Genomic DNA, 230,686 nt, shown 5'->3' with positions numbered 1-230,686 from the left:
CCCAGAAGGACACCGACGAAGCTCGCGTAGTCATCGACAACGGACTGTGCATCTACGCCTAGCTGTCGGCGCCGCCTCGCGCGGCGGGAGGGCTAGAACAACTTGAGGGCGTCGCTGGTCATGCCGCGGAGTTCGTCGTAGTCGAGCACGACACAGCGGATGCCTCGATCAGCCGCCAGCACCCGCGCTTGGGGTTTGATCTCTTGTGCGGCGAAGACGCCGTTCACCGGCGCGAGGCGAGCATCCCGGTTCAGGTAGTCGAGATAGCGGCAGAGCTGCTCGACCCCGCCGATCTCGCCCCGCCGCTTGATCTCCACCGCCAGCGTGCCGCCGTCGCTGTCGCGGCACAGCAGGTCGACGGGACCGATGTCGGTCGGGTACTCGCGGCGCACCAGCACGGTGTGGTCGCCCAGCGTCTCGGGATGCGCGGCCACGAGCTCCTGCAGATGCGCCTCGACCCCGTCCCGCTCGAGGCCCGGGTCGGCACCGAAGGCGTGTGTGGTGTCGCTGAGCACCTCTGCCAATTGGATCTCGAGGCGCTCGCCCCGTTCGTTCGTCACGCGCCACACGTCCGGCTCGCAGACGAGCCGGTTCGGGGCGTTCATCCAGTTCAGCGGCTTGTAGGCGCCGCCGTCGGCATGAATGGCGACGCAGCCGTCGGCCTTCACCATGATCAGGCGTACAGCCTCGGGCAGGTGCGCATCGAGCCGGCCTGAATAGTCGACCGTGCAGCGAGCGATGACCAGCCGCACTGTCTAAGCGACCGCAGTCAGCTCGTAGACCGAGGTGAGCTTGGGCTCGCCGTCGTCGCCGTCCACGACGCGCGCACGGCCGGTCTCGACGAGGTGCAGCATGTGGGCGTACACCGAGCTCGCTGCGGGATACCACAGCCGCTTGTCATAGGCCTCGTACATCTTGGGCACGAAGTCGGCGATGCGGCACGGACCGGGACGCATATGCGTGACGATTTGCGCTTCGCGGTCGCTGCGGTGGGCGATGAACGATCGCACGTAGGCCGTCGGCTCCGGGATCGGCGGGCCGTGCGTCGGCCAGTACCGCTCGTGGTCGGATTCGAGCAGCTTTTCCAGCGAGGCCAAGTAGTCCTGCATCGATCCGTCAGGCGGTCCGACGACGCTCGTCGCCCAGCCCATGACGTGGTCGCCCGAGAAGAGAGCGTTCTCTTCAATCAGCTCGTAGCAGAGGTGATTCGAGCAGTGTCCGGGCGTGTGTATGGCGCGGAGCGTCCAGCCGTCACCGGTGACGATGTCGCCGTCCGTCAATGCCACGTCCGGGACGAAGTCTGTGTCGGCGCCCTCGCGCTTCAGCTCGGGGGGCAGAGCGTCGAACTCGGACTGGTACTTCTTCTGCTCTTCGGCGCTGATGTACTCGGAGAAGTCGACGCGGTCGTCGGGATCGAGCTTCCACACGCTCGCATGCGGTCCGTAGCCGTAGCTGAGCGCTCCGGTCCTGGCGACCAGGTCGCCAGTCAAGGGAGAGTGATCGCTGTGGGTATGGGTGACGAACGCAGCGCCGACGGTCTCGCCGGACTCCAGCGCACTCATGACATCGTCGAGATGGCTCTCCAGCGGAGGCCCTGCGTCGATGACGGCCACCTCGCCGCGACCGACGATGTAGGTGCCGGTGCCCCGATAGGTGAACGGCGTCGGGTTCTTGCAGATGACCCGGCGGATGAGCGGGCTCACCTGGTCGCAGGCGCCATAGGTGAACTCGCCCAGATCCCGGTAGTGCTCAATGGTCACCGGCATCGGCCCCTCCAAGTTGGTCGCGACGCGTGCGTGACGGTCTAGCATCACATCACGGCTTGGTCGGGCAGCCGCCATGAGGGGGAGGCGGCTGCCCGACCCGCTTCGTCTCCGCAGCGCTCCTCGCTGAACCGCTTGAGGCGACGAACCCCGCCAGTACACCCAACGTGGCAAGCTTCGCCGTTGCGACGCGCGAGGCTGTGCGGCGCATCATGCGTATGCATTCGCGACCGCTGGGAGAGGACATGGCAGACCTGACAGATCGAAGCGGCGGCTACTTCGTCGGCACAAAGCCCTCGGAGCGCTATCCCATCTGGACACGCGCCAACGTGGGCGAGGTGTTCCCCGACCCGGTGAGGATGAGCACCTTCGACTTCGCGTTCCAGAACGACGACGGCATTCGCATATCCGAGCTGGGCTTCCGCGATGCCTACGTGGAGATGGGCGCGTTCGGCTACGACGAATTCGATCCCGACAACTGCGTCTTTCTGGGCGTCTTCGGGGGTTACGCCTACCTCAACGCCGCTGTGGGCCGCGTGTTCGGCGCCCGCGCCCCTGGCATCGACGTGGACACGGTCGATCGGACTTTCTTCGGCGAGCAGCCGGGCATCCCGCCGTACGAACCGCATCCCGATGACGCCAGCCCCGAAGCCGAACAGCGCATCGGCGAGACCTTCCTGATGCTGTTCGCGGCACCGGAACTGCCGGAGGTCTTCGAGGACGAACGCAACATCGCCGAGCTGCGAGCACAGCGGCCCGACTTCGCCCAGATGGGCGATCACGAGATCATCGACTGGATCAGCGATTTCCTGGAGTCGGGCTACGCGGACGGCGCCGGCTTCCGGCTGCTGTTCGCACGTCACCTGAAGACATCGTTTCTGGCTGCCGTGCCGTTGGGCGCGCTCGAACAGGTCTGCACGGCGCTGGGCCGGCCAGAGGACACGCTCAAGCTGGTAGCCGGCTACGGGGACGTGGCCTCCGCCGCGCCGTCGGATGCGATGTGGGAACTCGGGCGGCAGGTCGCCTCATCGAGCGTGCTGGGGGAATTGTTCGATGCGGGACCGGCGGGCTTGGCCGACCGTTTGGCGGCGGCAGGCCCCGACGACGCTTCAGGCGATGTTGCGGCGTTCAATGAGGCGTTCGGCTCGTTCGTCTATGAGTTCGGCTCGCGGGGGCCGAACGAGTGGGAGATGAGCTGCCCGACCTGGGAGACCGATCCCGACATCGCGCTGGCCGCCATCGACCGCATGCGCCTGGCGCCCGCCGATGCCGAGCCCGCGCTGCGGCGCGCCGGACTGGCCGCCCAGCGGGAGGCGCTGGCCGCAGAGATCTCGGCGGCGCTGGAGGCTGATCCGGAGACGCAGATGCAGTTCAGCTTGGCGCTCGGGGCTGCGGCGGTGTACCTGCCGGGACGTGAGCGGACCAAGACGAACTGCGTGCGCTACGTGAACGAGTGCCGCATCGCGTCGCGGGTCCTGGGCCAGCGGCTCGTCGGGCGTGGGCAGTTCACCGGGGAAACCGAGTTCGGCATGCTGCGGCTGTCCGAGGTTCACGAGATGCTCGACGACCCGACCGGCTGGGCAGAGGCCATTGCCGAGCGTCAGGCCAAGTGGGACGATGCCGCTTCTCGTCAGGAGCCGTTCGTCATTGTCGGCGATCCGCCGCCGATGTCTGAGTGGCCTCGCCGCGGCGCTGCCGACTTGCCTCTGCTGGACGCGGGCGAGACGCTCGCCGGTTTGCCGGGCTGTCCCGGGGTGGCGCGCGGTCGCGCCCGGGTGGTGCTCGACAGCAGCGATCCGACCGCGCTGCAGCCCGGGGACGTGCTCGTGGCGCCCCTCACCGATCCGTCATGGACTCCGCTGTTCGTCAGTGCGAGCGCGGTCGTCGTGGACGTCGGGGCAGCGCTCAGCCACTCCGTCATCGTCAGCCGCGAACTGGGCCTGCCCTGCGTCGTGTCCGCGATGGGGGCCACGGGGCGCATACCCGACGGCGCGCTCATCGAGGTCGACGGCGACACCGGCGTGATCACTGTGCTGGAGCTGTGACGCTGCGCGTCACAGTGCCGGAAGCGCGAGTCCTCAGTCTGAGGGCCACCTCGGGGGCCGACGCTCCCTCAACGCCCTGACGCCCTCGAGGTAGTCAGGACTGGGGATCATCTCTTCGAGCAGGCGGTCGGACTCCGAGACGGCCGTGCCGACGTCGCGGTGCTGGTCGAGGTAGATCTGTCGCTTCGTCGTGGCCAGCGAGCTGGGCGCCACCCGGGCCGCCATGTCGTGTGCGTACGCGTACACGCGGTCCATGAGTTCTGATCCGTCGAGAATTTCGTTGAACAGGCCCCAGCCCTCCGTCTCCGACGCCAGCAGCTTGCGGCTCGACAGCAGCAGGTCGTTGGAACGCGTGACGCCCACGAGGCGGGGCAGCACCCACGACAGGCCGAATTCGGCGGGCAGGCCGAGCGGTCCGTGAGCGGTCGTGAGCTTGGCGTTCGACGCTGCGAACCGCAGGTCGCAGTAGCAGGCCAGCACAAGTCCGGCGCCGGCTGCAGCGCCGTTCACCGCCGCAATCGTGATCGTCTCCAGCGCCATCATGAAGGCGAAGTTCTGGTCGAATTCCGGCGCCACGCCATAGCCGGGCATCGCCAGGTCCGGCGCAGTGCCGGGGTCGTAGCCGCCGCGCTCGCCGTGTCCTTCGAGTGCTTGGGTGTCGGCACCCACGCAGAAGTCGCGACCCTCGCCGGTGATCACTACCACGCGGACCCCCCGATCGCGCTCGGCCTGCTCCAGCACCCAGCGCAGCTCGGTGTGCATCCGCCCGGTCCATGCGTTGCGGCGGTGCGGTCGCGACAGCGTCAGGATGGCAACGGGGCCGTCGGCTTCGTACTTCGTTGCCTTCAGTTCCACAGGCCCCTCCCTGCATACACCACGCTCCCTGCATACACCACGACAGCCAAACTCAGGCTTCGCCTTCGATCACTTGCCGCAGCGCCTCCAGTGCATCATCTGCGTACTCGGGGCGGCAGATGAGCAGGTCGGGGAGCCACGGGTCGGCGAAGTTGTACTCCAACTCCGAACCGTCGCAGCGGCTCGCGTGCAGGCCGGCCGCTCGCGCGACTGCAACTGGTGCGCAGTTGTCCCACTCGAATTGGCCGCCGGAATGGGCATAGATGTCGGCCATTCCCATCACGACTGCCATGGCCTTGGCACCGGCTGAGCCGAGCGTCATGAGCTCGGCGTCGAGCGCCTGAGCAACGATGACAGCAGCCGCCGGCGGGCGCGTCCTGCTGACGACGAGACGGGGCCGGCCGTTGTGGGACTCGGGCAGCGACGGCCCGGGCTCGGTGCACAGCGTCCGCCCAACCGCGGGCAGCGCTACTGCTGCCGCTGTCGGCGCTCCGTTCTCGACCAGAGCCACATGCACGGCCCAATCGCTGCGGCCCGGCTCGGAGTACTCGCGAGTTCCGTCCAGCGGATCGACGATCCAGACCCGGTCCGCCGTCAGGCGGTCGAGATTGTCGCGGCCCTCCTCGGAGAGGATCGCGTCTGCGGGCAGTGCTTCGGACAAGCGCTCCACGATGTGGCGGTGTGCCTCGAAGTCGCCCGTGTCGCGGACTTCCCAAGTGCCGGCACCCGCTGCGAAGAGCCGCTCGCGGGTCTTAACCAGCAGGTCCCCGGTCTCGGTCGCCACGCTCGCTGCAAGCGCGTGGTCGGCAGGTTGGGCCATCCCTCAAGTGTGCCCCCGAGTGTCTCCGTCACCACCTTGAGGCCCTCTGCGCAGGCGGCAGGTGGAAATCCATTCACAGGTGGAAATCCATTCAAACAATGCGATCGTAACCGGAATGCGGCAACCCGGTCCTGTCGGCAACGCGTCTGCGGGCACTAGCCTCATGGGTTGTCGGGTGCGGTGACGTGCGGAACAGCCCGTAGCGTGCCTGAGTTCAGATTGTTCAGATTCATGACGGAGGGACAGATCTCAATGAACAGACGAATCGCGCCGGTCTCGCGGCGCACCGCGCTACGACTCGCCGGAGTGCTTGTGGCGCTCACCATGGTCGCTGCCGCCTGCGGCTCGGGCGATGACGAAGAGGTCAACGGTGCCGAGCCAGTGGCAACCACGGAAGCAGCTGAGCCCTCGCCGGCGACAGAGGTCGGTCTGACCCAGGACGAGGGCGATCTGCTCGATGCCATCATCGATCGCGGCGAGCTCAAGTGCGGTGTCTCTGGTTCGGCGGTGGCGTTCTCGGAGACCCAGCCTGACGGCTCGCAGAAGGGCTTCGACGTCGATTACTGCCGGGCAGTCGCCGCGGCGATCTTCGGCGACGCTGACGCGGTCGAGTTCGTGCCGCTCTCTGCTGGTGAGCGCTTCACTGCCGTTAATACAGGTGTAATCGACGTCCTGATGCGCAACACCACTTGGACACAGGGCCGTGATACCGAGGTCGGCATGGACTTCGGCCCCACCACCTACTACGACGGCCAGCAGCTGATGGCTCGCGCGAGCGACGGCTTCAGCGGCAGCTCCTCGGTCGCCGACATCGCCGGCGCCGTGGTCTGCACCAACGCGGGCACCACGACCGAGCAGAACATCGCCGACGCGGCGGATGCCGCGGGGATCGAGATGAGACTCGACACGTACGATGACTTCGACATCGTGACCACCAACTTCATCGATGGATCGTGCGATGTCATCACCACGGACGGTTCTGCACTGGTGGGCCGCAAGGCGAACCAGCAGCCCGATGGTGAGGAATGGGTGATCTTCCCGCCGACGCCGATCTCGAAGGAGCCGCTGGGTCCGACGTACGGCCAGAACCAGTCGCGCTTCGCCGACGTGGTCAACTGGACCGTGTACGCCACGATCATTGCCGATGAGAAGGGCATCACCTCGGCGAACATCGACGCTCGCCTCGGCGACGGAAGCCTCGATGCCGAGGCGATCCGCCTGCTGGGCGGCGACGGCCAGCTGCAGACTGCCATGGGCCTGTCGCCCGACGCCTACTACAACGTGATCGCGCAGGTCGGGAACTACGACGAGATCTACTCCCGTCACCTGAACCCGGTAGGACTGTCACGCGAGGGTTCAGCCAACGCCGGCTGGCTCGACGGCGGCCTGATCTACGCACCGCCGGCGCGCTGATCATCCGCTCGCGGACTGGGTGACAACCCAGCACGCGAGCGGCGCAACCAGCTGAACTGCGCTGAACTGCACGGCCCCCGGTCCTTCGGGATCGGGGGTCATTGCGCGTCGCCACACCAGAGGCCTTGGAGGCCTTGGCGAGAAGCTCTGACGCCGCCCGCCGAATCGCCGAGAGGCCAAGGCGCGAAACATCGGACTCGGTCGCGTAGGGTGACCTGCGGTGAGTGATCCGCTGCACGACGACCGCGGCTCATCTCTGAGCGCGGTGGGAACCCGACCGCCGTTCTATCGGGATGCCACCGTCGTCAAGTGGCTCTCACAGGTGCTGGCGCTGGCCTTGGTGCTCTTCGCACTGATCTTCCTCGCGTCTCAGGGTCAGAGCAACCTCGAGGCCAAGGACATCGAGACAGGGTACGAGTTCCTGGGCACGGCCTTGGGCAGCGATCTCGGCTCAGGCATCGACACCGACCCCGACACGAGCGGCCGGGCGCTGTGGGTCGGCATGGTCAACACCATCCGCCTGTCATTCGGCGGCATCATCGCGGCGACGGTGCTCGGCGTGCTCGTCGGTGTCGGGCGGCTCTCCCGCAACTGGATCGTGAGCCGGGCCAGCAGCGTCTTCGTGGAGACATTGCGCAGTATCCCGCTGCTCGTGCAGATCATCCTCATTTTCGTCGTGATCGCGAGCCTGCCGCGCGTCACCGCGGACCAAGGCCCGATTCCCGGCTGGCTGCATATCTCCAACAAGGGCGTCTCGATCCCGCGCGTCTTCGTCGCCGACGGGTTCTACCAGTGGCTGATCTTCCTCCTCATCGGTGCAGGCATCGGCTGGCTCTTGATGCGGCATCGCAACCGGCTGCACGACGCCACCGGCCGCTCGACCTATCCGGTGATGAGTTTCTTGGCCGTCGTCGGAGTGTTCGGTGTGGTCGGCTGGTTCCTGCACCCGATCTTCGGCTGGGTCGGTGCCATCTTCGACTTCATCGCCCGAGCAATCGACTCGCTGACGCCGGGCATCGTTCAGGCAGTCATCGCAGTGGCGGCAATCGGCGCGGCGATCCTGTGGATCCGCCGTTTTCTGGTAGCGCACCGCACCCCCGCCGGGCTGACGAAGCTGGTCGACGACGACTGGTTCCGGATCATCTTCGCGGCAGCCGGCGCGGTCTTGGTGATCCTGTTCGTGACGCTGGGATGGCCCGGCCTGTCGAGCTGGATCATCAACTCCGGCCGAGACCTCTTCGAGGTGCTCGGCGACAAGTTCGGCAACGGGCGCACCGGTCTGCCGATCGACGCCATGCGACCCGATATCGAGCAGGTCGGCAACTTTCCCAACTACGGACCGTCAGGCCTGAACCTCATCCAGGGACTCGCGGCGGTCTACTTCGGCGTCGTGCTCTACACGGCGGCATTCATTGCCGAAGTCGTGCGCGGCGGGATCCTGGCGGTTCCCAAAGGCCAGAGCGAGGCTGCGCAGGCCCTCGGGCTTCGCCGTTCGACGATGCTGCGACGGGTCGTTCTGCCCCAAGCATTCCGGGTGATCCTGCCCCCGCTGGGCAATCAGTACCTCAACCTCACCAAGAACACGTCGCTGGCCATCGCCGTCGGCTACAGCGACGTCGTCCAAGTCGGCCAGACCGTCTACAACCAGACGGGCAAGACCCTTGAAGTCGTCTCCATCTGGATGCTGTTCTACTTGGCCTGCTCGCTGACGATCTCGGTCGTCGTCAATTTCTTCAATGTCCGGATGCGGATCGTGGAGCGCTGAGATGGACGACGCAGCGGGCGCCCCCGACACCACAGCAGCCGGACCGGCTGACCCGGTCGATCCGGCCGTTGTCGACACCGCTGCCGTCGCGGCGACCCGCGCCCGCCCGGCAGAGGAGACCTACCGGTCTGCGGGGGAGTGGGTCCGCAAGAACCTGTTCTCCAGCCCGTTCAATTCCTTCCTGACGGTCGCCTTCGGGCTGCTGATCCTGTTTGTCGCTCGCGGCCTGCTCAACTTCGTCTTCAGCGAGGAGCGTGGCTGGGACGCGGTGCGCACGAACCTTCGGCTGATCTTCACCCACGCGTACCCCGAAGAGCAGTACGTGCGCATCTGGGTATGCGTCGGGACGCTCGTGGTGCTCACCGGGCTGTCGCTGGGCCTGTTCGCGGGCCGGGGCGACGGCGTGCAGTTGAAGAGGATCTCGACAGCACTCGTGGGCTTCGGAGCGGTCATCGCGCTGGGTGTGGTCTTGCGCGAGCCGTCGGTGCTCGTCGGCGCTGACGGAGCGGTCCTGCGCGAAGGCGATGACGTCGTCCGGCAGTCGTTCTTCGAGGCAATGGCCGACCGGTGGGTTTGGTGGCTCACGGCTGCAGCGCTGGTTGCCGCTGGGCTGTCACTGCGACGCGCCATTGCCAGCGCGAGGGTCTCGATCACTTCGCTGCCCGCCGTCGAATTTGCGGTCGCCCTGCTCGCGTTGCCCGTGCTGTCGGCCTGGATCTACCCGTGGGGCCACTTCGCGTTCGTCGACGGCGCGTTCATCGCAGAGCCCGGTCGCACGGTCGCGATGTCGACCAAGATTCCGTGGACCGTGATGTGGCTGCTGGCGGTGGCCGCGATGGCCCTCGGCAGAGTCATGCGGCGGGGCTTCGGCGAACAGCAGCAACAGCGGATGCGGATCGTTCTGAATCTGCTGTGGCTGGCAAGCCCATTCGTTCTCTACTGGGTGATCCTGCGCGATCCGCACCTCGAGTGGAACCGCGTCGTGGCCGTCGACATCCCCATGGCAGTGGCTTTTGCTGTTCTCGGCGGGGCGGTGCTGCGGCTGCTCACCCGCCCGGGCATCGGCGAGATGGGCCGCATCATCGCCATCGTGCTGCTGGGGGTCGCGGCGTTCAACTGGGTCGCGGCGTACTTCGGCTGGTATTCGATGCTGCAGAAGGCCCGCCTCAGCTTCCTGCTGCTGTCACTGGTCGCGCTGGCGGCTCACAACTTCGCGGGCGAGATCGTCAAGCGTCGGCGCCTGGTTGCGGCGTGGCTGGTGCTCGTGGCGATCGTCCACTACTTCGCCACGCTGATGAATGCCCCTTCGACGGTGGAGACCCCCACCGAGGCGCTCATCGGCGGCTTCGCGGTGACCGTGATCGTGGCGGTGTTCACGATCATGCTGTCGTTCCCGCTCGGCGTGCTGCTGGCGCTGGCCCGCACCTCGCGGCTGCCCATCTTCCGGGTGATGGCGACGAGCTATATCGAGGTGATCAGGGGAGTGCCGCTCATCACGATCCTGATCTTCTTCGCCATCATCTTGAACCTGTTCCTGCCAGTCGGCATGGAAATCAGCCTCATTGCCAGCGCGACAGCCGGCTACACCCTCTTCTCGGCCGCGTACCTCGCCGAGAACGTTCGGGGAGGGTTGCAGTCGGTGCGCCGGGGCCAGTTCGAGGCCTCTGACGCTGTCGGCCTGAGCACGACCCAGCGGACGGTCTTCGTTGTTCTGCCGCAGGCGCTGCGAGCGTCGATCCCGCCGCTTGTCGGGCAGATGATCGCCACGTTCAAGGAGACCTCGCTGCTGGCAATCATCGGCGTCTTCGACCTGCTCCGGATGGCGAACAGCGTCATTCCGGCGCAGACCCAGTTCCTCGGGATCAAGCGGGAGGGCCTGCTGTTCGTGTCCCTCGTCTACTGGGTCTTCGCCTACACCTTGTCCAAGCAGAGCCAGCGGCTCGAACGGCGCCTCGGGGTAGGCGAGCGATGAAGCGGTCGCCCGCCGCTTCGGCGTGCAGACTTGACTTCAACCCCAGGGGGAGAACATCGTGAGCATCAGCGACGCCACGATCGCAGTGTCCGACGAGCTTGCAGCGCGAGACGACATGATCGTCTGCCGCGACGTCGACAAGTGGTTCGGCGATTTCCAGGCACTCAGCGGCATCACCGCGACGATCAAGGAGCAGGAGATCGTGGTCGTGCTCGGACCGTCGGGATCGGGCAAGAGCACCTGGATCCGGTGCATCAACCGGCTGGAGGCCCACCAGAACGGTCAGATCATCGTCGACGGCATCGAGCTCACCAACGACCTGCGCAACATCGAGAAGATCCGTTCCGAAGTCGGCATGGTGTTCCAGCAGTTCAACCTGTTCCCGCACCTGACCGTCGTCGACAACATCACGCTCGCGCCGATCTGGGTGCGCCGCAAGTCGCGTCCCGAGGCCGAGGAACTGGCCGAGGCGCTGCTCGAGCGTGTAGGCATCCCCGAGCAGGCGGAGAAGTTCCCCGGGCAGCTCTCGGGCGGTCAGCAGCAGCGCGTCGCCATCGCACGGGCGCTCGCGATGGAACCGCGGGTGATGCTTTTCGACGAACCCACCTCAGCGCTCGACCCTGAGATGATCAAGGAAGTCCTCGACGTGATGGAGGAGCTGGCGCGTTCGGGAATGACGATGATGGTCGTGACGCACGAGATGGGTTTTGCGCGTGAAGTGGCCGACCGCGTCATCTTCATGGAAGGCGGCGAGATCGTCGAGGTGGGCACGCCCCACCACTTCTTCACTGATCCGACCGAAGAGCGAACCAAGCTGTTCTTGAGCCAGGTGCTGTAGCCCCGCAAGGGCCGCTCGCTGGGACCCTCCCGGGTCCGATCAGCCCTTGGGCTCGCCGTAGGGGCTGCCCGCCTGCTCGTAGCACTCCGGGTGGTAGTGCTCGACACGGTCCCATTTGTTCTTGATGTACACGTTGCAGATGATTTGCTCTGCCCGGATGCGTGCCCGGAACTTGATGAGTTCGTCGCAGACGGCGCAATATGCGGAATTGCCTGCGTTGACAGTTCGGCAGACAGCCCTGCTCGTCCACTGCTTCTTCGCAGGAGCTTCCGGCGAAGCTGGCGATGCCGACGTCGGTGAGTCCGTGGCCATGGCGGGACCTTAGCGAACGCTCGCGCGATTCTGACGGATTTTCGCGCTTGACGCGCGAAAATCTGTACACCTTGCGAAGCTCTTCGCAGAAACTCATGCCGATGACGCGGTATTCGGAGTCCCGGCATTGAACATGCCCGGCGTCGGACAGGCCCAGGTAGCGTGCCGGGCCGTGTCCCCGAGCCAGTCCAACACCGTGGATGCAGTGCTGTTCGACTTCGGGGGCGTCATCACCGAGAGCCCGTTCGAAGCCTTCAACCGTTACGAAGACCGCATCGGCGTGCCCCGCGACACGATCCGGCAGATCAATGCCACCAACCCCGACGCCAATGCTTGGGCGCGACTGGAGCGCAGCGAGGTGACGGTTGCCGAGTTCGCCGATCTGTTCGAGGCCGAGGCCGGTGCCCGCGGCCATTCGATCTCAGGGGCCGAGGTGCTCGCATGTCTCAGCGGGGGACTGCGGCCGCAGATGGTCCGAGCGCTGCGCATTCTGGCAGCACGGCTGCCGGTCGGCTGCATAACGAACAACGTGAAGGCCGGTCATGGCGCCGGCATGGCCCGGGACCCCGACACGGCGGTTGCGGTCGCCGAGGTGATGGAGTTCTTCGGTGTCGTGATCGAGTCGTCGGTGGTGGGTCTGCGCAAGCCCGATCCCCGCATCTACGAGTTGGCCTGCAACGAGCTCGGCATCGATCCGGCCCGCACGGCGTACTTGGACGATCTGGGCATCAACTGCAAGCCGGCGGCGGCGATGGGCATGAAGGCCATCAAGGTGACCGATCCCGACGAGGCCCTCCGGGAACTCGAGGCGCTCGTCGGATTCGCACTGAGTTGACAAGCTGCCGGCGACCCAGTGATGGCGACCCAGTGATGGCGACGGAGTTCATCTGCACGCTGCGCCGGATGGGGCGCTTCTACCCGCCCGACCGCGAGGTGCTGCGCGATGTCACCCTGGCGTTCCTGCAGGGCGCGAAGATCGGCGTGATCGGTCACAACGGGTCCGGCAAGTCCACCCTGCTGCGCATCACCGGACTCGACGGCGCGCGTGAGGTCAACGGCCGGGCCTTCGTGGCGTCGTTCAACTTCACTGGCTCTGATCAGCAGAAGCGGGTCGGCGACCTCGCCGGCGGGGAGCGCAACCGGGTCCACCTCGCGAGAACGCTCACATCGGGCTGCAATGTGCTCCTGCTGGACGAGCCGACCAATGGCCTCGACGTGGACACGCTGCGGGCGTTGGAGGCGGCGCTGGAGTCGTTCGGGGGCTGCGCAGTGGTCATCAGCCACGACCGGTGGTTCCTGGACCGTATTGCGACCCACGTGCTGGCATTCGAAGGCAACAGCGAGGTCCGCTGGTTCGAGGGCAGCTTCTCGGAGTACGAGACGTTCCGCAAGAGCGAGCTGGCCGCCGATGCGGGCCCCACCCGCATCGCCTACAAGCCGCTCGCCCGCTAGGAGGCTGAGCCGCCAGGCGAAGCTGTGGCCCGAGCGGCCCGTGAGCGGAACGAACAAGAACGGGAAGCAACTGGTACGACAACGGGCAGGCAGGCTTCTCCGCGCTGCCTCTCGTGGAGGGGCGTTAGCGTCGGCAGCGTGCGCATCGCCACCTGGAACGTCAACAGCCTCAACGCCCGGCTCGAACGGGTCGACGAATGGCTGGACTACGCCGAGCCCGACGTGCTGCTGCTGCAGGAGACCAAGATGGCCGACGGGCAGTTCCCGCACCTGCACTTCGATGCGCAGGGCTACGAGTCAGCCCACCACGGGCAGGGTCGCTGGAACGGGGTGGCGATCCTGTCGAAGGTGGGCCTGTCCGATGTGGTTGCGGGCTTCGCCGACGGCCGCGAGCCCGATCCCGATGCCCGCATCGTCTCGGCCCGCTGCGGCGGTGTGGCGGTGAGCTCCGCATATGTGCCGAACGGCCGCGAAGTCGACCATGAGCACTACCACTACAAGCTCGACTGGCTGGGTCGCCTGCGGGCGCACCTCGAAGCCACCTGCGACCCGGCCGAGCCAGTACTGGTCGGCGGCGACTTCAACGTGTGCCCCGACGACCGCGATGTCTGGGATCCCCAGAACACCGAGCCCCGCACCCACGTCACCCAGCGCGAACGCGATGCGCTTGCCGACGTGTGCGAGTGGGGTCTGCGGGACATCTTCCGCGAGCACTACGACGACGATGGCATGTACAGCTGGTGGGACTACCGCGACGGCGCGTTCTACAAACGGCACGGCCTGCGGATCGACCTGCTGCTGGGCACCGAGTCCGTCGTGGCGGCCACCCAGTTCTGTCTCATCGATCGCAACGCCCGCAAGGGCAACAAGCCCTCGGATCACACCCCGGTCTTCGCCGATCTGGCCCTTTGAGCCGATCGACCGGGCGACAAGACAAGCGATCTCGGGCCCCGGCTCCTCACGACGGCCGCGTTGCGTCGAGGGCGGCACGGGCGGCGGCCACCCGGGAGGCGGCGTCGTCGGGCGACAGCGGCGCCGCCTCGGCCGTCGCGTGCTCGATCACCGACAGCCACGGCGATGGGTTCCGAGACCCGCCCGTGCGATGGCGGTCGGACCGGTGACGCGCCCACGTGAAGTGGAGCGTGTGGCTGGCCCGAGAGACTGCGACGTAGAACAGCCGGCGCTCCTCGGCATCGTCGGGGCGCAACGGCACCAAGCCGTCCTCGGTGCCGGCGACCACCACGTGGCGCCACTGCAGGCCCTTGGCGGCATGGAAGGTTGCGAGGGTCACGGCACCGTCGCGTGGGTCGAATGGGGTGCCGGAACGGTCGCTGTCGAACAGGTCAGCAGAGAGCTCGCGGTTGTTCCCCGCGAACAGCCCCACCCAGGTGGCGAAGCCCTCGCCGCTCGGTCCGATTCGCCGTGACCGCGCGCCCGAGGAGCGATCCCACTCAGCCAGGTACGCGTCCGCCAGGTCCAGCACTCGCATCAGCATCGGGTCCGACACAGTGTCTGGGGGACCATCGAGCGCTTCGGCGCGCAGGTCGTCGACGGTGGAAGGAAAGCTTGCGCCGCTGTCGCGGAGATGTTCCAGCATCTCGCGAACGGCGGGCAGCTCCAAGAACGGGCTGCGCTGCCCGCCGAGCCGGTAGGGGATGCCATGCGCGTCAAGGGCTGTGCCGATGTCGGAAAGCTGTGCATTCGTCCGTGCAAGCACACCGAATGAGTCCCAGCGGGTCCGGCCCACGTGACGGTCGGCGAGCCAGCGTGCGATGCCCACGGCTTCGGCTCCAGCGTCGTCGAACGCTGCCGCGGTCGGCGCCAGCGGAATCTCGTGCGGACGCGCTGGGGCCTGTGCATGACCGCTGGTGCTGGCAGGGGCTGAGTCGGCGACGTCGGACATGACTGCCGTGGCCGCGGCGACCAACGATGGCTGGCTGCGGTAGTTGAGGTCGAGCCGGACGATCTGCGCATCAGCGAAGTGACGGTCGAACCCGGTCAGATAGCTGCTGTCAGCGCCATTCCAGCCGTAGATCGCTTGGTCGGCGTCGCCCACGGCACAGATGTCGGCGTCGTGATTGCGCACAGATTCCGCACCGCCGAGCCATGCCCACAGCAGGTTCCATTGCAGGCGGTTGAGATCCTGGAATTCGTCGACGAAGAAGTGCCGACCGAGCCAGCGCTGCGCACCGGCGAAGTGCTCGTCAGTCCGCATGAGCCGTGTGCACTCGGCCAGCAGATCGTCGAAGTCCAGTATCCGGCGGCGCGATTTGGTTCGCTCGAAGTGGCGGTACACGTCCGCTGCTGCTTCGCCTCCGGCCAGCCCCAGCCGGCGCGTGGCGGGTCCGTCGCGGTACTCGGCGACCGAGAGATCGCCGGCCTTGGCCCAGTCGATCTCACGCAGGGCGGCGGCGACGGTGATCGGCTGGCGGGACCCGTACGAGCGCTGGAGATGCTCCGCCAGCTCACCGCTGAGCGCTGCGCGGTTCGGCAGGATCTTCCGCTCGGCGCGACCGTGATCGATGTCGTACTGGCGGATCTGCGCGAGCGCGAGGGAGTGAAACGTGCCTACCGGCCCCATGTCGTCGATCTCGAGCTGTCTCAGGCGCGACCGGAGCTCGCTGGCGGCCCGGCGAGTGAAGGTGACCGCCACGGCGCGTCGTGCCTGCATTGAGTCGGTCGCAGCCCGCCAGGCGATTCGCCGGGTGAGCACGCGGGTCTTGCCGCTTCCCGGACCGGCCACCACCAGCAGCGCTGCGGCAGGCGAGCGAACCGCAGCACGCTGCGCGGCGTCGAGCCCGTCGTCAGTCGGCAGCGACTCATCCGGCCCTCCGGCGCCTGCCGACTCGTTCACGAAGGCGAACCTAGACCGTCGTTGGAGGCTCAGCCGATAGGCGAAGCCGTGGCCCGAGCGGCCCGTGAGCGCAGCGAACAAGAGCGGGACGCAGCGAACAAGAGCGGGAAACGAAAGATGCGACAACGAGAAGGCTGAGTCACCGTGCGGCTCCCTAGCCTGCGGCCGGTGCGAGTGATCAGCCTCGTTCCCAGTGCCACCGAGACGCTGGCGGCGTGGGGCATCGACCCGGTGGCGTGCACCCGGTTCTGCGAGCGTGACGATCTGCCCCATGTCGGCGGCACCAAGAACCCCGACATCGCTGCCATTGCGGAGCTGGTGCCGGACCTGGTCGTCGTCGACCGCGAAGAGAACCGGCGCGAGGACTTCGAAGCGCTGGTGGCAGCCGGCATCGATGTCGAGGTGCTGCACATCGCATCGCTCGATGACGTCAACGGTGAGCTGGCACGACTGGCTCAGCGTGTCGGCGCAGCCTGGCAACCCGAGCCGCTGCCTGCGCGCTCGGAGCTCCCGCCGCTGCGCCGTGCTGACGGTGACGACACGCGTGTACGCGTTTTCGTGCCGATCTGGCGCCGCCCATTGATGACAATCAGTGACCGGACCTATGGAGCGACCCTGCTGGCCTACTGCGGGCTGGAGGTGGCATTCGCCGACCGGCCCGATGCGTACCCGACCTTGGACGAGGCCGATCTCGCGAGCGAACCCATCGACCTCGTGCTCGCACCGACCGAGCCATACCCGTGGCATCGCCACCACCTCGATGAGCTCGGCGCCTATGGCCCCGTCCATCTCATCGATGGCCAGGATCTGTTCTGGTGGGGAACACGCACGCCCGGTGCCGTTCGACGTGTGGCGGACGCAGTCGCGCGGTCGCTGAGCTGAGGGCCGGCTCTGCCGAGCAAACGCGCGAACGGATGAGGCACCTCGTCGCGTCGACGGTTGTCTCCGGCTCTTGTTCCCCATATCGATTCGATACGGGATCACGGGCCGCTCGGGCCACGGCTTCGCCTGACGGCTCAGCCTCCGCGGGGGCGGGGCCGGGAAGGCTCGCGTCGGCGCGCAGTAGCGTTGCCGGCGGATAACTCTCTGAGACACCATCGAGAACGGGAGCGACGATGAGCACAGGGCCGCTGGCAGGCGTTCGAGTCATCGAGTTGCAGGGCATCGGCCCGGGACCCTTCTGCGGGATGATGCTCTCGGACATGGGGGCGGAGGTCATCCGCATCGACCGCGCAGCGAGAGTGCGCGATCGAGATCCCGACACCCCGCCGATCGACGTGCTCGCCCGTGGACGCACGTCGGTCGGTCTCGACCTCAAGAATCCCGACGCCGTCGAAGCGCTCCTGCGGCTGATCGAGGAGTCGGATGCGCTTATCGAAGGCTTCCGTCCCGGTGTCATGGAGCGGCTGGGCATTGGTCCCGACGAGTGCCTGGCTCGCAACCCGAGATTGGTCTACGGCCGGATGACCGGCTGGGGCCAGGAGGGGCCGTACGCGATGGGCGCCGGCCACGACATCAACTACATAGCGTTGGCGGGCGCGCTCGACCCCATCGGCCGGCGCGGCGAGCCGCCGATCGCTCCGCTGAACCTGGTGGGCGACTTCGGCGGCGGCGGCATGTTGCTGGCGTTCGGCGTGGCGTGCGCCCTGTTCGAGGCCCAGCGCTCCGGCGAGGGTCAGGTGGTGGACGCGGCGATGGTCGACGGTGCCGCGACGCTGATGGCGATGTTCCATTCCATGCGGGCGCTCGGCGTATGGAACGACGAGCGGGGCACGAATCTGCTCGACACCGGCAGCCATTTCTACGACGTCTACGAGTGTGCCGATGGCAACTACGTCTCGATCGGATCCATCGAGCTGCAGTTCTACGCAGAACTGCTCCGTCTCACCGGTCTCGACGAGGACCCAGAGTTCGCCAACCAGCATTCGCGCGGTCGCTGGCCGCACCAGAAGGAGCGCATCGCGGAGGTCTTCAGGTCGAAGACACGCGCCGAGTGGTGCGAGATCATGGACGCCACCGACGTGTGCTTCGCACCAGTGCTGACGCTGGCCGAGGCCCCCCAGCATCCGCACAATGCTCACCGCGACGTGTTCTGCGAGGTGGCGGGCGTGATCCAGCCGAGCCCGTCGCCACGCTTCAGCCGCACCGCACCGGCGGTGCAGGGGCCGCCTGCACATCCGGGCCAGCACACGGACGAGGTGCTGGCAATCGCCGGCTATGCCCCTGACGACATCGCGAAGCTGCGCGACACCGGTGCCGTTGCCTGAACCGGGTTCGGGAGCCGCCTCGATGCCGGAATCGGAGCGCCACGATCAACCCAGCGACGCCGCAGGGCGCGCCGATGAGCACAGCGCCCGGTCAGGGCGCGCCGATGAGCACAGCGCCCCGCCGGGGTTGGACCGAAAGCTGGTCCCGCTGTACGACGAGGCTGCTGCTGTCGCCGACGTGTCGCCTGCAAGCGCGTGTGCACTGGCTCGCCTCCTGGTTCGCAGCCTCATTCAGGCCCAAGGGCTGCGTGGCCGTCACCTGGTGCGCGACATCAGCGAGCTGGTCTCTGCGGGGGCGCCCGTCGGGCTCCTGCGAGCCCTCGACGTGATGAAGCTGAGCGAGACCGAGGCGCGCCGACCCGGCGAGATCAACCTCGCGAACGGGCACGGCGACGCCCAGAACCTCCTGATGTTCATCCACCTATTCACCGAGCATGTCTCACCGCGTCAGCGGTGAGACCATCAGGCACGGTCGGCGCGTCAGCGGTGAGACCATCAGGCACCGTTGCCGATCAGTCGACGTGAGCGCTGAGACCTGGTCGACGATTCACCTCGCGCTCGGCTGGGTGATGGTGCTGTCGAACGGGGCAGCGGGATTGTGGGCGCTCGCTGCCATCCGGTGGCAGGGTCTGCGACACAGCAGCCTGTGGTGGCTGCTGGGCGGCGCTTGGGTGCTGGTGTTCATCCAGCTCACCGCCGGGGTCATCCTCATGCGGACGGCCGATGTCGTGGCTCCCGCCTTCCACGTCTTCTACGGGGTGTGCTGCGCCGTGGCGGTTGCCTTCGTCATCGGCTACCGCCAGCAGCTTGAACATCGCCGGTACGAGCTGTTCGGCCTCGGCGCGCTGTTCATCATGGGCCTCGCCATCCGGGCCATGTTCCTGGGCAGCTGAGAGCGAGAGTCCCGACGCCCCGCACGCAAGGGCGATAAGGCGCCGATAGGGGATTCTCCATTGAGTCGGGCAACGCACGCGCACACGATTCTCACACGATGTGAGGGAGTCCTGAGTGCGACTGAACTTGAGGCAGTGCGTAGTCAATGCGGCGCTTCGCGTATTCGCTGAGCGGACGCTGAGACTGAGTCGTTGACGGCGATGTCGCGCATTTCGGCGATGCGGACTCGCAAGTCAGGAACACGGCCCTGCAGGTGTTCGAGGGCATCTGAGCGACGGTCTTCGTAGTCGGGGTCGGTGGGCAGCGTTCCCGGGTTGTCGAGCAGTCGGGTGATCTCCTCGAGCGCATGGGGCGGGTGGCTGTAGCCGAAGCGCTGGCAGTAGTAACCGAGACCCGCTTCGAGGCTGCAGGCGCCGGACTCGTCCATCGCCGCGAGGTCCAAGTAGCCGCGCAGCTTGGGCCGGCGCATGATCACGTCGAGCTTGGCGGCCATCAGGTCCGGAATGGAGCCGACGTTCATCCCGGCGATCTCCGTGCTGGAGCCGACCCACCGCATGTCCGAGGGGTGCACCTCGTCGGTCGGCAACGCCCGGAAGATGTCGACCCTCACGCCATCCACGAAGCCGTGGAACATGTTGTCGGACACCTCTTCGACATCCACAACGGCGGCCGACTTCCGCAGGCGCCGTTCCTGCGCCTTGCCGGAGAACTTCTCCAGCGTGATGACGTCGAGATCCTCTGACACGCGGTGACGCAGGTGGATGGCAACGGCAGTGCCTCCCATGAGCACTCCCCCGACCCGGTTCGCGCAGTCCGCGACATGCGGCCAAACGCTGCGCAGATTCGCAGGCAGGACGTCGGCCAGCTCGTCGAGCTCGCTCATGCCGTAGCTGCCCGCCGAGACATCTCTGCGTCGAGCAGCTCGGCGGTCGGACCCGTGTCGAACCCGCGCAGAGTGCGGCATTCCTGCAGCACGCTCGCCGGCAGGGTCGAGAGCGCCCACGCTCGCGCGCACACATCGCGCCCTCCGATCAGTGTCTCTGCGATGTGCAGGCCGTGCAGGGAGATGCGCAGCGTGTCGGCTGAGGCACCCGACCAGAAGTTCCGCCAGAAGCGCTGTGGGACTCGATCGGCCGCATCCTCGACGCGGCGAGTCGGACGCTCACGAAGGAACGACAACGCTTCCATGCAGCTGGTCGACCACGAAAGCTCCCAGAGCGTCGCGGGTCGCAGTTCGTATCCGTGCTGGACCGTCGCTGTGGACTTCTCTGCCCAGCCGCGCCGCTCGAGCTCGATGAGACAGCGTGAAGTCTGCGAGTAGGAGACATCGGCCAGCTCGGCGAGCTTGGCCGCCGTGGCGCCGAAGGGACGTGCCCTCAGTGCGTTCAAGACGCTCTTGGTCCCGTTGCTCAACGGCACGAGCGGGTTGTCGTCCTCGTGGAGGGTGGCCGGCAGGCGCTCGATCTGCCATGGGTCCGCAGTGGGCTCTCGCCGACGTCGATCTCGCAGCAGGTGCCTCAACCTCTCGGGCAGTGAGTCGCTCTTCACCGGCTGCATGACTGAGGAGATCTTGCGGGCCGTGACCAGCGAGACGCTGATGGCCCCGACGATGTTCGCCGGCGTCGGCTCCGGCAAGCTCGCCGCAGCGAGCCAAGCCGCTGGCGCCAGTTTCGTCGAGTGGATCTCGGTGCCGGTCGTGACCGTGAACCGCTTGCGGCAGTCGGCGCATCGCCAAGTGCTCCAATCGTGGTCGCCGTCTCCGCCCGCTACCAGACGGGCGCCACTCGAACAGGTGGGACAGCTCGGCTCGTCAGGCCAGCGCACCGCGATCAGGAGATGCTCTGCGTTCTCAGCGTTCAGCACCTCCATATGGTCAGAATACCGGCCTCAGGGCGGTTTTCTTTCCCATGCGAACCAGGATCGGCGGGGGTCGTCATCGCGCTTGAAGGCAGACGAGGCGATCAGCCTCGCATGTTCGTGCGCATGGATGGTCGCTGCTCAACACTGCGGACTCGCGTCCTCGCCCCAATCGTCCGTCGCCCACAGTCGGCGCTCCGACCGGCCTGCGGCGCCCTCGGTCGCTGAGCGACTATCGGGTGTGCAGATGGGATCCGCAGATTCCGCTCGATGACGTGCACGGCCTGCCTGTTTGGAAGCCGGAGACACTCGTGGTGTTCATGGCGTCACATCCGTCCAAGTTCTCGTGGGACGGCATTTCCGATTGGCTCTGGGAAGCGTGCGACGAGCTGCAGCACCAGCTGCTTCTCGCCGAGCTGCACGACAGGCCACGGGCCGCGTGGATGAAGACGGCGCATCTGGTGAACGAAGGGGAACGCCCCAGTCTCGCTCAGGCAGTCGCCGCCGCGGCACCAACCTCAGGGAAGGGACCGTACGTGTTCGGCTATCGCGAACGCGACGAGCCGAGTTTCGCCGTCGATCCGCAGTGGATCGTACAGTTCGAGGTGATGGACTACGTGCTGCCCGCCTGGTGGCTTGCCCGTGTCTAGCCAGGGCTAAGAGGCTCGGAGGAGAGACGGTGCGTGTGGTCGCTCAGAAGCCGAGGCGCTGTTCGAGCCGGTCGAGCTCTTTGCGCATCTCGGTCGGCAGACGCTCGCCCAGCGCCCGGTAGTGCGCTTCGATCATGTCGATCTCGGCTCGCCAGTCGTCCTCGTCGACCTCGAGCAGCGTCTCGATCTCGGCATCGCTGAGGTCGAGCCCGCTGGTGTCCAACGCCTCCGGCGGGGGCACCAATCCGATCGCCGTCGGCACGGCCTCGCCGTGGCCGGCGATGCGCTCGAGCACCCACTTCAGCACCCGGGAGTTGTCGCCGAAGCCCGGCCAGATGAACTTGCCGTCGGCGTCCTTGCGGAACCAGTTGACGTAGTACAGCTTCGGCAGCTGGGTGCCGGGCTTCGCGCCGATGTCCAGCCAGTGCTGGAAATAGTCGCCGAAGTTGTACCCGCAGAACGGCAGCATGGCGAACGGATCGCGTCGCACTTCGCCGACCGTCCCTGCCGCAGCAGCGGTCTTCTCGGAGGACATCTGCGAGCCCAGGAACACGCCGTGGGACCAGTCGAAGGCCTCGACGACGAGCGGAACCGTGGTAGCGCGCCGACCGCCGAAGAGGATGGCCGAGATGGGCACGCCCGCGGGATCCTCCCACTCGGGCGCAATGGTGGGGCATTGGGCGGCAGGGGCCGTGAAGCGGGCGTTGGGATGGGCTGCGGGCGTGCCGTCGGACGGCGACCACTCGTTGCCGCGCCAGTCGATGAGACCTTCCGGCGGCTCCGGCGTGAGGCCCTCCCACCAGACGTCGCCGTCGGGGGTCTGCGCCACGTTGGTGAACACGCAGTTGCCCCACATGGTGCCGAGCGCGCTCGGGTTGGTGTCGTTGCCGGTGTTGGGCGCGACGCCGAAGATGCCGGCCTCGGGATTGATGGCGTGCAGGCGGCCGTCGTCGCCGAACTTCATCCACGCAATGTCGTCGCCGATGGTGCGGATCTTCCAGCCCGGAAGCGTGGGGATCATCATCGCCATATTCGTTTTGCCGCAGGCGGAGGGGAACGCTGCCGCTACGTAGACGGTTTCGCCTTGCGGCGGTGTCACGCCCACGATGAGCATGTGCTCAGCCAGCCAGCCCTCGTCGCGGGCCATGGTCGACGCGATGCGCAGTGCGAAGCACTTCTTGCCGAGCAGGGCATTGCCGCCGTAGCCGGAGCCGTGCGACCAGATCTCGCGTGTCTCGGGGTAGTGGACGATGTACTTGCGATCCGCGTCGCACGGCCACGGGACATCGGTCTGACCCGGTTCCAACGGTGCGCCGAGCGAGTGAACGCACGGCACGAAGTCGCCGTCGCCGAGCACGTCGAGCGCTGCCTGGCCCATGCGAGTCATGATCCGCATGGAGGCGGCCACATACGGCGAGTCCGTGAGCTGTACTCCGATGTGGGCGATGTGGCTGCCCAGCGGTCCCATGGAGAACGGCACGACGTACATGGTCCGGCCGCGCATCGAGCCCTCGAAGAGCTTCAGCAGCTCCTCGCGCATCTCGTCGGGCTGGCGCCAGTTGTTGTTCGGGCCCGCATCGACTTCGTGCTCGCTGCAGATGAAGGTGCGGTCCTCGACCCGCGCTACGTCGGCAGGGTCCGAGCGAGCGAGGTAGCTGTTAGGCCGGGTGCGGGGATCGAGCTCGATGAGCGTCCCGGACTCAACCATCTGGTCGCAGAGCTGGTCGTACTCGGCCGCCGAGCCGTCGCACCAGTGGACGGCGTCAGGTCGCAGCACGCTGGCCCAATGATCGACCCAATCGATCAACTGGCGGTTGTCAGTCGCAGGCAAGATGTCCTCCGGGTCCGAGTCTCGTACTCGCTCTGTGATCGAGCCGTGGATCTCGCTCTTCGACCGGCGCGACGCACCGGCCTCAGATCACGCAGGCTCCCCCCCGGCGGTGATCCAGTCGGGTGTTCCCAAGTCCACTTCGGACCCCAGACGAAGCCGCGTGGCGAGCCCCCGCTCGTCGAGGTCGAAGAGCACTCGCTGGCCCTGCCTCACCATCCGGAAGATGGATCCTTCCAAGGCGTTCGGGGCCAGCTCGTACTCGGCGCGCGTGACGTCATCGGTGACGACACCGACTCGTGATGCAGGGTCATACGACTTGATGACGCCTTGCATGCGTGCCTCCCGTGGCTGGGACGCCGCGAGCCTGCGGGCGCAGGCTGCGCAACCCACCGAAAGCTAGCAACCGCCGACGGCGCGCGTTGTAGCTTCGGCACCCATGAGCGACGGCGAACCACGCACGACAGCCGGTCCGCTTGCCACGCTCGATTCCGAAGCGTTGGCCGAAGCCATACGGACCTACCGCGCTGCGCTTGACCAGCACCGCATCACGATCGATCGGCTCAACGTCTACCCGGTGCCCGACGGCGACACCGGCACCAATATGGCCCTGACGCTGGCTTCGGTCAGCGATGAGCTCCTGCGGTCCGGTGCAGGACGCGCGGACATCTGCCGGGCGGTCTCCCACGGCGCGCTCATGGGCGCACGCGGCAACAGCGGCGTCATCGTCAGCCAGCTCCTGCGCGGGCTGGTCGCCACGCTGGCGCCGGGCGACGAGGATCCTGAGACTGAGCCGCCGATTGATGCCGAACTGCTCGCTCGAAGCCTCGTCGCCGCGAGCACGGCGGCGGACAGCGCAGTCATGCGACCCGTCGAGGGGACGATCCTGAGCGTTGCGCGCGCCTCGGCACAAGCTGCCTCCCACGCACTGGGCACGCTCGGGGACGACGACGCGACGCTGGTGAGGGTGCTGGAGAGCGCCAGGCGAGCGGGGCAGGCGGCCTTGGAGGCAACCCCGCAGCAGCTGCCGGTGCTGGCGGGCGCCGGGGTCGTGGACGCAGGCGCTGCGGGGTATCTGCTGCTGCTCGACGCCCTGCTGAACGTCACCGACGGGCGCCCGCTGCCCGACTCAGTGGACCTGCCTGCCGAGGTGGCGGCCGTGATCGCGCACGGGAGCGCCGGAGCGAGCCTGCCGAGCGTTGCCGCTGATCCCGTCGCGGAGCAGCGTGCCGAACTGCACAGCTACCTCGACGGCGACGGCGCCGACGGTCACGACGCTCACGGTCCTTCCGGCACCCGCTATGAGGTGATGTTCCTGCTCGCAGCGCCGGACGAGAACATCGATGACTTCAAGGCGGCCTGGGACTCGCTCGGCGACTCGATCGTGATGGTCGGCGGTGACGGCCTGTGGAACTGCCATATCCACACCGACGACATCGGCCCGGTCATCGAGGCGGGAATCGACGCCGGACGTCCGCACCGCATCCAGATCACCGACCTCCGCGAACAGGTCGCCGGGCTCGGTGGGCACGGCGCGCGCGCAGGTCAGATCGGTGCGCACGGCGCGCGCGCAGGTCAGATCGGTGGGCACGGCGCGCGCGCAGGCGAGATCGGTGCGCACGGCGCGCGCGCAGGCGAAGGGGCAGAGGCTCCGCCGCGACCCATCGTCGAGTGCGCGGTGGTGGCAGTATCGCCGGCCGCCGGACTCGACGAGCTGTTCGCGTCGATGGGCTGCCACGAGCTCGTCACCGGCGGGCAGACGATGAACCCCTCGACGGCTGAGGTACTCGCTGCGGTCGAGGCGGCGCCGTCGAAGCAGGTCGTGGTGCTCCCCAACAACTCCAACATCGTCCCGGTCGCTCAGCAGGCCGGCGGCCAGACAGAAAAGACTGTTGCCGTCGTGCCCACCACCTCGGTGCCTGCAGGCCTCGCCGCCCTGATCGGATTCGATCCAGACGACAGCGCCGCTGCGAACGCCGCGTCGATGGGCGCCGCCGCAGACGCGGTGCTGACGGGGGAGGTGACCCAGGCGGTGCGCGAAACGTCGACGTCGGCCCGCCAGGTCGCCGCTGGGGAGTGGATCGGCATGAACAGCGACGGCATCGCGGCCGCCGGAGAGACCCCGGCCGTTGCTGCCGTCGAGCTGCTCGCAACCATGCTGCTGCCAGAGCACGAGATCCTCACGCTGATCGAAGGCGCCTCCGCCCTCGACGCCCAGACGCAGGAAGTGCTGTCGTGGCTCGCCCAGCACTGGCCTGACGTCGAGGTCGAGCGGCACTTCGGCGGTCAAGACCACTACCCGTACCTGTTCGGCATCGAATGAGTCCGACTGCAGTGGCCAACCCGCTTCAGGCCAGTCCCCGGCGGCGGCGGATCCAGCGATGACACAGGCCGCATGCGCTTCGGACACGCCGGATGCCTCGGACGCCGCGGCAAAGTCCCCCCTGACGCTGCGTGAGCTCGACGCCATCGGGGTCGGACGCCTCAACGGGGTCGGCCCTCATCGCCGCAAGGCACTCGGCGAGGTCGGTGTCACGACGGTGTTCGACCTGCTGACCTACTACCCACGCCGCTACGTCGACCGCACGGCTCAGGCACCGATCAGCGAGGTCGTGATCGGGGAGGAGATCACCGTCGTGGCCGATGTGCTGGCGGTGTCGAGCCGCCGCCTGCGCGGAGGTCGTCGGCTGGTGAGCGCCGAAGTGGGAGATGCCACCGGCGTGCTGAGCTTGGTGTTCTTCAACCAGGCATGGCGTGAACGTCAGCTCAGCAAGGGCCGGACTGTGGCGCTGTTCGGAAAGGTGGAGAACTACCGGGGCCGCAAGCAGATGGCCAATCCCGTGGTCGACGTGCTGGGCGACGGCTCGACTGCGGACCGCACCGGCAGGATCGTTGCGATCTACCCGCAGTCCGAGACCGCCGGCATCGTGACGTGGGACGTCGCGAACTGGATAGCGGAGGCCCAGCGCCGCTGTTCCGCGCGAAGCATCGCCGACCCGTTGCCGGCCCGGCTGCGCAATCGACTCGGGCTGGTGGGCCGCGCGCAGGCGTTCGTCGATATCCACGAACCGTCATCGATGCCGCAGCGCTGGGCGGCACGCGACCGGCTGGTATTCGACGAGCTGCTGCGGGTGCAACTGCTGCTGCGAAGCCAGCGCCTTGCGCGCGAAGCGCACGAACTGGGCGTCGCGCACGAGCCAGTCGGCAGCCTCACCGAGGCGTTCCACCGGTGTCTGCCCTATCCGCTCACCGGGGCGCAGCAGTGCGCCATGGCCGAGATCGACGCCGACACGGCCACGCTGCGGCCGATGCACCGGCTGCTGCAGGGCGATGTCGGCGCGGGCAAGACCGTCGTGGCGCTGCACGCCTTGCTGGTCGCCGTCCAGAACGGTCACCAAGGTGCACTGCTGGCGCCGACCGAGGTGCTGGCCGAGCAGCACCACATAGCGCTCCGCGCTCTGCTGGAGGGACTCGAGGTGCCCGATGCATCCCGGCTCGACGGTCGCAGGCCGTTGTGCCTGCGCCTGCTCACCGGATCGAGCTCGGCAGCGCAGCGCCGCGAGGTGCTGGTGGAGATTGCCGCGGGCGCTGCCGACATCGTCGTCGGCACGCACGCACTGCTGGAGGAATCGGTCAAGTTCGACTCGCTCAGCGTCGTCGTGGTGGACGAGCAGCACCGCTTTGGCGTGTCCCAGCGAGCGCAGCTTCGTGAGAGCGGTCGTGACGACCGTCGCATTCCGCACCTGCTGGTGATGACTGCCACGCCCATCCCACGCACCGCGGCGATGACGGTCTACGGCGATCTCGACGTCTCGGTGCTCGACGAGCTCCCGCCCGGCCGCACGCCCATCACGACAGAGTGGATTCGCGACCAGCTTGCGGCCGAAGCGATGTGGACCGAGGTGCGCCGCGAGATCGAAGCCGGTCGTCAGGCGTATGTGGTATGCCCGCTCATCACCGAGAGCGAGAGCCTCGATGCGCGCTCCGCTGAGCGGGTGTACGCGGAACTGGTCGCCGGCTCGCTGGCGGGCCTGCGGGTCGGGTTATTGCATGGGCGTCTGTCGCCGGTCGACAAGGAAGCCACGATGACGACATTCCGCGCGGGCGATATCGATGCGCTGGTTGCGACGACCGTCATCGAAGTCGGGATCGACGTGCCCAATGCTACCGTGATGGTGGTGCTGTCGGCTGGCCGATTCGGCATTGCCCAGCTTCACCAGCTGCGAGGTCGGGTCGGTCGCGGCAGTCGCGCCTCGACGTGCTACCTCGTGAGCGACGACGACCCGACGCCCATCGCCGAGCAGCGGCTCGGTGCGCTGGTTGCGACGAACGACGGGTTCGAACTGGCCGAGCGCGACCTTGAGCTGCGCGGCGAGGGCACACTGTTCGACGAGCGGCAGTCAGGACGCAGCGATCTGAAGCTGGCATCGCTCGCGCGCGATCTCATTTGGGTGCAGGCGGCGCGCGATGCCGCTGCCGATCTCATCGCGTCTGACGGCGACCTCGATGCGCATCCGGCCCTCGCAGATGAAGTCGACTGGTTTGCCGACCGTCGCGATCCTGATTACTTGCAGCGCAGTTGATGGCTCACGGGCCGCACCGGCTACGGCTTCCTTCGTCCTGTGTTTCCCTTCTTGCTCCCAGCCACGATTCAATGCAGAATCGCGGGCCTGCTGATCGTCCGATAGTCCTCTGATGGCTGCTGTGCCGAACAACCGGCTATCGGCCGATCACTCGCAACCACCAGTGGAACTCGCCGTGGATTCGTGCTCAGCGCTGCACCAGGATCGTGATGACCGGTGTGCCATATCGGCGGACCCGGGCGGTGCGCCATGTGTGATCGGAGTCCGGCTCGATCTCCCGGTCTGATTCGCACACCAGCACGTCGGCGCTCAGCGTGCTCAGCAACTCGGACCAGCCGTCGAAGCTGTAGGGCGGATCAGCGAACGCCAGATCCACCGGGTCCGCACGCCGAGCGATGTACGGCAGAACGTCGCCACGCACGATGTCTGCTCGCTCCGAGAGCTCGAGCGCAGCCAGACTTGCGGTGATGATGCTGCAGGCAGCCGCGTCGTGCTCGACAAAGGTGGCGTGCGCCGCGCCCCGTGACAGTGCCTCGATGCCGAGCGCACCCGTGCCGGCGAACAGGTCTGCCACGGTGACGCCCGCGGGCGCATGCAGGCTGTCAAGCATGTTGAAAACGGCCTCGCGGACTCGGTCGGAGGTCGGCCGGATCGAGTTCACGCCCTGCCCGGGCGCCTGCAGCCTGCGACCGCTCAAGGACCCGCCGACGACGCGCATGGCATCACCGTAGATCGACGCCCGCGGTGCGACACTGCGAGCGTGACGGCTGCGGGGGATGCCGACGTGCCGACGGAGATCACATGTGTCGACTGCGGCGGGCGCTGCGGCTTGCTGAGCGTGCCCGAGCCCGACTGGGGCTTTCAGCCAGGAGACGTCGTCAGCTACCGGTGCGCTGACTGCGGCGACCGTTGGGATCTCATCGTCGAAGCCGACGGCACACCTGACTGAGTCCCATCGAATGCGGGGGTCCCTCGATTCGGGACTGCTGCGCGGTACGGTCGCCTCGCAGGGCGCGGCTCGATCCGGAGGAACCGTTTTCGGTGGTCATGGCGATGTATCCAGGCTCATTCGATCCTGTGCACAACGGTCATCTCGATGTCATCTCGGCAGCATCTCGGCTGTTCGACTCCGTCGTTGTCGCAGCGATGCGCAACCCGGCCAAGTCCACGCCGCTGTTCTCCGACGATGAGCGCGTCTCGATGATCTCCGAGGCGACCAGTCACCTGAGGAACGTCTCGGTGGTGCAGTTCGGGGAACTCGTCGTGGATCTCGCAGATCGGCTGGGCGCCGATGTCATCGTGAAGGGCCTCCGCAGCCAGAGCGACTTCGAGTCGGAGCTGCGCATGGCCCACATGAACCACTCCGTCTCCGGGATCGAGACGGTCTTCGTCCCGCCCCGCACCGAGCACCTCTACATCGCGTCCAACTACATCCGGGAGATCACCAAATTCGGCGGTGACTGCTCCCATCTGGTCCCGCCCCCGGTAGCCGAACGGCTCCGGCAGCGCGCAGCGCAGGAGGATGGCACATGAGCATGTCCGAGGGGGGAATCGACGCCCCGCCGCAGTCCTATGCGAATCCGGGCGCCGCGCCTGCAGCTCCTTCGTTCGATACCCGTGCCGCTCCCACGGAGGAAACGGCGGCCCCACCGGGGTCGCGCCATCCGGGCGCCTTGGCGCCGCGGCCCCCGTCGGTCACGGCTGAGCAGTTCATCCGCGAAGCCATGGAGATCATCGACGCTGCGAGACCGATGCCGTTGTCGACCTCGGTCATGATCAACCGGGACGAGGTGATGACCCTGCTCGAATCAGCGCTGGCAGCAGTACCCGATGAGACACGCCAAGCACGCTGGCTGCTGCGCGAACGCGACGAAGTGCTGGCCCAGGCGCGCGTCGACGCCAACATGGTCATCGACGAGGCGCGCGGACGTGTGGCCCAGATGGTCCAGCGCACCGAGGTCGTGCGCAGTGCGGAGCGCCGCGCCCGGCAACTGCTCGACGATGCGCAGATCCAGACACGCCGCCGCCGCCACGAAGTTGACGAGTACTGCGAGCGACAACTGGCGCAGTTCGCCGGCGCAGTCGACCAGGTCCAGATCGCGGTTCAGGCCGCGCAGCGAAAACTGGGCAAGCGAGTCGCAACACCGGTGCCGCTTGGCGCCTCGTCCACGGATGCCGGGAGATCCGAGAGGGATACCGGCGTCCTGCAGACGCTCGGCAGCGGTGCGGACACGAGTCCGGCGGTGTTTGACCAGGATCAGGCGTGAAGGACAGGGACCCTGAGCGGTCCCTGATCGTGCCTCTGAGACTCCTCGAACGCGGCCAGCTCAGGTGGTCGGTGACCGTGCGCGCGTCGGACCTTGCAGAAGCCGACACCGACGACGACCTGCGCATAGCGGATGTGGAGCTGCCTCTCAACAGCGATGTGCGTGTTGAGCTGTCGCTGGAGCTGATCAGCGGCGGAGTGAGCGCCGTCGGCCGCATCACTGCGGGGTGGCGGGGACCGTGTGCCCGTTGCTGGACTCCGCTCGACGGCGGGATATGTGCGAGCGTCCGTGAAGTGTTCGCTGCAGAGCCATGTGAAGGGGAGCAATACCTGCTTCATCCTGAGCATGCCGACCTTGCACCCATGGTCCGCGAGGCGATCCTGCTGGAACTGCCGATCGAGGCAATCGCATGCCCCCATCCCGACCCGTGCCCCAACCTCCCGCCGGACCTCGCTTCGGCATACGACGATTCGGGGCACGACGACCCAGCCGGAGCGGCGGATCCGCGCTGGAGGCCCTTGGAGGCTCTTCGCCGGCGCCAAGCTGAGTCACCTTGAGGCTGATGCGGGGAGTCAGCTGAGGAGCATTGATGGATAAACTGCATGGTCCGCTCGAGGAGTCCAGCTGTGGCAGTCCCCAAGAAAAAGACGTCCAAGAGCAAGACGCGCTCGCGTCGTGCGGCAGCTTGGCGTCTGAAAGAGGCGCCGAGAAGCCTGTGCCCACGCTGTGGTGCCGCAAAGCTGCCCCACCGGGTCTGCGGGCAGTGCGGCTGGTACGGCGGTCGTCAAGCCCTCGACATCGCCTGAGGCTGAGCCGGGGCTCATGACGCAGCCGGTCGCCGTCGACGCCATGGGCGGCGATCATGCGCCGGAAGCGGTGGTGCAGGGTGCCCTCGACGCATCCTCCGAAGGCCTCGATGTCGTCCTTGTGGGGCGCCGCGATGCCATTGTCGCGGTCGGTGGCGGAGATCTCAGCATCCTTGATGCATCCGAGGTCATCGAGATGTCCGAAGAGCCCAGCCGTGCCGTTCGCACCAAGAAGGACTCGTCAATAGCGCTGGCCGTCAATGCTGTGCGCGACGGAGAGGCTTCGGCGGTGGTGAGTGCAGGAAACACCGGTGCCGTGGCGGCGGCCGCCCTGCTTCGCTTGCGGCGGCTGCCGGGAGTTGCCCGGCCGGCGATTGCCACGGCATTCGGGGTGCCCGGCGGCAGCACGGCGCGCGTGCTCCTCGACTCGGGCGCCATGGCCGACTGCAGCCCACAGTGGCTGCATCAATTCGCCCGTCTCGGCTCGGCGTACAGTCGCATCCGGTTCGGCGTGGCGGCACCGCGTGTGGGGCTGCTGTCGATCGGAGAGGAACCCGAGAAAGGCAATCTGCTGGTCAAGGAGACCCACAAGCTGCTGGCAGCAGACACCGAGATCGATTTCTTCGGCAACATCGAAGGGCGAGACATCCTCGACGGACCTGTCGATGTCGTCGTCACGGACGGCTTCACCGGCAATGTGCTGCTGAAGTCGCTGGAAGGCACTGCATCGTTCTTCGTTCGGCTCATTATCGAGCGGCTGTCCGAAGGCGGACCGCAAGGCGCCGCCGCACTTCGGCTGCTCGCACCGCTGGCCGACGAAGTGAGTCCCGACGCGGTCGGGGGCGCCATGCTGCTCGGCGTGCGCGGCATCTGCGTCATCGCCCACGGCTCGTCGAACCCGCGAGCCATCACGAGCGCCATCAAGGTCGCGCATCGCATGGTCGAGGCCGACTTGCTGGGCGAACTGGCGGCAGTCAGCCTTCCGGCAAGCTGAGGGGATGCGCTGGCAGGTGCGCCTTCCCGTTGTCGCCCCTGTTGTCCTTGTTTCCTTGTTTCCCGGTTTCCCGGTTTCCCGGTTTCCCGCTGTTGTTCGCCGCGCTCACGGACCGCTCGGCTCCTGGCTTTGCCTGTCGGCTCAGCCTCTGGAGGCTGACGGTAGGCTCACCTGCGCATCCGCAGCACGGATGCGCAACGTCCGTCCGTCCGTCGTCCCAGAGCGGTGTCGCTGTGGTGCTGGAATGCCGGAAGGCGGCAGGAGTCCTTATGCCCGCTGAAACCCATGTGCGTCAGAATCCCCCCGAGCGCAGCGAGGTCTTCGACCTCATCTGCAACCAGCTCGCCGACATCTTGGAGCTGGAGACGTCACAGGTGGCCGAGTCGTCGTCGTTCGTCGACGACCTCGGCGCCGACTCGCTGGCGTTGATCGAGCTGGTCGAGGCGCTCGAGGAAGAGCTCTCTGACCGCACGGTGGGCTTTCGGATCGAAGACGAGGATCTCGAAGATCTCAAGACGGTGCGCGACGCCATCGACTATGTGATGGAACGCGTCGGCTGACGTGCCCACAGCCGACGTCGAACCTGCTGAGCTCCGCAGTTTCGAGGAGCGGGTCGGACATCGTTTTGCTGACCACGCATTGCTGATCGAGGCACTCTCGCATCGAAGCTGGTGTCATGAGCACAACAGCGCTGCGAGGACCGACCACGTCGCCGCATCGAACGAACGCTTGGAATTCCTCGGCGATGCGGTCCTCGAACTCTGCGTCAGTCACCACGCTATGACCCACTGGCCCAATCTGGATCCCGGCGACCTCAGCGCGGTGCGGTCGGCTGTCGTGAGTGCTGAAGCCTTGGCTGGTGCGGCACGCGAGTGCGACTTGGGATCAGTCTTGCTGCTGGGCCGAGGCGAGAAGGCAACCGGTGGCGCCGACCGGGAATCGATCTTGGCAGATGCGTTCGAAGCCGTGCTCGGCGCGGTGTATCTCGACGGGGGAATCGACGCTGCCCGAGAAGTGGCCGGACGTCTTCTCGGGTCGCTCATCGCAGCCGCGGCCGCCGCGCCCGGTGCGTGTGAGGCAAAGAACCGCTTCCAAGAAAAGGTCGTTCGGCGATTCGGAATCGAGCCCACGTACGTTGTCGTGGGCTCGGGGCCGTCGCACCAGCGGAGCTTTGTGGCCGAAGCGCGAATCGGGGAAGAGGTCTGGGGCCAGGGAGAGGGTTCCACGAAGCGAGCCGCGGAGCGCCATGCGGCAGCCGCCGCGTGTCTGCGGTTCACCGACGCCCGCAGTGACCGATCGACTATTGCGAAGGAGCCCACGCATGGCTGAACTGCCTGAGCTTGAGATTGCGAAGCGCGATCTGGACAAGGATGTCTCGAACCGCAAGTTCAAGTCAGTCGACGTACCAGGTACCAAGCGTGCTCTGCCGGCGATGCGCTCGAAGCAGCAGTTCGCGGATCTCCTTGTGGGCAAGAAGATCAACTCGGTCTCGCGCGAGGGGTCGTTGATTCTTTTCTTGCTCGATACCGACGAGATCATGGCCGCACACCTTGGCGAGACCGGTTCGTTCCGGCGGGCCACTTGGAGAACGCCGATAGGGCCCGAGACCAAGGTGGTGATGACGTTCACCAAGGGAGGACAGCTTCGATTGCTTGACTCGGGCGATGAGGCAACCCTGCGCGTCGTCACATGGCCCCGCTACCAGAAGCTCTACCCGGACCGGGCCGAACTCGGATTCGACCCGGTCGACATGCCGATGCCTTGGACCGACTTCGCGCTCATGCTGCGAGGCCGCACCGAGACCGTGCGCGATCTGCTGCTCGATCCCGCGTTTGTGGTGGGGCTCGGGCCGATGTACTCCGATGAGGTGCTGCATGCGGCTCGATTGGGCCATGCGCGGGTTGCCAGCCAGCTGAACACGCAGGAGGTTCGGCGGCTCTACCGAGCGATCGTCGAGACCGTTCACAACTCGATCAAGTATCGGGGTTCCTCGGTCGGCGGGTACCTCGACATCTTCGGCAAGGCGGGAGGCTTCGATGTTTATCTCGAGGTCTACGGCCGCGCGGGCGAGCGATGCCGCAATGGCCGTGGCGATGTCCTCACGGCCGTCATCCGGGGCGTGACGCATCACTACTGCGACTATCAGGTGTAGGCCTCCCCGCCTGCACGTCTAGTCCTTGCCAAACTCGACTCTCTGACGCTCTATCTCGGACGCTCTATCTCGACTGGCTCGCCCACTCCTGTGTTTCTCCGCTCCCTGACGCTGTCCGGCTTCAAGTCGTTCGCCGAGACCACCACGCTGGACTTCGAGCCGGGCGTCACCGTGGTGGTCGGTCCCAATGGCAGCGGCAAGTCCAACGTCGTGGACGCGATTGCCTGGGTGCTGGGCGCCCAAGGGCCGCGCTCGCTGCGCGGCCAGCGGATGGACGATGTGGTCTTCGCCGGCACCGATCGCCGCGTGGCGCTGGGCCGGGCAGAGGTCACCTTGGTCATCGACAACGAATCGCAGACGCTGCCCACCCAGACCGCCGAAGTGGCGATCACCCGCACGCTGTTCCGCTCCGGCGAGTCCGAGTACGCGCTCAACGGGACGCCCTGCCGGCTGCTCGATTTGCAGGAGCTCCTCAACGACGCCGGTGTCGGCCGGCAGCAGCACATCATCGTGGCGCAAGGCCAGATCACCCGGGTGCTCGCGGCCCAGCCTTCAGAACGTCGAGCGCTGATCGAAGAGGCTGCCGGTGTCCTGAAGTTCCGCCGGCGCAAGGAGCGAGCGGAACGGCGGCTCGAGAGCACCGAGGCGAACGTGACGCGCCTCGCCGACCTGCAGCGCGAGCTGCGCCGCCAGCTCCGACCGCTGGAGCGGCAGGCAGAAGCAGCGCGCCGCCACGCTGACCTCAGCGCCCAGTTGGCAGAACTACAGCTCTACAACGCAGGACGGGATCTGGCGGACTACCAGCAGGCACAGGCCGCCTCGGATGCCAGGCGTGCAGATCTCCAAGCAGAGCAGGGCTCCGCGGCCGCCTCGCTGACCGAGACGGGCGCCGCCATCGAGGCGGCGCAGACCCAGCTCGCCGAGCTGACCGGCGAGCCGACCGACCGGCTCTCACGCGTGGCGTCGCTGTCCGAGCGGGCTCGCGGCCTCATCGGCCGGACCTACGAGCGGATGCGCTCGGTGGAACGGGAGCGCAACACCCTGCTGGACTCCGACGTCGTCGCAACGCTCACCGACGAGCACGCCCGCATTTCTGCGGAGATCGCAGAGCTCGATGCAGCCATCGAATCGCCGGCAGGCAGCGAGGAGCACCTCGGCGCGGCAGATTCGGGGTCGGGTCCCGAGTCGGAGGTCTCCGACGCCGAGCTGGCCGAGGCCACCGCGGCCGTCTCAGACGCCGAAGCGGCCCTCGAAGAAGCGGCGGCAGTCGTCGCGCAGGCTGACGAACGCAAGCAGTCCGTCGTGGAGGAGATGCAGCGCTGGATCGGACGATCAGAGGCGCTGAACTCGGCGGTGTCCACGGCGCAGGCCCGCTCCGACATCGGAGCACTCGACGGTGTGGATGGCGTGCTGGGAGTGCTGGGCGACCTCGTCGTCATCGATGAGGGCGTCGAGGCGGCTGCGGAGGCTGCGGCCGACGGCGCATTGAGTGCGGTCGTCGTGACCGATGACAGCGCCGCGTCCGGGGTGTTGGAGGCGCTCGCCGTCGGCGGACTGAGCGGATCGGTGATCTCGCTCAGCGCGGTGACCTCACAGCAGGCCCCGCTTTCGCCAGCCGGCACACTGCCGCCGGGCGCTGCGGATGACCTCGTGCGGCCGCACGTTCACGTGGGCCCGGACGTACCCGATGGCCGGCGCGAGGGCATCGAGGCGCTGCTGGACGCGGTGATCGGTCAGGCGGTATGCGTGGAGGGCGACTGGTCGAGCGCGTACGAGCGAGTCCTGGCAGACCGCGACGGCGTCTTCGTCACCGACACCGGCGACCGGTTCGGACCCCGCAGCTGGAGGATCGGCAGCACCGGTGCCGCCGCAGCCGCGGCGGCGCTGTCGGAGGCGCAAGGACGCATCGCCGAGCTGAAGATCCGCCACGGCGAGGCATCCACAGGACTCGATGCGGCGCACCACGCGCACCGCGAGGCGCTCACTGCCCAGCGGCAAGCCCGGCGAGACATCGAGGCGCTGCGACAGCGGATCGCTGCTGCATCAGCGCGCCGGGCCGCGCAGGCCCAAGCAATCGAAGCCGGGGCAGCCGCCCAGCAGCAGCGCCGGACCGGTCTCGAGCACCGGCTCCGGACAATCGCTCAGCGCCTCGCGGGACACGAGCGGTCTCGTGCCGACGCGTCAGCCCGTCTGGAGCGGTCCGAGCGCATCATCTCGGCGCTGGACCGGCTCGCGTTGCTGCTCTCCGATCGGCGCCACCGTCTCGAGGCCGAAGCCCGCCGCCTGCGGTCACGCCACGAGGCTCGGACCGAGCTCACCCGCCAGCTCTCCGAACGCCTCGACGCGCTGCGGCGCGAGCGGGACGCCGCCGCCGCTCGCCAGGAGAGCCTGCGCTCCGAACTGGCTGCGCTGGATGTGACCGATGCCGAGCGCAGGACCAAGCGTGACGTCCTGGTCGACACCCTGCGTGCGGAATTCGAGGCGGAGCCCGAGACGGCACTCGCTGCGCTGCCGCCGCCGCTGCCCGACGGCGTCACCGCGAAGGGCTACGAGCGGGCGCTGCGTGCCGATCTCAGCCGGCTGGGGCCGGTGAACCCGCTCGCGCTGTCCGAGTACGAGGCAGCGTCCGAGCGTCATTCCTTCGTGGCGTCGCAGCTCGCAGATGTACGCAACAGCAGGCGCGAGCTCGCCAAGGTGATCCGGGCGATCGACACCGAGATCATGGCGACCTTCGCGGAGGCCTTCGAAGACGTGTCGCGGAACTTTGCGGAGCTGTTCGGCACGCTGTTTCCTGGCGGCACCGGCAAGCTGTCGCTGACCGAGCCCGACGAGCTGCTCACCACCGGTGTCGAGCTGGACGTGCGGCCCGCCGGCAAGCGTGTCGGGCGCCTGTCGCTGCTCTCGGGCGGCGAGCGCTCGCTGGTCGCGCTGGCGTACCTGTTCGCGGTATTCCGCAGCCGACCCTCGCCCTTCTACATACTCGACGAGGTCGAAGCGGCGCTCGACGATGTGAACCTGCAGCGCTTCCTGGATCTCGTGGCCGAGTTCCGGCGCGAGTCGCAGCTCGTCATCGTGAGCCATCAACGTCGCACGATGGAGTCGGCCGACGTGCTGTACGGCGTGTCGATGCCGCCGGGGGGATCCAGCGTGGTCGTGTCCGAACGGCCTTCTTCCGCCGCAGCGCTGATTGCCGCCGACGGTCCGCTGACGGCCACCGAGCCTGTAACCGCACCTCGGTAGCCTGCCCGCCAGTGAGCACCACGGCGGCACTCATCCTGATCTTCATCGTCGTGATGATGGTGGTTCTCGCGTCAGTGCCGTTTGTGCAACGTGCCAGGCAGCGTCGTGGCGCTCTGCCGGGCGCGGGGGGGCCCCGTTTGCAGCCGGGTCCGACGCCGGCCACCGAACCACGGGCCGCCCCGGCGGAGGCGCCGCACGCGGCTGCTGCCACTGAGGCGACAGCACCGGACCGCGCGCCGGTCACGTTCGAGGGAGGCTTGGCCTCGTCGCGCCGTACGCTGCGAGACCGGCTCGCCTCCATCCGGGGGCGCAAGCCGACGCCGAGACTTGGACCCGCTTCGAAGAGGCGCTGCTCGGCGCCGATGTGGGCGTAGCGACGACGATGGCGACGCTGGACCGCCTGCGCAGCACGGCCGCCGAAGCGGGCATCGTCGAAGCCGACGACCTGGTGCGCGCACTGGGCGACCAGATGCGCGAGGTGCTCGACGCGGACCGATCCCTCGCTGCTTACGCGCCGGGCCGTGACGACGCAACCGCGGTCTGGCTGTTCGTGGGTGTCAACGGCGTGGGCAAGACCACCACGATCGGCAAGGTCGGTCACAGATTCTCATCGTCAGGCCGGCATGTCGTCATGGCTGCCGGCGACACGTTCCGCGCTGCGGCGACCTCCCAGCTGCAGACGTGGGCTGATCGCTGCGGCGCAGAGATGATCTCGGGCAGCTCGGGTGCAGACCCCAGCTCCGTTGTGCATGACGCCATCATCGCGGCCGCTGCACGCGGTGCCGACGTGGTGCTCGCAGACACCGCCGGCAGGCTGCAGACGCGCAAGAACCTGATGGACGAGCTCGCCAAAGTGCGTCGGGTGGCGGATCGAGAGCCCGGTGCGGTGGCCGAGACGCTGCTGGTGATCGACGCCACAACCGGCCAGAACGGCCTGAGCCAGGCGCGTGCCTTCGCCGAGGCCACCGATGTGACCGGCGTCGTGCTCACCAAGCTGGACGGCTCAGCCAAGGGCGGCATCGTCTTCGCCATCGAAGCCGAGTTGGGATTGCCGGTGAAGCTCGTCGGCTTGGGCGAGCATGCCGAGGACCTCGTCGACTTCGACCCCGACAGCTATGTCGACGCGCTGCTTGGGGTCGGCGGCGGGCCAGGCTCCGCAGAGGAGGAGTGATCGATGTTCGACACGCTGACTGATCGCCTCAGCGGCACGCTGCGGTCGCTGCGCGGGCGCGGGCGGATGCGCCCCGCCGACGTCGACGAGGTGCTGGCCGAGATCCGCGTGGCACTGCTCGAAGCCGACGTCAACGTGCGGGTGGTACGCCGATTCACCGAGCGGGTCCGCGAGCGCAGCGTGGGCGGCGAAGTGACGGCCAGCCTCACTCCCGGCCAGCAGGTGACCAAGATCGTCAACGACGAGCTCATCGCCATCCTGGGCGGCAACCCGCTCGACTTCCAGTTTGCGCCCAAGCCGCCCACGGTGGTGCTGCTGGCGGGACTGCAGGGCTCGGGCAAGACCACCGCCGCAGCGAAGCTGGCCCAGTGGTGCAAGTCCCAGGGACGCAACCCGCTGCTCGTCGGGGCCGACTTGCAGCGCCCCGCAGCCGTCGAGCAGCTGCGGACGCTGGCCCGCGGCATCGACACCGAGGTCTGGAGCGAACCGGGCGACCCCGTGGCCTGTGCAGCCGGCGGACTCGCCCATGCCCGCCAGACCGGGCGCGATGTCCTCATTGTGGACACGGCCGGCCGGCTGGCGATCGACGTCGAGCTGATGGGAGAGGTCGCCCGCATCTCCGACGCGGTGGCGCCGCATTACACGTTCCTCGTGGTGGACTCGATGGTCGGCCAGGACGCCGTATCCACCGCCGAGGCATTCCATGCGACGCTCGAAGTCGACGGCATCATCCTGACCAAGCTCGACGGTGATGCACGCGGCGGCGCCGCCCTGTCGGTTTCCGAGGTGGTCGGCCGCCCGGTGGCGTTCGCCTCGGTCGGCGAGAAAGTCGGCGACTTCGAGCAGTTCCACCCCGACCGCATGGCCAGCCGGATTCTCGGGATGGGCGACGTGCTCACGCTCATCGAGAAGGCCGAACAGGTCTACGAGCAGGCCGAGGCCGAAGAAGCCGCACAGCGGCTCGTCGAGGGCAAGTTCACGCTCGACGACTTCGTGGACCAGCTCCGGCAGCTGCGCAAGATGGGCAACCTGCAGAGCATCGTGTCGATGATGCCCGGCATCTCCGACCAGGTCCGCAATGCCGAGATCGACGACGATCGGATCACCACCGCCGAGGCCATCGTGCTGTCGATGACGCCGGCCGAGCGAGTGTCGCCCGAGATCATCGACGCGTCCCGTCGGGCTCGCATCGCTGCGGGCAGCGGCACATCGTCGGCCCAGGTCAGCAACCTGCTCAAGCAGTTCACCCAGATGCGCAAGATGATGGGCGGGATGATGGGGCTGGGCTCGGGGCGACGGCCCGCCGGACGCAAGGCTGCCCGCAAGCGCGGCCGCGGCTCGGGCCGCGCCGGAGGCCGGGTGTCGCCCAAGGGGACGGGATCGGGGCCCAAAGCCGGCACGAAGCCGCTCAGCGACGCGATCGACTGGGACGCGCTGAACCTGAAGCTGCCGGGGCGCTGAGCTGCCGCGGGACGCTGCTGATCCGCGTCGTCGAGCCGGGGGGTACTGGGCGAGGGCTCCGTTATCCTCGTTCATCGGCGCGGCGGCCCATGGGCGTGCCACACCCTGCCACACCCCCAGTGTCGGCTCGCCGCACCCAAGAGCCTCCACATTCGCATTCACCTCACCGGGAGCAACATGGCCGTTCGTCTGCGTCTCAAGCGCACCGGCAAGAAGAAGCAGCCCAGCTATCGCATCGTCGCCGTCGACAGCCGCAAGCCTCGCGACGGCCGCGTGCTGGAAGTCATCGGTGCGTACGATCCACGTCAGGAGCCTTCCTCGATCTCGATCGTCAAAGAGCGTGCCGTTCATTGGCTCAGTCACGGGGCGCAGCCGAGCGAGACCGTTTCGAAGCTGCTGACGATCTCCGGTGCGTGGGATGAATTCCGCGCAGCGTCTGTTCCCCATGCCGCTGTCGCTGACACTGAGCCGCAGCCCGACATGGCGCAGGCGGCCCCCGAGCCCGATCTGGTTCTCGACAGCCCAGGCGAGGGCGACGATCCGGCAGCAGCGGCGGAAGCGGCGGACGCAGAAGGCGAATCGCCGGACAGCGAGGAGGCCCGATGAACGAAGGACACGCAACTGCCGAAGCCGAGACCACCACTGCCGAAGAGGTGCTGCTCTATCTCATCGCCCAACTCGTCGAGCATCCCGATCAGGTCGAAGTCGAGATCGCCGAGTCGGGATCGAAGCTGAGCCTGACGGCGACCGTGAGCTCTGAGGACATCGGTCGGGTCATCGGCAAGCGAGGACGCGTCGCCAACGCCATCCGCACGCTGGTGCGCGCTGCTGCCCATCGCGATGGCGTTCAAGTCGAAGTCGACTTCCGGGACTGACGTCGGCACGCTGTCAGGACTGCTGGAAGTCGCCGCGGTCGGACGCGCGCACGGAGTGCGGGGCGAGGTTGCCCTGTACCCGGTCACCAATCGTCTCGAGAGATTCGACGACGGTTCGGTGCTCGTCACCGCGGCGGGTCCCAGAGCCGTCGCATCCGCCCGTCCCGACGGCAATCGCTGGCTGGTCCGCTTCGAGGGCATCGACGACCGCGATGCAGCCGCGGCACTGACCGGCACCACCGTGTACGCCGAGCCGCTGGATGACCCCGACGAACTCTGGGTGCATGAGCTGTGCGGTGCCACCGTCGTCGATCAGCGGGGCAACCGTACCGGTGTCGTCACTGCCGTCGTGGCGAATCCGGCGGCGGATCTGCTTGAGCTGGACACGGGCGATTTGGTGCCGTTGACGTTCATCGTGCGCTGCGAGCCCGGTGTGGTGTACGTGGAGGTGCCCGATGGGCTCTTCGAGCTCGACGAGCGCTGAGGTCGCCGCCGCGTCCGATGACGCCGATGGTCTTCGCATCGATCTGTTCTCGATCTTTCCCGCAGAGCTGGATGCAATGTGCAATCTGAGCATCTTGGGGCGAGCACGGCAGAGCGGTCATCTGGACATCCGGTGCCATGATCTGCGCCTCGCAGCGTCGGATGCCCATCGCACTGTCGACGACGCGCCCTATGGGGGCGGGCCGGGCATGATTCTGATGCCCGAACCGGTCTTCGCGGCGGTCGAAGCGGTCTCGCCGCTCCGTCCGTTGCTGCTGCTGGACGCCGGCGGTCGGCGCTTCGATCAGGCCATGGCCGCCGAGCTCGCGACAACGGGCGGGTTCAGCCTGCTGTGCGGCCGTTACGAGGGCGTCGACGAGCGCATTCGGACCCACCTCGTCGATGGCTCGGTCTCCGTGGGCGATGTGGTGCTCGCCGGCGGCGAGTTCGCGGCGATGGTCGTGACCGAAGCGGTCGCGCGACTGGTGCCAGGGGTGCTCGGCAACGTCGCTTCGAGCTCGGAGGAGAGCTTCACCGCAGGATTGCTGGAGTACCCGCACTGGACGCGCCCTGCGCAGTTCAGGGGCATGGACGTGCCCCGAGTGCTGCGCAGCGGCGATCACGCTCGCGTTGCCCGCTGGCGCCGGGCGATGGCGTTCGTCCGCACAGCGCGAGAACGCCCAGATCTGCTGGCCGAGCGGGGCATCAGCGATCTCGACCGGGAAGTCCTCGCGGAGTTCGATCTGGACATTCCCCCCTCAAATCAACTGTTCATCGCGCGCCCTCAGAGAGATCACTGCCGAAATGCGGGGCCAGACCACTAGCCTCCACTGGTCGCCGTCACGCCGATCTCGGGAGTCGGGCCGTCATGGGAAGCACCGATCCAGTCGACCAGCCTCGCCTGCGAGATGACCATCCGGAGTTCGGTCCCGGCGACACCGTCCGCGTCCATGTCCGGGTCGTAGAGGGCAACCGGCGGCGCACCCAGGTCTTCGAGGGATACGTGATCGCTCGCCAATCGTCGGGCATCAGCGAGACGTTCACGGTGCGCAAGCTCAGCTTCGGCGTGGGTGTCGAGCGGACCTTCCCGCTGCATGCGCCGACGATTGCCAAGATCGAGCGCGTCGCGGTCGGCGATGTACGCCGGGCGAAGCTGTATTACCTGCGCGATCGCGTGGGCAAGGCAGCCCGGGTTCGCGAGAAGCGCTTCTAGCGATATCGCAGCGGCACGGCAGCGAACTGGGCGCGACGGCCCGGTGAGTGCACAGCGTCAAGCGCTGGGACGCTATGGAGAGCGCTTGGTCGAGCGTTGGTATGCCGAACGCGGCTACCGCGTGCTGGCCCGCAACTGGCGGTGCTCTGCGGGAGAACTGGATCTCATCGTGACCGACGGGTCGCAGTTGGTGGTGTGCGAGGTGAAGACCCGCTCGAGCAGCCGCTTCGGCACCGGTTTCGAAGCGATCACTTCTCGCAAACAGCGACAGGTGCGCCGCTTGGCTGCGGAATACGTACGCCAGCGAGGCGGTTGGCGCGGGCCGATTCGCTGTGACGCCGCGGCTGTCATGGGCCGGACCGTCGAGGTCCTGACCGGCGCTTTCTAGTGGGGCTCAGCCGACGGGTCGTCGCCGGTGCCGTGCTGACCAGCAGCCCCAGTGCCAGTGGCGCCGCAGGTCCGGCGCGTCGAGCGGCACCGCGACCACATGGCCCACGCCCTTGTCGATGGCGTTGGCGCAGCCGCCGCAGGTGTAGCGCTTGGCTGCCTCATAGGGCTGCACGCGTCGCACGTCGAAGCCCGGCACCGGTTCCAGCTTCCGCATCTGGCGGCTCAGCCTCTCAGCCCACCAGCGCCCACACGACGAGCCCGGCTGCGACGACAGTCGCAGCGGCAACGAGCACATAGTCGACGCGTGTCGTGCGGTGCTTTCGATAGGGGTCGTAGCCCACCCCAGCAGTATCGCCGCACCGGCTCCGTGTCGGGCAACCGGAAAATCATGGTGCATGCCGACGGTCGGTGATCTACGGTGCACCACGAGGTCCCAGCGGCAGCGGGGACAGTTCCCCGGCCGCCGCACGACCCGCTGACCTGATCGTGGCCCCCCGGCGGGCCTCCTCGAAGAACCCGGGCGGCGCTCGCTGCGAGCAGCGTCCGATTCCTGCTGCTGGAGGAGGCCCATGCTGGCTGCTGCAACCGCCGCGATGCTCGTCGGCGTGGACGGACACGTTGTCACCGTCGAAGTTCACGTCTCGGACGGCCTGCCCTCGTTCACCATTGTCGGTCTGCCCGATGCAGCGTGCCGCGAGGCACGCGATCGGGTTCGGGCTGCCGTGCTGTCGTCCGGACTCAAGTGGTCCCCGCGCCGTGTGACGGTGAACCTGGCCCCGTCGGGCCTGCGCAAGGGCGGAGCGGGTCTGGACTTGGCGATCGCCGTGGCATTCCTGGCTGTCACCGAACAGGTGCCGGCTGAGTCGCTGCACGGCAAGGCGTTCGTCGGGGAGCTCGGCCTCGATGGCGCGATCCGGACCGTTGTCGGCGTCTTGCCGCTGGTCGATGCGCTGCGCGATCGCGCCGTCGTGATTGCGCCCGAGTCCTATCACGTTGCCCTGGCCGTCGATCCGATCGCCGTCCGCACGGCACGATCCCTAGGCGAGTTGGCGTCGGTGCTGGCAGGCCAGTCGCCATGGCCCGATCCGCCTGCAGTTCTGCCTCAGCCGCCGGCGCCGGCAGTGCCGGACCTCGGCGATGTCGTCGGGCAGCCGTTGGCGCGCCGGGCGATCGAGGTGGCCGCAGCAGGCGGTCACCACCTGCTGATGCTGGGTCCGCCTGGCGCTGGCAAGACGATGCTGGCACGCCGCTTGGTGGGCCTGCTGCCCGAGCTCAGCCGCGAGCGCGCCATCGAGGCGACGCGGGTCCAGTCGGCAGCAGGACTGCCGCTGCCGACGGGTCTCGCGACCCGCCCGATACTTCGGAACCCGCATCACACGGCGACCATGGCGGCGCTCATCGGCGGAGGCTCGTCGGCGATCCGCCCCGGGGAGGTCTCCCTCGCGCATCGCGGCGTGCTGTTCCTCGACGAGCTCGGCGAATTCGCGCCGAGCGTGCTCGACGCGATGCGCCAGCCGATCGAAGAGGGCGTAGTGCGGGTGAGTCGTGCGTCGGGCGCATGCGTGTTTCCCGCCCGTTTCTTGCTGGTGGCAGCCATGAATCCGTGCCCATGCGGGCAGGCGGGTCGCCCCAATGCCTGCCGCTGCTCCGACCACATCCGGCTGAGGTACCTGCGGCGGCTGTCAGGACCGCTGCTTGACCGCTTCGACCTCCGTGTTCAGGTGCAGCGCCCGGACCCCGACCAACTGCTCGACGGAATCCGCGGCGAGTCCACCGAGACGGTCGGCGCTCGGGTGGCGGCAGCACGTGATCGAGCGGCGGCCCGCGGGGTGGAGACGAATGCCGAGCTGTCGGGGGAGCTGCTCGAACTTCACGCTCCGCTCACCGCTTCCAGCCGCGACGAGCTGCGTCGGCGCCTGCGGAAGGGATTGCTCAGCGGCCGTGGCCTCAAGCGTGTCCGTTGCGTCGCCTTGACGCTGTGCGACCTCGCGGGCGAGGAGCCGCTGATCGACGCAGCGCGCCTGAACGAAGCGCTGACGCTGCGTGCGAGCGTCGGCAACCTGCACATACCCGCCGCAGCGCGATGACGGGCCTGCTGGACGCCGCGCTGATCGATGGCGACGCTGCCCCGGAGCTCGGCGCACTGGCGGAGCTTTGCTCGCTGCCCCGGATCGGTCCAGCGCGCCTGCGCGCCCTGCTGCGCGACCGCAGCGCGCTCGACGCCATCGAGGACCTGCGGTGCGGGAATGCTGAGACGCTGGCCGCGCTGAGCGCATGCCGCGGCATGGACCAGGTGTTGGCGGCGACCTGGCAGCAGCGTGCGTCCGCAGCGATCGCCGAAGCAGCGCGCAGTGGGCGCCATGTCGGGGCTGATCTGCTGGAGGCACATGCTCGGCAGAGCGTCTGGTTGCACTTGCCGTCCCGCGGCAGGGCCGCCGAGTTGTGGGAAACCGATCCCGAACCCCCAGCCGTGCTGTTCGGCCAGGGAGCGCCCGTCGACCTCTCCCTGCGGCGGGTCGGCATCGTGGGCACTCGCCGGTGCAGTGCGTACGGGCGCACCGTTGCCCGGCTGCTCGGCGAGGGACTCGCTGCGGAGGGCGTCGCTGTCGTCTCGGGTCTGGCCACGGGCATCGACGGCATCGCCCAGCGGGCAGCACTCGATGAGGGGGGACCCGTGATCGGCGTGGTCGGCAGCGGGCTCGACTGTGTCTATCCGACCGCGAATCGCGCTCTGTGGGCCGACGTCGGCGAGCACGGCACGCTGCTCAGTGAGTACCCGCTCGGCACGCACCCGGCGCCGTGGCAATTCCCGGCACGCAATCGCATCGTGGCGGCGCTGTGCGAGCTGCTCATCGTGGTCGAGTCCGGCCCCGCGGGCGGCTCCATGTACACGGTCGAGGCTGCGGTCGAGCGCGACCGCACCGTGATGGCCGTTCCGGGGCCGATCACCAGCAACGCCTCGAGCGGCACGAATCGACTGCTGGCCGACGGATGTGCACCTGTGTGCAGTGTGGATGACGTGCTGCTGGCGTTAGGCGCCACAGGGGGCGGCGCTGCTGCGGCAACGATCGCTCGACCGCCCGATGACCCGCTCGAACGTGAGCTGCTGGACGAACTCACCGCCGGGGGGCGCTCGGTCGATGAGCTGGCCCTGTGCGTGGACGCACCTCTGGGCGATCTGGCGACGGCGCTCGGACGACTGCAGCTGTCGGGGTGGGTCAGCGAGACCGGCGGCTGGTGGGAGAAGTCCCGATGACCCATCGGTACTGTGGTTCTGGTGACCTATGCGCCTGCGACGTGGCGAGTCGGAGAGTTCGTGCTGTCGCTGACGGCGGCTTCGGAGGCGACCAAGCGTGCCTACCGGACCGACGTGATCCAGTTCGCCGAGTGGGCCTCTCGCTCCGGCCTCGACGAACCCGGCGCCGTCGACCGGCGCCGTCTGCGGCGTTACGTCGCCTTCTTGGGGGTACGCGGCCTGTCCCGTCGATCGGTGGCGCGCAAGGCCTCCGCGCTCCGGCGCTACTTCGGCTGGTTGGCGCGCGACGGGGCGATCGATGCCGATCCTTCCATCGGGCTCGCTGCTCCCGCCGGCTCCGGACGCCTGCCCCGCGTACTGGGGGCGGCCGAGGTCTCCGAGATGCTGGGCGCCGGCACGGTGCCCGACGACGCGGCCGAATTGCGAGACCTGCTCGTGCTCGAATTGCTCTATGGCAGCGGGCTGCGGGTCGCCGAGCTGTGCCAGCTCGACCGGGGCGCATGCTTGGCTGGCGACCGGCATGTCGAGGTGGTCGGCAAGGGCGGCAAGCACCGGCGAGTCCCGCTCAGCGAACCGTCTATCGAGATGCTCGCAGCGTGGCGCAACGGCGGCGGCGACGACTTCGACACTCAGCATCTGCGCTGCCCGGGCGACCGCGATCCGGCAGCGTTGTTCGTGAACTTGCGCGGCAACCGGCTGGGACCCCGCGACGTGCAGCGGATCCTCGACCGCCATGCGACACAACCGACCCATCCTCATGCGCTGCGGCACACCTACGCGACGCATCTGCTCGACGGGGGCGCCGATCTGCGGGTGGTGCAGGAACTGCTCGGCCACCAGCGGCTCGCGACCACGCAGATATACACCCGGGTGAGCAGGGAACGCCTGCGAGAGGCCTACGAGTCGGCGCACCCACGCGCCTGAGGCATGCGTCGGCGGTGCTCGCGGCCGTGTGCGCAGCGGCGCTGATCGCCGGCGCCACCCCTGCTTCAGCGCAATCCGCACCGGCGCCGACCTACATCTGGCCGGTGTCGGGAACAGTCGTCGATCCGTTCCGGCTGCCGTCGGGACCATACGGATCTGGCAATCGCGGCCTCGAGTTCGCGACGCAGCCGGGTGCGCCGTTCTGGGCGGCACGCGACGGCGTGGTCAGCTTCGCCGGCCCGGTCGGCGGCCGGCTGCACGTCACCGTCAGCCATCCCGACGGGCTGCGGGTCTCTTACTCAGGGGTCGCCGCCATCGAGACCGCCCGGGGTGAACGGGTGCAGCAGGGTCAGCGGCTCGGAACCGTGTCCGACCGGCTGCATGTCGGTGTGCGCCGGGGTGAGACCTACCTCGACCCGGCGCAGATCTTCGGACCCCGTCGCAGCTCTGGCGCCCGCTTCTCCTGGGAGCGCCCGAGGCTGGTGCTGCCTGCAGTCTCCGTGTACCGGCTGCAACTGAGCTGGTTACACTCCGGCGCTGGCACTGCGGTGCTGTGAGGCCCACGTCTTCGGAGACCGAGTCCCCGAGACGCCGGGTGCCGCTCGGACCGCGATGCAATCACCCGACGACTGATCAGCCGGGACGACCCCACGGTCACCGCTGCCTGCAGCGGTGTCGATCTCGGTGCAGAAACGCGAACCGTGGGGAGGAGCGCCCATGTCTGCTGTCGTGACCATGTCCGACTTGCTCACCGCCGGAGTCCATTTCGGCCACCAGACCCGTCGCTGGAATCCCAAGATGGAACGCTTCCTGTGGGGCGAGCGCAACGGGATCTACATCATCGACCTGCGGCAGACGCTTCAACTGATCGAAGCTGCCTATGCCTACGTACGCGACACGGTGGCGGGCGGCGGGACGATCCTGTTCGTCGGCACCAAGCGTCAGGCGCAGCACCCCATCCAGCGTCACGCGGTTGCGTGCGGCATGCCGTACGTCAACCAGCGCTGGCTCGGCGGGATGCTCACCAACTTCCGCACGATTCGCGGCCGGGTCGCCAAGATGCTCGAGTACGAGCGGATGCAGGCAGTCGGCGACTTCGACAACATGCCGAAGAAGGAAGCCCTCATGCACATGCGCGAACTCGCCAAGCTGCAGCGCAACCTCAGCGGCATACGCCAGATGGACAAGCTGCCCGATGCCGTGTTCGTGCTCGACACGCCCAAAGAGCACATCGCCGTAGCCGAAGCCGTCCGGCTGAAGCTGCCGGTCGTCGCAGTGGCCGACTCGAACTCCGATCCGGACCCGATCACCTACGTGATCCCCGGCAACGACGACGCCATTCGCTCGACCGAGCTGCTGTGCCGGGTCATGGCGGATGCTGCGCGGGAAGGCCAGTTCATGGCCGAGCGCAGCGGGGTGACGGTGCCGGCGGCGGGGGAGCGCTCGCCTGAGGAAGAGGCCCGGGTCGCTGCGCAGCAGGCCGAGGCGCAGCGAGCGGCGCTCGCTGAGGCCGCTGCCCGGGAGGCTCGCATCGCAGCCGGTCAGGCCGCCAAGGCAGCAGCGGCCGCGACAGTGCCCGACATGCGCCCGTCTGCGAGCCTTCCGCCGCCCCCTGATGCCCCCGGTGACGGCGAGCCGGTCGGCACCGACAGCAGTCCCGGCAGCGGAGCAGAGTCCCTCACCACATCCGACGGATCGGCCGTTTCAGACGGACCGGAAGGAGCCAGCTGACATGGCAGCGTTCACTGCGAAGGAAGTCCAGGCGTTGCGCAAGGTCACGGGCGCCGGGATGATGGATGCCAAGAACGCGTTGTCCCGCTGTGACGGCGATGCCGCGGCCGCGGCCCAGTGGCTGCGCGAGAACGGCATTGCATCGTCGTCGGCGCGCACAGTTCGCGACAGCAGTGACGGCGTCGTGGTGGGCCGGGTCGTCCGCAGCGGCAATGGCTCGGTGGGCGCCATCGTCGAGTTGCGCTGCGAGACGGACTTCGTGGCGAAGTCGGACGGATTCCGGGCCATGGCAGATCAGCTCCTCGACGCCGTGCTCAGCGGCGGGACAGACGCTGTCGCCGAATTCGCCGGAGCGATCGACGATCTCAGGATCACGCTCAAGGAGAACATCGCTGTCGGCGCCGCCGAGCGCTTCGAGGCGCCCGCAGGCGCCTGTCTCGACGCCTACGTCCATCAGCAGAACGGCCGCGGCGTCAACGCCGTGCTCGTCGAGATCGACGGTGCGTCACCGGAGGTAGCCCACGACGTAGCGCTGCACATCGCCAGCAGCAGACCCAGCTATGTCCGGCGCTCGGACGTGCCGGCGGACGTGCTCGACCGCGAGCGTGCAACGCTCGAAGCCCTGAGCCGCAACGAGGGCAAGCCCGAAGCGGCCTTGGGCAAGATCGTGGAGGGCCGCTTGGTGGGCTTCTTGCGCGAGCACACCCTGATGGAGCAGAAGTTCGTGAAGGACGAGAAGCGGACGATTGCCGATCTCGTCGGTTCGGCAAGCGTGACGCGCTTCGCCCAAGTAGAGATCGGACGCTGAGCACGCCGATGACTGCGGGCCTGTCTGATGTCCCGCCTGACGGTCAAGCCGTGCAGGCAGAGCCGCTGCGCCCCCGTCACTGCAAGCCGGCGGCGTGGAAGCGGGTAGTGCTGAAACTGTCGGGCGAGGCACTCGCCGACGAAGGGGGCAACAACGTCAGTTCGTCTCTGGTCGATCAGCTGGCGTCGGAGATCTCCGATGTCTGGGTCTCTCTTGAAGTCGACATTGCGGTGGTCGTCGGGGGCGGCAACATCTGGCGCGGCATGGCGGGTTCGATCGGTGGCATGGACCGTGCTCAGTCCGATCACATGGGCATGCTGGCCACCGTCATCAACGCGCTGGCCCTGCAAGATGCTCTCGAACGCCGTGATGTGCCGACACGGGTCATGACGGCAATCGGAATGGCGCAGATAGCCGAGCCCTACATCCGTCGCCGTGCCGTTCGCCACCTCGAGAAGGGGCGCATCGTGATCTTTGCGGCAGGCACCGGAAACCCGTTCTTCACTACTGACACGGCTGCCGCCCTTCGCGCGGCCGAAGTCGACGCCGATGTCGTGCTGAAGGGCACGCACTCGGGCATCGACGGTGTGTATACGGCCGATCCGCAGACTGATCCCGACGCCGAGCTTCTCGGCGAGGTCACGTTCCTCGAAGTTCTCTCCCGTGAGCTGGCCGTCATGGACTCCGCAGCCATCGCCGTATGCAAGGACAACGCCACTCCCATTGTCGTCTTCGACTTGATGACACGAGGCAACTTCCGGAGCGTCGTCGAAGGCGAGACGCTCGGCACGCTGGTGCGCTAGCTGCAACAGGAGCGCATTCCGGCACGGGGTCACGATGCCGCTTGCGTGCGCGGGAGTACGCTGATCGGGTGAGCGAATTCGCCGCCGAAATCTGTGCGGACGCTCGCCAGCGAATGCGCGGCGCTGTCGAGCACACTCGTGCCAATTTCGCCACCGTCCGCACAGGCAGGGCAACCCCGGCACTGGTCGAGAAGCTCCAGGTCGACTGCTACGGCGCGAACGTCCCTTTGCAGCAGCTCGCGGGCTTCTCGGTGCCCGAGGCGCGCATGCTGGTCATCCAGCCGTTCGACCGTGGTGCGCTGGATTCGATCTCCAAGGCGGTCATGGAATCGGACCTCGGCATCAACCCCTCCAGCGACGGCCATGTCCTGCGGCTCGTGTTTCCCCCGCTGACCGAGGATCGGCGCCGGGATCTGGTACGAGTGGTGAAACAGATGGCCGAAGACGGGCGTGTCGCGGTGCGCAACCTGCGTCGCAGCGCTCGTCACGATCTCGATACGCTCGAAAAGGAGAAGGAGATCTCCGCCGACCAGAAGCGCAGCTTCGAGAACGGGCTCGACGCCGATACGGCCAGGTTTGTGGGAGACATTGACCGGGCGCTGGACGCCAAGGAGCAGGAACTCCTCGAGGTTTGATCGAGCAGGTGTGAAGGTAGATGTCCGAGAGCAGCGAGCATCCGCCGAAGGACCTTGACGATGCTGCAGGCAGCCCTGAGATCCCCGACGAAACGCTGGGTTCGACGCGTCCGCTGGTGCGCTTCGAATCAGCCTCCGCCGATGCGCCTTCTCCGTCGGCCGCTGAACGAGAGCGCCGTGGAGGTTCGCGATTGTTCCCGCAGCTGCCCGACGACCCGCGTCTCGCTCGCGAAGCCGCTGCGCCGTCCGACGATCCCGATCCGTCCGGCTATGAACCGCTCTTCGATGCCCCGCCCGAAGAGACGACGCCACAGACTCCGCAGCCTGAGGTCCGACCGGCACCGGCTGAGGTCGCCGAAATCGACGAGACCGACGCGGCAACGATGACGGAGCTTCCGTCGGAGGCCGGTGCATCGACATCCGAACCTGATCGCTTTGCAGAATGGGCCCGGCTCGATGCGTCCGCATCGCACTGGCGCGAGGGAAGCCAGGACTACGAGGAGCGTGGAGTCGTGAGCGACGAAGCCCGAACTGTGCTGCACAGCGGTTTCCCTGATGCCGGTCGCAGCGGCCGCAACCTGCCGGCCGCCATCACCGTCGGCATCGCGCTGGCTGCGCTGTTCTTCGGCGCGCTCCGGCTCGGCGAAGCAGCGACCATCGCACTCATCACCATCGTGCTGGTGCTAGCTGCGGCGGAGTTCTACCGGGCGGCGCGGCCTCTGGGATACCGGCCGGCGACCTTGGCTGGCTTGGTCGGAGTCGGCGGCTTGACCGTCGGAGTCCACCTGCGGGGGATCGAGGCGTACCCGATCGTCATGGCGACCGTCGCCGTGACGATCTTCTGCTGGTTCTTGTTCGGCATCGAGCGCGATCACCCCACCGCAAATCTGGCCATAACGGCACTAGGGTTCTTGTGGGTCGGCGGGCTGGGTTCCTTTGCCGCGCTGATTCTGCGCGAGCCGAATGGGGACTCCTTGCTGATCGCGGCGGTGATCGGCACCGTCGTGTACGACGTCGGGGGGTACGTGGTCGGGCGCACGACTGGCCAGAGTCGGCTCGCGCCTCGCATCAGCCCCAACAAGACCCACGAGGGGCTCATCGGGGGCATCGTGCTCTCGGTCGCCGTGACCACGCTTGTCATGAACAGATTCCCCGGCGTGTTCCCGTGGACTGGGAGCCTGCTCGACTCGCTGTGGCTGAGCCTTGCCGTGGCGCTCGCTGCGCCGCTGGGCGACCTCTCTCAGTCGCTGGTCAAGCGCGATGTCGATGTGAAGGACATGGGCAGCCTGCTGCCTGGTCACGGCGGTGTCTTCGATCGCTTTGACGCGCTGCTCTTCGCATTGCCGGTCGCCTACTTCGTCGGCGCGAACGTACTGGCCATCTCGCCGTGAGCGCGACGTCGATGCATCCACGACCACGCATTGCTGCGGCCCGCGACGTTCTTGTCCTCGGGTAGTGCCGTGGGTGCGACGACCGTCGCGGTGCTTGGCTCGACGGGTTCGATCGGCGTCCAGACGCTGGAGGTGGTGCGCGCAGAGCCGGATCGCTTCGAGGTGGCTGCGCTGGCTGCGCGCAGATCGGTCGGCGAGCTCGCCGCGCAGGCCGCGGAGTTCCGGCCGGCCATCGTGGGCATCGCTGAGGGCGCACTGGCATCAGAGTTGAAGGCGGCAGTACCCGCGGGCGTCGATGTGGTGTCGGGTCCCGACGCATTCGCCGCCCTCGCGGACACGGCCGATGTCATTGTGAACGGCGTCGTTGGATTCGCCGGCCTGAGCGTCACGCTGGAGACGCTGCGGGCCGGAAGGCGATTGGCATTGGCGAACAAGGAGAGCCTGATTGCCGCTGGGCCGCTCGTGCAGCCGCTGCTGTCTCAGCCGGGTGCACAATTGATCCCGGTGGACAGCGAGCACAGCGCCGTGCACCAGTGCCTGGCGGGCCAGTCCTCGACGCCGGAGCGGCTGATCCTCACCGGCAGCGGCGGCCCGTTCCGCGGCCGCAGCGCCGCTGAGCTGCGCGAGGTCACGGTCGCGGATGCCCTCGCGCATCCCACTTGGTCGATGGGGCCGAAGATCACCGTCGATTCCTCGACGCTCATGAACAAAGGGCTTGAGGTCATCGAGGCGCACGAACTGTTCGGCGTGGATTACAGCCGCATCGACGTGCTCATCCAGCCCCAGTCGGTGATCCACTCGATGGTCACGTTCGGCGACGGCAGCACCGTTGCGCAGCTCTCCATGCCGGACATGCGCCTGCCGATCGGCTACGCCTTGGCGTACCCCGAGCGCATTGCCACGCCGTTCGGAGCGGTCGACTGGGCCGGGCTCGGCAGCCTCACCTTCGAGCTTCCCGACACCGACACCTTCCGCTGCTTGGGATTGGCGTACGAGGCAGGGCGAACCGGCGGCACAGCGCCGGCGTGGCTGAACGGGGCCAATGAGGAGGCCGTCGCAGCATTCCTGGACGGACGGCTGCGGTGGCACGAGATCGCCGGCGTCATCGAGCACGCCATGGGACAGCACGACGGTGCTGCCGCAGACTGCGCAGCAGCCGTGATCGCGGCGGACAGCGCGGGTCGCCGCCATGCCGCCGATGCCGTGAGCAGGACTGCGGCATGAAGGGCTACTCATCTGATGAGCACCCATCGGAGACGGGCGGGCACGCGACCGCGCGGAGTCCTGCGATGCACAGGCTCGGACGGACTGCGGCCCTCGTCGCGCTGGGCTACTTGGCATGGCAGTGGCCCTTGGCCGTCGGGGCTGCAGCGGTGCTAGCCGGTGTGCTGTTCATGCACGAACTCGGCCACTTCGTCACAGCCCGCGCCGTCGGCATGAAGGCCACCGACTTCTTCTTGGGGTTCGGCCCCAGACTGTGGAGCTTCCGGCGGGGCGAGACGACCTACGGTCTGCGGGCCTTGCCGCTGGGCGCATACGTGCGCATCATCGGAATGTCACGTGCCGATCTGGTCGATCCGGCCGATGAGAGCCGAGCCTTCCGGGTGAAGAGCTATCCGCGCCGGGCGTTGGTGGTATGCGCCGGTTCGCTCATGCATCTCTTGCTGGCGTTAGTTGCATTCGGGGCATTGCACGCAGTGTTCGGTGCCCCGGTCCTTGACGAAGACCGCTGGCAGGTTGCCGAGGTCGTCACGACGACCGGCGGCGTGGTGACTCCGGCGAGTGCTGCCGACATTGAGGTGGGTGACCGGATCGTGGCGGTGAATGACGCAGACACCCGAGACTGGGAATCGTTCATGGCCCAAGTGCAGTCACGGCCCGGCGAGCAGGTGCAACTCGACATTCAGCGAGATGGCAGCATCCTCACCGCTCAGGTGGCGCTGATGGCCCACCCCCAGACGGGGTCGGGCTTCCTCGGCGTCAGGGCATCTCAGGCCGTCGACTACCAGACGGTCGGCCTGCCCGTTGCAATGATTCGGGCAGTGCGAGACCTTGGGCAGTCCATCGCCGACTCGGTCTACGGCATCTGGGCGCTCTTCTCGAACATCGGTGACATCGTCGACCGCATCGTGTCGCCTCCGGGCGATCCGTCGGCAAGCAGCGATCTGGCGACGCGGCCAGTCTCGGTTGTCGGCATCGTCCACCTGGCCTCGCATGCGTCGCTGGGATGGTCAGAGCGAGTGCTCATGTTTGCGCTGGTGAACGTGTTCCTGGGAGTGTTCAACATGCTGCCGGTGCCTCCGTTCGACGGTGGCCATCTCGCGGTTGCCACCTATGAACGCTGGCGTGAGCGTGCGGGCCGGGAGCGCTACATGACGGACCCCAAGGCGTTGGCGCCTGTGGTTGCCGTCGCGGTCACCGCGCTCGTCCTGTTGGCGGCGGGCCTGCTGTACCTCGACATCGCCAACCCGATCGACCTGTGAGACCATCGCAGACATGAGCAGACCTCGCAGCTACGAGCGGCGCCGTACCCGGCAGGTGCATGTCGGCGGGGTCCCCGTCGGGGGCGGTGCGCCCGTCTCGGTGCAGTCGATGACGACCACCAAGACCTTCGACGTCAACGGAACACTTGCCCAGATCTATGCGCTGGCCGGTGCGGGGGCCGACATCGTGCGCTGCGCAGCGAATGACGTCGCTGCCGTCGAAGCGCTCGCTCAGATCGTTCCGCGGTCGCCTGTCCCGCTGGTGGCCGATATCCACTTCCAGTACCGGCTCGCGCTGGGGGCGCTCGATGCCGGGGTCGCCTGCCTGCGGTTGAACCCCGGCAACATCCGAAAGCCGGATCAGATACGGGCGGTGGCTGCCGAAGCACGCGATCGTGGAGTGCCGATTCGCATCGGTGTCAACGGCGGCTCGCTCGACCCCGATATCGAAGCCCGCTACGGCATGACGCCGACAGCGCTGGTCGAGTCGGCCAAGCGGGAACTCGGGTACTTCGACGAGGTGGGTTTCAACGACGTCAAGATCTCGGTGAAGGCGAGCGATGTGACGTTGATGGTGGAGTCCTACCGGATGCTCGCCGACAAACTCGACTTCCCTCTGCATCTCGGCGTCACCGAGGCCGGACCTCCGCCCGCCGGTCTCGTCAAGGCCACAGCAGGCATCGCGACCCTGCTGAATGAGGGCATCGGCGATACCATCCGCTACAGCCTGACTGCCGACCCGGTCGAAGAGGCCGCCGCCGGCCGGCAGCTGCTCGAAGCGTTGGGGCTGCGGGAGCGAAGCGGCGTCGATCTTGTCGCCTGCCCCGCCTGCGGCCGCGCCGAGGTCGACGTGATTGCCGTTGCGCAGCAGGCCCAGGAGGCGTTCGCGGACCTCGACCTGCCTGTGCAGGTGGCTGTGATGGGATGCGTGGTGAACGGACCCGGCGAGGCCCGCAGCGCCGATCTGGGCATCGCTGCTGGACGTGCGCGCGGGCATCTGTTCGTCAAGGGACAGGTCGTGGCGGTCGTTCCTGAGGACGACATGGTCGCTGCGCTCGTGGAATGGGCCAAGGTCGTGGTGGCCGACGGCGCGGATGCGGCGCTCGCGCGGGCCGAAGCAGGTGCAGCCGACGCAGCCGAAGCTGATCGTGCAGCGTTGATCAACGCCCAAGGCGACGATGTCAATCACGCGGCCGAACGAGTCGCCCTCATTCGGCGCCGGTAGCTGCCGGGGTGCTGGTCGAAGCAGGCTTCTGATCCGAGGCCAGCATCTGAGCTTTCGAACTCACTGGTAGCGTGGGGTTCTCAGGACAGTTTCGGCTGGTCATGGGTCTTGTGCACGCGCTTCGACTGACAGCGCTACCCCGCTGGCACAGCCCCAAGTCGGCCAGGGCGACGCGGACAGGGAGGTTGCGATGACGGACACCACTGCGGCCCCGCGCGCCCCCAAGACCAGTGTCCACCCGTCGGTGGTTGCCGAGCTCGCAGGCCCCATAGCGGACGAGGTCGGCTGTGCGCTGTATGACGTGCAGTGGCGAGGCGGGACGCTCGTGGTGCTCGTCTCCGCAGCCGCCGAGGGGGAGGTCGGCGTCGACGTGCTCAGCCGGCTCAGCCGTCGGCTCTCAGCGGAGCTGGATGCCGCAGACATGATTGAGGGACGGTATGTGCTCGAGGTCTCCAGCCCCGGACTCGAGCGCAAGTTGCTGCGTCCGGAGCATTTTGCGGGGGCCGTCGGCGAGCGGATCGTGATCCGCACCAGCGAGTCGCCACGGCGGCGCATCGTCGGTGAGATCACCCACGCCGACGCCAGCGGAGTCTCCGTGCATGTCGCAGAGCTGTCCGTGGGCGTCGAAGGCTCCCAGCAGGACTCGCTCGAATCCATCGGCCGAGCATTGACAGTGCCATACCGCGAGATCTCCAAGGCACGCACCACGTTCGAGTGGGGCGCGAGGCCGCCGAGGAAGTCCGGCCCTGGCAGCAGCGTTCAGAGCAAGTCGGACCGCACAGCGAGAGAAAGGCAGCGACGATGAACAGCCCGGAGATCATGGAAGCGCTCCAAGCACTCGCTGCCGAGAAGGGCCTGACCACCGAAGTGCTTCTCGAGGCAGTCGCCAACGGTCTCGAGTCGGCGTACAAGCGCCGCGAGGGTGCCGCCGAGCAGGCCTACGTCATCATCGACGAGTCGTTCAACATCACGGTGTACGCGCAGGAAGTCGATGAGCTCGGCAATGTGGTGCGCGAATGGGACGACACGCCGGACGACTTGGGTCGGATCGTCGCCCAGACCGTGCGCCAAGTGCTCAACCAGCGCATCCGCGAGGTCGAGCGTGATATGAAGTACGACGAATACGCTGGGCGCGAGGGCGACATCGTCACCGGCATCATCCAGCAGAACGACGCGCGCTACACCCTGCTGGACCTCGGCCGCGTCGAGGCGCTGCTGCCCCAGTCCGAGCAGGTCCCCTATGAGCGGCCCGAGCCGAACAGCCGCCTCAAGGCGTACATCGTCGAGGTGCGCAAGACCGCCAAGGGTCCGCAGATCGTCGTATCGCGCACGCACCCAGGGCTGATCCGGGAGCTGTTCAAGCTGGAGGTCCCTGAGATCTCCGACGGCGTCGTGGAGATGAAGGCGTGCGCTCGCGAACCCGGGCATCGGACCAAGATCGCCGTGTGGTCCAACGATTCCAATATCGACCCGGTCGGGGCGTGCGTGGGCGCCCGCGGCAGCCGTGTTCGCCAGGTGGTGAACGAGCTGCGCGGCGAGAAGATCGACATCGTCCCGTTCTCTGACGACCTGCACGACTTCGTGGCCAAGGCGCTGTCTCCGGCGAGGGTCCGCGAGGTTCGCTTCCACTCTGACAGGGGCGTGGCTGAGGTGATCGTGCCCGATCATCAACTGTCCTTGGCGATCGGCCGTGAGGGACAGAACGCTCGCTTGGCCGCCCGGCTCACCGGCTGGCGCATCGACATCAAGAGCGAGACGCAGATCGCCGAGGAAGAGGCCGGCTATGGCGGCGAGGACTGGGCCGAGGGCGAGTGGGTGACCGACGCTGAGACCGGCGAGCAGACTTGGGTCCCGGCTGACGGCAGCGAGGCGATCACTGCGGGGCAGTGGTCCGAAGCCGCCACTGAGCAGGCCGAGCTCGACGAGTCCGCCGTCGGCGCTCCCAACGGTGCCCTCGACGCGGCGCCGGAGGGCGAGGCTGCCTTGGAGTTCCCCGCAGAGGCTCTCACCGACCCCAGTACCCTTTGATCGGATCCGACGATGTACTAGGCCGATAGCCCGCTTCGTCGCATCCTCGTTACCTTTCGTCAGCCCCGCCGGGCGACGCACCACCTCCCGACAGAAAGACCGACCGCTTGTCGAAGAAAGTCCGTGTGCATGAGCTCTCCAAAGAGCTGGGCATGACGCTCACCGAGGTGCTCGACGTGTGCGAGTCGCTGGGCATCGGAGTGAAGACGCACTCGTCCAGCATGGAAGACGCCCAAGCGGACCGCGTCCGGCGCAGGGCGGCGCGCGAAGGATTGAGTCGCGACGAGCCGCGTCCTGAGGCACGCAAGGCACCCGCGAAGTCCACGGCGGCGGCCGGACGTTTGAGGGAGCTTGCCCAAGCGCCGACATCACGGCGTGCGGTGCCTGTTTCGACCGGACACCGGCCGGCTCCTGCTCCAGCACGCCCGGCCCGCCGCCCCGCAGCGGCGAAACTGCCTCCCGCTGAGCCTGAACCCCAGGCACCCGCTCCTGCGGCCGAGGCGCCCGCCCCCCCAGCGCCGTCTGCGGTCGCCGAGGGCGACGCTTCACCGGCCCCGCCGGGCATGCCGCCGCCGGAGATGCCGCCGCCGAGACGTCTGGTCACCTCCAGCGGCCAGGAATCCGCGCGCTCTGTTTTGCCGCCCCAGCGTTCCGTGGCACGCATCGACGATCCGCCCGCGCCGCGGGGCCCGGTGCCTTCCGACACGATCGAGCCAGATCTGCCGTTGCCCCCTCCCCGCCTGCCAGCGCCGCCCAAGTCGACCGATGGCCGCCCCATCCCGCCGCCGCCGGTTGCGCCCCGTTCGGGATCCGGCAAGCCGATCCCGCCGCCTCCGGGTCCGCCACGCACGTCCGCACGCTCGGGCGACTCGTACCGGACCGGTCCGCCGGGAGGATTCCGCCGACCGGCGGGCGGCAGTGAGCGGCCGCGCGGGGGTGCAGCACCAGCGGTCGGCAGACCCCATCCTGGCCCCGCCCCAGGCCGTCCAGGGGGACCGCCCGGCGGCCGTCCAAGCGGGCCTCGAGGCGCTCCGCCAAGGGGACGCGGCCGACCGCGCCGTCGCCGTCGCCGTCAGCGCGAAGAACTGCAGCCGCAGCAGCTCACCGCCTACACCCCGGTGGATGCACCGGTTCCAGAGGGCGAGATCGTCATCGAGCGCGGATCCACGGCACAGGACGTCGCGTCACGATTGAACCGTTCGGCTGCTGACATCGTGCGGTTCCTGCTGCAGCAGGGCGAGATGGTGACTGCCACGCAGTCGCTCAACGACGACATGATCGAACTCTTCGCCGCCGAGCTGGACGCGGAAGTGCGCATCACCGAGCCAGGCGCCGAGCAGGAAGAAGAGCTGCTGCGCGCTCTTGAGGTCGACCTCACCGAAGGCGGCGAACACACACGCCCGCCGGTCGTCACCGTCATGGGCCACGTCGACCACGGCAAGACGCTGCTGCTCGACCGCATCCGCTCCTCGAATGTCGCCGAGGGCGAGGCGGGCGGCATCACCCAGCACATCGGGGCCTACCAGACCAAGCGGGGCGACCATCTGATCACGTTCATCGACACTCCAGGCCACGAGGCGTTCACCGCGATGCGCGCTCGGGGGGCGCAGGCGACTGACGTAGTGGTGCTGGTGGTCGCGGCAGACGACGGCGTCATGCCGCAGACGGTTGAGGCCATCGACCATGCAAGCGCGGCAGATGTGCCGATCATCGTTGCGATCAACAAGATGGACCGCCTAGGCGCCGATCCTGATCGCGTTCGTGCCCAACTGGCGGAACGAGGCTTGGTTCCCGAGACCTACGGCGGTGAGGTGATCACCGTTCCCATGTCGGCGATGACCGGTGAGGGCATCGACGAACTGCTCGACCAGATCCTGCTGGTGGCAGAGCTCGAAGAGCTCACCGCGGATCCGACCGGCCGCGCGGTCGGCATCGTTCTCGAAGCGCACTTGGACCGTGGCCGCGGACCCGTTGCCACGGTGGTGGTGCAGCGGGGCACACTGGCTGTCGGCGAGCCGATGGTCGCGGGTGCCGCTTGGGGCCGAGTGCGTGCGATGACCGACGATCGCGGCAATCCGCTCAACGAAGCGGGTCCGTCCGCACCGGTGCAGGTGCTGGGTCTGGGCGAGGTGGCCCGCGCCGGCGACCTGTTCGTGGTGGCGCCGGACGAGAAGACCGCCGGCAAGGTGGCCGAGACCCGCGAGCACTGGCAGCGTCAGGCCAGCCTGGCCGGCACTGCGGGCGGCAGCGGCGGCGCCAAGCTGGAGGACATCTTCAAGCAGGCGCAGGCCGGCGAGACCGCCACCCTCAATCTCGTGCTCAAGGCCGATGTCCATGGCTCGCTCGAAGCGGTGACCGACAGCCTGCGCAAGCTCGAACGCGACGACGTCCAGCTGGCCTTCGTCAGCCGCGGAGTGGGCGGGATCAACGAGAATGACGTGCAGCTTGCGGCGGCATCGGAGGCCACGATCATCGGCTTCAACGTGCGGCCTGATCGCAATGCACGCCAGGCTGCCGAGGCCGAGAACGTCGAGGTCCGCCTCTACGAGATCATCTACGACCTCATCTCCGATGTGCAGAACGCCATGGTCGGGCTGCTCGAACCCACCTTTGAGGAGATCGTGGTGGGCGAGGCGCAGGTGCGCCAGGTCTTCCGCATCTCCGGTGTGGGTCCGGTGGCCGGCTGCGTGGTGGAGCACGGCAACGTGCGCAGCGGCACCAAGGTCCGGTTCTTGCGAGACGGCACGATCATCTGGAAGGGTTCGATCTCATCGCTGCGCCACTTCCAGGACGATGTCGCCGAGGTCTCCGCGGGCATGGAGTGCGGCATCGGTTTGAGCGACTTCTCCGATCTCAAGGAAGACGACGTGATCGAGGCCTACACCGAGCGCGAGATCGCCCGCGTCGCCTGAGAGAGTTCGCGTCGATGGCTCGTCGCCCACGCAGCCGGAGGCGCTCGATGCCGACTGCTCACCGGTACGAGCGCACCGACCGCGTCGGGACACTGGTGCGCAGCGTCGTGGCATCGGAGATGGAACGGCTCGACGAGGCGTTCGATGGGGTCGTCATCACCGGCGTGGATGTGGATCGCGAGCTGACGCTGGCTGTCGTCCACTACGACGTGCGCGACGCAGATGACGACGATTCAGCGGCGGCGGCGTTCGACGAGCACCACCACCGGCTTCAGCGAGCCCTCGGTGATCAGACGAGCTTGAGGCGGACTCCGGCTCTGCGCTTTCGGCGCGACTGCTCGGTGGTCGAGGCCGAGCGCATCGACGACCTGCTGGCAGGCATCGCTGCCGAGCGGGACGAGCCCGGCGAGCGCTGATGGCGCGACGCCGTCCTGCGACCACACATGGCACAGTCATCGTGGACAAGCCGACCGGGCCCACATCGCATGACATCGTTGCGATGGCGCGCCGACGCTTCGGCGAACGTCGCATCGGTCACGCCGGCACGCTCGATCCGTCAGCCACCGGCGTCCTGGTGGTCGGCATCGGCAATGCCACCCGCCTGCTGCGCTTCGCTACCGCGGGCCGCAAGACCTACGAGTGCGACATCGTCTTCGGCATCGTCACCAACACGCTGGACGCGGCCGGCGAGACCGTCGCGACGCACGACATGCGCCTCGACCCTTCCGGGGTCGCCGAGGCGGCAGCGGCTTTCGTCGGCACGATCTCGCAGCTGCCGCCGATGGTGTCGGCCGTGCGCGTCGGCGGGCGCCGGCTGCACGAGATCGCCCGTGCGGGGCAGACTGCGGCACGCGAACCGCGTGAGGTCGAGGTTTACCGCTTCGACACCCGGCCTACTGACGATCCGCTCGTCTACCGGACCCGTGTCGAGTGTGGCGCGGGCACCTATGTGAGATCGCTCGGCGCCGACTTGGGCGCAGCGCTTGGCGGAGGCGCGCATGTCCGCTCGCTGCGGCGGACGCGCAGCGGCGCCTTCACCGTGGCGGAGGCGGCGCCGGTCGCCGAGGCCGTGTTGCGCGAGCCTGCCGAGCTCGTGCGGGATCTCGGCCAGATCCGCCTGAGCGGAGACGAAACCGCTCGGGTCCGCAGCGGCACCCGCCTGCGGGCAGATCGCTACGAAGGTTCCGGACCATGGGCGCTCGTCGATCCTGACGGAATTCTCGTGGGGGTCCACGAGCGCAGCGGCGACCGGCTGCGCGCCACTGTCCTGCCGACGTAGCGGAGTCCGCCGGCCGAGAGGCTGGGCCGGCAGGAGAAGCCGTGGCCCGAGCGGCCCGCGAGCCCGATTCCAATCGAGATGGGGAACAAGAGCGGGAAACGACGAGTGCGACAACGGGAAAGCGGACCTTCTCGCGCGGCTTCGTAGTCGCTGAGTAGCGTTGGGCACATGGAGATCATCCGCGACTTGGACTGGTGTCCGGTGCTCGACCACGGCAGCGTCGTGACGGTCGGTGAGTACGACGGCGTCCACCGGGGGCACCGCACCGTGATCTCTGAGATGCACCGCTTGGCTGCCGAGCGGGGGTGTGCCACTGCGGTCGTGACCTTCGACCGGCACCCGGCCACGGTGGTACGGCCCGAATCGGCGCCCAAGCTGCTGTGCGACCTTGACCACAAGCTCGAGCTGCTCGCCGAGACCGGCGTCGACTGCACGCTGGTCGTCGCCTTCGACGAAGCTCAGGCCGCAGTGCCTGCCGAGGAGTTCGCACATCGGATTCTCGTCGGCTGCCTGTCTGCCAGGGCAGTGGTGGTCGGCGCCGATTTCCACTTCGGCAAGGGACGGCGCGGCAACATCGAGACACTGCGCCAGGTCGGCGTCGCCTACGGCTACGAGGTAGTCGGCCTCCCGCTCGTGAAGCAGATGACCGGCGACGGCGACGTCATCTCGTCCACGTCGATCCGCGAAGCGCTCGCAGCGGGCGATGTGGAGCGCGCCCACCGGCTGCTGGGGCGCCCGTTCGAGGTGCGGGGGGTCGTGACGGCCGGCGATCGGCGCGGCCGCCAGATCGGGGTGCCGACGGCCAATCTTCCCACTACGCCAGATCTGCAGATCCCCGCTGACGGCGTCTACGCAGCTTGGTACGCCCGCCCGGACGGCGCGCAGTATCCCGCAGCGGTCAACATCGGTCGCCGCCCCACCTTCTACGAGTTCGCTGAACGCTCGCTGATCGAAGCGCACCTGATCGGCTTCCGCGGCGACCTCTACCACGAATCCGCCAAGCTCAGCTTCGTCCGCAGGCTGCGGCCCGAGCGGCGCTTTGACGGTATTGAGGAGCTGAAGGCTCAGCTTCGCCGTGACATCGAAGACGCTGCTAAGTGCCTGCATGCCTGAGAGGCTGAGTCCCAAGCCTGAGCGGCCTGTGAGACTGGATCGAAGGGAGACTGGGGACAGCGGGAAGCAAGACTGTCGGCACTCAAGGGCGTTGCAGCGGGTCTCGCTGGTAGCCTCCAATCTGGAAGAGACAAGACAGATCGGCTGGGTCGCCCGGCCGGGTCGCCGCAGTGAGCTTCGGAATTGACTTCCTGGTCGCAATTGCAACAGGAATCGGGATGGCCGCTCGGTGCCGCAACAGAGGGAATACAGCAACGGCATGAGTGCCAAAAGATCAAGTCCAACGGCCGCGCTGATCGATGAACACCGTCATCACCAGACCGACACCGGATCGCCAGAGGTGCAGGTAGCGCAGCTCAGCGCGCGCATCGAGCACCTCACTGAACATCTCAAGACCCATCACAAGGATCACCACAGCCGCCGAGGGCTGCTCAAGCTCGTCGGGCGCCGGCGCAGGCTGCTCGACTACCTGGTCGCCAACGATGTCGAGCGCTACCGGGCTTTGATCGCAAAGCTCGGCCTCCGGCGCTGACGCAGCGGCCGGTCGCGTCCGACGCTCGCATATCGCATCGCGTCCGGCATGTGACGCAGCTTCCGGTACGCGGCAGGACTCCACACCATCGCATGAACAACATCCGGCACGCGGGCCGAAATTTGATACAGCAGTCCCGCATTCACTTCAGGAGAAACCATGGCTGAAGCCATTTCGGTCTCCGGTCCCATCGCAGGAACCGACAAGACCATCACCTTTGAGACTGGCGTGCTCGCCGGCCTCGCGAACGGGGCGGTCACGTCCCGCATCGGCGACACACAAGTGCTCGTCACCGCCACGGCGTCGAACCGTCCACGCGACGGCGCATCGTTCTTCCCGCTCACCGTCGACATCGAGGAGCGCATGTATGCCGTGGGCCGGATTCCCGGTTCGTTCTTCCGGCGCGAGGGGCGCGCATCCGACGATGCGATCCTCACCTGTCGGCTGATCGACCGCCCGCTGCGTCCGAACTTCCCCAGCGACTACCGCCACGACACCCACATCGTGGGCACGATCCTCGGCGCCGACCACGTCAACCCCTATGACATCGTGGCGCTCAACGGCGCTTCGGCGGCCCTGTGGCTGAGCGGCATCCCGTTCGAGTGCCCGATCGCCGGCGTGCGGATCGCCTACTCGGTCGACGGCGAGTGGATCCCGTTCGCCACCCACGAGGAGTCCGACGCCGCCACGTTCGAGATGGTGGTGGCCGGTCGCCAGCTGGACAGCGGCGACATCGCCGTGATGATGGTGGAGGCCGGCGGCACCGAGCGGGCCTTCGAGTACTACGCGGACGGCGCCCCCAAGGTCACCGAGGAGGTGCTGGCCAGCGGCCTCGAGGCCTCCAAGCAATGGATCGACGACATCATCGAGATGCAGAAGTCGCTCCGTCGCCTGGTCGAGGAGCAGTCCGGCCCGATCTCGCTGATGAAATACGTCTCCAGCAAGGACTGCTCCGACGAGGTGCTCGATCGCGTGCGCGAGGTTGCAGCCGACCGCATGCGTGAGGTCATGGCGATCGCCGACAAGGCCGAGCGCGAGGCCGCGCAGTCTGAGACGAGCAGCGCAGTCGTCGACGAGGTTGCCGAAGAATTCGCCGATCTCGATGACGCCAAGGACCAGATCCGCGAGGCCGTGAGGTCGCTGTCGAAGGAGATCGTGCGCGAGCGCATCGTGGCGGACGGTTTCCGCATTGATGGGCGGGCGACAGATGAGGTACGCCCGCTCTCGTCAGTTGCGGGCTATCTCGGGCGAACGGCTCATGGATCGGGTCTGTTCCAGCGCGGCGAGACCCAGGTGCTCAACGTGACCACGCTGGCGATGACCCGCATGGAGCAGATCGTCGACACGCTCAACCCGCAGGACCGGCGCCGGTTCATGCACCACTACAACTTCCCGCCGTTCTCCACTGGCGAGGCCGGCTTCATGCGCGGCCCGAAGCGGCGCGAGATCGGCCACGGCGCACTCGCCGGGCGAGCGATCTTCCCGGTCATCCCCTCCAAGGACGACTTCCCCTACGCCATCCGGCTCGTGTCCGACGTGCTGAGCTCGAACGGCTCCACCTCGATGGGCTCAGTGTGCGCGTCATCGCTGTCGCTGATGGACGCAGGTGTGCCGATTGTCGATCACGTGGCAGGCGTGGCGATGGGCTTGGTGCACGCGGATGGCAAGTACGTGACGCTGACCGACATCCTGGGCGCCGAGGATGCCTTCGGTGACATGGACTTCAAGGTGGCGGGCACCGAGGACGCGATCACGGCGCTGCAGCTCGACACGAAGATCGACGGCATCCCCGCCGAGGTGCTGGCTCAGGCGCTCTCCCAAGCACGCCAGGCTCGCCTGCAGATCCTCGAGGTCATGCGTGCGGCAATCGCCGAGCCGAGGCCGGACGTGGGAGAGACCGCTCCCAAGATCACGAGCTTCGAGATCCCGATCGACAAGATCGCCGAGGTCATCGGCCCGCGGGGCAAGGTCATCAACTCCATCCAGGAGGAGACCGGCGCCGACATCAACGTGGACGATGACGGCACTGTCGGCACGGTGAGCATTGGCGCCGCCAATCGCGAGGTCGTCGCGGAGGCCGAGCGTCAGATCCGGTTGATCGTCAACCCGCCGACGCCCGATGTCGGGACCGCCTACGAGGGCCGTGTCGTCAACATCACCAAGTTCGGTGCGTTCGTCAACGTGCTGCCTGGCACCGACGGGCTGCTGCACATCTCCAAGCTGGGCGGCAAGCGGCGGCTGAACGAGGTCACCGAAGTGCTCGAGCTGGGTGACGTGGTCAGCGTGATTGTCGAGGAGATCGATCCGAACGGCAAGATCAGCCTCTCGCCTGCTGATCCGACCCAGGTCGGCGGCGCCGAAGGCGACGCAGACGGGGCCGGTGGCGCTGCTCGTGCGCCGCGGCACGCACGCGACCGGGTCCGCGACAACGGCACTCGCCGTTCCCGCATGTCGGCAGCAGCGGTTGCGGCTGCGGACGGGGACGCCTCCTCAGCGGCTGATGCGAATGCGGCAAGCACATCGTCGCCGAGAGGTCCTGCCCGTGAGGACATGTCATTCAGCGAGCACTTTGAGCGGATCGCCCGCGACGTCTACGGTGACTTGGGTCCCGAGTCCGAGCAGTCCGCGCGCGGGCCGGGCCGCCGTCGCGGTCGGCGCTGATTGACGCAATCCGGCGGACCAGCCTTCTCGACTGCAAGTCCGTTTTCCCGTGTCCAGCCCAGATTCACCGGTGGTGTGGGGCCGGTGGGGTTGGTGACCGGCGACGGGGCGGGTGTTGAGCTGCTCGATCAGGTCCCACGAGAAGAACCTCGCATCCGCGCGGACCCTCAGCGCCGCGTCGGGCGCTAGGCGGCGCACCCGGTTCACGGTCTCGGCGACGAAGCGGACACGGCCCCGCTGAGAGGATTCGCTGCGCATCGGGATGCGCACGATCTCGCTGGTGTGGTCGCGGACCGCGACCGGCGGGTGACAGCCCGTCCGACCGCCAAGCCTCTCTCAACAGCAAGATGCCATCTCAGGGGGCTTTCCAGCAGGTGCGCACCCACCCCAAACCGAACCAGTCGGCGGATCTGGGCTAGCGGAGGCAGTGCAGCGACACGGTGTCGGCGTCACGCCGCCGCCAGACCGTGACATCGCCCGTCAGACGGCCTGCTTCGACCGCCGCCGTGTGGGTGACCAGCAACGGCAGCAGAGAGTCGTACTCGGCGAACCTCTCGGCTGCTTGCTCGGTCTCGCAGACCATCAGCAGCGGCGCGGGGCGACCCACGGCGGCGCACTTGCGGTAGGGCCTGATCTTGTCGATGACCTCAGAGGGCGTGGTGGCGCTGCGTTCGTACTCGAGGCAGTAGACGCCGCTGCCGAGCGGCCCGTCTGCGACCAAGACCACCAAGTCGGGCTTGACCTGTGTGACGCTGGGCACGTTGATCTCTCCTCGCCAGCCGACAAACGCCGCAGCGCCCTCGGCGGCGAATTGCAGCACCAGCCGGTTGATGCCGTCGTCGTGGCGCCGCTGGCGGTCTCGGAACGTCGGGATCAGGTAGGCGCCGTGCCGCCGGCTGAGCGCGGAGGCGAGCAGCCGACTCAGGTTGGCCGCTCGTCGCAGGCCACTGTCGGTGAGATAGCAGTGGCCGTCGAAGCGGCTGATGAGCCCAACCTCGGCGAGCGTGACGAGCGCCGTGCTGATCCGCTGCGGCGACGCGCTCAGCAGCTGGCTGAGCTGATTGCTTCGTATTGCGGGGAACTGCGCGACGGCCATGAACACTGCGTAGGTCAGTGGCTTGGTGATGGCCAACGTGTCGGTGTTCATGCTCCGCCAGCGCTTCAGATCCTCTGCTCGCCCCACAATCATCGGCGTGTCAGGATCGTTCACCCAGTCGCCGGAGGGCCGCAGATCGACGGGATCGCCCCAGAGTCCATCGGGTGTGCAGATCAGCGGCCGAGTGTCACTGGCGAATTCGCGCTGCGAGAGGTGAGCCGCCCACGAATCGGCAGCCAGGATCACCTGCGCGGACGGCACCGCGTCGTACTTCGGATCGCCGAAGAAGACTCGGTCGACGGCCCGTTCGTGGGCGTCATGGTCGGCTGAGTACGCGTCGATCCCCCAGAATCGATGGGTCCGCTTGCGCCGCAGTGATCGCTCGGTGGCGTGCAGGCCCACGAAGGTGAACGTCACCCAATACTGCTCGCCGTAGCGGGTTACGGCGTGAAACCAGCCGCCGTAGCGGAACAGCCGGAAATCGGTCATGGCGAGATCGGACAATTCCGCAGCATCGCTGGGGGGCACGCGCAGCCAGCCTGAGTTCAGCAACCCGGGAGCGAGCCGGTAGAGCATCTCCAGCCAAGCCAACCGCCGCACGCAGGTGCGTACGCCTCGTGATGTGGCCGTCCACGGAAGGCGCTCGAGACGCCCGCTCGCGGCTGCCGGAGCGTCGGCCAGCTCGTTGACATACAGCGCCCGAGCGGCTCGGCTTGTGAGGAACCAGCGATTCTGCGGCGGTTCGGTCATACCGACGTTCATGAACGTGATCCACCCGGCGCGCCGCAGTGAGTCCAAACGGGTTCGCACCTGGCGCTCGTCCGTTCCTAGGATCGGTGCCAAGCTCGGCGCGTTCGCCAGCGGCATGCGCCCAATGAGAGAGACCAGGTACCGGTCGGCGGCACCGAGCGGGCTTGTCGGCGCCTGATCCGTCGCGGCTGACACGACGACGAGTGAGCCATCGGCATGGGGGGACCTTTGCCCGATGTCGGCAGAACCGCGAGTTTGTGCCGAATATGCAAAGAGGCGTTAGGCGATTGTCGGGCTGCTCGTCGTCCTCGAGCAAAACGACGGGAATCCGCTCTCAGCCGTTGCCGACGACATGAACGTCGGCGTCTCGCAGATTCGCCGCCGCCCCTCCTGGAGGTGCTTGAGCGCAGTCAGCGAGCTGGATCAGGCCGCGAAAAGGCTGTTTAGCCAGCACGCAGCAGGCCGCATCAGGCAGGATGTACCGGTGTCCAAACGCACCACCACCACCTTCCGCGGATGGAAGGTGGTGGGTGCGGGGGCAGTGGTCCAAGGGCTGCAGAGTGCGTTCGTCATGCACTCGCTGGGTGCTTACTTGGTCGAGCTCGAACGGGAGTACGGCTGGAGCAAGACGGCTCTGTCGGGCGCGTTTGCCCTCAATCGTGCCGAGACGGCGCTGCTGGGTCCGGCGCAGGGCTGGCTGATCGACCGGTTCGGACCCAAGGCCATTGTCCGAGCAGGCGCTGTCGCCATGGCGGCCGGGTTCGTGTGGTTCAGCCAGTTGCAGTCGTTGTGGCAGTTCTACGGCGCCTTCTTCGTCATGGCCGTCGGCAGCGCGCTCTGCGGGATGTTGACGGTCACTGTCGCGATCGTGCGGTGGTTCGAACGTCTGCGGGCCCGCGCGCTCGCATTCGGCGGCATGGGCCTTGCCGCGGGCGGAGTGTGCGTCCCGCTGGTGGTCCTGTCGTTCTCGTGGTTCGGCTGGCGTGCGACTGCTGCTGCTACCGGCGTCGGCGGCGCTGTCGTCGCTTGGTGGCTTGCCAAGTACCTCGACGGCCGCCCTGGTGATTTCGGCCAGGAGGTCGACGGTGGGGCCAAGATCGTCGCCAACGGCAAGACGGTCCGCGCCGAGGGCGTGAGCGACGTCCACTTCACTGCGAAGGAGGCGATGCGCACGAGAGCGTTCTGGACGATCTCGTTCGGTCACCTGAGCGCCCTGTTCGTGGTGGGTGCGGTGATGGCTCACTTGCAGCTCTATCTCACCTCCGAGCGCGGCTACACGCTGCAGCAGGCCAGCTTGTTCGCTGCTGCGCTGCCGCTCATGCAGCTCGCCGGCATGGCGGTGGGAGGCTGGCTGGGCGACCGCATCAACAAGCGGCTCATCGCGTCAGTGGCCATGTTCGGCCACGCCGGCGGCATCCTGCTGCTGGCGTGGGCGCCGAACGCGTTCGTGGTGGTGCTGTTCGTGATCTTCCACGGGTTCGCTTGGGGCGCTCGCGGGCCGCTCATGCAAGCCCTGCGAGCCGACTACTTCGGATCGTCGGCGTTTGCGGCGATCATGGGCGTGAGTTCGCTCATCGTCATGATCGGCCCGATCGTCGGGCCGCTCGCCGCAGGATGGCTGGCGGACACCACCGGCAGCTACGTCACCGGCTTCGTTGCGCTTGCTGTGCTGACTTCGGTGGGAATGCTGTTCTTCGTGATCACCAAGCCTCCGGCCTTGCCCGAGCGAGGCGATGGTTTGGAGCGCGAACCGAGGGCCGGGGCGAGTTCGGCAGAGCGTCAGGTGACAGGCTGAACGACGTGAGCACAGTCCGTGCCGATGCCGGCTCGAATGACAGCACGCCGACTCCGACGCCGCCGTTCGATCCGCGCTCGCGTGAGGGCTTGGCCGAGATGTATGCCTACGCCCACGATCTCGCCGAGTTCAAGGGAGCGAACCCGGGCAATGACATGGTCTCGATCCTGCTGGCGGCTGACGATGCCGAGGGCGGCATCACCGTTGTGAGGACTGCCCAACCTGCGACTGGACCAGCCCGTCCGCCTGAGCGTTCGCTGTCGAGCTTCCAGCATGGCTTCAAGCACCTGCCGGTCGTGTGGGATGTCCCCCCGAACCAAGAGGCTCCTCGATGACGGCTGATGCAGTGACGGCGGGGGCGTCGGCGCAGGCCCCCGAACAAGCGACGGCGCACATTCCGCCGCTGCGTGTCGGCGTGACGCCCGATCTGGCGTTGTGGCAGCGGCCGTTGGCGAAGCGTCGCGAGATCATGGCCCATGTCGCCGAAGCCGGTTTCGACACCGTGTTCTTCGCCGATCACGTCAGCTTCCGGACCGGCCACGGACACGACGGGATGGTGACCGCCGCGAGCTTGGTGAATCTGCATCCCGATCTCAACGTGTATCTGGCGGTCTACCTGCTGCCACTGCGTCACCCGGTGCCGGTCGCGCGTCAGCTCGCGAACCTGGCCGAGATGGCGCCGGGACGGGTCCGCTTCGGCGTCGGCATCGGCGGCGACGATCGTCACGAGGTGGAGGTGTGCGGCGTGGACCCCCGCACTCGCGGCCGGCGGACCGACGAGTCGCTGGAAATCGTGCAGCGGCTGCTGGCCGGCGAGACCGTGGCCCACCAGGGCGAGTTCTTCTCGCTTGAAGCGGTCCGCATCACCCCGGTCCCGGATCCGCCGATTCCCACTTACGTGGGGGGCCGATCCGACGCTGCTGTCCGCCGGGCCGGGCGGTTCGCCGATGGCTGGCTCGCGGCTTGGTGCTCGGTGCGCCGCTACCGGGAGGCGGTCGAGATCTTCGCCGCCGCAGCGGCGAGCGAGCGGATCGTCGCTGCGCCGTCGCCCGAGGTGCCCGACCACGGGCTGCAACTGTGGGTCGGTTTCGGAGACAGCCGTGCGGAAGCGACAGCCTGCGTTGCGCCGGAACTGGAACGCTTCTACCGGGTGCCCTTCTCGGCCTTCGAGAAGTACACGCCGTGCGGCACGGTCGACGACATCGTGGAGTTTTTCCTGCCATACCTCGAGGCGGGCTGCCGTCATGTGAACATGACCCCGTGCGGTCCGGACCCCAACACGGCGATACTGGCAGCGGGTGAAGCGGCACGACGGCTGCGACAGGCAGATCCGCTGGCCGATTCGCCGGCAGCAGTGCGATCGGGCGGCGCAGAACCAGGAGTCACTTGAGATGAGCACCACGGCAGCACCGCAGTCAGCATTGAAATCAGCATTGAAATCAGCATTGAAATCAGCATCGAAATCAGCATCGAAATCAGCATCGAAATCAGCATCGATGACCGATGTGCTGGACATCCGCCCACTGGCCGGAGCGCTGGGCGCCGAGCTCTGGGCAGCCGGCGGGGGGGCGCTCGATGTCAACACGCTCGACCCCGCGGCAGCTGCGGCAATCCGGGAGGCCCTGTGCGCGTACCACGTGGTGGTGATCCGCGACCAGCAGATGGATGCCGCTGATGTTGCCCGCTTCGGCCGCCGCTTCGGTGAGCTGGAGCGTCACCCCTATCTCGGCGGCGCCTCGGAGGAGCCCGAGGTGGTCCCGGTCATCAAGGAGCCCCACGAGACGGTCAACTTCGGCGGCGGCTGGCACTCGGAGATGTCGTTTCTGGAATGCCCGCCCATGGCGACGGCGCTGTATGCGGTGGAGGTGCCGCGCTTCGGCGGGGACACGCTGTTCGCCAACCAGCAGGCGGCCTTCACGGGACTGTCCGACACCATGAAGCACTTTGCCGAGAGCCTGGAGGCTGTCCATTCAGCCGCTCGCCAGTACGGGCGGGGAGGCGACTCGGATCGGTACGCGGGCAAGCGCAGCTCGATGACCGTCGACGTGTCCGACGAGGCCCAGGCGCGGCTGACCCATCCGGTCGTGCGGACCCATCCTGAGACCGGCGCCAAGGCGCTGTACGTGAACCGTGCCTTCACCGAGGCGATCTCGGGCATGCGTCGGCGCGAGTCGAAGGCGTTGCTGGAGATGCTGTGGGACCACGCAGTCGAAGAGCAGTTCACATGCCGGGTCCGCTGGGAACCGGGAACGCTGACCATGTGGGACAACCGCAGCGTCCAGCACTACGCGCTGAACGACTACCACGGACAGCGCAGGCACATGCTCCGGGTGACGATCGCCGGCGATCGGCCCCGCTGAGCAACCTCACCGGCGAGGGGAGCAGATGTCGATGAGACCGCTGGCAGGCATCCGCGTCGTCGACATGAGCCGCGTGCTGTCGGGTCCTCTGGCTGGTCGCATTCTCAGCGACCTCGGCGCCGACGTGGTGAAGGTGGAGCCGCCCGAGGGCGATGTCTCGCGGCTGTGGGGCGTGAATCGCGCCGGCCTCGCCGGCTTCTACACCCAGCAGAACGTCGGCAAGCGCAACATGTGCATCGACCTGCGCGCCGAGGGCGGACCCGAGATGGTGAAGCGGCTGGCTGCTGAAGCCCAGGTGCTCATCGAGAACTTCAGACCCGGTGTGATGACCCGGCACGGGCTGTCCTTCGCCGAGTTGGCCGAGTCCAACCCCGCCTTGGTCATGCTGTCGATCAGCGGATTCGGCCAGCAGGGTCCCGAGTCACAGCGAGCGGCATACGCAGCGGTGCTGCACGGCGAGTCGGGCTGGATGGCCCGGACGGCGGCGATGCACCAGCAGCCGATCCAAGAGCCGCACTTGGCGGTGGCCGACACCAATGCGTCGCTGCACGGCGCGATCGGCATCCTCGCCGCGCTGCGTGTCGCGGAATCGACGGGTCATGGTCAGCACATCGACCTCGCGATGCTCGACACGTTTCTCGCGACCGACGAGGGCAGCCAGGCAGGGCTCGACGGCGTGCCCTACACCTCCCAAGGCGGGCTGGTGTGGGACGGCACCGGCGGTCCGGTGCTGACGGCCGGGGACTTCCGCTGGATCTGGAGCCAGCTCAGCAAGACACACGGGCTGGCCGACCCGTCGCCCCCCGACGCCGACATCCCGACCAAGCGGGCGCACCGGGGCGACGCGATCAACGCATTCCTCGGTTCGTTCGACACTCGTGCCGCGATGCTGGCGGCGTTGGATGAGGCGAATCTGGCATGGGGCGACATCCGGACGACCGCGGAGGCGCATGCGTCTCCCACAGCAGTGCACCGCGGCTCTTCGATCGAGATTGACGCTCGCGACGGCGGCACCCGGCGGGTGACGCAGACCCCCTATCGATTCTCCGGAGCGACGGCGTCGTCGGGAGCGGTCTCGGGGGTGACGTCGAATTCGCTGGCGCCGCACCGAGGCGAGCACAACGGCGAAGTGCTCGCCGAATGGCTCGGGGCGAGCCGGGCCGAGATCGAGGCGCTGCGCCACTCAGGAGTGCTCGTTGAGGACGTGCATGCTGCGAACGTGCGCACTGACGCGCATCGATGAGGCGCATGGAACCGAAGTCACCGTGCCGGCGTCTGGATGTGCAGGCAGTCTTCGTGGAGACTTGGGATGGCTCGCTCGCCCGCAGCAGCGGTGAATCTGGCAGTGATGGACGCGGCTCCGCTGTTCAGCACCTCGCGGTTGGATTCAGTGCTGACGGATTCCGGACTCGTCGGTTCAACGCACATGGACTCAAGGCTCGTGGGTTCGGAACTGTTGGGTTCGGGCACGAACGGTTCTGGATTCCCGGTGAGCGCCGCTGAGGGCGTGTCTGGGACCGGGGCTGCCCCCCTCGATGCTGTGGCGAGCCGATTCGAGGATTTCTACGCAGCCCACCGCGACGAGATGGTCCGCGCGCTGAGCTTGGCCCTGCGCGACGCGGCACTGGGCGCTGAAGCGGCCGATGAGGCGTTCGCCCGGGCCTGCCAGCGCTGGAGACAGGTCAGCACCTATGCGAATCCGCAGGGCTGGGTGTTCCGGGTCGGGCTGAATTGGGCACGGTCATTTCTGCGACGGGTCCGGCGGGAACGCGAACGACGACCCTTGCTGGCGCAGCCGCACGCCACTGAGGACCGCGCGCGCGATGTGGATCTGGAACGGGCGCTGGCGACGCTCAATGACTCGCACCGAACGGTGATCGTGGCTCGCTTCTACCTCGACTGGTCGGTGGCTGAGACGGCAGAGGCACTGGACATCGCCGCCGGAACCGTCAAGAGTCGCCTCAGCCGCGGGCTGGAGCAGCTGCGTGACGTGCTGGAAGCGGCACCCGACGAAGGGGAGGACTCGTGACCGCTGAGGACCGTCTCCGCGACCGTCTCCGCAGTGCGGCTTCGTCGATGCCGGTGAGTTCTGGCTTGCTCACGAGCGTGCAGGCGCGATCTGCGCAGTTGCAGCGTCGGCGCAACGCCTTGCGCGGCGGCGTTGGGACATTCGCGCTCGTGGCGGTGGCGTTGGTCGGTGTGATGTCGCTGCGCAGTCGCAGCATTGACGAGTACTCGGCGCCGATGCAGGATTCAGGCGACGCTGCCGAGGCAGCCATGAGCGAGGACGAGTCCCGGCAGGGCGGACCGGAACAGCAGGAAACCGCTCAGTCCGGCGTCGCGTCCCCCGACAGCGAAGCGCTCGAGCAAGAGACGGCTGACGAGTCAGCGAACTGGGGCAGCGCTCCGCCCGCCAGCGCCGACCCGGAGACTGCGGTGTTCGCCACGACGGTGTCGATCGTACGGCCGCCCCCAGCGGCCGAGGATGCAACCATGCGCTACTCGTTCAGCGGTCGGCACGCTGTCGCTCGGGCAGCTGATGGCTGGTATGCCTACGACGGCGCGGACTGGCAGTCGGTGGGCCTGCCCGACGACCTCGAGGTTGTGGCTGTCGACCTGTCCGGATCGGGGCGCGTTGCCGTGTTCGGCGTGGTCCGACCGCTCGAATGCAGCCGCTCCCAAGTGGTGGCGGTCCGCACAGACGAGACATGGCGTTATGTCCGCGTTGATGACGGCACGCCGCCGACGGTGGCTTGGGAGCTGCTGGACGCCCGGATCCGCGTCACCGACACCGCCATCGAACTCGAGCGTGCCGAGCGCCTGTGGCTGGATGATCAATGTGCTGACGCCTCCTCCCCGCTGACCCCCAAGGCAGCGGAACTCGTCGCTGAACTGGAACTGCTCGGCGAGATCCGCCGTGACAGCTGGCCGCATGCACCGTTGGACGGGGGGTTCGCGGAGCGCTGGCCGCACATGGCTCGCTCTGATGCACATGCCGCCGCGGCATCCGGCGCTGACTTGGACTGGACGGCCGTGATTCCGTCCAGGCTCACAGTTCCCGCTGTGAAGCTGAACACGGGTCGCACGGCTGACGGCGGTGCGGTGACCGTGGCCTTGCACGAGACCATCGTCCTGGATGTCGCCACGACGGTGCATGTCAGCGGAGGAATGGCGATGCTGCAGCGTGGCGAGCAGACATGGGAGGTCTGCCCGATCCCCGATGAGGAGCTGCATCAGGTGAACGGCGAGATCGGCCAAGCCGGTGAGCACCTAGCGGTCGTCGTCGGCAAACCCGAGCAGACGCTGTTCGTCGTCGAGCGCGCCGGGTGACGGCGAGCGGGCCGGCGGCTGTCCGAGCTTGGTCGTCCGCGCCCGAAACACAGGGTCAGCCGAGAGAATGCGCCGACAGGCCGACAGGCCCATAGGCGGACTCTCTCGTCGTGCTGCCTCTTGTTTCCCGCTCTCGGTCGTGCTGTCTCTTGTTTCCCGCTCTCGGGCGATTTGGCTCTCGGGCCGTTCGGGTCACGGCTTCTGAGCAGCGCCGTCATGCGGTCGAATTGGCGAGTTCGCCTGCGAGATCAGCGACTTCGGCGACGGCCTGTGCGAGCGCCTTGCCTTCCAACGCGTCGGCGCGGGCCGGTGAGCCGTCTTCCTGCAGGTAGAGAAGCACCACGCGGCTGACCGGCCTGCCCGCAGCGCGGGCGAGGCACCATGCGTATGCGGCGCACTGCTGACGGTACTGCTGGGCACGCTCGCTGTCCGCGTCGGGCATCGTCCCGAGCGCATCGGTCTTGTAGTCGACGACAACGAGCCCGCCGGTGGTCGGGTCTTCGTACATCAGGTCGACGAATCCCTCGACGACGGTCGGGGACGATCCGGAGGCGTCAGAGTCCTCTATCGGTGCGGTGACATACACCTCTTTCCAGTGGCGTGCACCTGCGGCATAGCGCACTTCGTCGCTCGCGAGCGCCGATCGCGCGAACGCCTCGATGACGCCTTGGCGACCGGCGATGCCTTCGGCAACGGCCTGAGATGCAGCGAGCGATCTGAGTCCTTCGCCGCTGAGCAGGTCGATCGACTGCAGCACGCCATGGGCCGCCTTGCCGACCGCGGTTGCGCCACGACCGCGCCGGACCAAGGCACGGCCACTGCCGAGATGGTCGTCAGGTACGTCCTTGCCGGGCATATCGGACGATGAGACAGATGCCCTGTCGGCGGTGCCGCTGACGGTCTTGCCTGCAACGCCGGTAGCGCTCAGGGCGGATCGCTGTTTGGACGATGCCGCGGCCCGGTTGCGTCGATGCAGCCATTCGGCTGGATCGGGACGCCCGGCCTGCCCGTGCAGGGCGTCAGATCTTCGCAGCTTGACGATCTCGGCTTCGGGGTCGCGGCCGTGCCGGTAGTCCCATCGGCGCGCCTGAGCTGGGCTGCCGACGCTGTCGCCGCTTTCTGGCAGGGCGTCGGCGATGAGCTGTGCGTTGCTCTTGTTGAACTGCTCGCCCTTCTTCGAAGGCATCTCACGGTGCAGCGAGACCACCAAGTGGTCACGCGCCCGCGTGCATGCCACATACAGCAGCCGAACGCGCTCATGATGCTCCGCCAGCCGCTCGGCATCGGACAAGTCCGTGTAGGACGACGTCTCGGCGCCCTTGCGCAGGCGCACTGCTGCTGCCCCGCCGTAGCGGCTGGCAGGGAGGTCATCTGAGCGGTCGTCGACGAATATCGCCCGCGTGCTGGTGGGACTCGCTCCATTGCCTTGCAGGCCGGCGACGATCACGATGGGGAACTGCAAGCCCTTCGACGCATGCACCGTCATCACCCGGACCGAGTCGTCGTCGGACTCGGGCAGGATCGCCTCGGTGACCTTGGCGTGCTCGGCGCCCTGCATCTCGACCCAGCGCAGGAAGCTGCGGAGACCACCGTGCTGGCTCTCCGACCAAGCCCGCGCTTGATCGATCACATAGCGCACATGACGCCAGACGTCGCGCGCTTGGGGTCCTGCGGCGGCCTGCTCGAAGACGCGGCGCTCGCGCACGAGGCGCTCGAGCAGCACCGACGGCGCGACCAAGGTGTGATCTTCATACAAAGTCCGCAGGTGTTCCAGCGCTGATGCGACCCGGGCGTGCTCACCGTGCAAGGACATCCCGACTTCGGGGGCGAAGCAGCTCCACGAGCCGACGGCTTGGTAGCAGGCGTAGAGGTCGTCGTCACCGCAGCCGTACATCGGGGTCCGCAGTGCGCTGACCACCGCTAGGGCGTCATCTGGGTCGGCTGCAGCCCGCAGACACATCATCAGGTCCCGCACGGTCCGGCTGCGCCACACGAACTCGGACGCTTCGAGCCGGTAGGGCACCGATGCCGCTGACAGGCCTGTTTCGAGCTGCGGCAGGCACGTACGGGTCGGCACCAAGATCGCGATGTCGCTGAGACGTGCCGGCCTGGCGCCGTCGAGATGCCGGTCATGCACCTCCCAGCCGTCGTGCACGATCTCGGTGATGGCGTCGGCGATGTCTGCGGCCTCGACGGCTCGGATTCTCTCGGCGTTGAGACCCGACTGCTGTTTGTCGTGCGCGTCGATGCCGAGCGCGGCGACCGCTGGTCCCCTGTCGATGTCGGCCCGCACTGCCGTCAAGGCCGAGTACGAGGCCTGTGAGCGGCGTGTCGTGCTGTCGGCGCCGGTTTCGTCGCCCATGAGCGAACCGAAGACCGCGTTGACCCATGCCACGATCGACGCCGTCGACCGGAAGTTGACAGCGAGCGTGGCCGTCTCACCGATCTCCCGGCCGAATCGCCGCTGTGCGTCGTCGTACAGCTTGATGTCTGCCCTCCGGAAGCGATAGATGGACTGCTTGGGATCGCCGACGAAGAACAACTGACCGGGCACGGTGTCGAGCTGATCCCAAACCGGCATGCCCAGGGATCCCGCGGGGCCGCCCGAACCGTCGATGCGCGCCCTGCTGCCGGAAGCCTCTGCTGACGTGACGGCATGGTCGTGCTCGTCAGCGGCGATCAGCGCAGCGATCTCGATCTGGATCGGGTCGGTGTCCTGGAATTCGTCGAGCAGCAAGTGCCGGTACCTGCGGTGAAGCGACGCATGCGCCTCGGGTGAGGCGCGCAGCAGATCACGCGACCGCACGAGCAGGTCGTGGAACTCCAGTCGACCCGCTGCTCGTCGCTGTTCGGCAGCATCCAGGGTGAAATGCGCTATCCGGTCGCACAACGCCGCAATGGCGTGGTCGATGGCCTCGGTCGCTGATGCACCGCACTGTTCTCGCAATGCGGCGAGTCCCTCGCGCATCGGCGCCCAGCCGTCGCCCCGGAAGACATTGCCGCCCCTGGGCACGCCGCTGCCATCCAGATTGGACTCGTTGAGCACCGCGAATCGCTCGGCATCGGTCGTCGCTGCACGAAGCCGTGCGACGTATTCGCTGAGGCGACTTCGCCGCTCTTCTGCGGCGTCACTGAAGTCTCTCGTCGGATGCCGCCACTCCAGCAGCGACATGCCCCCCTCGATGAGGCTGCTCGCATCGAGAGGCGCCGCTTGCGCTGCCGCGTCGGCGGCAAGCACCCGGTCCCCATTGGCATTGAACGCCGCGGCGATGTCACGCAGCGCATTGGGTTGCACGCCTGCGGCGTCGATGAGTTCGACCGCCCAGCCGATGCCGGGGTCTGACAGCAGTTCGCTGATGAAGCGCCGCCATCGCTCGTCGAATTCGACATCGCTTGCAATCTGGTCGAGCGCTTCGAAACGCGGCGGCAGTCCGGCCTCGATGGGGTGCTCGGAGAGGATCCGTCGGGCGAATCCGTGCAGGGTGGAGATGGCAGCGCCGTCCAGCCCGTCGAGAGCGTTCTTTAGGGTCTCGGAGATCTGCTCACCTGCCTGCTGCGTGAGCAGTTCGTTGAGCTTGGCGCGAATGCGGTTGCGCAGTTCGGCGGCTGCCTTGTCAGTGAACGTGATGGCGGCAATCGAGCCGATCGGCGCGGCGCCCGGCCCGGTCACCAGCTCGACTATCCGGCTGACGAGCGCAGTGGTCTTGCCGGTACCCGCACCGGCTTTGACGAACATGGTGGTTCCGGTCTGCCGGCACACCCGGTCCCGCTCTGCTTGGTCCGCCTGATGCGGGGCCGCGGCGGCCGACGGGGTCACGACTGCACCTCGGCAGGCTCGACGAGTTCAGCGAATGCGGCCAGCGCCGGATCGCCTCGCTTGCGCCGCCATGAATGGCGGATATCGGCGGTGCCGAGTCCGTCCGGGTCGCAGTAGGGACACACGCGGTAGTGGCGCCGGTCGTCGGAGGGCTGGGCGAAGCCGGCGAACACGCCGCTGCGGATCCCGGCCGTGATGACGCTGACCGCCTCGGCGAAGCGAGTCATGACCGCGTCGTCGACGGGCAGCTCCAGCCATTCCCAGCGACCCCGCCTCGAGGAGATGAACCAGTACGCGCTCAGCACCGCTGTGGCGTTCGCTGTGCCGCCTCCGAAGTGCGCACGGGCGGCGAGCGCATACACCGGCAACTGCAGCTTGGTGCCGCCGACGGTCGGATCGGCCCCACTGCCCTTGACGATGTCCTTGTAGCTGTCGGTGGCGCCGGTCTTGTAGTCGATGACCACGAGGCTGCCGTCGCCGATGCGCTCGACCCGGTCGATGATGCCCCGGAAGCGGATCTCGCTGCCGTCGTCGAGGCGGTATGAGACAGCTGGCGCGGAGTCATCGAAGCCGAACCGGAACTCGGAGCTCTGTATCTCGCCGCGCGAGCGCGGGTCGCGTTGTCCGTCGTGGTCGAGCAGTCCGCCGAGGTCGGCGAGCAGAGCCTCGCGATCTCGTTGCCACAGCAGCGGCAGGCCCACCACCCCGCGCTCTTCGGCCTCGCTGGCGAGCTCTTGGCCCAAGCGGACGAGTTCGCTGCGGTCTTCGTCGGTGGGGGAGCGGCCCGGACCCGGCGGTGCCCGCCCCGGGCCGTGATTCGGCATCGGCTCGCCCGACGACCACGCCTGCCGATTGGCAATGAGCGGCCGGTAGAAACGGTCGACCGCCTCGTGCACCAGGCGTCCCCGGTCGAGCGCGCTCAGACGGAGGATCTGCTCGGGCTCGGTGATCGCGCTCACCCCGAGCAACTGCTCGAACAGGTACCGGCGCGGGCACGACGCCCATGTCTCGAGGCGTGTCGCCGACACGACATCGGCTATCGCGCTGTCGCTGTCGATGACTCCCGAGAGATTCCCGTCGAAACGCGTGAACGCCGTGCTGCGCCGGGCCGCCGAAAGCTCGAAACCGCGGCGAAAGACCGGATCGGCGAACATCGGATGCATCTGATGGCCCAATTCGGCGGGGCTTGCTGCGAGCAGGCTTGCCGCGTCGTATTCCCACTGCGCTGAGGGGAAGCCGCATGAGCGCACGGCACTCAAAAACGACGGCAGCTCGACGATGCCGCTTACCGTGTCGTCAAGGGCGGCAGCCCGCAGGTTCTCGGCGTCGAGGCAGCCGTCGGCGAAGTAGCGACCGGTGGTATCCAGCCGACGCGCTGTGTCTGCCATCCAACGGGAGGGCACGTACTCCGCGTTCTGGCGCAGATTGCCGCGTGGCGCCGACAGGGTGCAGTGTTCACGGGTGCCGGCAATCGCGGCGAGCAGGGTCCGGTGACTCTCCGCCGCGTCATCAGCATGCAGCCTCAAGGCCCCGCCCGATGACCGCCGCTCGTCGTCGTCGACGAGGCTGTCGGGCTGGGGCCGTGCGGGGACGATGCCTTCGGCCAGCCCCACGATGTAGCTCCGGTCGGGGGTGACATCGAGTGCGCCGGCGAGCGGGCCGACGTACACGCCCTTGCCTTCGGTGCCGCTGCGGCCGTGCGGCTGTGCGAGTTCGACTTCCAGCGTCTGGCACATGGTGTCGAAGCTGATGCGTGGCTCTATGGCGCCGAGGTCGGAGAGCCGCTCGAGCACGCCCTCGACTCGTTCTGCGGCGCTGATCTCCCACTCGGGCCAGTCCCCGAGCCATGACGCGCTGCCCACCGCTCCCAAGTAGCGGTGCAGCGAGGATCGCATCCAGTCGCAGAGGCCGCGCCAAGTGTGTCGCTTGCGGCCGTCGACGAGACGCTCACGCAGTTCGGCCATGAAGGCTGAAACAGCGTCGCACTCAGCGGCTTCGCGTTCGAGCCACCGGCAGCGGGCAAGGCTGGGATCGTCGCCGGATCTCTCGCTGGAAGCGAGTTCGCGTAGCTCGGACCCATAGCGCCGCAGCCGTGACGACCAGTCGTCTCCGCCGACCACATGCGCGGCCCGCGCCAGGCGTTCCCACATCGAGTCGGGCACGAGGAAGTGCTCGTCGCCGGATTGCTCGGTGTCAGGATCTCTGGGACGGCGGCGCGGCACCCGCGCGCCGGCGAGCAAATCGAACACGTCGCGACGTTCGAGGCGGGGCTCTTCGAGATATGCATCGGCCAGCGCTGCGAGGCCCAGCGCGAACCGCCCGTAGACGGACTCGGCGAGCCTTCGAGCGGTGTTGCCGTACGTTGCGACGCCGACGGCAGCGAACTGATCCTCGAGTGTGCGGCCGTACGGCTCGGCTGCACCGAAGTACACGGCGATTCTGCTCGGCGGGAGACCCTCGTCGAGGTCGGCGATGACGCTGCGCACGACGGTTCGGGCTTCCTCGTCGGCGTCAGTGACGCTGACGATGCGCTCCGCGCAGGACGCTTCGCGCAGCTCGTCGGGGCGCTGGTCGTCGAGGTGCGGCGGCTCGACGCGGAGACGCTTGCACACGCCCTCCGCCACCGAATCGGCGCTGTTGCAGCCCGTCAGCCCCAAGAGCAACTCGACGGGTGCATCTGCGGGGACTCGCCCGAGTGCTCGCAGCAGACATGATTCGTGCTGGTTGAGTCGGCGAGGCAGGTACACGCAGATGCGCCCCAGCTCGTGTGGAAGCTCATCGAACGATCCGATCTGATCGGCAGCGGCGGCCATGAGGTCGAATTCGTCGTACCAGTCGCGACGCAGCGACTCGCGAACTCGTCGGCAGATGTCCACCACACCGGCAGCTCTCGGCGATGTGCCGGCAACGTCGTCGAGTTGTGACTCGGACAGATCGCGTAGCTCCGAATAGGTGCGGCCCAGCGCGCGTGCAGTCTGCTGATGGCCGACAACCGGGCCGAATGGACCGGGATCGTCACCGAGTGCGATGCGCACGGCCGCCGTGACGGCCATGTCGCTCAGCGGCCGCCGCCCCCGCTGCTGCAGCCACGAGCCCCCGAGCCGGTCGGCTAGTTCAGCGACAGTGACGGTCTCGAGCACGGCGATGCCGCCGCCACGCCGACCGAGTTCGCGTCGCAACGACAACCCCGTGTAGTTGGACGGCACCACCACGGTGACCGCAGCGAGCGGATCGTCCGTCTTGGCTCGCTGCACGAAATCAGCGAGCGCCTCACGGGCTTCCGCCCCGAACCCGACACCGACCGCCGCCAACCCGCTCTCCGGCGGGCCGCCGCCGCAAGTCTGCTCGTTCGCCGAATCGCCTGCCATCACGAGACGCAAGATACGCCCAAGGTGTGACATCGAAGGGTCCGCTTGGGTCGGGCTGCGCTGTGGGCAGGCGCAGCCGACGGGACTCAGCGCGTGGCGAGGGCCTTGAGTCGCACTGCGGACAGGCGCTTGAGCTGCTCGTTGCGCGGGTCGACCTCGATGCCGGCTGACTCCAGCGCGGCGAGGCCCAGCAGCGGCTCGACATCGTCGTCGACGAACACCACGGTGCCCATGACCGTCTCGTCCATGAACTCGAGCTCAGCGCCCCCGATGTCGAGTTGCAGCCGACGGCCGTCCGCCGTCTCGTACGTTCGAGAGCCGATCGGCTCGATGCCGATGGCTTCGAGGTGCTGTCGCGGCGCCAGCGAATCGATGGCGCCGGTGTCCACCAGGAATTCGCCCTGCCAAGTGCGATCGCGTGCTGCTGGATTCTTGACGGTGACGGTGACGTGCGTGGCGCCCACAGGAGGCCTCATCTTTCGAACAGGGCGGAGAGACGGCAGCCGATGGCTGCGCCGACGAGCCTCGCGCACATCGCGGGTCGTCCCACCACGATTTTCCGGCACGGGAGCTTTCTGGCTGGAATCCCCTGGAGTCGACGTCATCGGTCCATTGTCGCATCGCCGCCGCGTCGCGACCGACCGGCCGGCTGAGTGGATCAGGCGCCGGCCAGGCGGGCCACGACCGGCGCCATCGCGTCCACCTCGGGATCGTGGATGATGATGTAGCTGGCGCCGTAGGCCTCTCGGTGACGGTGCAGCTGCTCGCAGATGTCGTCGACCGTGCCCGCCAGCACCAGCGGCACCTCACGCGCCTCCTCGGGTGTCAGCCCGAAGCCGGGTGCGAACCGCGCGAGCACGCTGTCGGCGTCGTCTGACACCAGCGCCATGAACGTATTGAGCTGGATCTCGATCTCTGCGAACCGTTCACCGGCAGCGTCGGCGATCCATTGGCGGCGCTCAGCGAACCTGGCCGCAACCGAGCTGCGCGCCGCGTCGGGGCCGACGGTGCCCGAGCGGAGATTCGGGTTCAAGCTGATGATGTCTGCCAGACGCGCCGCCTCGGTCAGCACCCGGCGGCCGCCGCCCCCGATGATGACCGGCGGGCCGCCCGCAGTGTGAGGCAGCGGCCTCCCGATCATGCCGGAGATCTGGTAGTACTCGCCGTCGTAGTCAAGCGGCTCTCCGCTCCACAGCCCCTTGATCACCTCCAAGGCCTCGATCATGCGGCCGATGCGCACACCGGGCCGGTCCAGCGGTATGCCCGCCTGGGAGTAGTCCTCGGTCAGCCAGCCGGCGCCGATGCCGAACTCGGTCCGGCCCTCCGCCAGCAGGTCGAGTGTGGCGAAGTCCTTTGCCAGCACTGCGGGGTGGCGGTAGTCGGCAGCGAACACCAGCGTCCCGACCCGCAGCGCCGTGGTGATCTCAGCCGCGACAGCGGGATGCACGATCGGGGACCAGCTGTCCCAGAAGTGATCGTGACAGAACAAGGACGAATAGCCCAAGTCCTCGACCTTGCGCGCCATTTCCCGGAAGGCCGTCGGACTCTCCGGCCTGCCGTACTGGACGCCGAACCTGAACGGATGCACAGCGGCACTCTACGTGCCGCCCAAATGGCCGCGCTGGCAGGTGGCCTTCCGTTGACGCACCCGTTGCCTCCCGCTCTTGTTCCCCGATTCTCATGCGATCGGGTTGGGCCGCTCGGGTCACGGCTTCGCCTGCCGGCTCAGCCTCGTTGCTGCACGGTGTGCCCGCCAGCAGGCTGCTGGCGGCGATGGTGCGAGACCGGACGCTGACGGCTGCGGCGGCAACGGAGTACGCGCTAGTACGCGCTGGAGTGCATCGAGGCGCTGACCCCGCAGCTCAATGCGTTCGTGGCGCGCACTCGCTCGTCGCCGGTCGGTCATCTGGTTGATGGGGACGGTCGTCCTGCGGCCGACCTGGTGATTCAGCGGGCGGGAGGGGCGTAGATGAGTCCGCCTTCGGCCCAGCGTGCGTTGGGGGTGCCGGCTCGGCGCAGTCCGACAGGTTCGAGATGGCGGTTGTAGATCTCGTCGTAGTTCCCGATCTGGGAGACCACTTGGTAGAACGCGTCGGGTCGCAGTTCCATCGCGGACTGCAGCTCGCCCTGGCCGCCGAGCAGCCGGATCGCCTCGGCGTCGAGCTGGTCGCTGGCGAGCAGATCATCGACGTTGGCCGAGGTGATGCCCTTCTCGTCGAAGATGATCGTGGCGTAGACCGTCCAGTTGACGATGTCGCCGAAGGCGGACTGGTTGGGCGGGTACACCGGGGCGAGCGGTTCCTTCGAGAACGGAAGCGCGGGGAAGATCACCCATTCCTGGTCGCCCTGCTGGCGGGCCCGGCGGCCGACGAGACCGGATCCGTCGGTCGTCATCGCATCGCAGGCACCGGCGATGAAGTTCTGCGTGATGATGTCGAGGTCTTCGAAGGTCTGCAAGCTGATGGTGATGCCGGCGGCGTCAGCGGCGTCGGTCATGTTCTGCTCAGTGGTGGTGCCCGCCGTGGCGCACACGACGGCACCTGCAACGTCGGCCACGGTCGACTCCGACGTGAAGCCGTCGCTGGCGCGGCCCATGAGCTGCTGCCCGTCGTAGAAGGTGACGGGCGCGAAGTCGAGAGCGAGTTCGGAGTCGCGGCCCTGCGTCCATGTCGTGTTCCGCACGAGCACGTCGATGACGCCGGTCTGCAGCGCCAGGAATCGCTCCGCCGAAGTGAGAGCCACGAAGCTGACCGCGTCGGCGTCGCCGAGGATGGTGATGGCAAGGGCCCGGCAGTAGTCCGCGTCGAAGCCGGTGGTGCTGCCGTCGGGCTGGGTCTCCGAGAACGCCACCGCGGCGCCGTACACCCCGCAGTTGAGGATGCCCCGCGACCTCACCGTCTCGAGCAAGTCGGCGCCTTGGGCCTCTGGCGCCGCTGCGGTCCCTGAGGCTGCGCCGTCCCCCGACGCGCAACCCGCAGCCAAGACCACAGCTACAGCGACGGCTGCGACCAGTTGATGTCGAGCACGCATTCGTGTCGCACCCCTTTGGTGCGCTGGACCCTACACAAGACGCATGCGAACAGCATGGTGGACGGAGACAGGGAAACCACGATGAACACCTCAACGAACACCTCAACCGAGACCCGATCCCGTACGGGCGACTGGCTGCTCGCCATTGCCGTGGCGCTCGCCGGCTTCCTGCTGATCTTGAGCTGGAGCCTGCCCAGCGGCTGAGCTGAAATGGCCCGCACGAACGTGGCGTCCGCGCACCACCCGCCCGCCGAGCCGGTGCTGCATGCGTTCTCGTACACCGTCGAGGTCGCCGCCGCCCCCACGACGTTCGTCGTCTCGGGTGCGGGTGAGATCCCCGAAGCCACGCTCGACGACAACGAGATCATCCGCAAGGGCGAGACCGATCCCGAGGCGATGCGCGAGAAAGCGGCCTGCGTGACCGCCGCCATGGGCTCACGGCGCAGCGACGGTCTCAGCAGGGGTCGGCGGGCGTGAGCGGAACCACGCTCAGCAGCAGTGCCGTGCGCTCAGCAGACCGAGCAGCAGGTTCCGACAGAGCTTGGTCACAGCGAGCGCGGACCAGCGAGCACCGGAACGTGAAGCTCGATGATGTCCGGCCCGGGGTCGTGGGTGACGACTGATCGGAACCACGGACTCTGCAAGATCGACAGCTTCCTCATCGCCACGAAACCAACGGTAGCCCCGCATTCCGATCCAGCCGTTTTCCGCCTGACGCCACCGCCTCGATGACCTGAGAGACTGGGCGGCGTGGCCCAGAACGTTCTCGGCGGTGAACTGCAGCCGTGCTCGTATGACCCGCTGACCGGCTGGTTCCGCGATGGCTGCTGCAACACCGACTCGGGCGACTTCGGGGTGCACACCGTGTGCGCCGTGATGACCGCTGAGTTCTTGGACTTCTCGAAGTCGGCCGGCAATGATCTGTCGGCGCCGCAGCCGGACACCGGCTTCGACGGCCTGAGACCGGGCGATCAGTGGTGCCTGTGCGCCTCGCGTTGGACCGAGGCGTTCGAGGCGGGCGTCGCTCCCCCGGTAGTGCTGGAGTCCACCCACGCCCGCACGCTGGAATGGGCCGGCCTGAGCGACCTCGAGGAGCACCGATTCACCGGCAACGGCGCCTGAGGCCCCGCAGCCACCTCGCCGGGTTGGCGCGATTCGCTGGTGCTGCATTGGCTGTGGGACTCGTCTCGGGCTGCACCGGGAGCATTTCGGACGATCTTGCGGCCGACGCTCAGCCCTGGCATCGGCACGTCGAATGCCTGCACGTCATCGACGTGGTCGCTGAGCCTGGTCTTGGCTACCGGGCACACGGTTCCGACGGTGGGTTCATCGCTCTGCCCACGACAACGCTGCAGCTCGGACGGTCGGGATCAGAGGACTCCGGCTACGAGGACTACCGGTTCGCGAAGTTCGGGCTGCTTGTGCGCCGCGCTCAGCAGGCATCGCTGGAGATTGCGAGAGTCCCAGGCGACGCGTTCTGGGACTACGGGGACCATGTGTTCGGGTCCGCGGATGCGCTGACGGCCGGTCCGTGCACCACACATGGCCCGGCGTGCGAGGTCGATTCGGCCGAATACGCGGGCGGCTGGCCATGCGGGGCCGACCGTGGCGAATGGATGGTCTGGGCGGGCGGAATCTGGGTCAATGAACCCGGATGCGTCGAGGTGGTCGCCTCGTCAAAAGACGAGGAGATTCCCGTGCGGCTGGCCGTCGGTGCGCCCTGTGGCGGGTGAGATTGGTCTGTCAGGCGCCGGTGAGTGCTTCGATCAGTGCGCCGCAGCGGGCGTCTCGTCGCTTGAGCGTGGCGTGTCCGAAGCTGGGCGTGACGCTCAGTGTTCGCCGCGCGTCGCCGAGGGCCGGCCGGCAGCCCTCGCCGCCGCTCACGCCAGGAAGTTCGCGACACGCGCGGCGGAGCGTCGGCTGGGGATTGCATGCAGGTGATGGGCGCCGTCGGTGCGCGCAGGGACCATCCGCTGCCACGGCACTTGGCGGCGTCGCGTCTGACGCATTGCGTGGACGGGGCGACGGAGATCCAGGACGTCGTGATCAGCCGGGCATTGCTCGACTGAGTCTTTCCCATGGGACTGTCAAAGAGACAGACCGCAAGACAGTCTTGGCTCTGCTCAGGTCTTCTTGGTATCGCCGAGCCAGCCGACGATGGCATCGGCTACCTGCCGTTCCGGCGCGTCGTCGGTCTCAAAGCGCGTCAGGGCCGACCACTCCAGGTCGAGCCCCGAACGGCCGCAGCGCACGGCGACGAGCCGCCCCGAGTCCAGCCACGGCGACATCGCCCACCTGCTGAGTATCGACACGCCGAAATCAGCAGCGATCATCTCGGCGATGGCGCCGGTCTGCTCGAGCACGGTGATGGTCCGGGGTGACACCCCGGCGGGACGGAGGAATCGCTCGTACTCGAAACCCGGTGACGGTTGCCGGCTGTAGGTGAAGTAGTCCTCTTCGGTCACCGCCTCGGGGCCGATCCAGGATCGACCCGCGAGACGGTGATCCGGGTGAGTGACCAAGACGAGCTCGTCGGTGAACATGTGCTGGACCTCGCAGGTCCCGTGTGCGGGCCCCGGAGCGAGAATGAGATCGGCAGTTCTGTCGGCGAGCCGTTGAACGGGCGCGTCACCGACGACGACAAGTTCGAGCAGCAGACCCTCCAGCCGGTCGGCAGAAGCGGTCGCGAACTGTGCCAGCCAGTGGTAGCAGTCGTAAGAACCGACTCCGATGCGCACCGTCGCGGTCGTCCCGCCGACGCTGCGCATGAAGTCGCGCTCGGCGCGAGCGAGGTCCGGCATCGCCCGACGAGCTGCCTGGTACAGGGCAAGCGCCGCAGGCGTCGGCTGCATGCCACGGGACGGCCTGCGTTCGAACAATCGGCCGCCCAGCCGCCGTTCTGCCTCCGCCAGGCGATGACTGACCGCTGACTGGCTGACATGAAGTCGGCCGGCCGCGGCGGTCACCGAACCGGTTTCCGAGACCGCCATGATGGTCTCGTAGTGGTGCATTTCCAGACGTGAAGACATTGCTGCGAACTCGCCAGTCGAACGGGTGTGCATGAATCAAAGTGATGGTTCGCGCACAATAGCTGCACTCCCTCAGCTGCGCATCGCGATGCCCGACCGATCCCACAGACAACCGTCGACGAGGTGCGCAGCCCGCCGTTGCCCCACGATCTCGATCTGAAAGTCAGCGTCGTCGCAGCCCGCCGGCACGTAGCCCATGGCGACAGACACGTTGCTGTGGTGGGCGTACCCCCCTGAGGTCACCCAGCCGACCGGCGCCCCGTTGCAATAGACGGGCTCGTCGCCGGCAGCGTCGAAGCCGGACTCATCGGCGGGTCCGTCGAGCGTCCACGTACGCAGCGACATCGCCCCAGCGAAATCGCCCCGGCTGCCCTCCGACGTTCCGCCAAGCCCGTACTTGTCGATCAGGGCTGATCGCCCGACGAAATCAGCACCGTCATCGCCGGTTCTCGTGAATCGGACGAAACGACCCAGGCCTGCCTCGAAGGGGTCGTAGGTGGGTCGGTACTCACGCGCCCAGCTGCCGAAGCTCTTGTCCAGTCGAAGCGAGTTCAACGCAGCCAAGCCGAACAGGCGCAGCCCGTGTCCTTTTCCGTGCGTGACGAGCAGATCGAAGACGTGACGCAGGTAACCGGCATCGGTCCACAGCTCGTAGCCGAGTTCTCCGGTGTAGCTCAGCCGACCGCACCACGCTCGTGCCCATCCCACATCGAGCGCGGTGAAGCTGCCGAAGCGCATCGCCTCGTTGGAGACGTCAGCGTCGGTCACCTCCGACAGGAGATCTCTCGCCTTCGGCCCGGCAATGGCCACGCCGCACAGTTCGGCGCCGAGCGTGCGGTACCAAGCTGCTTCATGGGGTGCTCTATCGGATGACGCCGCTCCATGGGGCACAGCATGTGATTCGCGCCAGCGGGCCAGATCGGCATCGAACCACCGCTCGTAGTAGCGCTCGGCGATGCCCGAGCCGAAGATGATGAAGCGCTCGGCGGTTGCGGCATTGCCGGTGGCGCCGCCGGTCACCGTGTGCACCGGCCCCTCGGCAGACCCGGTCGCCGGCGGAAGGCAGGCCACGGTGAGATCACCGGTGAGATTGCCTTGCTCATTGCACATAGGCGCGAGCGAGATCCGGCCCGGCCGCGGCAGCCTGCCCGCCAGCAAGTGCGTGAGCCATGCCCGGGCACCGGGTCCCTCCACCAAGAACTTGGCGAAACCCGACGTCTCCATGAGACCGACGTCATGGCGTACCGCGTGCACCTCAGCACGAACATGAGGCCACGCATTGGAGCGGCCGAAGGTGACGTCCTCGGTTGCGTCGGGCTCTGGCGCAAACCACAGCGGCACTTCGAGGCCGTAGACGTCGCCGAAGACAGCCCCGGCCGCACGCTGCGGCTCGTAGATCGAGGTGGTCGCCAGTGGTCGGCCCTCGGGCAGGAACTCGTTCGGAAAGGCGATGCTGAAGCGCCGCTGGTAGTTCTCGCGCACCTTGGCGGCGGTGTAGGGGCGGGTGGCCCAGTCGCCGAACCGGGCAAGATCCATTGCCCAGACATCGAATCCGGGATCGCCGGTCGTCATCCAGTTGGACAGCCCGAGACCCACGCCGCCGCCTTGGCAGAGTCCCGCCAGCACCCCGCAGGCGGACCAGAAGCCCGGCAAGCCCCGGACCGGTCCGACGAGCGGGTTCCCGTCGGGAGCGAAGGTGAACGGTCCGTTGACCACCCGAGCGATGCCTGCATCGCCCAGCACGGGGAAGTGCCTGAACGCGGTGTCGAGCGACGGCGCGATGCGCTCGAGATCGGGTGTCAGCAGTCGCCGCTCGAAGTCCCAGGGCGTCTGGCGACGCTGCCATGCCACTGCGGCCTGGTCGTACGTGCCGACCAGCAAGCCTTGACCCTCCTGGCGCGTGTAGATCTCACCGCCGAAATCGATCGCGCCCATGAGCTCGGTGCCGGTGCGCTCGTTGTGGGAGATGACGTCATCGAGCGGTTCGGTGATCACGTAGGTGTGCTCCATAGCGAGCACCGGAAGCTCCACACCCACCATGCGGCCGACTTCACGCGCCCACAGCCCGCCGGCGTTGACCACGTGGTTCGCCTCGATCCAGTCGTCACAGCCGTCGTCGCCGCCTGCGTCTGACGTGCCGGCCAGATCGCCGCGGGAGGTGTCGTAGAGCCCGATGCGCCAGGCTGCGCCGTCCGGCGTTCGTTCGATACGGCGGGCCCAGGTGTGGCGGCGGATCTGGGCGCCGCCCGCCGTTGCCGCCTTGGCGTACGCATACGTCACGCCGCTGGGATCGACATGGCCGTGCTCGGCGTCGAGCATCGCGCCGACGAATTGGTCGGGATCGATGATCGGCAGGAGCCGGGCAGCCTCGGCGATCGGGATCATCTCGGAGTCGATGCTCAAGTACTTGCCCCGTGCATCGGTCATCTGCAGCCAGTCGAGACGCTCGGGCGTGTCTGCCAGGAAGATGGCACCGGTCATGTGGATGCCGCAGTCCTGGCCGGAGGACGCCTCGATCTCGCGATAGAGCTCGATCGTGTACTTCTGCAGCTTCGCCACGGTCGGGTCGGCATTGATGGGATGAATGCCGCCGGCTGCATGCCAAGTCGACCCAGCTGTCAGGTCGGCGCGTTCGAGCAGCACGAGGTCGGTCCACCCGGCGCGCGTCAGGTGATAGAGCACAGAGGCTCCGACGACGCCGCCGCCGATGACGACGGCCTGGACTCGCTCGGTCATGAGCGCCCAGTCGCGGTGGACGCTTGGATCCGTTCGATCGCGGGCGGCACTGGGTTGGGCTCACTGCCGAAGAGGTCAACCGAACCCGGGCGGTCGCCTCGGGGGATCTCCAACTCGGCAAGCGACGGCAGCGTCATCAAGTCGGCGGTCATCTTGTGGAAGCGATTCAGCGGCTCCTCGAATCTCGGGGCCAAGGGTCCCGGCGGCGCGCCGCCCGCAGAGATTCCCCGCTGTGCCCGCTCGCAGATATCGATGTCCTCGTCGTTCACTTCGATCCAGAAGCGGCGTGTGATCTCGAATGACTCGCGCAGCTCGGCCGATGGCTCGGCGTCGGTCATGGGGCCGGGGGGAAACAGGAAGGTGCAGTGCTCGAGGGTGCGGCCCGCGCTCAGCGGCTCCAGTCGCATCAGGAACATGTGGCTCGGCAGCACCGCGAGCGTCACGTTGGGGAACAAGGCCACGAACCTGCCGCTGGCGGCGTCGGAGTCGTCGAGTCCCGCGGCCGGAGGCAGCGTCAGCCAGTCATCGCGCTCCTCGCCCGAGACCGGCGTTGTGGTCTGCCCGCAGTACATGCCCGGCCCTTGGTAGCGGTAGTGGTCGGGCACTCGAGACACCTTGGCCAGCTCCGGATGCACCCACGGCAGGTGGTAGTACTCGGCGAAGTTCTCGGCGAGGAGCTTCCAGTTGGCGGCTACGTCGAACGTGCGCGAACCGCCAGGCACGCTGGCGGGGCCCCAGTTCTCGAAGTCGTAGGCGGCCAAGCGCTCGGGCAAGTCACCCAGCCATATCCGCAGCGGCGGCGCATCGGCATCCAGGCTGACGAACACCAGCGGACCCCAGACCTCGGTGCGGATCGGAATCAGCCCGTAGTCGGTCATGTCGAAGTCTTCCCTCGGCACCTCGTCGAAGAACGGAGCGGCCACGAGCTGACCGTCGGCGCTGTAGTGCCAGCGGTGATACGGGCAGCGAATCGTGTTGGCGATGTCGCAGTCGGCCTCCGCAAGCTCGGTGCCGCGGTGACGGCAGGAGTTCAGAAAGCCCCCCAGGCCGGCGTCGGATCGGGTCAACAGCACCGAACGCCCGCCCACCGAGCGCACCAGCAGCCGGCCTGGCTGCGCCACCTCGGCGGCCAAGGCCACCCCCACCCATGCCCGGCCGAACAGCCGGACCTGCTCGGACCCGAAGAAGTCCTCGTCTGCATAGACCGCCGGCGGCAGGGCGTATGCCGAGGTCATCTCGGTGCGGCTGCGGGCCCAGAACTCAGCCGTTTCCCAGTCTGTGACCGTCGAGTTCGCCATCTCGTAGTTCTATCGCGTCCCGGCAGACGTTCCGAACAGTGGTGCGCGGAAAGAGGCGCTTCGCCCGGTCAACCGTCGCGCTCGCTCTCGGGGCTCCCGGAGCGGCCGGCGGGGCGGATCTCCGCGATGAGGTCGCCCGGCTCGAGCAGGGCGCCGGGTGCCGCGGCAACTGAAATGACTGTGCCGGTGACCGGCGTCGAGATCGACGACTCCATCTTCATGGCCTCGATGACCGCAATCGTGTCGCCTGCAGCCACCTGATCGCCCTCGGACACCGACACGTTCACTGTGCCCCGGAACGGTGCCGCCACGTGGCCCCGAGCGCTGGGGTCTGCCCTGGCGTGTTCTGCCCGGTCGATCGCCACGGTGCGGTCGAGGGTGTCGATATCTCGGGGCTGGCCGTTGACCCGGAAGCTCACGAGGCGGATGCCCTCGTCGTTGGGCTCGCCGATGGACCGCAGGCCCAGCAGCAGTCGCACGCCCGGGCCGAGCACCACTGCGGTGTCTTCGTCGTGAGGGTCCAGGCCGTACCAGAACAGCAGCGAGGGCAGCACCGACAGGTCGCCGTAGCGATGCGTGTTCTCGTCCTGGGCGGCTGATTGGGTGGGGAAGAGCAAGCGGTTCAGCGTGGCGGCGCGATCGGTCGCCAAGCCCTCCGCGTCGTCGTCAGTGAGCTCGGAGGCCTTGGGCGTCCAGTCGCGGCCCTCGACTGCCTGGGCTCGGAACGGCTCCGGGAATCCGCCGGGCGGGGTGCCGAGCTCGCCGCACAAGAACCCGATGACGCTGTCGGGCAGGTCGGCCGAGGCGGGATCGGCCGCCAGATCGTCAGGTGTGACGCCGGAGGCCACCAGGTGCAGGGCCAGGTCGCCCACGACCTTGGATGACGGCGTGACCTTGATCGGGCGGCCCAGCAGCTCGTTGCACGCGGCATAGAGCTGTTCGACTTCCTCGAACCGGTGCCCGAGACCCAGCGCGGTGGCCTGGGTCCGCAGGTTGGACAGCTGCCCTCCGGGAATCTCGTGGCGGTAGATGGTGCCCGTCGGCGAAGCCAGGCCGGCTTCGAATGGCGCATACACCCGCCGCACCGATTCCCAGTAGGGCTCCATGTCGCCGATCGCGTCGAGGCTGAGGCCGGTTGCCCGCTCGGTGTCGTCGGTCATGGCCACGATCGAGGCAATCGACGGCTGCGAGGTCATGCCCGACAGCGGCGGAGCGGCGCCGTCGATGGCATCCACCCCGGCGTCGATCGCTGCGAGATAGGTCGCGAGCTGCCCGCCGCCGGTGTCGTGCGTGTGCAGGTGCACAGGCTGGGCGAATCGATCCCGCAGCGCACTGACCAGAGTCGTCGCGGCCGGCGGTCGCAGCAGCCCGGCCATGTCCTTGATGCACAGGATGTGCACTCCCGCGGCGTCGAGCTGCTCGGCGACCCCGAGGTAGTAGTCGAGGGTGTAGAGGTCCTCATCGGGGCTGGACAGGTTGCCCGAGTAGCAAATGGTGCCCTCGGCCACGGCGCCGGTCTCGATGACCGCTTCGATGGCGGGCCGCATCTGGTCGATGGAGTTGAACGCATCGAACACCCGGAATATGTCCATCCCGCACTCGGCTGCCTCGGCCACGAACTCATGGGCGACCGTGTCGGGATAGGGCGAGTAGCCCACCGTGTTGCGCCCCCGCAGGAGCATCTGGGTGCAGATGTTGGGTGCCGCGGCACGTATGCGCCGCAGTCGTTCCCACGGGTCCTCGTGCAGGAACCGCAGCGCCACGTCGAAGGTGGCGCCGCCCCAGCACTCCATGCTGAGCAGCTGCGGCATGTTGTGGGCCATCTGGCGGGCGCCGGCCACCAGGTCGATGGTGCGCAGCCGGGTGGCCAGGATGGACTGGTGGGCATCGCGCAGCGTGGTGTCGGTGATGGCCACAGTGGTTGCCGCTCGCAGTTCGGCGGCGAAGCCGGGCGGTCCGAGCTCGTCGAGTCGCTGCTTCGACCCGTCCGGCGGCGTGCGCGGCGTGGGTGCCAGCTTGGTCGCAGGATCGACACGGGTCGGGGCCGATCCGTTGGGCTGGTGGACGGTTACGTCGGCCAGATAGCGCAGCAGGCGAGTGGCTCGGTCGGCACCCACCGACGCAGCGGTCAGCTCGGGACGATCGTCGATGAAGGTGGTCGTGACCGGTCCGGCTCGGAATTCAGCGTCGGCCAGGATCGCCTGCAGGTACGGCTGGTTGGTCGACACGCCCCGCACCCGGTACTCGGCCAGCGTGCGCTGCATCCGGCGGACCACTGTGTCGAAGCTCGGCCCGCGGCAGGTGATCTTCTCGATCATCGAGTCGAAGTGCGGCGTGATCTCCACCCCCTGGTACACGCAGCCGTCCAGACGCACGCCCGCGCCGCTGGCGGGTCGGTACGCCACGATGCGGCCGGTATCAGGACGGAAGTCGTTGGCCGGGTTCTCCGCGGTGACCCGGCACTGCAGTGCAAAGCCCCGCAGGCTGATGTTGCCCTGGCTCAATCCGAGATCGTCGAGCGTGGCGCCCGAAGCGATGCGCAACTGCGATTCCACCAAGTCCACATCGGTCACCTCCTCGGTCACGGTGTGCTCCACCTGGATGCGAGGGTTCATCTCGATGAAGACATGCCGACCGCTGGCGTCCACCAGGAACTCCACAGTGCCCGCGTTCGCATAGCCGATGGCCTCAGCGAACCGGACGGCGTCTGCGAGCAGTTGCCCTCGCACCGCAGGGTCGAGATCCCTGGCGGGAGCCATCTCGACCACTTTCTGGAACCGCCGCTGCACCGAGCAGTCGCGTTCGTAGAGATGCACGACGCTGCCGCCCGCGTCGGCCAGCACCTGGGCCTCGATGTGGCGCACGTCGGTCATGGCTTCTTCCAGGAAGACGGTGCCGTCGCCGAACGCACTGTGCGCCTCTCGCCGTGCGGCGTCGATCGCCTCGGACAGGTCGCTCGGACGCTCCACACGGCGCATGCCCCGACCGCCGCCACCCGATGCGGCCTTGACGAACAGCGGGTACCCGATCCCCGTAGCAGTGGCGGCGACATCGATGTCGCTGTCGGGGTCGATGGGCGCCGACTGGCGCAGCACGGGCAGACCTGCCTCGTCGGCTGCCTGCCGCGCCCGGATCTTGTTGCCGGTGAGCCTCAGCACTTCCCCGCTCGGTCCGACGAACGTGACACCTGCAGCTGCGCATGCGTCGGCGAGATCGGGACTCTCCGACAGGAACCCGTAGCCGGGGTAGATGGCGTCGGCGCCGACCTCGACCGCCTTGGCCACGATGGCCTCGTGGTCGAGGTAGGCCCGGACCGGCCGGCCCTCGGTGCCAATGACGTATGCCTCGTCGGCCTTGATCCGGTGCAGGGCACCGCTGCGCTCCTCCTCGACGGGAAGGATCGCAACCGTCCGGATACCAAGCTGGGTCGCAGCGCGAAAAGCACGGATGGCGATCTCGCCCCGGTTCGCTACGAGCAGTTTCTTCATGACGATCTCCGGTTCGATGACGCCGCCGGCAGGAGGCATCCCCGCAAGACTCCGGGCCTGCGTACGCCGACGCCGCCGTTGGTGATCACCTTAGATTCGCCCGTGTTGAGAGCGAGAGCGACTGGGGCATGCGCAGCCTGCGCGCCGTTCCGCTGGGTCAGTACGGTTGTGCCGTGCGGGCCTCGAGGAATGCGATTGCGCAAGCGTGTCCGGGATGGCGCCTAGTCCTATTGGGCAGCCTGGGTGTCAGCCAATGAGTGCGGCTGGCGTCCACACTTTCGTTGCGTGTACCAGCCGGAAGCGATATCGGCCAGCGCCTGGCTTGCAGTTGCGCGACCTTGATGGTCCGGTGGTTCGGCGCGCCACCGAATGGACGAATCGACTGGAATCGGCTCGTTGCGCAGTCGCTCCGCTGGATCTGTACACGGGAAACTCTTGGTATGTGGCGCGCGATCTGCGAAGCACTTTGGAGATCGACAGTCACTTGTGGGCTCTGTCGGCAGGCTTCGGCCTACTGCGAGCTGATGATGACATTGCGCCCTACGGGGCGACTCTGGCCGGTGGTCACGCTGATTCCGTGGTTCGCCGTACCGATCCGGACTGCGCCTCTCGCGTGACTCGGACGTGGTGGGGCGCACTGTGCGACTGGCGCGGCCCCAGTTCGCAGACGAGCAGCCATCGAGAAATCGCGTCAGTAGCTGCCAAACACCCAGCCGATCTGTTTCTGATCTGCGCAGGTCGGGCCTATGTGGACGCTATGGCCGACGATCTGGCGCGCGCCGCAAATCACCTAGCCGCACCTGAGCGCTTGATCATTTTCGGATCGGGCGAATGCCCCGACGGCCGCCTCGGGCGCTCATGGGTGCGCGTGCAGTCACGAGTTCGCCTAACGGTCGGTGGCGCGCTGAACTCTCTTTTCGTCCGAATCGCTCGCTATGCATTGGTCGAAGGCGACTCGTCACCTGCGGACGCCCGTGGAATGCAAGCGATGGTTGATCGACTGGCAGCCTCTGTCGAGCGACCGACTGCTATACGGCGCAATAAGTCCTCCGACGAGCAGATCGCAAACTGGATCGCTGGCGAGTTGCAGAGTGGGGAGCGCATCGCCAAGTCTGCGGCGTTGCGCAAACTCCGGCAAGGCGGGCGGGCATGCGAGCAGAACCGGTTCGGGCGACTGTTCGACGAAGTACAGGCTTCGCTCCGGTAAGCGAAGTGAAGTTCTACTTTCCCGACAGCCAGGACCAGGTGGATCCCAGCTTTGATTTCCACTCCGAGGAACGCTCGCCCTTTCGCGTCCGGCAGCGAGACGACCGGTACGCCCATGAGGTACTACGGCCCGCGCCATACGACGGCCTGCTGGTCTCCAAGCCAATCGTCGATGGCTTGCCTGGTGTGTCAGGCAAGTACACCGAGGCGCAGCGGCATCGTCTCTATCGGGAAGGAGTCAATCGCTTCTTCAGGCTTGAGCAGCAAGGCGGCCAACTCGAGATCATGGGAGATTGTGGCGCATTCACCTATGTCCGCGAAGATCAACCCCCCTACTCCGTGAACGAGGTCATTGACTTTTACCAGCGCTGTGGGTTCGATGCCGGTGTTTCAATTGATCATGTTGTGTTCGGTTACGACCCGGAGTTGGATGCGTCACCACCGGATGTGCCTGCAGAATGGACGCGCCGACAGCAGTTGACGCTCTCGCTAGCTGCTGAGTTTCTACGACAGCATCGAAAGAATCAGTGCAGTTTTGAGCCAATTGGAGTGGCACATGGATGGAGTCCGCTGTCATATGCAGCGTCGGTAAGGCAACTTCAGAGCATCGGATATCGGCGCATAGCGATGGGTGGCATGGTGCCATTGAAAACGCCAGCTATCATCTCGGTCCTGTGCGCAGTGAAAGAAGTAACCTGTAGCAACACTCACCTGCATCTACTTGGTGTAACGCGACCCAACCATATGCGACAATTCGCGAGATGCGGTGTAACAAGTTTTGATAGCACTTCGCCGTTTGTGCAGGCTTTTATGGACGAGCGAGATAACTACTATACGCTAGATGGTTCCCATGTCGCCATTCGGATTCCACAAGTCGACGGAAACACGCGCCTACGGAAACTAATAGACGCTGGCAAGATTGACCAGCGCTACGCGAGGCGACTTGAACGTAACTGTTTGGCAGAGATTCGTGGCTATGCGGCGGGTCATGGTTCATTGTCGTCGGCCATTGAGGCAGTCGCAGAATATTCCGCATTGTTAGGTGACAAGAAGGATCGGACGCAGCAGTATACAGACACGTTGGAATCAATGCCTTGGGAACAGTGTGACTGTGACGTGTGTCGCGACATCGGCGTCGAAGTGGTGCTTTTTCGAGGCGCCGAACGCAATAGACGACGAGGATTCCACAATCTCCATGTATTTGAGCAGCGCATGAGGCGTGAGTTGACACATCCCTGGGAGCGGCTAGATTGACGAATTCTATGAAGGTGCCTGTCGACGGTGAGGTTCTGCGCTTGCCCGCGCTGGAAGTGGAGCAGGGTCCACAGAGCTGCCTGTACATGTTCGCGATCGATGGCAAACAACTGCCCCGTTTCACCACGGTCTCTCGCGTCCGGCGCGAAGACGGTGTACTCGACGGCTACCAACGGCCGGAGATCTTGGCGCATGTGAATGCGATCCGCAGCTATATCGAATCTGAGGAGCCAATGATCCCGAATGCGATAGTTGTGGCGTTTGATCATCGAGTACGGTTCGAACCAGATCAGGAATCCTCGGCCAAGAACTCCACTGCGCGGGCAGGCCATCTTGTTGTCCCCGTCGATGACTCACTGCCAGACGAAGACAAGCCCGGATGGATCGTGGATGGTCAGCAACGCTGGGCAGCGATGCGCGAGGCCAATGTTGACGCATTTCCAGTTTGTGTGACTGCATTCGTGACAGACGACGAAGGGCAGCAGCGGGCCCAGTTTATTCTTGTCAACTCCACCAAACCGCTCCCCAAGGGCCTCATCTATGAGTTGCTGCCGTCAACGTCAGGTTCACTACCGCCATTGCTGTCGCGCAAGAAATTTCCTTGCCTGCTGCTCGAACGACTCAATCTAGACGAAGATTCACCTTTTCTCGGGATGATTCGCACTCCCACTACGCCGAGCGGTCTAGTTAAAGACAACTCAATTCTGCGGATGCTGGAGAATAGCCTGACCGATGGCTGCCTCTACCACTATCGCTACTCGGAGAGCGCAGGCGGCGATGTTGAGCGCATGTTGGAGTTGTTGCGAAATTATTGGTCGGCAGTGCGCGAAGTCTTCTCCGAGGCATGGGGCTTGTCGCCACGCAAATCTCGTCTGATGCACGGCGCCGGAATTGTAAGTATGGGCTATGTAATGGATGCCTTAGCTGAGCCAGATATTGAACTGGGTGAGGAACCGAGCAAAGAGTTGTTTCTGGATGGGCTCGAAGTTCTGCGCAACTGTTGTCGATGGACACACGGAACCTGGCACTTCGCCTCAGATGTCGAGCGCAATTGGAACGACATTCAGAACACCTCGCGGGACATACAACTGTTGAGCCGCTACTTGCTCACTCAGTGTGAGGGCATGTTCAGCAATCAAGGACAGCTGGCGATAGGCGATCTGACCTGAACTGAGAATCAAATGGCAGTTAATGTCGAGAAGACGAAGCGAGGCTCAGGGCTCCTATGATTAGCGCGATTGAGCAGTTGAGCGCTGGTTCGCTGGTTGATACCGGTTCTCCATATGGGATCGGAAGACTAGTCTCATTTGACTCTGCATCTGCGCGAGTGCAGTTCTTCAAGGGACCTGCGCAGAGTCCATATGTTACCGAGTCGTTTGCCATAACTGACATCGCCCCGGCCACGCTGATGCCGCATACACGTGCCTATGTTCTCAACGGAAGCCACTGGAAAATTGGACGAATTGTTAGTCACCATTCCGACGAAGTGGGACGATATGCTATTAGCTTTCCGAAGCAAGAGGGTGCACTACTCTCGGCGAGCGACTTTGAAATCCGTTGGCAACAGCCAGTTGAAGACCCGTTCGAGTGCCTAGCGGTTCTTGGCGGTGACAATCCGGTCATCTATAGGTCGCGGAAGGATTTGATCGAGCAGTGGCATCGTCAAGCCTCAGCGGCGCGCGGGATCGAGAGTCTGTTCTTGGCCTCTGCTGAACTGCACGATCATCAAATGACGGTTGTGCGTACGGTCGTCGCGGACTCGTTGCGTCGCTATCTGCTCGCGGATGAAGTCGGCCTTGGCAAGACAATTGAAGCGGGGGCATTGATAGCGCGCAGCATCAATGGGAACTCTTCGCGGGCTGTGTTGGTACTTGTACCTGAGCACTTGGGCGAACAATGGGCACACGAACTGCGTCATAAATTCCATCTCGGCGAGGCTTTGGGTGACACCGTGGTCATTTGTTCTCATGATGAATGGGACGCTTGGCCGCACGGTAGTGTTGACATGCTTGTCGTTGACGAGGCACATCGCCTAACCCGTCTTGCCCGCCGCTCGACGGACACGTTACGCCGACTCGGAGAGTTGGCCCATTACGCAGCGTCTGTGTTGCTCTTGTCCGCGACGCCGGTGAGATCCAACGAAGTCGCGTTCCTTGACTTGCTGAATCTGCTGGACCCCGAGAATTACCCGCGCGACGATGTCGAATCGTTCGTCGATCGTGTGCGCATCCGAGACCAAGTGGCCCTGATTCATGAGGCATTGACCGATGACCTAGACAGGTTTGACGTCTCGCTGTATGCCGACCAATTGGTGCAAACGTTTCCGCACGATGACGCGCTGCAGTCTCGTGCGAAACACGCCGTCCGGTGTTCAGACGACGAGCGCCCCGCTGCAGTGAGAAGATTGCGCCACCATCTATCGCGGACTTACCGCCTGCACCACCGCCTGCTGCGCACGCGGCGCTCACGCAGAATCGGTGCTCACTTTGATGTACGCGGACGTTGGTGTGCAGAGTCCTTCGTCGTGGAGGTGGCGGACGAGACCGACCGGTTGCGCCGCAATCTGGCTGACGCATTTCGGATGCATCTGGCGGAACAGCTTGAGACCGGTGTACTTGACGAAGCTCAGGCTGCCGCTGCGTTCGCTCGCATGGCTGCAATGTGTGGTTCACACCCGACGGCGCTGTTGTCGCTCACTGAATCGACTTGGACGGGTACGGGAGATCCATCAGACTTGCTGGTCGCTGCGTGGCTCTCCTCTCGCGCCGATCATTGGCGGCGAGAACTCCGAGCATACGCATCTTCAGTGACCGATCGCTTGGTAATGGCGTTGGACCACATGGCGATCACCAAAGATCGCGGCAAGGTAGTGGTGATTTCCGCATTCTCGGCGGTAGCCGAAACCGTTGCCGACGCTCTCGTTCGCCGGCGTGGAGAGCACCGCGTCGCAACCCATCTTGATCACCATTCCCGTTCCGAGCAATTCGACGCTGTGGAGCGGTGGAAGTCGCAGCCGGAGTGCCGCGTGCTGGTGTGTGACGCCAGCGCCGAGGAAGGAATCAATCTGCAGACTGCGAGCGTCATCGTCCATCTAGACCTGCCATGGGAGGCCTTTCGGGTAGAACAGCGCATCGGTCGAGCAGATCGATTCGTTACTGACAATGACCTGCCAGTGGAGTCGGCCGTAGTCATGTATGGCGAGCAGCCTCTGGCCCGCAATTGGCTTGCGTACTTGCGTGAGGCATGCGGAGTCTTTGACGCTTCGGTTTCATCGCTGCAGTACGCGCTGGCGGACATCGAAGCGGCAATGCTGCGGCGAGTACTGCGCGATGGTGCCGGTGCGCTGACTGCCGATCTGCCAGGACAGAAGGAAGAGTTGGCGGAGGAGGCGCGGCGCATCGTTGCGCACGACTCGCTCGATTCTGTCGGGAGCCAGCATGACGATCTGAACAAGCGCGTCCGATATGCGGATACGGATCGCACCTTGGCATCTGCGCTGAAGACGTGGCTGGAAGGTGTCGGAGCCCGACTGACCGAGCCCCATGAGGGCACGATGCGGATCGCCCGCAAGCCACGGCTGCAGGTGCCTTTCAGTCTGGAGCAGAAGGTGGCACCGTGGCTCGACGAAGAACTGGCGTTGACGCGGACGGCCGCTGTGCGGCATCGCCGCCCAATCGTGCGGGCCGGGCACGGTCTCTTCGATGCCGTCGCGGAACATCTGCAGGCCACCGATCGCGGCATTGCCTTCGCATTCTGGCGACCCGTGGCAGGGGTGTGGCCGCCCGAGCCACTGTTCAGGACTGATTTCCTCGTTCGGGTCGGCGAGAATGCCCGACTGCACGGCGTAGCGACTCAGAACGGATTGGCGGACTGGCTGACAGCAGCCATTGAGAATGCGATGCCGCCCGTCGTGGAGAGCGTGACAGTGCGGCGCGACGGCACGGAGGTGACAGCTGCAGAGGGGACACGTCCGTTCAGCCAGCGACGAGGCGATCGCAATCTAATGGCGGGCACCGATCAGTTTGCGGATCTGACAGCACATCTCGACTGGCGAGCGCTGTGTTCGCGGGCGCTCGGCCATGCGAGAACTGTGCTGGCGCGACGCCAGTGCTTCGACGAGGCATCCATGGAGGCTGCTGGCGCCTTGTCGGAGGCGATTGAAGGCCGGCTAGAGACGCTGCGCGCAAGGAACAATGCAGGAAATCGCGGTGATATCAGCCAGCAGATCGGCTTTGAGCGTCTCGCCGCAGCGGTACCCGGACAGCTGGACGTCGCCTGGGAGGTATTGGGTTGTGGCGCGATTCTCTGCGGCGATCCAGCGAGGATACGAACTGCCAATGCATAGCGTCACTGCGGCACAGGAAGTGCTCGACGGGTGGTCAGCTCAGCACGGCATTGCGCCCGTTGACCGACTGACGAGCGCGCTTGCCGATGTGGAGTCCGGCCGGGCAGGTGCTGGAGACGTGGCCGTTCTTCTCCGTCAGGTCCTGCGTTGCGACGACGTGAGCCGAGCGGTGCAACTTGACGATTCGCCAGAAGCACTCAACGGTTCACCGATCACGCGTGCATGGCTGGACGTTCCTCACGGAGCGATGTTCGGGCGAGAGTTTGACTGGTCGGCCTTCGGACTGAGCGCGTCACCATCGCAGCGTGGTGCAGCCACTCGCATCTGGGCCGAACCGTGGTCGCCGGTATGGCTGGAAGGAGCATCCCAGCACCCTGTCGACCATGAAGTCTCCAACGCGGCACCGGTCCGACCCGACGCGTCGGTTCGTGGCGATCCGTTCCTGCAGACGCTCGACACCGAGTTCGTGGAGTACCGATCTCCCGGGCAGCGGGCCGCTGTGCGCAGTGCCCTGGTTACGCCTCCCGGCAGCACCTTGGTCGTGAACCTTCCCACGGGGGGTGGCAAGACCTTGGCATTGTTGGCTCCTGCGGTCCATGCTGCGGAGCACGGCCAGACCTCAGCGGTCGTGGTGCCGACGGTGGCGCTCGCACTCGACCAAGAGCGTCGCTACGCGCAGCAGCACCCTGCTGCCCCGCCTACGGCGTATCACGGCGGACTGTCCCCTGAACACAAGCGAGCCATCCGGGAACGGCTACGCAACGGTCAGCAGCCGATCCTGTTCACGAATCCCGAGGCACTGGTGACATCGCTCGCCGATGCGCTTATCGCCTTGGCAGGAGGCGGTCGGCTTGCGCTGCTGGCCGTGGACGAAGCGCACATCGTGGCCTCGTGGGGGGACGACTTCCGCCCGCATTTCCAACTGCTCGCAGGCCTGCGAGACCGACTCTTGAAAGAGGCTCGAGGTCAGGGCCATCCGCCGCCGCGCACCGTGCTGGCAAGCGCAACGATCACCGAGTCGACGCTGCACTTGCTGGAATCGCTGTTCGGGCGGCCTGGCCCGTTTCTACAGGTAGCCGCGCCCGTGGTGCGGTCCGAGCCGGTCTACTGGGTGGCACCGACAGCCGCGGCTGGGGTGCGAGACAACCGCTTGCTGGAGGCGCTGCGGCACCTCCCGCGTCCCGCAATCGTCTACACCACCCTGCGGGACGATCGTGCCGCGCGTCCGGGCACGCTGACGCCGCGCGGTCTTGAGCAGTTGAGCCGCCAGCACGGCTTTCGGCGACTGGCCGTCGTGGACGGAGCGTCGTCGTCGTCGCAACGCGAGCGCGCATTGCACGCGCTGCGCGATAACCCGAATGCACCAGCGTCCGTCGATGTGGTGTTCGCCACCTCGGCATTCGGCTTGGGCATCGACATTCCCGACATCCGCACCGTGGTGCATGCGTGCATGCCGGAAACGCTGGACCGCTACTACCAAGAAGTGGGGCGCGGCGGGCGCGACGGGCGCCCGGTGGTGTCGCTGGTGCTGCCCACAGGGGCTGATCGCGACGTGGGTGCCCGCATGGCTTCGCCGAACGTCCTGACGGTCGAGAATGCGCGCCTGAGATGGGACGCGATGGCGGCTGCGGCGGACTGGGGAGACGACAACACGCTGCGCCTGCCGACCACTGCTGTGGCAGGCAACGTGAAACGTCACAGTGACTACAACGAATCGTGGAACCTCGCAGCCGTGAGCATGATGGTGCGAACCGGCGCGTTGTCCTGGGAATTTGGTGCCAGCGATGCCACCGGCCGCGACGACGAAGCCGACAACGACCGCGGATGGCTATCGGTTCGACTGCTGCGTGGCGGACATCAGACTGACGAGTTCTGGAATGACGAGGCAGAAGCGTTTCGGCAGGAGCGTCTGTCGGTAGGGCGCGATGGATGGGACCGATTGGCAAGGGCGCTCTCGGGCAAGCACTGCGTGGGCGAATTGGTCGCCGAGAACTACACCATCGAAGCGCCGAGAGAACTGGCGACCACCTGCCAATGGAAATGTGGCAGGTGCCAGTTCTGTCGCCGCCTCGAGCGTCGACCGACGGCGGTGCCGTCGCCCACGGCGGCAGCGGTCCGCGTCGAGTGTCCGGCTTCGAGTCTGAGAGGTCTGGCATCGACTGGCCGCTTCGGCCCACGCGTGATCGTGTGCGCCGAGCCGGCGGAGATTGCATCGCGGCGCAGGCTGAAGCGGATTGTGGGCGGTCTGCTCAGTGCTGGAGGCATCGGGCTGGCGGTCGTTCCGGCCCGCCGCGCCGACGAATTGGCTGACACCTGCTTGCGGGCCCCGCGGGCGAACTGGCCTGTGGCCCTCAGCACCGACGACGATTTTGATCCACTGTTTGAAGTGGGCGTGCCGACGCTGCTGCTATCCGACAGCGACGTCGTGCCCGGCTCGTGGCTGGACGGAAGCTCGCAGTCAGGTCTCTATGTCGTACTCGGCCGCACGGGTGCCTGGGCCGGGCAGACTGGTCTGCGACTCCACGAGTGCGACGGCGCACGGTCGGTTCGAGAGATAGAGCGCCTGCTGTAGGAGGCGAACGCATGGCACTGTTGAACCCCCCAGAACTGCGCGTCAGTGTCTTGGTGATCATCACCGGCTATTTGGCTGCATGCCACGGGCGGCGCGAACGACGTGACCGTTTGGTTGACGTCTTGGCGCCCGCGGGCCTGTCGAGAGACGGCAAGCACCAGAACGACGTCCTGGTGAACTTGACGTGCGCACGAGAACTGGGTCTCGTCGATGTCGAAGACAACGTCGTTCGCTTGGCGCCCGAAGCCTGCAAACCGGCGGGCGAGAGTGCGCAGGCGATGGCCGCGTTCATTCGCCGGCGCGTTTTGGCACCGGAGTCCAACACGGCCGCATGGGGCAGCCAGCAGGGCGCTCGTGACTTGACGAACGCGCTCGCCTGGTTTCTGCAGTTCGCTCCAGCAGACGCCCCGACGGGATTCGAGGGAGGCAAGCGCAACGCTGCGGAATTGCAGACTGTCGATTTCGGCAGGCGACATGAGGCCAGCAGCGCAGCCGACGATGAGGAAGTGGGCGGTGTTAGCGGCTGGCCTATCGCCAACGACACCCGATGGCGGACGTTCCGTCGCTGGGCCTGCTCGCTCGGCTTCTGCTGGCCGTCGCCGTCGGGTGACCTGATACCGGATCCCACCCCGGCTGTGCGCGCCGTGCTTCCTGACGTCTTTGCCGAGACGAAGGTGCTTCCCGGCCCCGCCTTCGTTCGTGCGCTGGGCTGGCAACTGCCGGTGCTCGAGACAGGTGAGTTCAGAGCATTCGTGAACGCGCACCGCGCTGAACCGCGTGAGGACACGGAACTGCACGGCAGCGGTGCACGGCTCAGTTCCGCCACCACCGATGCCGTGAGGCGACTCGAGCGCGAGGGCCTTATCAGACTGGACGATCATGCCGACGCCGAGAGACTGACTCTGTTCGACGGCACGACCGCTTCGCATGTCCGGACGGAGAGCGGGCAGTGAGCGATTTCGTCAACTATGTGTGCTGGTCTGATGCTGGCGTGCTCGCGTCGGCGCCGCGCGATGCCGCCTCGCTCGAAGCGGGCCACTTCCGAGCCGTCCATCATCCGCTGCGAGCCAAGCGCGGACGACTCGAACTGGGGCACGGCGCCGACGGCGTCCTCGTCGACGAGCAGGAGGTGACCGATGCGCTGCGCAGTGCCATCGGCCCCGATGGCTATCTGCTCATCCCGGTCGTCGGCGGTTCTGGCACCGGCAAGTCGCATCTCGTGCGGTGGGTGTACGAGCAAACGCGGGACACGCCGGGATGGGAGACGCGCTATCTCGCAAAGAACCGGACGAGCATTCGGCGCGTCGTGGAGCTGGTGCTCGAAGGGATGAGTGGGTCCGCGATCGATGCGGCACGTGAAGCACTGGAGTCTGCTCCCGCTCACTCCGAGAATGAGGAGACCCTCGGGCAGAGGCTGCTCGACGAGCTCGCGCTTGTTGTCGCGGAGGAACCGGTCTTCCAGTCCGATGCCGACCGTCGCAGCGCTGAGATGCGGGAGAAGCTCCGAAGAGAATTGCCCGATGTGCTCCGTGATCCGGTGGTACGCCGCCGCTTGATGTCCGCCGATGCCGTGATCCCGCGACTCATCGGCCTCGCACGCAGCGGACGGCGAGACGACGACGGTCTTGACGACGCCGCACGCGTCCTCGAAAGCGACCTGCCGCTGACCTTCGATGACATCGGTCACGCAAGCCGCGGAGCGCGCAAGGCACTGCTCGGCCTCGGCAACCTCCCCGAGTTGCGCCGAGCGGCGCTGGAGATCATCAACGATGCCCTGCCGCGGGCCGTCAAGCGCGTGTTTCTGTCAAACAGCATCGACTTGATTGCTGTGTTTCGCGATATCCGTCGTGAACTACGCGACCAGGGCAGGGAGTTGGTGCTATTCGTCGAGGATCTGACTGTGCTGCATGGCGTCGAACGCGAGTTCCTCGACGCGATCGTGGAACCGGCATCCTCGCCCGACGGAGACCTGTGCCGCCTGAGAGTTCTCTTCGCAATCACGAGGGGACACTTCGACAGTCTCGACACCGTGCGCACGCGATGCAGCGACGCGTACTGGTTGGATTCCACCTATGGAACCGATGGAGTCGACTTGGAGGAGGCCCTGTCATTCCTCGGGCGATACCTCAATGCCTGTCGCTTGGACCCGCAGCAAATGGAGCGTGAATGGGGTGGACGCACAAATGGCACTTGGCCAGCAAATGCCTGCGACGCCTGCGGTCACCACGACACATGCCATGAGTCCTTTGGCGCAAGCAACGAAGGCTATGGTCTCTACCCTCTCAACAGGACTGCTATCGACAGAATGATCAGTAGTCTGTCACTACAGCGATTTGACCCGCGCCAAGTGGTCAAGGCAATCATTGAGAAGTTTCTCCCACTGAGCAAGGCAGAACTCGAGTCGGCGTCCTTTCCGTCGCGTGAACTCATGGGCGATTTCAATAGCTCCAGCACGCCGGTGCGACCGGAAGTCGTGCACAAGTTGCAGCGTGAGCATGGCAACGAATGGGAGCGTTTCGATACGTTGCTGAGGTATTGGTCAGAAGATCGCGAGAAAATCGCGGGATCCACGTCAACTGTCTTCGGCCTCAGGCCATTGGAACGACACACGGCCGAGGTCGACAAGAGGCGTACACCGGTTGATCGCAATGAGACTCGGCAGGACAGAACGTCCCCGCGGGCAGCGACATCTGAAATCGTCGGCATTCGGGCCCGACTGAAGCCTGATCAACTGCGCGCCTTTGACCAATTGCAGTCATGGGTTGGGCAAGGACATGATCTGACACTGCAGGTTACAAATCTCTTGAAGACGCTCATTCACCGTGCCGTAGCCGAAGCGCTTGATATGAGTGAATCTCCGTTCAACCTTGGCAGCGATTTGCTCGACGAATGTTTCAAGCGTGACTCGCACATTTATCTCGAGGGCACACGGAGGAGCCAAGCAGACCCAGCAGACGCGATCATTCGTGTGCAGCGCGACACGGAAACGGCAGTGGCATTGGCTGGCTTGATTGTTCACCAAGCCACAGCTCAGTCAGACGATCCGGATGACGATCAGCATCGCCGTGCGTTGGCACGCTATCTGGAAGAATGGACGCGTGATGTTGCGTCTGCTCTGAGTCAGATAGCGTCAACTGAGGCGTCCACGGTTGTCGAGGGCCTGCTGATTGCTTCCTTGGTGTGTGGTGATTGCGAGGGCGCCCAACAATCTCATGACTATCTGAGCCATATGTTCCGCAAGCCTGACACAGGTTTAAGTGCTCCGCATTCGACTGAGTGGCAGAGTGCTGTCGACCAAGCTGAGGAAGTATATTCACGGATGCGCCGGAAAGTTGAAGCTCATCTCGGTGAGTCTCGTGGCAGGACTGGCGGCATTCGAGCATTGCGTACGGACCGCATGCTGCCGTACGTTGATGAGGTTCTGGCACGATTGAACAGCGGCGATCTGTCCTCTGCAGACGCTTCTACGAATCGCTTTCTTCGCACAGTCGATCGAGCAATCGAGAAGGAGTGGACCTTCCTGTGCGACCACGCGAGAGCCGCTGCCCCGCTGTTGGAGAGCGACCAATCGTTTGACCATCAGGTTGATCTAATCAAAGAGTTGGCTGAGGCGGCGATACGTGCTGGTCGGTTCAGCGGACTTGGCTCGATGAAAGATATCGAGACAGCTTCCGGCAATCTGCCGACTGGCACGTTGAGCGCGCTTCGAGATGTCGCCGACGCAGAGAGTCGCGAATACACACTTACTCAGCGGATCCAGTTGCTCTCGGGCGCAACGCCAAGAAAGGTGGCTGCGGCCAGCGAATTCGTGAAGCAAGCGACGGTCATGATGAACGCCATCGAGGCGGACTTGGATGCGCGGTCACCTAGTACTAATGCAGCTGACCAATTGGCCCTGACAGTGTCGAGCATCGAACAAGAGTTGTCCAAGTTGCTCGACGCAGCCCAACGAGTCGTGCAATGAACTTCTATGAGCGGGCGAGTTCGCTGAAGCTGCGTCTAGAGACATCGCAGCGTGACGATCAGTCTCAGGATCTGCAGCAGGGGGCGACAGCGCTATTGACGGACCTATGCGCAAGAACCGCGTTCCTCGAACAGATTGTCGGCCTGCAGGGCACTCTCGACCCCACAGAACGGCCCAAGTTGGACGAAGCGCGCCTGCGCAAGGCCGTAGGCGGCTTCAGATCGGCGCTCACTCAGTACAACGCTGCAGCAGTGCAGCAGCAGGCGGCAGCGACACTGCGCGACGTGACAGGGCGAATGGAAGATGGCCTTGCAAGGTGGGCGCATTCGAGGTGGCGGGCGTCGTTTGACGACTTGTCGCGCATTGCCGATGACGAGGGCATGCGGTCTATGGTTGGACCTCCCGCCAAGGTGGCCCGAGCGAGAAAAATCGCGTCCCACCTTCGTCTCGCTATCGAGAAGAATCCGATACGCGATGTCGACGCAATTCAGAGGACGCTCGGAGTCGAAGGTCTCGGAGCGTGTGCGGCCAAAGTACGGGAACTTGGCGACGAATTGCGAGCGTTGGTTAACGATCTGCAACGAAGCCAGGCCGAGCTGCCACTCGAGGTGCAGCAGGTACTTGAACAGGCAGATCGCGACGCAGGCTTTCCTTTGGAAGACATGACGGAGGAGTTGCTGAAAGCGCTTCGAGAGGCAGGCGTGCTGGTCGAGTTTGTCGTTCGGCGCAGCTGATGACCCGCGAGCGCCTGCTGGGCGTTCTCAGCGAACTGGAAGCCAGCGAGTTGCCGTTGCTGTCGTGGGGCGTGACGAACGGTTCGTTCGCGGAAGACGAACTGCTCAACTTGCTGGAGAAGATCGATCCGTCCGTCAACCCCGATGAGCTGCTGGAGGACCTGGAAGACGCCGGTCTGGTGTTCGGGCACGGGATGGCCCAGCCGCGGTACCGGACGCGAATGGCGGAGACCGTGCGCTTGGCGGGCAGTCTGCGGCAGTGGTTTCACGGACGCGACTGGCGAAGCGCGCCAAGCCTCGTGTCGGACATGCGCTTCCTGTCGCGCGCCCGGTCAGTGCCCAGACGGGAGATCGATGCGGAGAGCGCTGTGGGCCGACTGGCTGAGCGGCTTACGGATGCCTGGCGTCCCGAGCATGAGCGAGCGATCCGAGCCATCTTGGGTACACGCAGCGCGTCGATGTTTCAACTGGAGGCGACCGAGGCGCTCTTGCAGCGCGCCGGGCGGCGCGGAGGAACGTGCATAACGGCAGGTACCGGCGCGGGCAAGACTCTGGCCTTCTATGCACCGGCGTTGGCACATGTGGTCGCCAACCCACTGCCCGCTGCCGTTCCGCGCATCGTTGCCATCTACCCTCGCGTGGAGTTGCTGCGAGACCAGTTGCGAGCGTGCTTGGAAACCGTCGATGCGCTCGAGGACGCAGACGCGAAGCGAATACGCGTCGGCGTGCTCTACGGAGCAACGCCTGACGACCGCGGCGATGCCCAGCACAATCGTCGACGACAATGGCGCAGCCCCAACGGAGTGCTGATTGCGCCTTTCCTGAAGTGCCTCCAAGATGGCTGCGACGGCGACTTGGCGTGGCCTGAGTCGGATCGAACGGGCCGCTTGCTGCGCTGTGTGAAGTGCGCCAGCGACCTGACGCGGCTGGTCTTCACCCGCGACGAACTCCAGTCACGGCCTCCTGAAATCCTGTTCACGACCACGGAGATGGCCAACCGAAATCTTGGCGACACCCGTCGTCGCAAGCTGTTCGTGGGCGATGGACGCCGCTCGCCAGACTTCGTGCTGCTCGACGAGATACACACCTATTCCAGCACCCATGGCGCCCAGGTCGGACACCTGATCCGACGGTGGCTCGCGGCGATGGAGTCGCCGAGTCATGTAGTGGGCCTTTCCGCGACACTGGCTGACCCCGTCGGATTCTTCTCCGAACTCATCGGTGCCGAGACAGGCAATGTCCGCCTCGTGCGTCCAAGCGAGGACCAGATGCAGGAGGCGGGGCGCGAATACCTGCTGGCCCTGCGAGGCGACCCCGCGTCGCAGACAGCGCTGCTGTCCACGACGATTCAGTTCACGATGCTGCTGCGACGGATGCTCGACCGCTCGTCCGGCCAGCCGAGCGGCGGAACGTTCGGCTCGCGCGTCTTCGTCTTTACCGACCATCTCGATGTGGTCAATCGTCTGCATTCGCAACTCTCCGATGCCGAAGGCTGGGCCGCAAACGGCATAGATCACAAGCCCAGGGGCAGCCTGGCACTTCTGCGGTCGAGCGAGAGCGCCGACGGCGGCAGGTACGACGCAGGCCAGAGGTGGTCGGCGGCTGAGAAGCTCGAGACGCTCCAATCACCGGTTCGAGTAGGGCGGACCAGTTCGCAGGACGCAGGCGTCGACGACGAGAGCGATGTCGTGGTGGCCACAGCGTCGCTCGAAGTCGGTTTCGACGATCCCGAGGTCGGCGCGGTGATTCAGCACAAAGCGCCTCGCGACAGTGCGCAGTTCTTGCAGCGTCGAGGACGAGCCGGACGTGACCCGTCGATGCGCCCCTGGACTGCGGTGGTGCTGTCGGACTACGGGAGAGACCGTCTGGCCTTCGAGTCCTACGAAGCGCTGTTCGACCCGCGACTGCGGCCGGAGCATCTGCCGCTGCGAAATCGGGTGATCCTCAAGATGCAAGCCACTTGGTGGCTGCTGGACTACCTGTCGCTGAGATGCGGGGGTGTGGCGGTCAGGAAGCTGCTGGAGAAGCGACCCACCAATGCTCAGACGGAGCGGGCAGAGCGAGTGCTACGTGAGGCACGTGATCTCTTGAGAGCTGATCGGATCGAGCAGTTGGGCAAGGAACTGGGTCGCGCCCTGCGGTTGGACGATGCAGAGATACAAGCGGTGCTGTGGGATCACCCCCGCGCGATCGTGACCACGGTGCTGCCAACGATCATCAGGCGACTCCAAGCAGTGCGCCACCCGACTGGCGACTCGCGCGGTTACTTGTGGCGCGACCCGATGAACGACTTCCTGCCGCAAGCGCTGTTCTCGAAGCTTCAGACGCCGGAAGTGCGGGTGCTGCGTTGCGAAGAGGACGGACAGACCCACGATGTGGACACCGTGCCGATCGCGCAAGCGATGCGCGAGCATGCACCGGGCCGTGTGAGCTACCGGTACGCCTTGCGGGGCCGCCGCCAGCGTCTGTGGCTGAAGCCTCCTTCGCCATCCGCACCGTCGCTGCGGGTCGAAGATTTCTGCGAGGACTGGCTCGACGTGGATCAAGCGCCGGGCGTCGATCATGTGATCGTGCAGCCGCGAGCGATCACTTTGGAGACGCCGGAGGGTCGCACACCTGACACTGCCTATGGACGCTGGGACTGGAAAGTCGCGTTCCAGCCCCAACGCAGTCCGGCCCTCATCGATATACCGCACGGGGACCCGTGGGCACGACACGTCGTGCAGATGGAGGCATTCACCCACCGTGGGCGCTCGCCGCTGACGGTCTGGCGGTATGGCTGCGCGTTCGAAGTCGAACGACGAGACGCGACCCAGACTGCCCCCACCAGGCACGCCGTCACCGTCAGCGGCGACGAAGCCGCGGTCGGCTTCGTCATGGATGTGGATGGCGTACGGCTACGGCTTCGGCTGCCGACGGAGGTACCGCACGCGGGCGACCCTGCTGTTGAGCGAGCGCTTCGCACCGCGTACTTCGAGCATGCGGTGTGTACAGACCCGGTCGTCGTCGCAGGGGTCCCGTCTGTCTTCTTGCGAAAGTGGCTGGTACAACTGGCGGTGTCGGCAGCGGTGACGGCGAGCGCGGACGACTCGCCGCCCGGGGTTCGGCAGCTACGCGCTGAACGGCTCCGATCATCGATGGTCGAAGCGGCGCAGTCGGTGTTCAGCGCTGTGTATGTCCCAGAGTTATCCGATTCCGATGAGGAAGCTGCCGCCAGTGGGTTGGGCGAAGTCGGAGATCATGTCGATAAGGCGCCGCGCCTTGTTGCTGATGTGGAATCGGCCCTCGAGGATGGGCAAGTGCTGGAGCGTCTGTGCCAGCACCTCGCGACGTTGCGCCAACCGGTGCCTGCGACCGCACTGGCATGGGTGCAGGGCCGATTCGCTTCCACGGTGGCCGCCGGGCTGATCGAGGCGATGCAGGCAACGTGCCCAGATCTCGATATGGACGATCTGCGGCCTGATCTGGATGTCGAAGCAGGGCACGATGGCGAGCCGATTGCCGAGATCACCATCAGCGAGGATCAGCCTGGCGGAACCGGAGTCATCGAAGCGGTAGTCGACCGCATAAGCGAGGACCCGCGCAGGTTCTGGGCGCTCGTGTCGGGTGTCCTGGGGCCATGTGAGGGTGAGCGCGTGGATTCGAATCTGCGACTCTTCCTATCGCAACGGGACGAGGGCGCGCATCGCGAGGAGATACTCGGAGTTCGGTCCGCTCACAGTCTCGGCGCGGCGACGGCAGCGTGGACAGAACTGCGGTCCGCGCTCTTCGCGCACGGCATCGACGTTGACCAGTCGACACTTGGTGCGCTGGCCACGCGGCTACTACGTCCCGGCAGCGACGACGGAGTGGAACGGCTGTGCCGCAGTCTTCTGGATCGGTGGGACCGCCTTGAGGCCGATCTCGGGATTGAGGTTGAATTGCGAGTGTTCGCATATGTGGCCGCCCAGCAGGAGGACGTTCGGTCGATGTTGGGCGCTGTTGCCAACGGAAGCGTCGAGAGCGAGGACTGGGCTGTCGGCCAGTTGACGGGCTTGCTGTGGCCGCGCAGCGGGAGGCTTCGATCCGCGAGCTTGGCGGCATACAGCCCGTACACAGAACTGCCCGTGACCGAGCGACTGCTCGTCGAGCACTTCGTCTTGACGGCACCGCCGGCTGTCGACTTCGGCAAAGAGTCATGGCGGGAACTGCTGGATGGCCACTTGCTGCGATTTGGTACAGCAGCAGTCAACTGCGCCGACGACCGGGAGGCGGCGCAGGCGGTCAGGGATCTAATGGCGGAGCCGACAGTCGTCGAAGTGCTTGAGTTCTATCCGCGAGTTGTGGGTGTGGAGCGTTCGACGGCCGGGGTGCGGTTGCTGGTGGATCTGCGAGAGGCCCAGCAATGACCGTCAGGGGATTACGGACTGCTGCGTTCGCGTCGCGCGAGGAACTGGCGGATGCGCTCGCAAGCCTGTTCGTGGCCGAACTGCTGGCACCCAGCCAGCCTCTGTGGATCGTGACGCCATGGATTTCTGATGTCCAATTGCTTGACAACCGCTCCGGACGCTTCCGGGGGCTGGTGCCGACGCTGGCCAAGAGATGGCTGCGACTGAGTGAGGTGCTCGAACTCCAGTTGGCGCGTGGCGGCGGGGTCGTGGTGGCATGTCGGCCCGACACGCACAATTCGACGTTCGTAGAGCAGATCCGTCGCCGGGCGCAGAGCATCGGGGCCGAACGCCGACTGCGAGTCTGTGAGTCGGCTGAATTGCATGAGAAGGGGCTTCTGACTGACGCGGTTTCGCTGAGTGGCTCAATGAACCTCACCTACAACGGCTTGCGACGGCTCGAGGAGTCCGTGCAGTTCAACCGCGACCCCGACGCTGTCGCCCGAACACGCGCCGCCTACGTGCAGCGCTGGGGTGAGCCGGAATGGACTTGAGCGACCTGGCTGACGATGTCAAGGCGTTCTACGGGCCGTACAACGAGGTGACCCTGGATGAACTATCTAGTGAGTGGGTCGATCTGGTAGGCAGCCTCGGAGCACGGTGGGCTGCGGGGGCACGAACATTGCTGCCCGCGGTCGCCGGAGGGATGACCCGGTGGTACGGATTCGCTCCCGACCCGCGTGAGGGCCGCCTGCTCGTCGAAGAGGTGGAAGCGTGGCTAGCGCCGCCAATTGGCGCTCGGGCTCGCCGGGTTGAGGCGAGCGATGATGCCGTAGACGCCGCGGCACTTCGCGTCGCAGATGATGGTGTGCTCTTGAGAATCGACGTGGCGAAGGCATGGCGCGGCGACGCGCGGGCCAATGTTCGTTCGCTGCTCCGCGTGTGGCAGTCCGCGCCCGAGCGTGGGATGGATGCGCCGCGTCCTGTGGGACGGGTCTTGCGAGACTTCTATGCGGCTCTGGGCGCACGCGATCGGACCGCCGCGCAGGCCGCAGTCGACGAGATCAAGTCGCGGGGCCTGCTTTCAGCTACCAACGTGAAGTTCTTGCGGGTACAGGTCATCGGCACGCTTGGCTCCCCACAAGAGATGCGCGACGATCCGGAGTTGGCTGACATCGCAGCATTTCGTCGGCCGCCTGCGGTTACAGGTCACTTGGCGACGGCCGCAGATGCGCTGTTCATTACCCCAATGCTGGGTGGTGGTGGTAGTGCGGCGGAGGTGGCCTGGCGCGAAGTCGCTGTCAATGTCGAGAGCGTTTGGCCAGGGCTTGTCTCGCACCTGAGCCAAGTCGGCTCCGTCTCCGCAGCGCGTTGCCTGGCGCTGTCGGAGTCATTGGCATCAGCGCCGCGGCATGCGGTGCATGCGGCGCTAGAGGCCGGGTGGTCTGCCGATCCCGTGGTTGCCGCCGTGTTGGATGGCCTTCGCAGCGACATGACCGCACCGGCGCAAGCGACGATTGCAGGTCTTTGCCAGCGGGGTGAATTCGATGCGGTGCTGGCTGTTGCTGAGGGACTGTCGCTGAGCGAGGCGGATGGGGTGCCGGTGCTGCTCGCCGCATCGGAACTCGGAGATACCAGGTCCGCGGCACGCGCAGTCGCGCTGGTGGACGGAATGGACGACGCAGATCGGCGGCATCTGCTCAGCCAAGCCGTAGCGCGACACCGGTACGACCAGTTGGTGGCGACGAACGACGGCCCACAGGTACCACGCGATTGGCACGACTGGCTGACCGGCGACTGGCCTGATCGGCCCGATGTGCTGCGCGAATGGGCCGCCGGCTGGGACCGCGCGACTGTTCTGGACGGCGACCGAGCCGACGAGATGGCCTTGGCATTGATGGATGCACTGGCCGGCGAACAGCGGGGCCGGACCCGCAACGGGCTTCCGACCTTGGTCGAGTGGCTCTGCGGTTCGGACGGCCTTCAACCAGGAGATGTGGAACTGGCCGTCACCGTTCTGGATGTGATTCTCGAAGCAGACGGGGGGCGCAGTGAACGGCGGGTTGGGCTGCGCCTGGCGGAGGAGATTCTGAGTGCAGGATGTTCGACAAGCGAGTTTGGCGATGTGACGGAGTCGCTGCACAGGACCCTGTCGGGCCTCGGGAGCCGCGAAGCCGACTGGCTGATCGAGATGTTGGACATCCTGCTCTTTTCGGCCGTGCCCGACGAAGAGCCGCGGCGCGAACTGTTGGCAGCAGCGCACGGAACCGCCGTGCTGTGGCTTGAGTGGCTGACAGCAACTCAAGCGACGCTGCTGAACAAACTGTTCGTCGAAGCGGAACTGGACTTCCCTGTGCCGCCGCTTGACACCGAGGACGGCGATAGCCGCCGTCGACAGCGTCCGTTCCGCCGCATCGGCATCTACTCATTGGCAGAGTCTGCGGCGAGGCGAGCGCGTCTGTGGATTGAGGAGCAGTGGCCGAGTGTCAACATCACGCTCGCGCACGACCTCGTCAACAGCGATCGACTCGAGTCCATGGCCCGCAACTGCGACGTCGTCGTGGTGCAAACCAGCCACGCGAAACATGCGGCTGTCACGGCGCTGGAGGCCGCAGTAGGACCAGATGGCGACCTGCTGAGGGTGCACGGCCGGGGGGCAACATCGCTAGTGCGGGCACTGCTTGAACGGGCCGCTGATGCTGCCTGAGGACTGCGGAGCATGCCGTAGCATTGCCCTGTCCGCCCCGCTTGGTGGGCGCAGTGCTGCAGGCACTCCCACTCTGGATGAAGAGTCGTAGACCGGAGCGGTGTTGTCGATGGTGCTTTCGACTGCAGTGTCTCGTGCGGGCACAACTGTGCCTGCGTGTTCGCCCATCCGGCAACGCCCTACCTCAGGCTTGCCCTTGCCTGCTGCGTTGTTTGTGCCAGTGACTGCAATTGAAATTAATTGAAAAATACTGACGATACTGTTCTATGGTGCGTCGCATGGCAGCTGAGCCCGATTTTGTTTTTGATGAGCACGTGCCGAGTGGCGGCGTCTATGCCAACGACGCGCGGGTCTGGCATACGCGCCATGAGTTCACTGTGGACTTTCTGGCACCTTGGCTTCACCCGGTTCCTGTCACCGAATCGCAGCTCATCGTCGCCCGCGTCAGGATTCCGTCCACGGCGATGTTCGGTATTGTCCAGATCATGTCGAACGGCGTCGGCGACTACGAGGCGGAGCACCGTCGGCTCACACCTCCGCCGATGGAGGCGTCATGACCACCGATTCCGGCGAGCCGAGGCACCCCCGGCGCGTGGCTGGCAGAAGGGCCCCGCGCCACTTCACCGTGCCTGCTTCGGAATTCACGCCTGCAGACCAGAAGCCGCCTACCCGTGAAGAGTGGGATGCCCTCTGGCAGGAGATCGAGGAACGGGCTGAGCGGCACGAGCGGTACGAACGCGAGCGTCTTCAAGCGCTCGAACGCGAACGCCGAGAGCAAGATCGCCGCGAGACGGCGTAGCTGCGTCGTCAAGGGTCGCCGCAGGTCCGGGGCTTCCCTCCTCAAGCGTCCGATCGCGCCGTAGCGTGCCCCTCGTGACTGCGTGGCTGTTGGACCCAGAAGTGCTGCATCTCAATCACGGATCGTTCGGCGCGACTCCACTGGCGGTGCTCGAGGCGCAGCAGGCCATCCGCACTCGCATCGAGGCCAACCCGACTCGGTTCTTTCTCGAAGGCGAGTACCAGGAGTCACTGGACGAGGTCCGCCGTGTCGTCGCTCGCTTCGTGGGTGCCGACGAGGCGGGGCTCGTGTTCGTGACCAACGCCACGGCTGGGGTCAACGCGGTGCTGCGCTCGTTGGAGCCGAGCCTGTCAGGGGGCGACGAGATCCTGGTGACCGATCACGAGTACAACGCCTGCGCCAATGCGGCCGTGGTGTCGGCATCGCGTGCTGGTGCTGCCGTGACCACCGCAGCAGTGCCGTTCCCGCTGAAAGATCGCAGCGAGGTGGTCGATGCGGTGCTGAGCGCTGTCACCGACCGCACGCGTGTTCTGCTGATCGACGCGGTGACCTCCGCAACGGGTCTGGTCATGCCAATCGCCGAGCTCGCAGCCCAGCTGGAACCCGACGTTCGGGTGCTGGTCGACGCGGCCCACGCTCCCGGCATGATCGACTTCGACGTGACGAAGCTTGGCGCGTCCTACGTCACCGCGAACTGCCACAAGTGGATGTGCTCGGCAAAGGGCGCCGCATTCCTGTGGGTGCGGCCGGACCGGCGAGAGGGCGTGCACCACTCGGTCATCAGTCATGGGTACAACGGCGGCTGGCCGTCCGGCGGCGGCCACCTGCATGCTCAGTTCGATTGGACGGGCACCCATGACCCCAGTTCTTGGTTGACCGTGCCTGATGCATTGGCCGCCGTGGAGGCGATGCACCCCGAAGGCTGGCCGGGCGTCAAGGCGACGATCCGCGAGCTGTGCTTGGAGGGCCGACGCAAGCTCACCGAGGCGCTCGAGATCGAGGCACCTGCGCCCGATGACATGATCGGCGCCATAGCCAGCGTGCCGCTGCCCGCAGCGGACAACTCCGGTTCTGCCATCTTCGACCCGCTCATGGCGGCACTGCGAGACCGCCACGGCATCGAAGTGCCGGTGTTCACCTGGCCTGCGCCGCCCGAACGGGTGCTGCGCATCTCGGCCCATCTCTACAACCGCCACGAGCACTACGACCTGCTCGCCGAGGCGCTTGCAGCGGAAATGCCCGACTAGCGCGGCCGCGGGTTGCCTCATTGACAGCCGCGGGACGCGAACAGCCGTCGCGTGGCACAGTTGCAGAGTCCGAAGCAGTGGTCTTGCAAAGTCACGAGTCGATTTGTTGCAATTGCTGAAGCAAGGTTATTGCAATATCCGAAACAACCTGCTATCCCGGTTGTTGTGGAGTACATCCCGCGAATCGGGGACGGCGTTCTGGCCAGCCGGCTGCGCTCCGCGCCGATGGTGGTGGTCGAAGGACCGCGTGCCTGCGGCAAGACAGAATTGGCTCGACGCCAAGCCGCCAGCGTGGTGCGATTCGACGTAGATGGCGCGGCACGAGCTGCAGCCGAGTTGAACCCCTCGGCGATTCTCGACCTGCCGCGGCCGGTCCTGCTCGACGAATGGCAATTCGCGCCCAGCATCTGGAACCAGGCACGGCGCCAAAGCGATGACGCAGGCGGCGTCGGGCACTTCATCCTCACCGGTTCGGCAGTCCCCCCCGATGACCGGACTCGGCACTCGGGCGTCGGGCGGGTGTCCCGCTTCCGGCTGCGCCCGATGTCGCTGTTCGAGCTCGGCCATTCGACAGGCGAGGCGTCACTCGAGGCGCTCTTTGCCCGAGATTCAGGCCATGGCACGGGACGACCCGAACTCGCCCTTCCCGACGTCATCGAAATGGTCTGCCGTGGCGGTTGGCCCGCCACCGCCACCGCCGACACCGAGTCGGCTGTCGACTACGTGCGCGACCAGATCGAAGAGATCTGCCGTACCGACATCGCCAGCCTCGAAGGGCCTCGCCACGACCCGGTGCGGATGCGCCATCTGCTCGTCTCGCTGGCCCGAAACGTGGCAACCGAGGCGAGACTCGAAACTCTCAGTGCTGACGTAGCCGAGGCCGGCGAGACGATCACCACCGAGACCGTTGCGGCGTACCTCAGGTCGCTGCAGCGGCTCTATGTCGTCGAAGAGCAACGCCACTGGTCCGTCAGCCTGCGCTCTCGCTCGCGACTGCGCAAGTCGCCCAAACGCCACTTTGCCGACCCTTCTCTGGCCGCCGCCGCACTCGGCGCGGGGATGGCCCGCCTCGGGCGCGACATGGAGCTGCTGGGCCTGCTGTTCGAATCGCTCGTGGTGAGGGATCTTCGCATCTGTGCCGAGCCGTTGCGAGCGTCGGTCTTCCACTACCGAGACAACACGGGCTTGGAAGCGGACGCGGTGATCGAGCACCCCGACGGCAGATGGATCGCCGTTGAGGTCAAGCTTGGCGGCCAGCGTGCGATCGAATCGGCGGCGCGGAGCCTGTTGCGACTGCGGGATCGCGTCGATACCGATCGCACCGGCGAGCCGGCCGCACTCGTCATCGTCACCGCTACCGGGTATCCCTTGACGCGGCCGGATGGCGTGTCAGTGATCCCGGTAACGGCTCTCGGTCCCTGAAACTGCCGTGGCCCCCGGCGGCCTGTGCCCCGTCGCAGCGCTGCGGCAGCTGGGGCGAAGTGGCAGGATCGCGGGGCGCGCAGCGGTGCCGTCATGCCGCTGCGACGAGTCCCCCGAGGAGGCATCGATGACGAGCGAGATCACGGCCACGCCGGGCGCGAAGATGATCTTCCTGATCAAGCGCCGACCCGAAGCCACGCGTGACGAGCTGGTGGCGAACTGGTTCAAGAACCATATGCCCGCGGTGATCGCCGGCCAGGAGCGCGCCGCCGCCGACGGCAAGGTCCACGCCACGAAGTACATCGCGACGCTGTTCGACCAGCGTCACGGCAAGGACGTGCCGTGGGACGGCATGGCACAGCTCTGGTTCGATCGGGCCATCCCGAACCCGTCCGAGCCGCACGGCACGGTGCCTGCCGACACGTTCCAGCAGAAGGCCGAGCCGTACGTGGGATGGGCGACCACCGAGTACGTCGTGATCGACGGCGAGCTGCCGCTGGTGCCGAACACCCTGAACGAGCCGTTTCCGGTGACACGGTCGGGTTTCTTCAAGGTGTCGTTCCTGGTGCCGGCCCGGGACGGCATCGAATACGACGCAGCGTTCCGGCACTGGCTGGAGGCGCATGCGCCCAACGTGCGCGGTGTCATGGAACAGATCGGCGGCCTGCGCTACGTGGTCAACCACAGCCACGACCCCGCCAACGAGTCCTACCTGGGCATGGCTGAGCTGTACTTCCGCGATCCGCAGGGCTGGGACGACTACCGCGCCACCATCACCGAGGACGGCTTCAGCGAGTACGTCGACTTCAGCCGCCTCGTGAACCTGCACGCCACCACACAGATGGTCGGCATCGGAGGCTGACGGGTTGCAGCACCGGGGCATCTGCCGGCTCCTTCTGCAAGGCTGCATCGCATGAGCGAGCAACTGCCTGGCCACGTCGACGACCCCGTGATGTCCTACAGCGAGTCCATCGACATTGACGCGCCGGTCTCGTCGGTGTGGGACATGGTGACCTCGCTGGAGCGCTACGGCGAGTGGAGCAGCGAGAACACCGGCGGCTACTGGCGCAAGGGCCCCGATGGCGAGTCCGGCACGGGCCAGGTCGGCGACATGTTCGTGGGCGTCAACAAGCGTGACGGCCAAGAGTGGAAGGCGCCGGTAGAGATCATCCGCCGTGTCGAGAATGAGGACTTCGCGTTCGTGACAGGCGGACTCGAATACAACATCGTGCTGTGGCGCTACCAGCTCGCGCCCATGGGCGACGGGACGACGCTGACCGAGTCGTGGACGCTGCGCCAGCTGTCGCCGCGGATGCTGGAGCACGGCCAGAAAGAAGTCGACTACCGGGCGCACAACGCCCGCACGAGCCTGCAGGCCACGCTGGCGGCGATGAAGGCCGCTGCCGAGGTCTGATCAACTATTCGAGGGTGACCAGTCGGGCTAGCCCGGCTCGTTGGCAGGGTAGAGCTCGCGCCAGTCGATCTGGTCGTCCATTGGCAGCACGGCGTTGATCGGTGCCATGTCGGCGAGGAGGGCATCGGCGGCGTTTTCGCCGATGGCGGTCCAGTGGAAACAGTCCAGCCGATCGGTCATGGCCTCGACGTCGGCGCGGCCGGCGACGCCTGACGCGGTGGCCCGCCCGTTGGCGTCCACCCAGCCGCGGCGTCGGAGTCGCTCGACCGCGGCTGCGGACTCTGCCTCGGTCCAGCCGGCTTCCTCTTGAATCCACTCGCGAGGCGCTTCGTCGACGGCGACCTGGGACACCACCGACTCGCAGCCGTCCAGTCCGGCCGCCGCCAGAGCGATCAGGTGGCAGCCGCTGCGGTATTCGCGCAGCAGGGTGCAGCCATGCCACAGCGCAAGGTGCGGTTCGCCTGGCCAGTCCAGCGACGACCAGCCGGCGAACAGCACTCGCCCGACGGGATCAGCGGCATCGCAGGCTGCTCGCACGATCTCTGCGCACCGCCCGACAGCCTCGCCGCTCGCCAAATCGCCCAGCTCTCGCTGCAATGCCTGGTCCATGGCGTTGTAGCGAGCTGCGAGCACCCGTTCAGGTGTCGAGAACATCCACGCATCCGGGATGGCGCGCCGCACCCGGGCGGGGGCGTAGTAGAAGAACAGCGACTCCACGACGCTGGCAGGCACCGGCCCCAGGGGTGCCACGCGCGTGGCGAAGTAGTTCATCCAGAAGCCTCGCAGCCCCGCCGCTGCGCCCGATTCACGCACTTCGGGCGCCCAGTAACAGAGCTGGTGGTAGCGCTCGACGCACTCCCACATGCGCCGCGCCCGCTGCTTGGTCGTCTCAGTCATCGGCCGCTGTTCTAGCGCAGCCGCTCATTCGCAAGATGGAGAGACTTCGGTCGCTGCCCCGCAGCTCTAGCGCTGCGTAGTGGTGTGTCGCAGTTTTCCTCCGGGCATCATGCAGCTCGCTGACCTGCAAGAATGGGCTTGCTTCAGCCCCAGCCATTTCAACGACGAACCAGTAGGCACAGTTCGGTCAGTTCGACGACGACCTTCGCTTGGCCGAAGCGCCAATAAATCGTCGCGAGCATTCCGAGCCAAGCCATTACGGTGAGTCGAGAAGGATGAAGCTGACAGGAGGAGCGATGGCAGGCGATAAGCCACGTTCGACACACTCCCCACGTGACGGCAGGCGATCACAGGTCGATCGAGGGTCCAAGAAGGTGCCGACGGCCAAGATGCCGCCGCCTTCGAAGAAGCCGCCGTCCCCGCCGCCACGGTCTCGGCGCGGGTGAGAGTTGGCTGCCAGCGTTCTCGCCGTCGCTCTTCTCGGTCTCATTGCCTCTCCGGATCTCGTCTATCGCGGGGCTCGCCAACGGCGGCATCCAAGCAGTGAGCGTCGAGGCGGCGTCGAGAACTCGCTGACACTGCTTGCGGGAGCTACTGCGACCTTTGTGTCGCTCTGCCTCTTCGCAGCTGTTCGGCACTTGGCCCCGGATCACACTCCGGACCTCGGCAGGCTGTTGCGCGAGCCTGCCGACTACAGCAGGAGCCAACTGCCGTATCTGGCGGTTTGGGCGGCCGGAATCTATGTCGTGGCACTCGCCTTGGCACTGTTTGCAGGGATCGTGATGCCGCATCGGAGGTCGGGTATTCGCGATGTGTCGTCGTGGTGGCTCATCTTCGGTGACGATGACCGTTCGACATCGCGGCGGTGGCCGTCGCGACGACGCAGCGATGGGACGGATGCCCGTGCGACGGGCTAGCAGTACGTCGGATGTGATCTCATCGATGGCTCATACGTTGGCGGCTACATCTACGCATATTCGACCGAAGTAGAAGAGACCTTGGATCGCGACATCGTTCTCGTCGCGCCGATCAGCTACGTGCCCGCAGATCTACCGGTCCTGGAAGCGTCGGCTGCCGGAGATTCTGCCGAGAAGAGCTCTCACGAGGCGCCGCCCATCACTGATCCAGCCGAACTGTCTGACGTCGGCGTCGCAATCGTCAGCGCAGCCCGCATCAAGTTCATGACGGCGACAAACGTGCAGTCAGGCATCGATGAGGAGTACAGGCACGCCAGCGAGTCGGTGGCTTAGTCCCTGCGAAGCAGCTCAGTTGGTTCACTCGCGAGCCATCTGCTCCAGAACGGGATCAAAGACATCGCGGAACCGGGTGAGTGTGCGAACGAGCCACTGCTGCGCGTCGGGCCACCCGGCTCTGTCATTCTCAGATACGGGGCCAGGATGGCTGACTGAGATGCGTGCATTCTTCTTAAAGACCTCGTGTTCCCATCTGAGTTCGTAGCCAAGTTGTCCCTCGATCAATTCGCGTTGCGAGAGGATCTCCTTGTAGATGACGGCGGTGGCGTCCGCATTGGGCGCGCCGATCCACACCTCGGCTCGCAGACTCCGATTCGCACCACGTCCAAAAAAGGCAGCGTGGTACCCAACGCGCCCAATGCGATCCAGTCATTCTTGGATGATCCGGTACTGGACGCCCAACGCGCGTCTTGCTCTTGGAGAGCTTGTTGAGTCCCATGCCAGAACTCCATATGGAGCGCTTGACGGTTGGTGCGGCGACTCGTGCGATCGTCGCGCACGGTGCGCGACCACTGATCGGGCTCGAGTTCGATCCGTAAGTGTGGGGCCGGGCGCGAGCCCTCGATCCGCCACGCCTCCAAGACCAAGCCGAAGAAACCAAAGGGTGGTCGCGAGACGTCATTCAGCCATGCGAGCGCCGAATGGTGTTCTGGTCGGAAGCTCTCCGCGAGCAGGACGGCATGGGTGGCCTCGATACCGGCGGCGTATGTGATCAGCTTGCCGAGGTGGTCGTGGTCTGTCCCTCCGAACATGTTCTCGACGACGACACGGCAGTCTCTGTCGGAGTCGTAGAACACGAGATCGGCGCTATAGCTGCCGACCGACACCTCGCTGTCCTCCAAGGTGAGATTCAAGCCGAGACAGTCGCCGATGATCTCCGGGTTATCAGCGAGCCATGGCGTCAAGTCGTGTGCCTCGTGGGGCCAGAGTTCGCGAACCGGAACGGTCTCAATCCTCGCGATGCGCTCCGGCAGTTCCTCTGATTGATTCTGCGGTTCAGTCAATCTCGACTCTCCTCGGAGTCTGCCCTCATGAAGCTGTTCCAGGCGGGGGTCGGTTGATGAGGTGGGTGGCGGCGTTGTCGAAGTGGGCGAACATGGCCTGCGCAATGTCAGGGTCGAGCGGCGACCCGTCGGGCAGGCTGGCCGCCTCGAGCGACGCGAGCATGTGGCGCATCCAGGCGTTGCGCTCGGCCACGCCGATGGCGAACGGCATATGCCTCATGCGCAGCCGGGGGTGGCCCCGCTCTGCGCTGTAGTCGGCGGGTCCGCCCCAGTACTGGGCCAGGAAGCCAGCCAGCCGATGCCGGGACGGCACGAGATCTGCCGGATACATCGGCCGCAACAGCTCGTCGGTCTCGACGGCGTCGTAGAACCGGCCCACCAGGTCATCGAAGAACCGCTGCCCGCCCACGGCCGCATACACCGTCGGTGGCTGCTCGACAGCGTCAGCCAGGCTGCCGCCCAACGTCAGGCCCCCCGCACCCCATGCGGACCCGTCGCCGGATGATGCGGCTTCGTTCGCTCCGGCGGCATCGGCCTCGCTCACAGTGCTCAGGCTACGAGCGCCGCCGACACGGGCTCGCCTCACGCGCTCAGACACACACCCGCGGACAAGGAACTCAGATCGCAAGCCCAGACCGCACCCGACGGTGCGAGCACCTCAGGCTCAGCGCCATCACAGACCTGACCCACAGAAATCCGCCCACTCTCCGACCAGCCTCCTAGTTGCGAGGCACTTCGCGCGCGGCGATGCGGCTCGCCCGCGCCTCCCGCTCGACAGCCTTGATCGCCTCCCATTGCGCCGACAGTTCGGCATCGGTGGGCTCAGGCGCCTCGGGATCCCGCTCGAAGACATGGGGATGGCGCCGGAGCATCTTGGCCTCGACGGCCACAAGCACTTCGGCCAGTGTGAAGGTGCCCGCCTGCTCCCCGATCGCGGCGTTCATGAGCACTTGCAGCAGCACATCGCCCAGCTCCTCCACCAAGTCCTCGATGGCGGTCTCCATCTCGTGCGGATCACCCGAGAGCGCATCGTCGGCCACCTGCAGCGCCTCGGCCAGTTCGGTCACCTCGTCCACGGCGTAGGGTGCCAGCGATGCGTGCGTCTGGACCCGATCCCATGGGCACTCGCGCCGCAGCCTGGCGATCACCCCGTGCAGCGAGATCAGCCGCTCGCCGAGGTCTGCCTCGGCCTCCATCACGTCTCTCTTGTCAAGGCCGGTCACGGAAGGAACGGCATCGACACCCAGAGGCTGCTGGGATCCCAGATACCGATCTCCGGGGCCACGCTCACCTCGTAGCCGACCATGATCTCGGTCAGCACGCGGCCTGCGAACGGTCCGATCACCGAGAGGTCGGCCTGGTCGTGCTGCAACTCGTCGAGGTGCAGCACCACCCAGAGTTCGCCCGTCGGGCTCGCGGCGGACGGCAGCAGGATCGGCGCTGTCAGATCACCGGGTTCTAGTTCGAGCAGCGTGAGCACCATCTCGCTGTCGAAAACCAAGTCGAGGGGCGGAGCACAGGCGACCGCACCGTCGGGTTCCGTCAGGTTGGGCAAGTTGACCTCAGATGCAACCTCGCCGAAAGGCTCGCCAGCGCGCACACGCTCGGCTGCGGCGTCGGCATCGGCCTCAGTCGGCAGCATGAGGGCACTCATGCAGTGAGGCGTCGCCAGCCGCTCGATGCTGGGGTCTTCGGCAACGCTGCGCTGCTGCGCGAATTCCTCGAAGGGTCCCTCGAGATGTTGCTGTAACTGCGCGTCGATGTCCTCGTCGGAGGCGTCGATGTCGACGGGAAAGCCGAGCTCGTCGAGTGCGACGGCAGCGAGGCGCCGCTGAAGCATGAGCGCCAGCTGGAAGACGAACTCCTCGTGCGTCGGGTTCTCCGGATCGCCCACCGACGGCGGCGGCGAGTCGGCAAGGCCGTCGCGGACTTGGGCCACCGAGAGCTGCCCGCCGGGGAACTCCGCCGCAACAGCGCTGGGATCCTCAAGGACTGGTCTGGCGATGGCCTCCTGCGCTGCACGCTGTGCCGCTCGCTCAGCCTGCTCGGCTTCGAGCGCCGCCTGCTCGGCCGCCAGATCGACATCGCGCCCGGCGGGATCGAGGGCGTCGCGCGTCACCACACCGTCGTCGTCGACGTCGACCTCTTCGAAACGCTCCAAGGGAACCTCGGTGTGCACCGTGACCGCATTGCCGCTGTCGCTGCACGCGAATGCCAAGAACACGAGCGGAGCCAACAACAGAACCCGTCGAGTCATGAAACTCTCCCGGCGCGCACGTGGGCAGACTAGGTGGTCGCCGCATCGGCGGGCGGTCGCAGCTGCTGGCAGAACTCGAACAGGTGCCCGACAGTGGCCGGCCGCAGCGTCCGGACTGACAGCTGCACCTCAGAGGTGTCGGACTTGCAGCGAGCCGCGACAAATGGCGTGCCGCCACAGATGCGCTTCATGCGCAGCTCCTCGCTGGCAGTCAGCTCCAGCGGACCCAATCGCACCCGTCCGCCGTCATAGCTGGGCGCGAACGCCACGGTCCGCATACCCAGCCGGTGGCACTCGGCGCGCAGCAACGCGATATGCAGCAGCGTCTGCGCTTCTTCGGGAACTGGACCGTAGCGATCGATCCACTCGGCCTCGATGTCGGCCACCTCTGCCAACTCGGTCACCGCGCCGAGCCTGCGGTACGCCTCCAAGCGTCCGGTCGGATCAGCCACGTAGTGATCCGGCAGGTGCGCCACGAGCGGCAGGTCGATGACGATCTCGGCCGGCTGTTCGGGCGTCTCGCCGCTCAGCTCAGCGACAGCCTCGCTGACCAGCTCGCAGTAGAGGTCGTAGCCGACAGCGGCGATGTGGCCCGATTGCACGCCGCTGAGCAGGTTGCCGGCGCCGCGCAGCTGCAGGTCGCGCATGGCGATGCGGTAGCCCGAGCCCAACTCGGTGGATTCGCCGATCGTGCGCAGGCGCTCGTAGGCCTCCTCGGAAAGGGAGCGGCCTTCGGGATGGAACAAGTACGCGTACGCCCGCTGGCCTGAGCGGCCCACCCGCCCGCGTATCTGGTGCAGCTGCCCCAAGCCGAGCAGATCGGCGCGATCCACCACGAGCGTGTTGACGCTCGGCATGTCGATGCCCGACTCGATGATCGTCGTGCACACCAGCACGTCGTGGCGACCCTCCCAGAAGTCGATCACGACCTGCTCGAGCGTGCCCTCGTCCATCTGACCGTGAGCCACGGCGATGCGCGCCTCGGGCACCAGCACGGACAGCTCAGCGGCCACCCGGTCGATGTCCTTGACCCGGTTGTGCACGAAGAACACCTGGCCCTCGCGCAGCAGCTCACGCCGGATGGCCTCGCTGACCGCGCGTTCGTCATACGGACCGACGTGGGTGAGGATCGGCTGGCGTTCCGCGGGGGGTGTCTGCAGCAGCGACAGATCGCGGATGCCGGTGAGCGCCATTTCGAGCGTGCGGGGAATGGGCGTTGCAGTCAGCGTGAGCACGTCCACCTCAGCGCGCAAGTGCTTGATGGACTCCTTGTGGCTGACGCCGAAGCGCTGCTCCTCGTCGACGACCAGCAGACCCAGATTCTTGAACTTCACGTCACTCGACAGCAGTCGATGCGTGCCGATGACCACATCGGTGGCGCCGTCGGCCAGCCTGGCGACGACGGCCCGCTGCGCTGCGGGTGTGAGGAACCGGCTGAGCACCTCGACACGGACGGCTTGGTCGGCGTAGCGCTCCGCGAACGTCTGGTGGTGCTGCTGGGCGAGCAGCGTGGTGGGCACCAGTACCGCCGCCTGCTTGCCGGCGCTGACCGCGCAGAACGCCGCCCGCACGGCCACCTCTGTCTTGCCGAAGCCGACGTCGCCGCACACGAGCCGGTCCATCGGCACCGGCTCGGCCATGTCGGTCAAGACCTCGTCGATGGTGCGGCGCTGGTCGGGAGTGGGCGTGTAGGCGAAGCTGTCGGCCAGCTCGGCCATGCCCAGTCCGTCGGGGTCGAACGCGTTGCCTGCGGTGGTGATGCGCCGCTGGTACAGCACCACCAGCTCTTGGGCGATCTCGGCAACAGCCGCCCGCACCTTGGCCTTCTGCCGCTGGAAGTCGCTGCCGCCCATGCGGCTGAGGCGTGGCGTCTCGCCGCCGATGTAGGGACGGATGAAGTCGATCTGCTCGGTCGGCAGGTAGAGCCGGTCGGTGCCCCGGAACTCCAGCTCGAGATAGTCGCGCACGTCGTCGCCGAACGCCCGGCGGACCAGCCCCGCGTAGCGGGCGATGCCGTGATGATGGTGGACGACGAAGTCCCCGATGCTGAGATCCTCGAACGTCGGGGTGAGAGCGGTTCTCCGTCGTGCTGCCCGGTGGATGCGGCGACGGCCGGTGAACTCCGCCTCGGGCAGTACCGCAACGCCCGCGTTGGGCGCGATGAAGCCCTTCTCGAGCGGAGCTACGACGACTTGACCTCCCGGCTGGGGCGTGAACTCCGCGCGATCGCGGTGCAGGCGGAGTGGAACCTCCTCGGCGCTGAGCGCGTCGGCGAGACGCTCGGCAGAGCCCTCGCCCTCGGCGGCCACAACCACGATGGGTCGCTCCGCTCCCGGCACAATGGCGCGCGCCGAGACAGTCTCAGATCTGATGATCAAGCGGCGAAGCTGTGCCACCAGCCGTGTGGGGTCGCCGGCCGCGGGCACCCACATCTCGGTGGAGATGCTGGGTCCGGGGTCGCCGGCCGCGGTCGGAGCTGCGGTCGAGTCCATAGACCACACCGCTCCGTCGAAGCGTGAGAGCAGTCGGTCGAACGGCACGTGGAGTCTGGGAAATGACCCGGCTCGGGAATCTGGCTGATCTTCCAGATCGCCGTTGTGGCGGCTGTCGTCATCGCGCGGAGCTGATCCGTCGACGCCACGCAAGTCCCACGTCATGGCAAGCGAGCGGGTCAGGTCATCGGTCTCGGCTGCGATGTCGGCCGCGCGGTCGGCAAGGCGCCGAGGCTCGATCAGCAGCACCAGCGCAACTGCACCGAGCAGATCCGGCAGCACGACCTCCTCCGAAGTGAGCCACGGGAGCCAGGACTCCATCCCGTCGAACAACTCGCCACGAGCGAGGCGCTCCATGTGCTCACGGCACCATGGCTGGCTGCGAGCCAACTCGGCCGCTCGGAGGCGCATGTCGGCATCGGGACGCAGTTCTCGCGCCGGGAACAGGCGCGTTTCGGCGAGGTCGGCGACCGAGCGCTGGTCAGACACTGAGAACTCCGTCAGCCGGTCCACCTCGTCACCCCATAAGTCGATGCGCACCGGTGCGTCGGCTGTCGGGCAGAACACGTCCACGATCCCGCCGCGAACGGCGATCTCGCCCCGGTGCTCCACCTGGTGCTCCCGCCGGTATCCCCAGGTGACGAGCCGGCTCACCAGCTCGCCGAGGTCGCATCGGCCGCCCTTGGCCACTTTGAGCACGGCCGTCTCGCCGGTACAAGCGGGAGGACTCAGCCGCTGGAGCAGCGACCGGATCGGGGCCACGATGACCTCGGGCGCAGCGGGATCCGGTGATTCCCCCGACTGCAGCGCCGACAGCACCGCCAGCCGACGACCCATCGTCTCGGTCGCCGGGCTCACACGCTCGAACGGCAGCGTCTCCCACGCAGCGAACAGCGCCACTCGATGCTCACCCAGCCAAGTGGCGAGGTCGCCGGTCCAGCGCTCGGCCTCCTGGGCGGTCGCGGTGACGACGAGGATCGGTGCGCGAGACCCCTGTGCTGCCAAGCCGGCTGCGGCGAACGGGCGGGCGCCTTCCGCGACAGCGATTGAGCCCGACGCCCTGCCGAGCATCGAGACGAAACCAGGGTCACGGATGAGACGTTCGGTCAGCGCACGCAAGGGCGCCGTAGGGGCCGTGCTCACGGTGACTCGTGGTTCCGAGCGCGCCGACGGGCGTTGGTGACGTTCATTGCCGCCTCGATGCCGTCGCGCACCAGCACCTCCAGACCTGACACCGCGTGGTCGAGGGCCGCATCGATGAGGGACTCCTCGTGACGGTTGGGCCGCTGCAGCACCCACTTGCGGCCAGCTTCGGGCCGCGGCGGCTTGCCGATGCCGATGCGCACGCGCACGAAGTCCGCCGTGCCGATCTGGCCGACGATCGAGGCCAAGCCGTTGTGGCCGGCGATCCCGCCGCCCGCCTTGACGCGCACCTGACCCGGTTCGAGGTCGAGTTCGTCATGCACCACGACGAGTTGCGCAGGCTCGACGATGCCATGGCGCCGGATCAGCACACCGACGCTGCGCCCGCTCTCGTTCATGAACGTGGTGGGGCAGGCGAACGCGACGCGATGCCCGCTGACGGCTGCGGTGCCCACCCGGGCGTGTTCCCGCCGCGCCACAGCCAGCTCGCAGCCCAAGGCCGTCGCCCAGCGCTCCACCGCTGCGGCTCCGGCGTTGTGACGGCTGCCGGCGAAGCGCTCAGGTGGATTGCCCAGACCCACCACGAGCCAGTCTGCGACTGTGCCCCGCCGCGCGGTCGCCCGGCGGAAGACGGACACCGGGGCAGTCAGCTCTGGCTGTCGGCGTTCTCGACGTCGGCCTGACCGGCCTTTTCGAGGGCTTCGCCGTCTTCGCCAAGCTGCTCGGCTGCAACAGCGGCTCGGGTTCGCTGTGCGATCACCACGAGGGTGTCGCCGTCGAGCAGGCTCACCATGCCACCGGGAAGGGCCATGTCGCTGACACGGACCGGGTTCTCGAGCGACAGCTCCGACACATCGACATCCAGCGAAGGAGGAATCGCGCCGGCCGACGATTCGACATGCAGGGACATGAGCTGCTGCTGGAGGACAGCACCCTGCCGACTGGCGGCTACAGGCTCGCCGACGAGCCGCACCGGTACGTCCACTTCTAGGCGCTCATCGAGGGACACGAGCATGAAGTCCACATGGGTGACGCGGTTCGCGATGGAGTCGCGCTGCATGTCCTTGACGATGGTGAGGTGATTCTTGCCCCCGACTTCGAGCGTGATGATCGCGTTCGGCCCGGCCGCGTTCAGCGCAGCCCGGAACCGCAGACGATCCAGCGTGAGCAGCACCGGATCGGTGCCATGGCCGTACATCACCGCAGGGATCTTGTCGTCCGCTCGCAGGCGCCGCGACGGACCGGAACCGGTGGCCGTGCGCTTGTGAGCAACGAGCTTCATCTGTTCCATCGAGATTCCCTCAGCAGTCGGGTTCTTGCGCGCAGGGCGGCAGGAAAGCCTACGGGTCTCAGAAGAGGTTCTGGCCGTCGAAGATCTCCGACACCGAGGCGTCCTCGAACACCGACTCGAGCGCATCGGCGAACACGCCTGCAACGCTCAGCACCTCGAGCTTGTCGAACTGCTTCGAGCCGGGGATCGGCACCGTGTTGGTGACGATGACCTGGCTCAGCGAGGAGTTCTTGAGCCGGTCGACGGCGGGGTCGGAGAACACAGCGTGCGTGCTGGCACACATCACGTCGGCGGCGCCGTGAGCGATCAAGGTCTCAGTGGCCGAGCAGATGGTGCCGGCCGTGTCGATCATGTCGTCGATGATCACGCAAGTGCGTCCGGCCACCTCGCCCATGATGCCGAGCGCCTCGGATTCGTTCGCGCTGTCGTTCGCCCGCCGCTTGTAGATCGACGCCACGTCGCAGCCCAGCCGGGTGGCGTAGCGCTCTGCCACCTTCACCCGCCCCGTGTCAGGCGAGACGATGACCGAGTCGGGACCCATCTCCGTGGCCAAGTAGTCGATGAGCACCGGGGCGGCGGTGAGATGGTCCACCGGGCCGTCGAAGAATCCCTGGATCTGGCCGCTGTGCAGATCGATCGACACCAGTCGCTCGGCACCGGCCACCGTGAACAGGTCGGCCAGCAGGCGGGCAGTGATCGGCTCGCGGCCGGCCGCCTTGCGATCCTGGCGGGCGTAGCCGTACAGCGGCGTTACCGCGGTGATCCGCTTGGCGGAGGCACGCCGGGCAGCGTCCACCATGATCAGCTGCTCCATGATCGCGTCGTTGATGCTCATGGTCTCGCTGGCAGCGTGACTCTGGATGATGAAGACGTCCCCGCCTCGGATCGACTCGGCGAACTTGCACTTGATCTCGCCGTTGGCGAAATCGACCAGACCCGGGTCACCCAGCTCGACGCCGAGCTGTTCAGCGATCTCCTGGGCCAACTCGGGGTTGGCCCGGCCGCTGAACAAGTGCAGGCGCTTCTTGGTGACCAGCTCCATCGCATATTCCTTTCGAGACAGCCCAGACGGCGACGCGCCCGAAACCGTCACATTTCGTGATTGCGCAGGAGGCTCGGCGGCGGGTTCAGCTGCGGGTTCAGGCGGCATATTCTGCAATCCGACGGCACTTCGAGACTACCCGACTCCACTCTGCGAACCCCGGAGATTGGGGTGCGCCAGAGGCCGTCACGAGGTGGCGGCCTGCGGGCGTCAACCGCGAGCGGCCAGCGCGACCTCGCAGGCAGCAAGCTGGGCGGCATCGTTGACGCCCATGGCTTCGGCGGCGTCGGCGGTGGTCACCGTCGAGATCCGCTGGCTGTCGCTGCCGAGCAGGCCGATGGCGTCGGTGAGGTAGTACTCCGCGGCGGCGTTGGCGCAGCGAAGCTGCGGGAGCACTCGGCGAAGCCGGGCGATGTCGAAGCAGTACACGCCTGCGTTGATCTCGTCGATCTGTGATTGCTCCGGTGAGGCGTCTCGCTGCTCGACGATGGCGATCTCGCCGTCGCTGCGCACGATGCGCCCGTAGCCGGTCGGGTCATCCAGGCAAGCGGTCAGCAGGCTGGCCGCCGCGCCGTCACGGCGACGGACGGCGACGAGCTGAGCGAGGGTCTCAGCCCGCAGCAGCGGGGTGTCGCCCGGCAGCACCAGCACGTCGCTTGTCCCCGGCAGCTCGCCGAGAGCGTCGAGTCCCACACAGGCTGCGTCGCCGGTGCCGAGCTGGTACGGCTGGTCAGCAAAGACCAGACGATCAAGCCGGGGGGCTGCGGTTCGCACGGCATCGCGGACATGGTCCGCCTCGTGCCCGACGACGACAACGACAGGACCGGCATCCGCGTCGGCCAGCGTGTCGAGGACGCGCAGCACCATGGCACGCCCCCCGACCGGGTGCAGGGGCTTGGGCAGGTCCGACGACATCCGGGTGCCGGCCCCTGCTGCCAGAACGATGGCCGCACTGTGTGCCTTCATCGGTGCAGATTCGCTGTCAGCAATCGACAGCAGGGTTCGGGGAGGAGGACTCGAACCTCCATTGCCGGGACCAAAACCCGATGTCCTGCCAATTGAACGATCCCCGATCGCGCACGCAGTTGCTGCCGAACTGCTTCAGGATCAAGGGTAGCGACCCCGCTGGCGGCGACCCGCAGCGTCTTGCGGCAGTGCGCTGCGACGGCGTTGCCCGAGACTGCCAAGCCTCGCTGCGGCGGTGCTCGTGCTGCGCCGACACCGAGGCGATAGCGTTCACCTCTCGATGGGATCGCTGGTCAAGAAGCGCCGCAAGCGGATGCGCAAGAAGAAGCACCGCAAGATGCTGCGGCGTACGCGTTACCAGCGCCGCAACCGCTGATCCGGCTGTTCGCTGCTCTCTGCGCCCGGCGACGCTGCCCTTGCTGCGCAGATCGGTGCAGAACCGGCCGCTCAGCAGCGTCTCTTGCGTCAGTCGCGGGAAGCTTGGGCAGTCACAGGCGTCCGATCGTGCGTGCCTGCACGGCACTGACACCGCCGTTGGGGAACATGCCCCCAAGCACCCCGTGGGGCGCAGGCACGAACCAGGTGCCGCCGCTGCCGGCCAGCTGCGGCGTACGCCCCGTGGCCTCCTCGAGATCGTCGCGCCATGCTCTGAGCCCGGGATAGGCAGCCAGCGCAGCCAGCTCGAGATCGTTGGCATTCGGGCCGGACGGGCCGCCCAGCTTGTCCCAGGCGCCATACACCGTGGCGGTGTCGACCTCGATGGGCGGCGTCCACAGCACGAAGGACTGGCGCCGGAACCCGAGCGGCTCGACAATCTCACCGATGCCGCTGACGTGGGCACGTCCGCCCACGAGGCAGAAGGCGACATCGGCGCCCAGCGACGCCGCCTGCCGAGCGCTGACGAGCTGCTCTGGTGCCGAGCCGGCTCTTCGGGCCAGGCGGTTAGCCCAGCGCAGCACAGCCGCCGCATCGGCCGATCCCCCGCCCAGCCCCGCACCGGGCGGGATGCGCTTGCGAACCTCGACATGCGCCGTGCGCCCGACCAGTTCGAGCGCCCGCATCACCAAGTTGTCGCCACCGGCGGGAATGTCCCACCCGCCGTCGGGCGCCTCAGGTGACCGACCGCCGACGGGCACCACCTTGACCGTCGAGGTCGAACTGGGATGGATGATCACCTCGTCGCACAGGTCCAGCGTGACCATCTCGGCGTCGATCAGGTGGTAGCCGTCGGCACGGTCGCCGGTGATGCGCAGCGTCAGCGTCAGCTTGGCCGGCGCCAGCAGCCTCACCGGTGCAGGGGGAGCAGACCCGCCGGATGACATGGCGGCCTCAGCGGGGTCCTTGGGCGACCGCCGAAACGCCGGCCAAGCGGATCCAGTCGGGCAGTCCGAGCTGCTCGGGACGCTCAGTCGGATCCACCTCGGCCTCAGCGAGCGCTGCGTCGGCATCAACGAACTCACTGCACAGCGTGCGGCGCAGCATCTGGCGGCGGTGCGCGAACGCGATGGTGACCAGCCGATAGATCTCGCTGCGCAGCCCAGGCGCCAGCGCTGGCGCCCGCCGGGTGATGCGCACAAGCGTCGACCTCACCTCCGGTCGGGGGAAGAAGACCGTGGACGGCACGTTGCCGGCCAGTTCGGCGTGAGCGTGAACGGCGACCTTCACCGAGACGGCACCGTAGGCACCGCTGCCAGGCCCGGCTGCCAGCCGCTCGGCGGCCTCCCGCTGGCACATCACCAGCAGGTCGGTCACGGCCGGCACGCCGTCGAGCACGTCGAGCACCAGCGAGGTAGCGATGTTGTAGGGCAGGTTCGCCACGAGGTGCCAGCCCGCACCCCCCGCCAGCGCGTCCCAGTCGAGGCGGCGAGCGTCCGCCTGCACCACCGTCACCGTGTCGTCGTGCGGACCGGTCACCTCGCGCAGCAGCGGCACGAGCCGGCTGTCGGTCTCGACGGCCACGACCTGGGCACCGGTCTCTGCCAAGGCCAGCGTCAGCGAACCCAGCCCGGCGCCGACCTCGACGACGCGATCGCCCGGGCCGACGCACGCGAGGCGTGCAATGCGACGAACCGTGTTCGGATCGACGACGAAGTTCTGGCCGAGGCTGCGGCGTGGTGCGGCGCCCGCCCGCTCCAGCATTTCCTTGATCGCAGGCGCACTCAGCAGCTGCGAGCTCATGTCGCCGTGGAGGCTGAGCCGAGTCCGAAGACGCGCACCGCATTGGCAGTCGTCTCGGCGGCGACCTGCGCAACCGGGACGCCGCGCGCCGCAGCCACCGCCTCGCCCACGAAACGCACCCAGCTCGGCCGGTTCTGCTTGCCCCGCTTGGGCACCGGTGCCAGATACGGCGCATCGGTCTCGACGAGGTACCGATCGGCCGGCACGAGCGCTGCGGCATCACGTATCTCGCCGGCGTTGCGAAACGACACGATGCCGCTGAACGACACCGATGCCCCGCGGTCCAACGCTGCCCGAGCCTCGTCGGAACCTCCGGTGAAGCAATGGAACACGGTGCCAGGGGGCACCCCCTCTGCGTCGAGCACGTCGAAGGTGTCTTCCCAAGCGTCTCGACTGTGAATGACCAGCGTCAGCCCGTAGCGGTGTGCCATGGCGATCTGAGCGGCGAACGCCTCGCGCTGGGCGGCGCGATCGGAGTGCTCGTAGTAGTAGTCCAGCCCGCACTCGCCAATCGCGACCGGCGTCTCCCCGGCGGCGATCAATCGCTCCAAGGCATCGAGGGCCGCCGGGCCTTCGTCGGCATCGTGCGGGTGCAACCCGATGGTGGCGACCACGCCCGGCAGCGTGCGGGCACGTTCCAGTGCAGCGATGCTGTGCTCTACGTCGGTGCCGATGTCGACGATCCATGCCACACCGTCCTGGCGGGCCTCGGCCACCAGATCGGCGCCGCCATTGGTCAGGTGGCAGTGGCTGTCCACCCAGACCTCGGCGTCGGGCACTGGGTTCATCGCCGCCACGTCACCGCAGGCGGGGATACAGCGGCGCGCCGGTCGACACCGCCAAGCCGCCGGGATAACCGCCCCACGCCGCGGCCTCGGGAAGGCGCTGATCGGCGACGGAACCCTCCATGCCGATGCGCCGCCACACCTCCTCGCAGCCCCGCGGCGTCGCCACCGACGCCAGGATCGCCACGATCCGCAGCGCCTCGAGTGCGTCGCCCAGCACGGCGTCCACCTCGGGACCCGGGTCGGCCTTCCACGGCTCGGTCGCCTCGAGCAGGGCATTGGTCTCGCGGATGATCCGCCAGGTGGCGTCAAGCGCTTCCGAGGGCGCCAGCCGCTCCCAGGCGTCGGCTGTCTCGGCAACGCAGGCGGCGACGGCTGCCGTCAACGGGCTGTCGGGGCGCGGCGCGGGCCCGATGCCGCCGCATTTGCGGCCCACCACGGTGGCCACCCGGCTCATCAGGTTTCCCAGGTTGTTGGCCAAGTCGGCGTTGTAGCGGGCCACCATTCCCTCATAGGAGAAATCCCCGTCAGGGCCGAAGGCTTGGTCGTGCAGGAAGTGGTGCCGCACGCCGTCGCTGCCGAAGTCGGCCACCAGGTCGCCCGGGGCGATCTGGTTGAGCGCCGTCTTGGACATCTTCTCGCCGCCCACCAGCAGGAAGCCGTGCACGTGCACCCGCCGCGGCGGCAGCAACCCGCCGCTCATCAGCATCGCCGGCCAGTACACACAGTGGAATCGCAGGATGTCCTTGCCAATGAGATGCACACCCGGCCAGCGATGGGCGAACTGGGCGTCGTCGCTGGCGTATCCCGCGGCGGTGATGTAGTTGGTGAGGGCGTCGAACCAGACATAGGTGACATGCTTCCGATCCCAAGGAATGCGTATGCCCCAGTCGAGCGATGTGCGGCTGATGGAGAAGTCCTGCAGCCCGCCGCGGATGAACCCGAGCGCCTCGTTGCGCCGGGTGTCGGGCACCACGAAATCCGGATGGGCCTCGTACCAGTCCAGCAGGGGCTTCTCGTAGCGGCTGAGCGAGAAGAAGTAGTTCTCCTCGGTGACGTGCTCGACCGGGCGTCGGTGGATGGGACAGAGTCCGTCGTCGAGGTCGTCTTCGGTGAAGTAGGCCTCGCAGCTCACGCAGTACAGGCCCTCGTAGGTCTGCAGTGCGATGTCGCCGTTGTCGTAGCAGGCCTGCAGCAGCTGCTGCACCGAATGGTGATGACGCGGCTCGCTGGTGCGGATGAAGTCGTCGTTGGCGATGTCGAGCTGCTGCCACGCCTCCTGGAAGCGCACGACCGTGCGGTCGGCCCATTCGATGGGGGCGCAGCTGTTCTCTTGGGCTGCCCGCTGCACTTTGAGGCCGTGCTCGTCGGTGCCGGTCAGGAACATGACGTCGTCGCCGCGCAGCCGGTTCCAGCGGGCGACCGCGTCGGCGGTGATGGTGGTGTACGCGTGCCCGATGTGAGGAGCGTCGTTCACGTAGTAGATCGGCGTCGTGACGTAGTAGGAAGCCACGCCAGCACCCTAGTGAGGGGCGGCAACCGGCCTCGCGGTGTCGCCGCGGCTGCATCGGAGACTCAGGCGGCAGCGGCGGCAGCGGCGAGGGCTTCGTCGATGATGTCGGGGGTGTGGGCGAGGCCGACGAAGATCGCCTCGTAGGCGCCGGGGGCGAAGGCCACGCCACGCCGCAGCAGCTCGGCATGCAGCCGGGCGTAGGCCTCCTCGTCGGTCGAGCGGGCATCGTCGTAGTCGACCGGCACCCAGCCCGGCTCGGGACCGGCGCCGCAGTAGAGGCCCACCAGCGTGCCGACCTGGCTGACCACGGCGTCGAAGCCCGCGCCCGCGAGCGTGTCGCGCAGGCCGTCGGCGAGCTGACCGGCGCGGGTCTCCAGCTCTGTGTAAGCCGTCGGCGTGAGCAGGTCCAGCGCGGCAAGGCCTGCTGCGGTCGCGAGCGGGTTTCCCGACAAGGTCCCGGCCTGATAGACGGGGCCGGTCGGCGCCAAGGTCTCCATGATCTCCGAACGCGCGCCGAGGGCCCCGATGGGCAGCCCGCCGCCGATGACCTTGCCGAAGCACGAGATGTCCGGCGTCACGCCGTACCGCTCGGCTGCACCGCCCGAGCCGAGGCGGAAACCGGTGATGACCTCATCGAAGACCAGCAGCGCGCCAGCGGCATCGCACGCTTGTCGCAGGCCCTCCAGGAAGCCCGGCGTCGGCGGGACGAGTCCCATGTTCGCCGCCACGGGCTCGACCACCACGGCGGCCACCTGGTCGTCGAGTTCGGGCACCACGTTGTAGGGCACGACGACCGTGTCGGCCACGGCGCTGGGCGGCACCCCGGCTGAGCCGGACAGGCCGAGCGTGGCGACACCGCTGCCGCCCGCGGCCAGCAGCGCATCCGCGTGGCCGTGGTAGCAGCCTGCGAACTTGACGATCCGCGGTCGCTCCGTGCAGCCGCGCGCCAGCCGCACCGCGGTCATCGTGGCTTCGGTGCCGCTGCTGACCAGCCGCACCTGGTCGACCCCCGGCGCGGCGTTCGCGATGCGCTCGGCCAGCGCCACTTCGCGTGCGGTGGGTGCGCCATAGGACGTGCCCTGCGCTGCGGCGGCAGCGATCGCCTCGGTGATCGCCGGATGCGCATGGCCCGCGATGATCGCCCCGTAGGACTGCACGAAGTCGATGCAGCGGCGGCTCTCGGCATCGGTGACGTACGCCCCGCTGGCGGACTCGACGAAGTACGGCGTCCCGCCCACCGCGCCGAATGCACGCACTGGAGAGTTGACGCCTCCGGGTATCACCCGCCGAGCAGCTTCAAACAACTCGGCGTTCGTGGTGGTCGGCCCGGTCACGGCCCGCAGCGTAGGGCTGCAGGCCCCTCAGGACTCTGCCGGAACTGCGCGTTCGTCGAGTGCGGCTGCGACCGCCTCGACGAGACCTGCGTCGGACGGGCGTGGGGCAACAGCGGCAACGGCTACACCGGCTTCGGCGCAGGCGGCCGCAGTGGTGCGACCGATGCAGACGACCTTGGCCTTCACCGGTGTGCCGCCCGTTTGGCTCAGGTGGCCATTCACCGCAGAGGGCGAGGCGAAGATCACCGCATCTGCCGCGGCCACATCGGCGATGAGATGGTCGGACAGCGTCGGCGTCACCGTGCGGTAGGCGCTGACTGCGGTCACCTTCCAGCCGCGGGCGCGCAGGCCGGTGACGAGATCGGGTCGGGCCCCGGCCGAGTGCGGTACGAAGCAGGCGTCAGAGGGACCCGGATCGGCGAATGCAGCGGCCAAGCCGGCGCCGTCGTGCTGATCGGGCACGAGATTGGCGGGTCGGTCCAGCTCGGCTTGGACCCGAGCCGCCGTCGACGGTCCCACCGCGGCAACTCGTACGCGCGCAAAGCCGCGGCGGACACCCCGGCGGTCAGCGCGTGCGAGGGTCGCCGCGACGGCGTTCGGCGAACTGAACACCGCCCAGCTGAACTGATCGAGCCGCATCAGCGCGTCGTCGAGCGGCTGACCGCCGTCCAGCGGCGGCACCACCGCGATGGCTGAGGCGACCACCGGGATCGCCCCCTGCTGACGAAGGATCCCGGCCAAAGGGTCGGCTTGATGCGACGCGCGCGTCACGACGACGGTCCGGCCGGCGAGCGCGTCGCAGCGGTCGGGGGAACCGCGGTCACCCATCTGCGGTCCCGGTGCGCGTCAGCAGCTCACGCGCCAAGGCGACACCGAGCGTCTCACCGTCAGCGTCATTGCCCGAGGCGCGCTCGATCCTGCTGCCATCAGGGGTTGCCAGCAGCGCGGTCATCTGCACGCTCCCGTCGGCGTCGATGGCGGCATGTGCCCCGGCCGGCAGGTCACAGCCGCCGCCCAGTGTCCGCAGGAATGCACGCTCGGCATCGACGCAGCGCGAGGTGGGGGGGTGGATGATCCCAGCCACGGCAGCCGCCGCAGCGTCGTCACCGGCGCGGTGCTCGATCGCGATGGCGCCCTGCCCGACTTGGGGCACCAATTCGTCGGGGCTGAATCGCTGCGCGATCCGGCGCGACTCGCCCAGCCGTTCCAGCGCCGCCGCGGCCACGATGACGGCGTCGACGTCGGGCCGGTCGGCCGCCGCGATACGGCGTGCCATGTTGCCGCGCAAGCCGACGAAGCGCAGATCGGGCCGCAGGTCGGCCAACTGGCATTGGCGTCGCTGCGACCCAGTCGCCACGACCCCACCGCGCCGGATGTGATCGAGTGCCTGCCCGACGAGCGCATCGCACGCGTCGCCGCGCTCGAGGCAGCCCCCGAGCGTGAGTCCTGCGGTGGGCTCGGATCGCATGTCCTTCGCGCTGTGCACCGCCAGGTCGGCGCGTCCGTCAAGCACCGCCGCCTGCACACCGGTCACGAACACTCCCCGACCTGACATCTGCGAGATCGGCGTGGACAGATCCGCATCAACGGCAGTGGACACCGGCACCAGCTCGATCGCGGACCCGGACCATCCGGCTGCCGCCAGCTCCGTTCCCGCGGCGCGCGCTTGCCATGTCGCCAGCGGGCTCGATCGTGTCGCGATCCTCACGCGGTCAAGAGCTACAAATCGAACAGGTCGCGCACCGAGTCGGCGAGCCGGTCGCCCTTGGCCTTGCCCGCAGCAGAGCGCAAGGCCACCGTGGGCTGATGCAGCAGCTTGTTCACGAAGGCCTTCGTGGCCCGGTCGAGCGCCTCGCGCGCGTCGTCGTCCATCCGGGGATCAGCAGCTAGCGCGCGCTCGACTTCGGCCTGGCGCACGGCCTCCGCCCGGCCCCGCAGGGACTCGATCAGCGGCGCCATCTCCCGAGCGGAGCGGTCGGCGGCAAAACGCTCGATCTCGTCGGCCAGGATCGTCTCGACCGCCGCCACCTCCGTCCGCCTGCTGGCCTGGCCGGCGTGGGCGAAACGCGACAAGTCGTCCATGTCGAGCAGGGTGACACCCGGAATGCGGGCTACCGCCGGGTCGACATCGCGCGGCACCGCGATGTCCACGATCAGCAGCGGACGCCCGGCGCGACGCTCGATGACCTCTCCCACGCTGGCGTGGTCGACAATGACCGAGGTGGCGCCCGTCGATGTCAGCAGCACGTCGACTTCGACGAGCGCATCTTCGAGGCTGCCCAGCGGCAGGTGACGGCCGCCGACTCGCGCGGCCAAGTCCTCGGCGTGCGACGGCGTGCGGTTCGCGACCTGCACCGACGCGGGGCCGGCTGCCGCGAGCGCGACGACCATGCCGTCCGCCATCTCGCCGGCACCCACTACGAGCACATGGCGATCTGACAGCGAGCCGAGGTGGGTGACCGCCATGTGGACCGCCGCGTGGCTGATCGATGCGGTGCCCCGTGCGATGCCGGTCTCGGTGCGGGCGCGCTTGCCGGCGCTGACGCCATAACGGAACAGCTGATTCAGCACCGTGCCGACGGTGCCCTCAGCACGGGCCGTGTCCCAGGCAGTGCGAACCTGGCCCAGGATCTCGTGCTCTCCCAGCACCGCCGATTCCAGGCCGCTGGCGACCCGGAACAAGTGGTGCGCTGCGGCGTCGTCATAGTGGACGTAGAGATGGTCGGACAGCTCAGTCGGCGCTGCGCCCGACAGGGTGCAGAAGAAGTCGCGCAGTTCGCCGAATGCGGCGTGGAACTTCTCGGCGAAGACGTACACCTCGGTGCGGTTGCACGTGGAGACGACGGCCGCCTCGCTGACATGCTCGCAGGAGGCGAGATCGCTCAGTCGTTTCGGCACGTCGGCGGCGGCGACCGTGCAGCGCTCCAGCAACTCGAGCGGTGCGCTGCGATGGCTCACGCCCATGACAACGATGGACACGTGGACTACCCAGGGTTCGGGAATGCGGCCCGCACAGTCTCGCCGATGCACCACCCTGTTTCCACGCGTTCCGCACAGCCTCGCGTAAGAAATTCAGCCCGGCCGCTCAGGCGAAGAAGAAGACCATCCTGATCGTCGCCGCGATCAGGATGAGGGCCGCGAGCGCGGCCAGCACGATCGCCGTGCGCGGACTCATGTCGCCCCGCGCAGTCGTACTTCGGTGCCCGCGGCAAAGCCGAGGTGGGTGGCGCTCCCGCCGGCGACGGTGAGCTCCAGCAGGCCGTAAGGATCATCAGACAGCGCGAGGCTCCCGGAAGGGGGCGAGCCGGGCGGCGCGATCTGGACTGTCTGGGTATTCGTCTCCGCTGCGACACCCGCGCGCGCCGTCGAGGTCCATTCCGCGACCAGCACTTGCCCGAGCGGGGCCAGCACCTCGCGGTCCACGTTGAGCTGCACAGTTCCCCAGCGCGTGATCGACAGGACCTCCGCCGTCACCGAGCCGTCTGCTTCGGTGCGCGGCACGGCAACGAGGGAGGGCAGCAGCAGGCTCGGATCGATCGGCTCCCCCAGCGTCTCGAGTCGCTCTCCTGCTGCGAGCCGGCCCGCAGCGGGTGCCAGCACATCTCGAGCCGGGTGCAGTGCCTGCACGCCGGCGGCCCCATCATCCGCGCCGATGCGGACCGCCGCATCTGCACCGCCCACCGCGGCCGCGGCCGCGGCCAGCACGCCATTGTCGGGTCCGACCAGCATCGACTGCCCGTCGCCCACGGATACGGCGATCGCCTCCCGATCCAGCCGCCGACCCACTGACGCCAGCACCACCCCGGGCGCAAGATGCGGCACGCTGCGCACGAGCATCAGCGCTGCGGTGCGGGTGTCGCTCGGGTCGACGTGGTGGCACAGGTCGATCACTGCGGCGTGGGGCGCAGCCTGGCGGATGATCGAGTGGATGAGTCCCACTGACTCGTCATGGGCGCCCAGGTCGCTCAGGCAGGTGACGGTGTCGAACCCCTTCATCTCCATCGGCCGCGAATCCGTTCGCCTTCGGTCAGGAAGCCCCGAGCTCGGTGGACCTGCGCGTTGCCGCCTCGACGGCGGCAGCGAAGGCCGCTCGCACGCCGTGGCTCTCCAGTTCGCGCAGACCGGCGGCGGTGGTGCCGCCCGGCGAGGTCACATCGGCTCGAAGTTCGGCCGGCGGGCGACCGTCGGCCAGCAGCGTTGCGGCGCCCAGCAGCGTCTGGTTGGCCAGCTCGGCTGCGACTGGACGGGCCAGGCCCATGAGCACACCCGCCTCGATCATCGCTTCGGCCACAAGAAAGACGTAGGCGGGCCCCGAGCCCGACAGCCCGGTGACGGCATCCATGAGGTGTTCGGGGACTCGTACGACACGGCCCACCGAGCCCAAGATCTCCTCGGCCCACGCGAGGTCGGCGTCGGTGGCTCGGTCGTTCCCGCAGATCGCTGCGGCGCCTTGGGATGCGAGGGCCGGCGTGTTGGGCATCGCGCGCACAATCGGCGTGCTGGTGCCCGCCGCGCCGTCGAGCGTTGCCAGCGTCACCCCGGCGGCAATCGACAGGATCCGCTCGGTGCCGGCCGCCGTGACCTTCGCCGCCACGTCCGGGACGACATCGGGCTTGGTGGCCAATATGGCGCCAGCCGACGCGACGACATGATCCGTAGTCGACACGCCGTAACAGCTCGCCAGCTCATCTCGGCGAGCCGCGATCGGCTCGGTCACGCCGATGCTCTCCGCGGAGCGACCGGCAGCCAGCAGTCCGCCCAGAAGCGCTTCGCCCATCTTTCCGCCGCCCACGATCAGCAGTTCGACCCCAGATGTCATGTGGTCACGGTACCGGACGGCATCCGAACCGCTGCCGGGAGATCGGGGTGGCGGCGATTCTCCTCGGCGCCAGGTGGCGCGGGATCTCACCCGCTGGGTGGTGCCGGGGCATTCGTTGAGAATGGGGCACTTCCCTGCATGCCTGCCGCCGAATGCCCCGGCAAGCACTGAATTAATCAGAAATAAATGAAAGTTGTCAAGAGAATTTCGGCACTACTTCTCGAAGGCCAGTCGCAGCAGTGTCGAGAAGTCCCGTTCGATATAGGCCCACAGCGAGCCCACGATCCGGTCCAGCTCGTCCTCGTCGACGCAATGGGTTCCGAGTTCGCCCGTGAGGAACAGGGCGTCCTCGGGTCCGATGCCGTACTGGGCGCCGACCAGCGAGTAGTTGCGTCGCAGGACGAAGTCAGCCACCTCCGATGCTCGTTGCGGCGGTGTCGGCAGCACGTACGACTCGTAGGCCAGCGTTCGCTGCCGCAGCGTCAGCCACACGGCAATGACATCGCGGGACTCCCCTGCCAGGCGCACGTACCAGCGGCGGGGCACCTCGTCATCGCGCGTCACGTCCAGCAGCAACGGGCGGTCGTCGGGCGCAGCGGACTCTTGCGAACTGGCCCAAGCGGCCAGCCAGGCGTCCATGCGCGCCTCCAGCCGGTCGAGCTCGGCGTCGGTGGCTGGGCGGCGAGTCATGCGGCCTCACTCATGCACAGCCGTGTGTTTCATGCGCAAGCGACCAGCTCGCGACGGGCTGTGGCGTCGAACGCTGCCAGTGCCACTGCGGCGCTCGCCAACCAGCTGAACCGCTCTGCCCGTCGTGAGCCTTCATCGCCCAGCCGCAGTGCCAGCAGCGGATCGGTCAGGATGTCCGACACCCGCCTCGCGTACGCGTCGCTGTCGCGACCCGCGACGAGATAGCCGGTCCGGCCTTCGGCGACGCTGTCACGCAAGCCTCCGACATCGGCGGCAACGACGGGCGTCCCGCAGGCTGCGGCCTCCAGGGCAACCAGGCCGAACGACTCCGAACGGCTCGGCACGAGGCACACGTCGGCCGCCCGGTAGTAGGTGGACAGCAGGTGGTGCGGAAGCGGATCGACGAACCGCACGCACCCGGCAAGCCCCAACTCCTCAGTCATCGAGCGAAGCCGAGCGAGCGTGGCCTCGCCGTCGGGTCCGCTCGGGCCTCCCACGATGACCAGCTGGGCATCTCTGCCTGCCGGGGCGCCTGCCCTCGTCGCCGCAAGGATCTCGAGCGCCAGTTCAGCACCCTTGAGCGGCTGGAGCCGGCCGACGAACAGCAGCACCGGCCCGGGGGGGAGATCGATGGCTGCGCGTGCCGCGTGCCGCTGGCCGGGGGCGAACATCGCCCGATTCACGCCGGGGGTCAGCACATGCACGCGCTCTGGCGGGAGGTCGTAGAGGGCGTGCAGCTGGGCAGCCTCGGCATCACCGGAGGTGAAGACGGCATCCGCGCAGTCGATGATCCGCTGTTCTGCTTCGCCGCGATGACGCGGTTCGGTGTCGCCGGCGCTGGTCTTGACGCGCCCCAGCGTGTGGAACGTGACCGCGAGCGGGATGCCCGAGCGGTGCTTCAACAAGTGGCCGGCTATGCCGCTCAGCCAGTAGTGCGCATGGATGGTGTCGACCGGTCGTCGGGCCAAGTGCTCGCCGACGCGGTCGGCAAAAGCAGCGGCGACGACCGGCAAGTCGTCCTTGGCGAGTGACGGCTTGCCGGTGTCGATGTGCGTGACGCGCACGCTGGGTTCCACGTCGACGGTCTCGGGCTGTGACCGATCGGTGCGCCTGGTGAAGACGTCGCAGCTCACCCCGTGATGCGCGAGCGCGGCAGTCAGCTCGCGCACGTACACATTCAGGCCCCCGCCGTCACCGCTGCCCGGCTGGTGCAGCGGCGAGGTGTGCAAGCACAGCACCGCAACCGATGAGACGCCGACGCGGTCATGTGCTGCGCTTCGAACGACGGGATCTCGTCGGGGATCAGCCGGTGCCATGGACGCCACGGCCGCTAACGCTACGCAGATGGCCGCTCCGCCACGATCAACAGCCACGATCAATCGCTGTGCCGGGGCATTCCTGAACGCCTCTGACCTGAACGCCTTTGAATGGTGTCGCCGCTCAGATCGTCAAGAGCCCCAACCCCCACATCCACACGAGCGCCGTGATGCTGAGCGAATCGAGCCTGCGCACCGCCCAAGGAGTGCCCGCACGCGGCCGCATTGGCGCGAACCCTGCGCGGTGCCCGCGCGCAGCCGGATCGGCGGCGGCTGAGCGCGCGGAAGACCACCCATCTGAGAGCCGGGTGTCGGGTGGAACTGCCGGGACTGTCGCAGCGCGGGCCAACGCGGGCCCCAGCGGCAGCGTAAGGACTGCGATCACGCCGTACCGGCTGACGTCGGAGGGCGCGAAGGGCGGCACGCTCAGACCGGTCAGCGCGAAGACAGCCGCTGCCGCTGCGACTGCACCCACCAAGGGACCCCGCAGTCCCGGTGGGCGCTCCGCCGCTGTGACGTACGCACCCGCGTCGTAGGAAGCCGCAGCTGCGACCAGCACCAGCGCTGCACCCGACGAGTAGCGGGCCACCGCCGCCGCGCATGCCGCCGCCGCGCCGACCTGCATCCAGCAGCGGACCAGCTGTCCCGCCCGGGCCAGCACCCTTGGCTGCGTGACCGGTTGAGACCGCGCAGCATCCGTCGCTGCGCGGTCGCCCCGCAACGATCCGGCCACGATGAAGCTGGCGATGACTGCCGTCCCGAGCACCACACCCGCCAAGCGGGTATCGAAGATGCCGGCGAGTCCGACCGCGCCCGCGAGCGCAGCAGCCGGAAGGCGGAAACGAGGATCACCCACGACAGCAGCGGCGCCTGACGGAAGTCGGGGCGACCGGGGCGCGGCATCCAGAGTGCCGGGCAGGCTCGCTGCTTGCCAAGCACCGAGCGCGGCCACAGCAGACACGAGCAGGCCGAAGACTGCCGCGCCTGCCCACAGTGCAGCGATGAGTACGGCGAGCCACAACACACCCGCGGTGATGCTGGCATCGCCCCACGCAGCCGGCGGCCCGAGCCACAGCGCTGCGGAGCGAACCCACGCCACCGACGCCGCCGACGTCACGCTCACGCCACCGACGCCGCCGCTCAGCCGCCCGACACGGGCGGCAAGACGGCGATCTCGTCCCCGGTGCTCAGCTGCGCCACGGGATCCGCAGGTTCGCCGTTCAGCCAGACCCGACTGGTTGCCAGCACGGCGCTGAAGCCCTCGTCGAAATGCGTCTTGGCCCAGTTCAGCGCATCGGCGACCGATGACGCCTCGGTTTGCGTGACGCCGACCCCAGCCGCCTCGCGCGCTCCCGCGAACAGGCGGATCGTCACGATGGGCATCGCCGTGATGCTACCGATCTGCGCTGATCAGGCCAGCTACGGTCGGGTGTCGTGACACAGCCTTCAGAACTGCTCGCGGTGCGGCATGGCCAGTCCGAGTGGAATCTGCGCGGACGCTGGCAAGGACAGGCCGATCCGCCGTTGACGGACTTGGGCGAGCGCCAGGCCGAGATTGCTGCTGACGCTTTGGCGGCGACGCTCGCTGCCGCGGACGACGGCTGTGGGTGGCGGACGCCCGCGCTGCGCGGGGGTGACCTGCACATCAGCGGGCATGCGTTCGACTTGCCCGCGTTCGACCTCATCGTGTCGAGCGACTTGCAGCGGGCGCGCCGGACCGCGGAGATCATCGCCAAGCAACTCGGCGTCAGCGATGTCGTGACCGATGAGCAGTTGCGCGAGCGCAAGGCTGGTCCGTGGGAAGGCCTCACCCGCGCCGAGATCGATGAAGGCTGGCCGGGCGATGTCGCAGCCAGGAGGTGGCCAACCGGCTTCGAGTCCGAGGACAGCATCGCCCGTCGGCTGCTTCCGGCGCTGCGGCGGCACCTCTCGGTCTGCGGTCGTGTCCTGCTGGTCGGCCACGCAGGTGTGCTCAAGACCATCGACGCGCGCGTCGGCCTCAGCGACGAGCGTGTGCCCAATCTCGCCGGTCGCTGGTTCTGGCTGGACGGCGCCGCTGCGGACGCGAGCTGGGACTGGGATCAGCTGGAACCCCGCAACAGGGTCGAGCTCGTCTCCTCCGACACGGACCTCATGATCGAGTAGCAGCGCCGGATGATCGAGTAGCAGCGCCGGCCGGGTCGTCTCGCTCGCCGACGGACGGATCGGCGAGCCAAGCGGTGACGGCCGCCGGATCCGCATCGTCATCGGCGAGCAGGCCCAAGGTTCGCTCCGCCCGCGCCAAATCGTCCTCGATGGCGCCGAGAGCGGCATCAGTCAGAATCTCACCTGAAGTCGCCGGGTCCTGCGGCGCTGAGGCGGCAGACGACTCGGCGGGCACCGCTGCAAGGCTAGCGCCGCTATGCACTGCAGCCGAGGCCAACAGCACGACGAACAGCGCGCCCGCCCCGAAGAGGGTCCGCACGATGACTCGCGACGACTTGCGGCGTGTGGCGCTGGATGTCGCTGCGAAGGCTGTCACATCCCGGCGCGCCGTCGGGCGCCTCCCCTCACGTCAACGCGCTGGGGAGAACCCTCTCGCGATTGCACCAATTGCTTCCCGCTCTTGTTCCCGTTCTCATTGGACTCATTGGGGCTCTCATTGGGGCTCTCATTGGATACGGACTCACGGGCCGCTCGGGCCACGGCTTCGCCTGCGGCTCAGCCTCTAGCATCGAACGGGGGACCACGGAGGTCGCACGATGTCAGAGGGCCAAGCGGCAGCAGACGCGGGCACATGCCCGGCGGTCAGCATCGACCCTGCGACGGGTCGCAAGATCTTCAACACCAAGGCGGCGAAGGCTTCCGAGAAGATTCAGGGCAAGGGCTACTCGGTCAACGCCGACGAGCGCGCGAAGGAGCTGCCGTCTCCCCCGCCCGGGGCTGTCTTCAACGCCGAGGAGCAGGCCAAGTACCGGGACTTCAAGGAGGCTCGCCGAGGCGCGGCCGACTACATGGCGATGGAGGGCGAGTTCTCCCGCTATCTCGAAGACGTCTATTCCGAGCCGCCCATCGAGCGCGAGGCGCTGGACGACGAGTGCGAGGTGCTGTGCATCGGCGCCGGGTTCGCCGGGCTGCTGCTGTGGCACAAGCTGCAGGCGGCCGGCATCGACGATGTGCGCTTCTGCGAGAAGGGCGGCGACGTCGGCGGCACTTGGTATTGGAACCGCTACCCCGGCATCGCCTGCGACGTCGAGTCCTACAGCTACCTGCCGCTGCTCGAGGAGATGGAGTACATCCCGACGATGAAGTTCGCGTCGGGCTTCGAGATCCTCGAGTACTGCCAGGCGATGGCCGACAAGTTCGGCTTCTACGACCGCTGCCTGTTCCACACCACCGTCGACTCCACCGTGTGGGACGAGGAGACCGGCCGCTGGACCGTCTGCACCGACCGCGGCGATGCCATGAAGGCCCGCTACGTGATCCTGGCGAACGGCATCCTCACCAGCCCCAAGCTGGCCCGCATCGACGGCATGGCCGGCTTCGCCGGCGAGTCATTCCACACCTCGCGCTGGGACTACAACATCGACCTCGAAGGCAAGCGGGTCGGCATCATCGGCACCGGCGCCACCGCCGTGCAGGTCATCCCGGAGATCGCCAAGGCGGTCGGCGAGCTGTACGTGTTCCAGCGGACGCCGTCATCGATCGACGTGCGCGATCAGCGCGAGACCGATCCCGAGGAGGTCGCCGAGTGGTCGCAGGAGCCCGGCTGGGCGCGGGCCCGCCGCAAGCGTTTCTCCCGGATCTCCTCGGGCCGCACCGCCATCAAGGCCAACGACGACTACTTGGCCGGCCGGGTCGACGATTTCAAAGAACGAAAGCAACATGCCCGCAAGCTCTCGCCCACCGAACTGGTGCAGAAGCAGCTCAACACCAACTTCCGGATCATGGAGCAGATCCGGGCCCGGGTAGACACCATCGTGGAGGATCCCAAGACCGCCGAGGCGCTCAAGCCGTACTACCCCTATGGCTGCAAGCGGCCCACCTTCCACGACGAATACCTGCCCACGTTCAACCTGCCGCACGTGCACCTCGTGGACACCGCCCCGATGGGCGTGCAGGAGATCAACGAGCGGGGCGTGGTGCACGACGGCGTCGAGTACGAGTTGGACGTGCTGATCTACGCCACTGGCTTCCAGTGGATGGCCACCTCGACGTTCAACATGATCACCGGACGCGACGGCGTGACGCTGAGCGAGAAGTGGCAGAGCGAGGGCACCAAGACGTTCCTGGGGCTGCACAGCCACGGATTCCCGAACCTGTTCATCGTGTCGGGTCCGCAGGGCGGCGGCGGCAGCTTCAACTTCACCGACGCCATCGACACCCACGGCGACTACGTCGTCTGGATGCTCACCGAGATGCGCGACAAGGCGTGGAACGTGGTGGACATCACGCCCGACTCTGAGGTGTCCTACGCCGAGCACTGCCGGGTGGCCGACATCACCACGGCCCCGCTGCGGGACTGCCTCTCGTACTACAACGGCCATGGCGATGCCGAGCCGGGCAGCTTGGCGTACTACGGCGGCGGCTACTGGCACAAGTGGCGGATCGCCGCGCAGGAATCGCTGGATCCGTACGTGTTCGAGTTCAAGCCCGACCAAGTGGCTCAGCCCGTCGGCGGGCTGGCGTAGATCTTGAAGCGGGGCACAACGGCGTGAGCGTTGTCATGATCGGCGCGTGGGGTTTGGCTGGTGTGCTGGCAAGATCCGGCGCTCAGGCCCCTTGGGGATGTCTATGCAGACTTGGGTTCGTACTCCGCATGCCGGGATCGGCGCGGACGAGACGCTGGCGTGCTGGCCCTACGAGTTCGAAGGCGCTGCGCTTGTTGAGGGCGTGGAGCCGCTGGTCAGCGCTGAGCTCTGGGGGCACCGCGCTTGCGGTGTGAGTGCCGGGGGATCGCTGGCGTGCTGGGATTGGGACACCGAGGGCCGAGCGTCACCGCCTGAGGGCAGGTTCGTGGATATCTCAGTGTCGAGGAATCGCTCGTGCGGGGTGCGTGAGAGCGGCGAGATCGAATGCTGGGGCGCTGGCGGCGCCTCCACGGAGGACCAGGTGCTCGAGGGGCGCTTTGTGAAGGTATCGCTGGCGAGGCACCACACGTGCGGTGTCCGGGTGGACGCGTCCTTGGCATGTTGGGAGTCTTGGGACGAGGGGCACTTGCCCGGCGAGTCTCGCTCGCACGATGTGCCGCAGGGCCGTTTTGTGGACGTGTTCGCGCCGGGGCCGTGCGCGGTGCGTGAGAGCGGCGAGCTTGTGTGCTGGCGCGACGACGGCTTCGGGAACATCACTGTCTCGAATCGAACGCGCATCCCTTCTGAGCGGCAGCATCGGGAACGGTATGTCGAGGCGACAGGCACTCATTTCACCGGGCCATATTGCGGGTTGCGCGGCGACGGGCGAGTCGATTGCTGGTACCAACACGGCGAGTACATGGCTGCTCTTCCGGCTGGGGTGGAACCGCTGTCAAGCCTCGCAGTACGTGACTTGGCGCAGGCTTGTGGCGTACGCCTCGATGGGTCATTGGTGTGCTGGAGCCCACAGACTGGCGCGATCTGGAATCTGCGGTCCGAGGTGCTCAACGGTTCACTCGGCGGCGAGTACGTCTTTGTGCGCTCTGGCATCTTGTCTGACTTCTGCGCGGTCACCGTCGAGGGAATGTTGCAGTGCTGGAGTCTCGATTCTTGGCCTGATCTGAAGCGGCCGGTGAGGACCGTGCTCGGCGGCCATTTTGTGGATGTGGCTGTCGGTGCTGACCATGGGTGCGCGATCCGCCTTGACGGCACGGTCGCGTGCTGGGGCAACAACGAGAACCGCTGACGATCTGCCCGGCTTGGGCAACGAAGGGAGAGCGCAGATGCGCTTGCTGTACGGAGCTGTGTCCGTTGCCCTCGTGGCATCGGTGCTTGCGGCCTCACCGCAGGCTGTGACGGCCGGGCCGACGTCTGACGGGTCGGGACCATCGAGCCCGGCGACATCGGCTACGGGTCCATTCGATACTGCGGCGACTCAGTGGCCTGGCGAGGCGCCCGCTCAGGCACGGGGCTCAGCGGGCGCCGGTCCGGCATCGTCGGCACCGATGCTGAGCGACGGCTTTGTGCTGGGTGGGACGTGGTTGGCACCCGGGGTGGTGGGTTTGGACTGGGACGATGTCCCGGGTTCGACTGGCTATGAGCTGATCCGGTGATGGTGGCGGTATTGGACACCGGCGTGTACGGCGCACACCGTGATCTCGACAGCCAGATCGTCACCGGCGGTCTACATCTCTGCCATCGAGTGGATCCCGATGGGCACGGCACCCATGTGGCCGGCATCGTCGCGGCCGAGCATGTCCAGAAGACAAGCGCAAATCCCAACCCTGCGAATCAAGACACGGCCGGGGTCGCGCCGGACGCGACGATCCTGCCGATTCGTGTACTGGGACGCGCCGGCTGCGATGCGTCGATGGGACCGACCGAGGCAGTGGCGGCGGCGGTCAACGCCGGTGCACGGGTGATCAATATGTCGCTGATCTGGGGCACCGGGCATCGCAGCCCCAGAGACCAGAACGTCGGCGGCATCCCGATCGAGAGCGACAAGCACCAGGACACGTTCGAGGCTGCGCTGCGGGCGGCGTCCATGCTCGGCGTCGTGTCGGTCGCAGCGGCGGGCAACTGCGGGATGCGAGCTTGAATAGCAAGGGGATGCCACGTTGGCAGGCAAACAAGTGCTCGGGCCATAACTTCGACCACGCGCCAGCCATCTACAGCCTCACCGGCGATGTCGTCGCTGTCGCCGCAGCCAACAACAAGAGCCTTCGCGTTTTCGTGGGATGGGGTTGCTGGGCTCGGCTTCGTCAGGTTAGGTGACGAGGATGCCGCGGTGGCTGCCCTTCGCGTTCGTGGCGGTGGGTTTCGTCGCTGCGGCCTGTGGCTGCGGAGCGGGTGAGGCAACTGGCGATGGTCAGCGTGAGCGTGAGCTAGAGGCGCCGCCCGTGGCGGATGACTCGCCAGAGGACGCGGGCGGGCGTGACGACGGGTCACGTCTGTTGGGGGTGGGTCGGGCGACACCGCCCGAAGGAGCGTTCGTGGACATCTCGGCAACCCGTTTTCGTACGTGTGGGGTGCGTGTTGATGGGCGGATCGAGTGCTGGGGCGACCGGTACGCAGCGGGCGGGGTGCCTCTTGCCGGTGACTTTGAGAAGGTTTCGATCGCCGAGAGGCAGGCGTGTGGGGTCAGGTCGGATCGTTCGCTGGTGTGCTGGAGCTATGCGGCCACGACTGGGGCTGAGCAGGTGGTGTGGGAAGGACCGGCTGGCCCGTTCAAGGACGTGTCTGTCGAGGTGGGATGCGGTCTGCGGGAGGATGGGCAGCTCGATTGCTGGTACGGGGCAGATCGGCTGGCTCCGCCTGAGGACACATTCGTGGAGATCGCTGGGGCCGGTGAGTACGGCCCGCTCTGCGCGCTGAACTCTGGGGGGTGGCTGGTGTGCTGGCATGATCCGGCGCTCAGGCCCCTTGGGGATGTCTATGCGGATCTGGGTTCGTACTTCGCGTGCGGGATCGGAGCGGACGAGGAGCCGGCGTGCTGGCGCTACGGACCCGGCAGCGCCCCGCTTGAGGGCACGGAGCCGATGGTCAGCGCTGAGCTCTGGGGGCACCGCGCTTGCGGCGTGAGTGCCGAGGGATTGCTGGCGTGCTGGGATTGGGACACCGAGGGCTGGAACACCGGCGGGATGTGGGACCCGGGTTGGTTGGGCGTGCCTGATGCGCAGTGGGCTCGTGTCGCTGGGCCTGGTTCTGAGATGCCGTGTCTGTTGAGCAGGCGGGGCGAGTTGTTCTGTGCGGGAACCTATTTCAGCTACGACACGCCGCCCGAGCAGTTCGAGCGGATATCGGGGTCCGATCGGTTTGTGGACACCGTTGTCGGCGGTCGTCATGGGTGCGGGATCCGCACTGACGGCACAGTGGTGTGCTGGGGGTACGACTCCGACGAAGACCTCGTGTGGATGCCGGTGGTTCGGTGAACGGCGTGGGCCGTCGTAGAGCGGCGCTGGCTGGAGCTGTAGCAAATGCTGCCGCATCGCCGACCAGTGCTGGGCAGCGCGCAGACGCTTCTGGGCTCCGACAGCGCTGAGTGCTCGGGAAAGGACAGTCATGAACAAGCTCATTGGGGCTGTGGTTGGCGTCGTGGTGTTGTTGTCGGGGTTGTTATCGCCGGTGGCCGCACATGAGCAGTCGCCTGCCCTCGCGCCGCCGGCACTGTCGACGTCGAGCAGTGCGGCTCGCTCAACGTCGGTACAGCCGGTTGCGCGGCAATCAGAGGCGCAGGCTGCTGTCGGTGCTGAGCAGATGCAGGTGGCGCCGAGACCGGGCGAGGGTTTCAGCTTCAGAGGGCAGTGGCTTGCTCCGGGAGTGGTGGGCTTGGACTGGGACGATGTGGCCGGCGCGAGCGGCTATGAATTGCTGGTGCTGGGCACTGACGGGTGGATACTGCTGGCGACCGATGAGCCCGTTGACGGCGTCGTAGCCGTGCGGGAGGGGTCGGCAGCGCGGGTGGGCGGCCTGCCTGCCGACGTCGATGAGTATTGGTTCGCACTGCGCGCACGCAGCACAGCGGGCGTGTCGCGTTGGTCGAGCGGCCTTGAAGTACAGGTTCCCGAAGACGCCAGCGAGAGGTTGCAGTTCGATCCGTTCACCGCGCCGACGCTGTCGAATATCGACTTGGAGCGTCTGGGCGAGGCGACGGCGACGGTCACTCCGGGCGAGGCCGACTGCGGCGCGGTGTCGGCATTGGATGTAGCGGGGATCAGCGTCGTGGACCCTTGTGGCGACGACGACGAAGGTGCCGATGGGCAAAAGGGCTGGCAGGCCAACAGGTGCTCAGGGCACAACTTCGATCATGCTCCCGCCGTCTACAGCCTCACCGGTGAGGTCGTGACTGTCAGCGCAGTCAACTACGACGGACGACGGCCCGACTTCAGCACATTCAAAGACTTCGTTGACCTCGCCGCGCCCGGCGGGCGATTGCTGTCGACGGTTCCCGTAGTGACCTGCGATCCCGAGGACACCAATGGCGATGGAGTCGACGATCGTTGGGGGCCGCTTGAGTGCGGGCTGCCGAGTTCACCGATCCCATGTGCGCCGACCGTTGCGCGAAGAACGGACCCCCGCACTATGCCGCCGGGTGGCTGCGCTCACCCGGTGTTCGAGAAATCGGGCACCTCGCAAGCGGCGCCGTTTGTGTCGGGTGTGGTGGCGCACATGGTGAACCGTCATCCTGATGCCACTGTTGGCCAGATACGGGCGGCTCTGGAGAACACGACGCTCGCGCCGCCAGCGGCGGAGGTGCCGACCGCACGTGGTCGCGACGGCGATGACGAGTTGATCGAGAGGCTGTCTGCGGGCCTGCGGCGTATCCGTCAGCCAGGACGGCCTGGCTTCCACACCGAGAACGGCCTGCATGCGCCGTCTATGGAGTATGGGCGGGGGATCGTGAATCCGGCTGCGGCTGTGGCGCGGCTGGGTGACGATCTGAGGATCGGACTGTCTCCGCAGGGTGACGCGGGGTTGTTCATGGAGTTGTCGGCTGGGGCACGTCATACGTGCGGGTTGCGGTCGAACGGTGCCGTGCAGTGCTGGGGGGAGCGGGCGATCCGGGACGCGACCCCGAGTTGGGCGTTTGCTTCGTTGTCGTCGCCGCCGACGGCGCGGTTCGTGTGTGGTGTGCGCAGCGGGGACGGTGCGGCGCAGTGCTGGGGCGAGCTGCCGGCGGCGATCACTTCGCCGGTGGCGGTGTCGGCGGGCACTGGTGCGTTGCGGGGCCGGTTCATCGAGGTGGCTGCTGGGGATCGGCATGTGTGCGGGTTGCGTCCGGATGGCGGGGTGGTGTGCTGGGGCGACAACAGCGACGGCCAGACCGAGGTGCCCACGGGGACGTTCGATGAGCCGCCCAGCATCAAGGCCACCAAGGTGGTGGCGGGGTCGGAGCACTCGTGCATGCTGTTGTCGACCGGTGCGGTGGAGTGCTGGGGCAAGTCCGACGACGAGCGGCTTTTGGCGCCGTCGGCGCTGGTGGTGTCTGATGTTGCTGCGGGGGCAGCCCATACGTGCGCCGTGACTGCGGCGGACGTGTTGATGGCGAATCTGGTGTCGTGCTGGGGTGTGACGCCGCTGGGTCGGGCTGCGGGGCCAGCAGGGCGGTTCACGGAAGTCGATGCGGGCGCGGACCATTCGTGCGGGCTGCTGGCCTACGAGTCCGATGAGCTGCCTGGGGGCCGGGTGCGCTGCTGGGGCTACGGCGGGCCCGACGAAGTGCCTGATCAGCGACTGGATGCGCCCGCGGGCGTGTTCTCCCATGTGTCGGCCGGGGCGAAGCACGGGTGCGCGTTGACGGTGGTCAAGGACGTGCACTGCTGGGGCGATGACGAGCACGGGCAGGCGCCGTCGAGTTTTGTGGGCCGTCTGGGTGCGCTGTCGCTGACCGCGGGTGGGGTGGATCTGCTGGCGGGCCGTTTTGATCCTGCGGTGTATGAGTACACGGTGGTGGCGGAGCCGGGACCGGCGACGCTGCGAGCGGCTACCGACACCACCGATGGGTCGCACAGTCTGCTTGAGTCGCTGGACGGCAGCGGCGGCGGGTCTTTGCTGGTGGCGCAGTCGCTGCCGAAGACTCTGGTCCGCGGGGCGGAGTTCGAGGTGGTGGTGGGCGCGGCGTTCGGGCAGGTCGGGCACCGGACGTATCGGATTCGAGTGCTGGAGCGTGCTGAGTTGGATTCGCTGCGGGTGGTGCCGTCAGGCACCGGCCCGGATTGTGTGCCGCAGTGTGCGGCGTTGGAGTTGATCCCGCCGTTCGACCCGAAGGTGACCAGGTATCGGGTCGTGGCGGCGGCGGACGTGTCGGATGTGTCGGTGGAGTACCGGTCCACCGATGGCGTTGTGGCGCTTACTCCGGCGGATTCTGATTCGTCGGCTGGGGGCCATCAGGTGGCGTTGGGCACGGAAACGGGATTCGTGTCGGTGTCGGCCGGTTCTCACTTTTCGTGCGGCGTCAAGACCGGTGGCTCGGTGGAGTGCTGGGGCTACAGCCAATTGGCTGCGCCGTCGGGCTCGTTCGCGTCGGTGTCTGCGGGCAGTGGCTATGTATGCGGCGTCAAGAGCGATAGCTCGGTGGAGTGCTGGGGGCATGATGCCGATGGTCAGGCATCCCCGCCGCCTGGCTCGTTCAGATCGGTCGATGCCGGTTCGAATCACACATGCGGCGTGAAAACCGATGACACTCTGGCGTGCTGGGGCGACAACCGAGACGGCAAGGCGTCGCCGCCGTCTGGTTCGTTCGCCTCGGTGAGCGCCGGCTCAAGCCACTCGTGCGGGTTGCGCTCCAGTGGTTCTTTGGCGTGCTGGGGCAACAACTTCCGTGGTAAAGCGTCGCCGCCCTCTGGTTCGTTTGTTTCGGTGAGCGCGGGTTCGAGTCATTCATGCGGGGTGCGCATCAGCGGCGCTGCGGTGTGCTGGGGATGGAACGTCGCCGGTGAGGCGTCGCCGCCGTCTGGCTCGTTCAGTTCTGTGTCAGCGGGATCGTGGTGGCACAGTTGCGGAACCAAGACCGATGGCACTGCTGTGTGCTGGGGTGCATTGATCGACAATCGTTTCGTGCCGGTCGGCAAGATCGCTTCGCTGTCGGCGGGCCACGCCCATGCGTGCGGTGTGACTGCCGACGGCGTCGCTGCTTGCTGGGGCGATGAGGTGTTCGGTGCCCATGTGGCGCCGTCTGGTTCGTTCAGCTCAGTCGTCGCTGGCCCGTCTCACTCCTGTGGGGTGCAGTCCGACGGCTCGGTGGCGTGCTGGGGGCTGGATTGGTATGGCATGTCGTCGCCGCCGTCTGGTTCGTTCAGTTCGGTAGCGCTCGGCTACTTCCATTCCTGCGGCCTGCGTCTTCCATTCCTGCGGCCTGCGTCTTGGCGGATCGATTGTGTGTTGGGGCGACCGCGAGCGCGGCCTGAGGGCGATACCGCCAGGTTCGTTCACTGCGGTGGGTGCCGGTGACTATCACGCGTGCGGATTGAAGTCCGGCGGCTCGGTCGCGTGCTGGGGTCTCAATGACTACGGCCAGACTGACGCGCCTGCGGGCGTGTTCGCAGCCCTGTCTGTCAACGCACGTCTGTCGTGCGCGCTGAACGCGGCCGGCACCGCTACCTGCTGGGGCAACGAGGACGACGGGTTGCTGTTGCCTCCGACGGTGGCTTTCGCGTCGATCTCAGTGGGTCAGAACTACGTCTGCGGAATCGCGCAAGACGACACGGTCGCGTGCTGGGGTGCCGACTATGACGGACAGGCGTCGCCGCCGTCGGGTTCATTCAGCGCCGTGTCCTCAGGTCGCCGCCACGCGTGCGGAGTTCGTCCTGGCGGAGCGGCGGTGTGCTGGGGCAGCAACGCTCATGGCCAGACCGATGTCCAAGCCGATTCGTTCGCGCACGTCTCAGCCGGCGCGGACCACTCCTGCGGCATCAAAGCCGACGGCGCGATCACCTGCTGGGGCAGCCGCTCCCCGGTGCTGGAACCGGCCGGGCGCCGCGTAGTGACACTGACAATCCCAGGATCAGACGAGACTCATCGGACTTCCTATGAGCTCACGATCGATCGGCCCCGCCCATCGAACCTTGTCAGCTTCGCCACCGGTGCTTCGAGAACCACGAGAGCCAGCGACGCTGACGCGGCGCGGGCGGACGGCGACCAGGCGGTCAGCGCCGAGGCGCCGGCGGACCCGCTGCGCGAGAACCCCCAGAAAGCGGGGAGCGCCGCTGCGGCGGTGTCAGTGCCGGGTGCTGCCAGGACCAGCTCATGCACGCCTGCTCAGGGTGTCGTCTCGATTGCCGACCCCGTGCTGCGATCTGCGCTGGCGACGACCTTGGGCAAAGCGGGAGACGCGACGATCACTGCTGCGGACATGACGCAGCTCACCGCCCTGGAAGTGCCGGCCCGGCGGGACGGATCGAATGTGTCGAGCCTGTCGGGCCTCGAGCACGCCACGGCGCTGGCCTCTCTGGACGTGACCGGACACGTCGTCTCGGATATCTCGCCGCTGGGATGCCTGACGGGCCTCACGACGTTGGAACTCGGCGGCAACGACATCACTGACATCACGACACTGCCGAGCCTCACGAGCCTGCGGACCTTGGGGCTGAGCGGCAACAGCATCACTGACCTGTCGCCGCTGTCGGGACTGACCGCGCTGGCAAAGCTGGACGTTGCTCACAACAGCGTCACCGACGTCGCACCCTTGGGCAGCCTCAGCGAGTTGCGCATCCTGCACCTCGCCCGCAATCGAATCACCGATTTCGCCAGCCTCGACGCCATCTCCGGGCTCGCCATTCACGGCCAGCACGACCAACGCCCCACACCCTGATCCCGCGACCCGGCATCCGGTCGAGACCGGCGCGTACAGTCTTGTGGCGTCCACCGGCAGGAGAGACATCATGACTCAGAGGGCGGCTCAGAAGGCATCCCAGCAGAAGGCATCCCAGCAGCGCAAGACGAACGGGCGGCGTGCGCACCGGTCGTACCTGAGCTACATCGACAAGTCGCGTGAGTACTACGCGGCGCACGGCTACCCGCAGCCGTACCAGTGGGCGTACAGCCACGAGGTTGCCTTCACGCCGCTGCCCAAGCCGCTGTCGGAGTGCACCGTGGGACTCGTCACCACCTCGTTCTTCGAGAAGGGCCGCGAGCCCGCGGGAGTGCCGGCGGCACGGCCAAAGCAGCCCTACGCGGCCCGCTGCGACGATGCCCTCGACGGCCTCTACAACAGCGATCTCTTCTGGGACAAGGACAACACCCACACCGACGACCTCGACACCTACCTGCCGATCAACCGGCTTCGCGAGTTCGAGGCCGAGGGTCGCATCGGTGCGCTGTCAGAGCGCTTCTACGGCATTCCCACCGATTACAGCCACCGTCGCACGCAGCGCAACGATTCGCCCCGCATCGAAGAGTGGATGCGCGAAGACGGCGTGGACGTCGCCTTCCTGGTGCCGCTCTGACCGGTCTGCCATCAGACCGTGTGTCTGATCGCACGTCACTTGGAAGAGGCCGGCATCCCGACCGTGGTGGCCGGCAGCGCTCGCGACATCGTGGAGGAATGCGGCGTCGCCCGGTTCGTGTTCACCGACTTCCCGCTCGGGAACCCGACCGGCAAGCCCGGCGACGCCGACATGCAGCGCGCCATCGTGAGCACAGGGCTGGGCCTGCTCACCCACGCCTGGATGCCTCGCACCACGGTGCAGACACCGTTCGTGTGGGACGCAGACGACAACGACGGCTGGCGTGACCACTTCATGCGCGTCGACGACACGAACCGGGCCGCGCTTGCGGCGGCCGGCGAGGCACGCCGCCGTGATCAGGCCGCGGCCAAGGCTGACGGCCGCGCCCGGACGAGCTGAGCCGGCCGCCCGATCCAGAGTGCGCCGCCTCGGCCCGCGACACGATCTCGCCCGTCAGTTGCGCAGACTGCTCGCCGGGTGGACTCGACGCGCGATCCTCTGTCCGATCTCGACCCGAACGAAGGGCCTCCCGTGAGCCAACCCAGACCGCTGTTCGATCCTGCCGACGCCGACGCGCCCGACTTCGTTCCGTCGGAGCCGGCCGGCGCGGATGTCTATTCCCACCCTTCCGAGCACGGCGAGCGCATCACCGACTCGCTCATTCCCGACGTCATGATCGACGCATCGGGAGGGGTACAGGTGGCTGCCGATGTCTATGGCGACGACGGTCCGCTGGTGTTGCTGCAGCACGGCGGCGGCCAGACCCGTCACGCTTGGAAGGGAGCGGGTCAGGCGCTCGCCGACGGCGGCTACCGGGCCGTGTGCCTCGATGCCCGGGGCCACGGCGACTCGGACTGGGCGCCCGACGGCGACTACACGACCGAAGCATCGGTGGCCGACCTGGTGGCGATCGTGGAGCACTTCGGCGAGCGCCCGGTGCTGGTCGGCGCGTCGATGGGCGGGGGCACCTCGCTGACCGCGGTCGGCGAGGGTGCCGTGGACGCGCTGGCGCTGGTGCTGGTGGACACGGCGCCGCAGATCGAATCGGCCGGCGTCCGCAAGATCCGCGAGTTCATGGCCCAAGGCGCCGACGGGTTCGCATCGCTCGAAGAGGTCGCCGAGGCCATTGCCAACTACCAGCCCCACCGCAAACGGCCCCGCAACCTCGACGGGCTAGCCAAGAACGTGCGGCTGTGGCCCGACGGCCGCTACCGCTGGCACTGGGACCCAGCGTTCATGCACCGGCCCCGCAGCTTCGCCGAGCGCATCCCTCGCCAGCAGGCGGCTGCGGAGAATCTGACGCTTCCCACGCTGCTGGTGCGAGGCGGCATGAGCGACGTGCTGTCCCCCGAAGGAGCGCAGTCGTTCCTCGACACGGTGCCGCATGCCCGCTACGCCAACGTCGGCGGCGCGGCGCACATGGTGGCCGGCGACCGCAACGACATCTTCGTTGCTGCGACCCTCGAATTCCTCGCCGAATTCGTCCCCGCATCGAGCGGCTGACTCGAGGCCGCCGGAGGAGACCTAGGCGTCGGGTTCGTCGTCGCTGGATTCGCCGAGCGTCTCGAGGCTGGATGGCGCCAAGTTCGAGGCGAACTTCGACATGTTGTCGGAGAGCGCGCTGATGAGTTGCTCCACGAACTGCGGCGACATGTTCACCCGCTGGACGACCACGCCCCGCCGGGGCGACTGGCTGCCGCTGAAGTCCAAGCGGATGAAGTCCAGCGTGAACTCGTACGGCGAGTGGCGCACCACGGCGAAGTTGGACCACACGCCGGCTTCGAGCTCGGGAGGAAGACGGATCTGCAGCTTCGTCCCGTCCGGCAGCGATTCGGGTGAGGTTCCTTCAGTCACCTGCTGAACGCTACTTGCGAGGCGGCGAGTGCCGGCTCAGCCTCTCAGCGCTCCTCGCGTCGGTACGGAAGCGTCAGCGCAGCCGGAGCGGGGCTCGGACGGTGGCGGGCCCGGAAGCTGATCGCGATCAGCACCACCACGGTGAGCAGGAACGGCAGGATCCCCAGCAGCGCCGGCGAGATCGTGTTGACCTCCAGCCCGAAGATCGTGAGGTCGAACGTCTGGACCCGCGGCTGCAGCGCCAGCGTGAAGCCGAACAGCAGCGAGCCGGCCGCCAGCCGTCCGGGGCGCCATGCACCGAAGATCACCAGCGCCACGGCGATCCAGCCCCGCCCGGCGATCAGGCCCTCCGTCCAGCCCGCCGCCATGTACAGCGACAGGAATGAGCCCGCAGCCCCGGCGAACGCTCCGCCGATCAGCACCGCACTGGTGCGCAGCAGCGTGACCGAATGGCCGACGGAGTCCGTGGTGGATGCCGACTCGCCGACCGCCCGCAGCGCCAAGCCGAGCCGGGTGCGGCTCAGCACGAACCAGACGGCAACACCGAGCACGCCGGCGAGATATACCACCGGGGGCTGGTCGAACAGGATCGGTCCGGCCCAGGGAATGTCGGCCAGGCCGACGATGCTGAGATCGGTGAACACTGCATCGGCGCGCTGGCGCACGGCGTCCTGGCCGATGAACGCCGCGAAGCCCAGGCCGCCGATGGTGACGGCGAGGCCCGACACGACCTGTCCGGCCCCCATGATCACGCTGACGATCGCGTGGACAGCCGCTGTCGCCATGCCCACGAGGGCTGCGACAGCGAAACCGACCCAAGGACGGTCGGTGGCAATCGCCGCCATGAACCCCGTCACGGCGCCCATGGCCATCATCCCCTCGACCCCGAGGTTGAGCACGCCGGACCGCTCGGCGATGAGCTCGCCCAGACCGGCCAGATACACCAGCGTGGCGAACTGCACAGTCGCCACGAGCAGGCCGATGAACGCGTCTTCAGACACCGGATGCCCCCGTGCCTGTGGGGGTCTGAGTGGAGTCGACATCGGTGCCGCTGCCCACGGGACGCACCCAGCGCACCCGGTAATTCAGCAGCACTGCCGAGACCAGTGCGCCGATGAGGATCATGGCCTGCAGGATCGTGGCGATCGAGCTCGTCACACCGAGCGTCTGGATGGATTGACCGCCCCGCAGCACCGCCCCGAACACGACTGCCACTACGGCGACGCCGGAGGGACGCATCAGCGCGAGCGCCGCCACGATGATCCCGGCGAAGCCGTAGCCGCTCGAGAGTCCCGGCTCGAGTCGGGTGGCGGTGCCGGTCAACTCGATCGCACCCGCCAGACCCGCCAGCCCGCCTGACAGCAGCAGTGCGGTCAGCACCTTGCGTTGCAGCGAGATGCCGGCGTAGCGAGCAGTCGACGGTGACGAACCCGCCATGCGCAGTTCGTAGCCCCATGCAGTGCGCGACACGGCCAGCCAGAACGCCAGCAGCAGCGCTGCAGCGAACAGCACACCGATGTGGACCTGCCCGAACAGCCCCGGCAGCGATGCTTGGTCGGGAAGGGGTGTGATCTGGGCGAAGCCGAACGACTCAGGGTCCTTCCACGGACCCACCTTTAGCCATTCGGTGATGCGTATCGCAACCTCGACCAGCATCAGCGTGGTGATGATCTCGCTGACGCCGAGGTAGGCGCGCGCCAACGCCGGTCCCAGCACGAGCAGCACGCCTCCCACGGCACCGGCGATCAGCATCAGCACGATCAGCACGGGACCCGGCAGGTCCCCGGCCACCATGGCAAAGCCGGCCGCAACGATGGCGCCCGCCATCATCTGACCCTCGGCGCCGATGTTCCACAGGCCCATCGAGCCGGCCACCGCAACCGCCAGCCCGGCGATGGCCAGCGGCGTGGCGCGCAGCAGTGTGCGCGAGAGCGCATCGAACCCGCCGAGCGAGGACTCAGCCATGCGCTCATAGACCGCGACCGGATCGTTGCCCGAACCCCACAGCAGGAGCGCTCCGAAGATCAGCGCCAGCACGATGCCGATCACGAACGCGATGGCCTGTGCTGCTGGTGCCACCCGGGCGCGCCGCTGCAGCACCGGCCGCACGATGATGCGATGCCAGCGCGCCCGGCCGCGGGCGACCGTGTGCAGCGGGGCGTGGGTCGGTTCGGTCATGCGGTCCCCGTTCCGGCCATGGCGGCGCCGACCTCGGCGCGGGTGACCTGCGTCGGGTCCATGCGTGCCGCGACCTGACCCTCGTACATCACGATGAGCCGGTCAGACAGGGCGAGCAGCTCGTCGAGATCCTCCGAGATCAGCAGCACTCCTACGCCGGCGGCTCGCTGGGAGACGATCTGCGACTGGATGGCAGCGATGCCCGCCACGTCGAGACCTCGGGTCGGCTGAGCCGCCACGAGCACCTTGGGCTCGCCGGTCAGCTCCCGTCCGAGCAGCAGGCGCTGCAGGTTGCCGCCCGACAGGGCGCTCACGGGCTCGTGCACACGCCCCACCTGGACGCCGAAGCGCTCCACAAGGCGCCGGCAGAACTCCTCGCAGCGGCGCAGGTCGAGCATCAGCCGTCGCCTCAGCGACCGGTAGGACCGCACGACGGCGTTGTCGACCACCGACATCGTGGGTGCCAGCCCCACGCCGAGCCGGTCCTCGGGCACATAGGCCAGTCCCGCGCGGGAGCGAGCCCGCGGTGACGCCCGTGTGACGTCGGCGCCTGCGAGCTGCATCGTCCCTGCGGTGGTCGAGCGCAGCCCGGCGATGACCTCGGCCAGCTCCCGCTGCCCGTTGCCCGAGACGCCGGCCACGCCGACGATCTCGCCGGCGCGCACATCGAGGTCGACTGAATGCAACGCCGGCAGCCCGCGATCGCTGAGCGCCGACACACCTTCCAGCTCGAGCACCACGTCACCGCTGGGCTGATCGGTGGGCCGCTGGATCTCCGCCGCCGCCTCGCCCACCATCATCTCGGCAAGATCCGACCGGTCGACGCCGGCAAGGCTGCGGGGCTGCGCCACGGTCACCCCATTGCGCAGCACGGTCGCCTCGTCGCACACCGACAGCACCTCGTCCAGCTTGTGGCTGATGTAGATGACCGATCGGCCCCGATCGGCCATGGAGCGCAGCGTCAGACCGAGAGCGGCTGCCTCGGCGGGGGTCAGGACCGCTGTCGGTTCGTCCAGCACCAGCACATCGGCGTCGCGCCAGAGCGCCTTGAGGATCTCTACGCGCTGACGCTCACCCACCGAGAGCTGCCACACGGGACGGGACGGGTCAGTCTGCAGCGAGTAGGTGGCCGCCAGGTGGGCGACTCGCTCGATGATCTGGCCCATGTCCAGATAACGGGGCGCCGAGCCCAGCACTACGTTCTCGAACACCGTCAGCGTCGGCACCAGCCGGAACTCTTGATGGACCATGCCGATGCCGGCGGCGATCGCATCGGCAGGAGAGTGGAACTGGCGCTGAGAGCCATGCACCCAGATCTCGCCGGCGTCGGGCAGGTACACGCCGCCCAGCACATTGACCAGTGAGGTCTTGCCGGCGCCGTTCTCGCCGAGCAGCGCGTGGATGGTGCCCGCACGGACCGTGAGGTTTGCGCCGTCGCAAGCGACGACCCCGGGGAACTCCTTGCGAATGCCGCGCAGGTCGACGACAACGCGACCGTCGCCGGAGCCGGGGGACACCGCGGCGCCCCCCGGCTCCGACATCGGTTTCAGTGTTGTGGGATCAGACGGATCAGGGGCTGGCGTCACCCACGACGCCTTCGACGAACCAGTCCATGCCCAGCATCGGCCCGTCTTCCATGGTCTCGCCGGCAGCGACGCGCTCAGCGCCGTCCTGGTCGTTGATCGGGCCGGTGAAGACGTCCCAACCGCCGGAGCGGATCTGCTCGGCTGCGTCGGCAATGCGGTCGGCGATGTCGCCGGGCACATCGGCGGACAGTTCAGCAAGCTGGACGATGCCGTCATCCATGCCGCCCCAGTACGCGCCCGGTGTGTAGGTGCCGGCTGCCACAGCCTCGATGGTGCGGGCGTAGCGCGGGCCCCAGTGCCAGACCGGCGCCGTGATGAACGCCTCCGGGGCGAAGTTGCGCATGTCGGAGTTGTAGGCGACCCAACGTGCCCCGGCATCCTGGGCTGCGACGCCTGCGGCGGTCGAGTCCTGGTGCATTGCGATGACGTCGGCACCCGCTTCGAGCAGCGCCGAGGCGGTGTCGCCTTCCACTGCGGGGTCGAACCAGGTGAAGGTCCAGTTGACGTGCACCTCAGCGCTGGGGTTGGTTTCACGCACGCCCAAGGTGAAGGCGTTGATGCCCCGGATCACCTCGGGAATCGGGAATGCAGCGACGTAGCCGATCTGGCCGCTCTGCGTCATCGCACCGGCGGCCATGCCGGACAGGTAACGCGGCTGGTACATGCGGCCGAAGAAATTGCCGAAGTTGGTGTCGTTCATCTTGAAGCCTGAGGCGTGCTCGAACACGACATCGGGATACTCGGCCGCCAGCTCCTCCATCGGATCCATGTAGCCGAACGACGTGCCGAAGATGATGTTTGCGCCCTCGTTCCTGATGAAGTCGACGGCGACTTCCTTGAACGCCTCTGCGTTCTCGGGGATGCTCTCGACAACGAGCGTCGTTGCCCCCGTTTGCTCCTCGGCAAATATGCGGCCTTGGTCGTGAGCCCAGTTCCAGCCTGCGTCGCCGACCGGTCCCACAAGGATGAATGCCGCGGTGATGTCCGATGCGGACATTCCCTCGGGTTCAGGCTCGGGTTCGTCGGCTGGCGGGGCCGTCGTTGCGGGTGCTGCGGTGGTCGCCGGTGCTGCGATGGTCACCGGTGCCGCAGTCGTATCGGCTGCCTCGTCGTCGTCGGTGCCGCACGCGGCGCTGACGAGCGCTATGGCGGCGAGCGCGACCCCAAGCCGTATCAGAGTCCTCGAACGCATGATCTCCCTCTCCGTTCGCGCCCGCGAGGCACACTCGGGGCGATCACGTCGAGCCTAATCTCGCTGGCCAGAGCCAGACGCCAGCACTTCGATGGTTGCCGATCGGCGACACGGCGGGTCGCGCGCACCTCAGAGTGTCGCGAGCGTGGTTGTCGGCTGCTCAGAACGGGTTGAGCTCGAGGCCCAGAAGATGGCGGCCCAACTGGTGGGTCACGCGGTCTTGGTGCACATTGATGTGCACCGGCATGGCCCGGAAGTCGCGGTAGCGGCGGTCGAAGGCGCCGCCCTCGCGCAGTGCAGTGCCGCCCTGGGTGCGGTGCAGCAGCGACATGGCCTCGTCGAGCTGCTCGACGGCCATGGTCGTCACCGCCATCTGACGCAGGTAGTCGGCCTCATCAGGGACGACACCGGCGGCGATGCGGCGGTCGACCTCATTGCAGGCGGCTTCCGTGGCGGCAGCGGCGGCAGCCAGCAGCGAGGCCGCTCGCCCGAAGTTGACCTGCACCGTGGGTCGATCGACCATCTTGCCGCCGATGATCACCCGCCGTCCTCCGGCCGCGTCAGCGGCCTCGGCGAGCGCCCGACGCACGAGGCCCACGGCCATGAACGAGAGCCACAGGTCGGAGATGCCCACCCAGTCCTCGCGGTAGCGATGATGCACCACCGGCACCGTGCGCAGCGACTCTGCCCGGTTGGCGCCGAACCAGGCCACGCAGTCGCTGAGGTTCACCGGCACATCGGTGTAGTGGACGTCGTCGGTAGCAGAGGCCCGCAGCCCGGCGCCGTCCCACGACGGATCGATCTTCATGCCCTCGGTGGTGGTGGGCAGGATGGTGAAGCGGATGTCCAGGCTTGATTTCGCCGCTCCATGCGGCGCAGGATGCCTCACCGGCTTGCCGTCGTCGCCGGTGATCGCGAAAGCCACGCCGCAGTAGTCGGCGTAGCGGGCGCCGGTGCCCCAGCGGCCCGTGCCGTTCAGGATGGCCTGGTCGCCCTCGACGCGGCCGTACACCGAACTGCGGGCGCCGCCCGGGAACGACACCCACTGGCCGTTGGTCACGATGTGGGTGAGGAAGTCCTGCTGTTCGGGGCCGACCGAGCCGACGAACAGGTGGAACACGCAGAGGTGGTTCCACAGGCACCACGCCAGGCTCGGGCAGCGGGCTGCCACCGCTTCGAGCTCGCGGCCCATGTGCAGCATCGTCTCCTCGACGCCGCCGATGTTGCGGCTGGCCGACATGCGCATGAAGTCGGTGCCGCGGATGGCCTCGACGACCTCCGACGAGACGGATCGGGTCCGGTCTGCCGTCTCGGCCTGTGCCTCGATGGCATCCAGGAACGGGGCGATCCGCAGGCCCTCGGTCGGCGCGGGAGCGAAGTGCTCGACCAGTTCAAGACCTGACAGCAGGGTGTCCTCGGACACCGCATGGGAAGCTGTCTGGCCCGACTCGTCTGCTTCGGGTGCGCCCGCCATGCGGCCACAGTAGGCGGCTGTGATCTCAGGCGCAGTGGGCAGGCCCTTCTTCCCGCTCTAGCTCGCTTCGCTCGCGGGCCGCTCGGGCCACGGCTTCGCCTGCCGGCTCAGCCTCAGGCGCAGTGGCCGTTGGGCGAGGGCGGCACGTCCAGCATCGGGTTGCGGTCGAAGAAGCCGTCGGGCACCAGTCCGAAGCCGGCGTACTCGGTCGGCATCACGGGGAAGTCCTCGGGCCGGGCGTCGTGGGTGATTCCGAACGTGTGCCACACGGTGATGTCGGTATCGACCACGGGCCGGTCGCCTGCTGTGTAGCGCTCCAGACCGTCGCCGGCGTTGCGCTGGGTGGGGAACCGGCCAGCGCCGTACCGCTCGTCGGGCCGAGTCGGCGACACCCACAGGTTGTGGCGGGCGAAGGTGGCCCGTTCGGAATGGGGACTGTCGTGCGCGGCGAACATCGTGGCTGTGGGCGGCGGCAGCAGCCGGTACGCCGTCGGATGCCCGAGCCGGTTGATGTGGTCTGCGCTCTGGATCTTCCAGTACCGGCTGGATGCCGAGTTGGTGTTGCGCCGGGCGGCCAGCTCTGACTCGAGCACCGTCTCACGGGCGGCGAACGCGGTGCCGTACGGGTTGTCGGGTCCCGGCGGCAGCGCTTCAGTGTTCACCTCCACGACGCTGTTGGCGTTGCCGTCGATGGCCATGTCCAGCCGCACGCAGAAGATGTGCTGATGGATCGGGGCCGCCACGTGCGGCGCCACTTGGCGGGCGAACGTCAGGTCGTCGCCCTCACGGTGCGAGCGTGTGGTGAGGATGCCGGTCAGCTTCACCTCATAGCGGATCGTGCCGTCGAGGTAGAAGTACCAGAAGAAGCCGTACTCGTAGTTCCCCACGGTGTGGATGGCGCTCACCACCAGGCGGCGGGAGCGGCGCACCTCGGTGGTGTCGGCGTGCCAGTCGAAGTGCTTCCAGCCGATGCCGAAGTCCTCCTCGTGGATGCAGATGGCGTTCGGCGTCGTGACGACCGATCCGTCGTCGAACACCTGCGTCGAGTCGAGGTAGGCGATCTCGCCGAGACAGTCGCAGCCGAGCTGCAGCGAGTTGTTCATCAGCCCCAGGCCGAACTCGCCCGAGTCGAGCGCGTGCTTGAACGTCTGCGACGGGCGGGTGTCGCCGTAGGGCACCACCATCTCGGCCAGCGACGCACGGTCGATGATCGGCCGCACCCGGCCGCCGTCGTCATACGCGATGCGATGCAGCACTAGCCCCTCGGTGTCGTCCATCACGACCCGCATCGACCACTTCTGCCAACACAGCTCGTTGTCGTCGAGGGTCAAGCTGGTGCCCTTCGGCTGGGTGATCTCGATCGGGCGCAGGTCGGTGCGCATCGGGCCGAAGTCCTCGGTGACCGAGTCGACGTCGTAGTTGCCTCGCTCCGAAGCCACCGGCCATTGGTCGAAATCGGTGACGTGCAGCACTTCCAGCGTGTCCACGTCGATGTGGACCATGAGTCCGTCGAGCGGATACGCATAGCCGTTGTCGGTGGGGTTCGGGCGCCAGAAGGCGATGCAGCGCTGCACGCGCCGGCCGATCTCGAAGTCGAAGTCGTAGTCGCCTGTCGGCCAGGGGTCGATCTGCACCTGTGACGTGTCGGTGATGCCGCGCTTGGCCAGGGCGGCGGCGAAGCCTGGGTCTCTCCGGCAGGCATCCATCACGGCGAACAACTCGGCCATGCCGACACGGGGCACCACGTCGTGATGGTGAGTCCACGAGTCCACTTCGCCGCGGGTCACCGACACCACGGCGATATGCACCTCGCCGTGCTCGCGCACCACGATCTCGAAGCGGCGATCGGTGCGGGTGCCCGGCGTCCATGCGGCAACTTCGGTCTTGGGCGGTTCGACGATGCAGAATCCGTGGATCCGTGCGCTGTCGCCGAGATGCCCGGCGCGGCGCAGCACTTCGAGCGCGGCGTGGGCTTCCGCCTCGGTCAACATCGACAGCGGGTGAACCGAGGGAGCGTCGGCCCCCTCTACGGGTGTTTCCAGCAGGGTTTCGGCCATGTGTTCACGCTACGCGGTGCGGCGCGGAGACGGGGCCGGAATCGCTGGCACCGGCACTTCTGCGCACGAAACGATGTCAAGGCCAAACTTGCGCAGATCTGCCGCTGGTGCCGGTAGATCTGCGCAAACAATGATCTCGCACCACAATCTGCGCAGATTTGCTGTTGGTGTCGGCTTTTCTGCTGATTGTTGGGGTCCCAGAGTCAAATCTGCGCAACAATGCCGCTGGTGTCGCGGCGTCTCCCCGCACAGAATGTTCCTCAGGCTGACGAGTCGACGAGGAAGGGGCCGTAAGTCGTGACCGAGGGAGATCTTCGCAGCCGGGTCAGGCGCCACCTCGAGTTCATCTACCCCGATGTGCCCCTTGATCACCTCGTGGGCGACGTGCTGGACACCATCGGACTCACCGGGACCGAGGTCGTCGCGGCAGGCGGCCCGCGGTGGGATCAGCACGAGGTGGCCGTGATCACCTATGCCGATTCGATCACCGAAGCGGGCAGGGTGCCGATGCAGACGATGCACGAACTGCTCGACGACCTGACCGGCGATGTGGTGTCGGTCGTGCATGTGCTGCCCTTCTATCCGGCAAGCTCCGACGGCGGTTTCGCCATCACGGACCACCGTGCGGTGGACCCGCGGCTGGGCAGCTGGGACGACATCGTCGACCTGAGCGAGACCTACACGGTCATGGCGGACCTCGTCGTGAACCATGTCAGCGCCGGCCACCCGTGGATGTCCCAGTTCTGCAACGGCGAAGAGCCCGGCAGCCGCTACCTGCTCACCGCCGAGCCCGAGGACGACCTGTCGAGCGTCGTGCGTCCCCGTACCACGCCGCTGCTGCGCGAGGTCGAGACCTCCGATGGCCCGCGGTTGCTCTGGTGCACCTTCAGCTACGACCAGATCGACCTGGACTTCGCTGAGCCCGAGGTGCTGCTGGACTTGCTGCGCACCGTGGCCCACCTCGTCGGCGCTGGCGTTCGGTGGTTCCGGCTGGATGCCATCGCCTACCTGTGGAAGGAGTTCGGCACGTCGTGTGTGAACCTGCCGCAGACGCACGAGTTCGTGAAGCTGCTGCGGACGCTGCTGGACGCACGCTGTGGGGACTCGGTCATCATCACCGAGACCAACGTACCCCATGACCAGAACGTGGCCTACTGGGGCGACGGCGACGAGGCTCACCTCGTCTACAACTTCAGCCTGCCGCCGCTGGTGGCCCACACGATGCTGTCGGGCTCGTCGGCAGCGATGCAGCAATGGTTGGGCCAGCTCGAAGCGCCGCCTGCGGGAACGTCGTTCTTCAACTTCATCGCCAGCCACGACGGCATCGGGCTGCGCCCGGTCGAGGGGCTGTTGAGCGAAGCCGAGATCAGCCGGCTCATCGCCGCGGCGCACAGCGCCGGCGGGACGCACTCAGAGTTCGACACGCCCGCGGGTCCCAAGGCGTACGAGCTGAACGTCTCGCTGTGGGACCTGTTCGCCGGTGACGGGGATCCGCTGGGTGTGGCGCAGTTCCTCGCTGCCCACACCGTCATGCTGAGTCTCGCCGGCGTTCCCGCGCTGTACGTGCATGCGCTGCTGGGCACTCCCAGCTACTGGACGCCGATCAGCGAGCCGCCCCGCATCGTGCGGGAGCACGGCCTGCCGCCGATCGAGCAGAACAAGCGCACCATCAACCGGCGCAAGGTCACCTTGGACGAGGCGGTGGACTTGCTCGGCGCGCAGGACGGCATCCGGCGCCGGACCTTGGTCGAGCTCGTCCACCGCATGCTCATTCGTCGTGCACAGCCCGCATTTCATCCCGACAGCCCGCAGGTCTCGCTGGATCTGGGTTCGCAGGCGCTGGGCGTGGTGCGCGGCAGTGCTGAGTGGGGCCAGACGGTGGTGTCAGTGACCAACGTGGGCCATGCCCATCTCACCGTCGATCTCGAGGTGCTGTCAGCGCTCTGTCCCCAGGGCAGTGCGGGCACGCAGTTCGCCGAGATCGGCTGCGTGGATCTGCTGAGCGGCGTGCTGCTCGGCCCGTCCGAGCGCGTGGACTTGGCGGCAGGCCAGACGATGTGGCTCTGCTTGGAGGCCGAGCGCCGCGAGGCCGCACTGGCACACCGATCTTCCGCGTAGCAACTCACGACAAGCCCGCGGCACAAACCGCCCGAGGCGGCAGCGGTCCTGAGAGCTTCGGCGGCGCGTCTGCAGACAATGATGCATGAGGATTCGTGCCCACTTGCGTATATGTGTGTAGAGAGTTATATTTCCGGTAATGGCATCTACCGGCAGCTATACTCGGCCTTGGGAGATCGGATGAGCGGTGTGTCGGCCATTGCGCCGGCTTCCGGCACGTCGGCGATCCACGAGGGGTCGCATGGCGGGACGCTCTCGGCCGCGGGTGCAGTAGCCGCTGAGCGTGCCATCAGTAGCGAGACACGCCGGGCATACGGTCGGGCGTTGCGCCAGGTGACGGAACAGCTTGCAGGACGGTTGATGGAGGATGAGAACCTGAGCGAGGTGCTGTCCGAAATGGCAGCCGACGGCGCGGGTCGCGCCAAGCTGGGCCAGGTCGTCGCTGCGGTGCGTTTTCGCGCTCGCCTCGCTGGTCGACCGGATCCCGTGGGGCCTTCGTGTGATGCTGTTCTAAAGGCGCACCGGCGTGCGACACCGCCATCTCGCCAAGTCGCTGCAGTTGACTGGGAACAAGCGGACGCTGCAGCTTCGGCGGCGGCCTCCGATGGTGATCTCAGAGGGCTGCGCAACGCCGCAATCATCGCGACTATGAGTGACGCCCTGCTGCGCGTGGGTGAGGTCACCGCACTCCAGGTGGGCAACATCGAGACCCTCAGCGATGGCGCCGCGACGTTGACCGTCCGGCGCAGCAAAACCGATCAGAACGGTGACGGATCCACCCTGTACCTCGGCCGCCCTACGACGCTCCGCATCGAGACCTGGATGGAGGCTGCGGATTTCGCCGGGACCGACATGACCGACGGACCACTGTTCCGACGCATTCTCCGGGGACAACACGTATCGGCAGAACCGTTGTCATCTCGCAGCATTCGAGAGATAGTGCGCAGCGCCGCCGCCGCTATTGGTATTGAGGGGGCATCCGGCCACAGCCTACGGATCGGCAGCGCGATGTCGCTCGTGCGTGCGGGCGCGTCACTCGTCGAAACACAGCAGGCAGGGCGCTGGGCCAGTCCCTTGATGCCAGCGCACTATGCGCGCAACGAGATCGTGGCACGAGGTGCCGTCGCCCGACTGCGCTATCGCGCGGCGCGAGTGTGAAACGGGTGGCTCGTGGCGACAGAGAATTGGCGGGCACCGGCCGATGATTCTCGACATCAAACTCAACCGAGTTCAAGCGGCTGAGGTAGCGATGACTGATCCGCCAACCACCAAGCCCACAGGGAGGCCAGTAGTGCCGTCGATCGTTGCCACGCCGCGTCTTCGCAAGCACACTGTCTAGCGTGGTGCCATGTGAACGGATCAGTCTTGGGTTCACTTAGGTTGAGCCTGCCAACCCCGGGTGACTGGAGTGTTCGAGTATGACTGGCAGCGCACCTGGACCAGACGACGGCGAACCTCGCGACCCCACGCCTCCGCCCGGATTCGGTCCGAGCCCGGGACAACTCTGGTTCGGCAGCGCCGGTACTAACCCTTCCGTCTGGCGAGAGCGTCTCGATGAGTCGTCAGCCGAGCGGCTGGCACCCCACGCAGCCGCCGCACCGTCGTGCTGCAAGCCGCTTTCTGCTTTGCAGTGCTAGCAGGGGCAGCCGTGGTTTTCGTTGCACTGATCTAGCCGCCGCTCGTCGCCAAGCAGGCGATCACGCCGAGATCGTTCCAGAAGACGGAACCCGGCCCGGCAGTTATGACAACGTTCACGCAGTCCTCAAAGCGATCCCGCGGGTGATACTCCGGCGGGTCAGGCTGGCTCAGGCGTTGTCGAGTTCGACGGCGTCGTAGAGCTGGCCGAGGATGTCGGGCGCGACGCTTTGCGCTCTCGACCAGTTCGGGATGAACGGCGTGCCCATGGGGACGTTCAGGAACTCGTCGCCGGCTTCCATGATCGCCGAGGCGAACAGCTCTGCCGCGGTGCGATGTCGCGGTCTATGCGGTGGCGCTTCGTTGGGGATCGAACCATCGCAGGCCCTCGAATCGGGCGAAGCCGGCATCGGCGGTCGCGAGCCGGGCGCCGACCGAGACCGCCAGCGCGGCGAGCCACGCGTCGGGCACCAGGTTGCCGGCAATACGGGAATCGGATTCGGCGAATCTCGCGAACTCGCGCCATGTCGCGTCGGTCGCCATCACGGCGCGGGTCGCAGGCGCCGAGCGAACTTGCTCGACGAAGGACAGCGCTGCTTGGATCGGCGAGGGGTTGGCAAAGATCCTCCGGTTGGTCACCACCCGCATGAAGCCGGTGAGAACGGCGTCCGCTGCACCGAATGGCTCCGGCCCGCCAAGCGCCTTCGACAGCCACGGCCGGTAGGTCTCGTGCTGGTCGAGGTCTGCGCGGTAGGCATAGACCAACACGTTGACGTCGGGGAGGATCACTTCCAACCGTCGCCGTCGAGAGCCTGCCAGACGGCTTCGCGATCCTCGATGTCCACGAGAACCAGATCGCCCTTCTGGCCCCAGGTGGGCAGCGGTGTTCGCGTCGCAGGAGTGGTTTGCTGCAAAACCAGCAGCAACCCTTCGGCGATCAGGGTGGTGAAGGTGCAGCCCCGTTCCGCGGCGCGTTGTTTGGCTTGCTCGACCAGACCGTCGGGGAGGTTGATGGTGGTCTTCATACAGATAACTGTATTCGCCGATATGGGCATATGGCAGCATCGCCATCCGCGCCCATCGAGTCCGCAGCCTCAGACGGCTCAGGCGTTGTCGAGCTCGACGGCGTCGTAGAGCTGGCCGAGCATGTCGGGCACGGCGCTTTGCACCCGTGACCAGTTCGGGATGAACGGCGTGCCCATCGGGTCGTTCAGGAACTCGTCGCCGGCTTCCATGATCGCTGAGGCGAACAGCTCCACTGCCGTCTCCTCGGCGTGCAGGTCGAAGTCGAAGCCGTTGAAGGTGGCGTCGTTGCGATAGTGGCTGACGAGGTCGAGCGCGTTGCGGTAGTACACGGCCTTGACGGTGCGGAAGATCTCTGCGCCGAGGACGGTGCCGTCGATGGCCAGCTTGCGATAGACGGCCTTGGCGATGTCACGGCTCATCTTGTGCAGGCCCGCATTGGCGTCGTCGGCGGACAGGCCTTGGTGCTTGTGGTCGTAGCGGCCGCAGAGATCGACCTGGCAGATCCGGCGTCCCTGGTAGATGCGGTACACCTCCGACAGCACGCCGATCTCGAGTCCCCAGTCGCTGGGGATGCGGATGCTGCGGGTCATGTCCAGCTTCATCGCGAACTCGCCGGCCAGCGGGTAGCGGAACGACTCCAGGTAGCGCAGGTAGTCGTGCTCGCCGATGGTGGCTCGCAGCGCCCGCAGCAGCGGCGTCACCAGCAGGCGCACCACCCGCCCGTTGAGCCGCCCCGACGGCCCTTCGCCGGCCCGGTAGTAGTAGCCCTTCGAGAACGAGTACCCGAAGGTGGGATGCAGAATCGGGTAGAGCAGCCGGGCCAGCAGGCCGCGGTCGTAGGTGAGGATGTCGGCGTCGTGCAGGGCCACGTTCTCGCAGCGGCCCGAGGCCAAGAAGTAGCCGAGGCAGTACCAGACGTTGCGGCCCTTGCCCGGCTCGGTGGGCGCCAGCACCCGGTCTGCGAGCACCTCGTCGATCTTGCGCAGCCTGGGCCCGTCGTTCCACAGCAGGCGTGTGCGCTGAGGCAGCCGGGCGAAGAACTGCCTGGCGTCTGCGAACTGGGCTTCGTCTGCCCGGTCGATGCCGACGATGATCTCGTCGATGTAGGCGACTTTGGCGATCTCGTCGACGATGCGGCCCAGTGCCGGTCCCTGCAGCTCGCTGTACAGCGCCGGGATGATGAGCGCGATCGGGCGGCGGCGCGAGTACTCGAACAGCTCGTCTTCGAGGCTCTCGACGGACCGGTCGGCGAGGCGATGGAGCGTCGCGATCGACCCGTGCTGCTGGAAATCGGCCACGTCAACCCGCTTCGCCTGCCGTTGTTGGTGGAAGCTACTGCGGTCGGGTTCACCGGTTCGTTTCTGGGCACGCGGACTGGTGAAACCCCTCGCAGTCGCACCAGTTGCCTCCTGCTCTTGTTCGCTCCGCTCACGGGCCGCTCGGGTCCCGGCTTCGCCATACGGCTCAGCCTCCGGGTCGCGCGGTAGGGTGCGACATGGCCCCCCAGCAGCCCCCTGAAGTGGGGCGATTTCCCTCTCTGGACACGAAATTCACGACCGACGGGCTGACGTTTGACGACGTGCTGCTCGTGCCCGACGCGTCCGATGTGCTGCCCGATGCGGTGGACACGTCGACGCGGTTCACGCGTGGCATCACGCTTGCCGTTCCGTTGGTGAGCGCGGCCATGGACACCGTCACCGAGGCGCGTCTCGCTATTGCGATGGCCCGTCACGGCGGCATCGGCGTGATCCACCGCAACCTGTCGGTCGCCGATCAGGCGGCCGAGGTCGACAAGGTGAAGCGCTCCGAGTCGGGGATGATCAACGAGCCCTTCACGTTGGGTCCCGACAACCTGGTCTTCGAGGCCGAAGACCTGATGGCCCGCTTCAAGATCAGTGGCGTGCCCATCACTGACCCGTCGGGACGGCTGGTGGGGATCCTCACCAATCGCGACCTGCGCTTCGAGACCGACTGGAGCCGGCCGATCGGTGAGGTGATGACCTCCGAAGGGCTGGTCACCGCGCGGTCGCCGATCACGCTGGACGAGGCGCAGGTGATCCTGGCGAAGCACCGCATCGAGAAGCTGCCGATCGTGGACGACGACTTCCGGCTCGTGGGCCTCATCACGGTGAAGGACATCCAGAAGCGCATCCAGTTCCCCAATGCCTCGAAAGACGAGCGGGGCCGGCTGCTGGTGGCAGCGGCCGTGGGCACTGGTCCGGACACGATGGAGCGGGCGGCGGCATTGGTCGAGCGCGATGTGGATGCCATCGTGGTCGACACGGCCCACGGCCACAGTCGCGACGTCATCGAGACGGTCGCGAAGATCAAGGCGAATCACGCCGCCGAGGTGGCGGCGGGCAACGTGGCCACGGCGGATGCAGCCCGGGCGCTCGTCGAAGCCGGTGCTGATGCGATCAAGGTCGGGATCGGCCCTGGCTCCATCTGCACCACCCGGGTGGTGGCCGGCGTGGGGGTGCCGCAGATCTCGGCGGTGTTCGACTGCGCCTCGGAGGCCGCCGCGGCCGGCGTGCCGGTGATCGCGGACGGCGGCATGCAGTTCTCGGGCGACCTCGCCAAGGCGATCGCCGCCGGGGCGCACAGCGCCATGGTGGGCAGCCTGCTGGCGGGCACCGATGAATCGCCCGGCGAGGTGGTGCTGTACCAGGGCGAGCGCTTCAAGGAGTACCGGGGCATGGGCTCGGTGGGCGCCATGAAGGGCCGCAGCTATTCCAAGGACCGCTACTTCCAGGACGGGCGCGAGGTCGAGGAACTGGTGCCCGAGGGGATCGAAGGGCGGGTGGCCTACAAGGGGCCGCTGGCGGGCGTGCTGCACCAACTGGTTGGCGGGCTGCGCCAGGCGATGGGCTACTGCGGTGCCGCGAGCATCGACGACATGCGTCTGCGCACCCGGTTCGTGCGCGTCACTGCGGCCGCCCTGCGCGAGAGCCACCCCCACGACATCATGATCACCAAGGAGGCGCCCAACTACCGGGTGCCGACTCAGTAGGCACGGGGCGCCCAACTACCGGGCGCCGACCCAGTAACCACGGGGCGCCGAACCACCGGGCGCCGACCCAGTGAGCACAGGGGCGCCCAACTACCGGGCGCCGACCCAGTGAGCACAGGGGCGCCCAACTACCGGGCGCCGACCTGATCGTCATGCAGCACCGCCGAACGGCGGCAGTCGAGGCGAATCTGATGTCTCGGCTGTCTGATACGTGCGAGCACTAATGCGTTGATCTACTAACACGTTAGTCTACTTACGTGATTATCGACTAGTACGATTGACCTTGTGGAGACTCCTCGGCTGATCGATCGCGAGCACGAGGCAGCTGTCTTGCGGCGGCTCGCGGACAGCGGGCGACCGGCACTCGCGCTGGTGCGCGGCCGCCGCCGGGTCGGCAAGACGCACTTGCTGACTCAGCTGTGGGAGCCGCATCGCGCGCTCTATTTTGTGGCTTCCGCAACGGCGCCCGAGATCAACCGCCAAGCGTTGGTGAGGACAGCCGCGCAGTGGTCAGGCGCCGACCTGCGGCCCGAGGATCACCCCACATGGCGGCTCGTGTTCCGATCATTGCTCGGCCTGCGGCCAGACCAGCCGACGGTCATCATTCTTGACGAGTTCCAATACCTTGCGAACGGAGAAGCCGGCCTGCGGGAGGTCGCGTCGGAACTGAACGCCGTGTGGGAGAGCGAGCTCCATCGCACCGCAGGCGTGCTGGTAGTGCTGTGCGGCTCAGCGGTGCGCGTGCTCGAAGCACTCGAACGGGGCGGGTCGCCGCTGTACGGGCGCTTGGATGCGACGCTCACGTTGGCGCCGTTCGACTACCACGACAGTGCGCAGATGCTTCGCGGCTTCTCGATGCGAGACCGCATCGACCTGTATGCGGCCCTCGGCGGCCTGCCGGCCAATCTCGCAGAGGTCGATCCTGCTGAGGAGGCCGACCGCAACATCATCCGGTTGGCACTGGCGCCTGACGGCATCGTTCGCTCTCGCATTCGCACCGAGCTCGACCAAGAGGAAGGCTTGCGCCACACGCAGCAGTACCGAGCGGTGCTCGCCAGCGTCGGCCTCGGCGCACGCACGTTGGGCCAGATCGCGTCCCAGATGGGCCGAAGCGCCGACTCGTCGCTCAAGCGGCTGGTGGCGCAACTGGAAGACTTGTCGTACTTGCAGTCGGAACTCGACTTCGGTGAGTCTCGTACCCGAGGGCTGCGCTACCGGCTGGCAGACCCTGGGGCACGTTTCCACTATCGCATCGCGTTGCCGGCGGAATCGGCTGCGGTGGCGTTCGGTGCGCAACACGTGTGGAGCACCCAGATCCGGCCCGCAGCTTTCTCGACGTATGTGGGCAGCCACGTCTTCGAGGATGTCGCACGCCAGGCGTACGCTCGTCGTGCGGTCGAGGCCGGGTTGCCGTTGGTGCCGGACTGGCAGCGTTGGCAAGGCACCGATCGCACCGGCGTCCGCGTAGATCTCGACATGGTGGGCCGAACGCTGGGCGGCATGTTCGTGACCGGCTCGGTCAAGTACCGGGGGCGCCCCGCCACTGCCCGCACGTACTTCGAGCACACCGAGGCGCTGCGGCGGTTGGCCGCCAGCGGCCGAGGCTGGGCGGGCGAGGCGCTGCAGCCGTCGTCGCCGTTCTTCTTCCTGTCTGCCGGCGGTTTCTCGGCTTCCTTCGCAGAAGCCTGCGAACCCAAGCGCGAGGTGATCACCTGGACGCTGCACGACTTCTATCTGCCGCATTCGGGCACATGATGCCGTGGCGGCCCCGTTGCCTGCCTGTCGTGTACGGAGTAAGCAAGACGCCCGACCCAAGAGCGCCCCCGTGAGATCGGCACCGGTCAGATCGGTCCCCTTTACTACTGGGTGAGAGCTCGGCAGCTTCGAACTCGGCACTGCAGCGACACCACCGACGACGTAACCCTCGGTCGCCGCATCAGCGAGCAGATCAGCCGACTCGGCGGAAAGCGTTGGTGGTCGCGCCGCTATGGGCGGCGGTGAGCTCTGGGCGTCGCCACGTGTAGCGACGTTGGTCGGCGAACGTGTTCATGGGTGGTTGGGCAGTTGTTCGAGACGTTCCCACTCGTCGATGAGGCTGCTGTCGGTGGTGCGCACGGTCTCGCCCAGCCAGCGGGTGAGCTCGACGATGTCGTCGGTGCGGCGGTGTTCGGGCACGTTGCGCACGAGCGCCTTGTAGGCATCGCTGAGGTAGCGCAGCAGCACGCCTTCGGATCCTTTGATGCCGTAGTGGTTCACGTACTCGCGGAACGTCATCGCCCGCTCATTCATGTCGCGGGCCACTGACTTCGGGCGCACGTTCTCGTTGCGCAGCCAGGGATGATGGAGGGACCAGGCGTTGAAGCTGTCATACAGCCAGTCGCGCAGCGGCTTGGGCCACTCGACCTCCTCCAACCGCTCCATCCGCTCCTCGTACTCCACGCCCTCGGCCTTCATCTCAGCCAGCAGGTCGGTGCGTGCCATGTCTCGCTGGCGTTCCAGCACCACGGTGGGGTTCTCGAGCGTGGCTTCGAGCACGCTCAGCACGTCGAGCGGGTAGGTGGGCTCGTCTGGGTCGAGGAACTCGATGGCGTCGAGCGCGAACGGAGACAGCGGCTGGGTCAGGTCGAACTCGGCCTGCAGGTCCACGTTTACCCGTACCAGCCGGTCCAGCTCGTCAGGCTCGTCGAGCCGTTCCACCACCTCCGTCTCGACCAGCGAGCGGTAGATGGCGATGGCACGGCGGATGTGGGTGCGGTTGGCCGCACGCGTCTCGTGATTGTCGGTGAGCAGCCGGCGCATGGCCGCACAGCCGTCGCCGGGGCGGTCCAGCACGTTCATCAGCATCGAGTGCGACACGTCGAACTGCGAGCGGAGCAGTTCGGGCTGTCCCGACGCCAGCCGGCCGAACGTGTCGGCATTCCATGGCGCATAGCCCCGCTTGGGCGGTGACGGGCGACGGACCTTGCGCAGCTTGGCCGGGTCGTCGCCGAACTTCTCGCGGGCCTTCTCCAGCGCCATCGCGTACTCCACCTCGTGCTCGGGCGCCTGGCACCACACGAAGCCCTCGTGGTCGAAGCCCCGGCGCCCCGCCCGGCCGGCGATCTGCTGAAAGTCGCGCACCGACAGCACCCGCGTGTCGCGGCCGTCGTACTTGCAGAGCTGGGTGAACACCACGGTGCGGATGGGCACGTTCACCCCGACGCCGAGCGTGTCGGTGCCGCAGATGAGCTTGAGCAGGCCTGCCCCGGCCAGACGTTCCACCAGCAGCCGGTACTTGGGCAGCATCCCGGCGTGATGCACGCCGATGCCGGCTTTGACGAATCGCTGGATGTCGCGCCCGAACGGCGAGTCGAACCGGAAGTCGACGATCTCGGCTGCCACCTGCGCCTTCTCGTCCTTCGACAGCACATTGAGGCTGGTGAGGGCCTGCGCCCGCTCGGTAGCGGCCCTCTGGGTGAAATGGACGATGTAGGCGGGCACCCGGCGCAGCTCCAGCAGCTCTTCGAGCGATTGGTGCAGCGTGGTCTCGCGGTAGGTGAAGGTGAGCGGCACCGGCCGTTCGGCACCAGTCACTGCGGCGACCTCACGGCCGCTGCGACGTCGCAGGTCGTCGGCGAAGCGCCCGGTGGGGCCCAAGGTGGCACTCATCAGGATCATCTGGGTGCGGGTCAGCTCCAGCAGCGGCACCTGCCAGGCCCAGCCCCGGTCGCGGTCGGCATAGAAGTGGAACTCGTCCATGACGACGCTGTCGACCGGGGCGTCGGCGCCGTTGCGCAGTGCCAGGTTGGCCAGGATCTCCTGCGTGCAGCAGACCACCGGTGCGTCGGGGTTGACGGCGCCGTCGCCGGTCACCATGCCGACGTTCGCTGCGCCGAGCTCGTCGCAGAGTGCGAAGAACTTCTCCGACACGAGCGCCTTGACCGGAGCCGTGTAGTAGCTGCGCCGACCTCGCGCCACCGCCTCGAAGTGCGCCGCGAGGCCCACCAGCGATTTGCCCGAGCCGGTCGGCGTGGTGATGATGACGTGGTTGCCTCCGAAGATCTCCAGCACGGCGTCTTCCTGTGCCTCATAGAGCTCAAGACCTACCTCGGCGGTGTAGGCCAGGAACCCGTCGAGCAGCGAGTCGGCATCGGGGTCGTCGGGCAGGAACGCCGTCAGCCGTCCCGGCGCCGCAGCGGTGAGGCTCACGTCATGTGCCTGGGGCGGTCAGGCGTTGCGGCCGGGCCAGGCCTGCGGGTTGAGCATGTTGGGCGGCTGGGCGCCGTCGAGCGCCGTCATGACCTCGGCGACGGCATGGGTGAAGATGCGACGGCGGCCGGCCACGGTGGCCGAGGCCACGTGCGGTGTGACCACCACGTCGGGGCGACCCAGCAACGGATGGCCTGGCGGCAGCGGTTCAGGTTCGGTCACGTCCAACCCGGCGCCGCGTACCTTGTCCGCGCCCAGAGCTGCCAGCAGGGCGTCCTGGTCGACGAGGCCGCCGCGCGACGTGTTCACGAGATATACGCCGTTGCGCATCGCCGCGAGCAGATCGGCGTTCACCAGATGGTGCGTGGCCTCGCTGAGCGGCGCATGCACGGACACGACATGCGCACTGGCAACCGCTTCGCTGGGCGTCGCCGCCCGCCGTGCTCCCAGTTCTGCAAAGCGCTCGTCGGCGGCATAGGGGTCGTACGCCACGATGTTCATGCCCACAGCTGACATCACCCGTGCCACGTAGCCGCCGATGCGTCCGAGCCCCAGCAAGGCGAGCGTCGATCCGGCCAGTTCCAGGTGACCGTGGCGTGCCCAGTAGTCGCCTTCGGCGGCCTCGAGCCGGCGGGCCGATTCCTTCAGGCCCTTGGTGACGGCGAAGATGAGCGCGACGGCGTGCTCGGCCGTGGAGACCGTCGGCCCGTCGGGCGTGTTGCAGGCGGCGATGCCGAACTCGGTGGCGTCGTCGAGGTCGAGATTGTCGAACCCGATCCCGGCCCGTGCGATCACTCTCAGCAGCGGTGCACGCTCATAGACGGCGCTGTCGTAGCGGATGGCAGCGCCCACGATGGCGCCCTCGGCTCGTTCGATGCCCTCCAGCGGATCGTCTCCTCGCACATCGACAATCTGCGCCCGGCCCTCGAGCAGCTCGCGTTGCAGTCGACCGGCGGGCCGGTCGAACCAGACAACCGGCAGCCCGGCCTCCGCGTCGGCGTCAGGAGAATCCGCGTGAGTCGCACCGGTGCTCATGCCGTCAGTATTGCGCCGCGGCCCTGCGACACGGCGAGGCACACCACTACCGTTGGCCCGACGGTGGCCAGCGAGCAGGAGCGCAGTTTGATGCACGTCGACGAGGCGGTGATCCACGACACGGAGCGCTATGCCACAGACGGCTACCCGTGGGCCGAATGGGACCTGCTGCGCGACGAAGCGCCCGTCTACTGGTACGTGCGCGACAACATCGTGCCGTTCTGGGCCGTCACCCGCTACGAGGAGGTGAAGTGGATCTCGGGCCAGAACAAGACCTTCATCAACGGGGGAGGCCGCCTGCGCCTCGCCGATGCCGACCGGGATGCCCGCTTCTGGAACAGGTACCGCCAGCGAGCCGTCGAGATCGGCTGGGATCCCGACGAGCCGCCGGATTTCATCTTCAAGGACCGCCCCGACCACTGGGACCTGCGCCGGCTGGTGGTGCCGGAATTCACCCCGAAGGCGATGCGTGCGCGCTCGGAGTCCTTGGAGCGGCACGCTCAGCGCTTCGCGGACGAATTCGTGGCCAAGGTCGCCGAGACCGGCACCGCCGATGTGGTGGAAGACCTGGCGGTGAAGCTGCCGCTGGCGGCCATCTGCGAGATGGTCGGCGTATCGGCCGATGACTGGGAACAGGTGCACGAGTGGACCTCGGTGCTGTTCGACGATCCGGAACTGGAGAGGTTCTGCCGGCCCGGTGAGCCCCGTGACGAGATGCGGTCGCGCATGATCCGCGAGTTCGACGCCTGGATAGGCGAGCTGATCGCGCAGCGCAGGCGTGACGGGACCAATGGCCGGGACCTGGTGAGCATCCTGCTGCGATCGGAGATCGAATCGGGTCCGCTCACGCCGCAGCAGCTCGTGGGCTACCTGCGCCTGATGATCGCCGCGGGCAACGAGACCACCCGCAACGCGGCGAGCGGCGGGGTGATCGCCCTGCTCGAACACCGTGACCAGCTCGACCTGCTCAACGAGCGCATCGACGATCCGGAAGCCGTGGAGACTGCCGTCGAGGAGATCCTGCGCTGGACCTCGCCCGTGATCCAGTTCGCCCGAACGTGCACACGAGACACCGAGCTGCGCGGCCACACCATCAAGGCGGGCGAGCACATCGGCATCTGGTACCCCTCAGCCAACCGCGACGAGCGCCAATTCCCCGACCCGTACCGCTTCGACATCCAGCGCACGCCCAACGACCACCTTGCCTTCGGCCACGGCGCCCACTTCTGCCTGGGCGTGCACCTGGCCCGATGGGAGCTGCGCGCGTTCTTTCGGGTGGTGGCGCCCCTGCTGGCCGGGCTGCAGCTCGACGGTGAGCAGTCGCGCATAGCGCACCTGCACGTCGGCCCGATCAAGCACCAGATGGTCGCCGCGCGGCACTAGCGGCCGTCATGCCCGCAAGGGCGATGGCCAGGCGGCTGACATTGCGTCAAGCAGTGCGCTCATCGCAGCCGCTCAGGGCCCCCCACTAGCGTCGGCGGCCATGACAACGACTGACGTGTTGGTGACGGGACTGCGATTCGGGGAAGGGCCGCGCTGGCGCGGCGACCGGCTCTGGTACTCGGACTTCTACCGGCACGGCATCTTCACGGTGACTCCCGACGGCCATGAAGAACTTGTGCACACGGTGCTGACGCAGCCGTCAGGGCTGGGGTGGCTGCCTGACGGGGACCTGCTGTTCGTCTCGATGCTGGACCGGCAGCTTCGCCGGCTGGATGCCGACGGGCACGAATCGCTGCACGCCGATCTGTCGGGCATCGCCGGCGGGCCGTGCAACGACATGGCGGTAGCCGCTGACGGCACTGCCTATGTCGGCAACTTTGGATTTGACGACAGCGTTGGGGAGACGTTCGCCCAGGCCACGCTTGCGATTGTGAGCCCCGATGGCACTGCACGTCCGGGTCCCGACGGATTCGACTTCCCCAACGGCACGGTCATTGATCCCAGCGGTCGCCATATGGTCATCGCGGAGAGCTACGGCCGCCGGATGACGGCGTTCGACATCGACTCCGACGGCTCGTTGAGCGGCCGGAGGATCTTCGCCGAGCTGGGCGAGCGGGTGCCCGACGGCATCTGCCTGGACGAGGCCGGCGGCATCTGGGTGGCAGACCCGCTCAACGCGAGCTGTTTCCGGGTGGTCGACGGCGGCGAGGTGACCGATGTCGTCGAGCTGGAGCTGAACTGCTTCGCCTGCATGCTCGGCGACGACGATCGCCGCACGCTGTACATGGTCACCGCGCCGACTTCCCGGCCTTCCGCCGACTCGCCCGCACTCGGCCGCATCGAGACCGTCCGGGTGGACGTGCCTGGCGCAGGTTTGCCCTAGGGCTGGCCATCCGCGGCGCCGAGGCGGCGGAGATGGCCTGACCGGATGTCGGCGGTCTGTCCCTGCACGAGCAGGAAGAGCGCTTCACGGGCGAGGCGCTGCGCCTGATGGGCGAGCGTGATGGCCCGCCCGCCCACTGAGGACACGAGCGCGCTGGTGGCTCGGATGCCGACATAGCCGACCTGGGCCCGACGATCGGGCATCTCATCCACCTCGGCGGCATGCAGCGCGCTGCGCGCCGCGTCCAACTCGGCGTCCAGCGGGGACGCGCCGAGCAGCTTGAGTGCCCGCCCGGCCACGCCGAGCATCAGGGCACCATTGGTGCGCAGCCCGGTTCGGTAGAACGACAGCCAGTCCTCGTAGTCGATGACCTCCACCACGTCGTCGTCGCTGACGACGTGGCCGTCGAAGTGCAGCTCGACGGTGACGGACGAGTCCACTGCTGCGAGGCGCAGCCGCCGTGAGTGCAGGGTCGGGGCTTCGGCAGCGGGCACCAGCATCCATATCAGGCGGTCCGCCTCATGGGCGGCAACCAGCACGGCGTCGATGTGGCCCCAGCCGGTCACGAACGGCGCTACGCCGCGCAGCACCCAGCCGTTGCCGGAGCGCTGGGCGAACAGGCACGGCTCGGGCCGCAGGATGTGTGCGAAGGCCACCCCGCTGCGAGCTTGACCGGTTGCAAGTGCCCGGGCCCAGCGCTCATACAGCGGCGATCCCGACGGCATCCGTGCTGCATTGGCAGAGCCGCCGCCGTGCTGTGCCCACACGAATGCAGTGGTGAGACACCCCCCGGCCAGCGCTTCGAGAATCGGGAGCCGCTCGAGTTCGTCGAAGCCGCAGCCGCCTACCTCTTGGGGCGTCCACAGGCCGTACAAGCCAGCATCACGGAACAGATCCAGGTTGCGTGCAGGCACTTCGCCGGACGCGTCCACGTCGAGGGCGCGCTCAAACAGCACGCCGTCGGCGAACTGCTGCGCGGTGCTCAGCAACTCCCCGGCCTCACGTCCGATCATTGCATCCTCGTTGAAGACCCGATCTGATCGGCGCCGATCTCGAGCGGGATCGCGGTGATGTCCTCGCCGTCGCCGAAGATGGCCGACGCACCGAGCCGGGCACCGAGTCCTGAGACATAGTTCCGAAGGGTTGACAGCCGTGGATCGTCACCGTGCTCCGGTTGGGAGACGGCAGGCTGGCTGATGCCCAGTTCGGCGGTGTCGAGATGGGCGCGCAGCAGGTCTTGCCGAAACTCTTGGCGCCTTCGATGAGCACCATCGGCACGGCGACCAGCGCCCGCCCCAAGAGCGTCTCGCCGATGCGGTCCCGGTATCCGTGGGGTCTGAGGAAGTCAGCCACTGCGCTCCACCCGCCACCTGAATGGAGCATTTTCCACCAGTCGAATGTAGCAAGAGTTCACTATTCGATGCAGCGAAATTCGATGCATCGAACGCGTCGCCCTTCAGCCTGAGAGAAACCTGAACATGAGCCGTGAGTCGGCGTGCGTAGATGCGTAGAGTTGCCGGTCGGCTGTCGAATCTCTGGAGGCCCTGTGTCTGACTCGGCGACTGTCTCAGCTCCGCCTACCCACGCAGCCGCACAAGCGATAGCTGCAACCAAGATCTACGGCTCGGGAGAGACTGCGGTCCGCGCCCTCGACGCCATCGACGTGACCTTCGAGCGCGGCCAGTTCACCGCGATCATGGGTCCGTCGGGTTCGGGGAAGTCCACGTTGATGCACTGCATGGCGGGACTGGACCGGGTGACCGAGGGCCAAGTGCTCATCGGCGAGACCGACCTGTCCACGCTGTCCGAACGCGATCTCACGCTGCTTCGCCGGGACAACGTGGGGTTCGTGTTCCAAGCGTTCAACCTGGTCCCGACGCTGACCGCCATCGAGAACATCATGCTGCCCATGGATCTTGCCGGCAGCAAGGGCGACATCGATTGGGTCGATGAGGTGGTCGGAGCCACCGGCCTGACCGACCGTCTCAAGCACCGGCCCAGCGAGCTGTCGGGCGGGCAGCAGCAGCGCGTGGCGGTCGCCCGGGCGCTGGCCGGCAAGCCGCAGGTGATCTTCGCCGACGAGCCCACCGGCAACGTCGACCTCAACACCGGCGCCGAGATCCTGGGCTTCATGCGCAGCGCCGTCGACCGGATGGGCCAGACCGTCGTGATGGTGACCCACGACGCGGTCGCGGCGTCCTACGCCGACCGGGTGGTGTTCTTGGTGGACGGCAAGATCGTCGACGAGCTCGACAACCCCACGCCAGAGCGCATCCGCGCGCACATGAACCAGCTCGGCGCGTAGCCGGCACCTGACTCCCATGCTGCGACTCGGCATCAAATCGCTGCTGGCTCACAAGATCCGGTTCGCGCTCACCGCCCTCACCATCGTCATCGGCGTGGCCTTCGTGGTGGCGGCCTTCGTCACTGCCGACTCGCTGCGCTCGGGCTTCGACCAGCTCGCTGAGGACATCAACACCGGCACCGACTACACGGTGCGCGGCGAGCTGCCCTTCGGCGACATCTTCGATGCCGATGTACCACCGGTGCCTGCCGAGCTGGTGGACGACATCGCTGCCGTCGACGGCGTGGAGATCGCCAAAGGCGGGTTCTTCGTGGACGGCGTGATCCCGGTGGACGGCAGCGGCGAGGCGGTCACCACCTTCGGGCCGCCGGCGGCAGGCTCCAACTGGCTCGAAGACGAGTCGCTGTCGCAGTTCTTCCTGATCGACGGCCGCTGGCCCGTCGGCGACGGCGAGTTCGCCCTCGACGTCAACTCCTATGCCGACTACGACTTCGAGATCGGCGGCACCTACTTGGTGGTCACGCCCACTGGACCACGTGAGTTCACCCTCACCGGCACAGCGCAGTTCGGCTTTCCCGATGACGCCGGCATCGGCGCCATCTTCTCGCTGTTCGACACGGCGACCGCCCAAGAAGTGCTCGGCTTTCCCGGCGAGTTCAACCAGATCAGCGCCCGCGCCGAGGCGGGCGCCGACATCGACGAGGTGCGCAGCCGCATCGAAGCGGTGCTGCCCGACGGCGTCGAAGTGATCACCGCCGACGAGTCCGCCGAGGAATTCAGCGAAGGCACCGAGACCATCATCGGGCCATTCCAGACGATCCTGCTGGTGTTCGCGTTCATCGTGCTGTTCGTGAGCATGTTCATCATCTCCAACACGTTCAACATCGTGCTGGGCCAGCGCGTGCGAGAGCTCTCGCTGCTGCGCGCAGTCGGCGCCACGCCCCAGCAGGTGCGCCGGTCGGTGCTGACCGAGTCGGCGATCATCGGCGTGGTCGCCTCGGTGGCCGGGCTGGGTCTGGGCATGCTGGGCGCCCTCGGATTGAAGGGCCTGTTCAACGCGCTCGGTGCATCGCTGCCCGAAAGCGCACTGCCGCTGACGCTGCGGACCGTTCTGTGGGCTCTCGTGGTGGGCGTGGGCTTCACCGTCGTGGCATCGCTGGTGCCGGCCATCAAGGCCTCGCGCATCTCACCGGTGGCCGGGCTGGCGGAGGGCACCACCAGCGAGGAGGCTGCGAGCCTCGGCTGGAAGCGGCTGGCGAGCGGCGGGCTGCTGCTGGCGATCGGTCTCGTGCTGACGGGCTTGGGGCTGTTCTACGACTTCGACGGTGCAACACCGCAGCTCACCACGCTCGGCGCCGGCGCTGCGATCACCTTCGTGGCGGTGTCGGTGCTGAGTCCGCTGGTGGCCCGAGCGGTGGTGTCGCTGCTGGCGCGGCCGCTGGTGTGGATGATGCCGATCTCGGGCCGCCTGGCGCGCGCCAACGCCGCCCGCAACCCGCGGCGCACGTCGGCTACCGCGGTGGCGCTGACGATCGGCCTGGCGCTGGTCACGATGGTGTCGATCGTGGGTCAGTCCCTCAAGGTGTCCTTCGGCGAGCGCCTTTCCAGCGCGTTCACTGCCGATTTCATCGTGACCGCGGACACGCAAGCCGGATTGCCGAAGACACTCGCCTCCGACATCCGCGCTGCCGGCATCGGCACCCCAGTGGGATTCGACTTCGATCTCGTGCAGATCGAAGCGGATGCGTTGCAGGTGCCAACCGTGATCGAGACCACCCTGACGGCGGCGCGCATCGAAGACCTCCACGAGGTGATCAACATCGGCGTGACCGAGGGCGACTTGGCCGGCTTTGATCCCCTGACGGGATTGATGATCCACAGCGACGTGGCCGCCAACGACGGCCTGTGGCTCGGTGATCAGGTCGATCTGACCTTCGTCAGCGGTGACCGTGTCACGACCACGGTCACCGCCATCTTCGAGGGCAGCGGATTCTGGAGCAACTGGTTCATCGACAGCACGCTGCACGAGCAGGTATCCGCGGCGCAGTTCGACGACGTCGTGATGGTGCAATCGGCCATCGACGACCCCGAGGCCGCCCGCGCCTCCATCGACGAGGTGCTGAACGGCTACCCCCAGGCCGTGCTGGAGGACCGCCAGGAGTTCCAGGAGAGCATCGAGTCCAACCTCAACACGGTGCTCGTGCTCGTGAACGTGTTCCTGGGCTTCGCGCTGCTGATCGCGCTGGTCGGCATCGTGAACACGCTCACGCTGTCGGTGTTCGAGCGCATCCGTGAGATCGGGCTGCTGCGCGCGGTCGGCATGACCCGTCGGCAGATGCGGCGCATGATCCGCTGGGAGGCCGCCGCTGTCTCGCTGTACGGCGCGGTGGTCGGCGTGGTGCTGGGCGCGGCCTTCGGCGTCGCCACCGCCATCGCGATCCCCGCCGACATCATCGACGGCGTGTCGGCGCCGATCGGCCAGCTCGTGTTCTTCCTGCTGATCTCTGTGGGGTTCGGGCTGATTGCGGCGCTGTTCCCCGCGTTCCGGGCCAGCCGGATGAACGTGCTCGACGCCATCGCCGACGAGTAACGCACGTCGGACAGATGCAGGGAGGGTGACGCCGTGCTGAAGCTCGCCCTGCGGAACCTTCTCGACAAGAAGATCCGCTTCGCGCTCACGACGCTGTCAGTCGTGATCGGCGTGACGTTCGTAGTGGGGACGTTCGCGCTCACCGACAGCCTGCGCTCGACGTTCGGCGACCTGGCGGAGGACATCGCCGGCGAGACCGACTTGACAGTGCGCGCTCGCCAGGAGATCGGCAACGAGACTGACCGGCCGACGATCCCCGATTCGCTGCTGGCAGACATCGCAGCCGTCGACGGGGTGGCCGAGGCCAGCGGCACCGTGCAGGCGCGCAATGTCGTCGTCGTCGACGGCGAGGGCAACGCGATCCGGCCGCAGGGCCCTCCCACGCTGGGGCTGAACTTCTCGTCACGGGTGTTCTTCGTCATCGAGGGCCGTACGCCCGACGGACCCGGGGAGTTCGTCGTCGACGCAACCACGGCGACCGGCAACGACCTCGAAGTCGGGCAGACCTACACCATCAACGGGCCGATCCGTACGCAGACCTTCGAGCTGGTGGGCATCTTCAACTTCGGCTCGCCCGATGCCAACACCAGCCTCGGGCAGACGATGTCGGTGTTCGACAACGACACGGCGCAGCGGTTCTTGGGCTTCGGGGACCAGCTCATGGAGATTCGAGTGCTGGTCGATGGCGGCAGCGAGGTCGAGGGGGTCCGGGCCGCCGTCGGGGCTGCGATCGGTGATGACTACGAGGTGATCACCCAGGAGATCGCCGCCGAGGAGCAAACGGAGCAGTTCCAGAACGTCCTGAACGTCTTCACCGCGATCCTGCTGGTGTTCGCCTTCATCGCCGTGTTCGTGTCGGCGTTCATCATCAACAACACGTTTCAGATCGTCGTCACCCAGCGCGTGCGCGAGATCGGGTTGTGGCGGGCTGTCGGCGTCACGCCGAAGCAGGTGTCGCGCTCGATCGTCGTCGAGTCGGCCGTCGTGGGATTGCTCAGCACCGCGGTCGGCATCGGCATCGGCATGGCAATGAGCGTGGGAATGCGAGCGATCATCCGAGCCAGCGGTTTCGGGCTGCCGTCAGGTCCCCTCGTGCTGAGCCTGCGCACCGTGATCCTGGCGATCGTGATCGGGATGGGCGTCACGATGGTGGCCTCGATCGTGCCGGCGATGCGGGCACGCCGCATCACGCCGGTCGCCGCCTTGTCTCATGACTACCGCATCGAGCGCAGCGGGTGGCGCCGCCGGGTCGCCGTGGGCGGGGCGATCACCGTTGTCGGCGTCGTGTGCCTGGCACTGGGCATGGCAGGGGCGGGCGGCACGACCGCCGTGCTGGCGCTGACGGGCATCGGCGCGCTGGTCACCTTCGTGGGCATCAACACCAGCAGCCCGGCGATCGCCCGGCCGGTCGTGCGAGTGCTGGGAAAGCCCATACAGGCGCTGTTCGGAAGTGCCGGCAAGCTCGCACGTGAGAACGCGGCCCGCAATCCGCGGCGCACCGCCTCGACTGCGGGCGCGCTCATGATCGGCGTCACGCTGATGGCGACCACAGCGGTCGTCGGCGCCTCGGTGCGCAACACGGTTGCCGATGCGCTCACCGATGCCGTCGAGGCTGACTTCTTCGTGCGGAACGACCAGTCGCCATTCGACCCCGCCAGCGGATTCCCGGCGCAGGTCGTGGACGATCTCGATGCCTTGGACATCATCGAGAGCGTCGTCGGTTACCGGGTGGCGTTCAGCGGCATGTCTGTGGGCGGCCAGATCCGCGACCTCGTCAGCGCCGACTTCGACGCGGTGGAGCGCCACTTGGACGGTGGGGTGATCTCGGGGTCGATCGCTGCCGGCGACCCGCTCACCGGCGTGGCATTGCACGTCGACCCCGCCGAAGATCTCGGCGTCGCCGTCGGGGACACGCTGGAGGCGACCTTTCCCGACAACGAGACAGTGACGCTGACGGTGACGGCGATCTATACCGACGCTGTCATCTACGGCAACTGGCTCATCGACAACGCATTGTGGGAGCAGCACCTCAGCCGCCGTGACTACCGGTTCGGAACGGCAGTTGTGACTGGTCAAGCGGAGCGTCAGGCTGATCTGCTTGAGCGAAGCCAAGCCGCCATCTCGGAGGTTGTCGCCGGCTACCCCGGCGTCATCGGCGAGAACCGGGCCGAGTTCCGAGAGGCCAATGAAAGCCTGGTCAACTCGATCTTCGCCGTGATCACGGTGCTGCTGGGCCTGTCGTTCGTGATTGCCCTGGTCGGCATCACCAACACGCTGGCACTGTCGGTATTCGAACGCACCAGGGAGATCGGCCTGCTGCGGGCGGTGGGCATGACCCGGCGCCAGCTGCGGCGGGCTGTGCGGTGGGAGGCTGCGATCGTCGCCACGTTCGGCGGCCTGATGGGCGTCGTCGTCGGCACGGTGCTCGGCGTGGCCGGCTCGCTGGCCACACCGGACTCGTTCATCACCACGGTGGATGTGCCCTTCGGGACCCTTGCCATCTACGTGGCCGCTGCGGCGCTGGCGGGCCTGCTGGCTGCAGTGCTGCCGGCCCGCCGCGCCGGCCGCATGAACATCCTGGATGCCATCGCGCATCAGTGAGAGCGGGCCGGTTTCCGGTGTCGTTTCTAGAATGCCGCGATGACGTGCCCTGCCTGCGCTACCCCCCTCCCGCAGGGCGCACGCTTCTGCCCGAGCTGCGGCAAGCTGCTCGTGCAGACCGAGGAACGCCGCGTCGTTACGGTGCTGTTTGCCGATCTCGTCGGGTTCACCTCGATGAGCGAGGCCGCTGACCCTGAAGAGCTCAAGCACCTCATCGACCAGTGCTTTCAGCGGCTCGTGGCCGATGTCACCGCATTCGGCGGCACGGTGGACAAGATCATCGGCGACGCGATCCTGGCGCTGTTCGGCGCGCCCATCGCTCATGAGGACGACCCGGAGCGTGCATTGCGTGCCGCATTCCGGATGCAGCGTTCGCTGGAGGCGTTCAACGCCGAGCGCGGCCTCGACCTGCAGATCCGCATCGGCATCAACACCGGCGAGGTGCTGGTGGGGGCGCTGCGTGCCGGCGGCGACTACACGGCCATGGGCGACACTGTCAACATCGCCAGCCGCCTGGAGACGCTTGCCGAAGCGGGCGAGGTGCTGGTCGGCCCGACGACCCAGGCGGCCACGGTCAGCATCGTGAACTACACCGGGCGGGGCGAGATCGGCCTGCGAGGACGGGACGAGCCGGTGCCGGTGTACCAAGCGGGCAGCGAGCTGGCCCCGCCGGGTCGGCACCGCAGCGCGTCGATGTCGCAGATGGTGGGGCGCACCCTCGAGAGCGCGCTGCTGGGCTCCGCAATCGACACTGCCGTCGCCCGTCGGCGTGCCCAGCTGTGCCAGATCGTGGGCGAGGCCGGCATGGGCAAGACCCGTCTGGCCCGCGAAGCGGCAGGGGGCGCGGTCGAGCGCCATGGCGTAGCGGTGCTCGAGAGCATGGCGCTGCCCTATGACGAGACCAATCCGCTGCGATGTCTCGGCGATGCCATTGCAGCGACTGCCGAGGTCAGCGCCGGCGACTCGACCGTGGTGGCCACCCGGCGCATCTCGTCGCTGGTCGCCGAGGTGCTGCAGTCCGCCAACGGCGAGTCGGACAACTCGGTCAGTGCGATCACCTACGAAGAGATCGACGAGATCACCGATGTGGTGCTCGCCGTGCTCGGGCGCGTCGGCAGCGGCGACCCCGCCGAGGTCGAGTGGCGGGCCGAGGCCACCTTCCGTTCCCTGCGCCGGTTCCTGGGAGCACTGACCCGCCGCCAGCCCGTCATCCTGCTGCTCAGCGATGTGCATTGGGCAGAGGAACGGCTGCTCAGCGTGCTCGAGCAGCTCTTGGCGGCACTGGCCAACCAGCCCTTCGTCGTCATCACGACCGCTCGCTGGAACATGGACGAGCATCGCTGGACGGTGCCGCCGGGCCGTCACAGCACCGTGGTGCTCAACCTCGACCCGCTGAGCCGCGAGGCCACCGCCGAGATGGCCACCGAGCTGCTGGGCGGGAACGCTCCCGCCTACTTGGCCGAGCAGCTCTACGAGCGCAGCGGCGGCAACCCGTTCTTCTTGGAGGAGATGTGCGTCCTGCTGCGCGAGTCGGGTGTAGTGGGGCCCGGGATGCGGCCGGACCATGAGGAACGATCGCTGGCGGAGATGCCCGACACGCTGCGTGGGCTCGTGGCCGCCCGCCTCGACACCCTCAGCCCGCCCGAACGGCGGCTGGTGGATGCCGCGTCGGTGCTTGGGGGCGGCGGCTCGATCAGTGAGCTGCTGGAGCTGGTGTCGGCGACGAATCCGGTCGACGGCAGCGAGGGCGACTCGGCGGTGTTCCAGCGGCTGGTCGACAAGGACATTTTCACCAGCGAGGCCGACGGGTGGACGTTCCGCAGCGACGTGGTTCGCGACGTGGCCTACAGCATGCTGACCAAGGCCGACCGGGCCGAGCGGCATCTCGACGTGGCGCTGTGGCTGGCGCAGAACCGGGATGATCCCGCCAGCGACGCGGTCGGCCTCATCGCCGATCATTTCGCCTCGGCGGTGGAGTTGGGCGCCGATGCCGGTCGGCCCGCCGGCGCTCACGACGGCGATTTCTTCGAAGGCGGGATGACCGAGGTGGCGATCGAGTGGCTGGGCCGGGCCGGTCAGTGGGCCGCTGCCCGCGACAGCCACTACGCCGCGGCGCAGTTCTACCGACGCGCCATCGAGATGCTGGGCGACGCCGATCCGCGGCTCATCGACATGTCGCTCGGCCGCGCATCAGCCCGGCTGCGGCTGGGCGAGCTCCACGGCGCCCACGCCGACGCCGAGCTGGCCCGGGCGCTCGCAACGCTGAACGGCAACCGGCTGGCAGTTGCGCACGGTCTGCGGGTGCTGGGCGAGGTGGCGCTGGCCGATGACGAGCACGCCGCCGCCGACAAGCTGCTCGCCGAATCGCTGGACCAGTTCCGCACCCAGGGCGCGGTGCGCGAGGCGGCCGAGTCGCTGCGATTGCGGGGGCTGGCGGCGCTGCGAGCCGGCGAATATGCTCGCGCCGACCGCTACATCAACGAGGCGAACGGCACGTTCGCGCATCTCGGCGACGAGAGCGGGGTGGCGTGGTGCCTGCAGAACCTCGCTTGGCTGTCGTTCGAGCAGGGCCTGATCGACGAGTCCGGCGAACGCCTCACCACCGCGATCGAGCGGTTCAGCGACCTCGGCGACATGGTCGGGTTGGCGACCGCCGAGGGTCTGCTGGCATTCCTGCGATTCCACTCCGGCGAGCGGGACGAGGCCGAGCAGCTCGCTCGCTCAGTGCATGGGATCGCCCACGAGCGGGGCGAGCGGTTCACCGAGGCAATGATGGACCTGCTGCTGGGGTCGCTCAGCCTGTGGGCGGGCCGGGCCGCGGAAGCCGTCGAGCGGGCGAGAGCCTCAGAGCAGGTCTTCCGCGACGTCCACAGCGACTTCGGCGAGGTCCAAGCGCTGGGTCTGCTGGGCCGGGCGTACGCAGCCGTCGGCGAGCTGCAGCGCAGCCGGGCGATGCTCGCAGAGTGCCTGCAGCGGGCCAGCGACATGCCGGGTCGCCCGTTGGAGGGATTCGCCCGGGCGGTCCGTGCCGGTGCGGCGGTGCAGATGGGCCATCCAGAGATGGTGAAGGAAGATCTGGCACGGGTTGGCTTGGAGCACCCCGAGGGTTACCGGCAGCACGAGCCCGGGTCCAGCCCCGGCGAGACAGCGGTGATCGGCCAGCGCGACCTTGACGTCTCGCTGGGACTCGCGCTGGCGCAACTCGGCCACGCGCACGATTCGATCGATGCACTCGAGGCCGTGCCGACAGCGGATCTGCCCTCCACTTATTTGCACTCGTGCTTGGCGATCGCCTATGCCACCGCCGGGCGCACGGTCGATGCACTCGAGCAGTCCCGTTTCGCCATGGCGAGCGGCACCGGTACCTATGTGGACGTGCGCAACGCCTTGGTGGCGCGGGCCATCGCTCACGCTCGCGACGCGGACCTGCCGGCGATGGAGGCGGCGTTCGAGCAGGTGATGGTGCTGAACGACGCCACCGACAGCCGGCTCAGCCAGACCGTCGTGCGCCTCGCCCGCGCTATTGGTCATGAGGCATTCGAGACATCGGACGCCGTTGCACTGCGCTCCGAGGCAGAAGTGGCGATCGCTCAGTTGGGGGCGCGCCCGAGCGGCTGGGAGACGGCATTTCGGCTCGCCGCCGGCTTGGAGGCCGCAGCTCCCGTCATCAGCGGCCCGCTGCCCGAGGCGATCCCGTTCCCCGGACTCACGGATCAGTAGGCAATCATCCAGCAGGATGCTGAAACATGCGGGTGTGGCCAAAGGTGCAAGCCCCTGACCTGCGGATTCATATTCGGCAACTGCCCGAAAACCGGCTTTTTCAGCACCCTGCTAGGGTCGCCGCAATGTCCCGTGTGCTGATCGCGAAGCTGGGTCTCGACGGGCACGACCGCGGAGTGAAGGTCGTGGCCCGGATGTTGCGAGACGCAGGATTCGAGGTCATCTACACCGGTCTGTTCCAGACGCCCGAGAGCGTGGTCGCGGCCGCCGTGGACGAGGACGTCGACGCCATCGGCATCTCGATGCTGTCGGGGGCGCACGAGGCGTTGATGCCGCTGGTGACCCAGCGTCTGCGAGAGGCCGGCGCCGAGAGCATCCCGGTGATCCTCGGTGGCATCGTGCCCGACGGCGACCTCGAGGCGATGCGCGAGGCGGGAATGGCGGCGGTGCTGACCCCGGGCGCTACTGCCGACGAGGTGGTGGCGGCGGTGAGCGACGCCATCGAGCGCTCCCGGCAGACAGTCTGAGTCGCACGCCTGCTGGGACCTGGCGCATGCAGGCCGGTAGATTGCCCCCCGTGACTAGCAATGGGTCCATTGAACGGGTAGGGGTGGTCGGCTGCGGCCTGATGGGTTCTGGCATCGCCGAAGTCGCAGCTCGAAGCGGGTGCGACGTCAAGATCGTCGAGGTGGACGAGGATGCTCTGGCCACGGGCATGGCCCGCATCGAGAAGAGCCTGAACCGCGCTGTCAACGCCGACAAGCTGGACGAGGCCGGGCGGGAGGCCGCACTGGGCTCGATGTCGTTCGGGGTGGATCTCGACGAGCTGGCCGACCGGGACTTCGTCATCGAGGCGATCGTCGAGTCCGAGTCGGCGAAGCTGGACGTGTTCGCACGGCTGTCCAAGGTGCTCGGCGATCCCGACGCCGTGATGGCCTCCAACACCTCGGCCATTCCCATCATGAAGCTGGCGATGGCCACCGACCGGCCCTCGCAGGTCATCGGCATGCATTTCTTCAACCCGGTGCCGGTCATGGGCCTGGTGGAGGTCATCTCGTCGTTGCTGACCGCCGAGGCGACAGCCGAGAAGTGCCGGAGCTTCGCGGGCGAGCGGCTCGGCAAGCGGGTGGTGGACAGCCAGGACCGGGCCGGTTTCGTGGTGAACGCGCTGCTGATCCCCTACATCCTGTCGGCCGTGCGGATGCTCGAGTCGGGCTTCGCCTCGACCGAGGACATCGACGCCGGCATGGTGCTGGGCTGCAACCACCCGATGGGCCCGCTGGCTCTGTGCGACCTCATCGGTCTCGACACCACGATGGCGGTGGCGGAGTCGCTGTATGAGGAGTTCCGCGAGCAGCTCTACGCGCCGCCGCCGATGCTCAGCCGCATGTGCGACGCCGGTCTGCTGGGTCGCAAGACCGGTCGGGGCTTCTACACCTACGGATGACTCCTGCGGGCATCGACGCCCCGGCGGTCAGCGACTGGTTCGCCCGCCACGTCCCGCAGGCCGCTCCGCCGCTGCGCTTCGAGCTGATCGCGGGCGGGCGCTCGAACCTGACCTACCGGGTGTGGTGCGCTGACGGCGATTCGGCAGTGCTGCGGCGGCCGCCCTTGGGCCATGTGCTGGCCACCGCGCACGACATGGCCCGCGAGCACAAGATCATCTCGGGAGTCGGACAGACCGGCGTGCCGGTGCCTCGGGCGATCGCGCTGTGCACCGACGAGACCGTGAACGAGGCGCCGTTCTACGTCATGAGCTACGAGGAGGGCGCGGTGCTGCATTCGGCGGACGAGTCGGCGCTGGTGCCTCGTGACGAGCGCGTGCCGCTGAGCCGCCGGGTGGCCGATGTGATGGCTGAGCTGCACGCGATCGAGCCCGACGATGTGGGTCTCGGCGACCTGGGCCGTCGGGAGGATTACCTGGGGCGGCAGCTGCGTAGATGGAAACGCCAATGGGAACAGTCCAAGACGCGTGAGCTGCCGATCATGGACGAGGTGGCTGCCGAGCTGGAGGCTCGCAAGCCCACCCAGATCGGATCGGCCATCGTTCACGGCGACTACCGGCTGGGGAACATGATCTCCGGCGCCAAATCTCATGGACCTTGCGACATCGTGGCGGTGCTCGACTGGGAGCTCTGCACGCTCGGCGACCCGATGGCCGATGTGGGCTATCTGATGAACAACTGGGTGGCGCCCGATGAGCTGTCGGCGGGCAGGTCGGCGCCCACGCAAGCGGGCGGGTTCGCGACCCGCAGCCAGATGCTGGACTGGTATGCGGATGCCTCGGGGCGGGATGTCTCGGCGGTGGATTACTACCGCGCGTTCTCGTACTGGCGCTTGGCTGCTATCTCAGAGGGTGTGCTGAACCGGTACCTGCGGGGCGTGATGGCCGATGCGGACGAGACCGACACGGAACAGTTCCGTGAGAATGTCGATTTCCTGTCGGCGAGCGCTGCCGAGCGGCTTGCCGTTCGCTGATGTCTGAGCCGGATCATCCCCCTGTCGAGCCGGAGGACCAAGCCACAGATTCCGGCGCGGCCGAACCGTCCGAGCCGGCGGCGGTGGCCGAGTCGAGCCAGCCTGACGGCCCAGTGTCCGAACTGCCTCCGCTGCAGCCCGGCGTGCAGCTCCCTCTGGAACGCGCCGGTGCAGCGCGGCGGCGGGGCTGCCTGCTGGCAGGGCTGGCGGCCTGGTCGGTGCGATAGCCGGCGCGATTGTGGCCGGGTTGATCACGTTGGCGGCGCTGGCGGGCGACGACAGTGGTTCGACCATCGCCGTCGGCGAATCGAGCATAGAGGTGCCCCTGATCGGATCCGACGGGAACAGGCGAGTCATCGAGGTGACGCTCGGTTCGTTTCCGACCGACGACGAGCAACAGCCGGCGGTCTGCAGGCCGAGTCATGGGCATGCGTCACAGCGGTTCGCGATACTTCGGGGGCCGGCTCCGCTGGCGCCAGCGGCGCAGGCGACCGCACCGATACACGATCAAGGAGGCCGCAGATGGCTGACCGAGTCTTCGACACCGGGACTGACGACATCGGCGTCGAGGTGACTGACGACGTGATGACGATCACGCTGAACCGTCCCGAGCGTCGCAACGCCATGTCCAACGAGATGCTCGCCGGGCTGGTGGCCTCGCTGGCCGATGCCGAGTCGGCGTCCGATGTGGGCTGCGTGGTGCTCACCGGCGCGGGCGGGGCGTTCTGCGCCGGCGGCGACGTGAAGGGCATGGCAGCCCGTGGCGGCGAGAGCGGCGGCAGCGCGCTGCAGTACGACGCGAGGGTGCATCTGCAGCGGCGCAATCAGCGCGACACGTCGGGGAAGCTCTACGAGATGCCCAAGCCGACCATCGCGGCGCTGCCGGGTGCGGCTGCGGGGGCCGGTCTGTCGCTGGCGCTGGCGTGCGACCTGCGGTATGCCTCGCCCAACGCCATTATGACCACGGCGTTCGCCCGCGTGGGTTTCAGCGGCGACTACGGCGGCACGTGGTTCATGTCGCGGCTGATCGGCTCGGCCAAGGCCCGTGAGCTGTACTTCCTGTCAGATCGGGTCGACATGGACCAGGCGTTGTCGCTGGGCCTGGTGAACGGGGTGTTCGGGGCCGAGAGCCTCATGGACGAGGTGGGCGCCATCGCTCGGCGGCTGGCCAGCGGCCCGACCGTGGCGTACCGGTACATGAAGGAGAACCTGAACCGCGCGGTCCATGGCGACATGGGCGAATGCCTCGACATGGAGGCTGCGCACCACATCCGCACCGGCCAGACCGACGACCACAAGGAAGCGGCGCAGGCCTTCGTGGACAAGCGAGAGCCGGTCTTCCACGGCCGTTGATCGATCTGCCGCTGAGCGGCGTTCGCCGGCCGGCAAGTCGGTTGCCGATTCCCTAATACATATTCGATTCCTGCGATTGGCCGTTGCCTCGGCGTTCGCTCCCACGGTGTGGACGCTGAATCTGGCCCGCGTCCTGCAGGCGATCGGCGGCGCAGCGATCCTGCCGGCCTCATTGAGTCTTGTTCTGCCGCTGTTCCCCGAGTCGCGCCGCACCAGTGCAGTGGGGTTGTGGTCCGCCGCCGGCCCGCTCGCCGCTGGCATCGCCCCGGGCCTGTCTGCACTGCTGCTGGGCACTGTCGGTTGGAGATTCCTGTACTTCGTGAGCGCACCGGTCGCCGTGCTGATGTTCGTGGTGGCGTGGCGCCTGCTCACCGAGTTGCCGCCGCCGGAGGTCAAGCACCGTCTCGACGTGACCGGTGCCGCGGCGGGAACGATCGGGCTTGCGGCGCTGGTCATCGCGATCATGCAGGGCGCGCGCGTCTGGGGATGGACGTCGCCGGTCACGCTCGTCGTGATGGCGGTGGGAGCGGGTGCATTCGCCTAGTTCGTCGCCAATTCGCTGCGCCATCCTGAGCCTTTGCTCAACCTGCACCTGTTGAGAGGGCGCGGTGTTTGGGTGACGCAGCTCGCCAACTTCCTGGTGGGCGTGTCGTCGCAGTCGATCTGGCTCATCTGACCGCTGTTCATGTTCAACTTCTGGGGGTATTCGGAGCTTCAGGTGGGATTCGGCGTCACCGTCGGCCCCGTTGTCGCCGGCGCGTCCACGGTGTTCTTCAGCCGTCTGGGGGAACGCTGGAACGCCATTGCCCTGTGCCGCACCGGTGCGGCCATTCAGGTCATTGCCATCGGGTGGCAGGTGGTGCGGCTGGGCGCCGAGGCCGACTACTTCGCCGAGATGATGCCCACGATTGTGTTGTTCGGCTTGGGCTGGGGGATGTGCGTGCCGCTGCTGAACAGCGTGGCGCTGGCCTGGGTCGACGACTCGTGCTTCGGCGAAATCAGCGGACTCTTCAACACATTGCGCTACGCGGCGTCCGCGATCGGCATTGCGGGTCTGTTCGCCTTGTTGAAGGAGGAAGCCGGCTCGATCGTCTACTACCAGCGCGGGCTGGTGTTCTTCTTGGTGTTTGCGATCATCGCGTTCGTGTCGTTGTGGATACCGATCGGCCGGCCGGATCGTTCGCGCAGCTGAACTGTCGACGCTGGCCGCAGGTGTGCCGAGACCCGGTGCCGCCTTCCTGCTTCGGTCTTGGTGTGACTGCGTGACGTTCCTGGCCGTCTGCTGACGACCGACGCTGCCCGAGCGCGAGCGAGTGTTGGCTCTGCGTCGGTTCTCGGCGTTGATGTGGGGCGGGTGGTCTGGCACTCTGAACGCCTGTGTCGCTGAGCCAGGTGCTTCGGCTGTTCGCCGCTGGGGCGATCGGGTGCAATGTCGCAGCGCTCGGTCTCGTGGTGGCGGCCGTGCGGCGCCGGGGCCGCGCTTCATCTGGGCGCGGCGTCGTCAACGCCCGGACGGCGGTGGGAGTCGCTGCGCTGCTGGCGACTGTGGCCACGGTCGGCTCGCTGTACCTGTCCGAGGTGGCGCATCTGGAGCCGTGCCGCTGGTGCTGGTTCCAGCGCATCGCCATGTATCCGCTGGCGCTGGTGCTGATTGTCGGGCTGCTGTTCCGGGACCGCACGGTGTACCGCTACGGGCTGCCGATGTGCGTGGCGGGTGCCGCAATGTCGACGTGGCACTACTTGCTGCAGCACTTTCCGGATCTCGAAGGCGCCACGACATGCAGCATCACGAGTCCGTGCACCGTGCGGTACGCGTGGGAGTTCGGGTTCGTCTCGATCCCGTACATGGCGGGCAGCGTGTTCGTGCTGGTCGGCGCCCTGCTGATCCTGTCGCGCCGCCGCTCGTGACGCGCTCCGGGGCTTCCAGGTCTGACCACTTCAAGGACTCTGATCCGCAGCCAACGACCCATCGACCAGTCCGATCCCCGGCTACCCCTCCCTCATCGCCCACCGACCAGCCTGCGTCCCCGATCCCCCTGCTTTCGGACGCAGAGCTGCCGGGCGATCGCCGGCCTGTACGACTTCCAGGCTGCGAATCCTGAACTGATGACGTTCGATCTCGGCGACGGCCGGCGGGCCAACCGGGCGTGGCACATGCCCCGCTCGTACGAGGACTTGGTCGCCAAGCGCCTCGCCATGACCGCATGGGCCGAAACGACGCCATCATCTGCTTCGACGACGTTACGGTGCCGTGGGAGCGAGTCTTCGTGTATCGGGACACCGACATGTGCCGACGGCAGTTTCACGAGACGCCAAGGCATATGTACCAGAACTACCGAGCGCAGGTGCGGCTGGTGGTCAGATTGCGATAACATGCCGCCCACGACCTGCCCGATCACCGTGAGCCGCTCGTCAGTGCTGCAGCAATTCTGACCCCGGCCTGCCCCAAGCGGCCCCAATCAGGCACAGCACGCAGCTGTCAACCACGGTGGCGATTCAGCATCGTCATGCAGTGAGGCGCGCCGCCTCGTCATGCGACGTGACGACCGCCGCCATCCAGGCCATCCAGGCCATCCCGCCATCCCGCCATCCCGCCATGGCGGCTCAAGGCTGCAGCCTTGCGGTCAGCTGGATCGAGCAGCAGTCATGCAGCATGACGATCCACCTCTGCGATGCGGTCATCCGTCGGCATGGCCGGCGGCCGTGGCTTAGTTCGCCGCCGGCTCAGGCCGCCGTCATGAAGCGCACGTTGAGGTGCAGGTAGGCGTTCGGGTTGGGGTGCTTGGCCCAGACGTCCTGCCACTCCTGGCTGCCGAGCGTCGCCCGGAAGCCTTCGTCGCGAGCATCCCGGCTGGCCCATCGGATGATCCAGCACACGTTCGGCTGGCCGTGCGGGGACACCTGCGGGTCGGACCCGGCCACCTCGGGCTCATGCCCGTCATCGACCCAGAAGTCGATGACGTCGAGGTTGTCCCGTAGCCACGGCGCCGCATGCTCGGTGGCCCACTCCTTGTACGCCTCGAACCACTCCGGGTCGATGGTGTAGTCGCGGACTTCGACTATTGCTTCTGATGCTTCCGCCATAGGCGCTCCTTTCGTTGCCGCAGCACCTTCCTTGGCTGTCTGCGGGCCTGCGAGGGCAGTCTTGCAGGGGCCTGTGACATGAGTTGCGGACTCAGCCGCCGTCGGTGGGGATCGCCTGGATGTCCTGGATCACGTCGGGCGGCAGGTCGGCGCCGATGTCCATGGCAACTGAGGCATTGACCTCGTCGACCAGCCCGTCGAAATGCTCGGTAATGGCATCGGCGAGCTGGTCATGGCGCCCCACGGCGGCGAATAGCTGCACGACGTCGTCGTCGACGCAGCCGGCCATCTGGCCCCAGCCGTCGTTGCGTGACAGGTGGTTCAGCTTCTCGCCAAGATCGCCCAAGTCATGCTGCTCGAGCACGGGCCAGTACGCCCGAGTGCTGCCATAGAAGCCGATCCGGTAGCGCACCCACTCGACCATGCGGTCGACGGTCTCGTCGTCGGGGCCCGTGCAGATGAACCCGCCGCCGGTCACCCAGAAGTCGCTGCGGCTGCGCCCGGCCCGGTCGAGCCCGGTCTGCAGCTCTGGCATGACTTGCTCCCGCAGGTAGTTGGGCGTGCAGAAGCCGTGCAGGCGGACCCCGTCGCAGTGCTGCCCGGCCACCCGCAGCATGGCGGGCCCGACCGCCGCGATCATGATCGGCGGCGTGGGGCCGTCGAGCGATTCGGGCGTGAAGTTCGGCGTCATCAGCGAGAAGCGGTAGTGCTCGCCCTCGTAGTTCAACTGCTCGCCCGTGGCCCACGTGTTCCAGATGGCCCGGACCGACTGCACGTACTCGGCCATGCGGGGTGCCGGCGCCGACCACGGCACGCTGAACCGGCGCTCGTTGTGTCCCTTGACTTGGCTGCCGATGCCGAGCACGAACCGCCCGTTCGAGGCCGCCTGGAGGTCCCACGCCGTCGAGGCAGTCACCATCGGGCTGCGGGGGAAGCTGATGGCGACGCTGGTGGCGAGCTTGACCCGCTTGCTGTGCACCGCCGCGATCGCCAGCGGGATGAACGGTTCGTGACGGTTCTCCATGGTGACGACGCTGTCGTAGCCGTCGGCCTCGATCCGCTGCACCTCGTCGGGCACGGCTTGCAGGTTGTGCTGGGGCAGGGTCGCGCTGACGTGCATGGGGTCCTCCGGTTCGCTGGGACTCCATGTTGCCGCTGTCGCCGACGGCCCGCGGCTCTGCCGTGCATGTTTGGCGGCATTCGCCTGCCTGCACGGTGCATTCGTGCCCTCGTTCGCACAAGTGGGTCCGCCGGCGCCGTGGGTCCCCGGCTCACGCTCGTGGCCGTGCGGGGCGCCCGTTGAGGTGGTGACGCTTGTTTGTCGCTCGCCTGCGGCGTCGTCCGCGACGCCCGTTGGCTGCGATCCATCTGTGGCATCCGTCCGGGCGACGACTGGCGCCTGCGCGCAGCCGACAGCCGCGGCGACGTGGCGGTGAAACAATTGCCAGTCACAGCGACAATAGATGGGATCGCCGCTAGGGTTGCGGGTGTGACCGAGACAACCTCCACGCTGGCGATCCCGGTCTCCGCCGCCGAGGCGTGGGATGCGCTGGCGGACTTCGGGGAAATCGTCCGCTGGGCCCCGAACGTCGATCACTCGTGCCTGCTGAGCGCCCAGCCCGAGGGCGTCGGCACGGTGCGGCGCATCCAGGCCGGGCGCAGAACGTTGGTGGAGCGGGTGGTCGAGTGGGTGCCCGGCGAACGGCTCGGCTACGACATCGAGGGATTGCCCGCCGTCGTCCGGTCGCTGCAGAGCACGTGGCACCTTGACGAGCGGGGTCCCCGCACGGTGGTGTCGCTCACCACGGCTGTCGACGCGGGGTCACGCCCGCCGCAGAAGCTGGTGGCGAAGGGGCTGGCCCGTCAGCTCTCGAAGGTGTCCGACCAGATGTTGAGGGGACTCGACGAACACTTGCGAATGGCGGCGCCGTGAACGCCCGGCCTGACGTGATCATCTTGATGACCGACCAGGAGCGTGCCGCGCCGCCCTACGAGCCGGCCGAGGTGCGGGTGTGGCGCCGGCGTCTCACGGGCTCTGCCTGGTTCGAGGACCACGGCGTGTCGTTCGGGCGCCACTACACGGGGTCGATCGCTTGCGTGCCCAGCCGGCCCACGCTGTTCACCGGTCAGTACCCCGACGTGCACGGCGTCACCCAAACCAATGGCCTCGGCAAGATGGCCGACGACAGCCGGATGCGCTGGCTGCGGCCCGGCGAGGTGCCCACGCTGGGCCACTGGTTCCGAGCGGGCGGCTACGACACGCACTACCAGGGCAAGTGGCATTGCAGTCATGCCGACTTGATCCATGCGGGAGCGCCGCTGGCGACCAACGACGACGAGGGCGTGGTCGACGCCGCTGCTGAGCAGGTGTACCTCGACGCCGACCCGCTCGATGAGTTCGGTTTCTCAGGCTGGGTCGGTCCCGAGCCCCACGGCGGCCGGCCGGCCGACAGCGGGCTCGTGCGCGACCCCCTGTTCGCTGACCGGGTCGTCGCCTGGCTGGGGGACCGTTACGCCCGCCGGCGGGCCGGCGACGCCGAGGCGCTGCGGCCGTTCCTGCTGGTGGCCAGCTTCGTCAACCCGCATGACATCGTGTTCGCTCCTGCCTGGCTCGGCCGCCTAGGACCCGACAATCCGCTGGCAGCCGGCGCTGCCGACCCGCCGCCGATCCCGCCATCACCCACCGACGACGAGGATCTGTCCACCAAGCCGGCGGCGCAGATCGCCTTCCGGGCGTCGTACCCGACCACCTACGGGCCGGCGCCGGCGGTCGATCGGGTGTACCGCAACAAGGCCGCCGAGTACCGCAGCCTGTATTACCGGCTCCATGCCGAGGTGGACGGCCCGCTCGACCGGGTGCGGCGTGCGGTGACCGAGGGCGGCTCCGACGAAGCGGTGCTGGTGCGCACGTCGGATCATGGCGAGCTGCTGGGTGCCCACGGCGGGCTGCATCAGAAGTGGTTCAACCTGTACGACGAGGCGACGCGGGTGCCGTTCGTGATCGCCCGGATCGGTTCGAAGGCGACGGAGGGCCGGGTTGTCGACGATGCGCCGACGTCCCATGTGGATCTGGTGCCGACGCTGCTCGGCGCGGCGCGGATCGATGCGATGTCGGCGGCCGATGAGCTGCGGGGCACCCATACCGAGGTGCACCCGCTGTCCGGGCGTGACCTCATGGACGTGGTCGACGGCGTGACTGAGCCCGACCGGGACCGTCATGTGTACCTGATGACCCGCGACAACATGCCCGAGGGCGACTCGGGTGCCAGCGCGATGGCTCGGCGGATGGGAAGAACTCCGCGGCCGCTGCGCATCCAGGTGCCGGCCCACGTCGGCGCCAACTTCGAGAGCCTCGTGTGCCGAATTGGCAACGCTCGGCCTGCTGCTGGTGTTGGCGACGACGGTGATGCTCGGCCTGCCGCTGACGTCGACGGCGCCGGCGCCGGCGCCGAATCCACAGGCGCAGGGCATCTGTGGAAGATCGTGCGCACGTTCGACGATCCGGCGACGTGGACCGAGCCGGGCGTACGGCACCTCGCAGCCGACGGCCCCGCCGGAGAGGTGTGCCGCACCGAGCCGCTGCCCGACCAGTGGGAGCTCTACGACCTCGACGCCGACCCGATCGAGGCGCACAACCGCTGGCGTGACTCGGAGGTCGCTGAGGTGTTTGCGGAGATGAAGGCACGCTTGGCCGACGAGCGAGTCCGGGCCGTGCCCGAGCGCCATCAGCCGTGGCCATACGCGATGCGGCGCTCTGTCCCCAGTCAGGCAACCCCGGGTGCTGCGTCGGGTGCTGCGGGTGCTGCGTCGGGTGGTTCGGATGCAGCGTCGCGTGATGCTGAGACGAGTACCTCCCCGGCGGTCGAGACTCGTCGGCCCGTCCGGGCGTTGGGGAGGGTGCAATCAGCGTCGTGGCGGCTTCGCGGGCGTTCTGCCGGGGGTGGTGCTGAGGCGAACGTCGCGACCGCAAAGTGGGTTCCCCCGCCCGCTCGTGCGCTTCGCAAGGTGCTGCAGCGGCTCGGCATGCATCCCGACGACACCGAGGCGGTTGATGTGGATGTCAGCGGCCGGCGGGCGTTGATCGTCGCCACGAATCACGGCGTGCTGGACATCGGCAAGCCGACCGGGGTGTTCGCCAGCGAGATGACCGTGCCGTACTACGCCTTCGTCGATGTCGGCATGTCAGTCGACATTGCCAGCCCCAAGGGCGGGGCCATCCCTGTGGATCCGCAGTCGCTGCGAGCCCCGCTGCGCACCGAGGCGTGCGACCGATTCCTCGCGGATGACGTGCTGAAAGCCAAGGTGCTGGAGTCGCTGGCCGCCGGCGCGGTCGACGTTGCTCAGTATGACATCGTCTACCTGGCGGGCGGCTGGGGTGCCGCATTCGACCTGGGGTTCTCCGAGGAGCTCGGCCGCAAGATCACCGAGGCCAACGAGCGAGGCAGCGTGATCGGCGGCGTGTGCCACGGCCCGCTGGGACTGCTGCAGGCCAAGGTCGCCGACGGCAGCCCGCTGGTCATGGGCCGGCGGGTGACAGCGGTGACCGACAAGCAGGTGAGAGAGTTGCGGATTACCTCCACGCCCCAGCATCCCGAGAGCGAGCTGCGCAAGGCCGGCGCGCTGTTCGAGAGCGTGACCCGGTTCTGGGACCCATTGGCCAACCACTGGGTGGTCGACGGCAACCTCGTGACCGGCCAGAACCAGAATGCGGCACCGATGGTCGCCCGCGAGATGCTGCGGCTCTTGAGTCATGACTGACTGTGGCGACTTCGCGCAGCGAGGCACGACCCGGGCGGCGCGCTCGCTGCGACGGTGCCCGCCCGCGGCCCGCCGGCCGGTAGCAGGCGCAGGCGACAATGGCTGATCGGGCGTCGACTGGCATGGTGCCGTCGCCTGATGCCGATGCTCATGAAGACGCGGAGCCTGTCGATGGCCGGGTTGCGCGGCGTGAGCGGAACATCGACGCTGTCCTCGATGTCGTACTCGAGATGTTCGCCGAGGAGTGGCTGTTCCCCTCCATGGAGCAGGCGGCGAGCCGGTCGGGCCTGTCGTTGCGCTCGCTCTACCGGTACTTCGCCGATCCAGGCGAGCTGCTCGAGGCCACCATCAGGCGGAACCGGGAACGCGCCGCTCCCGTCGCCCGCCTGCACGCCATCGGCGAGGGTCCGCTGGCCGCCCGCATCGACGCCTTCGTGGCGATGCGCCTGCGCCTCTACGACACCGTCGGCCCGGTGTACCGGGCAACGCTGGCCCATGCCCACCGGCTGCCCCGTGTCAGCGATGAGCTGGCCGCCACCCGCAACGAATTGCGTGAACAGTTCGAGCTGCAGTTCGCCCCCGAACTGGCAGCCCGCCCGGCCGTCGACCATGACTCCGTGCTCGCTGCCGGCGACTCGCTGACCCAGCTCGACTCGATCGACTACCTCCGCCGCCACCGCCAACTGTCCGCCGCCGAGACCGAAGCCGCGCTCACCTCCACCCTCAGCACGCTCCTGGGCTGAGGAGCTGCGCGGGTAGGTCCGCCGTTCCGTCCTCAGGGGGCCTCGATGGCGAGTGATGTTATGTCGGTGCGGCTGTGGCTGCCGCGGGTCGAGGTGACCGGGGTGCTGGCCGACGCGCCCGGGGAGCTGGTGGTGGTGGTGCGCTCGGCGGTGACGCGGCCGGCGTGCCCGCACTGCGGTGCCAAGAGCGGCCGGTCCCATGACCAGCGTCCCAAGCGGGTCCGTGACTTGGAGGTCGCGGGGCGGCCGACGATGCTGGTGTGGGACCGGCGCAGGCTGGTCTGCGATGGCTGCGGGCGGCGGTTCTTGGAGGATCACCCGGCGTTCGAGGGCCGCCTCACGGCCCGTCTGGCGCGGCGGGTCGTCGCCGATGCCGGCGACATGTCGGTGTCGGCTGTGGCGCGTCGGCGTCGGGTGGGCTGGCATGTCGTGATGGGCTTGGCGATCGTCTATGCGGGCCTGGTGGGCTCCCATCGCCAAACGGCTCGGCCACGCCCGCCGCGTGCCGGGGCCGGTTCCACGTCATCAGATGGTTCGCCGCCGGGCTCACCGCGGTGCGCCGCGACGTCCAGCGCCGCCCGGAGGGCTCAAAGCCCGCGTTCGACCCCGCAGTGTTCCGGGCGCGGTTCGTGCTCACCAAACGCCCCGACACGCTCGACGCAGACGAGCGGGAACGCCTCGACGCACTCTTCGAGACCCGCCCTCGGCTCAAAGCAGCCTGGGACGCGCTCGGCGAGCTGCGCCAGATCTATCTCGCCGCCGACCGCAAGAGCGCTCTCGAAGCGCTCGACCGGTTCGCCGACATCTACGGCACCGGCGACATACCCGAGTTCAGCAGCGTCGTCGACACCTTCCTCGCATGGCACCCCCAGATCCTCGACTGGCACCAAGCCGGTCGGCCCGGCAACGGCAGAATCGAAGGAACCAACAACCTGCTGCAGGTCCTGCGCCGCCAAGCCCACGGCTTCACCAACTACACGAACTTCGAAGCCCGCGGCATCCTCACCACCTAACCTCATGCCGCCGAGCCCAGCAGCCCCATCCCACAAAAACGCGAAGGCTCACCTATCCGCACCAACCCCGTCGGACGCTCCCTTGTCAAGTGTTTGGTCAGGCGGGGGCCGGGGAGGATCATGTCTGTGACTGATCTTGGCATGCTGGCAGCGCTGGCGAGCGAGGCCGTCGATGAGGCGGCGATGACCGAGTGGGCCGAGCGGCTGGTCGCTCAGGCTCGCGCTGAGGGCGTGGAGCTGACCGGCGACGACGGCTTGTTGAGCGGGCTGGTGCGCCAGGTGCTCCAGACGGGCCTCGAAGTCGAGATGACCGATCACCTGGGCTATGAGCGTCATGCTGCGGACGGCCGAGGGTCGGGGAACTCTCGGAACGGGTCGCCCCCGAAGCGGGTGAGGGCCGAGATCGGCGAGGTCGGTCGTCGGGTGCCTCGGGACCGAGCCGGGACGTTCGAGCCGACCACGGTGCCCAGGCACCGCTGCCGTCTCGAGGGCCTGTCGTGGCGGTGCTCGACTGGGAACTCTGTACGCTCGGTGACCCGATGGCTGACGTGGGCTACCTGATGAACAACTGGGTGTCGCCCGATGAGCTGTCGGCGGATACGCCGGCGCCCACGCAGGCGGGCGGATTCGCGACCCGCAGCCAGATGCTGGATTTGGCGGCAGTCGATTGCTTCCGCGCGTTCTCGTACTGGCGCTTGGCTGCTATCTCAGAGGGTGTGCTGAATCGGTACCCGCGCGGCGTGATGGCCGATGCGGACGAGACCGACACGGAGCAGTTCCGTGAGAATGTCGATTTCCTGTCGGCGAACACTGCCGAGCGGCTTGCTGTTCACTGAGGTGCGAGGTGGCAGGACTAGCAGATGAATCCAGCGAGACGCAAGCGGGCGATGAACAGTCCGTCACAGTGCCGCTGGATGACGCGCTCCGGACGACAGGCCGCTTCGGATGGACACCTTCCGCGATACACGCGCGTCCGGCCGGGGCACCCGCCCCCGAGGCCGCTGATGCACCGACGGCGGTCGACGGGGTTGCAGGCGCTCCGGTTCCTGAATCGCCCGCAGTGTCGATGGAACCGGAGCGACAGCTCGAAACGGCCGCTGCCCCGCCGCGGCGGGGCTGCCTGCTGGTCGGACTGGCTGCGGCGGTCGGAGCGCTCGCGGGCGCAATTGTGGCCGGGCTGATCGTGCTCGTGGTGCTCAGCGGCGACGGCGGCGGACGATCGGGCGGCGACGATGTTGCTGATGCCGGCAGTGTTGCTGATGCGGGCGCCGAGACGTCGTCAGGCGAAGATCGCGAAGCAGCCGTGGTAGCGACTGACGCGCCGGTCGAGGTGACGCTGCCTGAGGGATCCACCGGGGACGCCGACTTCTGGAGTCAGGTGCTCGCCGAGAGCAACCTGTTCAGCGGCGTCACATCTGGCGAGCCGGATGTCTCGTCGGGGGACAGCACGGCAGATCTTGACCCGGATCTCCTCGCCGACGTTTGGGCGCGGATGCTCACCGGCGAGTCGAACGAGCCGGGGGCGCCACTGGGCAGCCGCATCGAGGGCATCAACATCAAGGCAGTGCTTGAGGCAGTCCAGGAATCCGTGGTCATCGTGAAGACCCCGACCGCTGAGAACCCGTATCGCGGGGGCTCAGGCTTCGTTGTGGGGACCGATGGCCACATCGTCACCAATGAGCATGTGGTTCGGGACGCCGAGACAGTGGAAGTCCGGCTGTTCGGTGGAGAGCTTCTGCCCGCCGAGGTCGTCGCCGGCGACCCGACGCGCGATCTCGCTGTGCTGAAGATCGACCGCGTAGGACTGCCGGCAGTGCGTCTTGGCTCCACTGAGGGCGTCGAGGTCGGGGACGAGGTGATCGCAATCGGCAACGCCATCGGCATCGTCGGCGAGCCGACAGTGACGCGAGGAATTGTGTCGGGACTTGACCGGGCGCTTGACGTTGACGGCAAGAGGCTTGTCGGACTCATCCAGACCGACGCCGCCATCAATCCAGGCAACTCCGGCGGACCACTGGTGAATGCCGCCGGCGAGGTCATCGGAGTCAACACGGCGATCGCTGGTGGATTCGTCGAGGGGATCGGGTTCGCCATTTCGACTGACGGGACAATGCCCGTCATCAATGCGATGCTGGAAGGAACGGTCATCCGCAAGGCACTGCTCGGCATCACGATGGTGCCTATCGAAGCAGTCCGCAACAGTGCACTCGCTGACGAGCGATTTGCTGGAATCTCTATTCCGGCCGACGTTGAGTTTGGCGTCGCCATCGTTGAAGTCGTCACAGGTTCGAGCGCAGCCGACGCGGGCCTGCAGCGCGGCGACATCATCGTCGCCTTCGGCTCACGCGAGATCGTCGCGCCCCAAGACCTAGCTGACGCGGTGCTTGCGACCTTGCCGGGCACTCGCGTGGAACTTCGAGTGGTGTCGCCACCAGGACCCGAGAGGACCGTCGAAGTGGAATTGGGCGCCGTCGACGACGCGACAGTTAGATGAGTCATCATCGTCGGCGCTGCCATGCGTCGACACCTAACATGCATTAGGGTCCGCCATCAGTCAAGTCGCGTGATTTTCCCCCATGCGCAGGTCTCTGACCTGCGGAAATGCGTGAGCGGATCACGCGACTTAAGACGCGGCGGACCCTTAGCAGGATGCTGGAAAAGCCGGTTTTGGGGCAGTTGCCGAGTACAAATCCGCAGGTCAGGGGCTTGCGCTTCCGGCCAGACCTGCATGTTTCAGCAGCCTGCTAACGGCTGTGCGCGGCTGATGGCATGAAGCTGCGCGAGCGGGCAGACTTTCCACATGGGCACGGCGATGATGACCGACCTGTACGAACTGACCATGCTCGACGCGGCCTTGCAGTCGGGCGTCGCGTCACGCCGCTCGTGTTTCGAGGTGTTCGCTCGGCGGCTGCCGCCCGGCCGGGGTTACGGCGTGGTGGCTGGCCCCGGTCGCCTGGCCAAGCTCTTGGCCGACTACCGCTTCGAGGCCGAGGATCTCGAGTATCTCGCCGGCTTGGGGCGGTTCAGCGACGGTCTGCTGGAATATCTCGCGACCTTCCGGTTCGACGGCGACGCTTGGAGCTACCGCGAGGGCGACTTCTATGTGCCCGGCAGCCCGGTGCTGCGCGTCGACGCCTCGGTCGGCACGGCGCTGCTGGTGGAGACACTGGTGCTGTCGGTTCTGAATCATGACTGCGCCGTGGCCTCCGCCGCCGCCCGGATGCACGACGTAGCGCAGAGGCGTCACCTCATCGAGATGGGCGGCCGCCGCACGCACGAGCTGGCTGCCGTTGCTGCTGCCCGCGCGGCTTGGCTCGTCGGCTTTGATGCGACGTCAAACCTGCTCGCAGGCGCCCAGTACGGCATTCCCACCGCGGGCACCGCGGCCCATGCCTTCACACTGGCGCACCACGACGAGGAAGCCGCCTTCGAGGCGCAGATGCAAGCGCATGGCCTCGAGACCACGCTGCTCATCGACACCTTCGACCTGCGCACCGGCCTCGAACGCGGGCTGGCAGCCGCGAAACGTCTCGGTGGGGTACCCGGTGCCGTACGCATCGACTCGGGGGACCTCACGGTCGAGGTGCCCCGAGTCCGGCAGTGGCTGGACGACGCAGGCGCCGAGTCGACCCGGATTGTGGTGTCCGGAGATCTCGACGAGTACCGCATCGCTGACTTGGCCGAGTTGCCGGTGGACGGTTACGGCGTGGGCACCCAGCTCGTGGTTGGCTCAGGCCACGCGACAGCCGGCATGGTGTACAAGGCGGTGGCCATCGCACGGCACTCCGGCACGTTCGAGCCGGTAGTGCCGGTGCATAAGGAATCTGAGGGCAAGGCCACCCGTGGCGGCGTGGTGCGGCCCTACCGGGTGGTACGCGAAGGCGCGGCCAACTCGGAGACGCTCGTCGAACAGGATCGCCCCGGACCCACCAACAGCCGACCCTTGCATGTGCCGCTCGTGCGGGACGGGCGCGCGGTGTACCCGTACTCGCTCAACCAGGACCGGCAGTTCCACCAGCGTGTCCGCGACGAACTGCCGCCCGAGATGCGCAGCCTGGACGGCGCGCCCGCATTCGACGCCGAGGTTGTCGCCGAGCCTGCCTGAACTGGGCGCCAGCGTCAGATTCTGTGCAGGGATGCCGCTGCGGGCGGCGAGATTGCGCGGAGAATCCTCGTGCCGTCAAATCTGTGCAGAATTACCGCTATTGGCGGCAAAGTTGCACAGAGATGTCGTTTCGTCCAGCAGGGTGCCGAAAAAGCCGGTTCTTGGGCAGTTGCCGAATATGAATCCGCAGGTCAGGGGCTTGCACCTTTGGCCGCACCCGCATATTTCAGCATCCTGCTAGTGTCCTGAGTGGCTAGTTGATCGCGTTTTGGTGTCGGTTGCGCCATCATGATTCCTTCGCCGATGACCGGAGGCTGTGATGGGTGTTCGACGGCAACGGCCGACTGTGCCGGTGGTGCTGAGCGACGGCGAGCGCGAGACGCTGGAGCCGTTATGTGCACCGAATTCCCCACTCAGGACACTAGTTCCCCGGCTGCGGCACCAGCCTCAGGTACGGCAGGGGAGCCTCCCAGCCGTCGGGGTACTTCTCGGCGGCCGCCTCGTTGGAGACCGCCGGCACGATGATGACGTTCTCGCCCTGCTGCCAGTTGGCCGGCGTGGCGACCTGCTCGGCCGCCGTGAGCTGCACTGAGTCGAGCAGGCGCAGGATCTCGGCGAAGTTGCGACCGGTGGTCATGGGGTAGGTGAGCGACGCCTTGATCTTCTTGTCGGGACCGATGATGAACACCGTGCGGGCCGTGGCGTTGTCGGCCGCCGTGCGGCCCTGCGAGGTGTCGCCCGCACCGGCGGGAAGCATGTCGTAGAGCTTGACGACGTTCAGTTCGGGATCGCCGATGAGCGGGTAGTTGGCCTCGTGGCCGGTAGCAGAGGCGATGTCGGCCTTCCAGGCCACGTGGTCGCTCACCCCGTCCACGCTGATGCCGATGATCTTGCAGTTGCGAGCGGCGAAGTCGTCCGCCAATGCCGCAACGGCACCCAGCTCGGTGGTGCAGACCGGGGTGAAGTCCTTCGGATGGGAGAAAAGCAACGTCCAGCCGTCGCCGATCCAGTCGTGGAAGCTGATCTCGCCTTCGGTGGTGTCAGCGGTGAAATCAGGAGCGGTGTCGTTGAGACGAAGTGCCATGTGTGTCCTCCGGGAGCCGACATGCCAGCGATGGCATGGACCGTGGGCACGAGGCTAGCGTCCTTTGGCGACAAATCCGACCGGATTAGTCAGGAATTCGGTCAGTGCCCGTCAGTCCGCCAACCGGGACACGTGTCGGTCAGCAGCAGTCCCGGATCGGCGTGCCGTCGGCATGGTGGGAATGGACCGTGTGCGCCTCATTGAGCGCTCGGTTGCCGGTCCGCGCCTGCGACGTCGCGAACACGCCGGCCGCAGCGCCCAGCTCCAGTGCCCGATCCACGTCGACCACGCGTGGCCCGTCGCGCCGCACGACCGCCGTGGCGGTCTCGGTGGCGCCGATGGTGCGCTCCCGGTCGCCGTCGAACGACAGCACCGTCGGCCCGCCCAGCTCCACGGGTGTGTCCAGCCCGATGCGGCAATGGCTGAGCACCGGGACCGTCCGGTACAGACCGGGCGCCAGCGCGACTCGCATCGGCCGACCGCCTGGCCCGCACTCCACGCGCACGCCGGCGTCCTCGTCGAACGAGCATGGTCGCAGCAGGCCCGCCAGCGAGCTGAGCCCGATGCTGGCGGGGTGGGCACGCGACACCAGCACCTGGCGCATCCGGTCGCCGTCGGCGGGCATGCGGTTGCCGACGAAGTCGTCAGCCAAGGTGACGGCGTCGATGAGCGCTATGTCGGTGCTGCCGTCAAGGGTGACGTGGATCATCTTCGAGCGGGGTGCGCACGTCGCAGGATCCACGACGCCGCTGGCGATCAGCCCTGCGGCGGCACCGGCAACTGTCGGCTCGGTGAGGCTGGGAAAGACGTTGTTGGTGCCCGTGGACATCGGCACGAGCGTGGCGTGCGGCCAAACGCCGGCGATCGTGCGGTTGGTCCCGTCGCCGCCGAGAGTCACCAGCACGCTCACGTCACGGGCGCGCATGGCCTCGACGGCCCGCACGGTGTCCTCCGGCGACACGGTCGCGCTGACATCCACAATCTCGATATCGGCGTCGACCCGCAGGTCCGCCACCGCGCCCGTGGCGATCCCGAAGGGCTCCGCCATCGCCACGATGCGCGTCGCACCTGCGGTGACGGCTCCGATGACCGCCCGGGCGATGCGGTTGCGTTTGTCCTCAGTCGTGGACACCGCTCCGCGTGCTGCGACACGTCGCACGTCACGTCCTGAGACGGGGTTCGCGATGATCCCGACGGTGCCGTCGGCGATGCTCCGATCATCGCTGAAATCGGTCCGGCGCGCTGTCGAAGGAGCCATCGCCCGCCGACGCTAACCAAGTGGGCTTGCTGACGTCCGTTCGCGGCTCCGAACTGTTGTACTGGGGGCGTGACCGGTCGATCCGACGACAGCACTGGCGGCCCGCCCCCTCAGCGCGCTTGGTCCACTGCGGCGCTGACCATCGCGGGCGCGGATTCCTCAGGCGCTGCGGGCCTCGCGGCGGACCTGCGGGCGTTCGCGGCCTGCGGGGTGCACGGTTCATTCGCGCTGACGCTGGTCTCTGCGCAGAACACAACTGAGTTCCGGGCAGCGCAGTCTGTCGACGCCGAGCTGGTCGCAACCCAGATCGAGACGGTGCTCGACGACATGCCCATCGCTGCGGCCAAGACCGGTCTGATGCTCTCGGCTGAGACGATCTCGGCTGTCGCATCGGTCGCGGCCCGCCGCCTGCCGCAGTTGGTGGTGGATCCGGTGCTGGTGAACGGGAAGGGCGAGCCGATGCTCAGCATCGACGCCGAGCGCGCTGTTGCGACGCGCTTGCTGGGGTGCGCCCGAGTCGTGACGCCGAACCACCTCGAGGCAGGGCTGCTCGTGGGCAGGAGCTTGGGAGCTGATCCCGAAGCGTGGATCGATGCGGCCCGCGAGCTCGCCGCCGCGGGTCCGGAAACCGTCGTCGTCACCGGCGGCCGAGCCGCTGACGGCACCACCGTCACCGACGTCGTGGTACGCACCGGCGGTGTGCGGCTCTTGAGCGCCCCACGTGTCGACACCCGCAACGTCCGGGGTGCGGGCGACGTCTTCTCAGCGGCGATCTGCGCTGAGCTGGCCAAGGGCACCGACCCCGATGCGGCGATCGACCTCGCCCACGATCTGACATCTCGTGCCATCGCAGCGGGAGCATCTCGGCGGCTCGGCAGCGGTCAGGGACCGGTGGACCCGCTCCGCCTCTAGCGATGCGCGCAAGAGGCTGAGCAGATCGCAGCCACGGCCCGTGGCCGGGTGCCTGCCTACACTGCGAGCGCCGAATGTGACATAGGCGCCGAGTTCGGCGCAGCACCGACAAGGTGCCGCAGGACAGGAGACATCTGGTGACACGCGAACGCTGGCAATCGGAGTTCGAAGACACCAGGATGCGAGACGCGGACTTCTCCACGATGAGCGGCATCGAGCTCGATCCGCTCTATGCCCCGACCGACGGCGAGCCTGATCCAGACGTCGGCTGGCCCGGACAGTTCCCGTACACGCGGGGCGTGCACCCCAGCGGCTACCGCGGTCGTCTCTGGACGATGCGCATGTTCGCTGGGTTCGGCACTCCCGAGGACACGAACCGGCGATTCCACGAGATTCTCGAGGCCGGCGGGGGCGGGCTGTCCACTGCCTTCGACATGCCCACGCTGATGGGCCTTGACTCCGACGACGTCATGTCGCTCGGCGAGGTCGGCCGCTGCGGCGTGGCCGTCGACTCCATCGAGGACATGGCGACGCTGTATGACGGCATCGACCTCGAGGCAACCACCACCTCGATGACCATCAATGCCCCCGCCGCAACGATCTGGGCGATGTTCGTGGCCAACGCCGAGGAGCACGGCGCAGACCGCCGCAGCCTCGGCGGCACGCTGCAGAACGACATTCTCAAGGAGTACCAAGCGCAGAAGGAATGGGTGTACCCGCCGCGGCCCTCGATGCGACTCGTGGCCGACACCATCGAGTTCGCCACCAACGAGATGCCCCGCTGGAACTCGGTGTCCATCAGCGGCTACCACATCCGCGAGGCGGGCTCCACTGCCGCCCAGGAGCTGGCCTTCACGCTGGCGAACGGTTTCGCGTACGTCGAGGCTGCGGCTCAGCGGGGCCTGTCCACCGACGAGTTCGCCCCGCGGCTCAGCTTCTTCTTCAATGCTCACATCGACTTCTTCGAGGAGATCGCGAAGTACCGGGCGGCCCGGCGCATCTGGGCCCGCTGGATGCGCGACCGCTACGGCGCCGCCAGCGAGCGCTCGACGATGCTGCGGTTCCACACCCAGACGGCGGGCGTCTCGCTCACGGCCCAGCAGCCTGAGATCAACATCGCGCGCACGGCGATCGAGGCGCTCGCCGGGGTGCTGGGAGGCACCCAGAGCCTGCACACCAACTCGATGGACGAGGCGTTGGCGCTGCCGACCGACAAAGCTGCTCGCATCGCCTTGCGGACTCAGCAGATCATCGCCCACGAGACCGGCGCCGCCAACGTCGTCGATCCCCTCGGCGGCAGCTGGTTCATCGAGGCGCTCACCGACAAGCTCGAGGCCGAGGCTGAGGAGATGTTCGCCCACATCGAAGCGGCCGGCGACGGGTCGATGCTGGAAGGGGCGTTCCGGCTGATCGACGAGGGCTGGTACCAGTCGGGCATCGCGGATGCCGCCTACGAGTTCGAGAAGAAGGTGAATGCGGGCCGCCGAGTGGTAGTGGGGGCCAGTGCATTCACCGAGGACAACGAGGACGACGAGATCGATCTGCTCAAGATCACCAACGACGACGAGCAGCGACAGATCAAGCGACTGAGCCAGGTGCGCGCCGACCGCAACCAGGCCGCGGTCGACGACGCGCTCATGATGTTGCGCCGGGCCGCTGAAACCGACGCGAACCTCATGCCTCACCTCATCGACACCGTGCGCACTCGGGCCACTGTGGGCGAGGTGACCAACGCCCTTGCCGATGTCTTCGGCCGTTACCAGGAGCGGCCGTTCATCTGATCGAGAGATCGCGTTTTCCCGTCTGATCAAGGGCTAATGTCCCGACTGCCCCAACCGGAGGTCGCCACATTGACCAGACCGACCACGCAGGGAACGTCCCGCGTGCCGGGGCGACCGGCGAGCTTCTGCCGTCCGAAGAAGCTGGTGCAGTGGGTGATGGCGTTGGGTGCGACGGCGATCGTGGTGGCGGCGTGCGGGGGCGAACCTGATCAGACGCAGCTCGAACGTGAGGTCCAGGACTACCTCCAGAGCGTCGTGGCACCAGCGGAGATCACTGCGGTCAGCTGTCCTCCGAATGCGCCGATCCGTCCCGGGTCGACGTTCCTGTGCAACGGGCTCGTCGAGGGTGCCTTCTATGAGGCCCATGTCACGATCATCGACGAGCAGGGTCGCCGGGAGGTCCGGCCCCGCCAAGCCGTGATGCAGGTGAACGCCGCCGAGACGGCGCTCGGTGCCGAGGTAGCGACCGATATCGGCCGTGACGTTCAGGCAGACTGCGGAGACGACCAGTATCTCGTGGTCTCGGTCAACCAGACCTTCTTGTGCAAGCTCACCTCGCCGAGCACTGGTGAGACGGGCAACCTCGAAGTGAGGGTCCTGAACGAGAACGGCGCGATCGAATGGACACTGAAGGGCTAGGCCCGGCGCATGAGACGTCACCGCTATGACGCAGCAGGCAATCTGCGCCCGCTGCGCCAGCGTCGGCCCGGATTGTGGTGGACCGCGGTCCTCGTCGTTGCGGCGATGCTTCTGACTGGCTTTGCTGCGCTGACCTCAGTGTTCTAGCGGAGTTCTAGCGGAGGCAGAGCCGACAGGCGAAGCCGTGGCCCGGGCGGCCCGTGTGCCTGCAACCCATAGGAAACGGGTACCAGAGCAGGAGACAGAGCAGGAGACAACGGGTGCGGCAACGGGAAGCTTGCTCCTTCTAGCCTCGTGTTGATAGCGGCTGAGGATGCCCACGGCGCTGCGGGATGCCCTCAGTAGGCTGCGACCATGGCCCTGAGCGACCCGACGGCTCCTGCTGACGCAGTGCGCGAAGCGATGATGGAGGCCCGGCGGGAGACCTTCACGGTTACCCCCACGGCCCTCGAGAAGATTCTCGAGCTGCGTACCGGCGAGGTCGATGCGGAACAGTTGGCGCTGCGCATCGAAGTGACCGGCGCTCAGGGCGTCGACTACACCTACGACCTCGCCTTCGAGCTGCTGTCCGAGGCTGACCCCGTTGATGTGCCGTTCGCGGCGGGCGGTGGCCTCACGGTGCTCATTCCCGACCGGGACGTCGTCAAGCTGGACGGCGCTTCGCTGGATCTGCCGTCTAATCCCAACCAGCCGGGCCTAGTGCTGCGCAATCCCAACCGCCCAGACTTGGGACCCAACGCGCAGCTGGATCTCGACGGCAGCGTCGAGGACAACGTGCGCGAGGTGCTGACGAAGCGCATCAATCCCTCGATCGCCGCTCACGGCGGCTTCGCCGAGTTGGTCGCCGTCGAAGACGACACGGTGATCGTCAAGCTGGGCGGGGGCTGCCAAGGCTGCGGCATGGCCAACGCGACGGTCACCGCCGGCATCGAGCGCACCCTGCGCGAGCTCATTCCTGAGATCGAGCGCGTGGTCGACCTCACCGACCACGCCTCGGGCGAGAACCCCTACTTCACCTAGTCCGCGACAAGACCGCGATGGCAGAAGCCGAGACAGCACGTCACTGGTCGCCGATCACCGACCTGAAACAGCGAGACCATGACCTCGACCGTGCAGAGCTGCTGTCGCTCTCCGGCGTGTGGGATGACGTCAAGAGCGAGTTGCCAACCGATCAAGTCGACGATTTCAACGAACGGCTCAAGCGCGAGTGGGCTATCGAAACCGGACTGATTGAACGTGTCTACACCTTCGATGCGGGCATCACTCAGCTGCTGATCGAGCAAGGCATCGATGCCTCGCTCATTCCCCACGACGCGACAGACAAGACGCCGCAGATCGTGGCGGGGATTATTGCCGACCAAGCCCAAGCCGTCGATTTCCTGTTCGACTTCGTCGGGCAGCAGCGATGCCTGTCAGAATCGTACATCAAGGAACTTCACGCCCTGATGACTCGCAAGCAGGCCGCCGCTTCGGGAATCGACCAGTTCGGCCGACCGGTCGAGGTTGCGTTGTCGCATGGGGAATACAAGCTGCACCCCAACAATCCGACACAGCCCGATGGTCGTATCTTCGAGTACTGCCCGCCCGAACAGGTTGCCCCCGAAATGGAGCGGCTGGTCGAGATGCACCTTGACCATACAGAAGCGGGTGTCGCTGCGGAACTCGAAGCCGCATGGCTGCATCACCGATTCACCCAGATTCATCCCTTCCAGGACGGCAATGGTCGCGTTGCCCGGGCTCTTGCGTCGCTCGTGCTCATCCGTGAGGGATGGTTCCCGCTGGTCATTGCGAGCGCAGATCGAGTCAGGTACATCGACAACCTGAAGGCTGCCGACGCTGGGGATCTACTGCCGCTGGCATCGCAGTTTGCATCGGTCCAGCGCACATGGTTTCGCAAGGCCATCGGCATCGGCGAGCAGATCCGGCAGGCGGCAGAGCGGACCGACCAGCTCATAGCGGCCATCGGCGAACAATTCCGCGAGCGACGAGCGCAGACGCGCGTCGACATGGAACAGGCGAAGGAAACTGCGACGACGCTCGCCCAAATGGCGTGGTCGAGGTTCCGGACCCTCCGAAACGACATTTCCGACGCGATCGGTGCCGATGACCAAGCTCGTCGTGTCTTTGTGGACTATGGCGTCGATGAGGACACTGATCGTCGCGCGTGGCATCGCTACCAAGTCATCGAGACTGCTCGCCATGCCAGCCTTGACTATTGGGCCAACGCTCGCGAGCTTCACTCTTGGGTGCGGCTCGGGCTGGTGACTGAGAGCGGTCGTTCGGAAATCCTCTTCTCGCTCCACGGCTTGAATCGTGAGTTTAGGGGTCTGGTCGGTGCCTCGATGTGCCTCTATCGCAGGCAGAAGGGCGACGATATTGAGCACCAGATCATTGAGCTGGAACCGGTGTGTGACGAGCTCTTCCAGTTCAACTACAAGGAGGCCACGGCATCAGTGGAGCGCCGTTTTGACGGGTGGCTCGAAGAGTCGTTGCTTCGCGCCCTCGATCAGTGGCGACGAGGCGAGTAGCCGGTGGGTGTGATCCTCACGGACCAAGGCGAGATCGAAGCGCCGCAACGGACGCTCATCGTGGTCGCGCATCCCGACGACATCGACTTCGGCATGGCCGGCACCGTCGCAGCGCTCACTGGCGCCGGGTGCCATGTGTCGTACTGCCTGACGACCAGCGGCGAAGCCGGCGGTGACGATCTCACTCACACGTCTGCGGAGCTGGCTGAGATGCGTCAGGCAGAGCAGACGGCTGCTGCCAGGCGCGTGGGCGTGACCGAACTGCACTGGCTGGGCCATCCCGATGGCATGGTCGTGGCCGACTTGGGCTTGCGCCGCGACATCGCACGCGTGATTCGCATCTCACGCCCCGATGTGGTGCTGTGCCAGACGTCGATCCCCAACTGGGATCACATCTACATCTCCCATCCCGACCACCTGGCCACCGCCACAGCGGCGCTGGCCGCCGTGTACCCCGACAGCCGCAATCCGCGTGCGTTTCCCGATCTGCTCGACGAGGGTCACGAGCCTCACGAGGTCAGCGAGATCTGGCTGACCGGCGCCGAGCCGAACCGCTATATCGACATCACCGACACCTTCGAGCAGAAGATCGCAGCGCTGCGCGAGCACCACAGCCAGGTCGCCCAATTCGACGGTCTCGCCGATCGAGTCCGCGAGTGGTGCAGCGGTACGGCCGAAGCCGGTGGCCTGCCAGAGGGCCGCCTCGCCGAGGCCTACCGCGTCGTCCCTGCCGCCTAGGAGACCGGTCGGAAAGCCGCCCGGTCCACCAGGCGCAGCGCACAGTCGGGATCCACCGCAGGGGCCAGCCTCGGCAGCGCCGCATCGTCGGGGAACCTCGACACCGCCGCAGCGGCGTACGCCGCGGGCGCTTCGTGCGAGCCGACGAAGCTGCGCTGCGAGCCAACTGGCGCCCTCGATGTTGTCGTCGTCATCCTCGTCGTCTTCGACCTCGACAAGATCGACAGAACGCGACGAGACGACCACCTCATCGGCGTCGTCCAGACCGTCGTTCACCGCGCCGGCGACCATCCGCACCGCGACCGCCACAGCGACCAGCAGTCCGAGTACCGCGCCTGCGCATGTCAGCTTCCCGATGTAATGGCGATTATCCAAGACCCTACCAATGGTGCAGGACTCGAATTCCGCGGCGAAGGCGTCGCTGGCTGCGTCGGCTAACCCGTGGTCGACGCCAGGAGATCAGCGACCGCGGTTGCGGCGCGGCGACCGCTCGACAGAGCGCCGTTGACCGACGGGATGCCCATGTAGTCGCCCGCCAGGAACAGGTTGCCGATGCTGCCGGCAAGCTGGCCAGGCACTTCCGCGAGCGCGGCAAGCATGCCCGGCACCCCCATGCACAGCGCCTCGGGCCAGCGGTACACGCGGAAGAACAGTCCCTCATCGTCGCCGGGCAGCGCTGAGCCCGGCGAAGCCGCCGCCGATGATGACCACCCGCTGAGCGCTCATGAGTGCAGTTCCCCTCTCGTCAACCGCAGCCGCGACCCGGCGAGCCGGGCGCCGGCGTCAGGCCCTGCTGCCGAGATGCTCGCTGAACATCGTGAGCGCCGTGGCGTACGAACGGGCGGCACCCTCGGCGTGATACGCATGGCCGCCTGGCACGGCGAACCCGTGGTCGGCGCCCTCGATCACATCGACGCTGCCTCGATCGCCCAGCTCAGCCACCGCGTCGAGCAGCGGCTGGTTCTGCTCCAGCGAGGCGAGCTGATCTGCCGTGCCCTGTCCCATGTGCAGCCGTCCGGTGATCGTCGGCACGCCCAGGTGCGGCGAGTCCGGCTCGGTCGTGACACAGAACGAGGGATGCAGCCCGACACCGGCGACGAACGTGTCACCCCGGCCGACCAGCGCCCGCACCACCGTGCGGGCCCCGATGCAGTAGCCGATGCATCCCACGTTGACGGTGTCGACTGCGGGGTCGTCTTCGAGGGCCGCCAGCACCAACTCGATGTCCGCGTCGACCAAGTCGTCGGTGGTGCCGAGCAGCAGGCCGAGAAATTCCTGCATCGCAGGAGAATCCGGGCCCTCGGCAAACAGCGCAGCGATGTCGAACGTCAGCCACGGGCCGTTGCGCCAGTACCGGTCGGGCACCGCAACGCAGAAGCCCTCATCAGCGATGGCGTCGGCCGCCTCACGTGATCCGGCGTCGAACCCGGGACCGTGGTGGAAGAACATCACCAGCGGGAACGGGCCGTCGCCGTCCGGACGGACGATGTACAGCCCGAGCTTGCCGTCCGGGGCATCCAGTTCGCGTTCTTCAGAGTGCATGCAGCCCCCTTCGTCGTGCGTGCATGCCCCGCACCGTAACCGTCAACCACGCCACGCCTGCCCGAGCCGCCGCCGCGCGAAGACTTGTTCTCGAAGTGGAAATTGGCCTAACGCGGGCGTGATAGTTTCTAACCACTAGGTCGCGCATCGCTCGAGGGAACTCAGGGGGGAGCACATGGGGGACGACCGGGAGCTGGCTCGGCGCCATCTCGTACCTCACTTCACGCCCGCGGGCGCGTGGAACGCCGACGATCTCGTGGTGATCGAACGCGGCGAGGGGTGCTACCTCACCGACTCCGACGGCAACGAGCACCTCGACGGACTCGCCGGGCTGTTCTGCACCAATCTCGGCCACGGCCGCAGCGACCTCACCGCCGCCGCCGCCAAGCAGATGGACCAGTTGGCGTTCTACTCCAACTGGGGGTTCGCCCATCCCTCCGCCATTGAGGCGGCGTCGATGATCGCCGAATTCGCGCCCGACGGCCTCGACCGGGTGTTCTTCGTGAACTCCGGCTCCGAATCGGTGGAGTCGGCGATCAAGCTGGCCCGCTGCTTTCACCTGGCCAACGGCGAGGAGCAGCGCCACAAGGTGATCGCCCGCGACATGGCGTATCACGGCACCACCCTCGGCGCGCTCGCGCTCACCAGCATTCCCCGGGTGCGCGACCCGTTCCTGCCGATGATCACCGACACCGTCGCCCACGTGGCCAACACGCTGCACTGGCAGCTCGCACCGGGCCAGTCAGTCAGCGAGCTGCCGTGCGTGACCGAGGTGGAGGAAGCCATCGTGGCCGAAGGCCCCGAGACCGTCTCCATGGTGATCGCCGAGCCGGTCCAGAACGGCCGCGGCGCCCTCGTGCCGCCAGAGGGCTACTGGGCTGAGCTGCGCCGCATCTGCGACACTTACGGCGTGGTGCTGTGCGCCGATGAGGTGATCAACTCCTTCGGCCGCCTCGGCTACTGGTTCGGCAGCGAACGCTTCGGCGCCGAGCCCGACATCATCACGTTCGCGAAGGGCGTCACCAGCGCGTACGCCCCGTTGGGCGGCATCGTCGCGAGGGGCTCGCTCGTCGAGCGCGTGTGGGACTCGCCGCTGGCGATGTTCACCCACGGATCCACCTTCGGCGGCCACCCGGTCGCCACCGCGGTCGCTGTGGCGAACATGACAGCCATGCGCGACGAAGGCGTCTTCGCCGAGGTGCTGGCCAACGAAGCGCACCTCGCAGGAGGGCTGGCAGACCTGATGGACGCCCATTCGTGCGTGAAGGAGGTGCGCGGGGCAGGCTTCTTCTATGCGGTGGAGCTGATGCGCGACCGGCCTTCGGGCACCGAGCTCACCGAAGACGAGTTCGCATCCCTGCTGCCCGGAGGTGTCTTGGACCGGTTCGTCCGTCAGGAGCGTGTGTTGGTACGTCCCGATTCCCGAGGCGCTGCCATGCTCATGCTCGCTCCGCCGCTGGTGGCCGACACAGCCGTGATCGACGATCTGCTGAGCCGGGTCGACAAGGTGCTGGACCGCATAGGCGGCTGGCTCCGTGCCCCGAGTTGAGGCAGAACACCACCAAGAGCATCATCAACCCAAGACCATTATCAACATGGAGGGAACCGAATGAAACGACTACTGGCATTGTGCGCAGTGCTCGCGCTGGCCGCTGCCGCGTGCGGCGGCGACGACGCGCCCGAGGAGCTGAACGTCGCCTATTTCTTGGAGTGGCCGACCGCCAACCAAGTAGCCCAGCACGAGCAGACCTACGACGACGAGCTCGGCGTGACCGTCAACTGGATCCCGTTCGCTTCGGGCGGCGACATGGCACAGGCGATGGAGGCAGGAGACATCGACATCTCCTACTCGCAAGGCCTGACGCCGTTCGCCAACTTCGTGACGGGCGGTTCTGATCTGCTGCTGATCGGCGTCGCAGTCAGCTACGCCGACGCGGACAACTGCGTCGCCCATCCCGACTACGGCATCACCGCAGACAATGCGGCGGAGTCCTTGGCGGGTCAGAGCATCTACACGCCGCTCGGCAACGTGACGCACTTCAAGCTGCTGAAGATGCTCGAGCATCTCGGCGTGGACACCGGCACGGTCGAGCTGATCCAGTCCGAAGGCGGCCCCGCAGCGGTAGCCGCCCTGGACTCGGGCGAAGTGGCGATGGCATGCGCGTTCGGCGGAGCGGTGAACCAGATGATCGCCAATGGCGGCAACCTGGTGATGACCGGGGCGGAGCAGGAGGCCATCGGCATCCGTGTCTTCGACATCATCTCCACCACCGGAGACTTCGCTGAGGCGTACCCCGACGTCCTGACGGGCTTCCTGCAGGTGACCGAAGACGCCAACCGGGCCTACAACCGGGACCGGTCGCCGTTCATCGACACCATTGCGGAGGCTGCGGGCATGGAGCGCGCACCGACGATCGCCCTGCTGGACGCATTCTCGTTCCCCGAGAAGGACGTCCAGCTCTCCCAGGCGTGGCTCGGCGGCACCGTGCAGCAGGTGATGAAGGACCAGATGGACTTCTTCGTCGCCCAAGGCGAGATCGCCTCGGCGCTGTCCAGCTACGACAGCTTCGTCGACACAAGCTTCCTCGAAGCCGTCGAGTAACCCAGCAGATGATGGGCGGGTGCCGCGCCTCCCGGGGCGCCCGCCCATATCTGGCTGGCCTCATCTGGCCGGCGTCAATTGACCGGCGTCATCTGACACAGCGGGCATGATGAGCTAGAGCTTCTGCGGAGAGCCAGCAGGTTCGAGGGCACCGGATGGACTCAGTAGTCGACGCACTCGCGGACATCTACGACGGCATCACGTACGTGATTGCGCGGGGCGCGTACTGGATCTCGGTGGTGTTCCTGATCGTTGCCGCGATCGGCGTGGCGGCCATGATTGTCGACCTGCTGATCACCCCCTCGCACCGGTTCCGCAGTGCGGACAGCGCGGCGCATCCCACCGACGGGATGATCTTCATCGGCCAGCTCATGGCCGGTGCGGCGATCGTCGGCGGCGTCGTGCTCATCTTCCGTGACACGGCATCGCCGTGGCAGCCGGCGGTGGCGCTGGTGGGCGGGGCCGCCCTGATGGCCCTGATCGTCACCTACCGCCGAGCCGACGAGGCCCGCCAGGCGGCGATGGTCCGCTACCTGTGGCTGGCGCTGGCCGCGAGCTCCGCCGTCGCCGTGGTGCTGGCCTTCATGCAGATGGAGGACACCTCGATCGCCTACTTGGGTCTGCTTGCCACGGCCTGCCTGCTGGCTCGGGCGTGGCTCCTGCTGGCCCGCCCCGAAGTGCGGTTCGACCCCTCCGAGGTGGAGGTCACCGAGGAGTCGCGGACCGAGACCCCGCTTGTCGTGGAGAACCTCGGGATGGTCTACGAGCTGCCCGACGGCGGCACCGTGGAAGCGCTCTCCGATGTGTCGTTCATACTCGAGCCCGGCCGCCTGCTGACGCTGCTGGGCCCGTCGGGGTGCGGCAAGACCACGCTGCTGAACATCATCGCCGGTTTCCTGGCGCCCACCTCCGGCGAAGCCAAGCTCGGCGCCACGCCGATCACCGGCCCCGGCCAGGACCGCGGCATGGTGTTCCAGCAGGGAGCGCTGTTCGAGTGGCTGAGCGTGAACG

General features: G+C 67.2%; 201 protein-coding genes, 1 tRNA gene and 7 pseudogenes (2 of these 209 only partly in view). 137 read left to right on the top strand and 72 right to left on the bottom strand.

What is annotated here, in order from left to right; translation table 11 throughout:
• A protein-coding gene (locus tag ACOGXQ_RS08205) for a MaoC/PaaZ C-terminal domain-containing protein (protein ID WP_419946918.1) crosses the window boundary here: on the top strand, positions 1–62 show its end. It extends 820 nt beyond the left edge of the window; 62 of the gene's 882 nt are visible here — the last part of the coding sequence; its start codon lies off the left edge, out of view; it ends in the stop codon at positions 60–62.
• A gap of 30 nt (positions 63–92) precedes the next feature.
• Here the strand turns inward: ACOGXQ_RS08205 and nucS are convergent, their stop codons facing one another.
• Both nucS and ACOGXQ_RS08195 read right to left on the bottom strand, forming a co-directional pair.
• Positions 93–752: an endonuclease NucS gene (gene nucS / locus ACOGXQ_RS08200; RefSeq protein ID WP_419946917.1), complete on the bottom strand. Its 660-nt coding sequence runs from the start codon at positions 750–752 to the stop codon at positions 93–95.
• A 3-nt stretch (positions 753–755) separates the two neighbouring features.
• Positions 756–1,766 (bottom strand): MBL fold metallo-hydrolase, encoded by a 1,011-nt coding sequence (locus ACOGXQ_RS08195; protein WP_419946916.1) that lies wholly within the window; start codon positions 1,764–1,766, stop codon positions 756–758.
• Between the two features lie 242 nt (positions 1,767–2,008).
• On the opposite strand from ACOGXQ_RS08195, the gene ACOGXQ_RS08190 reads away from it, so the two are divergent.
• Positions 2,009–3,808 carry a PEP-utilizing enzyme gene (locus tag ACOGXQ_RS08190; RefSeq protein ID WP_419946915.1) on the top strand — a complete coding sequence of 600 codons (1,800 nt, stop codon included), beginning with the start codon at positions 2,009–2,011 and terminating at the stop codon, positions 3,806–3,808.
• Positions 3,809–3,841: 33 nt separating this feature from the next.
• On the opposite strand, the gene ACOGXQ_RS08185 is transcribed toward ACOGXQ_RS08190, so the two are convergent.
• The gene (locus tag ACOGXQ_RS08185) at positions 3,842–4,663 is read right to left on the bottom strand and encodes an enoyl-CoA hydratase-related protein (RefSeq protein WP_419946914.1); all 822 of its coding nucleotides are present in this window, start codon (positions 4,661–4,663) and stop codon (positions 3,842–3,844) included.
• A gap of 52 nt (positions 4,664–4,715) precedes the next feature.
• The gene (locus ACOGXQ_RS08180) at positions 4,716–5,483 is read right to left on the bottom strand and encodes a 3'(2'),5'-bisphosphate nucleotidase CysQ (RefSeq protein ID WP_419946913.1); all 768 of its coding nucleotides are present in this window, start codon (positions 5,481–5,483) and stop codon (positions 4,716–4,718) included.
• Between the two features lie 252 nt (positions 5,484–5,735).
• Between ACOGXQ_RS08180 and ACOGXQ_RS08175 the strand changes: the two genes are divergently transcribed.
• The 4 genes from ACOGXQ_RS08175 (at position 5,736) to ACOGXQ_RS08160 (ending at position 11,471) form a co-directional block, all read left to right on the top strand.
• Positions 5,736–6,896, top strand: coding sequence for an amino acid ABC transporter substrate-binding protein (locus ACOGXQ_RS08175; protein WP_419946912.1), 1,161 nt, complete (start codon positions 5,736–5,738; stop codon positions 6,894–6,896).
• 220 nt (positions 6,897–7,116) lie between these two features.
• Complete coding sequence (locus ACOGXQ_RS08170; RefSeq protein ID WP_419946911.1) at positions 7,117–8,661, top strand: ABC transporter permease subunit; 1,545 nt, start codon at positions 7,117–7,119, stop codon at positions 8,659–8,661.
• A gap of 1 nt (position 8,662) precedes the next feature.
• Complete coding sequence (locus ACOGXQ_RS08165) at positions 8,663–10,633, top strand: amino acid ABC transporter permease (protein ID WP_419946910.1); 1,971 nt, start codon at positions 8,663–8,665, stop codon at positions 10,631–10,633.
• A gap of 115 nt (positions 10,634–10,748) precedes the next feature.
• Complete coding sequence (locus ACOGXQ_RS08160) at positions 10,749–11,471, top strand: amino acid ABC transporter ATP-binding protein (RefSeq protein WP_419947364.1); 723 nt, start codon at positions 10,749–10,751, stop codon at positions 11,469–11,471.
• A gap of 39 nt (positions 11,472–11,510) precedes the next feature.
• Here ACOGXQ_RS08160 and ACOGXQ_RS08155 read toward each other — a convergent pair whose 3' ends face one another.
• Positions 11,511–11,783 carry a hypothetical protein gene (locus tag ACOGXQ_RS08155; RefSeq protein ID WP_419946909.1) on the bottom strand — a complete coding sequence of 91 codons (273 nt, stop codon included), beginning with the start codon at positions 11,781–11,783 and terminating at the stop codon, positions 11,511–11,513.
• Positions 11,784–11,955: 172 nt separating this feature from the next.
• Between ACOGXQ_RS08155 and ACOGXQ_RS08150 the strand changes: the two genes are divergently transcribed.
• From ACOGXQ_RS08150 to ACOGXQ_RS08140, 3 genes and pseudogenes are all read left to right on the top strand, one after another.
• Positions 11,956–12,618, top strand: coding sequence for an HAD-IA family hydrolase (locus ACOGXQ_RS08150; protein WP_419946908.1), 663 nt, complete (start codon positions 11,956–11,958; stop codon positions 12,616–12,618).
• An 89-nt stretch (positions 12,619–12,707) separates the two neighbouring features.
• Positions 12,708–13,235: pseudogene (locus tag ACOGXQ_RS08145) on the top strand (ATP-binding cassette domain-containing protein); the annotation flags it as partial.
• 138 nt (positions 13,236–13,373) lie between these two features.
• Positions 13,374–14,147, top strand: a complete 774-nt coding sequence (locus ACOGXQ_RS08140; RefSeq protein ID WP_419946907.1) for an exodeoxyribonuclease III — start codon at positions 13,374–13,376, stop codon at positions 14,145–14,147.
• A 46-nt stretch (positions 14,148–14,193) separates the two neighbouring features.
• Here the strand turns inward: ACOGXQ_RS08140 and ACOGXQ_RS08135 are convergent, their stop codons facing one another.
• Complete coding sequence (locus ACOGXQ_RS08135) at positions 14,194–16,089, bottom strand: ATP-dependent helicase (RefSeq protein WP_419946906.1); 1,896 nt, start codon at positions 16,087–16,089, stop codon at positions 14,194–14,196.
• Positions 16,090–16,257: 168 nt separating this feature from the next.
• Between ACOGXQ_RS08135 and ACOGXQ_RS08130 the strand changes: the two genes are divergently transcribed.
• From ACOGXQ_RS08130 to ACOGXQ_RS08115, 4 genes are all read left to right on the top strand, one after another.
• Complete coding sequence (locus ACOGXQ_RS08130) at positions 16,258–16,971, top strand: helical backbone metal receptor (protein ID WP_419946905.1); 714 nt, start codon at positions 16,258–16,260, stop codon at positions 16,969–16,971.
• Between the two features lie 233 nt (positions 16,972–17,204).
• Complete coding sequence (locus ACOGXQ_RS08125) at positions 17,205–18,356, top strand: CaiB/BaiF CoA transferase family protein (RefSeq protein ID WP_419946904.1); 1,152 nt, start codon at positions 17,205–17,207, stop codon at positions 18,354–18,356.
• Positions 18,357–18,378: 22 nt separating this feature from the next.
• Positions 18,379–18,813 (top strand): hypothetical protein, encoded by a 435-nt coding sequence (locus ACOGXQ_RS08120; protein WP_419946903.1) that lies wholly within the window; start codon positions 18,379–18,381, stop codon positions 18,811–18,813.
• Positions 18,814–18,877: 64 nt separating this feature from the next.
• Positions 18,878–19,249 (top strand): hypothetical protein, encoded by a 372-nt coding sequence (locus tag ACOGXQ_RS08115; RefSeq protein WP_419946902.1) that lies wholly within the window; start codon positions 18,878–18,880, stop codon positions 19,247–19,249.
• 143 nt (positions 19,250–19,392) lie between these two features.
• Here the strand turns inward: ACOGXQ_RS08115 and ACOGXQ_RS08110 are convergent, their stop codons facing one another.
• Positions 19,393–20,133 (bottom strand): nucleotidyl transferase AbiEii/AbiGii toxin family protein, encoded by a 741-nt coding sequence (locus ACOGXQ_RS08110; protein WP_419946901.1) that lies wholly within the window; start codon positions 20,131–20,133, stop codon positions 19,393–19,395.
• Positions 20,130–21,119 (bottom strand): helix-turn-helix domain-containing protein, encoded by a 990-nt coding sequence (locus tag ACOGXQ_RS08105; protein ID WP_419946900.1) that lies wholly within the window; start codon positions 21,117–21,119, stop codon positions 20,130–20,132. The genes ACOGXQ_RS08110 and ACOGXQ_RS08105 overlap by 4 nt, the downstream gene beginning before the upstream one ends.
• Positions 21,120–21,346: 227 nt before the next feature.
• On the opposite strand from ACOGXQ_RS08105, the gene ACOGXQ_RS08100 reads away from it, so the two are divergent.
• Positions 21,347–21,757: a hypothetical protein gene (locus ACOGXQ_RS08100; RefSeq protein WP_419946899.1), complete on the top strand. Its 411-nt coding sequence runs from the start codon at positions 21,347–21,349 to the stop codon at positions 21,755–21,757.
• Between the two features lie 43 nt (positions 21,758–21,800).
• Here ACOGXQ_RS08100 and ACOGXQ_RS08095 read toward each other — a convergent pair whose 3' ends face one another.
• Both ACOGXQ_RS08095 and ACOGXQ_RS08090 read right to left on the bottom strand, forming a co-directional pair.
• The gene (locus tag ACOGXQ_RS08095) at positions 21,801–23,588 is read right to left on the bottom strand and encodes a phosphoenolpyruvate carboxykinase (GTP) (protein WP_419946898.1); all 1,788 of its coding nucleotides are present in this window, start codon (positions 23,586–23,588) and stop codon (positions 21,801–21,803) included.
• A gap of 87 nt (positions 23,589–23,675) precedes the next feature.
• Complete coding sequence (locus tag ACOGXQ_RS08090) at positions 23,676–23,921, bottom strand: hypothetical protein (RefSeq protein WP_419946897.1); 246 nt, start codon at positions 23,919–23,921, stop codon at positions 23,676–23,678.
• Positions 23,922–24,024: 103 nt separating this feature from the next.
• On the opposite strand from ACOGXQ_RS08090, the gene ACOGXQ_RS08085 reads away from it, so the two are divergent.
• Entirely contained in the window at positions 24,025–25,908 is a 1,884-nt protein-coding gene (locus ACOGXQ_RS08085; protein ID WP_419946896.1) for a DAK2 domain-containing protein, read from the top strand.
• A gap of 58 nt (positions 25,909–25,966) precedes the next feature.
• On the top strand, positions 25,967–28,168 hold the full coding sequence (gene recG / locus ACOGXQ_RS08080; RefSeq protein WP_419946895.1) for an ATP-dependent DNA helicase RecG: 2,202 nt from the start codon (positions 25,967–25,969) through the stop codon (positions 28,166–28,168).
• A gap of 187 nt (positions 28,169–28,355) precedes the next feature.
• On the opposite strand, the gene ACOGXQ_RS08075 is transcribed toward recG, so the two are convergent.
• Complete coding sequence (locus tag ACOGXQ_RS08075; RefSeq protein WP_419946894.1) at positions 28,356–28,886, bottom strand: RsmD family RNA methyltransferase; 531 nt, start codon at positions 28,884–28,886, stop codon at positions 28,356–28,358.
• 42 nt (positions 28,887–28,928) lie between these two features.
• On the opposite strand from ACOGXQ_RS08075, the gene ACOGXQ_RS08070 reads away from it, so the two are divergent.
• The 18 genes and pseudogenes from ACOGXQ_RS08070 (at position 28,929) to ACOGXQ_RS07985 (ending at position 43,218) form a co-directional block, all read left to right on the top strand.
• Entirely contained in the window at positions 28,929–29,117 is a 189-nt protein-coding gene (locus ACOGXQ_RS08070; protein ID WP_419946893.1) for a hypothetical protein, read from the top strand.
• 98 nt (positions 29,118–29,215) lie between these two features.
• Complete coding sequence (gene coaD / locus ACOGXQ_RS08065) at positions 29,216–29,701, top strand: pantetheine-phosphate adenylyltransferase (protein WP_419946892.1); 486 nt, start codon at positions 29,216–29,218, stop codon at positions 29,699–29,701.
• Positions 29,698–30,435: a hypothetical protein gene (locus ACOGXQ_RS08060; RefSeq protein WP_419946891.1), complete on the top strand. Its 738-nt coding sequence runs from the start codon at positions 29,698–29,700 to the stop codon at positions 30,433–30,435. The genes coaD and ACOGXQ_RS08060 overlap by 4 nt, the downstream gene beginning before the upstream one ends.
• Positions 30,432–30,992, top strand: a complete 561-nt coding sequence (locus tag ACOGXQ_RS08055) for a YceD family protein (RefSeq protein ID WP_419946890.1) — start codon at positions 30,432–30,434, stop codon at positions 30,990–30,992. Before ACOGXQ_RS08060 ends, ACOGXQ_RS08055 begins: the two co-directional genes overlap by 4 nt.
• Before the next feature lie 45 nt (positions 30,993–31,037).
• Positions 31,038–31,241: a 50S ribosomal protein L32 gene (gene rpmF, locus ACOGXQ_RS08050; RefSeq protein WP_419946889.1), complete on the top strand. Its 204-nt coding sequence runs from the start codon at positions 31,038–31,040 to the stop codon at positions 31,239–31,241.
• 16 nt (positions 31,242–31,257) lie between these two features.
• Positions 31,258–32,235 carry a phosphate acyltransferase PlsX gene (gene plsX / locus ACOGXQ_RS08045; protein WP_419946888.1) on the top strand — a complete coding sequence of 326 codons (978 nt, stop codon included), beginning with the start codon at positions 31,258–31,260 and terminating at the stop codon, positions 32,233–32,235.
• Positions 32,236–32,504: 269 nt separating this feature from the next.
• Positions 32,505–32,795, top strand: a complete 291-nt coding sequence (locus ACOGXQ_RS08040; RefSeq protein WP_419946887.1) for a phosphopantetheine-binding protein — start codon at positions 32,505–32,507, stop codon at positions 32,793–32,795.
• 1 nt (position 32,796) lies between these two features.
• Complete coding sequence (gene rnc / locus ACOGXQ_RS08035; RefSeq protein ID WP_419946886.1) at positions 32,797–33,564, top strand: ribonuclease III; 768 nt, start codon at positions 32,797–32,799, stop codon at positions 33,562–33,564.
• A complete protein-coding gene (locus tag ACOGXQ_RS08030) occupies positions 33,557–34,387 on the top strand; it encodes a DNA-formamidopyrimidine glycosylase family protein (protein WP_419946885.1) in 831 nt (276 codons plus the stop codon). The genes rnc and ACOGXQ_RS08030 overlap by 8 nt, the downstream gene beginning before the upstream one ends.
• A gap of 90 nt (positions 34,388–34,477) precedes the next feature.
• The gene (locus ACOGXQ_RS08025; RefSeq protein ID WP_419946884.1) at positions 34,478–37,627 is read left to right on the top strand and encodes a chromosome segregation SMC family protein; all 3,150 of its coding nucleotides are present in this window, start codon (positions 34,478–34,480) and stop codon (positions 37,625–37,627) included.
• 53 nt (positions 37,628–37,680) lie between these two features.
• Positions 37,681–38,798, top strand: a pseudogene (ftsY, locus tag ACOGXQ_RS08020) (signal recognition particle-docking protein FtsY).
• A gap of 3 nt (positions 38,799–38,801) precedes the next feature.
• Positions 38,802–40,259, top strand: a complete 1,458-nt coding sequence (gene ffh, locus ACOGXQ_RS08015; RefSeq protein ID WP_419946883.1) for a signal recognition particle protein — start codon at positions 38,802–38,804, stop codon at positions 40,257–40,259.
• A gap of 177 nt (positions 40,260–40,436) precedes the next feature.
• Entirely contained in the window at positions 40,437–40,865 is a 429-nt protein-coding gene (gene rpsP, locus ACOGXQ_RS08010) for a 30S ribosomal protein S16 (protein WP_419946882.1), read from the top strand.
• Entirely contained in the window at positions 40,862–41,134 is a 273-nt protein-coding gene (locus tag ACOGXQ_RS08005; RefSeq protein WP_419946881.1) for a KH domain-containing protein, read from the top strand. Before rpsP ends, ACOGXQ_RS08005 begins: the two co-directional genes overlap by 4 nt.
• On the top strand, positions 41,100–41,618 hold the full coding sequence (rimM, locus tag ACOGXQ_RS08000; RefSeq protein ID WP_419946880.1) for a ribosome maturation factor RimM: 519 nt from the start codon (positions 41,100–41,102) through the stop codon (positions 41,616–41,618). Before ACOGXQ_RS08005 ends, rimM begins: the two co-directional genes overlap by 35 nt.
• Positions 41,590–42,441: a tRNA (guanosine(37)-N1)-methyltransferase TrmD gene (trmD, locus tag ACOGXQ_RS07995; RefSeq protein ID WP_419946879.1), complete on the top strand. Its 852-nt coding sequence runs from the start codon at positions 41,590–41,592 to the stop codon at positions 42,439–42,441. Before rimM ends, trmD begins: the two co-directional genes overlap by 29 nt.
• 44 nt (positions 42,442–42,485) lie before the next feature.
• Positions 42,486–42,830 (top strand): 50S ribosomal protein L19, encoded by a 345-nt coding sequence (rplS, locus tag ACOGXQ_RS07990; RefSeq protein ID WP_419946878.1) that lies wholly within the window; start codon positions 42,486–42,488, stop codon positions 42,828–42,830.
• An 85-nt stretch (positions 42,831–42,915) separates the two neighbouring features.
• Entirely contained in the window at positions 42,916–43,218 is a 303-nt protein-coding gene (locus ACOGXQ_RS07985; protein ID WP_419946877.1) for a YraN family protein, read from the top strand.
• 6 nt (positions 43,219–43,224) lie between these two features.
• On the opposite strand, the gene ACOGXQ_RS07980 is transcribed toward ACOGXQ_RS07985, so the two are convergent.
• Positions 43,225–43,434: a hypothetical protein gene (locus ACOGXQ_RS07980; protein WP_419946876.1), complete on the bottom strand. Its 210-nt coding sequence runs from the start codon at positions 43,432–43,434 to the stop codon at positions 43,225–43,227.
• A 355-nt stretch (positions 43,435–43,789) separates the two neighbouring features.
• On the opposite strand from ACOGXQ_RS07980, the gene ACOGXQ_RS07975 reads away from it, so the two are divergent.
• The 20 genes from ACOGXQ_RS07975 (at position 43,790) to ACOGXQ_RS07880 (ending at position 67,001) form a co-directional block, all read left to right on the top strand.
• Positions 43,790–45,307: a YifB family Mg chelatase-like AAA ATPase gene (locus ACOGXQ_RS07975; protein ID WP_419946875.1), complete on the top strand. Its 1,518-nt coding sequence runs from the start codon at positions 43,790–43,792 to the stop codon at positions 45,305–45,307.
• Positions 45,304–46,476, top strand: coding sequence for a DNA-processing protein DprA (gene dprA / locus ACOGXQ_RS07970; protein WP_419946874.1), 1,173 nt, complete (start codon positions 45,304–45,306; stop codon positions 46,474–46,476). The genes ACOGXQ_RS07975 and dprA overlap by 4 nt, the downstream gene beginning before the upstream one ends.
• Positions 46,477–46,497: 21 nt before the next feature.
• Positions 46,498–47,400 (top strand): tyrosine-type recombinase/integrase, encoded by a 903-nt coding sequence (locus ACOGXQ_RS07965; protein WP_419946873.1) that lies wholly within the window; start codon positions 46,498–46,500, stop codon positions 47,398–47,400.
• A 14-nt stretch (positions 47,401–47,414) separates the two neighbouring features.
• Positions 47,415–47,957 (top strand): murein hydrolase activator EnvC family protein, encoded by a 543-nt coding sequence (locus ACOGXQ_RS07960; RefSeq protein WP_419946872.1) that lies wholly within the window; start codon positions 47,415–47,417, stop codon positions 47,955–47,957.
• A 160-nt stretch (positions 47,958–48,117) separates the two neighbouring features.
• Positions 48,118–49,131 carry a 30S ribosomal protein S2 gene (gene rpsB / locus ACOGXQ_RS07955; protein ID WP_419946871.1) on the top strand — a complete coding sequence of 338 codons (1,014 nt, stop codon included), beginning with the start codon at positions 48,118–48,120 and terminating at the stop codon, positions 49,129–49,131.
• A 1-nt stretch (position 49,132) separates the two neighbouring features.
• Positions 49,133–49,939 (top strand): translation elongation factor Ts, encoded by an 807-nt coding sequence (tsf, locus tag ACOGXQ_RS07950; protein ID WP_419946870.1) that lies wholly within the window; start codon positions 49,133–49,135, stop codon positions 49,937–49,939.
• 8 nt (positions 49,940–49,947) lie between these two features.
• Positions 49,948–50,742: a UMP kinase gene (gene pyrH / locus ACOGXQ_RS07945; protein WP_419946869.1), complete on the top strand. Its 795-nt coding sequence runs from the start codon at positions 49,948–49,950 to the stop codon at positions 50,740–50,742.
• A 68-nt stretch (positions 50,743–50,810) separates the two neighbouring features.
• Positions 50,811–51,377: a ribosome recycling factor gene (gene frr / locus ACOGXQ_RS07940; protein ID WP_419946868.1), complete on the top strand. Its 567-nt coding sequence runs from the start codon at positions 50,811–50,813 to the stop codon at positions 51,375–51,377.
• Positions 51,378–51,397: 20 nt separating this feature from the next.
• A complete protein-coding gene (locus ACOGXQ_RS07935) occupies positions 51,398–52,768 on the top strand; it encodes a phosphatidate cytidylyltransferase (RefSeq protein ID WP_419946867.1) in 1,371 nt (456 codons plus the stop codon).
• Between the two features lie 69 nt (positions 52,769–52,837).
• A complete protein-coding gene (gene dxr / locus ACOGXQ_RS07930) occupies positions 52,838–53,992 on the top strand; it encodes a 1-deoxy-D-xylulose-5-phosphate reductoisomerase (RefSeq protein WP_419946866.1) in 1,155 nt (384 codons plus the stop codon).
• Positions 53,989–55,251, top strand: a complete 1,263-nt coding sequence (locus tag ACOGXQ_RS07925; protein ID WP_419946865.1) for a M50 family metallopeptidase — start codon at positions 53,989–53,991, stop codon at positions 55,249–55,251. The genes dxr and ACOGXQ_RS07925 overlap by 4 nt, the downstream gene beginning before the upstream one ends.
• Positions 55,252–55,264: 13 nt before the next feature.
• Positions 55,265–56,476 (top strand): flavodoxin-dependent (E)-4-hydroxy-3-methylbut-2-enyl-diphosphate synthase, encoded by a 1,212-nt coding sequence (ispG, locus tag ACOGXQ_RS07920; protein WP_419946864.1) that lies wholly within the window; start codon positions 55,265–55,267, stop codon positions 56,474–56,476.
• A 190-nt stretch (positions 56,477–56,666) separates the two neighbouring features.
• On the top strand, positions 56,667–57,281 hold the full coding sequence (gene rimP, locus ACOGXQ_RS07915) for a ribosome maturation factor RimP (protein ID WP_419946863.1): 615 nt from the start codon (positions 56,667–56,669) through the stop codon (positions 57,279–57,281).
• Positions 57,278–58,504, top strand: a complete 1,227-nt coding sequence (gene nusA, locus ACOGXQ_RS07910) for a transcription termination factor NusA (RefSeq protein ID WP_419946862.1) — start codon at positions 57,278–57,280, stop codon at positions 58,502–58,504. The genes rimP and nusA overlap by 4 nt, the downstream gene beginning before the upstream one ends.
• Positions 58,505–58,611: 107 nt before the next feature.
• Positions 58,612–61,416: a translation initiation factor IF-2 gene (gene infB, locus ACOGXQ_RS07905; RefSeq protein WP_419946861.1), complete on the top strand. Its 2,805-nt coding sequence runs from the start codon at positions 58,612–58,614 to the stop codon at positions 61,414–61,416.
• 47 nt (positions 61,417–61,463) lie between these two features.
• Positions 61,464–61,832 (top strand): ribosome-binding factor A, encoded by a 369-nt coding sequence (locus ACOGXQ_RS07900; protein WP_419946860.1) that lies wholly within the window; start codon positions 61,464–61,466, stop codon positions 61,830–61,832.
• Positions 61,833–61,915: 83 nt separating this feature from the next.
• On the top strand, positions 61,916–62,695 hold the full coding sequence (truB, locus tag ACOGXQ_RS07895) for a tRNA pseudouridine(55) synthase TruB (RefSeq protein ID WP_419946859.1): 780 nt from the start codon (positions 61,916–61,918) through the stop codon (positions 62,693–62,695).
• Positions 62,696–62,863: 168 nt separating this feature from the next.
• Positions 62,864–63,808, top strand: a complete 945-nt coding sequence (locus ACOGXQ_RS07890) for a bifunctional riboflavin kinase/FAD synthetase (protein WP_419946858.1) — start codon at positions 62,864–62,866, stop codon at positions 63,806–63,808.
• A gap of 259 nt (positions 63,809–64,067) precedes the next feature.
• The gene (rpsO, locus tag ACOGXQ_RS07885; protein ID WP_419946857.1) at positions 64,068–64,340 is read left to right on the top strand and encodes a 30S ribosomal protein S15; all 273 of its coding nucleotides are present in this window, start codon (positions 64,068–64,070) and stop codon (positions 64,338–64,340) included.
• Between the two features lie 159 nt (positions 64,341–64,499).
• Positions 64,500–67,001 carry a polyribonucleotide nucleotidyltransferase gene (locus ACOGXQ_RS07880; protein WP_419946856.1) on the top strand — a complete coding sequence of 834 codons (2,502 nt, stop codon included), beginning with the start codon at positions 64,500–64,502 and terminating at the stop codon, positions 66,999–67,001.
• 415 nt (positions 67,002–67,416) lie between these two features.
• On the opposite strand, the gene ACOGXQ_RS07875 is transcribed toward ACOGXQ_RS07880, so the two are convergent.
• On the bottom strand, positions 67,417–68,964 hold the full coding sequence (locus tag ACOGXQ_RS07875) for a hypothetical protein (protein ID WP_419946855.1): 1,548 nt from the start codon (positions 68,962–68,964) through the stop codon (positions 67,417–67,419).
• A 367-nt stretch (positions 68,965–69,331) separates the two neighbouring features.
• Between ACOGXQ_RS07875 and ACOGXQ_RS07870 the strand changes: the two genes are divergently transcribed.
• The 5 genes from ACOGXQ_RS07870 to ACOGXQ_RS07850 all read left to right on the top strand — a co-directional run bounded on the left by ACOGXQ_RS07870 (position 69,332) and on the right by ACOGXQ_RS07850 (position 74,245).
• Positions 69,332–70,642 (top strand): MFS transporter, encoded by a 1,311-nt coding sequence (locus ACOGXQ_RS07870; protein ID WP_419946854.1) that lies wholly within the window; start codon positions 69,332–69,334, stop codon positions 70,640–70,642.
• 5 nt (positions 70,643–70,647) lie between these two features.
• Positions 70,648–70,977, top strand: a complete 330-nt coding sequence (locus ACOGXQ_RS07865) for a hypothetical protein (RefSeq protein ID WP_419946853.1) — start codon at positions 70,648–70,650, stop codon at positions 70,975–70,977.
• Positions 70,974–72,032, top strand: coding sequence for an LLM class flavin-dependent oxidoreductase (locus tag ACOGXQ_RS07860; RefSeq protein WP_419946852.1), 1,059 nt, complete (start codon positions 70,974–70,976; stop codon positions 72,030–72,032). The genes ACOGXQ_RS07865 and ACOGXQ_RS07860 overlap by 4 nt, the downstream gene beginning before the upstream one ends.
• Positions 72,033–72,138: 106 nt before the next feature.
• A complete protein-coding gene (locus ACOGXQ_RS07855; protein ID WP_419946851.1) occupies positions 72,139–73,002 on the top strand; it encodes a TauD/TfdA dioxygenase family protein in 864 nt (287 codons plus the stop codon).
• Between the two features lie 31 nt (positions 73,003–73,033).
• Entirely contained in the window at positions 73,034–74,245 is a 1,212-nt protein-coding gene (locus ACOGXQ_RS07850; RefSeq protein WP_419946850.1) for a CaiB/BaiF CoA transferase family protein, read from the top strand.
• Between the two features lie 17 nt (positions 74,246–74,262).
• Here the strand turns inward: ACOGXQ_RS07850 and ACOGXQ_RS07845 are convergent, their stop codons facing one another.
• Positions 74,263–74,430 (bottom strand): hypothetical protein, encoded by a 168-nt coding sequence (locus tag ACOGXQ_RS07845; RefSeq protein WP_419946849.1) that lies wholly within the window; start codon positions 74,428–74,430, stop codon positions 74,263–74,265.
• On the opposite strand from ACOGXQ_RS07845, the gene ACOGXQ_RS07840 reads away from it, so the two are divergent.
• A complete protein-coding gene (locus ACOGXQ_RS07840) occupies positions 74,429–75,031 on the top strand; it encodes an RNA polymerase sigma factor (RefSeq protein ID WP_419946848.1) in 603 nt (200 codons plus the stop codon). The two genes, ACOGXQ_RS07845 and ACOGXQ_RS07840, sit on opposite strands and share 2 nt — an antisense overlap.
• Complete coding sequence (locus tag ACOGXQ_RS07835; RefSeq protein ID WP_419946847.1) at positions 75,028–76,332, top strand: hypothetical protein; 1,305 nt, start codon at positions 75,028–75,030, stop codon at positions 76,330–76,332. Before ACOGXQ_RS07840 ends, ACOGXQ_RS07835 begins: the two co-directional genes overlap by 4 nt.
• Positions 76,333–76,546: 214 nt before the next feature.
• Here the strand turns inward: ACOGXQ_RS07835 and ACOGXQ_RS07830 are convergent, their stop codons facing one another.
• The 5 genes from ACOGXQ_RS07830 to ACOGXQ_RS07810 form a co-directional block, all read right to left on the bottom strand.
• Entirely contained in the window at positions 76,547–80,149 is a 3,603-nt protein-coding gene (locus tag ACOGXQ_RS07830; protein WP_419946846.1) for a UvrD-helicase domain-containing protein, read from the bottom strand.
• A complete protein-coding gene (locus ACOGXQ_RS07825) occupies positions 80,146–83,517 on the bottom strand; it encodes a PD-(D/E)XK nuclease family protein (protein ID WP_419947363.1) in 3,372 nt (1,123 codons plus the stop codon). Before ACOGXQ_RS07825 ends, ACOGXQ_RS07830 begins: the two co-directional genes overlap by 4 nt.
• A gap of 86 nt (positions 83,518–83,603) precedes the next feature.
• Positions 83,604–83,993: a clan AA aspartic protease gene (locus ACOGXQ_RS07820; RefSeq protein ID WP_419946845.1), complete on the bottom strand. Its 390-nt coding sequence runs from the start codon at positions 83,991–83,993 to the stop codon at positions 83,604–83,606.
• Between the two features lie 182 nt (positions 83,994–84,175).
• Positions 84,176–85,105, bottom strand: a complete 930-nt coding sequence (locus tag ACOGXQ_RS07815; RefSeq protein ID WP_419946844.1) for a TIGR03621 family F420-dependent LLM class oxidoreductase — start codon at positions 85,103–85,105, stop codon at positions 84,176–84,178.
• Between the two features lie 359 nt (positions 85,106–85,464).
• Positions 85,465–86,547: an amino acid ABC transporter substrate-binding protein gene (locus ACOGXQ_RS07810; RefSeq protein WP_419946843.1), complete on the bottom strand. Its 1,083-nt coding sequence runs from the start codon at positions 86,545–86,547 to the stop codon at positions 85,465–85,467.
• An 81-nt stretch (positions 86,548–86,628) separates the two neighbouring features.
• On the opposite strand from ACOGXQ_RS07810, the gene ACOGXQ_RS07805 reads away from it, so the two are divergent.
• Together ACOGXQ_RS07805 and ACOGXQ_RS07800 are read left to right on the top strand one after the other, a co-directional pair.
• Positions 86,629–86,751, top strand: a complete 123-nt coding sequence (locus ACOGXQ_RS07805) for a hypothetical protein (protein ID WP_419946842.1) — start codon at positions 86,629–86,631, stop codon at positions 86,749–86,751.
• 6 nt (positions 86,752–86,757) lie between these two features.
• Positions 86,758–87,024 (top strand): hypothetical protein, encoded by a 267-nt coding sequence (locus tag ACOGXQ_RS07800; RefSeq protein ID WP_419946841.1) that lies wholly within the window; start codon positions 86,758–86,760, stop codon positions 87,022–87,024.
• Positions 87,025–87,092: 68 nt separating this feature from the next.
• On the opposite strand, the gene ACOGXQ_RS07795 is transcribed toward ACOGXQ_RS07800, so the two are convergent.
• Positions 87,093–87,215, bottom strand: a complete 123-nt coding sequence (locus tag ACOGXQ_RS07795; RefSeq protein ID WP_419946840.1) for a hypothetical protein — start codon at positions 87,213–87,215, stop codon at positions 87,093–87,095.
• A gap of 82 nt (positions 87,216–87,297) precedes the next feature.
• Here ACOGXQ_RS07795 and ACOGXQ_RS07790 point away from each other — a divergent pair, with 82 nt between their 5' ends.
• Positions 87,298–87,669, top strand: coding sequence for a DUF2237 family protein (locus ACOGXQ_RS07790; protein ID WP_419946839.1), 372 nt, complete (start codon positions 87,298–87,300; stop codon positions 87,667–87,669).
• A gap of 23 nt (positions 87,670–87,692) precedes the next feature.
• Complete coding sequence (locus ACOGXQ_RS07785) at positions 87,693–88,280, top strand: hypothetical protein (RefSeq protein WP_419946838.1); 588 nt, start codon at positions 87,693–87,695, stop codon at positions 88,278–88,280.
• 10 nt (positions 88,281–88,290) lie between these two features.
• Here the strand turns inward: ACOGXQ_RS07785 and ACOGXQ_RS07780 are convergent, their stop codons facing one another.
• Positions 88,291–88,431 carry a hypothetical protein gene (locus ACOGXQ_RS07780; RefSeq protein WP_419946837.1) on the bottom strand — a complete coding sequence of 47 codons (141 nt, stop codon included), beginning with the start codon at positions 88,429–88,431 and terminating at the stop codon, positions 88,291–88,293.
• Between the two features lie 56 nt (positions 88,432–88,487).
• On the opposite strand from ACOGXQ_RS07780, the gene ACOGXQ_RS07775 reads away from it, so the two are divergent.
• A complete protein-coding gene (locus ACOGXQ_RS07775; protein ID WP_419946836.1) occupies positions 88,488–88,616 on the top strand; it encodes a hypothetical protein in 129 nt (42 codons plus the stop codon).
• 54 nt (positions 88,617–88,670) lie between these two features.
• Here the strand turns inward: ACOGXQ_RS07775 and ACOGXQ_RS07770 are convergent, their stop codons facing one another.
• The 4 genes from ACOGXQ_RS07770 to ACOGXQ_RS07755 form a co-directional block, all read right to left on the bottom strand.
• Complete coding sequence (locus ACOGXQ_RS07770) at positions 88,671–89,576, bottom strand: LysR family transcriptional regulator (protein WP_419946835.1); 906 nt, start codon at positions 89,574–89,576, stop codon at positions 88,671–88,673.
• Between the two features lie 72 nt (positions 89,577–89,648).
• Positions 89,649–92,312, bottom strand: a complete 2,664-nt coding sequence (locus tag ACOGXQ_RS07765; protein ID WP_419946834.1) for a GcvT family protein — start codon at positions 92,310–92,312, stop codon at positions 89,649–89,651.
• Positions 92,309–93,610, bottom strand: a complete 1,302-nt coding sequence (locus ACOGXQ_RS07760) for an aromatic ring-hydroxylating oxygenase subunit alpha (RefSeq protein WP_419946833.1) — start codon at positions 93,608–93,610, stop codon at positions 92,309–92,311. The genes ACOGXQ_RS07765 and ACOGXQ_RS07760 overlap by 4 nt, the downstream gene beginning before the upstream one ends.
• Positions 93,611–93,678: 68 nt before the next feature.
• Positions 93,679–97,137, bottom strand: a complete 3,459-nt coding sequence (locus ACOGXQ_RS07755; protein ID WP_419946832.1) for a pyruvate carboxylase — start codon at positions 97,135–97,137, stop codon at positions 93,679–93,681.
• 949 nt (positions 97,138–98,086) lie between these two features.
• On the opposite strand from ACOGXQ_RS07755, the gene ACOGXQ_RS07750 reads away from it, so the two are divergent.
• The 17 genes from ACOGXQ_RS07750 to ACOGXQ_RS07670 all read left to right on the top strand — a co-directional run bounded on the left by ACOGXQ_RS07750 (position 98,087) and on the right by ACOGXQ_RS07670 (position 123,129).
• Complete coding sequence (locus ACOGXQ_RS07750; protein ID WP_419946831.1) at positions 98,087–98,305, top strand: hypothetical protein; 219 nt, start codon at positions 98,087–98,089, stop codon at positions 98,303–98,305.
• A 5-nt stretch (positions 98,306–98,310) separates the two neighbouring features.
• A complete protein-coding gene (dpdA, locus tag ACOGXQ_RS07745) occupies positions 98,311–99,558 on the top strand; it encodes a tRNA-guanine transglycosylase DpdA (protein WP_419946830.1) in 1,248 nt (415 codons plus the stop codon).
• An 8-nt stretch (positions 99,559–99,566) separates the two neighbouring features.
• Positions 99,567–100,727, top strand: coding sequence for a DGQHR domain-containing protein DpdB (gene dbpB / locus ACOGXQ_RS07740; protein WP_419946829.1), 1,161 nt, complete (start codon positions 99,567–99,569; stop codon positions 100,725–100,727).
• 56 nt (positions 100,728–100,783) lie between these two features.
• Positions 100,784–103,903, top strand: a complete 3,120-nt coding sequence (gene dpdE / locus ACOGXQ_RS07735; RefSeq protein ID WP_419946828.1) for a protein DpdE — start codon at positions 100,784–100,786, stop codon at positions 103,901–103,903.
• Entirely contained in the window at positions 103,896–106,475 is a 2,580-nt protein-coding gene (gene dpdF / locus ACOGXQ_RS07730; protein ID WP_419946827.1) for a protein DpdF, read from the top strand. The genes dpdE and dpdF overlap by 8 nt, the downstream gene beginning before the upstream one ends.
• Before the next feature lie 11 nt (positions 106,476–106,486).
• Entirely contained in the window at positions 106,487–107,428 is a 942-nt protein-coding gene (dpdG, locus tag ACOGXQ_RS07725; RefSeq protein WP_419946826.1) for a protein DpdG, read from the top strand.
• A complete protein-coding gene (dpdH, locus tag ACOGXQ_RS07720) occupies positions 107,425–110,439 on the top strand; it encodes a protein DpdH (RefSeq protein WP_419946825.1) in 3,015 nt (1,004 codons plus the stop codon). The genes dpdG and dpdH overlap by 4 nt, the downstream gene beginning before the upstream one ends.
• Before the next feature lie 251 nt (positions 110,440–110,690).
• Complete coding sequence (locus tag ACOGXQ_RS07715) at positions 110,691–111,173, top strand: hypothetical protein (RefSeq protein WP_419946824.1); 483 nt, start codon at positions 110,691–110,693, stop codon at positions 111,171–111,173.
• Positions 111,173–115,561, top strand: a complete 4,389-nt coding sequence (dpdJ, locus tag ACOGXQ_RS07710) for a protein DpdJ (protein WP_419946823.1) — start codon at positions 111,173–111,175, stop codon at positions 115,559–115,561. Before ACOGXQ_RS07715 ends, dpdJ begins: the two co-directional genes overlap by 1 nt.
• On the top strand, positions 115,558–116,094 hold the full coding sequence (dpdK, locus tag ACOGXQ_RS07705) for a phospholipase D-like domain-containing protein DpdK (protein ID WP_419946822.1): 537 nt from the start codon (positions 115,558–115,560) through the stop codon (positions 116,092–116,094). Before dpdJ ends, dpdK begins: the two co-directional genes overlap by 4 nt.
• Positions 116,085–118,247, top strand: a complete 2,163-nt coding sequence (gene dpdD, locus ACOGXQ_RS07700) for a protein DpdD (protein WP_419946821.1) — start codon at positions 116,085–116,087, stop codon at positions 118,245–118,247. Before dpdK ends, dpdD begins: the two co-directional genes overlap by 10 nt.
• 278 nt (positions 118,248–118,525) lie before the next feature.
• Positions 118,526–118,804, top strand: a complete 279-nt coding sequence (locus ACOGXQ_RS07695; protein WP_419946820.1) for a DUF3467 domain-containing protein — start codon at positions 118,526–118,528, stop codon at positions 118,802–118,804.
• On the top strand, positions 118,801–119,046 hold the full coding sequence (locus tag ACOGXQ_RS07690; RefSeq protein WP_419946819.1) for a hypothetical protein: 246 nt from the start codon (positions 118,801–118,803) through the stop codon (positions 119,044–119,046). Before ACOGXQ_RS07695 ends, ACOGXQ_RS07690 begins: the two co-directional genes overlap by 4 nt.
• Before the next feature lie 74 nt (positions 119,047–119,120).
• The gene (locus ACOGXQ_RS07685) at positions 119,121–120,293 is read left to right on the top strand and encodes an aminotransferase class V-fold PLP-dependent enzyme (protein WP_419946818.1); all 1,173 of its coding nucleotides are present in this window, start codon (positions 119,121–119,123) and stop codon (positions 120,291–120,293) included.
• A gap of 165 nt (positions 120,294–120,458) precedes the next feature.
• On the top strand, positions 120,459–121,715 hold the full coding sequence (locus ACOGXQ_RS07680) for an ATP-binding protein (protein ID WP_419946817.1): 1,257 nt from the start codon (positions 120,459–120,461) through the stop codon (positions 121,713–121,715).
• Positions 121,716–121,842: 127 nt separating this feature from the next.
• Entirely contained in the window at positions 121,843–122,577 is a 735-nt protein-coding gene (locus ACOGXQ_RS07675; protein ID WP_419946816.1) for an EthD domain-containing protein, read from the top strand.
• Positions 122,578–122,628: 51 nt separating this feature from the next.
• A complete protein-coding gene (locus ACOGXQ_RS07670) occupies positions 122,629–123,129 on the top strand; it encodes an SRPBCC family protein (protein ID WP_419946815.1) in 501 nt (166 codons plus the stop codon).
• Positions 123,130–123,156: 27 nt separating this feature from the next.
• Here ACOGXQ_RS07670 and ACOGXQ_RS07665 read toward each other — a convergent pair whose 3' ends face one another.
• Positions 123,157–124,026 (bottom strand): SCO6745 family protein, encoded by an 870-nt coding sequence (locus tag ACOGXQ_RS07665; RefSeq protein WP_419946814.1) that lies wholly within the window; start codon positions 124,024–124,026, stop codon positions 123,157–123,159.
• Between the two features lie 449 nt (positions 124,027–124,475).
• On the opposite strand from ACOGXQ_RS07665, the pseudogene ACOGXQ_RS07660 reads away from it, so the two are divergent.
• Both ACOGXQ_RS07660 and ACOGXQ_RS07655 read left to right on the top strand, forming a co-directional pair.
• Positions 124,476–125,006: pseudogene (locus tag ACOGXQ_RS07660) on the top strand (DUF6338 family protein); the annotation flags it as partial.
• 18 nt (positions 125,007–125,024) lie between these two features.
• Complete coding sequence (locus ACOGXQ_RS07655; protein ID WP_419947460.1) at positions 125,025–125,276, top strand: hypothetical protein; 252 nt, start codon at positions 125,025–125,027, stop codon at positions 125,274–125,276.
• Between the two features lie 24 nt (positions 125,277–125,300).
• Here ACOGXQ_RS07655 and ACOGXQ_RS07650 read toward each other — a convergent pair whose 3' ends face one another.
• The gene (locus tag ACOGXQ_RS07650) at positions 125,301–125,585 is read right to left on the bottom strand and encodes a DUF4268 domain-containing protein (RefSeq protein WP_419947362.1); all 285 of its coding nucleotides are present in this window, start codon (positions 125,583–125,585) and stop codon (positions 125,301–125,303) included.
• A gap of 335 nt (positions 125,586–125,920) precedes the next feature.
• On the opposite strand from ACOGXQ_RS07650, the gene ACOGXQ_RS07645 reads away from it, so the two are divergent.
• Positions 125,921–126,262 carry a hypothetical protein gene (locus tag ACOGXQ_RS07645; RefSeq protein ID WP_419946813.1) on the top strand — a complete coding sequence of 114 codons (342 nt, stop codon included), beginning with the start codon at positions 125,921–125,923 and terminating at the stop codon, positions 126,260–126,262.
• A gap of 46 nt (positions 126,263–126,308) precedes the next feature.
• Here the strand turns inward: ACOGXQ_RS07645 and ACOGXQ_RS07640 are convergent, their stop codons facing one another.
• The 9 genes from ACOGXQ_RS07640 to ACOGXQ_RS07600 all read right to left on the bottom strand — a co-directional run bounded on the left by ACOGXQ_RS07640 (position 126,309) and on the right by ACOGXQ_RS07600 (position 135,581).
• Positions 126,309–126,827, bottom strand: a complete 519-nt coding sequence (locus ACOGXQ_RS07640) for a globin (protein WP_419946812.1) — start codon at positions 126,825–126,827, stop codon at positions 126,309–126,311.
• A 175-nt stretch (positions 126,828–127,002) separates the two neighbouring features.
• On the bottom strand, positions 127,003–127,506 hold the full coding sequence (locus ACOGXQ_RS07635) for a MazG nucleotide pyrophosphohydrolase domain-containing protein (RefSeq protein ID WP_419946811.1): 504 nt from the start codon (positions 127,504–127,506) through the stop codon (positions 127,003–127,005).
• On the bottom strand, positions 127,503–128,540 hold the full coding sequence (locus ACOGXQ_RS07630; protein ID WP_419946810.1) for a hypothetical protein: 1,038 nt from the start codon (positions 128,538–128,540) through the stop codon (positions 127,503–127,505). The genes ACOGXQ_RS07635 and ACOGXQ_RS07630 overlap by 4 nt, the downstream gene beginning before the upstream one ends.
• A 29-nt stretch (positions 128,541–128,569) precedes the next feature.
• Positions 128,570–132,175 (bottom strand): transcription-repair coupling factor, encoded by a 3,606-nt coding sequence (mfd, locus tag ACOGXQ_RS07625; RefSeq protein WP_419946809.1) that lies wholly within the window; start codon positions 132,173–132,175, stop codon positions 128,570–128,572.
• Entirely contained in the window at positions 132,172–132,813 is a 642-nt protein-coding gene (gene pth, locus ACOGXQ_RS07620) for an aminoacyl-tRNA hydrolase (protein WP_419946808.1), read from the bottom strand. The genes mfd and pth overlap by 4 nt, the downstream gene beginning before the upstream one ends.
• A gap of 8 nt (positions 132,814–132,821) precedes the next feature.
• Positions 132,822–133,466 (bottom strand): 50S ribosomal protein L25, encoded by a 645-nt coding sequence (locus ACOGXQ_RS07615; protein ID WP_419946807.1) that lies wholly within the window; start codon positions 133,464–133,466, stop codon positions 132,822–132,824.
• Between the two features lie 58 nt (positions 133,467–133,524).
• Complete coding sequence (locus ACOGXQ_RS07610) at positions 133,525–134,508, bottom strand: ribose-phosphate diphosphokinase (protein ID WP_419946806.1); 984 nt, start codon at positions 134,506–134,508, stop codon at positions 133,525–133,527.
• Between the two features lie 210 nt (positions 134,509–134,718).
• Entirely contained in the window at positions 134,719–135,474 is a 756-nt protein-coding gene (locus tag ACOGXQ_RS07605) for an NTP transferase domain-containing protein (RefSeq protein ID WP_419946805.1), read from the bottom strand.
• A 35-nt stretch (positions 135,475–135,509) separates the two neighbouring features.
• A tRNA-Gln gene (locus ACOGXQ_RS07600) sits at positions 135,510–135,581 on the bottom strand.
• Positions 135,582–135,754: 173 nt separating this feature from the next.
• On the opposite strand from ACOGXQ_RS07600, the gene ACOGXQ_RS07595 reads away from it, so the two are divergent.
• Complete coding sequence (locus ACOGXQ_RS07595; RefSeq protein WP_323671112.1) at positions 135,755–135,850, top strand: 30S ribosomal protein bS22; 96 nt, start codon at positions 135,755–135,757, stop codon at positions 135,848–135,850.
• 112 nt (positions 135,851–135,962) lie between these two features.
• Here the strand turns inward: ACOGXQ_RS07595 and ACOGXQ_RS07590 are convergent, their stop codons facing one another.
• The 14 genes from ACOGXQ_RS07590 to ACOGXQ_RS07525 form a co-directional block, all read right to left on the bottom strand.
• A complete protein-coding gene (locus ACOGXQ_RS07590; protein WP_419946804.1) occupies positions 135,963–136,796 on the bottom strand; it encodes a 4-(cytidine 5'-diphospho)-2-C-methyl-D-erythritol kinase in 834 nt (277 codons plus the stop codon).
• A 7-nt stretch (positions 136,797–136,803) separates the two neighbouring features.
• On the bottom strand, positions 136,804–137,652 hold the full coding sequence (gene rsmA, locus ACOGXQ_RS07585; RefSeq protein ID WP_419946803.1) for a 16S rRNA (adenine(1518)-N(6)/adenine(1519)-N(6))-dimethyltransferase RsmA: 849 nt from the start codon (positions 137,650–137,652) through the stop codon (positions 136,804–136,806).
• Positions 137,649–138,440, bottom strand: coding sequence for a TatD family hydrolase (locus tag ACOGXQ_RS07580; RefSeq protein ID WP_419946802.1), 792 nt, complete (start codon positions 138,438–138,440; stop codon positions 137,649–137,651). The genes rsmA and ACOGXQ_RS07580 overlap by 4 nt, the downstream gene beginning before the upstream one ends.
• A gap of 10 nt (positions 138,441–138,450) precedes the next feature.
• Positions 138,451–139,950: a class I tRNA ligase family protein gene (locus ACOGXQ_RS07575; RefSeq protein ID WP_419946801.1), complete on the bottom strand. Its 1,500-nt coding sequence runs from the start codon at positions 139,948–139,950 to the stop codon at positions 138,451–138,453.
• A gap of 62 nt (positions 139,951–140,012) precedes the next feature.
• Positions 140,013–141,284: a glutamate-1-semialdehyde 2,1-aminomutase gene (locus ACOGXQ_RS07570; RefSeq protein ID WP_419946800.1), complete on the bottom strand. Its 1,272-nt coding sequence runs from the start codon at positions 141,282–141,284 to the stop codon at positions 140,013–140,015.
• Positions 141,285–141,311: 27 nt separating this feature from the next.
• Positions 141,312–142,112, bottom strand: coding sequence for a uroporphyrinogen-III synthase (locus tag ACOGXQ_RS07565; RefSeq protein ID WP_419946799.1), 801 nt, complete (start codon positions 142,110–142,112; stop codon positions 141,312–141,314).
• Positions 142,105–142,992 carry a hydroxymethylbilane synthase gene (gene hemC, locus ACOGXQ_RS07560; protein WP_419946798.1) on the bottom strand — a complete coding sequence of 296 codons (888 nt, stop codon included), beginning with the start codon at positions 142,990–142,992 and terminating at the stop codon, positions 142,105–142,107. Before hemC ends, ACOGXQ_RS07565 begins: the two co-directional genes overlap by 8 nt.
• 11 nt (positions 142,993–143,003) lie before the next feature.
• Positions 143,004–144,263, bottom strand: a complete 1,260-nt coding sequence (locus tag ACOGXQ_RS07555; RefSeq protein ID WP_419946797.1) for a glutamyl-tRNA reductase — start codon at positions 144,261–144,263, stop codon at positions 143,004–143,006.
• Between the two features lie 192 nt (positions 144,264–144,455).
• Entirely contained in the window at positions 144,456–145,286 is an 831-nt protein-coding gene (locus ACOGXQ_RS07550; RefSeq protein WP_419946796.1) for an SAM-dependent chlorinase/fluorinase, read from the bottom strand.
• Positions 145,287–145,311: 25 nt separating this feature from the next.
• Positions 145,312–146,103 carry a pyrroline-5-carboxylate reductase gene (proC, locus tag ACOGXQ_RS07545; protein ID WP_419946795.1) on the bottom strand — a complete coding sequence of 264 codons (792 nt, stop codon included), beginning with the start codon at positions 146,101–146,103 and terminating at the stop codon, positions 145,312–145,314.
• 213 nt (positions 146,104–146,316) lie between these two features.
• Positions 146,317–146,793 carry a YbjN domain-containing protein gene (locus tag ACOGXQ_RS07540; protein ID WP_419946794.1) on the bottom strand — a complete coding sequence of 159 codons (477 nt, stop codon included), beginning with the start codon at positions 146,791–146,793 and terminating at the stop codon, positions 146,317–146,319.
• 29 nt (positions 146,794–146,822) lie between these two features.
• On the bottom strand, positions 146,823–148,109 hold the full coding sequence (locus ACOGXQ_RS07535) for a glycosyltransferase (protein ID WP_419947361.1): 1,287 nt from the start codon (positions 148,107–148,109) through the stop codon (positions 146,823–146,825).
• 124 nt (positions 148,110–148,233) lie between these two features.
• Positions 148,234–149,232 (bottom strand): hypothetical protein, encoded by a 999-nt coding sequence (locus ACOGXQ_RS07530; RefSeq protein ID WP_419946793.1) that lies wholly within the window; start codon positions 149,230–149,232, stop codon positions 148,234–148,236.
• A 17-nt stretch (positions 149,233–149,249) separates the two neighbouring features.
• Positions 149,250–149,492, bottom strand: coding sequence for a MoaD/ThiS family protein (locus tag ACOGXQ_RS07525; protein WP_419946792.1), 243 nt, complete (start codon positions 149,490–149,492; stop codon positions 149,250–149,252).
• 51 nt (positions 149,493–149,543) lie between these two features.
• On the opposite strand from ACOGXQ_RS07525, the gene ACOGXQ_RS07520 reads away from it, so the two are divergent.
• Positions 149,544–150,254, top strand: coding sequence for a histidine phosphatase family protein (locus ACOGXQ_RS07520; protein WP_419946791.1), 711 nt, complete (start codon positions 149,544–149,546; stop codon positions 150,252–150,254).
• Here ACOGXQ_RS07520 and ACOGXQ_RS07515 read toward each other — a convergent pair.
• On the bottom strand, positions 150,241–150,573 hold the full coding sequence (locus ACOGXQ_RS07515; RefSeq protein WP_419946790.1) for a hypothetical protein: 333 nt from the start codon (positions 150,571–150,573) through the stop codon (positions 150,241–150,243). The two genes, ACOGXQ_RS07520 and ACOGXQ_RS07515, sit on opposite strands and share 14 nt — an antisense overlap.
• A 277-nt stretch (positions 150,574–150,850) precedes the next feature.
• Between ACOGXQ_RS07515 and ACOGXQ_RS07510 the strand changes: the two genes are divergently transcribed.
• The 10 genes from ACOGXQ_RS07510 (at position 150,851) to ACOGXQ_RS07465 (ending at position 163,665) form a co-directional block, all read left to right on the top strand.
• On the top strand, positions 150,851–152,779 hold the full coding sequence (locus ACOGXQ_RS07510) for a flavin-containing monooxygenase (RefSeq protein WP_419946789.1): 1,929 nt from the start codon (positions 150,851–150,853) through the stop codon (positions 152,777–152,779).
• A 103-nt stretch (positions 152,780–152,882) separates the two neighbouring features.
• Complete coding sequence (locus ACOGXQ_RS07505; protein ID WP_419946788.1) at positions 152,883–153,965, top strand: RCC1 domain-containing protein; 1,083 nt, start codon at positions 152,883–152,885, stop codon at positions 153,963–153,965.
• Positions 153,966–154,002: 37 nt separating this feature from the next.
• Positions 154,003–154,332: a hypothetical protein gene (locus tag ACOGXQ_RS07500; RefSeq protein WP_419946787.1), complete on the top strand. Its 330-nt coding sequence runs from the start codon at positions 154,003–154,005 to the stop codon at positions 154,330–154,332.
• On the top strand, positions 154,332–154,817 hold the full coding sequence (locus ACOGXQ_RS07495; RefSeq protein ID WP_419946786.1) for a S8 family serine peptidase: 486 nt from the start codon (positions 154,332–154,334) through the stop codon (positions 154,815–154,817). Before ACOGXQ_RS07500 ends, ACOGXQ_RS07495 begins: the two co-directional genes overlap by 1 nt.
• 181 nt (positions 154,818–154,998) lie before the next feature.
• Positions 154,999–156,150, top strand: coding sequence for a hypothetical protein (locus tag ACOGXQ_RS07490; protein WP_419946785.1), 1,152 nt, complete (start codon positions 154,999–155,001; stop codon positions 156,148–156,150).
• A gap of 130 nt (positions 156,151–156,280) precedes the next feature.
• Positions 156,281–160,168, top strand: coding sequence for a S8 family serine peptidase (locus tag ACOGXQ_RS07485; protein ID WP_419946784.1), 3,888 nt, complete (start codon positions 156,281–156,283; stop codon positions 160,166–160,168).
• The gene (locus ACOGXQ_RS07480) at positions 160,155–161,528 is read left to right on the top strand and encodes a leucine-rich repeat domain-containing protein (protein WP_419946783.1); all 1,374 of its coding nucleotides are present in this window, start codon (positions 160,155–160,157) and stop codon (positions 161,526–161,528) included. Before ACOGXQ_RS07485 ends, ACOGXQ_RS07480 begins: the two co-directional genes overlap by 14 nt.
• Positions 161,529–161,598: 70 nt before the next feature.
• Positions 161,599–162,162, top strand: a complete 564-nt coding sequence (locus tag ACOGXQ_RS07475; RefSeq protein WP_419946782.1) for a hypothetical protein — start codon at positions 161,599–161,601, stop codon at positions 162,160–162,162.
• A gap of 18 nt (positions 162,163–162,180) precedes the next feature.
• A complete protein-coding gene (locus ACOGXQ_RS07470) occupies positions 162,181–162,561 on the top strand; it encodes a hypothetical protein (protein WP_419946781.1) in 381 nt (126 codons plus the stop codon).
• 132 nt (positions 162,562–162,693) lie between these two features.
• A complete protein-coding gene (locus ACOGXQ_RS07465; RefSeq protein WP_419946780.1) occupies positions 162,694–163,665 on the top strand; it encodes an alpha/beta fold hydrolase in 972 nt (323 codons plus the stop codon).
• Between the two features lie 21 nt (positions 163,666–163,686).
• On the opposite strand, the gene ACOGXQ_RS07460 is transcribed toward ACOGXQ_RS07465, so the two are convergent.
• From ACOGXQ_RS07460 to ACOGXQ_RS07430, 7 genes are all read right to left on the bottom strand, one after another.
• Positions 163,687–164,016 (bottom strand): DUF3467 domain-containing protein, encoded by a 330-nt coding sequence (locus ACOGXQ_RS07460; protein ID WP_419946779.1) that lies wholly within the window; start codon positions 164,014–164,016, stop codon positions 163,687–163,689.
• A gap of 44 nt (positions 164,017–164,060) precedes the next feature.
• A complete protein-coding gene (locus tag ACOGXQ_RS07455; protein WP_419946778.1) occupies positions 164,061–165,017 on the bottom strand; it encodes an ABC transporter permease in 957 nt (318 codons plus the stop codon).
• Complete coding sequence (locus tag ACOGXQ_RS07450) at positions 165,010–166,194, bottom strand: ABC transporter permease (RefSeq protein WP_419946777.1); 1,185 nt, start codon at positions 166,192–166,194, stop codon at positions 165,010–165,012. Before ACOGXQ_RS07450 ends, ACOGXQ_RS07455 begins: the two co-directional genes overlap by 8 nt.
• Entirely contained in the window at positions 166,191–167,735 is a 1,545-nt protein-coding gene (locus ACOGXQ_RS07445; RefSeq protein WP_419946776.1) for an ABC transporter ATP-binding protein, read from the bottom strand. Before ACOGXQ_RS07445 ends, ACOGXQ_RS07450 begins: the two co-directional genes overlap by 4 nt.
• Before the next feature lie 28 nt (positions 167,736–167,763).
• The gene (locus ACOGXQ_RS07440) at positions 167,764–168,972 is read right to left on the bottom strand and encodes a BMP family ABC transporter substrate-binding protein (protein WP_419946775.1); all 1,209 of its coding nucleotides are present in this window, start codon (positions 168,970–168,972) and stop codon (positions 167,764–167,766) included.
• 160 nt (positions 168,973–169,132) lie between these two features.
• Positions 169,133–170,446 (bottom strand): acyl-CoA dehydrogenase family protein, encoded by a 1,314-nt coding sequence (locus ACOGXQ_RS07435; RefSeq protein ID WP_419946774.1) that lies wholly within the window; start codon positions 170,444–170,446, stop codon positions 169,133–169,135.
• A gap of 113 nt (positions 170,447–170,559) precedes the next feature.
• Positions 170,560–172,503 carry a primary-amine oxidase gene (locus ACOGXQ_RS07430; protein WP_419946773.1) on the bottom strand — a complete coding sequence of 648 codons (1,944 nt, stop codon included), beginning with the start codon at positions 172,501–172,503 and terminating at the stop codon, positions 170,560–170,562.
• A gap of 297 nt (positions 172,504–172,800) precedes the next feature.
• Between ACOGXQ_RS07430 and ACOGXQ_RS07425 the strand changes: the two genes are divergently transcribed.
• Both ACOGXQ_RS07425 and ACOGXQ_RS07420 read left to right on the top strand, forming a co-directional pair.
• Positions 172,801–174,621 (top strand): alpha-amylase family glycosyl hydrolase, encoded by a 1,821-nt coding sequence (locus ACOGXQ_RS07425; RefSeq protein WP_419946772.1) that lies wholly within the window; start codon positions 172,801–172,803, stop codon positions 174,619–174,621.
• A gap of 333 nt (positions 174,622–174,954) precedes the next feature.
• Entirely contained in the window at positions 174,955–175,779 is an 825-nt protein-coding gene (locus ACOGXQ_RS07420) for a tyrosine-type recombinase/integrase (RefSeq protein ID WP_419946771.1), read from the top strand.
• Positions 175,780–176,426: 647 nt separating this feature from the next.
• Here the strand turns inward: ACOGXQ_RS07420 and ACOGXQ_RS07415 are convergent.
• From ACOGXQ_RS07415 to ACOGXQ_RS07400, 4 genes are all read right to left on the bottom strand, one after another.
• Positions 176,427–176,558 carry a hypothetical protein gene (locus ACOGXQ_RS07415; protein WP_419946770.1) on the bottom strand — a complete coding sequence of 44 codons (132 nt, stop codon included), beginning with the start codon at positions 176,556–176,558 and terminating at the stop codon, positions 176,427–176,429.
• A gap of 43 nt (positions 176,559–176,601) precedes the next feature.
• Positions 176,602–177,045: a TA system VapC family ribonuclease toxin gene (locus ACOGXQ_RS07410; RefSeq protein ID WP_419947360.1), complete on the bottom strand. Its 444-nt coding sequence runs from the start codon at positions 177,043–177,045 to the stop codon at positions 176,602–176,604.
• Complete coding sequence (locus tag ACOGXQ_RS07405) at positions 177,042–177,281, bottom strand: CopG family transcriptional regulator (protein ID WP_419946769.1); 240 nt, start codon at positions 177,279–177,281, stop codon at positions 177,042–177,044. Before ACOGXQ_RS07405 ends, ACOGXQ_RS07410 begins: the two co-directional genes overlap by 4 nt.
• Positions 177,282–177,359: 78 nt before the next feature.
• A complete protein-coding gene (locus ACOGXQ_RS07400; RefSeq protein ID WP_419946768.1) occupies positions 177,360–178,580 on the bottom strand; it encodes a glycosyl transferase in 1,221 nt (406 codons plus the stop codon).
• A 197-nt stretch (positions 178,581–178,777) separates the two neighbouring features.
• Here ACOGXQ_RS07400 and guaB point away from each other — a divergent pair, with 197 nt between their 5' ends.
• Together guaB and ACOGXQ_RS07390 are read left to right on the top strand one after the other, a co-directional pair.
• Positions 178,778–180,292, top strand: coding sequence for an IMP dehydrogenase (gene guaB / locus ACOGXQ_RS07395; protein WP_419946767.1), 1,515 nt, complete (start codon positions 178,778–178,780; stop codon positions 180,290–180,292).
• 285 nt (positions 180,293–180,577) lie between these two features.
• Positions 180,578–182,047, top strand: coding sequence for an AAA family ATPase (locus ACOGXQ_RS07390; protein ID WP_419946766.1), 1,470 nt, complete (start codon positions 180,578–180,580; stop codon positions 182,045–182,047).
• A 315-nt stretch (positions 182,048–182,362) separates the two neighbouring features.
• Here the strand turns inward: ACOGXQ_RS07390 and ACOGXQ_RS07385 are convergent.
• Together ACOGXQ_RS07385 and ACOGXQ_RS07380 are read right to left on the bottom strand one after the other, a co-directional pair.
• A pseudogene (locus tag ACOGXQ_RS07385) lies at positions 182,363–184,450 on the bottom strand (DEAD/DEAH box helicase); the annotation flags it as partial.
• Positions 184,451–184,498: 48 nt separating this feature from the next.
• Complete coding sequence (locus ACOGXQ_RS07380; protein WP_419946765.1) at positions 184,499–185,515, bottom strand: NAD(P)-dependent oxidoreductase; 1,017 nt, start codon at positions 185,513–185,515, stop codon at positions 184,499–184,501.
• A 63-nt stretch (positions 185,516–185,578) separates the two neighbouring features.
• Here ACOGXQ_RS07380 and ACOGXQ_RS07375 point away from each other — a divergent pair, with 63 nt between their 5' ends.
• Together ACOGXQ_RS07375 and ACOGXQ_RS07370 are read left to right on the top strand one after the other, a co-directional pair.
• Positions 185,579–186,898, top strand: a complete 1,320-nt coding sequence (locus tag ACOGXQ_RS07375; RefSeq protein ID WP_419946764.1) for a cytochrome P450 — start codon at positions 185,579–185,581, stop codon at positions 186,896–186,898.
• Between the two features lie 100 nt (positions 186,899–186,998).
• Positions 186,999–187,841, top strand: coding sequence for an SMP-30/gluconolactonase/LRE family protein (locus ACOGXQ_RS07370; RefSeq protein ID WP_419946763.1), 843 nt, complete (start codon positions 186,999–187,001; stop codon positions 187,839–187,841).
• Here ACOGXQ_RS07370 and ACOGXQ_RS07365 read toward each other — a convergent pair.
• Complete coding sequence (locus ACOGXQ_RS07365) at positions 187,838–188,854, bottom strand: acyl-CoA dehydrogenase family protein (RefSeq protein WP_419946762.1); 1,017 nt, start codon at positions 188,852–188,854, stop codon at positions 187,838–187,840. The two genes, ACOGXQ_RS07370 and ACOGXQ_RS07365, sit on opposite strands and share 4 nt — an antisense overlap.
• A gap of 533 nt (positions 188,855–189,387) precedes the next feature.
• On the opposite strand from ACOGXQ_RS07365, the gene ACOGXQ_RS07360 reads away from it, so the two are divergent.
• The 13 genes from ACOGXQ_RS07360 (at position 189,388) to ACOGXQ_RS07300 (ending at position 205,321) form a co-directional block, all read left to right on the top strand.
• A complete protein-coding gene (locus tag ACOGXQ_RS07360; RefSeq protein WP_419946761.1) occupies positions 189,388–190,146 on the top strand; it encodes an ABC transporter ATP-binding protein in 759 nt (252 codons plus the stop codon).
• Positions 190,147–190,162: 16 nt separating this feature from the next.
• Entirely contained in the window at positions 190,163–192,736 is a 2,574-nt protein-coding gene (locus ACOGXQ_RS07355) for an ABC transporter permease (RefSeq protein ID WP_419946760.1), read from the top strand.
• Between the two features lie 33 nt (positions 192,737–192,769).
• A complete protein-coding gene (locus ACOGXQ_RS07350; RefSeq protein ID WP_419946759.1) occupies positions 192,770–195,337 on the top strand; it encodes an ABC transporter permease in 2,568 nt (855 codons plus the stop codon).
• A gap of 39 nt (positions 195,338–195,376) precedes the next feature.
• Positions 195,377–199,057 (top strand): adenylate/guanylate cyclase domain-containing protein, encoded by a 3,681-nt coding sequence (locus tag ACOGXQ_RS07345; RefSeq protein ID WP_419946758.1) that lies wholly within the window; start codon positions 195,377–195,379, stop codon positions 199,055–199,057.
• A 125-nt stretch (positions 199,058–199,182) separates the two neighbouring features.
• Positions 199,183–199,584 carry a cobalamin B12-binding domain-containing protein gene (locus tag ACOGXQ_RS07340; RefSeq protein ID WP_419946757.1) on the top strand — a complete coding sequence of 134 codons (402 nt, stop codon included), beginning with the start codon at positions 199,183–199,185 and terminating at the stop codon, positions 199,582–199,584.
• Positions 199,585–199,610: 26 nt separating this feature from the next.
• Positions 199,611–200,504: a 3-hydroxybutyryl-CoA dehydrogenase gene (locus tag ACOGXQ_RS07335; RefSeq protein ID WP_419946756.1), complete on the top strand. Its 894-nt coding sequence runs from the start codon at positions 199,611–199,613 to the stop codon at positions 200,502–200,504.
• A complete protein-coding gene (locus tag ACOGXQ_RS07330; RefSeq protein WP_419946755.1) occupies positions 200,501–201,535 on the top strand; it encodes a phosphotransferase family protein in 1,035 nt (344 codons plus the stop codon). The genes ACOGXQ_RS07335 and ACOGXQ_RS07330 overlap by 4 nt, the downstream gene beginning before the upstream one ends.
• Positions 201,535–201,762, top strand: a complete 228-nt coding sequence (locus ACOGXQ_RS07325; RefSeq protein WP_419946754.1) for a hypothetical protein — start codon at positions 201,535–201,537, stop codon at positions 201,760–201,762. Before ACOGXQ_RS07330 ends, ACOGXQ_RS07325 begins: the two co-directional genes overlap by 1 nt.
• 295 nt (positions 201,763–202,057) lie before the next feature.
• Positions 202,058–202,888: an enoyl-CoA hydratase-related protein gene (locus ACOGXQ_RS07320; protein ID WP_419946753.1), complete on the top strand. Its 831-nt coding sequence runs from the start codon at positions 202,058–202,060 to the stop codon at positions 202,886–202,888.
• Positions 202,889–202,994: 106 nt separating this feature from the next.
• On the top strand, positions 202,995–203,432 hold the full coding sequence (locus tag ACOGXQ_RS07315) for an MFS transporter (protein ID WP_419946752.1): 438 nt from the start codon (positions 202,995–202,997) through the stop codon (positions 203,430–203,432).
• Between the two features lie 141 nt (positions 203,433–203,573).
• Positions 203,574–204,080 (top strand): hypothetical protein, encoded by a 507-nt coding sequence (locus tag ACOGXQ_RS07310; protein WP_419946751.1) that lies wholly within the window; start codon positions 203,574–203,576, stop codon positions 204,078–204,080.
• A gap of 185 nt (positions 204,081–204,265) precedes the next feature.
• On the top strand, positions 204,266–204,796 hold the full coding sequence (locus ACOGXQ_RS07305; protein WP_419946750.1) for a disulfide bond formation protein B: 531 nt from the start codon (positions 204,266–204,268) through the stop codon (positions 204,794–204,796).
• 198 nt (positions 204,797–204,994) lie between these two features.
• A complete protein-coding gene (locus ACOGXQ_RS07300) occupies positions 204,995–205,321 on the top strand; it encodes a hypothetical protein (RefSeq protein WP_419946749.1) in 327 nt (108 codons plus the stop codon).
• A gap of 291 nt (positions 205,322–205,612) precedes the next feature.
• Here ACOGXQ_RS07300 and ACOGXQ_RS07295 read toward each other — a convergent pair whose 3' ends face one another.
• The gene (locus ACOGXQ_RS07295) at positions 205,613–205,972 is read right to left on the bottom strand and encodes a hypothetical protein (RefSeq protein WP_419946748.1); all 360 of its coding nucleotides are present in this window, start codon (positions 205,970–205,972) and stop codon (positions 205,613–205,615) included.
• Between the two features lie 91 nt (positions 205,973–206,063).
• Entirely contained in the window at positions 206,064–207,092 is a 1,029-nt protein-coding gene (locus tag ACOGXQ_RS07290; protein WP_419946747.1) for a TIGR03617 family F420-dependent LLM class oxidoreductase, read from the bottom strand.
• A gap of 369 nt (positions 207,093–207,461) precedes the next feature.
• Here ACOGXQ_RS07290 and ACOGXQ_RS07285 point away from each other — a divergent pair, with 369 nt between their 5' ends.
• The 10 genes and pseudogenes from ACOGXQ_RS07285 (at position 207,462) to ACOGXQ_RS07240 (ending at position 216,591) form a co-directional block, all read left to right on the top strand.
• Positions 207,462–207,905, top strand: a complete 444-nt coding sequence (locus ACOGXQ_RS07285) for an SRPBCC family protein (RefSeq protein WP_419946746.1) — start codon at positions 207,462–207,464, stop codon at positions 207,903–207,905.
• 26 nt (positions 207,906–207,931) lie between these two features.
• Positions 207,932–209,743, top strand: a pseudogene (locus tag ACOGXQ_RS07280) (sulfatase-like hydrolase/transferase); the annotation flags it as partial.
• On the top strand, positions 209,717–210,730 hold the full coding sequence (locus tag ACOGXQ_RS07275; RefSeq protein WP_419947359.1) for a type 1 glutamine amidotransferase domain-containing protein: 1,014 nt from the start codon (positions 209,717–209,719) through the stop codon (positions 210,728–210,730). The pseudogene ACOGXQ_RS07280 and the gene ACOGXQ_RS07275, both read left to right, overlap by 27 nt.
• Positions 210,731–210,828: 98 nt before the next feature.
• Positions 210,829–211,473, top strand: coding sequence for a TetR/AcrR family transcriptional regulator (locus tag ACOGXQ_RS07270; RefSeq protein WP_419946745.1), 645 nt, complete (start codon positions 210,829–210,831; stop codon positions 211,471–211,473).
• Positions 211,474–211,518: 45 nt separating this feature from the next.
• Positions 211,519–211,707, top strand: a pseudogene (locus ACOGXQ_RS07265) (transposase family protein); the annotation flags it as partial.
• Positions 211,708–212,027: 320 nt separating this feature from the next.
• Positions 212,028–212,486, top strand: coding sequence for an ISL3 family transposase (locus ACOGXQ_RS07260; protein WP_419946744.1), 459 nt, complete (start codon positions 212,028–212,030; stop codon positions 212,484–212,486).
• A 141-nt stretch (positions 212,487–212,627) separates the two neighbouring features.
• Positions 212,628–212,972 (top strand): annotated as a pseudogene (locus ACOGXQ_RS07255) (transposase); the annotation flags it as partial.
• An 11-nt stretch (positions 212,973–212,983) separates the two neighbouring features.
• A complete protein-coding gene (locus tag ACOGXQ_RS07250; RefSeq protein WP_419946743.1) occupies positions 212,984–213,322 on the top strand; it encodes a phosphotransferase in 339 nt (112 codons plus the stop codon).
• Positions 213,323–213,552: 230 nt separating this feature from the next.
• Positions 213,553–214,980, top strand: a complete 1,428-nt coding sequence (locus tag ACOGXQ_RS07245; protein WP_419946742.1) for a S1C family serine protease — start codon at positions 213,553–213,555, stop codon at positions 214,978–214,980.
• 306 nt (positions 214,981–215,286) lie between these two features.
• On the top strand, positions 215,287–216,591 hold the full coding sequence (locus ACOGXQ_RS07240; RefSeq protein WP_419946741.1) for a nicotinate phosphoribosyltransferase: 1,305 nt from the start codon (positions 215,287–215,289) through the stop codon (positions 216,589–216,591).
• Positions 216,592–217,012: 421 nt separating this feature from the next.
• On the opposite strand, the gene ACOGXQ_RS07235 is transcribed toward ACOGXQ_RS07240, so the two are convergent.
• A complete protein-coding gene (locus ACOGXQ_RS07235) occupies positions 217,013–217,675 on the bottom strand; it encodes a peroxiredoxin (protein WP_419946740.1) in 663 nt (220 codons plus the stop codon).
• 139 nt (positions 217,676–217,814) lie between these two features.
• Positions 217,815–218,933: an NAD(+)/NADH kinase gene (locus ACOGXQ_RS07230; protein ID WP_419946739.1), complete on the bottom strand. Its 1,119-nt coding sequence runs from the start codon at positions 218,931–218,933 to the stop codon at positions 217,815–217,817.
• A 69-nt stretch (positions 218,934–219,002) separates the two neighbouring features.
• Here ACOGXQ_RS07230 and thiD point away from each other — a divergent pair, with 69 nt between their 5' ends.
• The 7 genes from thiD to ACOGXQ_RS07195 all read left to right on the top strand — a co-directional run bounded on the left by thiD (position 219,003) and on the right by ACOGXQ_RS07195 (position 225,531).
• Entirely contained in the window at positions 219,003–219,845 is an 843-nt protein-coding gene (thiD, locus tag ACOGXQ_RS07225) for a bifunctional hydroxymethylpyrimidine kinase/phosphomethylpyrimidine kinase (RefSeq protein WP_419946738.1), read from the top strand.
• Between the two features lie 179 nt (positions 219,846–220,024).
• Complete coding sequence (locus ACOGXQ_RS07220; RefSeq protein WP_419947358.1) at positions 220,025–221,626, top strand: acyl-CoA mutase large subunit family protein; 1,602 nt, start codon at positions 220,025–220,027, stop codon at positions 221,624–221,626.
• 69 nt (positions 221,627–221,695) lie between these two features.
• Positions 221,696–222,265: a DUF4333 domain-containing protein gene (locus tag ACOGXQ_RS07215; protein WP_419946737.1), complete on the top strand. Its 570-nt coding sequence runs from the start codon at positions 221,696–221,698 to the stop codon at positions 222,263–222,265.
• Positions 222,266–222,274: 9 nt separating this feature from the next.
• Complete coding sequence (locus ACOGXQ_RS07210) at positions 222,275–222,412, top strand: hypothetical protein (RefSeq protein WP_419946736.1); 138 nt, start codon at positions 222,275–222,277, stop codon at positions 222,410–222,412.
• A gap of 207 nt (positions 222,413–222,619) precedes the next feature.
• Positions 222,620–223,285 (top strand): NifU family protein, encoded by a 666-nt coding sequence (locus tag ACOGXQ_RS07205; RefSeq protein ID WP_419946735.1) that lies wholly within the window; start codon positions 222,620–222,622, stop codon positions 223,283–223,285.
• A gap of 17 nt (positions 223,286–223,302) precedes the next feature.
• A complete protein-coding gene (locus ACOGXQ_RS07200; RefSeq protein ID WP_419946734.1) occupies positions 223,303–224,793 on the top strand; it encodes a Fic family protein in 1,491 nt (496 codons plus the stop codon).
• A gap of 9 nt (positions 224,794–224,802) precedes the next feature.
• Positions 224,803–225,531, top strand: coding sequence for a PIG-L deacetylase family protein (locus ACOGXQ_RS07195; protein ID WP_419946733.1), 729 nt, complete (start codon positions 224,803–224,805; stop codon positions 225,529–225,531).
• Here the strand turns inward: ACOGXQ_RS07195 and ACOGXQ_RS07190 are convergent.
• The 3 genes from ACOGXQ_RS07190 to ACOGXQ_RS07180 all read right to left on the bottom strand — a co-directional run bounded on the left by ACOGXQ_RS07190 (position 225,528) and on the right by ACOGXQ_RS07180 (position 227,073).
• Positions 225,528–225,725 carry a hypothetical protein gene (locus tag ACOGXQ_RS07190; RefSeq protein ID WP_419946732.1) on the bottom strand — a complete coding sequence of 66 codons (198 nt, stop codon included), beginning with the start codon at positions 225,723–225,725 and terminating at the stop codon, positions 225,528–225,530. The genes ACOGXQ_RS07195 and ACOGXQ_RS07190 overlap by 4 nt on opposite strands.
• A gap of 240 nt (positions 225,726–225,965) precedes the next feature.
• Positions 225,966–226,172, bottom strand: coding sequence for an FAD-dependent oxidoreductase (locus tag ACOGXQ_RS07185; protein ID WP_419946731.1), 207 nt, complete (start codon positions 226,170–226,172; stop codon positions 225,966–225,968).
• Between the two features lie 142 nt (positions 226,173–226,314).
• The gene (locus ACOGXQ_RS07180; protein ID WP_419946730.1) at positions 226,315–227,073 is read right to left on the bottom strand and encodes a dienelactone hydrolase family protein; all 759 of its coding nucleotides are present in this window, start codon (positions 227,071–227,073) and stop codon (positions 226,315–226,317) included.
• A gap of 175 nt (positions 227,074–227,248) precedes the next feature.
• On the opposite strand from ACOGXQ_RS07180, the gene ACOGXQ_RS07175 reads away from it, so the two are divergent.
• From ACOGXQ_RS07175 to ACOGXQ_RS07165, 3 genes are all read left to right on the top strand, one after another.
• Positions 227,249–228,622 carry an aminotransferase class III-fold pyridoxal phosphate-dependent enzyme gene (locus tag ACOGXQ_RS07175; RefSeq protein ID WP_419946729.1) on the top strand — a complete coding sequence of 458 codons (1,374 nt, stop codon included), beginning with the start codon at positions 227,249–227,251 and terminating at the stop codon, positions 228,620–228,622.
• A 60-nt stretch (positions 228,623–228,682) separates the two neighbouring features.
• Entirely contained in the window at positions 228,683–229,675 is a 993-nt protein-coding gene (locus ACOGXQ_RS07170) for an ABC transporter substrate-binding protein (RefSeq protein WP_419946728.1), read from the top strand.
• 755 nt (positions 229,676–230,430) lie between these two features.
• Positions 230,431–230,686: the 5' end (the start) of an ATP-binding cassette domain-containing protein gene (locus tag ACOGXQ_RS07165; protein ID WP_419947357.1), read on the top strand. 518 nt of this gene lie beyond the right edge of the window; 256 of the gene's 774 nt are visible here — the first part of the coding sequence; it begins with the start codon at positions 230,431–230,433; its stop codon lies off the right edge, out of view.

The organism is Candidatus Poriferisodalis sp., assembly GCF_965208485.1.
In the GTDB taxonomy this organism is placed as follows: domain Bacteria; phylum Actinomycetota; class Acidimicrobiia; order Acidimicrobiales; family Poriferisodalaceae; genus Poriferisodalis.
Note: the sequence above shows the minus strand (reverse complement) of the source record. Positions and strands in the feature narration are given on the sequence as shown.

Excerpts from the sequence above, each read along its gene's own strand:
- ACOGXQ_RS08195 (WP_419946916.1), bottom strand. The coding sequence starts at position 1,766 with ATGCCGGTGACCATTGAGCACTACCGGGATCTGGGCGAGTTCACCTAT.
- ACOGXQ_RS08190 (WP_419946915.1), top strand. The coding sequence starts at position 2,009 with ATGGCAGACCTGACAGATCGAAGCGGCGGCTACTTCGTCGGCACAAAG.
- ACOGXQ_RS08180 (WP_419946913.1), bottom strand. The coding sequence starts at position 5,483 with ATGGCCCAACCTGCCGACCACGCGCTTGCAGCGAGCGTGGCGACCGAG.
- ACOGXQ_RS08175 (WP_419946912.1), top strand. The coding sequence starts at position 5,736 with ATGAACAGACGAATCGCGCCGGTCTCGCGGCGCACCGCGCTACGACTC.
- ACOGXQ_RS08165 (WP_419946910.1), top strand. The coding sequence starts at position 8,663 with ATGGACGACGCAGCGGGCGCCCCCGACACCACAGCAGCCGGACCGGCT.
- ACOGXQ_RS08160 (WP_419947364.1), top strand. The coding sequence starts at position 10,749 with ATGATCGTCTGCCGCGACGTCGACAAGTGGTTCGGCGATTTCCAGGCA.
- ACOGXQ_RS08155 (WP_419946909.1), bottom strand. The coding sequence starts at position 11,783 with ATGGCCACGGACTCACCGACGTCGGCATCGCCAGCTTCGCCGGAAGCT.
- ACOGXQ_RS08125 (WP_419946904.1), top strand. The coding sequence starts at position 17,205 with ATGAGCACAGGGCCGCTGGCAGGCGTTCGAGTCATCGAGTTGCAGGGC.
- ACOGXQ_RS08120 (WP_419946903.1), top strand. The coding sequence starts at position 18,379 with ATGCCGGAATCGGAGCGCCACGATCAACCCAGCGACGCCGCAGGGCGC.
- ACOGXQ_RS08110 (WP_419946901.1), bottom strand. The coding sequence starts at position 20,133 with ATGAGCGAGCTCGACGAGCTGGCCGACGTCCTGCCTGCGAATCTGCGC.
- ACOGXQ_RS08105 (WP_419946900.1), bottom strand. The coding sequence starts at position 21,119 with ATGGAGGTGCTGAACGCTGAGAACGCAGAGCATCTCCTGATCGCGGTG.
- ACOGXQ_RS08090 (WP_419946897.1), bottom strand. The coding sequence starts at position 23,921 with ATGCAAGGCGTCATCAAGTCGTATGACCCTGCATCACGAGTCGGTGTC.
- ACOGXQ_RS08085 (WP_419946896.1), top strand. The coding sequence starts at position 24,025 with ATGAGCGACGGCGAACCACGCACGACAGCCGGTCCGCTTGCCACGCTC.
- recG (WP_419946895.1), top strand. The coding sequence starts at position 25,967 with ATGACACAGGCCGCATGCGCTTCGGACACGCCGGATGCCTCGGACGCC.
- ACOGXQ_RS08075 (WP_419946894.1), bottom strand. The coding sequence starts at position 28,886 with ATGCGCGTCGTCGGCGGGTCCTTGAGCGGTCGCAGGCTGCAGGCGCCC.
- coaD (WP_419946892.1), top strand. The coding sequence starts at position 29,216 with ATGGCGATGTATCCAGGCTCATTCGATCCTGTGCACAACGGTCATCTC.
- ACOGXQ_RS08060 (WP_419946891.1), top strand. The coding sequence starts at position 29,698 with ATGAGCATGTCCGAGGGGGGAATCGACGCCCCGCCGCAGTCCTATGCG.
- rpmF (WP_419946889.1), top strand. The coding sequence starts at position 31,038 with ATGGTCCGCTCGAGGAGTCCAGCTGTGGCAGTCCCCAAGAAAAAGACG.
- plsX (WP_419946888.1), top strand. The coding sequence starts at position 31,258 with ATGACGCAGCCGGTCGCCGTCGACGCCATGGGCGGCGATCATGCGCCG.
- ACOGXQ_RS08040 (WP_419946887.1), top strand. The coding sequence starts at position 32,505 with ATGCCCGCTGAAACCCATGTGCGTCAGAATCCCCCCGAGCGCAGCGAG.
- ACOGXQ_RS08030 (WP_419946885.1), top strand. The coding sequence starts at position 33,557 with ATGGCTGAACTGCCTGAGCTTGAGATTGCGAAGCGCGATCTGGACAAG.
- ffh (WP_419946883.1), top strand. The coding sequence starts at position 38,802 with ATGTTCGACACGCTGACTGATCGCCTCAGCGGCACGCTGCGGTCGCTG.
- rpsP (WP_419946882.1), top strand. The coding sequence starts at position 40,437 with ATGGCCGTTCGTCTGCGTCTCAAGCGCACCGGCAAGAAGAAGCAGCCC.
- ACOGXQ_RS08005 (WP_419946881.1), top strand. The coding sequence starts at position 40,862 with ATGAACGAAGGACACGCAACTGCCGAAGCCGAGACCACCACTGCCGAA.
- rimM (WP_419946880.1), top strand. The coding sequence starts at position 41,100 with ATGGCGTTCAAGTCGAAGTCGACTTCCGGGACTGACGTCGGCACGCTG.
- trmD (WP_419946879.1), top strand. The coding sequence starts at position 41,590 with ATGGGCTCTTCGAGCTCGACGAGCGCTGAGGTCGCCGCCGCGTCCGAT.
- rplS (WP_419946878.1), top strand. The coding sequence starts at position 42,486 with ATGGGAAGCACCGATCCAGTCGACCAGCCTCGCCTGCGAGATGACCAT.
- ACOGXQ_RS07980 (WP_419946876.1), bottom strand. The coding sequence starts at position 43,434 with ATGCGGAAGCTGGAACCGGTGCCGGGCTTCGACGTGCGACGCGTGCAG.
- ACOGXQ_RS07975 (WP_419946875.1), top strand. The coding sequence starts at position 43,790 with ATGCTGGCTGCTGCAACCGCCGCGATGCTCGTCGGCGTGGACGGACAC.
- dprA (WP_419946874.1), top strand. The coding sequence starts at position 45,304 with ATGACGGGCCTGCTGGACGCCGCGCTGATCGATGGCGACGCTGCCCCG.
- rpsB (WP_419946871.1), top strand. The coding sequence starts at position 48,118 with ATGTCTGCTGTCGTGACCATGTCCGACTTGCTCACCGCCGGAGTCCAT.
- tsf (WP_419946870.1), top strand. The coding sequence starts at position 49,133 with ATGGCAGCGTTCACTGCGAAGGAAGTCCAGGCGTTGCGCAAGGTCACG.
- pyrH (WP_419946869.1), top strand. The coding sequence starts at position 49,948 with ATGACTGCGGGCCTGTCTGATGTCCCGCCTGACGGTCAAGCCGTGCAG.
- ACOGXQ_RS07935 (WP_419946867.1), top strand. The coding sequence starts at position 51,398 with ATGTCCGAGAGCAGCGAGCATCCGCCGAAGGACCTTGACGATGCTGCA.
- ACOGXQ_RS07925 (WP_419946865.1), top strand. The coding sequence starts at position 53,989 with ATGAAGGGCTACTCATCTGATGAGCACCCATCGGAGACGGGCGGGCAC.
- ispG (WP_419946864.1), top strand. The coding sequence starts at position 55,265 with ATGAGCAGACCTCGCAGCTACGAGCGGCGCCGTACCCGGCAGGTGCAT.
- rimP (WP_419946863.1), top strand. The coding sequence starts at position 56,667 with ATGACGGACACCACTGCGGCCCCGCGCGCCCCCAAGACCAGTGTCCAC.
- nusA (WP_419946862.1), top strand. The coding sequence starts at position 57,278 with ATGAACAGCCCGGAGATCATGGAAGCGCTCCAAGCACTCGCTGCCGAG.
- ACOGXQ_RS07900 (WP_419946860.1), top strand. The coding sequence starts at position 61,464 with ATGCCGACTGCTCACCGGTACGAGCGCACCGACCGCGTCGGGACACTG.
- truB (WP_419946859.1), top strand. The coding sequence starts at position 61,916 with ATGGCGCGCCGACGCTTCGGCGAACGTCGCATCGGTCACGCCGGCACG.
- ACOGXQ_RS07890 (WP_419946858.1), top strand. The coding sequence starts at position 62,864 with ATGGAGATCATCCGCGACTTGGACTGGTGTCCGGTGCTCGACCACGGC.
- rpsO (WP_419946857.1), top strand. The coding sequence starts at position 64,068 with ATGAGTGCCAAAAGATCAAGTCCAACGGCCGCGCTGATCGATGAACAC.
- ACOGXQ_RS07880 (WP_419946856.1), top strand. The coding sequence starts at position 64,500 with ATGGCTGAAGCCATTTCGGTCTCCGGTCCCATCGCAGGAACCGACAAG.
- ACOGXQ_RS07875 (WP_419946855.1), bottom strand. The coding sequence starts at position 68,964 with ATGCCGCTGGCGAACGCGCCGAGCTTGGCACCGATCCTAGGAACGGAC.
- ACOGXQ_RS07860 (WP_419946852.1), top strand. The coding sequence starts at position 70,974 with ATGACGGCTGATGCAGTGACGGCGGGGGCGTCGGCGCAGGCCCCCGAA.
- ACOGXQ_RS07855 (WP_419946851.1), top strand. The coding sequence starts at position 72,139 with ATGACCGATGTGCTGGACATCCGCCCACTGGCCGGAGCGCTGGGCGCC.
- ACOGXQ_RS07850 (WP_419946850.1), top strand. The coding sequence starts at position 73,034 with ATGAGACCGCTGGCAGGCATCCGCGTCGTCGACATGAGCCGCGTGCTG.
- ACOGXQ_RS07840 (WP_419946848.1), top strand. The coding sequence starts at position 74,429 with ATGGACTCAAGGCTCGTGGGTTCGGAACTGTTGGGTTCGGGCACGAAC.
- ACOGXQ_RS07845 (WP_419946849.1), bottom strand. The coding sequence starts at position 74,430 with ATGTGCGTTGAACCGACGAGTCCGGAATCCGTCAGCACTGAATCCAAC.
- ACOGXQ_RS07825 (WP_419947363.1), bottom strand. The coding sequence starts at position 83,517 with ATGGCAGGCGATTCGGCGAACGAGCAGACTTGCGGCGGCGGCCCGCCG.
- ACOGXQ_RS07820 (WP_419946845.1), bottom strand. The coding sequence starts at position 83,993 with ATGAGGCCTCCTGTGGGCGCCACGCACGTCACCGTCACCGTCAAGAAT.
- ACOGXQ_RS07810 (WP_419946843.1), bottom strand. The coding sequence starts at position 86,547 with ATGCGTGCTCGACATCAACTGGTCGCAGCCGTCGCTGTAGCTGTGGTC.
- ACOGXQ_RS07805 (WP_419946842.1), top strand. The coding sequence starts at position 86,629 with ATGAACACCTCAACGAACACCTCAACCGAGACCCGATCCCGTACGGGC.
- ACOGXQ_RS07800 (WP_419946841.1), top strand. The coding sequence starts at position 86,758 with ATGGCCCGCACGAACGTGGCGTCCGCGCACCACCCGCCCGCCGAGCCG.
- ACOGXQ_RS07775 (WP_419946836.1), top strand. The coding sequence starts at position 88,488 with ATGGGCGCCGTCGGTGCGCGCAGGGACCATCCGCTGCCACGGCACTTG.
- ACOGXQ_RS07770 (WP_419946835.1), bottom strand. The coding sequence starts at position 89,576 with ATGTCTTCACGTCTGGAAATGCACCACTACGAGACCATCATGGCGGTC.
- ACOGXQ_RS07765 (WP_419946834.1), bottom strand. The coding sequence starts at position 92,312 with ATGACCGAGCGAGTCCAGGCCGTCGTCATCGGCGGCGGCGTCGTCGGA.
- ACOGXQ_RS07760 (WP_419946833.1), bottom strand. The coding sequence starts at position 93,610 with ATGGCGAACTCGACGGTCACAGACTGGGAAACGGCTGAGTTCTGGGCC.
- ACOGXQ_RS07755 (WP_419946832.1), bottom strand. The coding sequence starts at position 97,137 with ATGCCTCCTGCCGGCGGCGTCATCGAACCGGAGATCGTCATGAAGAAA.
- ACOGXQ_RS07750 (WP_419946831.1), top strand. The coding sequence starts at position 98,087 with ATGGTTGATCGACTGGCAGCCTCTGTCGAGCGACCGACTGCTATACGG.
- dbpB (WP_419946829.1), top strand. The coding sequence starts at position 99,567 with ATGAAGGTGCCTGTCGACGGTGAGGTTCTGCGCTTGCCCGCGCTGGAA.
- dpdE (WP_419946828.1), top strand. The coding sequence starts at position 100,784 with ATGATTAGCGCGATTGAGCAGTTGAGCGCTGGTTCGCTGGTTGATACC.
- dpdF (WP_419946827.1), top strand. The coding sequence starts at position 103,896 with ATGCATAGCGTCACTGCGGCACAGGAAGTGCTCGACGGGTGGTCAGCT.
- dpdG (WP_419946826.1), top strand. The coding sequence starts at position 106,487 with ATGGCACTGTTGAACCCCCCAGAACTGCGCGTCAGTGTCTTGGTGATC.
- dpdJ (WP_419946823.1), top strand. The coding sequence starts at position 111,173 with ATGACCCGCGAGCGCCTGCTGGGCGTTCTCAGCGAACTGGAAGCCAGC.
- dpdK (WP_419946822.1), top strand. The coding sequence starts at position 115,558 with ATGACCGTCAGGGGATTACGGACTGCTGCGTTCGCGTCGCGCGAGGAA.
- dpdD (WP_419946821.1), top strand. The coding sequence starts at position 116,085 with ATGGACTTGAGCGACCTGGCTGACGATGTCAAGGCGTTCTACGGGCCG.
- ACOGXQ_RS07695 (WP_419946820.1), top strand. The coding sequence starts at position 118,526 with ATGGCAGCTGAGCCCGATTTTGTTTTTGATGAGCACGTGCCGAGTGGC.
- ACOGXQ_RS07690 (WP_419946819.1), top strand. The coding sequence starts at position 118,801 with ATGACCACCGATTCCGGCGAGCCGAGGCACCCCCGGCGCGTGGCTGGC.
- ACOGXQ_RS07675 (WP_419946816.1), top strand. The coding sequence starts at position 121,843 with ATGACGAGCGAGATCACGGCCACGCCGGGCGCGAAGATGATCTTCCTG.
- ACOGXQ_RS07670 (WP_419946815.1), top strand. The coding sequence starts at position 122,629 with ATGAGCGAGCAACTGCCTGGCCACGTCGACGACCCCGTGATGTCCTAC.
- ACOGXQ_RS07665 (WP_419946814.1), bottom strand. The coding sequence starts at position 124,026 with ATGACTGAGACGACCAAGCAGCGGGCGCGGCGCATGTGGGAGTGCGTC.
- ACOGXQ_RS07645 (WP_419946813.1), top strand. The coding sequence starts at position 125,921 with ATGGTGTTCTGGTCGGAAGCTCTCCGCGAGCAGGACGGCATGGGTGGC.
- ACOGXQ_RS07630 (WP_419946810.1), bottom strand. The coding sequence starts at position 128,540 with ATGACTCGACGGGTTCTGTTGTTGGCTCCGCTCGTGTTCTTGGCATTC.
- ACOGXQ_RS07615 (WP_419946807.1), bottom strand. The coding sequence starts at position 133,466 with ATGGAACAGATGAAGCTCGTTGCTCACAAGCGCACGGCCACCGGTTCC.
- ACOGXQ_RS07610 (WP_419946806.1), bottom strand. The coding sequence starts at position 134,508 with ATGGAGCTGGTCACCAAGAAGCGCCTGCACTTGTTCAGCGGCCGGGCC.
- ACOGXQ_RS07605 (WP_419946805.1), bottom strand. The coding sequence starts at position 135,474 with ATGAAGGCACACAGTGCGGCCATCGTTCTGGCAGCAGGGGCCGGCACC.
- ACOGXQ_RS07595 (WP_323671112.1), top strand. The coding sequence starts at position 135,755 with ATGGGATCGCTGGTCAAGAAGCGCCGCAAGCGGATGCGCAAGAAGAAG.
- ACOGXQ_RS07590 (WP_419946804.1), bottom strand. The coding sequence starts at position 136,796 with ATGTCATCCGGCGGGTCTGCTCCCCCTGCACCGGTGAGGCTGCTGGCG.
- rsmA (WP_419946803.1), bottom strand. The coding sequence starts at position 137,652 with ATGAGCTCGCAGCTGCTGAGTGCGCCTGCGATCAAGGAAATGCTGGAG.
- ACOGXQ_RS07580 (WP_419946802.1), bottom strand. The coding sequence starts at position 138,440 with ATGAACCCAGTGCCCGACGCCGAGGTCTGGGTGGACAGCCACTGCCAC.
- ACOGXQ_RS07565 (WP_419946799.1), bottom strand. The coding sequence starts at position 142,112 with ATGGGTGACCGCGGTTCCCCCGACCGCTGCGACGCGCTCGCCGGCCGG.
- ACOGXQ_RS07550 (WP_419946796.1), bottom strand. The coding sequence starts at position 145,286 with ATGGAGATGAAGGGGTTCGACACCGTCACCTGCCTGAGCGACCTGGGC.
- proC (WP_419946795.1), bottom strand. The coding sequence starts at position 146,103 with ATGACATCTGGGGTCGAACTGCTGATCGTGGGCGGCGGAAAGATGGGC.
- ACOGXQ_RS07540 (WP_419946794.1), bottom strand. The coding sequence starts at position 146,793 with ATGACTCGCCGCCCAGCCACCGACGCCGAGCTCGACCGGCTGGAGGCG.
- ACOGXQ_RS07535 (WP_419947361.1), bottom strand. The coding sequence starts at position 148,109 with ATGGCACCGGCTGATCCCCGACGAGATCCCGTCGTTCGAAGCGCAGCA.
- ACOGXQ_RS07525 (WP_419946792.1), bottom strand. The coding sequence starts at position 149,492 with ATGCCCATCGTGACGATCCGCCTGTTCGCGGGAGCGCGCGAGGCGGCT.
- ACOGXQ_RS07510 (WP_419946789.1), top strand. The coding sequence starts at position 150,851 with ATGTCAGAGGGCCAAGCGGCAGCAGACGCGGGCACATGCCCGGCGGTC.
- ACOGXQ_RS07505 (WP_419946788.1), top strand. The coding sequence starts at position 152,883 with ATGCAGACTTGGGTTCGTACTCCGCATGCCGGGATCGGCGCGGACGAG.
- ACOGXQ_RS07500 (WP_419946787.1), top strand. The coding sequence starts at position 154,003 with ATGCGCTTGCTGTACGGAGCTGTGTCCGTTGCCCTCGTGGCATCGGTG.
- ACOGXQ_RS07495 (WP_419946786.1), top strand. The coding sequence starts at position 154,332 with ATGGTGGCGGTATTGGACACCGGCGTGTACGGCGCACACCGTGATCTC.
- ACOGXQ_RS07490 (WP_419946785.1), top strand. The coding sequence starts at position 154,999 with ATGCCGCGGTGGCTGCCCTTCGCGTTCGTGGCGGTGGGTTTCGTCGCT.
- ACOGXQ_RS07485 (WP_419946784.1), top strand. The coding sequence starts at position 156,281 with ATGAACAAGCTCATTGGGGCTGTGGTTGGCGTCGTGGTGTTGTTGTCG.
- ACOGXQ_RS07475 (WP_419946782.1), top strand. The coding sequence starts at position 161,599 with ATGACTCAGAGGGCGGCTCAGAAGGCATCCCAGCAGAAGGCATCCCAG.
- ACOGXQ_RS07450 (WP_419946777.1), bottom strand. The coding sequence starts at position 166,194 with ATGACCGAACCGACCCACGCCCCGCTGCACACGGTCGCCCGCGGCCGG.
- ACOGXQ_RS07445 (WP_419946776.1), bottom strand. The coding sequence starts at position 167,735 with ATGTCGGAGCCGGGGGGCGCCGCGGTGTCCCCCGGCTCCGGCGACGGT.
- ACOGXQ_RS07440 (WP_419946775.1), bottom strand. The coding sequence starts at position 168,972 with ATGCGTTCGAGGACTCTGATACGGCTTGGGGTCGCGCTCGCCGCCATA.
- ACOGXQ_RS07435 (WP_419946774.1), bottom strand. The coding sequence starts at position 170,446 with ATGGCGGGCGCACCCGAAGCAGACGAGTCGGGCCAGACAGCTTCCCAT.
- ACOGXQ_RS07430 (WP_419946773.1), bottom strand. The coding sequence starts at position 172,503 with ATGGCCGAAACCCTGCTGGAAACACCCGTAGAGGGGGCCGACGCTCCC.
- ACOGXQ_RS07415 (WP_419946770.1), bottom strand. The coding sequence starts at position 176,558 with ATGGAAGCCGGCGACGAGTTCCTGAACGTCCCCATGGGCACGCCGTTC.
- ACOGXQ_RS07405 (WP_419946769.1), bottom strand. The coding sequence starts at position 177,281 with ATGAAGACCACCATCAACCTCCCCGACGGTCTGGTCGAGCAAGCCAAA.
- guaB (WP_419946767.1), top strand. The coding sequence starts at position 178,778 with ATGGCCCCCCAGCAGCCCCCTGAAGTGGGGCGATTTCCCTCTCTGGAC.
- ACOGXQ_RS07380 (WP_419946765.1), bottom strand. The coding sequence starts at position 185,515 with ATGAGCACCGGTGCGACTCACGCGGATTCTCCTGACGCCGACGCGGAG.
- ACOGXQ_RS07370 (WP_419946763.1), top strand. The coding sequence starts at position 186,999 with ATGACAACGACTGACGTGTTGGTGACGGGACTGCGATTCGGGGAAGGG.
- ACOGXQ_RS07365 (WP_419946762.1), bottom strand. The coding sequence starts at position 188,854 with ATGATCGGACGTGAGGCCGGGGAGTTGCTGAGCACCGCGCAGCAGTTC.
- ACOGXQ_RS07355 (WP_419946760.1), top strand. The coding sequence starts at position 190,163 with ATGCTGCGACTCGGCATCAAATCGCTGCTGGCTCACAAGATCCGGTTC.
- ACOGXQ_RS07345 (WP_419946758.1), top strand. The coding sequence starts at position 195,377 with ATGACGTGCCCTGCCTGCGCTACCCCCCTCCCGCAGGGCGCACGCTTC.
- ACOGXQ_RS07340 (WP_419946757.1), top strand. The coding sequence starts at position 199,183 with ATGTCCCGTGTGCTGATCGCGAAGCTGGGTCTCGACGGGCACGACCGC.
- ACOGXQ_RS07335 (WP_419946756.1), top strand. The coding sequence starts at position 199,611 with ATGCAGGCCGGTAGATTGCCCCCCGTGACTAGCAATGGGTCCATTGAA.
- ACOGXQ_RS07330 (WP_419946755.1), top strand. The coding sequence starts at position 200,501 with ATGACTCCTGCGGGCATCGACGCCCCGGCGGTCAGCGACTGGTTCGCC.
- ACOGXQ_RS07325 (WP_419946754.1), top strand. The coding sequence starts at position 201,535 with ATGTCTGAGCCGGATCATCCCCCTGTCGAGCCGGAGGACCAAGCCACA.
- ACOGXQ_RS07320 (WP_419946753.1), top strand. The coding sequence starts at position 202,058 with ATGGCTGACCGAGTCTTCGACACCGGGACTGACGACATCGGCGTCGAG.
- ACOGXQ_RS07310 (WP_419946751.1), top strand. The coding sequence starts at position 203,574 with ATGTTCAACTTCTGGGGGTATTCGGAGCTTCAGGTGGGATTCGGCGTC.
- ACOGXQ_RS07300 (WP_419946749.1), top strand. The coding sequence starts at position 204,995 with ATGACGTTCGATCTCGGCGACGGCCGGCGGGCCAACCGGGCGTGGCAC.
- ACOGXQ_RS07295 (WP_419946748.1), bottom strand. The coding sequence starts at position 205,972 with ATGGCGGAAGCATCAGAAGCAATAGTCGAAGTCCGCGACTACACCATC.
- ACOGXQ_RS07290 (WP_419946747.1), bottom strand. The coding sequence starts at position 207,092 with ATGCACGTCAGCGCGACCCTGCCCCAGCACAACCTGCAAGCCGTGCCC.
- ACOGXQ_RS07275 (WP_419947359.1), top strand. The coding sequence starts at position 209,717 with ATGCGGCGCTCTGTCCCCAGTCAGGCAACCCCGGGTGCTGCGTCGGGT.
- ACOGXQ_RS07270 (WP_419946745.1), top strand. The coding sequence starts at position 210,829 with ATGGCTGATCGGGCGTCGACTGGCATGGTGCCGTCGCCTGATGCCGAT.
- ACOGXQ_RS07245 (WP_419946742.1), top strand. The coding sequence starts at position 213,553 with ATGGAACCGGAGCGACAGCTCGAAACGGCCGCTGCCCCGCCGCGGCGG.
- ACOGXQ_RS07240 (WP_419946741.1), top strand. The coding sequence starts at position 215,287 with ATGGGCACGGCGATGATGACCGACCTGTACGAACTGACCATGCTCGAC.
- ACOGXQ_RS07235 (WP_419946740.1), bottom strand. The coding sequence starts at position 217,675 with ATGGCACTTCGTCTCAACGACACCGCTCCTGATTTCACCGCTGACACC.
- ACOGXQ_RS07230 (WP_419946739.1), bottom strand. The coding sequence starts at position 218,933 with ATGGCTCCTTCGACAGCGCGCCGGACCGATTTCAGCGATGATCGGAGC.
- ACOGXQ_RS07220 (WP_419947358.1), top strand. The coding sequence starts at position 220,025 with ATGCGAGACGCGGACTTCTCCACGATGAGCGGCATCGAGCTCGATCCG.
- ACOGXQ_RS07210 (WP_419946736.1), top strand. The coding sequence starts at position 222,275 with ATGAGACGTCACCGCTATGACGCAGCAGGCAATCTGCGCCCGCTGCGC.
- ACOGXQ_RS07205 (WP_419946735.1), top strand. The coding sequence starts at position 222,620 with ATGGCCCTGAGCGACCCGACGGCTCCTGCTGACGCAGTGCGCGAAGCG.
- ACOGXQ_RS07200 (WP_419946734.1), top strand. The coding sequence starts at position 223,303 with ATGGCAGAAGCCGAGACAGCACGTCACTGGTCGCCGATCACCGACCTG.
- ACOGXQ_RS07190 (WP_419946732.1), bottom strand. The coding sequence starts at position 225,725 with ATGACGACGACAACATCGAGGGCGCCAGTTGGCTCGCAGCGCAGCTTC.
- ACOGXQ_RS07180 (WP_419946730.1), bottom strand. The coding sequence starts at position 227,073 with ATGCACTCTGAAGAACGCGAACTGGATGCCCCGGACGGCAAGCTCGGG.
- ACOGXQ_RS07175 (WP_419946729.1), top strand. The coding sequence starts at position 227,249 with ATGGGGGACGACCGGGAGCTGGCTCGGCGCCATCTCGTACCTCACTTC.
- ACOGXQ_RS07170 (WP_419946728.1), top strand. The coding sequence starts at position 228,683 with ATGAAACGACTACTGGCATTGTGCGCAGTGCTCGCGCTGGCCGCTGCC.